Origin of the sequence: Paraburkholderia sp. CNPSo 3076, from assembly GCF_026343935.1 — a bacterium.
Taxonomy (GTDB): Bacteria; Pseudomonadota; Gammaproteobacteria; order Burkholderiales; family Burkholderiaceae; genus Paraburkholderia; species Paraburkholderia nodosa.
Window position 1 is genome coordinate 115,344 of sequence record NZ_JAPMAL010000002.1, and the last position, 209,894, is coordinate 325,237.

The window sequence follows — 209,894 nt, forward strand, 5'->3', positions numbered from 1 at the left end:
GGCCTCGTTCGCACGCAAGATGGGCGCCGACTTCGTGATCGCCGTGGACATCTCGGCGCGCCCGGAAACGGCCTCGACGCTGAGCCAGTTCGACGTGCTGATGCAGACCTTCACGATCATGGGCCAGACGATCAAGACCTACGAGCTCGACAAATACGCCGATGTCGTGATCCGCCCGAACCTCAACGCGATGTCGAGCAGCGACTTCACGCAGCGCAACGCGGCGATTCTCGCGGGCGAGGAAGCGGGCGCGCGCATGATGCCGGAGCTCGAGCGCAAGCTCGCCGCGGCGCGCCTGACGGCCTGAGCACTTGACCTGAGCCCCCTTCGGCGGGCGCACGAGCGCAAAAAACGCAAAAAGCCTGCTTCGCAAGAAGCAGGCTTTTTTGTTCGCTACGACACCCCGATCAGTTGCCGCCGTTGCCGTCGAACTGTGCGCTCACGCGCTTGAGGCTTTGCTGCTGGTCCGGCGTGAACGACGTTTCGATACGGCGTGCACCCGTGAAGCGCTTTTCCCAGTAGCCGTCGTCGAGGTCGTCGACGCGGATCGTGCTGCCCGTGGACGGCGAATGCACGAACTTGTTGTCGCCGATGTAGATGCCGACGTGCGAGAACGTGCGGCGCATCGTGTTGAAGAACACGAGGTCGCCCGGCTTCAGGTTGCTCATGCTGACCTTCTCGCCCACGCGGCTCATTTCCTCGGCGCGGCGCGGCAGCGACATGCCGAGCGTGTCCTGGAACACGTAGCGCACGAAGCCGCTGCAGTCGAGGCCGGAGTCGGGCGTGTTGCCGCCCCAGCGGTAGCGCACGCCAATCATGTTGAGTGCGCCGACAACGACGTCGCCGGCTTTGCCGGCCATGCCGGAAAGGAACGCCTTGGCGCCGCCTTCGGTCGGGGCCGGAGCCGCCGCCGGGGTCGCCTGGTTGGCATTCTGGAGCGCGCTCTGCACTGCGGGGATGGACTGCAGATTCGCCGGGTTGCTCGGCGAAAATGAGGCATTCTGGTTAAAGCTGCTTACTTCGTCGGCGAACGCGCCGGGAGCTGCGGCCATCAGTACGCCGATGAACATCCCGGCGACGACGCGCGTGCAAGCCTGGGTCAGGTATCGGTGCTGCATTGGTCGGTAGAAATTGCCCGTAAATCAGGGAGTTAGTAGAAAAGTTTGGACGATACTAGCCAGTAAGTATTTGTGTGTCAAAACAAATAGAAAAATTCAATCGCGACATTCACCTCATTGGTGAATTTCACCGAAATTCACTCTAAAGTTCCGCCAAAGCCTAGCGATCAAAGGCGGCTTTCAACAATTTTCGGGTGTAAGGATGGGTCGGGTTATCGAAGATATTCGCGACCTCTCCTGACTCGACAATCGCCCCGTTCTGCATCACCACCACCCGGTGCGCCATTGCGCCGATCACCTCCAGGTCGTGGCTGATGAACACGTAGCCCAGGTTGTACTTGCGTTGCAAATCCGTCAACAATCGCAACACCTGTTGCTGGATCGACACGTCGAGCGCACTGGTCGGTTCGTCGAGCACGATCACGCGCGGCTCCAGCACCAGCGTGCGCGCAATGGCGATACGCTGACGCTGGCCGCCCGAAAACTCATGCGGGTATCGTTGCAAGGCGGTGCGATCGAGGCCCACTTCACGCAGCACACCGACGACGCGCTTGCGCCGCTCCTCGCTGGGAAGATCGGGCCGATGCAGCAACAGCCCCTCCCCCACGATGCGCTCGATGGTCTGGCGCGGAGAAAGCGAACTGAACGGGTCCTGAAAGACAACCTGCAGATGCGAGCGCAACGCCAGCCTGTCGCGCCCCCGATAGCTCGCGATCGGCCGCCCCTGGAACTCGACAACGCCGCCCGCGGTTCGCTGCAACCCCAACATCGCCATCGCCAGCGTCGTTTTGCCCGATCCGGATTCGCCGACGATGCCGAGCGTCTCGCCCTGGCGCACCGCAATGTTCGCGTCGTTCACGGCGCGATAGCGCCCCTTTTGCCACCAGCCGCGAAAGCCCGGCAACTTCGTTGCGAAGTCGACGATCACATCCTTCGCCTGCAAGAGAACCGGCGCGATCGGCAGGACGGGCAGCACGTGGCGCTCTGGCCGGCTCGCGATCAGCCGTTGCGTGTACGGGTGTTGCGGCGCCTCGAAAATCTGCTCCACGCTGCCCGACTCGACCAGCCTGCCCTTCTCCATCACGGCCACGCGCTGCGCGAAGCGGCGCACGAGGTTCAGGTCGTGCGTGATGAGCAGCACCGACATGCCTGCGCCACGATTGCGCTCCACCTCCTCGCGCTGCAATTCAAGCAGCAGATCGACGATCTGCCCGCGGATCGTGACGTCGAGCGCCGTGGTCGGCTCGTCGGCGAGCAAAAGGCGCGGACGGCACGCGAGCGCCATCGCGATCATCACGCGCTGGCGCTGGCCGCCCGAGAGCTGATGCGGATAGCTCGACACGCGCCGCCGCGCCTCGGTGATGCCTGTGCGCTCGAGCAAGCCCACAGCCTGCTCGTAGGCTGCTTTCTTCGAGACGCCGTCGTGCAGCACGATGGTTTCCGCGATTTGCTCGCCGACCGTGTAGAGCGGATTGAGCGCCGTCATCGGCTCCTGGAAGATCATCGCGACGTCGTTGCCGCGCAGACCGCGCATCGCGCGCTCGCTCTTCGCGAGCAGATCGTCGCCGTCGAGGCGGATGGCGCCGCTGATCTGCGCGTCTTGCAGGAGGCGCAGAACCGCGAGCGCGGTGACGGTCTTTCCCGAGCCCGACTCGCCGACGAGCGCCACGCGCTCGCCGCGCCCGATCGCGAGCGTGACGTCATCGACGGCGAGCGTCTCGTCAAAGTGCACGCTCAGGTGTTCGATCGAGAGGAGCGGCGCGGCTGCGTCCTGAGGCACGCTCACTGGTTGCCTCCGGCCTTCATGGCGTCGGAAATGCGCGTGTCGAGCGCGTTGCGTAGCGCGTCGCCGATGAAGGTGAGCAGCAGCAGCGTCGCCACGAGCACGCCGAAGGTCGAGAGCGCGATCCACCATGCGTCGAGATTGCGCTTGCCCTGCGCGAGCAGCTCGCCGAGGCTCGGCGTGGGTGCGGGCACGCCAAGGCCCAGGAAGTCGAGACTCGTGAGCGCGAGAATCGCGCCGCTCATGCGAAACGGCAGGAAGGTGATGACGGGCGTGAGGCTATTGGGCAGCACGTGATGCCAGATGATCTGCCAGTTCGAAAGGCCCATTGCGCGCGCGGCGAGCACGTAGTCCTGGTTGCGGTTGCGCAGGAATTCGGCGCGTACGTAGTCAGACAGGCCGATCCAGCCGAACAGCGAAAGCAGCACGATCAGCAGCACGAAGCCCGGTTCGAAGATCGCCGCGAAAATAATCAGCAGATAAAGCTCGGGGAGCGAGCTCCAGATCTCGATGAGACGCTGCCCGAAGATATCGACCTTGCCGCCGAAGTACCCTTGCACGGCGCCCGCCAGCACGCCGAGCAGCGTGCCGATGGCAGTCAGCACGAGCGCAAACTCCACCGACACGCGAAAGCCATAGAGCAAGCGGGCAAACAGGTCGCGGCCGCTCTCGTCGGTGCCGAGCCAGTTCTGGCGCGACGGCGGCGCGGGGTTCGGCACTTTCGCGAAGTAGTTGAGCGTGTCGTAGTAGTACGGGTTCGGCGGATAGATCGCGAAGTTGCCCGGCGCGTCGAAGCGGTGGCGAATGTACGGATCGAGGTAGTCGGCAGGCGTCGGGAAATCGCCGCCGAACGCGGTTTCCGGATAGTCCTTGAACAACGGGAAATACAGGTGCCCCTCGGAGCGCACGACGATCGGCTTGTCGTTGCACCAGAGCGGACCCGCGAGACTCGCCGCGAACGCAACGAGAAACACGATCAGGCTCCAGTAGCCAAGACGCTGCTGCTTGAAACGCAGCCACACACGGCGGGCCGGTGTGGGCGACTTGAAGGCGCGCACGCTCTCGGTACGCAGTTCGGGTTCGGCGCCAGCGCGGACTCGGTTCAACTCAGCGCTCCAGTTGTTCGAATTGGATGCGGGGATCGACCCACACGTAGCACAGATCGGAAATCAGTTTGGTTAGCAGTCCGATCAACGTGAAGAGGTACAGCGTGCCGAGCACGACCGGATAATCGCGCCGCACGACGGATTCGTACGAAAGCAGACCGAGTCCGTCGAGCGAGAAAAGCGTTTCGATCAGCAGGCTGCCGGTGAAGAACGCGCCGATGAACGCTGCCGGAAACCCCACCACGAGCGGCAGCAACGCGTTGCGAAAGACGTGCTTCCAGAGCACGGTGCGCTCCGAGAGCCCTTTCGCACGCGCGGTCAGCACGTACTGGCGGCGGATCTCTTCGAGAAAGGCGTTCTTGGTCAGCATGGTCGTAACGGCGAAACTGCCCACGACCGAGGCCGTCACGGGTAGCGTGATGTGCCAGAGATAATCGAGAATCTTGCCGCCGAGCGAGAGCGTGTCCCAGTTGTCAGACGTGAGATTGCGCAGCGGGAAGAGCTGCAGGAACGAGCCGCCGCCAAACAGCACGAGCAGCAGGACGCCCAGCACGAAGCCCGGAATCGCGTAACCGACGAGCACGACCAGACTCGTCACGAGGTCGAACCGCGAGCCGTTGCGCACCGCCTTCGCGATGCCCAACGGCACCGATATCAGATAAGTGAGAAAGAAGGTCCAGAGACCGATGCTGATCGAAACCGGCAGCTTGGAAATAATCAGCGACCACACGCTCTGGTGATGGAAATAGCTCTGTCCGAGATCGAAGCGCGCAAAGCGCCCGAGCATCAGGAAATAGCGTTGCAGCGGCGGCTTGTCGAAGCCGTACAGCTGCTTGAGCTGCGCGATCTGCTGCGCGTCCACGCCCGAATGTGCGCGCATGCCGAATGGCATGCCCTGCTCCGCACCCCGCCGCAATTCGCGCACCGCCTGTTCGACGGGGCCGCCCGGCACGAACTGGATCACGCCGAAGGTCAGCGTGAGCACGCCGAGCAGCGTCGGGATCATCAGCAGCAGCCGTTTGACGATGTAGCTCCACATGATTTCGATGCTTTCCGTCGTGTCCGTTGTCAATGACCGGCCGCTTGTGGCGCGGGCTGAGGCTTGAACCACCACGTCGAGATGATCCAGTCGTTCGCGCCATAGTACAGCGGCAATTTTGCCAGATACGCCAGCGTGTTCTTGAACGCCACACGATGCGTCGCGCTGTACCACTGCGGCACCACATAGTAGCCGTGCATCAGCACCCGGTCGAGCGCATGCGTGGCGTCGAGCAGTTGCTGGAGCGTCTGCGCCTGCGTGAGCGCCTTGAGGATCGCATCGACGGCTGGCGACTTCAGGCCGAGCAGATTGCCGGAGCCCGGCTCGTCGGCGGCCTTGCTGCCGAAGCGGTCGACCTGTTCCGCGCCCGGCACCTGGACGTCGGGGAACTTGATGGTCGTCATGTCGAAGTCGAAGGCGTCGAGCCGCTTCTGGTAGAGCGCGAAATCGACCGAGCGATAGTTCACCTGGATGCCGAGGCGCCTCAGCGCCTGCGTGTACTGCGCCATGATCGGCGCCCACTGCGCCGAAGCACTCGTGTCGTCGAGCACCTCGAACGTGAACGGCTCGCCCTTCGCATTGCGCAGCGCGCCGTCGCGGTAGGTCCAGCCGGCGTCAGCCAGAAGCGCGCGCGCCTTGAGCAGATTCGCACGTAGCGATCCTGGCGGGGTCGTATCGGGCTGCAAGGGCGGCGGCCCGAACACGGCGGGATCGAGCGACTTGCGCCAAGGCTCGAGCAAGGCAAGCTCGCCGGGCGACGGCAGCCCCTTTGCCTGTAGCTGCGTGTTCGCGAACCAGCTGTCGATGCGACGGTATTGACTATAGAACAGCATGCGGTTGAGCCACGGGAAGTCGAGCGCGAGGTCGAGGGCACGGCGCACGCGCACATCCTGGAACACGGGCCTGCGCAAATTCATGACGAAGCCCTGCATGCCGGTGCCGTTGTGCTGCGGGAACTCGCGCTTGACGAGCTCGCCGCTGTCGAAGCGCTTGCCGACATCACGCCGCACCCAGTTGCGTGCGACGTATTCGACGAGCGCGTCGTACTCGCCCGCCTTGAAGGCCTCGAGGCGCGCCACGTCATCCGAATAGAGCTTGTAGGTAATGCGCTCGAAGTTGTTGGTGCCCACGCGCACCGGCAGGTCCTTGCCCCAGTAGTTGGGGTCGAGCTTGTAAGTGATCGTGCGGCCGTTCGAGTAGCGGTCGATCACATACGGGCCGCTGCCGATCGGTTGCTCGAACGCGAGCTGATCGAAGGCGATGCGGCTGCCGTCCGGGCGCAAACCCCACTTGTGCGAGAACACCGGCATGCCGCCCGCGATGAGCGGCAGCTCGCGGTTGTTGCTGCGGAACTCGAAGCGGATCGTTGCGGGATCGATCACCACCGCGCGCGTGATCTCGCTGAAATACGCCTGCATGGAGGGCGCGGCCTGGCGGCTCTTGAGGGTGTCGAGCGAGAACTTCACGTCTTCGGCGGTCACCGGGTCGCCGTTCGAGAAGCGCGCCTTCGGGTTGATGTGAAATGTCACCGAAAGCGCGTCGGGCGCGATGTGGATATCGTCGGCGAGCAAACCGTAGGCCGAGGCCACTTCGTCGAGGCTGCCCGTCGTGAGGCTCTCGAAGAGCATGCCGAGCCCCGGCGCCGCGTTGCCGCGCAGCGTGAACGGGTTGAACTTGTCGAAGCTCGTGAGGCGATCGGGATTGGCGAGGACGAGCGTGCCGCCCTTGGGCGCATCCGGATTCACGTAGTCGAAGTGCGCGAATCCTTGTGGATATTTGGGCTCGCCGTACTGCGCGATGGCATAGACCGCGTGAGCGCTCGGCATGGCCATCAGCCCGAATGAAAGCGCCAGACCCATCGCCGCCAGTCTTTTGCCGAGCGCGAGCCGAGCCGCAGGAACGATTGCCCCAAGCGCGCCGAGCGCCGTCCTGCCTCGCGTTCCTGTCGTCATAGATCGGTAATTGTCCGGGCTGCCTTGTCAGTTGTGAGAGAATTCTACCCAAACCACGCGGCGCCGCCCCCACAGGCGCTGGCGCATTGACCTGATTTAGGAGAATTCATGGGCTTCCTCGCTGGCAAACGCATCCTGTTGACCGGCCTGCTGTCGAACCGTTCGATCGCGTACGGCATCGCGCAGGCATGCAAGCGCGAAGGCGCGGAACTGGCGTTCACGTACGTCGGCGACCGCTTCAAGGACCGTATCACCGAGTTCGCGCAGGAGTTCGGCAGCAACCTCGTGTTCCCCTGCGATGTGGCCGACGACGCGCAAATCGAAGCGCTCTTCACGGACCTCAAGCAACACTGGGACACGCTCGACGGCCTCGTCCACTCGATCGGCTTCGCGCCGCGCGAGGCGATCGCGGGCGACTTCCTCGATGGCATGACGCGCGAGAACTTCCGCATTGCGCACGATATTTCGGCATACAGCTTCCCGGCGCTCGCCAAGGCCGCCAAGCCGATGCTCGCCCAGAACGCCTCGCTGCTGACGCTGACCTATCTCGGCGCAGAGCGCGCGATTCCGAACTACAACACCATGGGCGTCGCGAAAGCCGCACTCGAAGCGAGCGTGCGTTATCTCGCGGTGGCGCTCGGTGCGCAAGGCGTGCGCGTGAACGGCATCTCCGCCGGCCCGATCAAGACGCTCGCGGCAAGCGGCATCAAGGGCTTTGGCAAGATCCTCGATTTCGTCGAGCAGAACGCCCCGCTGCAGCGTAACGTGACCATCGAGCAGGTCGGCAACTCCGCCGCGTTCCTGCTCTCCGATCTGGCAGCCGGCGTGACCGCCGAGATCATGCACGTCGACTCGGGCTTCAACGCCGTGGTTGGCGGCATGGCCGGCCTCGAGTAAGCCTCCCTTTGCGTTGCGTGCGCGTCGTTGCGCGCGCAACGGCAAGAATGCAAAAGCCGCCCACTGGGCGGCTTTTCTTTTGGCGCGGCGCTTGATGCGCCATGCGCGCCGTGTCACGCGCATCACGCCGGCACCGAGCCTCGCGGCTTAGTGCCAATGTCCCGGAGGCCCGCCGTGGTCGCGGTCGTAATGGCCGCGGTCGTAGTGGCCGCGGCCCGGGCCGTCATAGCCGCCGTGGTGGCGATACCAGTCGTCGCGCCCCCAGTAGCGGCGGCCATCCCAGTAACGATCGCCGTGCCAGCCGATGACGATGGCCGGCGGCACCGCATAAACAGGCGCCGGCTGATAGACGACCGGCGGCGGCGGCGGCGCGTAGACCGGTTGCGGAGCGACATAAACCGGGGCCGGAATACCAATGTTGACACCAACGCTTACGCCAGCCATAGCAACGCTCGATGCGCCGATAGCCACGCCCCCGAGCAGCATTGCAACAACACGTGGGAACTTCATGGACTCACCTTTCGGGTTTGATGTTTTGTTGAAGCCAATATAACGCACGGCTTTCGCCCGCGTATTTCAAACTTGTAATAACTGATGCACAAACCTGGCCTGCGTTCGATGTCGTTACGTCTCGTTACACCGATGCCCGCTTGAGCGATGCGGCGAACTATGGCGCAGCGGAGGATATCACCGCTGGCGCCAAAGCGTGCGGACCTCAACAGGGTTTTCGGCTCACGCACGCGCAGCACACAGCGTTATCGCTGCGCGGCTGCCGCACTCACGCCACAAACTTCACTTCATTCGCATTACGAATGACTTTCCGCGCGCCTCACTCTCCCACGAAGTGTTGCGCACGAAATGTATTAACGGCATATCCACGAAAATATTGACCGCGTTCACCCGGGTTCTGCGCATGCCGGAGATGCCTATGCAGTCCTAAGCGAGTGGAACAGAAGATCGGAGATCGATGGTGAGGCAAGCAGGACAACTCGAAGCGGCAATTGCCGCGCCGTTCGAACACCGGCTTTTCGCGTGGCGGGAGCCCAAAAAACAAAAACCCCGCAAGCCGAGACTTGCGGGGTTTCGCCGCCATGACTGGCGGAGACGGAGGGATTCGAACCCTCGATCCAGGTTTTGGCCCAGATGCTCCCTTAGCAGGGGAGTGCCTTCGACCTCTCGGCCACGTCTCCCGAAAACTTCGTTCGCGCCAGGGAGGCAGCGCAACGAAGCCAAGATAATAGCGGGTTAGCGCCTTCCGGTCAATTCATACGACGCTTTTTTGCAAAGTTTTTTCTGCAAGCGCACAACGAACGTCGCGCGCAGCATCGCAAACCGGAATCGCGCGGAAAACCGCGTCACACCCTCGTCACACAATTCAAACGCGGCGCAAAGGCCACGCAAAAACAGCGCGATTTACGCGTGCTCGAGGTCGAACGCCTTGTGCAGCGCGCGCACCGCCAGTTCCATGTACTTCTCGTCGATCAGCACCGAGATCTTGATTTCCGAGGTCGAGATCATCTGGATGTTGATGCCCTCTTCCGAGAGCGTGCGGAACATCTTGCTCGCCACGCCCACGTGCGAGCGCATGCCCACGCCGACCACCGACACCTTCGACACCTTCGCGTCGCCGAGCACCTGCTCCGCGCTCACGTGGCCCTTCACCTGGCTGTTCAGCACGTCGATGGCGCGCTGATAGTCGCCGCGGGGCACCGTGAACGTGAAGTCCGTTTTGCCGGCCACACTCTGGTTCTGGATGATCATGTCGACGTCGATGTTCGCATCCGCCACGGGGCCGAGGATCTGATACGCGATGCCCGGCTTGTCGGGCACGCCCATCACGATGATGCGGGCCTCGTCGCGCTGGAACGCGATACCCGAGATGACTGCTTTTTCCATGGTCTCGTCTTCTTCAAAAGTAATCAGGGTGCCCGAGGACATTTCCTCGTCGAGGTTCATCATCGGGTCGGTCAGGCTGGAGAGCACACGCGTCTTCACCTGATACTTGCCCGCGAATTCCACCGAGCGGATCTGCAGCACTTTCGAGCCGAGGCTGGCCATTTCCAGCATCTCTTCGAACGTAATGCGGTCGAGACGGCGTGCGTCGTCGACCACACGCGGGTCGGTCGTGTAGACGCCGTCGACGTCCGTATAGATCAGGCATTCGTCGGCCTTCAGCGCCGCTGCGACTGCAACCGCCGACGTGTCCGAGCCACCGCGGCCGAGCGTGGTGATATGGCCTTCCGGGTCGATGCCCTGGAAGCCCGTGATCACGACCACCTTGCCGTCGTCGAGATCGGCCAGCACCCGCTCGCCGTCGATGTCGTTGATGCGGGCCTTGGTGAACGAGCTGTCGGTTTTGACCGGCACTTGCCAGCCGGTGTAGCTGATGGCGTCGACGCCTGCTTCCTGCAGGGCGATCGACAGGAGGCCGACGCTCACCTGCTCACCGGTCGACGCAATCATGTCGAGCTCGCGCGGGCTGGGCTGCGGCGAAATTTCTTTCGCGAGACCGAGCAGACGATTGGTTTCGCCGGACATCGCCGACGGCACGACGACCATCTTGTGGCCGGCCTTGTGCCATTTGGCGACGCGCTTGGCGACGTTCTTGATGCGCTCGACCGAGCCCATCGAGGTGCCGCCGTATTTGTGTACGATGAGTGCCATTGTCGTTCTGAACTGGAGATGTTACCGCGCTGGCGCACTGAAGAACCGGGCCGCCCGGACGCTTGGGGCCACGGCGGCGGCTTCAGCGCGTGCAGCACGCGCGGGTTTTGCCTCAGGGGCGCGAAGGCCGGCGCATCGTATCCATATCGTGCGATACGTATCGATACGCGCTGGTGCCTTGCACTCGCGCCCTGCCCGCATGCCGCTACGACGTCCCTGCAACCGTCGGATACCGCTCGAAGGAAATCGCGCCTTCACGGCGTACGCCATTTTTGACGGCGTTCGTGCATATGCCGCTTTTGACGGCGTCCGTGAACGCGAAAAAGCGGGCTGGACAAACGACTTACACTACCCGATTGACGCCAAAATTACAAGACAGAACAAGCTTGCGGATGCCGAAAAAGGCTTGTGCGGCAAGGATTTGCGGGGGAACGATCGCTATTCCATCGGCGAATTGGACGGTGACGTTGGGCGCAACTTCAGGCGATCAGCCAATCTTCGCGCCACTCGATGCGACGCCAGGCCGCGCCAGGCTCGCCAGGCAGCGCAGCGAACGCCGACCGGTTCACGCCGATACGGGGCACGAACAGCAAGGTCTCGCCCACAAAGAGCAACGGCACGTCGCGCTCCCATGCAGGCACGCCGCGCGTCTGGAACAGGTTCTTGAGCGTGCGGCTCACGTTCGCGGCTTCGTCGCGCAAGCGCTCGCCGCCGCTGCGCGCGCGCGCGACGAGCGGCGCGCTCGCGAGCACGCGCTCGGGAACGGCGTCGGCATCGTCGGGGGCGGCGGGCGCGAAAATATAGGTCCCACGCCATGATGACAGGCGCCAGACTTCCTCTCCGCGCCAGGTCAACGACACCGGCGGGCGCGCATGAGCGGCGCCCTCGCCTGCGCGTTCGTCGCGCGCACGCACGGCTTCCCACGAGACGATGCTGCGATACGAGCGCAAGCGGTGTCCGGCGTGATCGACACGCAACGCGTGGCCGCTCACGTCATCGCGCGCAACCTCGCGCAATTGCCGCAACATCTCCGCAAGCCGCGCTGTCGATGCCGCCGGCAGGCCAAGCGAGCGCATCCAGTAACGGAGCAAGTTGAGCGCGCGCGCATCGTCGAGCGCGAGCAGCGCGGTCTGTGAAAGCGCGTGATCGCCCTCGCGTCCAGCGTCGCGCAAATCGATGCGCGCGAGATCGTCGAGCAGACGCTGCGAAGAAGCCGCATGCGCCGCCGTGCGCGCGAGCGCATCGCGATAACCAGGAAAGTGGGCCGAGAGCGCCGGCATCACGTCGTGACGCAAGGCGTTGCGCGCGTAGCGCGTATCGTCATTCGATTCGTCGTCGACCCAGTGCAGGCCGTGCGCGCGCGCATAGCGTTCCAGTTGCGTGCGCAACAGCGCGAGCAGCGGCCGCATGCGCACCGCGCCATTCACGCTCGCACGTGCGGCGGGCGCCATCGCCGCGAGCCCCGCGAGCCCGGCGCCGCGCAGCAACTGCAACAGCACCGTTTCCGCCTGATCGTCCGCATGCTGCGCGAGCCAGAGCGCCTGCACGCCGTGCGCCGCGCACATCGCGTCCAGACCGCGGTAGCGGGCCTCGCGGGCAGCCGCCTCGACGCCGGCCGCGTCGTCGCGCGCCAACTCCACACGCCTCGCGTCGAATGTCACGCCATAGGCGCGCGCGGTCGCCTCGCAATGCGCGAGCCATGCGTCGGCATTCGGGCTCAGGCCATGATGCACATGCAGCGCGACGAGACGGGCCGCCCCGGCCACCCGCACCGCGGCGTCCAGCAGCACCGACGAGTCGAGCCCGCCGCTATACGCGATCGCGATGCGTGCGTCGTCGGCAAGCGTGGAAAGCACAACGCCGAGCGCATCGAGAACGATGCGCCCGGCGTCGGATTCGGGATGGTCGGTCACAGCACGACCGCAGACGTCGAGGAACGTTGACGTCGCGCGCCTTATGCGCCCGGCGTCGTTTCCTTGAACTTGCCGTAGGCCATCAGGCGCTCGAAACGGCGCTGCTTCAGGTCGGCGATGCTCATGCCCTGGAACTGGCGCAGCGAATCGGCGAGCGCGCGGCGCAGCAGCGCGGCCATGCCCTTCGGGTCGCGATGCGCGCCGCCGAGCGGCTCGTTCACGATCTTGTCGATGAGGCCCAGCGCCTTGAGGCGGTGCGCCGTGAGGCCCAGCGCTTCGGCGGCTTCCGGCGCCTTCGCGGCGCTCTTCCAGAGAATCGACGCGCAGCCTTCCGGCGAGATCACCGAGTAGGTCGAGAACTGCAGCATCATGACGGTATCGGCCACGGCCACGGCGAGCGCGCCGCCCGAACCGCCTTCGCCGATGATCGTCGTGATGATCGGCGTCTTGAGTTCGGCCATCACATAGAGATTGCGGCCGATGGCTTCCGACTGGCCGCGCTCTTCCGCGCCAATGCCCGGGTACGCACCCGGCGTGTCGACGAACGTGAAGATGGGCAGGCCGAACTTCTCGGCGAGGCGCATCAGGCGCTCGGCCTTGCGATAGCCTTCCGGGCGCGGCATGCCGAAGTTGCGCGCGGCGCGCTCCTTCGTGTCACGGCCCTTCTGATGGCCGATCACCATGCAGGCCTGGCCATTGAAGCGCGCGAGGCCGCCGACAACGGAAAGGTCGTCCGCGAACGAGCGGTCGCCATGGAGTTCGTGAAAATCGGTAAACAGCTCGTGCACGTAATCGAGCGTGTACGGACGCTGCGGATGACGCGCGATCTGCGAAACCTGCCACGGGCTCAGGTTCGCATAGAGGTCCTTCGTGAGCTGCTGGCTCTTCTTCGACAGCCGCTCGATTTCTTCCGAAATATCGACGGCCGAATCGTCCTGAACGAAGCGCAGTTCTTCGATCTTCGCTTCCAGTTCAGCGATCGGCTGTTCGAAATCCAGAAACGTGGTCTTCATGTGTGGGAATCCTTCACTTTGCGGCAGCGCGTATTCTAACCGCGCCAGCCCGCGCCGAAATCGGCTCAGAACTATCGATTTCTTCGATCAATAGCATTTCTCTTAGTAACCGACGACTGCCCCGGGCCTCACGACGGCTCGAGGCTGCGCCACATATACCAGGTCGCGACGGTACGCCACGGCTCCCAGTTGGCCGCGACTTCGCGCGCCTCGCTGCGCGTGACCGGCTCGCCACTGAAATAATTGACGCTGATCGCGCGGATCAGGCCCAGATCGTCGAGCGGCAGCACATTCGGACGAGCGAGATTGAAGATCAGGAACATCTCGGCGGTCCAGCGGCCGATGCCGCGAATCGCCGTGAGCTCCGCGATCACGTCTTCGTCGTCCATCGACGTCCACTTGCCGACGTGCAGCGCACCCGAGACGAAATGCTGCGCGAGATCGAGGATGTATTCCGTCTTGCGTTTCGAGAGGCCGCACGCCGCGAGCTTTTCGTGACCGAGCTTCAGGAACTGCTGCGGCACGAGCTTCGGACACGCGGCTTCCACACGCTGCCAAAGCGCCTGCGCCGCCGCCGTCGAAATCTGCTGGCCGACCACCGAGCGCGCGAGCGTGACGAACGGATCGTCGCGGCTCAACAAATGCACGGGGCCGAACTTCGGAATCAGCTTCTTGAGAATGCGATCGCGCTTGACGAGGTCCGCGCAGGCCTTGTCCCAATAGCCGGGACGCTGCACCTCGAACTCGAGATCGCCCAGCGCGTTCGCCGCGGGCTCCACGGCTTCGAGCGCCGCCGGACCATTGGAGAGAGCGGCCTCGATTGCCGCGCCGTCGATCACCTCGTGCGATGCGGACGCGCCGTTGGTTTTCCCACGCGCCGTCTTCGCAGCCGCCTTTGTCGCTGCCTTGCCGCCCGCTCCGTTGAGCGCACGCTTTGCACCTGCGGGTGCGCCCGCAGTTCCGCCCGTTAGCGACGCAGACCGCCTGGTCTGCGTCTTCGTGGCCGTTGCCATCCTGCCTCCTGCCTCGCGAATCGATCAGTGGAAACTGGACAGCCCGCTTACACGCGGCGCCACTCGGTCAACCCGCCCGGTTTGTCTTCGAGCGCGACACCGGCTTCGAGCAGTTCGGCCCGAATCCGGTCCGCCTCCGCATATTGCTTCGCCTGCTTGGCCGCCGTGCGCGCCGCGATCTTCGCTTCGATCGCTGCCACGTCGAGCGCACCTGCATCTTGTGCGCCCGCGGCCTGTTGCAGGAACACGCGCGGCTCGCGCACGAGCAGCCCGATCACACGTGCGAGGCGCTGCAACTGACGCGCGAGCATTGCGTCGCGCGTACGGTTCACCTCGCTCGCGAGTTCGAACAGCGCGGCGATCGCCACCGGCGTGTTGAAGTCGTCGTTCATTGCCGCACGAAAACGTTGCGCGTACGGTTCATTCCAGTCAAGCTCGCCCGCGTCCGGCGTCACGTCCTTCAACGCCGTGTAAAGACGCGTGAGCGCGTTGCGCGCGTCGTCGAGGTGCACGTCGCTGTAATTCAGCGGCGAGCGGTAATGCGCGCGTGCCATGAAGAAGCGCACCACTTCGGCATCGTACTTCGCCAGCACTTCGCGGATCGTGAAGAAGTTGCCGAGCGACTTCGACATCTTCTCGCTGTCGATATTCACGAAGCCGTTATGCATCCACGTATTGACGAACGTCTTGCCGGTCGCGCCTTCGCTCTGTGCGATTTCGTTCTCGTGGTGCGGAAACTGCAGGTCCTGGCCGCCGCCATGAATGTCGAAGTGCTCGCCGAGCAACGTGCAGCCCATGGCCGAGCATTCGATATGCCAGCCCGGACGCCCGCGCCCATATTTCGAGTCCCAGCTCGTGTCGGCCGGCTCTTGCGGTTTTGCCTGTTTCCACAGCACGAAGTCAAGCGGATCCTGCTTGGCATCGTTCGTCGCCACACGTTCGCCCGCGCGCAAGTCTTCGATCGACTTGCCGGAGAGCGCACCATAGTTCGCGAACTTGCGCACCGCGTAGTTCACGTCGCCGTCCGCACCCTGGTACGCGTAGCCGTTGCGCTCGAGCTTGCCGATCATGTCGAGCATCTGCGGGATGTACTGCGTCGCGCGCGGCTCATGATCGGGACGCTCGATGCCGAGCGCGTCCGCGTCTTCGTGCAGCGCCGCAATGAAACGGTCGGTGAGTTGCTTGATCGTCTCGCCGTTTTCTACCGCGCGACGAATGATCTTGTCATCGATATCGGTAATATTGCGCACGTAGGTCACGTTGTAGCCGAGCGCGCGCAGCCAGCGTTGCACGATATCGAACACCACCATCACACGCGCATGCCCGACGTGACAATAGTCGTACACCGTCATCCCGCAGACGTACATACGCACGACGCCGGGCTCGAGTGGCACGAAATTTTGCTTGTCACGCGCGAGCGTGTTGTAGATGCGCAGTGATTCCATAAAGGCGATGGATACGTGGGTCGAAAGAAATCCGCGGCGGCGCCGACCGCAGCCAGCGGGTGATGCCCGCATTGCTCAGGCTGCTATCTGTCGGCGTCCGGACTGCAACCAGGTTGCTATCGGGGCGGAGACGACCACGAGTGGCGTTGGAAAGCCCGGCGACTCGCGCAAGCGCCCGAAATGCGAATGAAACGGGCGAGGGACAAAGCGCGCGACGAAAACGCACAGACCTTTTGTTAGAATGGCTCGGAGTATAACACCGCGACCTCACCCTATGAAACCTTCCAGCGGCCGCGCGCCCCGTGCTGCGACCCTTGCCGCGTCGGCTCTCTCGAGCGTCGCGATCGTGCTGTGCAGTGTCGGCATCGCGCATGCCGCGCCCCCGGCGACCTCCGACGCGACGCCCGGCGCCGACGCCGCGATCAGCCAGCACGACTGGGCTGGCGCGCTCAGCCAGCTCGACGCACGCATCAAGACGAATCCGCGCGACGTACAGGCGAAGTTCAAGCGCGCGACCATTCTCGCGCGCCTGAACCGCGACGACGACGCGATCGAGGCGTTCACCGAACTCACGCAGCTCTATCCCGAATTGCCCGAGCCTTACAACAATCTCGCGGCGCTTTACGCGAAGCATGGCCGCTACGACGAGGCGCGCGTCGCGCTCGAAACCGCGGTGAAGGCGAACCCGTCGTACGGACTCGCATGGGAAAATCTCGGCGACCTGTACCTGCGTCTGGCCGACGCGTCATACCGCCGCGCGCAAACGCTTGGCCACGCAAGCGGCACCACGCAGCAGCGCCAGGCCGACATTGCGAAGATCATCTCGCCGCCGCCCGCGCAGAAGAAGCCGAGCGCCGCGGCGGCAGAAGGCGCATCGGAAGCGAGCCCGTCGGCCGTCGTGCCCGCGCTCAGCAACCCCGCGTACCAGTTCGGCGGCTCGACGGGGTCGCTCGCGATGCCGCCTTTTGTGGCGCCATCGAACTAACACATGGCGCGCAGCCTGCGCGCCGCGACACGTTTTTCCCGCACTTCCGAGGATACTCATGAAATGGTTGATGTTGGCGCTCGGCAGCGCCGCCCTGATCGCGAACGCACCCGCCTTTGCGCAAAACGGCCAGCCGGCCGCCGCGCATCCGCAAGTGCTCTTCAAGACCAGTGAAGGCGACATTCGCGTCGAGCTCTATCCGGAGAAAGCGCCGAAGACCGTCGACAATTTCCTGCAGTACGTGAAGGCTGGCCAGTACAACGGCACGATCTTTCATCGCGTGATTCGCGGTTTCATGATCCAGGCCGGCGGCTACACGCAAAGCTTCGTCGAGAAGCCCACGCGCGCGCCGATCGCGCTCGAGAGCAGGAACGGCCTGAAGAATCTCACGGGCACGATCGCGATGGCGCGCACGAGCGACCCGAATTCGGCCACCGCGCAGTTCTTCATCAACACGGTCGACAACGCCGGCCTCGACTATCCGAACCCGGACGGCAACGGCTATGCCGTGTTCGGCAAGGTCACGCAGGGCATGGACGTCGTGAAGAAGATCGAAGCGGCGCCCACCACCTCGCGCGGCCCGATGGCCGACGTGCCGCAAAAGGAAATCGTGATCGAGTCGGCGACCGTCGTCGGCAAGTAAGAACGCCGGCAACACGCCAGTTAATCATCGACTAACCGGGCGGCTGCGCCGCCCTCACCCGTCGCACGTCGCGGCGCCGGCACACGCGTTGGGCAACACGCCCCGCCTCTTGCCGATGCAGCGACGTTCATTCCCCCAGCCACAGGCAAAGGATCCCATCATGGTCGAACTGCACACGAACCACGGCGTCATCAAGCTCGAACTGAACGCCGAGAAGGCCCCGAAGACGGTCGCCAACTTCCTCAACTATGTGAAGAGCGGCCACTATGACGGCACGGTGTTTCACCGTGTCATCGACGGGTTCATGATCCAGGGCGGCGGCTTCGACGCCGGCATGAAGCAAAAGCCGACCGAAGCGTCGATCGAAAACGAAGCGAACAACGGCCTGAAGAACGAGCGCGGCTCGATCGCCATGGCGCGCACCAACGACCCGCATTCGGCATCGGCGCAGTTCTTCATCAACGTCGCCGACAACGACTTCCTGAACCACTCGTCGCCGACGCCGCAAGGCTGGGGCTACGCCGTGTTCGGCAAGGTCGTGGAAGGCCTCGAAGTGGTCGACAAGATCAAGAAGGTCAAGACGGGCTCGAAGGGCTTCCATCAGGACGTGCCGGTCGACGACGTCGTGATCGAGAAGGCTGTCGTCGTCGAATAAGCTTCATACAACTCTCACGCACACCCTTCATCGATGCTGCAGGAAAAGGCTTTACGACACGCTGCCGCGGGCGTGCCCGGCGAGGGCAAGCGCCCGCACGCGGCTCGTCCGTTTCTGTTCATTTCCGATGTGCATCTGAATGAAGGGATTCCGCGCACGGTCGCCGCGTTCGAGCGCTTCATCCGGGTCACGGCCGATCAGGCCGACTCGGTGTTCATACTCGGCGACCTCTTCGAATACTGGATCGGTGACGACATGCTCACCGATGCGTTCCCCGCGCGCATGGCTGCGCTGATGCATACGCTCTCCGAGCGCGGCATCGCGCTCTACATCATGCACGGCAACCGCGACTTTCTGATGGGCAAGCGTTTCATGAAAGCCGCGGGCGCGATCTGGCTGCCCGACCCCATCGCGATCACCGCGTTCGGCACGCGCCTCGCGCTCGCGCACGGCGACGCGTTGTGCACCGACGATCACGGCTATCAGCTCTTTCGCAAGCTCGCGCGCAACCGGCTCGTGCAGCTGCTGTTTCTTGCGTGGCCGTTTCGCTGGCGGCGCGCGATCGCCGAGCGGGCGCGCCGCGCGAGCGAGAGCAAACGCAGCGGCCCGCGTCTGCCGAAGTACGACGTCACGGTCAAAGGCGTCGCGGCGCTCTTCAAGCGCGCGCGCGCGAACACCATCGTGCACGGCCACACGCACCGGCCGGCGCGCCACCAGGAGCCCGGCGGCACGCGTTGGGTCTTGCCCGACTGGGATCTCGATCACGGCAAGCCGCGGGGCGGCTATCTGCGCGTGGATGCGGAAGGCTTCAGGGCCTTGCCGCTCGACTGAGGTGCGCCGCTTTATTGTTAGCACCTCGCTTTTGGCACCTCGCCTTTAGCACCCTCCTGGCGCCACGCCTCAAACGCGCGCAGGCGCCTTCTCTTCTTCGTGGCTAGCGGCTTCGGCTTGTGGCCCGCCGCATTCCAGCCCCTCGGACAGACGCCGCAATTCGGCGAGCGCCGCATCGGCACCATGCAGCGCCTCGAGTCGCGCGCCGAGCCGCTCGAGCGCGACGACGATCGCATCGACGCGCTGTGTCTGCGTAGCCGCGTGGTCAATGAGGCCGTGGATCGCGAGCGAAACCGGGTCGTCGGCATTGGGCGTGATGCCATAGGCGCAAAAGCCCTCGCGCGCCGAAGCCGGTTTAGCCTGCACCGGCGCGGTCTTCGCGGGCGCGACGATGCGCGCGGGGTTGCCCACCGCCGTCGCGCCTTCCGGCACCGGCTTGACGACCACGGCGTTCGAGCCGATCTTTGCCCCGGCGCCCACCGTGAAGCCGCCGAGCACCTTTGCGCCCGCACCGACGATCACGCCCGGACCCAACGTCGGGTGGCGCTTCGCGCCGCGCGTGAGCGACGTGCCGCCGAGCGTTACGCCCTGGTAGATCGTGCAGTCTTCGCCGACCTCGGCCGTCTCGCCGATCACGACGCCCATGCCGTGATCGATGAACACGCGCCTGCCGATGGTCGCGCCCGGATGGATCTCGATGCCCGTCAGAAAACGCGCGATCTGCGAAACGTAGCGCGCAAGCCAACGGCGCTTCGCGAGCCAGCACGCATGCGCGAAGCGATGCAGCACGAGCGCATGCAGACCCGGATAACAGGTCAGAACCTCCCACGCACTGCGGGCGGCGGGATCGCGCTCGCGGATTGTGGCAATGTCTTCGCGAAGTCTCTTGAACATGGCAGTTACGCTAAAACGGGTGAAACATGCGGAATGGGGCCACGCGCGACGCCGCAGCGTGCGCGCAAGCGGCGCAACGGCTATTGCAGTCGCGCGCATTTGCTTATGAATTTTTAGCTGGTTTTCAGCCGATTGTAGGCGCAAAGCCGATTCGAGGTCGGAAGCCCCCGTCGGCGGCAAGGTTGGACGCCTGCGCGCACGCAGCCGCGCTGGCGCAGAGGATCAGCGGTTCTCGCCCTTGGCGTCGCCTTTACCCTTGAGCAGCAGGACGTGCTTGGCGATGCCGCGCACGATATTGACCTCCTCGCGCTCGAGCCCCGAGCGGGCAAACAGCCGCCGCAGGCGCGACATCAGCTTCTTCGGATTGGCGGGGTCGAGAAACTCGAGCGCGATGAGCGCGTTCTCGAGGTGCACGTACATGCGCTCGATGTCGTCGCTCGTCGCGAGCGGCGACCCGGCAGCAGGCTGGGCGGCGCCGCTCGCACCGCCAGCCGCCGGCAGCGCGGCGGCGGGTGCGCTCTCCCCGAGGTACGCGAGGCGCAGCTCGTAGGCGAGCACCTGGACTGCCTGGGCAAGATTGAGCGAGCTATAGGCGGGATTGGCCGGAATATGCGCAAGCGCGCTGCAGCGCTCGACGTCGTCGTTCGACAGCCCCGTGCGCTCGTTGCCGAACACAAGCGCGATATCGCCGCCGTGCACCGCCTGGCGGCAGGCGTCCTGCACCGCCTGGCGCGGCACTGCAGGCGGCGGCCCGTACTCGCGCGTGCGCGCCGTGAGCGCGAGCGACCATTGCACGCCCGCCAGCGCGTCGGCGAGCGTCGGCACGATGTGGGCAGCCGCGAGCACGTCGTCGGCGCCGCTCGCCATGGCCACGGCTTCCGGGTCGCAGTGGACCTGCGGCACGCGCGGCGCCACCAGCACGAGGCGCGAGAATCCCATGGTCTTCAGCGCGCGCGCGGCCGCGCCGACGTTGCCGGGGTGGCTCGGCTCGACGAGCACGAAGCGGGTAGACGTGAAGCCGCCGCGCAGCGGCTCGTGAGCGTCGCCTGAAGCCGGCGCCGTAGCGTGGGAAGTTGCGTAGGAATCAGGTGAATCGGGGTGCGCCAAGATAGTTCTCTAACCGCGAAAAGGATATTGAAATGTCTATGTTAGCGCGCCCAGCGCCGCGGCGATGTCCGCACATGCGCCGCCTGCCGCGCCAGGCCGCCGTGCACCACGGTTGCCCGGGCGGCCCAGCTGACCGAACGCCATCTCCATATAAATCCCGATATCCAGCCCGGGAGAAGCCATGGAAACGCCGATACTCGGGTAAAATGGCGGTTTCGCGCGCGTCGGGCGAATCGTGCAGCCGTGTTGCTGCCCGCCAGGCGCCCGGCAAGTCGCTGACAAACAGCGCCGCCGCGCCCCGCTCTTATCCAATTCGTCTCCGTTGACGGGACAGGTCCCGCAGGTCCGCTCGAGGCCCTCGCCCTGTCCAATCGTTAGACGCTTTTATCTTTTGCACCACCGGCGCGCATCCAGCCTTCGCGAGCGCCGGACAACAAGGATCCTGGCTCATGCATCCCATGCTCAACATCGCTGTCAAGGCCGCGCGCCGCGCCGGACAGATCATCAACCGCGCGTCGCTCGACCTCGACCTCGTGCAGGTCGCGAAGAAGCAGCACAACGATTTCGTCACGGAAGTCGACAAGGCGGCCGAAGCCGCCATCATCGAAACGCTCAAGACCGCCTACCCCGACCACGCCATCCTCGCCGAGGAATCGGGCCAGTCGGAGAACGAGTCCGAGTACCAGTGGATCATCGATCCGCTCGACGGCACCACCAACTTCATCCACGGCTTCCAGTACTACTGCGTCTCGATCGCGCTCGCGCACAAGGGCCTTGTCACCCAGGCCGTGGTCTACGACCCGACTCGCAACGATCTCTTCACCGCCTCGCGCGGTCGCGGCGCGTTCCTGAACGACCGCCGTATCCGCGTGGGCCGCCGCGACCGTCTCGCCGACGGCCTGATCGGCACCGGCTTCCCGTTCCGCGAAAAGGACGGCCTAGACAGCTACTGCGAGCTGTTCGCCGAAATGACCAACGCGTGCGCGGGCCTGCGCCGCCCGGGCGCGGCCGCGCTCGATCTGGCCAACGTCGCCGCCGGCCGCATGGACGGCTTCTTCGAGCAGGGCCTCAATCCGTGGGACGTCGCCGCGGGCGGCCTGCTCGTGACGGAAGCGGGCGGTCTGATCGGCAACTACACGGGCGACTCGGACTTCCTGCACATGGGCGAAGTCGTCGCGGGCAACCCGAAGATCTACGCGCAGATGGTGCCGATCCTCTCGAAGTACACGCGCGTGCCCAAGGCGGCGTAAGCGCCCATGCGCGTCGCGGTGCACACCTGGCTCCACCGCGACGCGTGCAGAGCGCGCGCCTGGTCACGCCCCGCCCACGCATGCGCATCGAGCGGCTTCGGCCGCTTTTTTGTTTCGCCCGTCGCCCTGCTGCAAGAGGACCACGCTCGCATCCGATGAAAAAAGGCTTCTACACGATCATCGCCGCGCAGTTCGTGTCGTCGCTCGCCGACAACGCGCTCCTCATCGCGGCGATTGCGCTGCTCACGGTGATTGCATCGCCCGCCTGGGTGACGCCGCTGCTGCAGATCTTTTTCACGATCTCCTACGTGCTGCTCGCGCCTTTCGTGGGCGCGTTCGCCGACGCCCTCCAAAAGCGCCACGTGATGTTCGTCTCGAACGCGCTCAAGGCGTGCGGCTGTCTGATGATGATCGCCGGCGTGCATCCGATGATCGCGTATGGCGTGGTCGGCTTCGGCGCGGCGGCCTATTCGCCCGCAAAGTATGGAATCCTGACGGAATTGCTGCCGGCCGAAAAGCTCGTCGCCGCCAATGCATGGCTCGAATCGGCCACGGTGCTTTCCACCATCGTCGGCACGATGATGGGCGGCGCACTCGTTTCGACTTACGCCGACCGTTTCGTCGCGCGTCATCCGTTGCCGGTCATCCATTCGGCCGCCGACCTCGCGATGCTCGCCGTGATGATCACGTATGTGTTCGCCGCGCTCATCAACATCGGCATTCCCGACACGGGCGCGCGCTATGAGAACCGGCTCAGGGAGCCAGCGCGTCTCATGGGCGATTTCACGCATAGTTTCAACGTGCTCTGGACCGACAAGCTCGCGCAGATTGCACTCTGGGTCACGACCCTGATGTGGGGCGCAGCGGTCACGCTCCAACTGCTCGTGCTCAAGTGGGCCGACGCGAATCTCGGACTCTCGCTCTCGAAAGCCGCCGTGATGCAGGGCGTGACGGGACTCGGCATCGCGCTCGGCGCGGGCGCGGCAGCCGCATGGGTGTCGCTGCGCGCCTCGCTGCGCGTGCTGCCCGTGGGCGTGCTGTGCGGCGTGGTGGCGATCGGCATGGCGTTCTACAGCAAAGGCCTCTTTCCGCAAGGCGTTGGCGTGCGCTTCGGCACGTTCATCGTGCCCTTCTATCTGCTTTTCGCGTACCCGCTGATGGTGCTGCTCGGCGTACTCGCCGGTTTTTTCATCGTGCCGATGAACGCCCTGCTGCAGCATCGCGGTGCGACGCTGCTGTCGGCGGGCCACTCGATCGCCGTGCAGAATTTCAACCAGAATCTCGCGGTGCTGCTCATGCTCGGCGCGTATGCGCTGCTGCTCACCGCGAAGGTCCCCGTGCAGTGGATCATCGTCGTGTTCGGCGTATTCGTTTCCACGATGATCTGGCTCGCCATGCGGCACAGCGCGGCAAACGCGCGCACCGTGGACCTGCAGGCGCTGGTCGACGAATGACGAAAGCAGTTGTGACGGCGTTAGCCGAAAGGCTGGCTTTACATGCAATCGGCGCGCGTTAAACTCACGCCCTGAACCCCTAGCAAGACACCGAGGATGGCTACACACATCGCAGGCGCAGCCGAGATCGCGCAACACACACCCATGATGCAGCAGTACCTGCGCATCAAGGCCGACCATCCGGGCACGCTCGTGTTCTACCGCATGGGCGACTTCTACGAACTCTTCTTCGAAGACGCCGAGAAGGCCGCGCGCCTGCTCGACCTCACGCTCACGCAGCGCGGGGCCTCAGCGGGCAATCCGATCAAGATGGCGGGCGTGCCGCATCACGCAGTCGAGCAATATCTCGCGAAGCTCGTGAAGCTGGGCGAGTCGGTGGCGATCTGCGAACAGATCGGCGACCCGGCCACCTCCAAGGGTCCCGTCGAGCGCAAGGTTGTGCGCGTGGTGACGCCCGGCACGCTGACCGACGCCGCCCTGCTCTCCGACAAGAACGATGTCTACCTGATGGCCGTTTGCCCCGGCCACAACCGTCGCGGCGTGACCGTCAACGTGGGGCTCGCGTGGCTCAATCTCGCCAGCGGCGCGTTGCGCCTCGCGGAAGTCGCGCCGGAACAGGTCGCCACGGCGTTCGAGCGCATTCGGCCCGCGGAAATCCTCGTCGCGGAAATGCCGGCGGAAACCGCCGCCTGGGCGCCGCCGCCCGGATCGGGTGCGCTCACGCGCGTGCCGGCCTGGCACTTCGACGTCGGCTCGGGCAAACAGCGCCTGTGCGACCAGCTCGACGTGGCGAGCCTCGACGGCTTCGGCGCGCAAACGCTCACGAGCGCATGCGGCGCGGCGGGCGCGCTGCTGCTCTACGCGGCGGCCACACAAGGCCAGCAACTGCGCCACGTGCGCAGCCTGAAGGTCGAAGCCGAATCGGAATACATCGGGCTCGATCCGGCCACGCGCCGCAATCTCGAACTCACGGAAACGCTGCGCGGCACCGAATCGCCCACGCTCTGCTCGCTGCTCGACACGTGCAGCACGGCCATGGGCAGCCGCTTGCTGCGCCACTGGCTCCATCACCCGCCGCGCGAAGCCGCGATCGCCCAAATGCGCCAGCAGGCCATCGGCGCATTGCTCGAGGCGCCGCCGCACGCGAGCGTCGAGACGTTGCGCGGCGCCTTGCGCCAGATCGCCGACGTCGAGCGCATTACCGGGCGCCTCGCGCTGCTTTCCGCGCGCCCGCGCGATCTGTCGAGCCTGCGCGATACCTTTGCCGCGCTGCCCGCGCTGCGCGAACAGGTCGCCGCCGCAAGCGGCGCGGCCACGTCGCTCGCGCACATTGCCGAGGCGCTCGAACCACCGGCCGAGTGCGCGGCGCTCCTGCAGCGCGCGGTCGCGCCGGAACCGGCGGCGATGGTCCGCGACGGCGGCGTGATCGCACGCGGCTACGATGCGGATCTCGACGAACTACGCGACATCTCCGAGAACTGCGGTCAGTTCCTGCTCGACCTCGAAACGCGCGAGCGCACGCGCACCGGCATCGGCAATCTGCGCGTCGAGTACAACAAGGTGCACGGCTTCTATATCGAAGTCACACGCGGCCAGACCGACAAGGTTCCCGACGACTATCGCCGTCGCCAGACGCTCAAGAACGCCGAGCGCTACATCACGCCGGAACTGAAGACGTTCGAGGACAAGGCACTCTCGGCGCAGGAACGCGCGCTTTCGCGCGAAAAGGCGCTCTACGACGCGCTGCTGCAATCGCTGCTGCCATTCATTCCCGATTGCCAGCGCGTGGCCGCCGCACTCGCGGAACTCGACCTGCTGGCCGCGTTCGCGGAACGCGCCCGCGCGCTCGACTGGAATGCGCCCACGTTTACCGAAGCGCCCGGCATCGAGATCGAGCAAGGCCGCCATCCCGTGGTCGAAGCGCAAGTCGAGCAGTTCATCGCCAACGACTGTCTGCTTTCGGCCGAGCGCAAGCTGCTGCTCATCACCGGCCCGAACATGGGCGGTAAATCGACTTTCATGCGGCAGACCGCGCTCATCGCCTTGCTCGCATACGTGGGCAGCTACGTGCCGGCAAAACGCGCCAGCTTCGGGCCGATCGACCGCATCTTCACGCGCATCGGCGCGGCTGACGACCTCGCGGGCGGACGCTCGACCTTCATGGTCGAGATGACCGAAGCCGCGGCCATTCTCAACGACGCCACGCCGCAAAGCCTCGTGCTGATGGACGAGATCGGGCGTGGCACGTCGACGTTCGACGGCCTCGCGCTCGCGTGGGCCATCGCGCGGCATCTGCTCGCGCACAACGGTTGCCATACGCTCTTCGCCACGCACTACTTCGAGCTCACGCAGCTGCCGGCCGAATTTGCGCAGGCGGCGAACGTGCATCTTTCGGCCGTCGAGCATGGCCACGGCATCGTCTTCCTGCATGCAGTGCAGGAAGGCCCGGCGAACCAGAGCTACGGCCTGCAAGTGGCGCAGCTCGCGGGTGTCCCCGCCGCCGTGATACGCGCCGCGCGCAAGCATCTCGTGCATCTGGAGCAGCAATCGGCGGGGCAGCCCACGCCGCAACTCGACCTGTTCGCCGCCCCCGCCGCCGAGTATGACGACGGCGCACCATTCGTGGAAGATCGCGCCGCGCCGGTTGAGGAAGATCGTGGCGCGTCACTCGTTGCACAGCGGCTGCGCGAACTCGATCCGAACGAACTGCGCCCGCGCGACGCGCTCGACCTGTTGTACGAACTGCATGAGCTGGCCACGGCGTCTGACGCCAAACGCTGAGCGTCGCCTCGCGACGCCGCCGCGGCCACCGCAACCAGCGGGCCGCGGCAGTCCCCGCTCGCGTTATCTGAAAATTATGCGCCATGCGTCGTGCGCGTTGATGCTGGCTTCGTCGCTGGGTTCGCCACTCGCGGCGTTCGCCCAGGCGCCTCGCTATGCCTTCGCCGTCGTGGCGAACGCACTCACCTCGCAGTCCGAGGAAGCGTCGGCGCAGCGGCTCATCGACGCCATCGGACGCGATCCGCAAGTCGCTTTCACGGTCTACGACGGCAATCTCAAAGGCGCACACGAAACCTGTGCCGACCATCTTTACGAGCGCCGTCACGACCTGCTCGATGCGTCACGTGCGCCGCTCGTGTTCGTGCCCGGCGAACGCGACTGGGTCACCTGCGGCATGAACGGCTCGGGCGCCTACGATCCCGCCGAGCGGCTCGACTTCCTGCGCCAGAACTTCTTCTCCGATCCCAACGCGCTCGGCCAAACCCCCTTGACGCTCACGCGCGAGAGCGAAGTCTCGCGCTTCCGGCCGTATCGGGAAAACGTGCGCTGGCAACTAGGCGACACCGTGTTCATCGGGCTGAACGTGCCGGACGGCAACAATCACTATCTCAATGCAGGCGGACGCAATGGCGAGTTCGAAGACCGCGTGATCGCCAACGGCTTCTGGCTCGAACATGCGGCCGAGTATGCGAAGCGCCGCAACGCGCGCGCAATCGTCATCTTCATGCAAGGCAACGCGATGCCCGAGCATTACGAGCGTCCCGACCGCTTCGCGTGGCTGCGCTTCCACCGTGCACCGCGCGACGGCTATCTCGAGTTGCGCCGCAGCCTCGTGAAGCTCGCGGAGATTTTCCGTGGCCAGATCATCATCGTGAATGCCGACGACTCGAAGCTCGCACATGGCTTCACGATCGATCAGCCGCTGCGTAACGACAAGGGCACAAGGATAGAAAACGTTACGCGCATCGCGTTCTCACTGCGCGATCCGCTCACGCAATGGCTGCAGGTGGACGCCGACATGGCGCGCCGCACGCCGCTGCGCGTGAGCGTGCGCGATGTACCGAAACATTTGCCGCTGTTGCCCGCGCAGCCGACACCGTATACGCCCGGCGCCGGATCGTCGCCCGCGATGCCGGAAATGCCCGAAGTGTCGTCAATGCCGGATGTGACCGAGATTCCCGGCATGCCGCAGTCGCCTGACGTCGCGCCCGTGACGCCTGGCGCATCGGGAGCCGCCGTGCCTCCCGGCTTGCCGCCGGCCGGGAACGGCGTGCTGGTGCCTGCGTGGCCCACGCAGGGCGGCCAGAATGGACTCAACGGTCGGAACGATGCGAACGGCCAGAACGGCCTGGATGGTGGAAACGGCGGCGGAAACAGCGGTGGAAACGGCGGCGGCAATGGCCAGCCGCCTGACCAGCTGCAGCCGCCCGGCGCACCGGCGTCAGGCGGCTTCGTGCATTGAGCGGCGCTTAGTGCAGGGTGGGTTTCGAGGCGCCTTCTTCGCCGTCGTCTTCTTCGTCTTCGTCGATGATTTCGAGGCCGTCCGCGCCATGCGCGTGCTCATGTTCGATTTCGTCTTCAGTGGCGGTGCGCACTTCCTTGACCGTCAGCGCGAAACGCAGCGCCATACCCGCTAGCGGATGGTTGCCGTCGAGCACGACCTTGTCTTCGGCGACATCCGTGACCGTATAGATGAGCGTGTCGAGATCTTCGTCGCTTTCTTCGGGCGTGCCTTCGAACTGCATGCCGACTTCGAGCGGCTCAGGGAAGCGGTTGCGCGGCTCGATCTTCACGAGATCGGGATCGTATTCCCCGAAAGCGTCCTGCGGCTCAAGCTGGATCTGGGTCTCGAAGCCCGGCTCCTGCCCGTCCAGCACTTCCTCGATCTTGGGGAACGTGCCATCATAGCCGCCGTGCAGATAGACCATCGGCTCGTCGCTTTCCTCGATCAGATTGCCCTGCGCATCCGATAGCTTGTAAGCGACCGACACGACGGTGTCCTTTGCAATTTTCATTCGATCCTCCAGATTACAGACCACATTATACGATGCCGAAGCGGTCCCCAGACCACCCGGTGGACGCGCGCAAGCGGCGCGCCTCCCTCCCCCTGGCATGCCCCGCGCCCGATGTTGCCACGCCGCTTCTGGGCGGCCTGACGCCGGCGCAGTTCATGCGCAAATACTGGCAGAAAAAGCCGCTGTTGATCCGCCAGGCGATTCCCGACATCGAAGCGCCGCTCTCGCGCGAAGCCCTCTTCGCGCTCGCAGACAGCGACGATGTCGAGTCGCGTCTCATCACGCATTTTCGCCGCCGCTGGGCGCTCGAACACGGCCCGTTCTCGCCGGACGAACTGCCCACGCCGAAGACCCGCCAGTGGACGCTCCTGGTGCAAGGCGCCGACCTGCACGACGACCGCGCGCGCGCCCTGCTCGAGCGCTTTCGCTTCGCCCCCGACGCGCGGCTCGACGACCTGATGATCTCGTACGCATCGGACGGCGGCGGTGTCGGCCCGCACTTCGATTCGTATGATGTCTTCCTCCTGCAGGTGCACGGCAAGCGCCGCTGGCGCTTCGGCGCGCAGCGCGATCTCTCGCTGCAGGAAGGCCTCCCGCTCAAGATTCTCGCGAACTTCCAGCCTGAAGAAGAGTGGGTGCTGGAGCCGGGCGACATGCTGTACCTGCCGCCGCACATTGCGCACGACGGTATCGCCGAAGGCGAATGCATGACGTGCTCGATCGGCTTTCGTTCTCCTTCCACGAACGAATTGACGAGCCAGTTTCTTTACTGGCTCGCCGAGCGCGGCGCCGATAATGGCAACAGCAAGCCCACGCTTTACCGCGACCCCGACCAGCCGGCCGTGGCACATCCCGCGCAGCTTCCTCCGGCACTCGTAGAGCGTGTTGGCGGCGTGCTTGCTAAAGTGCGCTGGAGCGACGCCGACGTGTCCTCGTTCGTGGGCTCGTGGCTGTCCGAACCGAAAGCCAATGTGGTGTTCGACGCCCCCGAAAAACCGCTCGACGAAGCCCGTTTCGTTGCGCGAGCGGCAAAAGATGGGATAACACTCGACCGCAGGACAATCCTGCTTTACGATTCGCGGTCGTATTACCTGAACGGGGAACAGTGCTTGCTCAAAGAAGCAAGAAAGTGGCTGCCGGCACTGGCCGACAGGCGCTCTATGGACGGGAAACGCTTTGTAACACTCTCACACGATTCGTGTGTGACAGCGTTGCTACACGAGTGGTATCGTGCGGGCTGGATTCGGACCGGGGTGCTTGCCTAAGCGCTTCGGACTGTTATACCGTACTAAAATAGTGCTTGTATGAGAAAGACAACGTATTGTCCCCGGATTTGTCGACGGTCGATACGAAAGTGCCTATAATTTCCGGCCAGGCCGTAGGGAAGATTCACGCTCTTGCAGTGCGTCTCCACCAGCGGCTCAGGTCGGTGTTGGGGCACATTTACCGGTATTATTTTGCGCTGTTGCTTACCTTTAACCATAAAAGGACGTGATCATGAAGAAATCCCTCCTCGTAGCATCCCTGCTGGCAGCTGTTGCACTCGCTGCGTGCAACAAGAGCAGCGACCAAGCTGCTGCGCCGGCTAGCGATGCTGCTGCTGCTTCGGCACCGGCTGCTGCTGCTTCGGATTCGGCAGCTGCTGCTTCGGGCGCTGCTGCTGCGAGCGACGCTGCTGCTTCGGCTACCGCCGCTGCTTCGGACGCTGGCGCTGCTGCTTCGGACGCAGGCGCTTCGGCTCCGGCTGCTGCTTCGGGCGCAAGCCAGTAAGTTGCGTTCGCGCGATACCCACCGGGACCTCGGTCCCGGTGGGTATCGCAGCGAACCGTCGTGCGGTCTGCTGCTTGCGTCAAACGCGCTACAGACATACGGCGGGCAAGCAAAAAAGCCACGAACGTGAGTTCGTGGCTTTTTTGTTATGCGGCGCGCATGAAGCTGCATGAGACTTAACGCGCTTCGCCAGGCTCCGCTGCCTCCTCGTTCTTCTCTTCGAAGAACGCCTGCACCACTTCGATCTCCCGGGTCCGCTTGAACGGCGGCAGGCTTTGCCATATACGTCGTCCGTACGGTTTGTCGACGAGACGGGTGTCGCAAATCATCAACACGCCGCGGTCAGTTTCCGCGCGAATCAGTCGCCCCGCGCCCTGCTTGAGCGTGATCACCGCCTGCGGGAGCTGGTGGACCGCGAACGGGCTCAGACCTTTCTTCGCCAGCGCATCAAGGCGCGCCGCCAGCACCGGATCGTCCGGCGGCGCGAACGGCAGCTTGTCGATGACCACGAGCGAAAGCGCATCGCCGCGCACGTCCACCCCTTCCCAGAAGCTCTGACTGCCCACGAGGATCGCATTGCCATAGGCGCGGAAGCGCTCGAGCAATTCCGTGCGGCTCGCGTCGCCCTGCACGAGCAGCGGCGTGTTCCAGCCGCGCGCCTCGATCGTGTCGCGCAGCTTCTGGGCAATGCGGTCGACGGCACGCAGCGTCGTGCATAGCATGAAGACACCGCCGCCCGACGCCTCGATCGCCGGGAGCGCCGCGTCGAACACGGCGTCGGTGAATTGCGGCGACGACGGCTGGGGCATGTTGCGCGGCACGTAAAGCAGCCCTTGTGTGGGATAGTCGAACGGGCTCGGCAGCGTCATCGAACGGCGCGAACTCAGGCCCATTTGCGCCGCGTAGTGTGTAAAGTCACCGCGCACCGACAGCGTGGCTGACGTGAAGACCCACGTGCGCGGCACACCGGCGCGCTGCTTGGCGAAGATCGGCGCCACGGAAAGCGGGGTTTCGTGCAGTTGCACCGTGTGCGAAAACACCTCGACCCAGCGGACTTTCTCGTCCGCGTCGTCCGGCGCGTCAGCCTTTTCGTCCTGCCCGTCCGCGTCGGCCTTACGTGCTTCGCGCGCCGGCGCGGCGCCCTGCGGCGCGGTCCAGCCCGCGAGAATGCCCTGCAGTTCGCGCGCGCGGCGCAGGCACGCGCCGATCGATTCGGCGCGCTCGGCCTGCCCCGCGAGTGCCGTGGCAAGCGTGCCCAGTTCGGTCTGCAGCACGTCGAGCGCATCGAAGAGCGGGTGATCCTCGGGCAACTGCGTAATCGACAGCCGCAGCGAATCTTCCTTGAACGCGAGCCGCACGTCGCGCGCAGCGCGCTCCAGCGCCGCACCGAGCTTGACCCACTCCACCGCGTCGCGCGCGTGGCTCAGGCCTTCGGCCACGCAATCGCGCGCGAGCTCGAGGAACTGCGCAGTCGAAAGCGTTTCGCCGAAAAAGAGCGTTGCCGTTTCGGGCAACTGGTGCGCCTCGTCGAAGATGATCGTATTCGCGCTCGGCAGCAGCTCGGCCATGCCGGTGTCGCGCAGCATGATGTCGGCGAAGAACAGATGGTGATTCACCACCACGATGTCGGCCTGCTGCGCCTCGCGGCGCGCCTGCATCACGAAGCAGTCCTTGTAATGCGGACACTCCTGGCCAAGGCAGTTATCGCGCGTCGATGTCACCATCGACCAGACGGCCGCCGTCTCGGGCACGCTCGCAAGCTCCGCCTTGTCGCCCGAGCGCGTGATCTTCGCGAAGCGCACGATTTCCTGCAGATACGCGGTTTCCTGGCGCGACGGCAGCCGGCCGTTGTCGGCCGTGCGCTGCAGATAGTAGTGGCACAGATAGTTGGCGCGGCCCTTGAGCATCGCCACGCTCACCGGCACCGCCAGAGCGTCGCGCACCGTGGGGATGTCGCGCGCGAAGAGCTGGTCCTGCAAGTGCTTGGTGCCCGTCGAGACAACCACCTTGCCGCCCCACAGCATGGCCGGCACGAGGTACGCATAGGTCTTGCCCGTGCCCGTGCCCGCCTCGACGATCAGCGTGTTGTCGCCGTTCCCGCCAGCGGCGCGCGCCGCTTCCTCGGCGCCGGACTGCGCCGGCGCACCACGCTCGACCCGCCGCGCCGGGCGCGACTGGAGTTCGAATGTCGCGGGATCGGGCAGCGATTGCGCGGCGGCTTCCATCGCGGCCGCGACCGCGCGCGCCATTTCGATCTGCGCAGCGCGTGGGCGATAGCCGTCGATCTCGCGGGCGAGCAAGCCGTCGGCCGCGAAGAGCTCCTCGAGCTCGGCGGCGCGGCGGGCGCTCAACATGGGTGCAGCGGCTGTTTGCGTCGCGCGCGCGTCGGCCTCCGGCGCGCCGCCTTCGCGCGCGGGCCGGGAACGGGAAACGGTCGTTGAATTCAAGGCAAGCGGTTCCTGCTCGGTCCGGAACGGCGCAATCCGCCGACTGCCGCGCCCCGGCGCCTGCCAGGACCTGGAATCAGGCGTGCCCGTCCGAAGTCTTCGTTGAATCGGGGTCCAGCTGCAGTTGCAGCAGGAGGATGTTGTCCTTGACCTTGAGCTTGCGCTTCTTCAGCCTCTGCAGTTCGAGATCGTCATAGTCCGGGGTGTCGGACATCCTGTCTATCAGGCGGTCCAGATCGCCATGTTCCGATTCCAGTTGCAGAATGCGGTCACGAAGGACCTCGGTCTTGACTTCACGATGCTCGCGCATGCTCGCCTCCTCGACATATGCGGCGCGCGCTTGCGAAGGACGACGCGCCTGAGGTTGCAGTCCGGCTGAAAAAGCGTGCTACTCGTGCTACTGGTCCTGCTGTTCTTCCTGCTGCTTTTGCTGTTGCTGCTGCTGTTTTTCTTGTTGCTGCTTTTGCTGCGCCTTCTCAGCCGCCTGTTTCTGACGCTCTTCGACATCGGCCTTATGCTTCACCGCGTCTTCCTGCTTCTGCTGGTAGCGCTGGGCCTTGTCGGCGCGTTCCTGAGCCTTTTGTTCGCCCTGGCGCCGCGCTTCGTCAAGCTGGTTCTGGTAGTTCGCCTGCTTCTGGTCGTACGCCGCCTGGTTCGCGTTGCGCTGCGATTGCTCACCCTGGCGCTGTGCCTGGGCCAGCGCATGCTGCCGCTGCTTTTCCTGATACGCCTGCTCGTTCGCCGCACGCTGCGGCGCCTCGGCCTGACGCTGCGCCTGATCGAGCGCATGTTGCTGCTGCTTCTGTTCGTACGCCTGCGCGCTTGCCGCTTCGTTGGCGGCGCGCTGCGGCGCATTGGCTTCGTCCTGCGAGCGTTGCAATGCGGCCTGCTGGTCGCGCTGCTGCGCATGCGCGGCACGTTTTTCGTCGTCGAGCGCCAGTTGCTCACGGCGGATATCGGCCTGCACGACGCGCATCTTGTCGCGCGCCTTGCCGATGCAATGATTCACGAAGAACGTGCTATAGCAGTTGTGCTGCGCGACTGCATACTGATAGTCGTTCTCCGCGCTACGACGGTCCAGCACCTGCTGCCGCGCGTCGAAGTCGCTCTGCTGCGACTGTGGCGCGCCGGTGGCCCCAGCCACCTCAGACGCTGCGAGCGGCGCGTTGCCCAAAGCCGCCGGCTGCACCGGCGCAGTTGCCGCACCTTGCTGCTGCAGCGGCCCTGTCACCCCGACCGCCTGCGCGAGGGCCGGAACGCTCGCGCCGAGGCTCAACGCGACGGCACAAATTGCCCCAAGAGCGGGGAACCGCCGCGTAACGCCAACAGGCGTGCGAAACCGGGCAAGGGGCAAATCAGGGGAGAAGCGGGAGGTCGTCAACGTCTTCTGTGGGCAGCGGAACATGAGGGAAATTCTAACACCCCCCGGGTTGAGCGCCCGGCCATTTATGGCAAAATGCCCCGCTCCACCGGCCGGCGGGCGCACCCGGCAACGCGCCTATTTGCACACTGGGCGCCCCGGGCGCTCGAGCCCTCACCGGCCGCCGGACCGCAAACCCGGACCGCAATCCGATCCTCGCAGGAATATCCAGACCCTATGACGGAAACCGTAGCACTCAAGATCGTCCAGCGTATCGCCACTGAACTAAGCGTGCAGCCACGCCAGGTCGCAGCCGCCGTGCAGCTTCTCGACGAAGGCTCGACCGTTCCGTTCATCGCCCGTTACCGCAAGGAAGTCACGGGCAATCTCGACGATACGCAACTGCGTACGCTCGAAGAGCGACTGCTCTATCTGCGCGAACTCGAAGGCCGCCGCGCGGCGATCCTTGCGAGCATCGAGGAACAAGGCAAGCTCACCGACGAATTGCGCAGCGCCATCGAAGCGGCCGACAGCAAGCAGGTTCTCGAAGACCTCTATCTGCCCTACAAGCCCAAGCGCCGCACACGCGCGCAGATCGCGCGCGAAGCCGGCCTGCAGCCGCTCGCCGACGCGCTGCTCGCGAACCCGCTGCTCGACCCGCAAACGGAAGCCGCACAGTACGTGGACGCCGAAAAGGGTGTCGCCGACATCAAGGCCGCGCTCGACGGCGCGCGCGACATCCTCTCCGAGCAGTTCGGTGAAACGGCCGAACTGCTGGGCAAGCTGCGCGACTGGCTGCATAACCAGGGCGTGGTGATGTCGAGCGTGGTCGAGGGCAAGGAAAACGAGGAAGGCGAGAAGTTCCGCGACTACTACGACTATTCCGAGACCATCAAGACCGTGCCGTCGCACCGCGCGCTCGCGCTGTTCCGCGGCCGCAACGCCGGTGTGCTGATGGTCAAGCTCGGCCTCGGTGGCGAACTGGACACGCAGGTGCCGCATCCGGGCGAAGCGATGATCGCGCGCCACTTCGGCATTGCGAACCAGAATCGCCCGGCCGACAAATGGCTCTCCGATGTCTGCCGCTGGTGCTGGCGCGTGAAGGTGCAGCCGCATATCGAAAACGAGCTGCTCACCAACCTGCGCGAGCACGCGGAAAATGAAGCGATCCACGTGTTCGCGCGCAATCTCAAGGATCTGCTGCTTGCCGCGCCGGCCGGCCCCAAGGCCGTGATCGGCCTCGATCCGGGCCTGCGCACGGGCGTGAAGGTCGCCGTGGTCGACCGCACGGGCAAGCTGCTCGCCACCGACACGATCTACCCGCACGAGCCGCGCCGCGACTGGGACGGCTCGCTCGCGAAGCTCGCGCGCATCGCCGCGCAGACGCAAGCGGAACTCATCAGCATCGGCAACGGCACGGCCTCGCGTGAAACGGACAAGCTCGCGAGCGAGCTGATCTCGAAGCATCCCGAATTCAAGCTGCAGAAGATCGTGGTTTCCGAAGCCGGCGCGTCGGTTTATTCGGCGTCCGAACTGGCTGCGAAGGAATTCCCCGAGCTCGACGTGTCGCTGCGCGGCGCCGTTTCCATCGCGCGCCGTCTGCAGGACCCGCTCGCCGAACTCGTGAAGATCGAGCCGAAAGCGATTGGCGTGGGCCAGTACCAGCACGACGTGAACCAGCGCGAACTCGCGCGCTCGCTCGACGCCGTGGTCGAGGACTGCGTGAACGCCGTGGGCGTCGATGCGAACACGGCCTCCGTTGCCCTGCTCGCCCGCGTGTCGGGCCTGAACTCGACGCTCGCGCGCAATATCGTCGATTACCGCGATGCGAACGGCCCGTTCCCTTCGCGCGAGCACCTGAAGAAGGTACCGCGTCTGGGCGACAAGACCTTCGAGCAAGCCGCCGGCTTCCTGCGCATCAACGGCGGCGACAATCCGCTCGATCGCTCGTCGGTGCACCCGGAAGCGTACCCCGTCGTCGAGCGCATGCTCGCGAAGATCAAGCGTACGATCGGCGACGTGCTCGGCAGCCGCGAAGCGCTTTCGGGCCTCGCGCCCACCGAGTTCGTGGATGAACGTTTCGGTCTGCCGACGGTGCGCGACATCCTGAGCGAACTGGAAAAGCCGGGCCGCGATCCGCGCCCCGAGTTCAAGACGGCGACGTTCCGCGATGGCGTCGAGAAAGTCTCCGACCTCGTGCCGGGCATGCTGCTCGAAGGCGTCGTGACGAATGTGGCCGCGTTCGGCGCATTCATCGACGTGGGCGTGCATCAGGACGGGCTCGTGCACGTCTCGGCCATGTCGACGAAGTTCATCAAGGACCCGCACGAAGTCGTCAAGGCCGGCCAGGTCGTGAAGGTGAAGGTGCTCGACGTCGACGTGAAGCGTCAGCGCATTGCGCTCACGATGCGTCTGGACGACGACCCCGCGAGCGCCGGCACGTCGCGCAGCGGCGGCAGCGCGGGACAGTCGGGCAACCGCGACAATCGCGGCGGTGGCAATCGCGACAACCGTGGAGGCCAGCGTTCGCGCGATGCGGAACCGGCGGGCGCGATGGCGGCGGCATTCGCGAAGCTCAAGCCACGCTGATGTCCGCATGACGCAACGTGAGCCGCATCGGCTCACACGTTGCTTGCGCAACAAAAAAGGCACCTTGGGGTGCCTTTTTTACTGGTCGAACCGACGCGATCAGATCTCGATCTTCGTCCCGAGTTCGACCACGCGGTTCGCAGGAATGCTGAAGAAGTCGGTGGGCTTCGCGGCGTTCTGATGCATCCACGCGAATATGCGTTCGCGGAAGATCGACATCCCCGGTAGCTGCGTCGGCACGACCGTTTCGCGCGCGAGGAAGAAGGACGTATCCATCATCTCGAACGTCATGTTTTGCGTACGCGAAATTTCGTCGAGCACGGCTTGCACATCGGGCGTTTCGTTGAAGCCGTAATCGGCCTTCACGAGATAGAGGCCGCCGCCGACATCCTTCACTTCCACGCGTTCGGCGTCCGCCACGTAGGGAATGTCGCGGATCACGAACGTGAGGAAGATCGTGCGTTCGTGCAGCACCTTGTTGTGCTTGAGGTTGTGCAGCAGACTCACCGGCACGAGCGATTCGCTGCCCGTGAGATAGATCGCCGTGCCCGACACGCGATGCGGCGGGTGCGCGAGCAGCCCTTGCAGGAAGGGCATGAGCGGAATACCGTCGGCGGCTGTGCGGTCCTTCACGATCATGCGGCCCTTGAACCAGGTCATCAGCAGGAAGAACAAGAGGGCACCGATGCCGAGCGGCAGCCAGCCACCCTCCTCGACCTTCAGCAGGTTCGCGCCGAAGAAACCCAGATCGACGGCCAGCAGCACCGCGATGATGCAGGTGACAAGTGCCTTGTTCCACTTCCACACCTTCGTCATCACGACGGCGACGAGCACCGTGGTGATCACCATCGTCGCGGTCACGGCGATGCCGTATGCGGCGGCCAGATTGTCCGAACTCTTGAAGGCGACCACGATGCACAGAATGATGAAGAGCAGCATCCAGTTCACGACCGGCACGTAGATCTGGCCGATGGCGAGGTCCGACGTGTGCAGCACCTTCATGCGCGGCACGTAGCCAAGCAGAATGGCCTGACTCGTGAGCGAGTACGCACCCGAGATCACAGCCTGCGAAGCGATCACGGTCGCCACCGTGGAAAGCACGACGAGCGGCAGCAAGGCCCAATCCGGCGCGAGCAGGAAGAACGGATTCCCGATCGCGCGATGGTCCTGCATCAGCAGCGCGCCCTGCCCGAAGTAGTTGAGCACGAGCGAGGGCATCACGAGCGTGTACCAGGCACAGCGAATCGGCTTCGCGCCGAAGTGGCCCATGTCCGCGTAGAGCGCTTCCGCGCCGGTCAGCACCAGCACGACCGAGCCGAGCACCACGTAGGCCTGCAGCATGTGCGCGCCCATGAAACTGACCGCGTAATACGGACTGAGCGCCGCGATGACGCCAGGCGCCTGCACAATGCGCGAAACGCCAAGCACACCGATGGTGATGAACCAGAGCACCATGATCGGGCCGAACAGGCGGCCGACCAGCGCGGTGCCGTGCCGCTGGATCCAGAACAGCACGATCAGGATCACCATCGTGAACGGCAGCACCAGATGCGAGAGCTTGGGCGCGGCGATTTCGAGGCCTTCCACCGCCGACATGACCGAGATGGCCGGCGTGATGACGGCATCGCCGTAGAACATGCACGCGCCGAAGATCCCCAAGGCCGTGAGCAGCGCAGCCGACCTGCTCTTGCGGTTGAACGAGCGCATGGCGAGCGCCATGAGCGCGAGCACGCCGCCCTCGCCGTTGTTGTCGGCGCGCATCACAAGAAGGACATATTTGACGCTCACGACGATCACGATCGCCCAGAACAGCAGCGAAATGACGCCGAGAATGGAAGTGTCGTTGAGCGGAATGCCGTGCGATGGGCTGAACGCCTCTTTCAGCGAATACAGCGGGCTCGTGCCGATGTCGCCGAACACCACGCCGATGGCCGCTACGGCGAGAGTAGGTAGCGGCTGCTTGGCCGCGTGTGTGCTAGTTGTCATATACGCGGTAATCCGTTGCGAGGCGGAAAAAACGAGCGCTATTCTAAACCGGGCTGCGGCGGAAACCGAGCGGTCGTCGCGGCACTGCGACATCCCGCTGTCCCCGCGCAGTTTAGCACCGGCCCCAGATGCCGTCTGCCCGCCTGCGCCGTCGCCGGCGATTCGGTGGGCGACGCACAAAAAAAACGGAGCCATAAAGGCTCCGTCGCTGGATCTGACCGCCGCGGGTGTGGGAACACTGACGGCGGTACAACTCTCGCATTACTTCTGCACGTCTTGCGCTTGTTGCAGACCACGCTTGATCCACGCACCGAGATTGTGCGGGCGCACCGTGTCCCACTCCTCGAACGGCTGGTGGATCCACGGGTTGGTCGGCAGATGCTGGACGAAATAGTCCGGCGTCACCTTCGAGCAGCCCTTGTACCAGAGCACCGCCGAGCGCACGCCGGTCACGGCCGGGTAGCGCTCCTTGAGGTGCTCCTGCACGCGTGCGAGCGTGACGCCCGAATCGACGAGATCGTCGACGAGCAGCACGTTGCCCTCGAGGTGACCGCGCGTCATCGTGATGTACTGCGCGATGTCGAGCTCGCCCTGCTCCGTGCCGGCGGCTTCGCGATACGAACTGGTTGCGAGGATCGCCAGCGGCAGGTCATAGATGCGCGAGAGCTGGTCGCCCACGCGCAGACCGCCGCGTGCGAGGCACAGGATCTGGTCGAACTTCCAGCGCGACTCGTGCACCTTGAGCGCGAGCAGTTCGATCAGCCGGTGATACTCGTCCCAGCCGACCCACAGGTTCTTTTCATCGTTGCGCGGGTCCATCATTTGAATCATTTTTGCTTCTGCCTTCTTGCTACTTAGACCTTGAACGGATGACGCAGCAGGATCGTTTCGTCGCGATCCGGGCCGGTCGAAACCATGTCGATCGGCACACCGGCGACTTCCTGCACGCGCGTGAGATACGCCTGCGCGCTCCTGGGCAGCGCGTCGAACTGCGTGATGCCGATGGTGCTTTCGTTCCAGCCTTCAAACGTCTCATAGACCGGCTCGCACGCGGCCACTTGCGAGGCGCCGCGCGGGAGAATGTCCACGTCCTTGCCGTTCACCTTGTAGCCGACGCAGAGCTTCACTTCGTCGAGACCGTCGAGCACGTCGAGCTTCGTGATGCACAGACCCGTCACGCCGTTGATCTGGATCGAGCGGCGCAGCGCGGCGGCGTCGAGCCAACCGGTGCGGCGCGGACGGCCGGTGACCGAACCGAATTCCTTGCCGACCTTCGCGAGCGTGAGGCCCACTTCTTCCTGGCGATCGGCGTTGTCGGCGTCGTACAGTTCGCTCGGGAACGGGCCCGAACCGACGCGCGTACAGTACGCCTTGGTGATGCCGAGCACGTAGTTGAGCTTTTGCGGACCCACGCCCGCGCCTGCCGATGCCGCACCCGCGACGCAGTTACTCGACGTGACGAACGGATAGGTGCCGTGGTCGATGTCGAGCAGCGTGCCTTGCGCGCCTTCGAACAGGAGGTTGCCGCCTTCGTGGTTCACGTCATACAGACGACGCGAAACGTCCGTTACCATCGGCTTCAGACGATCGGCGTACGAGAGCATCGTGTCGAGCGTTTGCTGATAGTCGACCGCCGGCGCACCCAGGTACTGCGTGAGCACGAAGTTGTGGTAGTCGAGGTTCTCGCGCAGGCGCTCCGCGAAGGCTTCCGGCTCGAACAGGTCCTGCACGCGCAGACCGCGGCGTGCCACCTTGTCTTCGTATGCCGGACCGATGCCGCGACCCGTCGTACCGATCTTCGCGGCGCCGCGCTTGGCTTCGCGCGCCTGGTCGATAGCGATGTGGTAAGGCAGGATGAGCGTGGTGGCTTCGGAGATGAACAGGCGCTTCTGGACGTCGATGCCCGCTTCTTCGAGCTCGCCGATTTCCTTGAAGAGCGCTTCGGGCGAAAGCACCACGCCGTTGCCGATGTAGCAGGCGACGCCGGCTCGCATGATGCCCGACGGGATCAGCCGGAGAATGGTCTTCTTGCCGCCGATGATGAGCGTATGGCCGGCGTTGTGACCGCCCTGGAAACGCACCACGCCTTGCGCGTGGTCCGTCAGCCAGTCGACGATCTTGCCCTTGCCCTCATCGCCCCATTGGGTGCCCACGACGACGACATTGCGCCCCGGGGTTACATTCACTGCGCTGGCAGACATGGTGTTTCGTTAGCTGGTTAAAAACGTATTCTACCTGGGTTCAGCGGCAAGGCCGCCTTTTTTTCCCGGGAATCGCGGAATTTCCTTTTGCGCTCAATGGCATGCGCGATGCGAAGCGTGCTTTGGCGCGCTTGCGCGGCGGCTACCGGGGCGGCGTGAATAGCCGCCCGAGTGCGGTATCAGGCGTGCTGTTCGACGACCCAGACGCCGTCGCGCTCGATGAGCACGCGGTCGCAGGCGAACTCGTCCATGTCGTGCTCGTGGCCCGGCAGCGCCTGGATCACGACCTCGCCTGCATCGCGCAGCGCGGCGACAGCGGTGCGCAGCGCCTCGTCATGGCGCCACGGCGCGAGGATCGCGCTGCTGCGCGCTTCGACCGGTGAAATACGCGCCACTTCGCGCAAATCGAGCGAGAAGCCCGTTGCCGCGCGGGCACGCCCGTAGACCTCGCCCACCTTGTCGTACCGGCCACCACGGGCCACGGCGTTCGGCACGCCGTCCACGTAGGCCGAGAACATCACGCCGCTGTGGTACGCGTAGCCGCCGAGATCCGCGAGGTCGATCATCAACTCCGCACCCTCGATCTCGCGCACGAGGAACGCGAGGTCGTCGAGCGCGCGAGCGATGCCCGGCAGCGCCGGCAGTCGCGTGCGCGCCTCGTCGATCACGCTCGCGTCGCCGTAGAGCGACGGCAGCGCGCGCAGGGCGTCGCGCGTGGCGGCATCGAGGTCCTGCGTGAGTTCCGCGAGACGCGGCACGTCCTTGCCGGCGAGCGCTTCATACAATGCATCGCCAAGCGCAGCCGCAGCCGGATCCGCTTCGAAGATCGCCGCGAGCACACCTGCGTGCGAAAGGTCGAGGCGCACCTTGGAGAGGCCCGCGAGACGCAGCGCATCGAGCATCAACTGCTGGATTTCGAGGTCCGCTTCGAGGCCCGCGTGACCATAGATTTCCGCGCCGGTCTGGATCTGTTCGCGTGTGGCGTGCAGACCGCGTGGCAGCGTGTGCAGCACGTTGCCCGCGTAGCACAGGCGCGTCACGCCCTGGCGGTTCAAGAGGTGCGCGTCGATGCGCGCGACCTGCGGCGTCATGTCGGCGCGCAGGCCGAGTGTGCGGCCCGAGAGCTGATCGACGAGCTTGAACGTGCGCAGGTTCAGGTCGCGCCCGCTGCCCACGAGCAGCGACTCGAGATACTCGAGCAACGGCGGCATGACCATTTCGTAGCCATAGGCGCGGAAACGGTCCAGCAGGCGGCGGCGCAGCTCTTCGATCTTGCGCGCTTCGGACGGCAGCACGTCCGCAATATTCTCGGGGAGTAACCAGGTCGACATCGGTTGAGTCCTGCCACAATGAGGGCCGCGCGCGGCCAAACGCCACGCGGCCCGATAATTCGGAATCCGTCAAAAACGCCAATCGCACACCGCATCTGAGGGCGACTGCGGCACGAGGCCGTCAGGTCGCCAGCATCAGCAGGACGAGGCCGAGCCCCATCACGATGAGCCCGCCGATCCTGATGTGATGCGGCGGCCGTTCCGCGATTTTACGGAATGTGTCGCGCCACGCCGTCGGAAAGACGAACGGGAACATGCCCTCGATAATCAGCATCAGCGCGATCGCGAGCAAGAGGGAGCCAGCTATGTCCATGCGAAGAAATACGCCGCGCGGTGCGCGGCGCGTGTGTCTCGTTTTGTCTAGTGTTTGCGCGGGGCGGCGGAAGCGGGAGCGTTATCTGCGCTATTCGCGCCGCCGTTCGGACCACGCATGAAGCGGAAGAAATCGCTCGACGAATCGACCACGATGACGTCGCCGGGCCGGAAGCTCTCGCGGTACGCGAGCATGCTCTGATAGAACCGGTAGAAGTCCGGGTCGCGCCCGAACGCCTCGGCGGCAATCGCGGCGGCCCGGCCGTCGCCCTCGCCCTTGATCGATTGCGCCTGGGCGTAGGCGTCGGCCAGCACGCCCTGCTGCTTGCGCTCCGCGTCGTCCTTGATCTGCTGCGCTTCGGCCGCGCCCTTCTCGCGAATCTCGGCAGCGGCCTGCTCGCGCGCGGCACTCATGCGTTTGAAGACCGTCTGCGCCAGTTCCGGCGGGTAATCGACGCGCGTGAGCTCGATGGCGATCACGTCGATGCCGAGCGGCGCCGCGGTTTGCCTCAGCGCGTCGCGCGCGCCATTGGCGATGGCTTCCTGCTGCGCGAGCGCCTCGGTGAGCGTGACCTTCGAGATCGCGTCGCCGAGCGCGTCGCGCGACAGCGAGGCGAGACGGTCGGAAAGCGTCTGCGCATCGCCCTTGGTCGCCGCGAAGAGCTTGAGCGGATCGGAAATGCGATAACGCACCACCGGGTTCACGAGCAACTCGGTCTTGTCCGAGGTCGTGTAGCGGTCGGCGTCGGGCGCATCGAACGCCTGAATGCGCGTGTCGATGAACGTGACGGTCTGGAACGGCGGCGGCAGCTTCACATGCAGCCCGGGACCGGCGAGCGTGGCATTGGCCCCGCCCGACGAAGAAATGATGGCGACGTGGCGCGGATCGACCATGAAGACGGCCGACGACGCAACCAGCACGACAACCACGACGGCAACGACGAGCGCAATGATCTTGTTCATATCGGCGCGCCCCTTATTGCACGTCGCTTTCGCGGCCGCGCGAGCGGAACGCATCGCGCGAACGGAAGGCGTCGCTCGCGGCGGCTGCCGCGTCGCTGGCCGTGGTTGCGGGAGCCGCGCCTTGCGGCTGCGAGCCTTGCTGCTGTGCGCCCGGTTGGGTGCCTGGCTGCGCGCCTTGCTGCGACTCGCTGCCGGCTGCCGGCGCGGAAGCCGCATTGGCGTCCGAAGCCGCGCCTGCCGTTGCCGCACCAGCGCCTGAGGCCGAGGCCGCAGCCGCGCCCGTTGCGCCCGCCGCGACGGCGGCGCGTTGACGCGTCGTGTCGACGAGTTTGTCGAGCGGGAGATAAATCACGTTGTTGCCCGACTTGCTGTCGACGAACACCTTCGTCGCATTCGAATAGATGTGTTGCATCGTCTCGAGATACATGCGCTCGCGTATCACAGCCGGCGCCTTCGCATATTGTTCGTAGACCTGTGTGAAGCGCTGCGCGTCGCCCTGTGCCTGCGAAACCACGCGTTCGCTGTACGCCTTGGCCTCATCAACGAGACGCGCCGCCTCGGTCTGCGCGCGCGGCAGCAGCTGGTCGGCATAGGCCTGCGCGTCGCGCTTCGCGCGGTCGCGGTCCTGGCGCGCCTTGGCTTCGTCGTCGAGCGCAGCCTGCACCTGATCGGGCGCCGAGACGCTCTGGATCGCGACGCCGGTCACACCGAGGCCCGTCTTGTACTCGTCGAGCGAGTGCTGGATCGTGTCCGCAAGCTGGGCGCGAATCGGCTCGCGGTCCGCGTACAGCATGTCGTTCGTGCTGCGCGCGCCCACCACGGTGCGCACCGCCGCCTGGGCGGCCTGCGTCACGGTGAGGTCGGGATCGACGCTGCGGAACAGATAGTCGGTCGGCTGCTTGACCTGGTACTGCACGGTCAAGCGCACGTTGAGAATGTCGCCGTCATGCGTGATGACCGCGGCGTCCTTCACGTTTGCCGGACGCACGAGGTTGCTGCGGCCGATCTCGACGGTGCGGATCTGACCGATATTGACGATTTCGTGAGTCTGGAACGGATACGGCATGCGCCAGTGCACACCCTGGCCAACCGTGTGGCGATACTGGCCGAACTGCAGCACGACGCCAGCCTGGCCTTCCTGAACGACGAACACGCCGCTGCCCACGTAGATCGCGATCAGCACGCCGAGCACGATGCCCACGCCGATGCGCGCGCCATGGCCATTGTCCGGGCGCGGTCCGAAGCCGCCCGGCCCCTTGCCCTTGCGGCCGAAGAAAGCGGACACGCGGCGGTTGAAGTCGCGCCACATTTCGTCGAGGTCCGGCGGACCGTCGCCCTTGTCGCCGTTGCCACCCTTGTTGCCGTTATTGCCCGGCGGGCGGCGCCCGTCGTCAGAACGCTGGCCATTGCCGTCGCCTCGACCCCAACGCGGGTCGTTCAGCGAGAAAATGGCGCGCGCGCGCTGCCAGCCAGTCCGCTTGTTGTAATCGTTCACCTGTGTTCGTTCACCAGAGTAGACAGCGGGTCAATTGCGTGCGGATTCCATCGGAGCCGCTGGGCCGGCCTTGCGTGCAAGACAATGCCGGGTGCGCCTCAGCGCTCGTGTTCCCAGCGAGGTTCTTCCTGCACCGCGCTCCAGTCTGCGGCCAGGGACTGCGGCGCACCGGCAAGCGGCTCGGCAGTCGCGATTTCGGCGATGACGGAGCGCAGCGCATCCAGTCCGACACCTGTGCGGGCGCTCAAAAAGACGCGCGAAATATTACCATATTCATCACGCTCGACCGTTCCGCCGCGGGCCGCCAGTTCCGGCACGGCGTCGATCTTGTTGAAGACCAGTACCTGGCGGATCGTGTCCGCGCCGATATCGTGCAGCACACCGTTCACCTGATCGATCTGATCGAGGCGCACGGCGCTCGACGCGTCCACCACGTGCAGCAGCAGGTCGGCCTGCACCGTTTCCTGCAGCGTCGCGCGAAACGCGGCGACGAGCTGGTGAGGCAGCTCGCGGATGAACCCGACCGTATCGGACAGCACGATCTGCCCCACTTCGTCGCCGAGCCAGACGCGCCGCGAGGTCGTGTCGAGCGTCGCGAACAGCTGGTCGGCGGCGTAGGCCTGCGCCTTCGTGAGCGCATTGAAGAGCGTGGACTTGCCCGCGTTCGTATAGCCCACGAGAGACACCGACATCGTGCGGTTGCGCTCGCGCTGACGCCGCTGCGTGCCGTGCTGGCGACGCAGCTTCGCAAGCTTGCCCTGCAGCATCTTGATGCGCTCGCCGATGAGCCGGCGGTCGGTTTCGAGCTGCGTTTCACCCGGGCCGCGCAGGCCGATACCACCCTTCTGGCGCTCGAGGTGAGTCCAGGCGCGCACGAGGCGCGTGGCGAGGTATTGCAGCTGCGCGAGTTCGACCTGCAGCTTGCCTTCGTGGCTGCGGGCGCGCTGGGCGAAGATGTCGAGGATGAGGCTCGTGCGGTCGACCACGCGGCGATTGAGCGCGCGCTCCAGATTACGTTGCTGGGCGGGCGACAGCGCGTGATTGAAGATGACGATTTCGATGTCGTTCGCCTCACAGGCGAGGCGCAGTTCCTCGGCCTTGCCGCTGCCGATGAACATGGCAGCGTCGGGGCTGGAGCGTCGCCCGGTGAGCGTGACAGCGGGAGTGGCGCCCGCGCTTTTGGCGAGCAGGCTGAGTTCTTCGAGACTGGCTTCGAACTCGGTCTTGCCGAAGTCGATGCCGACGAGTGCGGCGTTGATCAAATTAGAGGATGTCAAAATGAAAGCGGCCGGACCAGAGCAGCCTGCGAGGCGCCCCGGGCCGGCCGCGTCATGGGTCAGGACGCTTCCGTATCCGGGTGGAAGTTCACCGGACGGGCCGGAACCACCGTGGAGATGGCGTGCTTGTAAACCATTTGCGTAACCGTATTACGGAGCAACACGACGTACTGGTCGAACGATTCGATGTTCCCTTGAAGCTTGATGCCGTTGACCAGATAGATCGAAACAGGCACGTGCTCCTTGCGCAGCGCGTTCAGAAACGGGTCTTGTAACAATTGCCCTTTGTTGCTCATAGCAAACTCCGTATTTTTTTGCAGGTTTAACTTATATTGGGGTGAAGAAAAAGAAATCCACCACCAATCGCTACACTATAGCCGATTCTCGTTCCCCCGCGCGGTTCCTGGCGGTTCGGCCAGGAGGCCTTTGCGGGGTAGCGAACGCTATTCAGCAACAGCCTGGTTATTTTTCCGTATAGGGATTCGTCGAGGAGCGAAACTCTATGCGCAATGGAGTGCCGGTGAGCGAGAAAGTTTCCCGGAAACGATTCTCCAGATAGCGCTTGTAGGTCTCTGTCACGGCGTCGAGTGCATTGCCGTGAATGACGATGATCGGCGGGTTCTGTCCCCCCTGGTGCGCGTAGCGCAGCTTCGGACGCACCGGGCCGCGGCGGCGCGGCTGCTGGAACTCCACGGCTTCGATGAGCGCGCGCGTGAGCTTCGGCGTGGGCAGTTTCGCCATGGCGGCGGCATAGGCGTCGTCCACCGAGCGCATCAGCGGGCCGATGCCGAACTTCTCGGTCGCTGAGATGAAGCGCATTTCCGCGAAGTCGAGGAACTTCAGCTTGCGCTGCAGGTGGTGCTTGGTGCGCTCGCGCGCGTGGTCGTCCATGCCGTCCCACTTGTTCACGCCCACCACGAGCGCGCGGCCCTGTTCCACCACGAAGCCCGCGATATGCGCGTCCTGGTCCGAGATTTCCTGCTGCGCATCGAGCAGCAGAATCACCACGTTGGCGTCGGCGATCGACTGCAGCGTCTTCACCACCGAGAACTTCTCGATCGCTTCGAACACCTTGCCGCGGCGGCGCAGACCCGCCGTGTCGATCAGCGTGTACTTCTTGCCGTTGCGCTCGAAATCCACGTAGATCGAATCGCGCGTGGTGCCCGGCATGTCGAACGCGATCACGCGGTCTTCGCCGATCAGCGTGTTCACGAGCGTCGACTTGCCCACGTTCGGGCGGCCGACGATCGCGATCTTGATGCCGTGCTTCGCGGCGTCTTCTTCGCTTTCCTCGGGCTGGTCGGCGTACGCTTTTTCAAGCGCCTCGTTGATCATTTCCGTCACGCCGTCGCCGTGCGCCGCGGAAATGGCGCGCGGGTCGCCGAGACCGAGTTCGTAGAAGTCGGCGGCCACGGCGCTGTACTTCATGCCTTCGGCCTTGTTGACGACGAGGAAGATCGGCCGGCCCGTCTTGCGCAGGTAGTCGGCGATGTGCTTGTCCTGCGGCGCGAGGCCATTGCGGCCGTCGCAGATGAACACGACGATATCGGCCTCTTCCACGGCCTGGCGCGTCTGACGCGCCATCTCGTGCAGGATGCCGTCCTTGGCGACCGGCTCGAAGCCGCCGGTGTCGACCACGAGATACGGGCGATCGCCCGTGCGCCCTTCACCGTAGTGACGGTCGCGCGTGAGGCCAGGCAGGTCGGCCACCAGCGCATCGCGCGAACGCGTGAGCCGGTTGAACAGCGTGGATTTCCCCACATTGGGGCGCCCGACGAGGGCGATTACGGGTTTCATCTGATCTTTTCTACAGTAAGGCGCAGCGCCGGAGAGTCCGGCGCGCTGCGCGGCAAGCCCCGCGCGTGCGGGGCTGCATCAATTGCAAATTATCACGAAATTCACGAGCGGGGCCGCGGCCCCGAGCCGAAAGCGCGGCGCGACCGGGGCTGGACGCCGCGCAACGGCCGTGTGGCGGTAACGGTAAATGGCGGGGTCGTGAACGCCGCCGTCCCAAAATGCGCATGGCCGGCTTGAGCCGGCCAGCTGGCAAGGCATTGGAACCTGCCGGCTCCAGCGCCACTTGCAACTGCATGCATCAGAGCGCCGCGCGTGAGGCGCCCGACGCTCAATGCGGACGCAGACCGTACAGGTCACCGTCCTTCGTCTGCACGACCAGCGTGTTGCCAGCGAGCACCGGCGCGGCCATGATCGGGCTGCCGTCGGTCTTCACGCGCGAGACGAAGCTGCCGTCGTCGAGCGAGAGGAAATGCACGTAGCCCTCAAAATCGCCGAGCACGACCGCGTGGCCCAGCATAGCGGGCACACTCACGTCGCGGCTCTTGAGCTTCTCGTTCGTCCAGGTCGGCTCGCCCGTCGAAACGCTGAAGGCCTTGACGACCGACCAGTCGTCGCCGCCAACCACTGTGGTTTCATCCTGAGCGATGCCGCTCGTGCTCGAGAACGCCTTTTGCCACATCGGACGACCGGAATTGGCGTCGAAGCAGCCAAGCTGACCCTGGAACGTGACCGCACAGGTCGTCGCGCCGACCAGCGTGGGCGGGCCGCTCACGTCGTTGATGCGCTCGACTTCCGTCACGCCCTTCGGGTACGAGACCGGCGTTTCCCAGAAGGCGTCGCCGCTCTGCAGGTTGATCGCCGCGAACGAGCCGCCCGGGAAACCGGCCAGCACGGCCTGCTCGCCCGCGAACGTCATGCCTGCCGAAACGCGCAGGTTCAGCGGCACGGCGCGGTTGCGGTAGAGCCACTTCTGCTCGCCCGTCTGGCCGTTGAAGGCGACGATCTGGCCGTCGATCGTGCGCACGATCACGAGGCCGTTGCCGACGAGCGGCGGCGAGATGATCTCGCCCGGCGCCTTGGCCTGCCACGAGAGCTTGCCGTTCGAGTCGAGCACGTAGACGTCGCCCTTCAGGCCGCCGACGGCCGTGAGATTACCATCGCTGCCCACGCCCGCCGAGAGGTCGTCCTTGAGCTTGGTGCGCCAGACGTCCTTGCCCGATGCGGCATCGATCTTCGCGACCGAGCCGTTCTCGCCCGCCGCGTAGACGGCGTCGCCCACGGCGACCGGCGCGAACAGATAGCGGCCCGCCTTGCCGACACTCGACTTCCACACCTGCTGGACGTCCAGCGCCGGCTTGAATTCGGTCAGCGGCACCGGCACGCGGCGCACGTCTTTCGTCGATGAGCAGGCTGCGAGAGCCAGGACGGTCATCGCGAGAGCGACGGGCACAACGGTTCGTTTCAGCAGATTCATCGGTGAACGACGCATGAATGAAGTTGGTTTGAATGGTTTCGCAATGCTGCGCGCACGCTCGGCACGCTGCGCAATCTAGCCGGCCACTTAGCCGCCGAGCGCATCCAGCTTGAACTGGATCAGCTGACGCTCGGAAGCGTCGCTCTTCGGCAGGCTGTCGAGGGCCAGCTTGTACGCCGCGCGCGCGTCGTCGCGCTTGCCGGCCGCGGCCAGCAGATCGCCACGACCATCGGCCACGATGCCCTTGAACGGACCCGAATCGGGTTGCGGAATCAGCGCGAGGCCCTGATCGTAGGCCTTTTCGTCGAGCAGGAGCGAAGCGAGACGCAGCTTCGCGATCTGCCGGAATTCGTCGTCCTTCGCGTGGTCGGCGGCCCATTGCAGCTGCGCCTTCGCGCCGGCCGTGTCGCCCGCCATATAGAGTGCCTTGGCCACGCCGAGCGCCGTCATCTGCGCGTACGCCGTGCCGCCGAAGCGATCTTCCATGTCGGACGCCACGCGCGTGAGCATGGCCTTGTCGCTGCTGTTCGCGGCTTGCTGCACCTGGTCGTACAGCACGGCGGCCTCGGCCGCCTGGCGGCGCTGCCAGAAGTTCCAGCCGTTCCACGCTGCGAGCGCGAGCAGAACGATCAGCACGACCCACGTAGCGGCGTTACCCCACTGCCCCCACCATGCCTTGAAGCTCTCGATCGATTCCTGTTCGTCGTGGTAACTCATCGCGTAGCGATTCCTCGTTTATTCTGAAGCCTGTTTTCGAATGCGCAGCGACCTGGGCGGCCCCACCTGGGCGGCCCCACCTAGGCGGCCCCACCTAGGCGGCCCCATCAATCGTCGCCGTCTTCGGCGGATGCAACCATCGCATTGATCAGATATTCGGTCAAGTCCTCAAGCGCTACCGTTTGTTGCTCGCTGCGGGCCTCCGCGGCCGTGCCGCGCAGTGCCTTCACACCGGCCTCGCCCCTCGCGACTTCGTCCTCGCCGAGTACCACGGCAAAGGCCGCGCCGCTGGCATCCGCGCGCTTCATCTGCGACTTGAAGCTCGCGCTCTGGCCGTCGGCGCTGCAATGCAAGATTACGTCGAGGCCCGTATCGCGCAGACGCTCCGCCACGATAAACGCCTTCTCACGCGCGGCTTCGCCCTGGTGGACAACGTAGACATCGCAACCATCTTCTTCCGGCACAAGGTCTTCTTCCTTGAGCAGTTCGAGAATGCGCTCGATGCCCATGGCCCAGCCGCACGCAGCCGTCGGCTTGCCGCCCAGCTGCTCGATCAGCGGATCGTAACGGCCGCCCGCCGCGACGGTGCCCTGCGCGCCGAGCTTGTCGGTCACCCATTCGAACACGGTCAGATTGTAGTAATCGAGACCGCGCACGAGACGCGGGTTGATCTTGAACGGAATGTTGTTCGACTTGAGAATGCGCTGCAGCCCGTCGAAGTGCGCGCGCGAGCCCTCGCCGATGAAGTCGATCAGCTTCGGCGCCTTGTCCGCGATCTCCTGCAGCGCGGGATTCTTTGTGTCGAGCACGCGCAGCGGGTTCGTGTAGAGGCGGCGCTTGCCGTCTTCGTCGAGCAGATCGACGTGCTGCTCCAGATACTTGATGAGCTCGACGCGATGCGCCGCACGCTCTTCGGCCACGCCGAGCGAGTTGATCTCGAGCTTGATGCCGGTGAGGCCGAGATCGTCCCAGAGGCGTTGGCACATCAGGATGATTTCAGCGTCCGCATCCGGGCCCGCGAAACCGAGCGCCTCGACGCCGACCTGATGGAACTGGCGATAGCGGCCGCGCTGCGGACGCTCGTGACGGAACATCGGGCCGATGTACCACAGGCGCTTCGGACCGTCGTAGAGCATGTTGTGCTCGATCGACGCGCGCACGGCAGCCGCCGTGCCTTCCGGGCGCAGCGTGAGGTTCTCGCCGTTGAGCGCATCGGTGAAGCTGTACATCTCCTTCTCGACGATGTCGGTTACTTCGCCGATGCCGCGCGTGAACAGTTGCGTATGTTCGACGATCGGCGTGCGGATATTTTGATAGCCGTACGAACGAAGCAGCGACTTCACCGTGGATTCGAAGAATTCCCACAGCCCTGCCTCCTGCGGCAGGATGTCGTTCATGCCCTTCACGCCCGGGAGCTTTTCGGGCTTGCGTTTTTGTTCAGTCATTGTGTTGCGAATTGGCTTTATGCGGTTGTGCGTATCGAGCTACAAGCGGGCTACAAGCGGGCTACATGCGAACTACGAGCGGATCAACCCGTTTGCTCAGTTCGTCGCTTCGGCCTTGCCGTACTTGCGCGCGACGTACTCGCTCACGATCTGCTGGAATTCTTCGGCGATGTGCTCGCCGCGCAGCGTCTTCACCTTCTCGCCGTCGATGAAGACCGGCGCCGCGGGGTTCTCCCCCGAGCCCGGCAGGCTGATGCCGATGTTCGCGTGCTTCGACTCGCCCGGGCCGTTCACGATGCAACCCATCACGGCGACGTTCATCGTCTCGACGCCCGGATACTCGTCGCGCCACAGCGGCATCTGCGCACGCAGGTAGCCCTGGATCTGCGAAGCCAGTTCCTGGAACAGCGTGCTGGTCGTGCGTCCGCAGCCGGGGCACGCGATGACCATCGGCGTGAACGAGCGCAGGCCCATGGTCTGCAGGATTTCCTGGCCGACCACGACTTCGCCCGTACGCGCACCGCCCGGTTCCGGCGTGAGCGAGATGCGGATCGTGTCGCCGATGCCCTGCTGGAGCAGCACGGAAAGCGCCGCCGTCGAAGCGACGATGCCTTTCGAGCCCATGCCCGCTTCCGTGAGCCCCAGGTGCAGCGCGAAATCGCAACGCTTCGCGAGTTCCTGGTAGACGGCGATCAGGTCCTGCACGCCGCTCACCTTGCACGACAGGATGATCTTGTCGCGGCCCAGGCCGAGTTCGACCGCGCGTTCCGCCGAGCCGATGGCCGACTGAATGAGCGCTTCGTACATCACGCTTTGCGCTTCCCACGGCGCCTTGCGCGCGCCGTTCTCGTCCATCATGCGCGCGAGCAGGTCCTGGTCGAGGCTGCCCCAGTTCACGCCGATACGCACCGGCTTGTCGTACTTGATGGCCGCTTCGATCATCTGCGCGTATTGCGTGTCGCGCTTCGCGCCCTGGCCCACGTTGCCCGGGTTGATACGGTACTTCGACAGCGATTCGGCGCAGGCAGGATAGTCGCGCAGCAGCAAATGGCCGTTGTAGTGGAAGTCGCCGACGAGCGGCACCATCACGCCCATGCGGTCGAGCTGCTCGCGGATATGCGGCACGGCCGCCGCCGCTTCCGGCGTGTTGACCGTGATACGCACGAGCTCCGAACCCGCCTGCGCGAGTTCCTTGATCTGGATCGCGGTGCCGATGGGGTCCGCGGTGTCGGTGTTGGTCATCGACTGCACGCGCACCGGCGCGTCGCCGCCGATCGTCACCAGCTGGCCGCCCCAGCGCACATGCACGGCATGCGACTTGCGGCGCGGCGCGTGGCCGCCGAGGACCGGCTCGTTCGAGCAGATCTGACTGTTGCTGGTCGAGGATTGCGTTTCGCTTTGCATCGAAAAACCCATTTACGCCTCACGCGCACTATCGCTGGCTAGCCGGCGGCGGTACTGCGTGAATTGAAAAAGCGTCGCGGCCGGCAATGAGACTTGCCTGGCCGCGACGCATGCCATGTCCTGATCAGGGCAGCACGAAGCGCGCAACATTGCCACGCGCCGACGCGTACTTCGACGTGTCGACCGGCTGGCCGTCGATGGTCATCGACTCGATGCCGGCCTTGTTGCCCACGGTGACCTTGAGCGGCTCGGTGCCCGTGATCTCACGCGCGTCGCTGCCGTGGATCAGGCCCGAGAATACTTCCTTGCCATCCTTCTGGCGCACGCTGACCCAGGTGTCCTGCGTCACGCGGATCGCGAACGTCGAGGTGTCAGCGCCGTTGTCGGCTGCCGCAGCCTGCGCTGCGGCCGGCGCGCTCGCCGCCTGGGCGCGCGTAGCGCTGGCCGCGTTGGCAACGGCCGCCGCCGGCGCGGTGCTTGCAGCGGCGGGCTTCGCGGCCTGGGGCGCCGGCTGCGTCGCTTGAGGCGCCGGTTGCGTAGCTTGCGGCGCTGCTTGCGGTGCGCTCGCTGCAGCGCCTTGATCGGGCGCCGCGTTGGCGTTGTCGCCAGCGTCGTTTGCGTCACCAGCCTGAGGCGCAGCGGACTGATCCGCACCCTGGGCGGCCGATGTATCTGCGCTGCCGGTCGCCACGCCCTGCGTCACCGTGGGCGACGACGCGCCCGTCTGCACGCTCGCGCCGTTCGCCATTGCCTTCAGGCGCGCAAACCAGGCCGACGATTCGCCACTGTTCGTGTGCCACATGGAAATCGCGAGCACCGCGATCACGATGATCGCCACGCCCCACAGCCACGAGGCGCGGCGACGCGGAGCCCGCGCGCCACTGCCGCCGAGCGAGAGCGAAACGCGGCCGCGCGGCAGATCGGAGCCCGCCGAAGCCGGCATCGACAGATCCGGCTGCGCCATGCCGCGCTCGCGGCGCAGCGCCTGCGTGAACGGCGCGGAATCGGTACCGAGCAGCTTCGCGTAGGCGCGCACCACGCCGAGCGCGAACGTCGTGTCCGGCAGATGGCTGATATCGCCCGCTTCGAGTTCGCGCAGCTTCGACACCGACACCTTCAGGCGCGCCGAGACGTCTTCGATCGCCCAACCCTTGGCCTCGCGCAGCTGCGCAAGACGCGCGCCGGCCGCGGCCAGCGTGTCGGGCACTGCCTGCACCGGAGAAGGTGTGGCGCCCGGCACCGAACGACCTGCGTTGCTGTCAGTTCCGTCTGTCCCGAAAGGGTGCTGCGGCTCGCTCATCCCAAGTCCTTGCGTCGATTCTTTTCAATACTGGAACCGGTTGGGCGCGTCCCGCCCCGCCTCTACCCGATTCGCAGACCGTTTATAACAAAATGCGCGGCCAGTGTGCCGCTTCCGATCGCTTCTGCAACGTTTCTTTTACTACCGCCTACGGCCGCGCGTTTTCCCCGCACGCCGCCGTCGGCCCTCCTGATGCCGGTTCAGTGCTGAACCGGCCGTACTTCGATGACCTTGCCCGCGGCGCGGCCCGTGCGCTCAGCAAGCCGCGTGCGGTCCTTCACCTCGCCGGCGAGCTGCCCGCAGGCTGCGTCGATGTCGTCGCCGCGCGTCTTGCGCACGGTTGTGACGACGCCTGCATCCATCAGAATCTGCGCAAAGCGCTTGATCTGGTCCGATTTCGAGCGCAACAGGCCCGACTCGGGGAACGGATTGAACGGGATCAGATTGAATTTGCACGGCACGTCACGCGTCACGGCGAGCAACTGCCGTGCGTGCTCTTCCGTGTCGTTGACGCCGTCGAGCATGCAGTACTCGAACGTGATGAAGTCGCGCGGTGCGACTTCCAGGTAACGCTGGCACGCCGCCATCAACTCGCGCAGCGGGTACTTGCGGTTGAGCGGCACGAGTTCGTCGCGCAGCGCGTCGTTCGGCGCGTGCAAGGAGACGGCGAGCGCCACGGGCAGTTCGGCCCCGAGACGATCCATCATCGGCACGACGCCCGACGTAGAAAGCGTGACGCGCCGGCGCGACAGGCCGTAGGCGTTGTCGTCGAGCATCAGGCGCATGGCGGGCACGACCGCGTCGTAGTTCAGAAGCGGCTCGCCCATGCCCATCATCACGACGTTCGTGATGACGCGTTCGCCCTTGCCGTCACCGCCGGTCGCGCGCCCGCCCGCCTCGCCCAGAAGCGAGGCGCGCAGGGCGAATTCCGACATGCGCAGCTGGCCGATGATCTCGGCGGTGGTGAGATTGCGTGAAAAACCTTGCTTGCCGGTGGAGCAAAACCGGCAGTTGACCGCGCATCCCGCCTGCGAGGACACGCACAGCGTGCCGCGGTTGTCTTCGGGGATGAACACGGTTTCGACCGCGTTGCCGTTGCCGACGTCCACGAGCCATTTGCGCGTGCCGTCGGAGGAAACGTTGTCGCTGATGATGCCGGGCATGCCGATGATGGCGCGCCCTTTGAGCTTCTCGCGCAGCGACTTGGCGAGATCCGTCATGCCGTCGAAGTCGGCGGCGTTGTACTGATGGATCCAGCGCTGAAGCTGTTTGGCGCGAAACGGCTTCTCGCCCAGGCTCTCGCAATAGGCGACGAGCCCTTGGGCGTCGAGATCGAGAAGGTTGACGGTGGAACTGCTCGTCATGTCGAATCCTGCCATTTCAGTGCGAGAGCGCGCTCACCGCCCGCGCTGCCCGCCTGCCTGCGCACTTGCGCGGCATCGGGAACTGGACGGTGAGCGTCATCGCCGTTCGCGACCCTATGCTACTACTGCAGTCTGCTCGCGCCTTGCTTAGCGCGAGTAGACGTTGACTTGCGGGAAGAAGAACGCGATTTCCACGGCAGCCGTTTCAGCGGCGTCCGAGCCGTGCACGGCGTTCGCGTCGATGCTGTCGGCGAAGTCGGCGCGGATCGTGCCCTTTTCAGCCTTCTTCGGATCGGTCGCGCCCATCAGTTCGCGGTTCTTCAGGATGGCGTTCTCGCCTTCCAGCGCCTGCACCATCACCGGGCCCGAGACCATGAAGTCCACGAGGTCCTTGAAGAACGGACGCGCTGCGTGAACAGCATAGAACTTCTCTGCGTCGGCGCGCGACAGGTGAACCATGCGAGCGGCAATGATCTTCAGACCAGCGTTTTCGAAGCGGCTGTAGATCTGGCCGATCACGTTCTTTGCCACTGCGTCCGGCTTGATAATCGACAGGGTGCGTTCGATCGCCATAAAAACTCCAAAAAATTAAGAGGTTACAGATTCAAATGAATCCGCAATTGTAGCATGTTCCCATGTATGATTGCGATTGAACCCTCATAGCCCGGCAAACTGGGGCAAATGAGCGCAAGCCGGGCACAAGCACCGCGCTGCCGTACTTTTCAGAGAAGCTTAAGATTGGCGGCATACGCTGTGCAAACATAACGGAAACTGTGTGGCAACCCGTTGAAACTCTGGGTCGGCGCACTTATCTTATGGGGGAGCGGACCGCGCACCTGCGCGCCCCTCACCCACGCGTCTCACGCAAGGAGAAAGCATGAACGAGTATCCCTATAACTTCGGCCGCGGCGGCAGCGTCACCTCGGCGGAGACTCGCAACCGCGTGCTGCGCAACACCTATTGGCTGCTCGCGCTGTCGATGGTGCCGACGGTGCTCGGCGCGTGGGTGGGCGTCGCGACCGGCTTCTCGCTTTTTGCTGCTACCAGCCCGGCCATGAGCCTGCTCGCGTTCTTCGCGATCGCCTTCGGCTTCATGTTCGCCATCGAGCGCACCAAGAACAGCTCGGTGGGCGTGTTCGTGCTGCTCGGCTTCACGTTCTTCATGGGCCTGATGCTCTCGCGCCTGCTGTCGTTCGTCCTCGGCTTTTCGAATGGCCCGCAGCTCATCATGCTCGCGTTCGGCGGCACCGGCATCATTTTCACCGCCATGGCCACCATCGCCACGGTCAGCAAGCGCGACTTCTCGGGCCTCGGCAAGTGGCTCTTCATGGGCGTGATCGTGATCCTGCTGGCCGGCATCGCGAACATGTTCCTGCAGTTGCCCGCGCTGATGCTCACGGTTTCGGTGCTTGCCATCGCGATCTTCTCGGCCTACATGCTGTTCGACGTGCAGCGCGTCGTGAACGGCGGCGAGACGAACTACATCTCGGCCACGCTCGCGATCTATCTGGATCTGTATAACGTGTTCACGAACCTGCTCGCCATCCTCGGCATCTTCGGCGGCAACCGTAACTAAAGCGTAACCACACTCTGACGGGGCCGAATCGAGAGATTCCGGCTTCATCAAGCAAAAAGCCGATGACTTTCGTCATGGGCTTTTTTTTCGTCTATTCGCTTGGCTGTCGCACGGGCGCGGGATTCAGAGCGCGATCCAGTCGACACCCTCGGCTTGCGAAGCGACCCCGATTTCCGTCGCGGCGTTGCCCAGAACCGCGGCCATCGCCGCTCGCGCAAGCTCCGGTGTGTTGTTCTGCTGGCTCAGGTGCGCAGCGACCAAATGCCGCAGCCTCGCCCGATCGAGTCCGGCGAGGATGCCGCCGGCCGCCTCGTTGTTCAGGTGACCATGCGACCCGCCGATACGCGCCTTGAGCGAAGCCGGATAGCGGCTCGTCGCGAGCATCTCGAGGTCGTGGTTGCATTCGAGCACCAGTGCGTCACAACCGCTCAGCACATTGCTGATATGCGAGGTCGACTCGCCGACGTCGGTCAGCACGCCAAGCCGGCTCTCGCCGTCGCTGAACACGAACTGCAGCGGCTCGCGCGCGTCGTGCGGCACCGTGTAAGGCAACACGCCGAGTTCGCCGATCTCGACCGTCTCGTCGCCCCACAAGACGTTGAGCTCGACGCCGGCGTCGTCGTCGGCGCCCACGGCCTGCGCCGTACCCCAGCTCATGTAAAGCGGAATCGACCAGCGGCGCGCCAGCGTGAGCGCGCTGCCGATGTGATCGCTGTGTTCGTGGGTGATGAGAATCGCGGTGAGCGCGTCGGCGGCCAGCCCCGCGCGGGCGAGGCGCCGCTCGACTTCCTTCGCTGAGAATCCGCAGTCGAGCAGCACGCGCGTGGGCGTCGTGCCGCTGCCTGCTTCTACGACCAGTGCGTTGCCCTCGCTGCCGCTGCCGAGGCTCGCAAATCGCATATCAGCGCACGTCAGTTCAGCTGCGCGTGGAGCGCGGAGACGATGCGCTGGGCGTCCGACGAGGTGTCGACGCGGCCGCTCTGGTCGACCACGGCAACCTGGGTCGAATTGCCCGTCGAGCGCACCGCCACGACGTATTCCGGACCCTGATCCTTCGTGGCCTTCTTCGGGTTGTAGAAAAGCTTGCCGAGCAGGCCATCGCCCTTGAGCTCCTGCATCGAATCGGCGTAGCGCACGTAGTAGAGGCCCTTTTCGCGGTCGCGGTTGTCGACCGTGAAGTTCGTGCGATCGAGCGCGAGGCCCACGCGCAGCCACGCGGTGTCGAACGCTTCGGGCAGGTCCAGCGTCGTGCCTTCAGGACCGGCAGCGACCTTGACGCCGGCCGTCGATGGGCGCGCATCGGTCAGCAGTTCCTTGGACTGCGCGTCAGTCAGGCCGAACTTCTGCATGATCTTGGCCAGGAACGCGGCTTCGAGTGCCGGGTCGCGCGGACGCTCGACCCACTTCGACCCCGTCTTGTCCTGGCCCGTCAGCACTTCTTCCATGGCGTTATGCGTGACGGAAATGTCCGTTTGACCGTCCGGGCCACGCGAAACCAGCACGCGGAAACGGTCGCGCGTGCCCGACGAGTACGCGAAGTCGATCACGCGGCCGATCGTACGGCGGAACCAGTCGTCCGGAATGTTGGCGCGGTTCTCGGCCCAGTCGGTCGTCATGATGCCCGTGGACGGCGAGTCGGTCGTCAGCGTGAAGCCATTTTCCGTCCAGAATTCCTGCAACTGCGGCCAGACGTCGTCAGGCGAGCGGCCGTCCACCACGAGCCAGCGGCGGTCGCCGTCGCGCTCCACGTGCATGCCGAACGGATCCTGCGCATCAGGCACGCCGAGTGTGGCGTTGCCGGCCGGCGTGACCGTGCGCTGAGCGGAGCCGCCAAGCGTAATCGTGGGCGGCGGCGCGACGTACTTCTGGTCGTTCGGCGCCGATGACAGATCCTGCGGCACATTCAGCGGCGGCGCGGTCGGCGTGTCCTTGTAGTTGACGCGATCGGACGCGAACATGTCGTTCAGCGACTCGCAGCCTGCGAGCGAGCCGAGTGCAAGCGCCAGCACCGCCATGCGGGTTGCGTGGAGGGAAAAAGCGGAACGTTTCATGTGGGCCTTCGTGATACGGGAACGCTAAGCCTTGCTCTGCGAGACGGTGGGTCCGGGGTCGGTCCGAGGTCTATCAGTGATTGGGCGGGTGGGCCGTGGCGGCGTCGGTTGAAAAATCGGCGGCTGGCTGATTGGATCAGCCAGCCAGACCGGCTTCGCGCAGCGCGGCGCGCACCACGTCGTAGTAGCGCGCGTCGAGCGGCGTGAGCGGCAGTCGGATGCCGCCTTCGATGCGGCCGAGTTCCTGCAGCGCCCACTTCACCGGAATCGGATTCGATTCGATGAACAGGTTCTTGTGCAGCGACAACAGCTTCATATGGATCGCGCGCGCCGTTTTCGCGTCGCCGGCGAGCGCGGCCTTGCACAGGTCGCTCATCTGGCGCGGCGCAACGTTCGCGGTCACCGAAATATTGCCGTGTCCGCCGAGCAGCATCAGCGCGATCGCCGTGGGATCGTCGCCGCTGAAAATCTTGAAGCCCTTCGGCGCATGCTTGATGAGGTGTGCGGCGCGGTCGATGTTACCCGTCGCCTCCTTCACCGCGATGATGCCGGGCACTTCGGCCAGACGCAGGATGGTCTCGTTCGCCATGTCCGCGACCGTACGGCCCGGCACGTTGTAGAGGATGACCGGCAGGTCCACGTCCTCCGCGATCTTCGCGAAGTGACGGTACATGCCTTCCTGGGTCGGCTTGTTGTAATAGGGCACGACCTGGAGCGACGCCTGTGCGCCCACTTCCTTCGCGTGCTTCGTGAGTTCGATGGCCTCGGCGGTGGAATTGCCGCCGGCGCCCGCGATGATCGGCATACGGCCAGCGGCGTGCTCGACCGCCGTCTTGATCATCAGGATGTGTTCTTCGACGTCCAGCGTGGCGGACTCCCCGCTCGTACCGACGACGACGAGGGCATCCGTCCCCTCTTCCACGTGCCAGTCGATCAGTTTGCGGAATGCCGACAGGTCGAGACTGCCGTCCTCGTGCATGGGGGTGACGATCGCGGGAATGCTGCCTTGCAGCGTAATGCCGTCCTGAGTGCCGTTAGCCATGAAACGCCAGAAAAATGAGTCGGTTAAACCGCGATTGTAGCGGATTAGCCGGTCAGATCGTAACGCGTTACGGGAAGGACCTGGTTCTCCGGTACATTACCGGCTCTTTCCAGGGACTCTGAGGTCGTTTTTTCCCGTACCGCGCAGATGCGCTGAATATACGCCTCACGCGGCTGCGAAAGAAATCCATCCTGATAGGCGATTACCCGCAGCGCCGGCGTACAGATCGCCAGCAACTCGCCGGGCGCGAGCAGGAAAGCAGGGTTCGATGGCTTTCCCACCGTCTCGTTGCCCTGAGCGAAGGTTTCGTAGATCAGGACGCCGCCCGGCGCCAGCGCCTCGATGAGACGCGGCATGAGCGGGCGGTGCAGGTAGTTCGTGACGACCACGGCGGCAAAGCGGGCGTCCGGCGCGAGCGGCCAGGGCGCGCCTTCGAGGTCGCACTCTAGAGTCGCGACACCTGCTACGCCATGCAACGTGGCGAGGGCGGCGGCGTCGCGATCGAGCGCCGTCACCGGGTGCCCCTGGCCAGCCAGCCAGCGCGTGTGCCGGCCCGCGCCGGAGGCCACGTCGAGCACCGTGCCGCCGGGCGCGATGAGGTGCGCCCAGCGTCGCACCCAGCGCGACGGCTCGGCAAGCCCGTGGGCCAGCGAACCGGCGGCAGGCGTCGACGTCATCGGCTCGATCAGCTGTACGAGAGGCCCATGGCCTCGCGCACGTCGCGCATCGTCTCGTTGGCGAACTTGCGCGCCTTGTCGCAGCCGTCCGCGACGATCGCACGCAGCAGTGACGGGTCGTCCATGTACTTCTGCGCGCGCTCGAGCATGGGCTGCTGCTCGCGCAGAATGCCCTCGATCACCGGCTGCTTGCACTCCAGACAACCGATGCCGGCCGAGCGGCAGCCCTTCTGCACCCAGTCGTGCGTCTGCTCGTCCGTGTAGACCTGGTGCAGTTGCCACACCGGGCACTTGTCGGGATCGCCCGGATCGGTGCGGCGCACGCGCGCGGGGTCGGTCGGCATGGTGCGGACCTTCTTTGTGATCGACTCGGCGTCTTCGCGCAGGCCGATGGTGTTGCCGTACGACTTCGACATCTTCTGGCCGTCGAGGCCCGGCATGCGCGAGGCTTCCGTCAGCAGCACCTGCGGCTCCGGCAGGATGATCTTGCGCGAGCCTTCGAGGTAGCCAAAGAGACGCTCGCGATCGCTCATCGAGAGGCTTTGCGACTCAGAAAGCATCGCGCGGGCCTGTTCGAGCGCCTCGTCATTGCCTTCCTGCTGATAAGCGTTGCGCAGCTCGTGGTAGAGCTTCGAGCGCTTTCCACCCAGCTTCTTCGCCGCCTCGTTGGCCTTCTCTTCGAAGCCCGGCTCGCGGCCGTACATGTAGTTGAAGCGCCGGGCCATTTCGCGCGCCATCTCGACGTGCGGCACCTGATCCTCGCCCACCGGCACGAGCGACGCGCGGTACAGCAGGATGTCGGCGGCCATCAGTACCGGGTAGCCGAGGAAGCCGTAGGTACCGAGGTCCTTGTCGCGCAGCTTTTCGATCTGTTCCTTGTAGGTCGGCACGCGCTCGAGCCACGACAGCGGCGTGCTCATGCCGAGCAGCAGCGCGAGTTCGGCGTGCTCGGGCACGCGGCTCTGGATGAAGAGCGTGGCCTGGTTCGGGTCGATGCCCGAAGCGAGCCAGTCGATCAGCACGTCCCAGACGTTCTTCTCGATGACATCCGGCGTTTCGTAGTGCGTGGTGAGCGCATGCCAGTCGACCACGCAGAAGAAGCACGGATACTCGGACTGCAGGCGCACCCAGTTTTTCAGCACGCCGTGATAGTGGCCGAGGTGCAGCGACCCGGTGGGCCGCATGCCGGAGAAGATACGGTCTGGGAACATGATGTTATGAAAAGAGCGACACAAGAGGGGTAAGGATGGCCGTGACCGCGTCGTAACCTAGACTCACGAGCGGGCGCAGCCAGAATCGCGTGAAGATGCCACTCACGAGCAACCCCATCACGATGATGAAACCGTAGGGCTCGATACGGGCGAGCGCAATGCTCGCGCGCGTGGGCAGGAGCGCCCCGAGCACGCGGCCGCCGTCGAGCGGCGGCAGCGGAAAGAGGTTCAGCACGCCGAGCACGAGATTCACGCCCACGCCGGCGGCGGCCATGCGCGTGAAGAACGGCTCGTCAACGCCGAGCACCGCGAGTCCCACGCCGAACACGCCCCATACGATGGCCTGCACGAAGTTGCACAGCGGCCCGGCCGCCGCGACCCACAGGGTGCCCCAGCGCGGATTGCGCAGATTACTGAAGGCAATCGGCACCGGCTTCGCGTAACCGAACACGAACGCGCCGTTCGTCAGGAAATAGAGCACGAGCGGCATGGCGATCGTGCCGATCGGGTCGATGTGGCGCATCGGGTTGAACGAGACGCGGCCGAGTACATACGCGGTGTTGTCGCCGAGCATGCGCGCGACGTAGCCGTGCGCGGCTTCGTGCAGCGTGATCGCGAAGATCACCGGCAAGGCGTAGACGACGATTGTCTGAATCAGATTGGCTTCCATGGCGGGCTATTGTATCAATGCGTCAATGCGCTCTGGCCACGTTCGCGCCGCGCATGTCTCATCACGCCTCTTCTTCCTCGATGCCGAACGGCGCCAACGTGCCCCGCCCCGGCCGCACGAGCACCGGTTCTTCCCCTGTGAGATCGATCACGGTGGACGGCTCGCACGGGCAAGCCCCGCCGTCGATCACGAGATCGACCTGCTTCTCGAGGCGCTCGCGAATCTCCTCGGGGTCGTTGAGCGGCTCGGTGTCGGGCGGGAGGATTAGCGTGGAGGCAAGCAGCGGCTCGCCCAGTTCTTCGAGAATCGCAAGCGGTATCGGATGCCCGGGCACGCGCAGGCCGATCGTCTTGCGCGATGGATGCGAGAGGCGCCGCGGCACTTCCTTCGTCGCCACCAGCACGAACACATACGGCCCCGGCGTCACCGCCTTGATGAGCCGGTATTGGCGGTTGTCCACCATGGCGAAGTTCGCGAGTTCGGACAGGTCCCGCACCATCAGCGAGAGCAGCGCCTTTTCGTCGAGCCCGCGGATGCGGCGCAGGCGCTCGGCGGCGTGCTTGTCGTCGATGCGGGCGGCGAGCGCGTAGCTCGAATCGGTCGGCAATGCGATCACACCGCCGTCGCGGATGATCTCCACCGCCTGCTTGACGAGACGCGGCTGCGGGTTTTCTGGGTGAAGCCGAAAGAACTGGGACATGGCAGTAATCAGCTGACGAATGGCGGTGAAAACAGCGGGACGATGCGCGGGAACGGCAGGCGACTGCACGTAGTTACCACAAAGCGATGACAAAGCTGGATTGACCGGCGCGAAACGCCTTGCAGCAAACAGGCGGGATCAGTGGGCCACGCGCCGAGCGCGGCCTACAGCCATCGCTCCCAGACAGGCTTGAGATCGGAAGGCAAAGGCGGCAGCGTGCCGGGCTCGATCGCGTCGGGCCCGGGCGCATGGAAGTCCGAACCGCGCGACGCCTCGAAGCCAAAGCGCCGCGCAACGGCCGCGTACTCGGCGTACTGGTCGCGCGTATGGCTGCCGGTGACGACTTCGATGGCTTTGCCGCCCAGATCGATGAATTCGCCGAAGAGCGTGTCGAATTCGAGCTGGGTATAAGCATAGCGGCCCGGATGCGCGATGATCGCCTCGCCGCCCGCCGCCTTGATCCACGCTACGGCGTCGGCGAGCCTGGCCCAGCGGTGCGCGACGTAACCGGGCTTGCCTTCGCCGAGCCAGCGCGAAAACGCGTCCTGGGTGTTCTGCGCACGGCCGCTTTCCACGAGAAAGCGCGCGAAGTGGGTGCGCGAGACCAGGTCGGGATTCGAGACGTACTGGAATGCGCATTCGTACGCGTCGGGAATGCCGAGTTCGCCGAGCCGCTCGCCGATGGCTTCGGCGCGCGCCGCGCGGCCGTCACGCGTACGCGCGAGCCCGTCGACGAGCGCGGCGCACTCGGGATCCACATGCAAACCGACGATGTGCACCGTGCGCGACGCCCAGGTGACCGAAATCTCGACGCCGCTCAAATAGCGCATGCCGAGCGCCTCGGCCGCCTCGCGCGCTTCGCGCTGGCCGCCGAGCACGTCATGATCGGTGAGCGCCCACAAGCCCACGCCACCCGCTTTCGCCAGCTGCGCGACGGCAGCCGGGGCCAGTTGGCCGTCGGAGACAGTGGAGTGACAGTGGAGATCGGCGTTCATTGGATGCGGGAAAAGGATGAACTTCCATTTTACTGCAACGCAGTGAAGTCGTCGGGCGGCGCCTGAAGCGTAGCCGACGCCCGAATGCGCGCTCGATGTGCCTTACGCTTTCGCGCAGAACGCCTCGATCAGGCGCGCGACCTCTTCCGGCTGGTCGTGGTGCACCATGTGCCCCGCCCCGTCGACGATACGTTCGCGCCAATCGGCAAACGCCTCGAAACGCTGCTTGAATTCGTCGATGGGCACCGCCCCCGCGATCCGCGCGAGCGTCTCGGAGCCGGCCGCTTCGACGTGCAGCACCTTTGCACTCACCTGCGACCAGATCGCCATCACCTCGTCGAGCTGGTACAGCAGCGGACCGCGCATTTTGTGCGCCGGATCGCCGAGCAGCACATAGCCGCCCTCGCCGTCCGGCTTCGACCAGTGTTCTGCGAGGAAGCGCGCGCGCGGTGCAATCAGACGCGGATTGGTCTTCACGAGCCGCGCGGCCACCTCGTCGAGCGACGCGTACGTGCGCAGTTGCGGCGGCGTGCGCACTTCGTCGAGCCACTCGCGCATGCGGCCCGGCGCCTGTCTGGGTGACGGCGCCGGCAGCCCGAAACCCTCCAGGTCGACCACGCGGCGCACGCGCTCGGGCCGCACGCCCGCATAGAGGCACACGATGTTCGCGCCGAGACTATGCCCGACGAGATCCACCTGTCCCTCGGGCGCGTAATGGGCGAGCAGCGCATCGAGATCGGCGAGGTAGTCGGGGAACCAGTAGTTGCTGCCCTGTCCCCGCGCAACGGGCCAGTCGGAGAGGCCGAAGCCGCGCAGGTCGGGCGCGATGACCTGCCAGTCACCGCCGCGTGGATCCAGCGCATCGACGACAAACTGGAACGACGCCGCCACGTCCATCCAGCCGTGCAGCATAAAGAGCACGGGCGCGCCCTCTGCGCCCCAGCGGCGCACATGCAGCCGGATGCCATTGACGTCGACGGATTCGGATCGGGATTGATTCATTTGCGCTGCCGCAAAAAAGAATGATCGTTCGATTATATAGGCGCTGGGCGCTTGCAGTACGTCATTCGTGGTAGGTCATTCGTTCGATTGCCGCTCCGTTGGCGGCTTCGCGGCGTCCTGGGCCGCCAGCGCATCCAGTTCGGCTTCGTCGAAACCCGCCGAGCGGCGCGCCTCGAAGTTGAATGGGCCGCGCATGCGCGGCGCGTGGTATTGCTCGGCGAGCGCGAGCCACGCCGCGTGCGGGTCGAGATCGCGTGCCTCGCACAGGTGGCGGAACCAATGATTGCCGATGCGCACGTGTCCCACTTCGTCGCGCAGAATGATGTCGAGGATCGCGGCCGATTCATCGTCGCCAGCCTGCTTCAGGCGTGCGCGTATGGGCGGCGAGGCGTCGAGCCCGCGCGCCTCCAGCACGCGCGGCACGAGCGCCATGCGCGCGAGCACGTCGGCGCTGGTGCGCTCGCACATTTCCCATAGGCCGTTGTGCGCGGGGAAGTCGCCGTATGCGTGACCATAGTCGGCGAGCCGCGCGCGCAGCAGCGAGAAGTGATACGCCTCTTCTGCCGCGACCTTGAGCCAGTCGGCGTAGAAGCCGTCGGGCATGGCGGGGAAGCGCCAGACCGCGTCGAGCGCGAGATTGATCGCGTTGAATTCGATGTGGGCCAGCGCGTGCAGCAGCACCACACGGCCCTGAGGCGTACTCATGCTGCGGCGCTGCAGTTCGCGCGGCTCGACGAGCGGTGGCTCGGCGGGGCGGCCAGGCAAGCCGGCCGGCGTCGCGATGACGCGTTGCGGTTCCCAGCGAGGCGTGGCGGCCTGAGCCTGAGTTTGCGCGTGCAGTGTGCGCACCGCATCGGCCTTGGCGACCGGGTCGCATTCGCGCAGCGCTGCGAGCGCCACGACGCGCCAACAGGCGGGCTGGGCATCTGTTGGTGTTGGGACATCAGCGCTCGTGCTGGCGGCGGAGAAAACGGAATTCATCGGCAGAGGAAACAGGGACCGAAAAGCGGGACTGAAAAGCTGACGCGCGCGGGCGCCCGAAAAGCCCCCAGGCGGATCGCGCACGCAACCGTTTACAATACGCGATTCACCTGCCTTGCGTCGTCCGCAGCCGTTGCGCGTCGCCCGCAGACCGGCAGCAGCCCCGAAAGACATAGGAGACTCAACACCGTGGCCATCTACAAGCTTGGCGAAGCCGCACCGACCATTCACGAAAGCGTGTTCGTCGCGGACAACGCGGTCGTCATCGGCAAGGTTGAACTGGCCGAAGACGCGAGCGTCTGGTTTGGCGCGACGCTGCGCGGCGACAACGAGCCGATCACCGTCGGCACGCGCAGCAACGTTCAGGAAGGCGCGGTGCTCCACACGGACCCCGGCTACCCGCTCACGCTCGAAGCGAACGTGACCGTGGGCCACCAGGCCATGCTGCACGGCTGCACCGTGAAGGAAGGCGCACTGATCGGCATTCAGGCCGTGGTCTTGAATGGCGCGGTAATCGGCCGCAACTGTCTGGTTGGCGCGGGTGCGGTGGTCACGGAAGGCAAGGTGTTCCCCGACAACTCGCTGATTCTCGGCGCGCCGGCCAAGGTCGTGCGTGAGCTGACCGAGGCCGACATCGCCGGTCTCAAGCGCAACGCGGATGTCTACGCGCAGCGCCGCGAATATTTCAAGGCGCAGCTCGTGCGCATCGGTTGAGAGCGCCACGCTCTCGCCGTGTGCGGCGCGGGCCGCGCCGCCCCGATTGAAACGAAGGAAAAGATTGTGAACGACCAGTTGCAAAAATTCATGTTCAGCGCAGCGCCAGTGCGCGGCGAGATCGTCTCGCTGGGCAACACGTGGCAGGAAGTGCTCAAGCGCCGCCAGTATCCGGCACCCGTGCGCACCGTGCTCGGCGAGATGATGGCGGCGTGCGCGTTGCTCTCGGCGAATCTCAAGTTCGACGGCACGCTGATCATGCAGATCTTCGGCGACGGCCCCGTGAAGATGCTGGTCGTGCAGTGCGGCTCGGATCTGACGATGCGCGCGACCGCCCGCCTCGGCGAAGACTTCACGGGCGAAAACGCCCTGCCGCTCGGCGAGGAACTCACGTTCGCCGACCTCGTGAATCCGGACGGCCAGGGCCGCTGCGTGATCACGCTCGACCCCGCGAAAAAGCAACCGGGCCAGCAGCCCTACCAGGGCATCGTGCCGCTGAACGGCGAAGACGGCCCGCTCAAGTCGATCGCTGCCGTGCTCGAGCATTACATGCATCACTCGGAACAGCTCGACTCGCGCCTTTGGCTCGCCGCCAACGACGACCGCGCGGTCGGCATGCTGCTCCAGAAGCTGCCGGGCGACGGCGGGATCGTGCCGCACCAGGGCGAGCACGACCTCGATACCTGGGAGCGTGTCTGCACGCTCGGCGGCACGCTCACGCGCGACGAAATGCTCAAGGAAGACGGCGAGACCTTGTTCCGCCGCCTCTTCTGGCAAGAGAACGTGCGTCACTTCGAGCCGCTGGCGCCGCGCTTCCAGTGTTCGTGCTCGCGCGAGAAGGTGGGCGCGATGCTCAAGATGCTGGGCCGCGAGGAAGTCGACGGCGTGATCGAGGAACGCGGTCATGTCGAGATTCATTGCGACTACTGCAATCAGCGCTATGAGTTCGACCCCGTGGACGTCGCGCAACTTTTTGCCGTGACGGGGCTCTCAGAAAGCGTGAGCCCCGCTGCGGAGCGTCGCCACTGAGGCAAACTGAGGCGGACCAGGGCACATTGAGGCGATAACGCCGATGCGGCGCAACGCGGGTTGCGTCGCCGCCCTGGGCAGCGGCACGTCGACAGGCCCGGGGACCGGATCGGTATGCGGATCTGCCTTGATCGCAAATTGCTTAGGCGTCCGACAGATGGAGAGGAGCATGATCAAGAACAAGCGCTTCGTACGTCCATTGCGTGACCGCAGGCCGCGCGTAAGCGCGTTGCTCGTACTTACGACGCTCGGCGCGGCCGTTGCGTCGACGAGCGGCTGCATGATGGACCCGCCGGGCCCGTCGCCGATCTACAGCCGACTGCCCCCGGCGCAGTCGGGCCTGCCGGTTACCGCACCCGTGCTCACGCCCGACGAAAAAGCGCGCTACGACGCGATCGACCGTCAGGTGCTCGCCGAACAGGACAACGCCATGGCCGCGGAAGCCGCGGCGCAAGCCTGGTCGCGCGCGTACGCGCCGCCGGTCACCGTCTACGGCAGCTATTACAGCGGCGGTTGGGGGCACGGCTGGGGTACGGGGATTGGCTACGGCTATCCAGGCTGGGGCTGGTAATCGCGCGGCGTCGCGACGCGAACGCGCACAACGAAAAAAGGCGCGGCTCGATGCCGCGTGCTCAGCGCAAGCAGCGCACTCAACCCGCCTTCTTCGCTTCCTTCCCGTGGCCGTGCTTCTTCTCCGGCACACGCGAAACGGGGTTCGGCACCACCCTCACCGGCGCCGCCGACATCTCGCCGCGCGTCGAGGTGTTCGACGAACCGCTCGGAGTAACCGGCGGCGTCTGGTTCGGCGAAACGAACTGCACGAACACTTCGCTGTCCTTCACCATGCCCATTTCATAGCGGGCACGCTCCTCGACCGCCGCCGTGCCGTTCTGCAGATCCTGCACTTCGCCCGCAATGCGTTCGTTGCGCAGTTTCTCGTCGTCGTTCTGCTTTTGCTGCTGCGCGAGTTGCTGCTGCAGTTCGTGGACACGCAGCCAACCACCATGGCCCCACCAGAGCGGGTACTGGATCAGCACAAGCAGGATGATCAGAACGACAGTGACAAGCCGCATGAAAGGTGCCGGATAAATACACGCCGCCCTGCGCTATACGCAGGGCGGCGGAGAGAGATGACGAAGGGTGACAGCAAGGCTGCTGCCGGCGCTGGGTCCGCTTAGCGGAGGTTATAGAACGCCGACTTGCCCGGGTAGCTGGCGATATCACCGAGATCTTCCTCGATGCGCAGCAGCTGGTTGTACTTCGAGATGCGGTCGCTGCGCGAAAGCGAACCGGTCTTGATCTGACCCGCGTTCAGGCCCACGGCGATGTCGGCGATCGTCGAGTCTTCAGTTTCGCCCGAGCGGTGCGAGATCACGGCCGTATAACCGGCGCGCTTGGCCATCTCGATTGCCGCGAAGGTTTCCGTCAGCGTGCCGATCTGGTTGATCTTGATGAGGATCGAGTTGGCGATGCCCTTCTCGATGCCTTCCTTCAGGATGCGCGTGTTGGTCACGAACAGGTCGTCGCCCACGAGCTGGACCTTCTTGCCGAGCTTGTCGGTCAGCAGCTTCCAGCCGGCCCAATCGGACTCGTGCATGCCGTCTTCGATCGAGACGATCGGGAACTTGTCGGCGAGCGTTGCGAGGTAGTCGGCGAATTCGGCCGACGACAGTTGCAGGCCTTCGCCCGCGAGCTGGTACTTGCCGTCGTGGTAGAACTCGCTCGCTGCGCAGTCGAGCGCGAGCAGGACGTCTTCACCGGCGCGGTAGCCGGCCTTCTCGATGGCTTGCAGGATGGTCGAGAGGCACTCGTCGTTGCTGCCGAAATTCGGCGCGAAGCCGCCTTCGTCACCCACAGCCGTGCTCATGCCGCGATCCGAGAGGATCTTCTTGAGCGCGTGGAACACTTCCGCGCCGCAACGCAGCGCTTCACGGAAGGTCGGCTGGCTCACCGGCACGATCATGAATTCCTGAATATCGAGGCTGTTGTTCGCGTGCGCGCCGCCGTTGACGATGTTCATCATCGGGACCGGCAGCTGCATCGCGCCCGAGCCGCCGAAGTAGCGGTACAGCGGCAGGCCGGCTTCTTCAGCGGCAGCCTTCGCGACGGCCATCGAAACGGCCAGCATGGCGTTTGCGCCGAGGCGCGACTTGTTGTCGGTGCCGTCGAGCTCGAGCAGGGTCTTGTCGAGGAAGGCTTGTTCCGACGCGTCGAGGCCCATGATCGCCTCGGAGATTTCGGTGTTGATGTGCTCGACGGCCTTCAGCACGCCCTTGCCGTTGTAGCGGCCGGCTTCGCCGTCGCGCAGTTCGATCGCTTCGCGCGAGCCCGTGGATGCGCCCGACGGCACTGCCGCGCGGCCCATCGTGCCCGATTCGAGCAGCACGTCGCATTCGACGGTGGGATTGCCGCGCGAATCCAGAATCTCGCGACCGATGATATCTACGATTGCACTCATGGTTTCCTCAGGAAATGACAGTAATTCTTGCGCGAGCTGCGCCGCCTGCTGCATCGGCCCGCGAGGCACAGTTTCTATGCTCGTTCGGGGCACACCGTCACATGGGACAGGCTGCGCGCTCGCCAGGTTCAACTTGCCGCAGCGCGACGCTCACGTTCCTGTGACCGATGCGCTGCCACGCTGCCTTGTACATCGAGCGCGGTGCGTTGCGCCGCGCCGCTCCTCCATCGCGCCGCTCATGCAATCGAAGCGGCGCGCCGTACTGCGTAATTCCCGGCTCAGCTGAAGTCGTTCTCGAGGAACGGCGTGCGCTTGACCGCCTGGTCGAGCGTCACGAGGGTTTCGAGCAGGTCGGCCATGCGGTTCAGCGGTACGGCGTTCGGGCCGTCGGACTTCGCCTGCGCGGGGTTCGGGTGCGTCTCCATGAAGAGACCTGCCACGCCCGTGGCGACGGCCGCGCGGGCCAGCACCGGCACGAATTCGCGCTGACCGCCCGAGCTCGTGCCCTGCCCGCCCGGCAACTGCACCGAGTGGGTCACATCCATCACGACCGGCGCACCCGTCTCGCGCATGATAGCGAGCGAGCGCATGTCCGAGACGAGGTTGTTGTAACCGAACGAAACACCGCGCTCACAGGCGAAGAAGCGGTCTTCGGAAAGACCCGCCTCACGCGCGGCCTCGCGGGCCTTGTCGATCACGTTCTTCATGTCGTGCGGCGCGAGGAACTGACCTTTCTTGATGTTGACAGGCTTGCCCGAGCGCGCACACGCGTGGATGAAGTCGGTCTGGCGGCACAGGAACGCGGGCGTTTGCAGCACGTCCACGACCGATGCCACGGGCCCGATCTCTTCTTCCGAGTGCACGTCGGTCAGCACCGGCACGCCGAGCTGACGCTTCACTTCGGAAAGGATGCGCAGGCCCTCGTCCATCCCGAGGCCGCGAAACGACTTGCCGCTCGAACGATTGGCCTTGTCGTAGGACGACTTGTAGATGAACGGGATGCCAAGCTTCGACGTGATTTCCTTCAGGCGGCCCGCCGTGTCGATCGTCATCTGCTCAGATTCGACGACACAGGTGCCTGCGATCATGAAGAACGGCTTGTCGAGGCCAACCTCGAAACCGCACAGGTTCATGCTTTCTCCTCAGCGTGCGCCTGCTGGTGCGCGACCGCCGCTTCGACGTATGCCTTGAACAGCGGATGGCCGTCACGCGGCGTGGACGTGAATTCCGGGTGGAACTGGACGCCGACGAACCACGGGTGCATATCGCGCGGCAGCTCCATCATTTCCGGCAGGTCTTCGCTCGGGGTACGGGCGCTGATGATGAGGCCGCCCGCCTCGAGCTTGGGCACGTAGCCGTTATTGACTTCATAACGGTGGCGGTGACGCTCGTTCACGTCCTTGCCATAGATCTCTGCTGCCAGCGTGCCGGGCTTGATCGGGCAGCGCTGCGAACCCAGCCGCATCGTGCCGCCGAGGTCCGAGTCTTCGGTGCGCTTCTCGACCTTGCCTTCTCGGTCGGCCCATTCGGTGATGAGCGCGACGACACGGTCGGGCGTGTCCGGATCGAATTCCGTGCTGTTCGCGTGCTTCAGGCCCACCACGTCGCGCGCGAATTCGATGACGGCGAGCTGCATGCCGAGGCAGATGCCGAGGTACGGCACCTTCGCTTCGCGAGCGTACTGGATGGCCTTGATCTTGCCTTCGGTGCCGCGACGGCCGAAACCGCCCGGCACGAGGATCGCGTCGAGATGCTTGAGGCTCTCGACACCCTCTTCGTCGATCTGCTCGGAGTCGATGTACTCGATGTTCACCTTCGCCGAGGTCTTGATCGACGCGTGACGCAGCGCTTCGATAAGCGACTTGTACGACTCGGTCAGGTCGACGTACTTGCCGACCATGCCGATCGTGACTTCGTGCTTCGGATGCTCGAGCTTCTCGACCATTTCCGCCCAGATCGACAGATCGGCCGGCTTCGCGGAGAGCTTCAGTTCGTCGCAGACGATCGAGTCGAGGCCCTGGTCGTGCAGCATCTGCGGGATCTTGTAGATGCTGTCGGCGTCCCACACCGAGATCACGGCGTCTTCGGGCACGTTCGAGAACATCGAGATCTTCGAGCGCTCGTCGTCGGGAATGCGGCGATCGGCGCGGCACAGCAGCACGTTCGGATAGATACCGATTTCGCGCAGCTTCTGCACGCTGTGCTGCGTGGGCTTGGTCTTGAGTTCACCCGCCGTGGCGATGAACGGCACCAGCGTGAGGTGCACGAAGCACGCGCTGTTGCGGCCAAGACGCAGGCTCATCTGACGCGCGGCCTCGAGGAACGGCAGCGATTCGATGTCGCCCACCGTGCCGCCCACTTCGACGATCGCGACATCCGGCTCGCCGCACGTCGCCGATGCGGCGCCGCGTTCGATGAATGCCTGGATCTCGTTCGTGATGTGCGGAATGACCTGCACGGTCTTGCCCAGATAGTCGCCGCGGCGTTCCTTGCGGATCACCGATTCGTAGATCTGGCCCGTGGTGAAGTTGTTGGCCTTGCGCATCTTCGTGGAGATGAAGCGCTCATAGTGGCCAAGGTCGAGGTCGGTTTCCGCTCCGTCTTCCGTCACGAACACTTCGCCGTGCTGAAACGGACTCATCGTGCCGGGGTCGACGTTGATGTAGGGATCGAGCTTGAGGAGGGTGACTTTCAGACCGCGCGATTCGAGGATCGCGGCGAGGGAGGCGGCGGCAATACCCTTGCCAAGGGAGGAAACTACGCCGCCGGTGACGAAAACATATTTGGTCATCGCTGGATGCTCGCGGGAAAAACGGATTATACCTGAAAGCAAGGGCTAACCCTGAATTTTGAGCGGGCAGAAACGACGCGCGGCGCGTTGCCCCGCGCTCTACCCTGCCGTGCAAGCAACCACGCCGGGAAGCGGCCACTCAGGCTCCGTTTTCCATGGCGTAAAGCATGCGCTGCACCGCGCGCGCGGTCTCGATCGGACGCTCCATGGGATACAGATGGCTGCCCTCGATCCACTCGAAGCGCTCGCCGGCGATGCGCCGTGTTGCCGCAAGCCCGACCTGGCGGACTTCACGCGACTGCGTGCCCGCGACGAAGCTCACCGGCACGGGCGACCCGTGCACGAGCCGCGCGCCGAGCGTGTGCGGCAGCGTGCGGTAAATCATGTATTCGGTCAGGCGGTCGAAGGCGAGCGTGCGGCCGCCGTCGACCGAGGTCTGAGGAATGCCGAAGTCGACATAGTCGGACAGCACGCGCTCGTCCCAGCGCGCGAACGCCGCCTTCGAATGGAAATGCCGCCAGGCCTCGTCGCGGCTCGCCCAGTTCGTGCGGCGCGTGCGCGTGGCGACGGCAGGCGACAGGCGCTCGTCAAGGCCGGTCCACTGCGAGACTCGCAGCATGCTGCTGCGCCACCCCGCGATCACGGGCGAATCGAGCATCACGACGCCCTTGACCCACTGCGGCTTTTTCAGCGCGGCCATCAGCGACAGATAGCCACCGAGCGAATGGCCGACGAGCCAGACGGGCTCTTCGTAGGTGCGCCCAATGTCGTCGAGCAGTTGCTCGACCAGATGCGGCCAGTCGCGGGTGACGGGAAAGCGCGGGTCGTGCCCGATGCGCTCGATGTAGCGCAGTTCGTAGTTGTCGCCCAGTTCGGCGAAGAACGTACGATACGTCGAGGCCGGAAAGCCGTTCGCGTGCGAGAAATGGATGACGTTTTTCAAAGGCGGCGTGTCTCTCTATTTTGTTGATCTCGTTCGTCGTTCGCGCTTTCGCTCACGCTGCTATTGGCCCGGCGCGTCAGTCCTGCGTTGGCAGGTCCATCCAGTAGCGCCGCTGCGTATCGCGAAAGCGCTCGACGGCGAGTGCGCCGGGTCGCGCCTCGACCCGCGCGGCGCCATCCGCGTCGCTGCGCGCGAGCACGATGTGGCGGGCCGCGTAGCGCGCGTAGACGCCCGGATGCGGGTGATGAAAGCGGTTCAGATAGCCTACCTGAAATATCGCGACGAGCGGCCAGACAGAATCGAGGAACGGTTCAGTCGACGAGCTGCGGCTGCCGTGGTGCGGCACGACCAGCACCTGTGAGCGCAGCCGCACAGGGTCGCGCGCGACCAGCGTGCGTTCGTCGCCCGCTTCGATGTCGGCGGCGAGCAGCGCGGAAATCGGGCCGTCTTGCGCGTCGGACACGGCGCTTGCCGCCGTTGTCACCCGCAGGACGCAGCAATGCGCATTGGGTTTGCCCGCGAGCGGCCCGGGGTCGGGCCACAGCACCTCGAAGTCGACGCCGTCCCATTGCCAGCGCTGGCCCGCGGCGCATTGCACGATCTGCGCGCTCTTTGTGCGCGCGCTCGCCCAAAGCGGATGCGCGGGCAGGATGCCGGCCACGAATGTCCCTACGTCGACGGCATCGAGCACAGCTTGCGCGCCGCCCGAATGATCGGAGTCGTCGTGGCTGATCATCAGCGCATCGAGGCGCCCTATGCCGTGCGCCTGCAGATACGGAACGACGATGCGCTCGCCCGCCTGCGTGGACTCGGGGCCCGGGCCCGCGTCGAAAAGCAGGCGATGCCGGGCGGTTTCGACCAGCACCGATGTGCCCTGCCCAATGTCGAGCGCCGTGAGCCGGAAAGCGCCCGGCTGGGGGCCCGTGGGCGCCGGCACCAGTAACGGCAGCCACGTGAAGGGCGCGATCCAGCGCAGCGGCCAGCCGCGCGGCGCAAGCCACCAAACGACGCCCAAGGCAGCACAGGCGAGCGGCCACACTCCGGGTTGCGGCAACCGCAGAACCGCCCACGGCAGGCTCTCCATAGCGCTCAGCGCCACGACCAGCCAATCGAGGCAGGTATGCGCCACGCGCAGCGCAAGTGCGTCGATCGGCGCGGGCAGCGCTGCGCTCGCGATGACCAGCGGCGTGACGAGCATGCTCACCCAGGGAATCGCAAGCGCGTTGGCGAGCGGACCGACGAGCGGTATTTGCGCGAACCAGTACGCCGTGAGCGGCGCGAGCGCCAGCGTCACGGCCCACTGCACGCGAGCGCTATCGCCGAGGCGTGACGCAAGACGTCGTATCGCCCCACGCCAGCCGCCGGCCGGAAAAATCATGGCCGCGAGACGTCGCAGCCAGCCGTCGCGCGCGGTTGGCCCCGCCAATGGTTCAGTTCGGTCGCGCATCGGATCGGCGGCGTCGGCGGCAGAATCCTGCGGCGCGTCCGTGTGCAAGCGCGGCACGCCACTCGCCGCGAACAGGATCGCCCCGACCGCGCAAAACGAGAGCCAGAAGCCGGCTGCCGTCACCGCCCACGGATCGCGCAGCAGCACAAGGCCGAGCGCCCACGCGAGCACGTGCGAGCGCGCGACCTCGCGCCCGGCGAACAGCGCGAGCGCAACGACCGCCAGCATCCAGAGCGCGCGCTGCACCGGCACATTGAAGCCGGCGAGCGCGGCATAGACTCCCGCCGCGAGCAATGCGCCCGCAACGGCTACCTTCTGCGCGGGCACGATGAGCGGCGCCTCGACGCCGCACCAGCGCGCGCGCCGCCACAGCGCGCCCGCGCCCCACCCTGCGAGCCCCGCGACGAACGCGAGATGCAGCCCGGAAATCGCCACCAGATGGCTCGTGCCCGTATTGCGCATGAGACGCCTGTCCGCATCGCTGATCGCGTCCTGCGCGCCGATTGCGAGCGCGACGACGATGCCGCGATGCGGCGCATCGCCGAGCACCGCGTCGACGCGCGCACGCAGCGCGGCGCGCGCCCGCTCGATGCGCACGCCGATGCCGGTTGCGTCAACGGGCAGACGCACGGCATGCTGGGGATCGCTTACATAGCCGTTGGCGCGCACGCCGCGCGCGAGCAGCGCGGCTTCCGCGTCGCGCAGGCCGAAGTTGCCGTTTCCATGCGGGCGTTTGAGCCGCACGGCAAGGCGCCAGCGCGCGCCGGGCACGAGCGGCGGCAGCGGCGCCTCGCGCGCCACCCACGACAATTGAATCAGATGCGGCAGCGGCGTAGCGGCTTTGTGCGTTTCCCAGGATTCGACACGAAAGAGGAAGCTCACGCCGTTCGCGCCGTAAGAAGGCAAGCTGGAGATATAGCCGGTGATGCCTATGTCGCGCGCCTGCCAGGCAGCCGGAAGCGCCTCTGCAAGTCGCGCTTCGGCGCGCCATGCCGCGTAGCCAAAGCCCGCGCATCCGGCCGCAAACCACACCGCCGCCCAGCCGCTCGCGATGCGCCAGCGTCGCCAGCAAGACAAGCCGAACACCCGGCGAGACGCTTCGTGAGATTCATCCGCCGGTTGGGCCGCGCCCAGCGCCCATGCTGCCCACCCGGCCGCAAGTACGGTTGCCAGAACGAGCCAGACCCACGCGCCCGCCCCCGGTAACGCAGCCTGTCGCTGCAAGGCAATCACGCCCAGCGCAAACCCGCACCCTATCGCCCGCATCCTGCCTCCTCGCAACGAGGGGGCTGAATGCACGGACCACGTCAATCGCGCCGCGCTCAATGCGCGTTGTGCACGCCACCCTGGAAACGATTATGCAGACGAAAGCGCGAGCCGCGGCAACGCAGCCGCCGCGTTAGCCGTCGTGCCAAGTGCGAGTTCCGCGGGGCTCAAGCCCCTCAAGCCCGCGAGCACGGCGCCGATGTGCGGCACCTGGTCGGGGGTGTTGCGCGCGCGATAAAGCCAGGCGGGTGAGATATCCGGCGCATCGGTTTCCATGACGATTGCCTCGAGCGGCAACTGCTGCGCGAGCCTGCGGATCTGCAGCGCGCGCTCGAACGTCACATTGCCGCCGAAGCCCAGATGCATCCCTTGATCGATGAACGCTCGCGCCTGCTGGAAGCTGCCGTTGAACGCATGCGCGATACCGCTTCTCACGCCATTGCGGCGCAGCCCCTTGAGCACCTGGTCCTGCGACTTGCGCACATGGCAGATCGCCGGCAAGCCGAACTCGCGCGCAAGGCGCAGCTGGGCATCGTAGAAGTGCTGTTGACGGGCCTCGTCGAGCCCCGGCACGAAGTAATCGAGCCCGATCTCGCCGATGCCGACGAAGCGCGGATCATCGAGACTCGCCTCGATCTCGCGGCGCAACACATCAAGGTCTTCGTCACGCGCCTGCGGCGTATAAAGCGGGTGGATGCCGAGCGCGTAGACCGCGCCCCCGGTGCGATGCGCGAGCGCGCGCACCACTTCGAAGTTCTCGCGCGCCACCGCCGGGATCACGATGCGCGACACGCCCGCCGCGTGCGCCGCCGACGCGACCGCGTCGCGGTCGGCGTCGAACTCGGCGGCATCGAGATGGCAGTGCGTGTCGGTCCACATGGCGCTCGCTCGCGAAAAGGCTCAGACCGGTACGACCGGTTCCTCTTGCAGCATGCCGTCGCGCAGGCGCACGATGCGATCGCAGCGCGCCGCGAGGTCGGAATCGTGCGTGACGATCACGAAGCTCGTATCGAACTGGTCGGAGAGTTCGAGCATCAGGTTGAAGACGTTATCCGCCGTCGCGCCGTCGAGGTTGCCCGTGGGCTCGTCGGCGAGCACACAAGCGGGCTTCGTCACGAGCGCGCGCGCGATGGCCACGCGCTGGCGCTCGCCGCCCGACAACTCGCCCGGCCGGTTGCGCGCGCGATGCGAGAGGCCTACGCGTTCGAGGATCTGCATCGCCTCGGCCCGCGCGTCTTCCTGCGTCATGCGGCGGATGCGCAGCGGCATCGCCACGTTGTCGAGCGCCGAAAACTCCGGCAGCAGATGGTGGAACTGATAGACGAAGCCCAGCGCGCGATTGCGCAGTTCGTTGCGCTCGCGCTCGGATAGCTCGGTGAACGGCTTGCCGAGCACCGAGACCTTGCCCGCGCCCGGCTCGTCGAGGCCGCCGAGCACGTGCAGCAGCGTGCTTTTGCCCGAGCCCGACGCGCCCACCACAGCGAGCTTCTCGCCGCGCTTCACTTTCAGATCGGTGTCGTGCAGCACCTGCACCGCAAGCGGGCCCTGGCCAAACACCTTCGAGACGCCGTGCGCTTCGAGCACGTACGGATAGTCGCCCGCCGCGGCGATGAGCGATTGACGGTCATTCATAGCGCAGCGCCTCCGCGGGACGAACCTTGGCCGCGCGCCAGCTCGGATAGAGCGTGGCGAGCGCGGACAGCACGAACGCGATCACGCCGATGCGCATCACGTCGGAAGCCACGAGTTCCGAAGGCAGCTCGCTGATGAAATAAACCGAAGGCGGCAGGAACTGAATGCCAAGCAGATGCTCGATCGCCGGCACGCTCCATGGAATGCTCCACGCGATCAGGCAACCGAGCGCGATGCCGATGGCCGTGCCCACGAAGCCGATCGTCACGCCCTGCACGACGAAGATCTTCATGATCGAGCCCGGCTGCGCGCCGAGCGTACGCAGGATCGCGATATCGGCCTGCTTGTTGGTGACGGTCATGACGAGAGACGAAACGAGATTGAACGCCGCGACCGCGATGATGAGCGTGAGAATGATGAACATCATGCGTTTTTCGATCTGCACGGCCGAGAACCAGGTCTTGTTCTGCTGCGTCCAGTCGCGGATATAGAGGTCGCCCGAGAGCGTATGCACGAGCTGGCGCGCCACCGCCGGTGCGCGCTGCATGTCCTTCAGACGCAGGCGCACGCCGCTTGGCGCGCCTAAGCGATAAAGCACTTCGGCGTCGCGGATGTTGGTGAGTGCGAGCGTGCTGTCGTACTCGTAGTGGCCCGACTCGAACACGCCCATCACCGTGAACTGCTTCAGGCGCGGCAACATGCCGGCCGGCGTGATCGAACCCTCGGGCGCGACGAGCGTGACCTTGTCGCCCACCGTCACGCCCAGGTTCACGGCGAGATCCGCGCCGAGCACGATGCCGAAGCTGCCGGGCGTGAGATCGTTCAGGCTGCCCGCCTTCATTTCCTTACCGATGTCCGAAACCTGCGGCTCCTCGGAAGGCTCGATGCCGCGCAGCGCGACGCCGTTTACGCTGTCGCCGCGCGTGAGCAGCGCCTGGGCGTCCACGTAAGGCGCCGCGCCGATGACTTCAGGATTGGTCTTCGCTTCCTTCGCGGTGAGCTGCCAGTCGGGCATCGTGCCCGTGGGCGAAAAGATCTCGATGTGCGCGAGCACGGAGAGCATGCGGTCGCGCACGTCGCGCTGGAAGCCGTTCATCACCGAGAGCACGACGATCAGCGCCGCGACGCCGAGCGCGATGCCCGACATCGAAATGAGCGCGATGAACGAGATGAACCCGTTGCCGGTCGTGCGTTTGCCGGCGCGGGTGTAGCGCCAGCCTATCTGCCATTCGTAGGGAAGTTTCAAGCGAATCCTTTTGCGTCTTCGTTGCGCTCCGGCGCCGTATTGACCCTGGGGCCAGTGCGCGCCGGACGGCAGGAGAATATCGTGCCGGGTCGGGCAGCGATCAACCGCGAAGTTTGCCACACTGGCGGCGGGTCACGGATATTCGACGGAGTTCCCGCGGACTTTCGCGCGTGAGCACCGTCGCCCCGGGGGGCGATTGCCCGCCCTCTGCTTCGAGCCGCAATTCGCCCACAAGTGCCGCAGCGCCAGCATAACGGGTCAACGCGGGGCCGTTGCGGCACGCCCGAGGGGCGCCCGACGCACGGAGCGCCGAAGTACAATGCGCACCATCATGCCCGCCGACCGACTCCATCTCCTCGTCCCCTTTGCCTTGCCGTCCGCTGCGGCCGCCTCCACCGCGCTCGCTGGCCTCGAATACCCGGCGCTCGCGAAACTGGTTGCGCGCGCGACGCTCGGCGGGCAGGTGATCGGCGAAGACTTCCAGCGTACGCTGCCGCACGAGCGCTGGGTCGCGCGCCAGTTCGGCGCGCTAGGTCCGGCGAGCGCAAACAACGCACAACCCGCGCCGGCCGCCGACGACGAAGCGCCGCTTGCGCCCTACATGCTGCTCGCCGATGGCGGCACGCCCGGCGACGCCACGTGGGCGTGCGTACAGCCCGTGCACGTGCGCATCGCGCACGATCACCTGGTGCTGATCGACCCCGCCTCGCTGGAGCTCGCCGACGCCGACGCCGCCACGCTCTACACCGTCGCCCGCCCGCTGATCGAAGAACTGGGCGTGCGCATCGAGGCTCCCACGCCGCGGCGCTGGTATCTCTCGTCGGAAGCGTTCGGCACGCTCGCGGGTGCGTCGCCCTTGCGCGCGAGCGGCCGCAACATCGAGATCTGGCTGCCGCACGAGGCCCATTCGGGCCAGCGTTCGCGCGCCTGGATGAAGGTGCAGAACGAAGTGCAGATGGCGTGGTTCGAGCATCCTGTGAACGAGGCCCGCGAGGCGCGCGGTTTGCCCGCCGTCAACTCGATCTGGTTCCACGGCCAGGGCGCGCTGCGCACCGTCACGAGCCCGTATGCGCGGGTGCGCTCCGATGCGGCCGCCACGCGCGGCCTGGCGCTCGCCGCGCAGGCGGAAGTCGGTGCCGCGCCGGCGACCTTCGCCGCCCTCGCAGCCGCGCTCAACAACGGTTCGGGCACAGGCGCGACGCTCGTCGAGCTCGATCCGTTCTCGGCGGCGTTCATCCAGCAGGACTGGGGCCGCTGGAACGCAGCGTTCGCTCAACTGGAACGCGACTGGTTCACGCCCGCGCTCACGGCGCTGCAAACGGGCGCGCTCGCCGCGCTCGACCTCACGCTGTGCGGCGACACCGGCTCGGTCACGCTGTCCATCACGCGCGGCGATTTGCGCAAATTCTGGCGACGCCGCCTGTTCGCGTCGCTCTTTATCGAATGATCCCCGAATGACTTCTTTTTTCCGCGCTCTCGCATGACCCGAATCGTCACCCGCGCCTGCTCGCCCGCCGACACCGAAGCACTCGTGCGCCACGGCCTGCATCCGGTGCTCGCGCGCCTCTACGCCTCGCGCGGCGTTTGCCAGCCCGACGAGATCGAAACCGGTCTCGCGCGCCTCATCCCGCCCACGGGCATGAAAGGCCTCGACGAGGCCGCCGCGCTGCTCGCCGACGCGCTCGAAGCCGAGTGCCGCATGCTCGTGGTCGCCGACTACGACTGCGACGGCGCGACGGCCTGCGCCGTGGCCGTGCGCGGCCTGCGCATGTTCGGCGCGCAGATCGACTATCTGGTGCCAAACCGTTTCGAGTATGGCTACGGCCTCACGCCCGAGATCGTCGCCCTCGCCGCCCAAGGTAAAGGCGGGCCGCCCGACGTCCTGATCACGGTGGACAACGGCATCGCCAGCGTGGAAGGCGTCGAAGCCGCCAACGCGCTCGGCATCGAGGTGCTCGTGACCGACCACCACCTGCCCGGCGACACGCTCCCCGACGCGCGCGCCATCGTCAATCCGAACCAGCCGGGCTGCGAGTTTCCGAGCAAGTGCATCGCGGGTGTGGGCGTGATGTTCTACACGTTGCTCGCGCTGCGCGCGGAGTTGCGCAAGCGCGGCGCGTTCAGCGATGGCAAGCCCGAGCCGCGCCTCGACGGCCTGCTCGATCTCGTCGCGCTCGGCACCGTCGCCGACGTCGTGAAGCTCGACTGCAACAACCGCGTGCTCGTCGCCCAAGGCTTGCAGCGCGTGCGTAACGGCCGCATGCAGCCGGGCATTGCGGCGCTCTTTCGCGCGGCGGGCCGCGACGCGAAAAGCGCATCGGGCTTCGACTTCGGCTTCGCGCTCGGCCCGCGCCTGAATGCGGCCGGCCGGCTCTCGGACATGTCGCTCGGCATCGAGTGCCTGACCACCGACGACGTGGGCCGCGCCTGGGAACTGGCGCAGCAGCTCGACGGCATGAACCGCGAGCGCCGCGAGATCGAAGCCGGCATGCAGCAGCAGGCGCTAGCCGACCTCGCCGACGTTGATCCACAGGGCAAGGCCACGCTCACGCTCTTTAACGAAGGCTGGCACCAGGGCGTGATCGGCATCGTCGCGGGACGGCTCAAGGAGCGCTTCCACCGCCCTTCGTTTACCTTCGCGCCTGCCGACGACGACGGCGAACTCGTGAAGGGCTCGGGCCGCTCGATCCCCGGTTTCCATCTGCGCGACGCGGTCGATCTCATCAGCAAGCGCGAGCCCGGTCTGATCCAGAAGTTCGGCGGCCACGCCATGGCCGCGGGCATGACGATCGCCGCCGCGGACGTGCCGCGCTTTGCTGCCGCCTTCGAACGCGTGGGACGCGAGTGGCTCACCGAAGAGGCGCTCGCGCGCACGGTCGAGACCGACGGCGATCTCGAAGACGCCTACTTCACGCCCGATTTCGTCGAGATGCTCGACGCCGCCGTGTGGGGCCAGGGCTTCCCGGCGCCCGTATTCTCGGGCGAATTCGAGGTGGCCTCGCAGGCGCTCGTGAAGGACAAGCACCTCAAGCTGCAACTGCTGCGCGGGCGCCAGCGCTTCAACGCGATCTGGTTCAACCACACGGAGTCGCTGCCGCAGCACACCACGGTCGCCTACCGGCTCGTGCGCGACACCTGGAATGGCGTGTCGCGCGTGCAGCTCGTGGTCGAGCACGCTGCGCTCTAAGCCCGCTTTGAACGGCATGTTGGGCTGAAAAGCGCGGGCCGCCCGAAGCGCCCGCGCCGCCCTTGATCCGGGTCCAATCGGCTATAATTCAATGTTTTACACGCCGGATCACGATACAAATGGAAGCGGAACGTCTCAACGCGATCGAAGCCCTTTTGGCGGACCTGCGCGCACGCGCGGGCGAGCTACGGGGGTATCTTTGACTACGACGTAAAAGCCCGACGGCTCGTCGAAGTCAACAGCGAACTCGAAGACCCCAACGTCTGGAACGACTCCAGGCACGCCCAGGGTCTCGGCAAGGAAAAGAAACTGCTCGAGGGCGTGGTGCACGTGCTCGACGGCATCGAGAACGACACGCGCGACACCCAGGATCTCTTCGAAATGGCGCGCGAAGAAGGCGATGAGGACACGCTCGTCGCCATCGAAACCGACGCTCACGCGATCGAAGCGCGCGTCGCCGACGTCGAGTTCCGCCGCATGTTCGCGAATCCGGCCGATCCGAACAACGCGTTCATCGACATCCAGGCCGGCGCCGGCGGCACCGAGGCCTGCGACTGGGCGTCCATGCTGCTGCGCCAGTACGTGCGCTACTGCGAACGCAAGGGCTTCAAGACCGAAGTGCTCGAAGAATCCGAAGGCGATGTGGCCGGCATCAAGAGCGCGACGATCAAGGTCGAAGGCGAATACGCCTACGGCTTCCTGCGTACCGAAACCGGCATTCACCGCCTCGTGCGCAAGTCGCCGTTCGACTCGTCGGGCGGGCGTCATACGTCGTTCTCGTCGGTGTTCGTGTATCCGGAAATCGACGACTCGTTCGAGATCGAAGTCAATCCGGCCGATCTGCGCATCGACACGTACCGCGCTTCGGGCGCGGGCGGTCAGCACATCAACAAGACCGACTCGGCCGTGCGTATCACGCACGTCCCGTCGGGCATCGTCGTGCAGTGCCAGAACGACCGCTCGCAGCACCGCAACCGCGCCGAAGCCATGGCCATGCTGAAGTCGCGCCTGTACGAAGCCGAGATGCGCAAGCGCCAGTCGGAACAGGACAAGCTCGAGGCGGGCAAGTCGGACGTGGGCTGGGGTCACCAGATCCGCTCCTATGTGCTCGACAACAGCCGTATCAAAGATCTGCGCACCAACGTCGAAATCAGCAACACCAAGGCCGTGCTCGACGGCGATCTCGACGCCTTCATCAGCGCGAGCCTGAAACAGGGCGTGTAAGCTTTGCCGCACGCCACGGGCGCTGCAGAACACCGCATGCCGCCCTCTCCTGCTGCGCCGCCCGCTTCGACTGCGAGGTGCGCGACGCGCAGCAGGAACCGAAGTCCGCTTATCTGCGCGCGATGCGCGCCGTGTCCCGCGAAGGACCATGCCGGGGCCGCAGCCCCGAAAACTCGCCGAAACACCTGCGAATCAAAGAACTCCGAGCCATCATGACCGAACCGACCCAGCAGAACGCGCCCAGCGCCGCGCCCGAACTCGACGACAACCAGATCATCGCCGAGCGCCGCGAGAAACTGCGCACGCTGCGCGAGGCAGGCGTCGCTTATCCGAACGACTTCCGCCCGACCCACCACGCTGCCGACCTGGCGCGCGACTACGCCGACACGGACAAGGACGCGCTCGAAGCGAACCCGCTCGAAGTGGCAGTCGCCGGCCGCATGATGCTCAAGCGCGTGATGGGCAAGGCGAGCTTCGCCACGGTGCGCGACGGCTCAGGCCAGATCCAGTTCTTCATCACGCCCGCCGACGTGGGCGAGGCAACCTACGACGCGTTCAAGAAGTGGGATCTGGGTGACATCGTCGCGGCCAAGGGTGTGCTGTTCCGCACCAACAAGGGCGAGCTTTCGGTGCGCTGCACGGAACTGCGTCTGCTCTCGAAGGCGCTGCGTCCGCTGCCGGACAAGTTCCACGGTCTCGCCGACCAGGAAATGCGCTATCGCCAGCGCTACGTCGACCTGATCGTCACGCCGGAAGCGCGTCAGACATTCCAGGCGCGCACCAAGGCGATTTCCTCCGTGCGCCGCTTCATGGCCGACTCGGGCTTCATGGAAGTCGAAACGCCGATGCTGCACCCGATCCCGGGCGGCGCGGCCGCCAAGCCGTTCGTCACGCACCACAATGCGCTCGACATGCAGATGTTCATGCGCATCGCGCCCGAGCTTTATCTCAAGCGCCTGATCGTGGGCGGCTTCGAACGCGTGTTCGAGATCAACCGGAATTTCCGTAACGAAGGCGTTTCGCCACGTCACAATCCGGAATTCACGATGATGGAGTTCTATGCCGCGTACACCGACTACGCGTGGCTCATGGACTTCACCGAGCAGCTGATCCGCCAGGCCGCCATCGACGCGAGCGGCACCGCCGTCCTGACGTATCAGGGCCGTGAACTCGACCTCTCAAAGCCGTTCCATCGCCTGACGATCGTGCAGGCGATCCAGAAGTACGCGCCGCAATACACGAACGAGCAGCTTGCCGACGCCGCCTTCCTGCGCACGGAACTCAAGAAGTTCGGCGTGGACACGAACCAGCCGGCGTTCCTGAACGCAGGCGTGGGCTCGCTGCAACTGGCGCTCTTCGAAGAAACCGCCGAGTCGCAGCTGTGGGAGCCGACCTACATCATCGACTACCCCGTCGAAGTCTCGCCGCTCGCGCGCGCCTCGGACACGCTGCCGGGCATCACCGAGCGCTTCGAGCTGTTCATCACGGGCCGCGAGATCGCCAACGGCTTCTCGGAACTGAACGATCCGGAAGACCAGGCCGCGCGCTTCAAGAAGCAGGTCGAGCAAAAGGACGCCGGCGACGAAGAAGCCATGTTCTACGACGCCGACTACATCCGCGCGCTCGAATACGGCATGCCTCCGACGGGCGGGTGCGGCATCGGCATCGACCGTCTGATCATGCTGCTCACGGACAGCGCGAGCATCCGCGACGTGATCCTCTTCCCGCACCTGCGCCGCGAAGACTAAGCGGAACATTGCCTGACATGACGGGGCGCACGCGGTTCACGCCGTATGCGCCCCGTTTCTTTGTGGGCTCTCTCAGCGCACACGATTGTAACCATCGGTAAAATCTGCCGGCTAGTGCGGCCGCTGGGACGGGTACGTCAATTGCGTCCCTGTGGAGAACCGCGCTGTGCAACGCTGCGCGACGACCACGCCCTCAGCGTCTTCCCGCACCCACCGCGCGGGGTTACAAATTGAAACGCTCACAGAATTGGATTGGCTCAAACTGGGTTTCACAAGAGAGCCAACTCTGCCAAAGACGGAGCCTGTCATGAACACAACCGATCCGACCACACCGAAACGCCGCCTCCATCCGCTGATCGCAACCGCAGCGGCAGCCGTCATCGTCGCGAGCCTTGCGGCCACGGCGGCCATCACCGGCGTTTTCCCGAGAGCTTCCAGCACCGCCGAACAGAGCGCCCAGGTTCAAACGGGCCAGACGGCCATGACGGCTTCCCAGCCGCCGGTGGCCGACTCGACCAAGCCGGTGCAGGCCTCGCAATACGCGCAGAGCGACCAGAATGCGCCTGCCGAGCCGCAACCGGCGCCGGCGCAGCCTCAACAGCAGGCGGCCGTGCCCGTCGCGCCGGCGCAGCAGTACGGTCAACAGCCTGCCCAGCCGGCGCAGCCTTCGCAGCAGCAATACGCGCAGGAAGCGCCGCCCGCCCAGCCCGCATGTTCGACGTGCGGCACGGTCGTCGCGATTTCCGAGGTCAAGCATGAAGGCCATGGCACCGGTATCGGCGCAGTAGGCGGCGCGGTGGCGGGTGGTGTGGTCGGCAACCAGTTCGGCTCGGGCAACGGCCGCACGGCCATGACGCTGCTCGGCGCACTGGGCGGCGGCTTCGCGGGCAACTCGGTCGAAAAACACCTGCGCAGCACGACGAGTTATTCGGTGCGCGTGCGCATGGAGAACGGCAAGACGCGCTACTTCACGTATCACGAAGCGCCGCCGTTCCAGCAAGGCGAGCGCGTGCGTGTGGAAAACGGCACGCTGGTCGCGGGTTGATCGCGCCGAAGCTGACAGCGCAATAAAAAAGGCGATTTGCCGTAGTGGCAAATCGCCTTTTTCTCGTCTGCTTGCCGGGCTTGCCGGGAATCAGTAGTCCGCGTCTTCGATCCACGCGGCCTGGATCGCTTCGAGAATCTTCTCGTTCGAGCGCTCGGGGTCGTCGTCGAAACCGTCGAGCTGGGTGATCCAGCGGTGCAGATCGGTGAAGCGCACGTACTGCGGATCCACTTCGGGATGGGTGTCCGTCAAGGCCATCGCGATGTCCTGCGTATCGGTCCATTTCATGGCTGCGCGCTCCTCCTGGTGTTCAGTGGCTCAGTGGTTTTCTTTCGCGTGGTTGATCGAGTAACGCGGAATCTCGACCACCAGGTCGTCGTTCTCGGGCACGAGGGCCTGACACGACAGACGCGACGTCGGCTCGAGGCCCCACGCCTTGTCGAGGAGATCGTCTTCGTCTTCCTCGGAAGGCACGAGCACATCGAAACCTTCGCGCACGATCACGTGACAGGTCGTGCAGGCGCACGACTTTTCGCATGCGTGCTCGATTTCGATGCCGTGTTCGAGCAGCGCGTCGCACACGCTCTCACCCGGCTTGGCGTCGATGACCGCGCCTTCAGGGCACAGTTCGACATGGGGCAGCACCACGATTTGAGGCATTGTGATTTCCGTATCCAATAACTTTCATATCGGGCGCATGCCCCGCCTCCGACGGCGGCATGTGCCCATTCTACTGTCGGTGCGCGCTCTGCCACATCGGGAAAGCACGCACGCGTGCGCCGTTTGCTAACGACGCATTCGCCTTCCGCGCCTTTAGCCGATCTCGTCGAGCCTCTTGCCCGCCAGCGCGCGCTTGATGCCCTTGTCCATGCGGCGCGCGGCAAACTCGTCGGTGCCTTCGGACAGTGCCTTGGTGGCGGCTTCGATCGCGCCGGCGTCCTCGCCCTGCGCGATTTGCGCGAGCGCGGCGATCAGCGCGTCGACTTGCGCCCGCTCGGCTTCGTCGAGCAGTTCGCCATCGGCGCCCAAAGCGGCGTTGGTCGCTTCGATGATGCGTTGCGCCTCGACCTGCGCCTCGCGCAGCGCGCGGGCGCGCATGTCGACTTCGGCGGTCTTGAAGCTGTCTTCGAGCATGCGGGCCACGTCGTCGTCGGCGAGACCGTAAGACGGTTTCACCACCACCGAGGCTTCCACGCCCGAGAGCTGCTCGCGCGCGAACACGGACAAGAGGCCGTCCGCATCCACCTGGTAAGTCACGCGAATGCGCGCCGCGCCCGCCGCCATCGGCGGAATGCCGCGCAACTCGAAACGCGCGAGTGAGCGGCAGTCGGCGACGAGTTCGCGCTCGCCCTGCACCACGTGAATCGCCATGGCGGTCTGGCCGTCCTTGAAGGTCGTGAAGTCCTGCGCACGCGCGACCGGAATGGTCGAATTGCGCGAGATGATCTTCTCGACGAGGCCACCCATCGTCTCCACGCCGAGCGACAGCGGAATGACGTCGAGCAGCAGCCAGTCGTCCTCACCGCCACGGTTGCCGGCGAGCAGGTCGGCCTGGATCGCCGCGCCAAGCGCGACGACCTGATCCGGGTCCAGATTCGTGAGCGGCGCCTGGCCGAAGTGCTGCTCCACGGCGCGGCGGATCACGGGCATGCGCGTCGCGCCGCCGACCAGCACGACGCCCCTCACGTCCTTCGCGGCTACCTTCGCGTCGCGCAGCGCCTTTTTCGTCGGCGTGAGCGTGCGCTGCACGAGCGCTTGCGTGAGCGCTTCGAAGCGCGGCTCGTCGATCGTCAGCGCGATCGGCTGGCCGCTCGACAGGGTCGCCTCGATGCGCGCCTCGGGCGCGGACGAGAGCGCTTCCTTCGCATCGCGCACGCGGTCGAGCAACAGGCGCACGTCTTCGGGCGCGAGCGTCGCGCGCTCGATGCCGGACTGCTCCAGCGTCCAGGCAAAAAGCGCGTGGTCGAAATCGTCGCCGCCGAGCGCCGAATCGCCGCCGGCCGCCAGCACTTCGAACACGCCCTTCGTGAGCTTGAGAATCGACAGGTCGAAGGTGCCGCCGCCGAGGTCGTAGACCGCATAGAGGCCTTCGGCGCCGTTGTCGAGCCCGTACGCGATCGCCGCCGCGGTCGGCTCGTTGAGCAGACGCAGCACGTTCAGGCCCGCGAGGCGCGCAGCGTCCTTGGTCGCCTGGCGCTGCGCTTCGTCGAAGTAGGCCGGCACCGTGATGACGGCGCCCACGAGTTCGTCGCCGAGCGTGTCTTCGGCACGCTGGCGCAGCGTCGCGAGAATTTCCGCCGAGACTTCGACGGGGCTCTTCACGCCATCAATAGTCTGGATTTGCACCATGCCCGGCGCGTCGACGAAGTCGTACGGTGCGTTGGCCGCGCCTTCGACGTCGGACTTGCCGCGGCCCATGAAGCGCTTGACCGACACGATCGTGTTACGCGGGTCGGTGGCGGCTTCCGCCTTCGCCGTGCGGCCGATACGGCGGCCGCCGTTGGCGAGATAGCGCACGACCGAGGGCAGCAGCGCATGGCCGTCTTCGTCGGGCAGCACGTCGGGCACGCCGCTGCGCACCGCGGCGACCAGCGAGTTCGTCGTGCCGAGGTCGATGCCGACGGCGAGTCGCCGCTGATGCGGCGCCGGCGCCATGCCGGGTTCGGAGATTTGCAGTAAGGCCATCTGTGTGATCTGCTTTTTAACCTGGTGGGCGCGAGCGCCCGATATCCGTTTCAGCGCTCGGTTTCAGCCTTCGAGCCGCTCGATCTGCGAGTCGATTTCGCCCGCCACGCGCTCGATGAACATGAGCTGGCGCACCGCCTCGGCCGCGGGCTGGTTCGAGCTGCTGTCGAGCAGCGCCGCGAGCTTCGTGAAGCGCACGCGTTCGTCGTCGCGCAGCTCGCCCGCCAGTGCATCGAGCGCATCGATGTTCTTTGCGCCGACCGCGTCTTCGATCGCCTCGCGCCACTCCATCTGCTGCATGAGGAACGCGGGCTCCATCGCGGTGTTGTTCTCCGCCCCGACGTCGATGCCGCGCAGATGCAGCAGATACTTCGCGCGCTTGAGCGGATCGCGCAGCGTCTGATACGCCTCGTTCGTGCGCGTGGCCCATTGCATGGCGATGCGCTTTTGCGCCTCCCCGGCCGCGGCGAAGCGGTCGGGATGCACCTGCGCCTGCACCGTGCGGTAGGCATGGTCGAGCGCGTTCGCGTCGATCGCGAACTGCTCGGGCAGGCCGAACAGCACGAAGTGGCTGTCGGAGAGCGACCGGGAAGGCGTGGAAGGCGTGCTCATCGGCTGGAACGTTCTTGTGGGGCTATGAGGGGCTGAGGGACTAACCAGCGGCCATCAAAATCAAAAAGGCGGCACAGGCCGCCTTTTCACCGCTCTACGCGGGCTCAAACGCGGAAGGACTCGCCGCAGCCGCACTCGTCCTTCACATTCGGGTTGTTGAACCGGAATCCTTCGTTCAGGCCTTCGCGCACGAAGTCGAGCTGCGTGCCGTCGATATAGGCCAGACTCTTCGGGTCGACGATGACCTTCACGCCGTGGCTCTCGAAGACGTTGTCCTCGGGCGCGAGATCGTCAACGTACTCGAGCTTGTACGCGAGGCCCGAGCAGCCCGTCGTGCGCACGCCAAGACGCAGGCCCACGCCCTTGCCGCGACGGCTCAGGTACTTTTGCACGTGCTGTGCCGCTTTTTCAGTCAACGTAATTGCCATAGCATCTTCGCCGCGCCTCGCGCCGCCGGTTGGGCTTTCGCCGTCCCTTGCGTCGCGATGCAAGCCTGCTGCATCCAGAATCGTTAGTCCCAGAGCGCCGAGCTTGTGGGCTCGACGCCGTCCTGCCTCTACTACGCCGCAGCGCTGTGCTTTACGCCGCGTCGGCCTTCGCTTCGGTCGTGTGACGCTGGCGATAGTCCGCTACCGCTGCCTTGATCGCGTCTTCCGCGAGAATCGAGCAGTGGATCTTCACCGGCGGCAGCGCCAGTTCTTCGGCGATATGCGTGTTCTTGATGTCGAGCGCCTGGTCGAGCGTCTTGCCCTTCACCCACTCGGTCACGAGCGAGCTCGAAGCGATCGCCGAGCCGCAGCCGTAGGTCTTGAACTTCGCGTCTTCGATCACGCCGTCCGCGCCCACGCGGATCTGCAGCTTCATCACGTCGCCGCACGCCGGCGCGCCGACCATGCCGGTGCCCACTGCGTCGTCGTCCTTCGCGAACGAGCCGACGTTGCGCGGGTTTTCGTAGTGGTCCAGAACCTTGTCGCTATATGCCATGATCACACTCCTTCAATTCGTGTTTGCCGCGCTGCACGTGAGTTGCGCTGCGGCTGGGTCGTTGTTCGCTGCTAACTGCGCCGCCTGGCTTAGTGCGCTGCCCACTGGATGGTCGACAGATCGATGCCGTCCTGATGCATTTCCCACAGCGGCGAAAGCTCGCGCAGCTTGGCGATCTTCGTCTTCAGCAGGTTGATCACGTAGTCCACGTCCTGTTCCGTCGTGAAGCGGCCCACTGTGAAGCGGATCGAGCTGTGCGCCAACTCGTCGTTGCGGCCGAGCGCGCGCAGCACGTACGACGGCTCGAGCGATGCGGACGTGCACGCCGAACCCGACGACACCGCCACGTCCTTCACCGCCATGATCAGCGACTCGCCTTCGACGAAGTTGAAGCTGATGTTCAGGTTGTGCGGCACACGCTGTTCCATGTCGCCGTTCACGTAGGTTTCCTCGATTTCCTTCAGGCCGCGCAGGAGCTTGTCGCGCAGCATGCGCACGCGCTCGTTTTCCGTGGCCATCTCTTCACGCGCGATGCGGAACGCTTCGCCCATGCCGACGATCTGGTGCGTGGCCAGCGTGCCCGAGCGCATGCCGCGCTCGTGGCCGCCGCCGTGCATCTGCGCTTCGATGCGCACGCGCGGCTTGCGGCGCACGTACAGCGCGCCGATGCCCTTCGGGCCGTAGGTCTTGTGCGCCGAGAACGACATCAGGTCGACCTTGAGCTTTTGCAGGTCGATGGGCGCCTTGCCCGTGGATTGCGCAGCGTCGACGTGGAAAATGATGCCCTTCTCACGGCAGATTTCGCCGATCGTCGCGATGTCCTGGATCACGCCGATCTCGTTGTTCACGTGCATGACGGAAACGAGGATCGTGTCGGAACGCAGCGCGGCCTTGAACGCTTCGAGGTCGATCAGACCGTCGTCCTTGACATCCAGATACGTGACTTCGTAGCCTTCGCGCTCGAGTTCGCGGCAGGTGTCGAGCACGGCCTTGTGCTCGGTCTTCGCCGTGATGATGTGCTTACCCTTGCTCTTGTAGAAGTGCGCAGCGCCCTTGATCGCGAGGTTGTCCGATTCGGTTGCGCCGGAGGTCCAGATGATTTCGCGCGGGTCGGCGTTGACGAGCGCAGCGACCTGCTCGCGCGCTTCCTCGACGGCGCGCTCCGCATCCCAGCCATAGGCGTGGCTGCGCGACGCCGGATTGCCGAACTGCTCGCGCAGATACGGAATCATCTTGTCCACCACGCGCGGGTCGACGGGGGTCGTCGCGCTGTAGTCCATGTAAATGGGCAGGTGGGGAATGTCGTTATTCATCTATCGCTCCGGGGAATCTTGTGTGCTGCGCTGTACTGTCTGTTTTGCCAACTGCGGCGTGCTCGCGGCGCTCGAAGGCGTTACGAGCCCGCCATGTTGAAGATCGAGTTCGGACCCAGCGGCATCGTCCTGACCGGCTCCACCGCCGGCGCCTCGGCGCGGCGGTCGCGCAGGACGGCGGGCGCGGCGCCTTCGCGGGCGCGCTGCTTGTCCACCAGATCCTTGAGCGACACCGAATCGAGGTACTCGACCATTTTCTGGTTCAGCGTCGACCAGAGTTCGTGCGTCATGCAGTGGCCGTCGTGCTGCTTGGTGCCCTCGCAGGCGCCCTTGCCGCCGCACTGGGTGGCATCGAGCGGCTCGTCCACGGCGATGATGATGTCCGCGACCGTGACGTCCTCCGCGCGGCGCGCGAGGTTGTACCCGCCGCCCGGCCCACGGACCGATTCGACGATTTCATGACGGCGCAGCTTGCCGAACAGCTGTTCGAGGTACGACAGCGAGATGTGCTGCCGCTGGCTGATACCCGCAAGCGTCACCGGGCCCTGCTCCTGGCGCAGTGCCAGGTCAATCATCGCCGTGACGGCGAAACGGCCTTTGGTGGTGAGTCTCATGATGTATGGGAACCGCAATTCTCGACAATTTTCGTCAAGTATAAATACATGACTAGTTTAGTCAAGTATCAACGTCGCGATTTGGGTTATTAGGTGCGCCGCGGATCGCAAAAATGGCGCGATTTCTGCGTCCAGCAGATTCGCGCCCGCTCTTCTCAATCCGCCAGTTGCGGACGCAATGTGGCGAGCAGCCCCGCGCAGGCGGCCTCGCATTGATCGAGCACCGTTTCGAAGCCCGCATCGCCACCGAAATAGGGATCGACCACCACCCGCGTTTCGGCTTGCGGCGCGAATTCCATCAGCAGGCGGATCTTGTCGCGCTCGTTCGCCGGGCAGACGCCCTGAAGCGCGGCGACGTTGGCGTCGTCCATCGCCACGATCAGGTCGAAACGGCGAAAATCTTCGGCGGCGATCTGGCGGGCGCGCAACGGCGCGAGCTCGTAGCCGCGCAGGCCGCCCGCACGCTGGGCGCGCTCGTCGGGCGCCTCGCCGATGTGCCAGTCACCCGTGCCCGCCGAATCGATCTCGACGCGCTCCGCCAACCCCGCCTCGTCGATGAGACGCAGCATCACGGCCTCGGCCGTGGGCGAGCGGCAGATATTGCCAAGACAAACGAAGCAGACGGAAACCTTTTTCATTCGTGGGAGCTGGAGCAACGGACAGCGTTCAGCGCGCGGCGGCGAATCTCAAATTATACAAAGCACACGAAATGCGCGCTGCACGGCGCGTTGGCGCCAACGCAATCGTCAGATCGCGTTCGACCGCGGCAGCGTCGCGATGCCGTTCATCGCCTTCACCGGCGTCTTGCCTTCGCTGCCCACGAGCCCATACGACACGGCGCGCGCCAGTTCTGCCGTGACCTGATCGGCGGCGAGCGGCATTTGCTGCTCGGCGGTTTTCCATGCATGGATCCATGCGATCACCGCGAGCGGCAGGATCAGCGCCAGCGGCCAGTACACCGTTATTTTCTTTCTCATGATGCGACTCTCTATCGACTGTGAAGCGACAGGTGCGGACGCACTATCGCCAGTCGAGATGATATAGAGAGTCGCAATCAGGAAAAACCCGGTCCGGACGAACACACTGTTGCGCCAGCTTAAATAGTCGGCGACCTGGACTTGACCCATGTGCGCGCGTCAGGCCTGTTCGGAGCGCTTCGTCGTGTCCAGATGCGTGTGCCGCGCCGCGTACAACTCGCGGAACGTGCGGCCGACCGGCGCCGGCATGTCGCGCCCGTTGGTCCAGCCGCGCGCAAATGGCAGCTTGCGAATGAGCCTGCCCTGCCCGCCCATGCGCTCCAGTATCCGCACGCCGAGTTTGGTGAGCAGCGCGTAGGCCGTTGGGTGAAGCGCGAGCCAGCCCCACGCTGCGAGCGCCGCGCGCTCGCGCCACGGGCGCAGATGGCGCTCCGTCTGCTTCTCGCGCAGTTTGCGCAGCAAGTCCGAAAGCGGAATGCCCACCGGGCAGACGCTGTTGCACTCGCCGCACAGCGTTGCGGCCTGCGGCAGATCGAGCGTCTTTTCGATGCCGACGTAGCTTGGCGTGAGCACAGAGCCCATCGGTCCCGGATAGACCCAGCCGTACGCATGGCCGCCCACCTTCTGATAGACCGGGCAGTGGTTCATGCACGCCCCACAACGGATGCAGCGCAGCATCTCCTGGAATTCGCCGCCGATCAGGCCGGTGCGGCCGCCGTCCACGAGCACGACGTACATGTGCTCGGGGCCGTCCTGGTCCTCGGGTCCGCGCGGGCCCGTCAGAACCGAGAAGTAGTTCGACGTGGCCTGCCCCGTCGCCGACCGCGGCAACAGACGCATGGCGGTGGCGAGGTCCTCGAGCGTAGGCAGCACCTTCTCGATGCCCGTCACCGCCACGTGCACGCGCGGCATCACGGTGCACATACCCTCGTTGCCCTCGTTGGTCACCAGCACGACCGAGCCCGTTTCCGCGACGAGGAAGTTGCCGCCCGTCACGCCCATGTCCGCAGAGAGAAAATGCGGGCGCAGGACTTCGCGCGCCTCGCGGGTCATGTCGGGGATTTCTGTCAGGCGCGGCTTGTCGTGCGTTTTCGCGAAGAGATCGGCGATCTCGTCTTTGTCCTTGTGGACGACGGGCGCAATGATGTGGCTCGGCGGCTCGTTATCGTTAATCTGCAGGATGTACTCGCCCAGATCGGTCTCGATGGACTGCACGCCCATTTCCGCGAGCACCGCATTGAGCTGCATCTCCTCCGAGACCATCGACTTGGTCTTGATGACCTTGTGCACGTCGTGGCGCCGCGCGATGTCCGCGACCAGCTTCGCGGCGTCTTGCGCCGTTTCCGCGTAGAGCACGGTCACGCCGCGCCGCGTCGCCTCGGTCTCGAACTGCTCGAGCCAGACGTCGAGATTTTCCAGCGCCCGGTTGCGGCGCGCCTTGAGCGCCGCGCGCGTGGCGGGGAAATCGATCGCGGTGATCGCCTCGGCACGCGCCGAGACGAACTTGGTCGAAAGTTTCTTGAGGTTGTGCTGCAGACGCTGATCGGCCAGCTTCTGACCGGCGCGCGCCTTGAACTGCATCGATTGGACTTGCATGGCGTGAGGGCGAGGTTGAGCGGTGTTCGGCGAGGTCTGGGGCTATGCGCGCATTCCGCGCGAAAGGAGCGGCGGCAGCCGGCGGCGCATCACACGTCGCCGGCCAGCACCTGCGCAATGTGCAGCACGCGCGTGGCGGTGTCGCCGATGCGGCGCAAACGCCCCTCGATATTCAAGATGCAGCCGAGGTCGCCGAGCACCACCGCGCCGGTGCCGCTCGCCTGAACGTTCGCGCATTTTTCGTCCGCAATGGCCGTCGAGATGTCGCCGTACTTCAGCGCGAAGGTACCGCCGAAGCCGCAGCAGTGCTCGCAGTCCTTCATCTCGCGCACTTCGACGCCGCGCTGGGCGAGCAACGCCCGCGGCTGCGCCTTGACCCCAAGTTCACGCAGCCCCGAACACGAGTCGTGATACGTCACCGGCCCGCTGAACGCCCCTTGCGGCAGCGTGACCTTTGCGACGTTCACGAGGAAATCCGTGAGTTCGTAGACGCGCTCGCGCAACTTGCCGTAACGCGCCATCAATTCCGGATCGTCGCGAAACAGATCGCCGTAGTGCACGCGGATCATGCCGCCGCAAGAACCCGAAGGGACGACCAGATAGTCGAACTGCTCGAATTCGCGCAGCGTCTTTTCCGCGAGATCACGCGCGATGGCGCGCTCGCCGGAGTTGTAGGCCGGCTGGCCGCAGCAGGTTTGCGCAGTCGGCACAACGACTTCATAGCCCGCCTCTTCGAGCAATTTGAGCGTCGAAAAGCCAATTTCCGGACGCATCGTGTCGATGAGGCACGTGACGAACAAACCGACTCGCATGGGGACTCCTCGTTAATACCGTCCCCGATTATCCGCTGTTTCGCCGCCATGACCAACGCCGGTCTGCATCGCCCTCGCCGGTCGCGCGCGATGCCGCAGCGCAGCGCGAATCTCGGTCCTGGCGCTTACTTTTTTCACAATACGAGATACAATGCGTTTTCCGCCTCACGTGTCAAACGAATCTGAACTCATGAGCGACACCCATCCAGATCCGAAGACCTCGATTCAGGTGATCGAGCGCATGATGCGCCTGCTGGACGCGCTGGCCGCGCACAGCGACCCTGTCAGCCTGAAGGAGCTTGCGCAGCGCACCGAACTGCATCCTTCGACTGCGCACCGCATCCTGAACGATATGGTGAGTTGCCGTCTCGTCGACCGCTCCGATCCGGGCACCTACCGGCTTGGCATGCGATTGCTCGAACTCGGCAATCTCGTGAAAGCGCGGCTTTCGGTGCGTGACGCGGCGCTCACGCCGATGCGCGAACTGCACCGTCTCACGGGCCAGACCGTCAACCTTTCCGTGCGCCAGGGCGACGAAATCGTCTATATCGAACGCGCCTATTCGGAGCGCTCGGGCATGCAGGTGGTGCGCGCCATTGGCGGCCGGGCCCCGCTGCACCTCACTTCGGTCGGCAAGCTCTTTCTGGCCGCCGACGAAGCGAACCGCGTGCGCGCGTACGCCACGCGCACCGGCCTGTCGGGCCATACGCGCAACAGCATTACCGACCTCGGACGCCTCGAGCGCGAACTCGCTCACGTACGCCAGCAATTCTGCGCACGTGATAACGAAGAGCTCGAACTGGGCGTGCGCTGCATCGCCGCCGGCATCTACGACGACACCGGCAAACTCGTGGCGGGCCTTTCGCTCTCGGCGCCCGCGGACCGCCTGCAGGATTCGTGGCTCGGCCAGTTGAGCAAGACGGCGCTCACGATTTCGGAGTCGCTGGGCTATCACCCGGAGCCCGCTGAAGGCAACGTGCAGCCCGCCTGAAGTCAGGGCGAAGCAACATCGAGAAGAGCGGAGGCGTGCCCTCCGCTTTTTTTTGGGCTCGCCGCGTGCCTCATACCGATCGTCATAGGACGAACGGCACGCACCAGAAAGCAAAGCGCCCCGCGGTTGCGGGGCGTTTGTCGGGTAAATCCGAAAAGGCTGAGATCAGGTCCCAGCGCCGCCTGCGTCGGCGCTCGTAATGCGCGGCTGCTGGTCGGCGCCGCCATTGTCGAGCCACGTGCGCACGCGCGTTGCATCCGCGAAGCGCGAGTACTTGCCGCTCGAATCGAGCAGGACCATGATCACCGGACGATTGTGAATCGTCGTCTGCATGACGAGGCACTCACCCGCTTCGTTGATGAAGCCCGTCTTCTGCAGGCCGATGTCCCACGACGCATTGCGGACCAACGCATTCGTGCTGTTGTAGGCGAGATTGCGCTTGCCCGTGAACACGTCGTAGCTGCGGTCGGTCGAGAACTCGCGAATCATTGAGTACTGGTAGGCCGCGTTCACCATCTTCACGAGGTCACGCGCGGTCGACACGTTGTGGCTCGTGAGCCCCGTCGAGTTCTCGAAGTGCGTATCGGTCATGCCGAGTTGCTTCGCCTTCGCGTTCATCGCCGCGATGAACGCCGGACGGCCGCCCGGGTAATAGCGCGAGAGCGCCGCCGCCGCGCGGTTTTCCGACGCCATCAACGCGATGTGCAGCATGTCCTCGCGCGAGAGCACCGAGCCCACCGAAAGACGCGAGCCCGTGTTCTTCTCGTAGTCGCGGTCTTCGTCCGTGACTTCGATCGGCTCCGAGAGCGACGCCTTCGAGTCGAGCACGACCATCGCGGTCATGAGCTTCGAGATCGAGGCGATCGGCACGACGGCGCGCGAGTTCTTGTCGAACAGCGGCTCGAGCGTGTTCTGGTCGACCACGTACGCCACGCCCGAGCGCAGCATCAGCGAGTCGGGCGTCTCGTGCAGACCGAACGCCTGACCAACGGTCGGCTGGCGCGGTTCGAACGCGACACGGCGCACCGCCGAGTGATGGCGGCCGTTCATCGTATAACTGACGCGGCGTTTTTTGGCCACCGGACGCGCATCGTCGTCCTTGGCGGCGACGGTACGGGTTGCGGCCGCCGTCTTGCTGGCCTTGGCCGTTTCCGGCTCGGCCTTCGCAACCTTCTTGGTGGCTTTTTTCGCCTTGGCCGTTTTGGCCGGTGCAGCGTCTTGCGACGCAGCAAAGGCGCCCTCAGGCGCCACAAGCGTCGCACTGATCGCGACGGAAACAGCAACCGACAACACGGTGCTGATAACCGACGACGGCATCAGTGAGAACGACAGGAGCTTGTCGGATTTCATTGGTGTTCTTGATGGAGCGGCGGGATCGTTCGCCAAGTGTAGTAAAACCACGAAAAATTCGCAAATTGAAGCACTTATAGGCGCTCATTAAACCGAAGTATGACCTCCGATTGAACTGGCCAATGCACTTCCCGCATTCGATGGAGTCGGACAATTGCCAAGCCACTCCTTTCGCCGCGACGCCGCTTGCTGACAACGTTTGCGGCACACGCAAAATGTGCTTGCTGCGTTAACGGCGTTCGTCGTAGGAACTTGAACTGGGAAAAAACGGGTGAGATTTGTCTGACTACCAGTGCCGCCGTACCGCGCGACGCGCGTTCGACCGCAATGGATCATTAACGTTCCATGGAGGAATTCGGTGGACGCACCCAGGTGAAATCCCATAGACGCGTTCATGCGATCCATGCCGCATCTTGCCAGAAGCCGCGTTTGCGCGCTTGCCCCACCCTGCGCGCCGCCTCCTTCAACTCGCCGCGAGCCCCGCGCAACGGGGCAATGGCGTGTTGTCGCGGTGGCGCCATGCGCCGGGCATAAGTGATTGTTTAATAATAAATTATCGACATTGTGCGACGCACCAAAAAGCCTTGACTTTCTTCTGGAGCATCCTAAAATCGAATCAATGTTGCGACGCACAAAGCGAGCGACAGAGCACCAGCGCCGTGCCACTTACTTCAGGCGACCCACGAAGGCCGCCGACATCCAGGAGCGTAAACATGAGTCTGCTGACCCCTGAGCAATTCGCTGCTGCCCAGAAAGCCAACCTCGAAACCCTGTTCGGCCTCACCGGCAAGGCATTCGAAGGCGTGGAAAAGCTCGTCGAATTGAACCTTCAGGCCGTCCGCTCGAATCTGGCGGAATCGCAGGAACACGCCCAGCGCGCACTGTCGGTGAAGGACGCGCAGGAATTGCTGGCCCTGCAAACGAGCTATGCCCAGCCGCTGACCGAAAAGCTGCTGTCGTATGGCCGTCATGTGTATGAAATCGCCTCGGCCACCCAGGCTGAGTTCGCGAAGGTCGCCGAAGCCCATTACGAAGAGCAGAACCGCAAGGTTCAATCGCTCGTCGACAACGTCGCGAAGAATGCGCCGGCTGGCTCGGAAACCGCAGTCGCCGTGATCAAGTCGGCCATCAACGCCGCGAACACGACCTACGAAACGGTCCACAAGGCGACGAAGCAAGCCGTGGAAATGGCGGAAAGCAACTTCAACGCCGCCACCGCTGCTGCGAGCAAGGCCGCCGCTCAGGCGTCGCGCTCGGCTGCCGCTTCGGCCAAGAAGCCTGTCTGAAAGTTGTATTGAACCGGTGCGTGCGCTGAAGCAGCGGCGCACCGGGCGCCGGACCTGAACGCTCCGGCATGCCGCCCCGGCATGCCGCTTGCCCGGTCGCCGACCGGGAATCTTTTTACGCTCCGGCGCCTCTCGCAGTACATACCGCAGGATCCAAAAGCAAACGGCGCACCCCTCAAGGCGTGCGCCGTTTCTTCATGCGCGCCGCAACGAGCGGCGCGCCACGAACTTACTTCTTCTTCTGCGGCGGCAGGTCGGTACAGACGCCTTCGTACAGCTCGGCGGCCATGCCGATCGATTCGCCCAGCGTCGGGTGCGGGTGGATCGTCTTGCCGATGTCGGTCGCATCCGCGCCCATTTCCACCGCGAGGCAGACTTCGCTGATGAGGTCGCCCGCATTCAGGCCGACGATACCGCCGCCGATCACGCGATGCGTCTCTTCGTCGAAGATCAGCTTCGTGAAGCCTTCGTCGCGGCCGTTGGCGATCGCGCGGCCCGAAGCGGCCCACGGGAACACTGCCTTGCCGTACTTGATGCCCTCGGCCTTGCACTGGTCTTCGGTCTTGCCGGCCCACGCCACTTCCGGATCGGTGTAGGCCACCGAAGGAATCTGCAGCGCGTCGAAGTACGCCTTCTCGCCATGCGCCGCTTCCGCCGCCACGTGGCCTTCATGCACGGCCTTGTGCGCGAGCATCGGCTGGCCGACCACGTCGCCGATCGCGAAGATGTGCGGCACGTTGGTGCGCATCTGCTTGTCGACTTCGATGAAGCCGCGATCCGTCACCGCCACGCCAGCCTTGTCCGCGCCGATCGTCTTGCCGTTGGGCGAGCGGCCCACGGCGACCAGCACGAGGTCGTAGCGCTGCGGCTCGGCCGGCGCCTTCTCGCCCTCGAACGCCACGTAGATGCCGTCGTCCTTCGCCTCGGCCTTCGTGGTTTTGGTCTTGAGCATGACGTTCGCGAAGCGCTTCGCGTTGTACTTCTCCCAGACCTTCACGAGATCGCGGTCCGCGCCGGCCATCAGGCCGTCGAGCATTTCCACGACGTCGATCTGCGCGCCGAGCGTCGCGTAGACGGTGGCCATTTCCAGACCGATGATGCCGCCGCCGATCACGAGCATCTTCTGCGGAATCTGGCGCAGTTCCAGCGCGCCGGTCGAATCGACCACGCGCGGATCTTCCGGCATGAACGGCAGCTTCACGGCCTGCGAGCCCGAAGCGATGATCGCCTGCTTGAACTTGACGATCTTCTTGCCGTTCTCGCCCGCCACTTCCATATGGTTCGGGTCGAGGAACGTGCCGACGCCCGTCACGACTTCGACCTTGCGCGCCTTCGCCATGCCGGCCAGGCCGCCCGTGAGCTTCTTGACGACGCCCGACTTGAAGTCGCGCAACTTGTCGAGATCGATCTGCGGCTTGCCGAACGTGATGCCGTGCGAGCCGAGCGCTTCAGCTTCGTCGATTACGAGCGCCGTGTGCAGCAACGCCTTCGACGGAATGCAGCCCACATTCAGGCACACGCCGCCGAGCGTCGAATAACGCTCGACCAGCACGGTCTTCATGCCGAGGTCGGCGGAGCGGAACGCCGCCGAGTAGCCGCCGGGGCCTGCGCCGAGCACGAGCATGTCGCATTCGACGTCGGCGCTGCCGCTGAAGCTGCCGGCTTGCGGTGCCGGTGCTGTGGCCTTCGGTGCTTCGGCGGCCTTGGGCGCTTCCGCAGCTTTGGGCGCTTCAGCCTTCGGAGCCGGCGCGGCCGCCGCTTCCGACGCTTCCGACGCTTCGACCAGTGCGATCACCGTGCCCTGCGAAGCCTTGTCGCCAGCCTTGATCTTCACTTCCTTGACGATGCCCGCGACGTCGCTGGGCACTTCCATCGTGGCCTTGTCCGACTCGAGCGAGAGCAGCGTCTGCTCCTTCTCGATCACATCACCGGCCTTGATGTTGACTTCGATGACGTCGATGTCCTTGAAGTCGCCGATATCCGGCACTTTCACTTCGACGAGACTCATGGTGTCCCCTACCCCTAAAGGATGACCGGCCGCGCCTGCCGCGGCGCGCACGCCAATAGCGTGCGGCGCGGCGGCGCGAGCCGGTCAGATCGGTTTTACAGAATCACGCGGCGGAAATCGCCGAGGATCGAAGCGAGGTACGCGTTGAAGCGCGCGGCAGCCGCACCGTCGATCACGCGGTGATCGTACGAGAGCGACAGCGGCAGCGTGAGGCGCGGCACGAACTGCTTGCCGTCCCACACCGGCTTCATTGCGCTCTTCGACAGGCCGAGGATCGCCACTTCCGGTGCGTTGATGATCGGCGTGAAATGCGTGCCGCCGATGCCGCCGAGCGAAGAGATCGAGAAGCAGCCGCCTTGCATCTGGTCCGGCTTGAGCTTGCCTTCGCGCGCGAGCTTCGAGAGCTCGGCCATTTCCTTCGCGATGTCGACGAGACCCTTCTTGTCCGCGTCGCGGATCACCGGAACGACGAGGCCGTTCGGCGTGTCGGCCGCAAAACCGATGTGGTAGTACTGCTTGAAGACGAGGTTGTCGCCGTCGAGGCTCGCGTTGAACGTCGGGAATTTCTTCAGTGCCGCGACGCAGGCCTTGATGACGAACGCGAGCATCGTGAACTTCACGCCCGCCTTCTCGTTTTCCTTGTTCAGCTGCACGCGCAGCGCTTCGAGGTCGGTGATGTCCGCTTCGTCGTTATTCGTGACGTGCGGGATCATGACCCAGTTGCGGTGCAGGTTCGCGCCGGAAATCTTCTTGATGCGCGAAAGCGGCTGCGTGTCGATCGGACCGAACTTCGTGAAATCGACCTTCGGCCAGGGCAGCAGGTTCAGACCCGCGCCGCCGGCGGCCGGTGCGGCGGCAGCGCCAGCCGGAGCGGCCAGCGCGCCCGTCATCACGCCCTTCACGAACGCGGTGACGTCGTCCTGGGTGATGCGGCCCTTCGGACCCGTACCCGCAACGCGGGCAACGTCCACGCCGAGTTCGCGCGCGAACTTGCGCACGGACGGCGAGGCGTGGCTCGGACGGCGCGTGCCGCCTTCGCCTGCCGGAATGATCGGCGCTTGCGCGAGTGCGGACGGCGCGGCGGCAGCGGGCCTGGCGGGCGCTTGCTGGGGCGCATCCGCCGGCTCTTCGACGTGCTTCGCAGCCGGTGCGGCGGTGGGAGCCGCGGCGCCTTCCGCTTCGACGACGACGATCTCGGTGCCTTCCGACACGTTATCGCCGACCTTGACCAAGATTGCCTTGACGACCCCGGCCACGGGGCTCGGCACGTCCATGGTCGCCTTGTCCGACTCGAGCGTGACGAGCGACTGCTCCTTCTCGACGCGGTCGCCGACCTTCACGCCGATCTCGATGACCGGTACGTCCTTGTAGTCGCCGATGTCGGGGACCTTGACCGACTGCGCGCCGCCGCTCGCGGCGAGCGCTGCAGCGGGAGCCGGCGCAGCCGCTTGCGCGGGCGCGGCGGCAGGAGCGGCCTTCTCTGCCTTCGCAGCGGGCGCGGGAGCGGCGGGAGCGGCGCCTGCGCCGGCGCCGTCGAGCACCAGCACGAGCGAGCCCTCCGACACGTTGTCGCCGACCTTGACCTTCACTTCCTTGACCGTGCCCGACGCTGGGCTCGGCACGTCCATGGTCGCCTTGTCCGACTCGAGCGTGACGAGGGACTGCTCTTTTTCGACGGTATCGCCCGCCTTCACCAGCACCTCGATCACAGGAATGTCCTTGTAATCGCCGATGTCCGGCACCTTGACTTCGATCGCTTGACTCATTGTTAGTGTCTCCGGGGCCGCATACGACACGCCTCCCCGCTTCGGGGAGGCGCGCATGCCATGCACAGGGGTGATGGGTTAGACGGTCATCGGGTTGGGTTTGGACGGATCGAGGTTGTACTTGGCGATCGCCTCGCCAACCACCTTGCGCTCGATTTTGCCTTCGTCCGCGAGCGCATTGAGCGCCGCAACCGTGGTCCAGTAACGATCGACTTCGAAGAAGTGACGCAGCTTCTCACGCGTGTCCGAACGGCCGAAACCGTCGGTGCCGAGCACCACGAACTTGCGCGGCACCAGACCGCGGATCTGGTCGACCAGCGCTCGCACGTAGTCGGTCGAAGCGATGATCGGACCTTGCGTGTCCTTCAGCAGCTTCTCGACGTGCGATTCGCGGCGCGGCTCGCTCGGGTGCAGCAGGTTCCAGCGCTCGACTTCGTGACCTTCGCGAGCGAGTTCGGTGAAGCTCGGCACGCTCCAGAGGTCGGCTTCGACGCCCCAGTCGTTCTTCAGCAGGTCGGCGGCGGCGATCACTTCGTTGAAGATCGTGCCCGCGCCCATGAGCTGAACGCGCGGCGCCTTGGCGTTCGCATCGGCCTTCTTGAACGAGTACATGCCCTTGATGATGTCGGCCGCCACGCTCTCGCCCTGCGGAATCGCCGGGTGCTCGTAGTTCTCGTTCATCACCGTGACGTAATAGAACACGTCTTCCTGGTCCTGCACCATGCGACGCAGACCGTCCTGCATGATGACCGCGAGTTCATAGCCGAACGTCGGGTCGTAGCTCACGCAGTTCGGCACCGAAGCCGCCCACAGGAGCGAGTGGCCGTCTTCGTGCTGCAGACCTTCGCCGTTGAGCGTCGTGCGGCCCGCCGTGCCGCCCAGCAGGAAGCCGCGCGAACGCATGTCGCCCGCGGCCCAGGCCAGGTCGCCGATGCGCTGGAAGCCGAACATCGAGTAGAAGATGTAGAACGGGATCATGATCTCGCCGTGCGTCGAGTACGACGTCGCAGCTGCGATCCAGTCCGACATGCCGCCGGCTTCGTTGATGCCTTCCTGCAGGATCTGACCGGTTTCCGATTCCTTGTAGAACATCAGCTGGTCGGAATCTTCCGGCACGTACTTCTGGCCTTGCTGATTCCAGATACCGATCTGGCGGAACAGGCCTTCCATACCGAAGGTACGCGACTCGTCCGGCACGATCGGCACGACGCGCTTGCCGAGCGCCTTGTCCTTCAACAGGATGTTCAGGATCCGCACGAACGCCATCGTCGTGGAGATCTCGCGGCCTTCGCCCGTGCCCTTGAGCAGCGGCTCGAATGCGTCGAGCGCCGGCACCGGCAGCGACTCGGCCTTCTGGCGGCGAGCCGGGAGGTAACCGCCGAGGTCCATGCGCTTCTGGCGCATGTATTCGAGTTCCTTCGAACCTTCCTCGAACGTGAGGTACGGCACGTCGACGATCTGCTCGTCCGTAATCGGCAAGCGGAACTGGTCGCGGAACTTCTTGAGCTGATCCACCTGCATCTTCTTCTGCTGGTGGGTGATGTTCATGGCCTGGCCGGCTTCGCCCATGCCATAGCCCTTGATCGTCTTCGCGAGGATGACGGTCGGCTGGCCCTTCGAGTTCGAAGCCTCGTGGAACGCCGCGTAGATCTTGTGCGGGTCGTGGCCGCCGCGGTTCAGGTTCCAGATGTCGTCGTCGGACCAGTCGGCGACCAGCGCCTTCAGTTCAGGCGTGTTGAAGAAGTGCTCGCGCACGAACGCGCCCGACTCCGACTTGTACGTCTGGTACTCGCCGTCGACCACTTCCATCATGCGGCGCATCAGCGCGCCCGACTTGTCGCGTGCGAAGAGTGCGTCCCAGCGGCTGCCCCAGATGACCTTGACGACGTTCCAGCCGGCGCCGCGGAACTCGCTTTCGAGTTCCTGGATGATCTTGCCGTTACCGCGCACCGGGCCGTCGAGGCGCTGCAGGTTGCAGTTGATGACGAACACGAGGTTGTCCAGACGCTCGCGCCCGGCCATGCCGATCGCGCCGAGCGATTCCGGCTCGTCCGTTTCGCCGTCGCCGAGGAAGGCCCAGACCTTGCGGCCGTCGGTCTTGGCAATGCCGCGCGCCTGCAGGTACTTCATGAAGCGCGCCTGGTAGATCGCCATGATCGGGCCGAGACCCATCGAGACGGTCGGGAACTGCCAGAAGTCCGGCATCAGCCACGGGTGCGGGTACGACGAGATGCCCTCGCCGCCCACTTCCTGGCGGAAGTTGTCGAGCTGCTTTTCGGTCAGGCGGCCGAGCAGAAACGCGCGCGAGTAGACGCCCGGCGACGAGTGGCCCTGCACGAAAACAAGGTCGCCGCCATGGTCGGCCGACGGCGCGCGCCAGAAGTGGTTGTAGCCGACGTCATACAGCGTGGCCGCCGACGCGAACGAAGCGATATGGCCGCCCACGTTCGTATGCTTGCCCGCGCGCAGCACCATGGCCATGGCGTTCCAGCGCGTGTACGAGCGGATGCGGTGTTCGATGTCCTGGTCGCCCGGGTTCCTCGCCTGGTTGGCGACGGGGATCGTGTTGATGTACGGCGTGTTCGCCGAGAACGGCAGATGCTCGCCGTGCACGCGGGCGAATTCGATCTGCTTTTCGATCAGGTAGTGGGCGCGATCAGGACCGACAGTCGAAATGACGCCGTCCAGCGCTTCGAGCCATTCGGCGGTTTCCTGGGGATCCTCGTCCTTGTCGGCGGCAACGTACTTGAGGACTTCGTCGGGTACAGCGGACATGCTCGTCTCCTGGATGTAGGGGAACGCTGTTGATCGGACCATGCGGGCGGCGACGCTTAAGACGTGACCGGGCCAACCGCAGCAGCTTCGGGGCGATTGTAATGACCCCCCCGACCATCGCGCAACAAAATTTTCGAATTGCGAGATGCGATTTTATAATGCGAAAAAATGCTGCAGCGCACGCTTAATCGTTCGCGCCCTTGAGCCGATAACGGCCAGTTTGCACCCGTTTATCGGCGATTTACGGCTTTTTTCGCGGCATTTCCGTGTCTTACGCTGAGCTACAATCCTTGCCATGTTGACCGAACGGCTTTTCGCACGCTCGGCGCGGCCGCCCGGAACGCCCGGCGAGTCGTCGCCATCTCGCTGGCACCACGGACCCTGGTGGTCGAATTCCTATTTGCTGACGCCACTCCTGTCGATCCTCGTGTTCCTGATCGTCATGAGCCTGATCTTGTGGAGCCTGAACCGCCGCGAGCAACAACAGCAGGAAGACACGCTCTACCGCAACGTCGCATGGGCCCAGCAGCAGATCCGGCTTTCCATGACAGGCGCGCAGGAGCAGCTGCAGGCGCTCGCTCGCGATCTCGCCGCGGGCCACAGCGATCCGCAGTATTTCCAGACGTCCACCACGGACATCATGCAGGGCCATCCGGAGATCCTCTATCTGAACTGGTATACGAGCCAGGAGGAGCCGCGCTGGCCCAACACGGCGATGCCGGTCTTCGGCCAGCGCCTCGCGAAGCCCAACGACGCGCAAATGGACGAGGCCGTGAAGGCCGCCTTCGCCGAGGCGCGCGCCACGCGCCGCCAGGTGTATTCGCCGCTTATTTACGACGACGTCGGTAACGGCTACATCACGCTGCAAACGCCGGTATACCGCGATCGGGAATTTCTTGGTTCGATCGCGGCCGTGTTCTCAGTCGAAGGCATCCTGAAGCACGACATCCCGTCCGAACTGTCGGCCAAGTACAAGATTTCGATTCTCGACGCGAACAACCGCGAGCTCGCCACCACCTCGACGCGGCCGCGCCTGCCGCGCGACGTCTATTACGACCTGCCGCTCGACCCGCCCGGCCAGGGCGTTTCGGTACGCGTGTACTCGTATCCGCAGATGACCAACTTCACGAACAACACGCTCGTGTGGCTGGTCGCGGGGCTGTCGTGCTTCGTGCTGTGGAGCCTCTGGAGCCTCTGGAAGCACACGCGCCAGCGCTTCGAGGCACAGCAGGCGCTCTACGCGGAGGCGTTCTTCCGCCGCGCGATGGAAAACTCGGTGCTGATCGGCATGCGCGTGCTCGACATGCACGGCCGCATCACGCACGTGAACCCGGCGTTCTGCCGCATGACCGGCTGGGACGAAAGCGACCTCGTGGGCAAGAACGCACCATTTCCCTACTGGCCGCGCGACGCCTACCCCGAAATGCAGCGCCAGCTCGACATGACGCTGCGCGGCAAGGCGCCCTCCTCGGGGTTCGAACTGCGCGTGCGCCGCAAGGACGGCTCGCAGTTCCACGCGCGGCTCTATGTCTCGCCGCTGATCGACAGCTCCGGTCGCCAGACTGGCTGGATGTCGTCGATGACCGACATCACGGAGCCCAAGCGCGCACGCGAAGAACTCGCCGCCGCGCACGAGCGCTTCACCACCGTGCTCGAAAGCCTCGACGCCGCCGTCTCGGTGCTCGCCGCCGACGAAGCCGAACTGTTGTTTGCGAACCGCTACTACCGCCATCTCTTCGGCATCCGCCCGGACGGCCATCTGGAACTCGCGGGCGGCGGCGGCTTCGATTCGGCGAGCGCCTCCTCGGATTCGATCGACATGGTCGACGCCTTCGCCGGCCTGCCCGCCACCGCGCTCACCGAGAGCACGGCGGACGCGCAGGAGGTCTACGTCGAGAGCATCCAGAAGTGGTTCGAAGTGCGCCGCCAGTACATCCAGTGGGTGGACGGCCACCTCGCGCAGATGCAGATCGCGACCGACATCACCACGCGCAAGCAGGCGCAGGAACTGGCCCGCCAGCAGGACGAGAAGCTCCAGTTCACGAGCCGCCTGATGACGATGGGCGAAATGGCCTCGTCGCTTGCGCACGAGCTGAACCAGCCGCTCGCCGCGATCAACAACTATGCCTCGGGCACCGTCGCGCTCGTGAAGTCGGGCCGCGCCGCGCCCGACAACCTGCTGCCCGTGCTCGAGAAAACAGCCCAGCAGGCCGTGCGCGCGGGCATGATCATCAAGCGCATCCGCGAATTCGTGAAGCGCAGCGAGCCCAAGCGCCAGGCCACACGCGTGGCCGACATCGTCGCCGACGCGGTGGGCCTCGCCGAGATCGAGGCTCGCAAGCGCCGCATCCGCATCGTGACCGACATGCGCTCGCGCATGCCCGTGATCTACGTCGATCCGGTGCTGATCGAGCAGGTGCTCGTCAATCTCTTGAAGAACGCCGCGGAAGCCATGGCCGATGCGCGCCCGAATGCGATCGACCCGGTGATCCGCGTGATCGTGAAGCGCGAAGGCGGCAACGTATGCATCAGCGTGGTCGATCAGGGCCCCGGCGTCGACGAAGCCACGGCCGAGCGCCTCTTCGAGCCTTTTTACAGCACCAAATCGGACGGCATGGGCATGGGCCTGAACATCTGCCGCTCCATTATCGAATCGCACCGCGGGCGTCTCTGGGTGGTCAACAACGTCGAATCCGACGGCCACATCAGCGGCGCAACGTTCCATTGCAGTCTGCCTATCGGCGAATCGGACACCCTCTCGCGGAACGCCGACGAACCGACTCCACAAACCGTTACGGGAGAGTCATGAACAGCCCAGTCACCACCCAGGAAACCGTCTTTGTTGTCGATGACGACGAGGCCGTACGAGACTCCCTGCGTTGGCTCCTCGAAGCGAACGGCTACCGCGTCCAGTGTTTCAATAGCGCGGAGGAGTTCCTCGAGGCATACCAGCCGGCGCAACAGGCCGGCCAGATCGCGTGCATGATTCTGGACGTGCGCATGCAGGGCATGAGCGGCCTCGAACTGCAGGAACGCCTGATCGCGGAAAACGCCTCGCTGCCGATCATCTTCGTGACGGGCCACGGCGACGTGCCGATGGCCGTCTCGACCATGAAGAAGGGTGCGATGGATTTCATCGAGAAGCCTTTCGACGAAGCCGAACTGCGCAAGCTGGTGGAGCGCATGCTCGACAAGGCGCGCAACGAAAGCAGCAACGTGCAGCAACAGCGTGCGGCCGCCGAACGTCTCGGCAAGCTCACGGCGCGCGAGCACCAGGTGCTCGAGCGCATCATCGCGGGCCGCCTGAACAAGCAGATCGCCGACGACCTCGGGATCAGCATCAAGACGGTGGAGGCGCATCGCGCCAACATCATGGAGAAGCTCAACGTCAACACGGTCGCCGACCTGCTGCGTCTCGCGCTCTCCAACAAGCCGCAACAGGCGCAGCAGTAAGCGCGTCTTTCTCCGGCAGCATGCGCGCGCGCCACGGCGCGCGAATGCTGCCGGCGGCGTCTCGCCGCAACTCTCTTCCCTCGCCCATCGTTGGTTCAGGCTCGCCCGCCGCGCGGGTATAATGTCGCCCTTCGAATGGCGCCCGCCCCACGCGCGCCAGCGCTCGCGCCCGCACGAGCGCACTCGAGCCCGCATTGCCCACTCTCGACCCCGACCGACCATGACTGCCACTATCATCGACGGCAACGCCCTCTCCAAGAAACTGCGTGCGGAAGTCGCCACGCGCGCCGCCGCCCTCAGCGCCCGCGGCCATCAGCCGGGACTCGCCGTCGTGCTGGTCGGCGACAATCCGGCGAGCGAAGTCTATGTGCGCAACAAGATCAAGGCCTGCGAAGACAACGGCCTCTACTCGTCGTACGACCGCTATGCCGGGTCGCTTTCCGAAGCCGACCTGCTCAAGCGCATCGACGAGTTGAACCGCGACCCGAAGATCAACGGCATTCTCGTGCAGTTGCCGCTGCCGAAGCACATCGACAGCCACAAGGTGATCGAGGCCATCGCGCCCGAGAAGGACGTGGACGGCTTTCACGTCGCCAACGCGGGCGCGCTCATGACGGGCCAGCCGCTCTTTCGCCCCTGCACGCCCTATGGCGTGATGAAGATGTTCGAGGAATACAGGATCCCGCTCGAAGGCGCGAACGCCGTGGTGATCGGCCGCTCGAACATCGTCGGCAAGCCGATGGCGCTCCTGCTGCTCGAAAAGGGTGCGACCGTCACGATCTGCCACAGCAAGACGCGCGACCTCGCGAAGCACACGCGCGACGCCGATATCGTGGTCGCCGCGGTGGGCAAGCGCAACGTGCTGACCGCCGACATGGTGAAGCCCGGCGCGACCGTGATCGACGTGGGCATGAACCGCGACGACAACGGCAAGCTCTGCGGCGACGTCGATTTTGCGGGCCTGAAGGACGTGGCCGGCTTCATCACGCCGGTGCCGGGGGGCGTCGGCCCGATGACCATCACGATGCTGCTCGTGAACACGATCGAAGCGGCGGAGCGCGCGGCAGGCGCGTAAGCAACACGCGACGACGCGTCACAGCATGACGTTCCCGAAGCGGCCCATCACGGGCCGCTTTCTTTTTTGCGGCGCCGCCCGCTCGCACGGCGACAGCCGCGATTGCGCCACCGCCTCCCGACATCTGTTAATTTGCTCGGATAACCCGGTTGGAAAGCGCGCCTGGCGCCCCAATACTCTGGCTATCGGGCGCGCGTGCCGCGCCCCGGTCCCCTAACCCGCGACAGACAGGAACAGGAAGCATCATGGCTACTACCCCCTCCGACAATCCGCTCCTCGACTTCACCGGACTGCCGCGCTTTGGCGAAATCCGCCCCGAGCACGTGACGCCCGCGCTCGACGTCCTGCTCGCGAACGCGAAGGCCGCGGTCGACCGCGCCGCGCAACCCATGACGCCCGCGCAATGGAGCGACGTGGTCGAGCCGGTCGAGCGCGCCAGCGAGCCGCTTTCGCGCGCCTGGGGCGTGGTCGGCCACCTGAACGCCGTCGCCGACACGCCGGAACTACGTGCCGCCCACGGCGAGAACCTGCCGCGCGTGACCGAATTCTGGTCGAGCGTCGGCCAGAATCTGGAGCTTTTCAAGAAGTACAAGGCCATCACGAATCACAACTCGTTCGAGCTGCTCTCGGGCGAGCGCAAGAAGATCCTCGACAATTCGCTGCGCGACTTCCGCCTCTCCGGGGCGGAATTGCCCGAAGACCAGAAGCCGCGCTTCGCCGAACTGCAGGAGCGCCAGGCCGCGCTCGCCAAAGCCTTCTCCGACCACGTGCTCGACGCGACCAACGGCTACGCATTCTACGCCACCAGTGAAGCCGATCTCGCGGGCCTGCCGGAGGACGTGATCGCCGCCGCACGCGAAGCCGCCGAGCGCGAGAACAAGGAAGGCTGGAAGTTCACGCTGCACTTCCCCTCGTACTTCCCGGTCCTGCAGTACTCGGAAAACCGCGCGATGCGCGAGACGATGTACCGTGCCTACGTCACGCGCGCGTCCGAACTTGGCCCCGTCTACGGCAGCGGCAAGGCCGAATGGGACAACACAGCGATCATCGAGGAGCAACTGAAGCTGCGCGCCGAAGAAGCGAAGATGCTCGGCTACAACAACTTCGCCGAAGTCTCGCTCACGCCGAAGATGGCGGAAACGCCGGCTCAGGTGATGAGCTTCCTCGAAGACCTCGCCACGCGCGCGCGCCCGCACGCCGAAAAGGACTGGGAAGAGCTGCGCGAATTCGCCGCGAGCGAACTGGGCCTCACGCAGATCGAGCCGTGGGACATGGCGTTCGCCGCCGAGCGTCTGCGCCAGAAGCGCTACTCGTTCTCGGAAAACGAAGTGAAGCAGTACTTCCCGGAAGACTTCGTGCTGCAGGGCCTGTTCAAGGTCACGGAAACGCTCTTTGGCGTGCGCATCCTCCCGGACAGCGCGCCGGTGTGGAATCCCGATGTGCGTTTCTTCCGCGTGGAAAACGCGGACGGCACGCTCGTCGCGCAGTTCTATCTCGACCTCTATGCACGTGAAGGCAAGCGCGGCGGCGCATGGATGGACGACGCCCGCTCGCGCCGCAAGCTCGAAGGCAATGACGTGCAAACGCCCGTCGCGTATCTCACGTGCAACTTCTCGGCCCCGGTGGGCGGCCGCCCTGCGTGCTTTACGCACGACGAAGTCATTACGCTCTTCCACGAGTTCGGCCACGGCCTGCACCACATGCTCACGCGTGTGGACGAACTGGGCGTGTCGGGCATCAACGGCGTGGAGTGGGATGCCGTCGAACTGCCCTCGCAGTTCATGGAAAACTTCTGCTGGGAATGGGACGTGGTGCGCGAAATGAGCTCGCATGTCGAGACGGCCAAGCCGCTGCCACGCGAACTCTTCGACAAGATGCTCGCCGCGAAGAACTTCCAGAGCGGTCTTGGCACGCTGCGCCAGATCGTGTTCTCGATGTTCGACATGGCGCTGCACGTGGACTTCGACGCTTCGAAGGGCAAGAGCGCGAACGACCTGGCACGCGAGATCAACGAGCGCTACCACGTCATTCCACAGGCGCCGTTCTCGCGCTGGCCGAACACGTTCAGCCACATCTTCGCGGGCGGCTACGCGGCCGGCTACTACAGCTACAAGTGGGCCGAAGTGCTTTCCGCCGATGCCTATGCCGCCTTCGAGGAAGCCGCGCAAGCCGCGAAGTCGAGCGTGCTCGACGAAGCGACCGGCACGCGCTACCGCAAGGAAATTCTGGAAGTGGGCGGCAGCCGCCCGGCGATGGAATCGTTCAAGGCCTTCCGCGGCCGCGAGCCGAACATCGACGCGCTGCTGCGCCACAACGGCATGGAGCAGCCGCCGGCACAGCAGTGAACACGTGACTCGCTCGTAAGCGATCCGAACTAAAACCGCGCCTGGGTTGCGACCCATGCGCGCTTTTTTATTGCCCCGCGTTTTATCGATGCAGCCTGAAATCGACGCTTTGCGGCCGTCCTTCGAGCGCAAGCGCCGCGCGCTGCGCGGGTTGCCGGCTCACCACCCTGCCCCGGCTCACGACCGCGAGCCGCGCCGCGCGCAGCCGGATCGCCTCGATGGCGTCGCCCGCGTCGAGCACCACGAGGTTCGCCGCGCAACCGGGCGCCACGCCGTAGCCTTCGAGGCCGAGGATCGTCGCGGCGTTCACAGTCACCGCGTCGAAGCAGGCGCGCGAGGCGTCGGTGCCCGTCATTTGCGCGACATGCAGACCCATGTGCGCGACTTCGAGCATGTCGCCCGAGCCGAAGCTGTACCACGGGTCCATCACGCAGTCGTGGCCGAACGCCACCGTCACGCCTGCCGCCATCAACTCGGGCACGCGCGTCATGCCGCGGCGCTTCGGGTAGGTATCGGAGCGCCCTTGCAGCGTGATATTGATGAGCGGATTCGCAATCGCCGCGACACCCGACTCGCGCATGAGCGGTATCAGCTTGCTCACGTAGTAGTTGTCCATCGAATGCATCGACGTGAGATGCGACCCGGCCACGCGCCCATGCAGGCCCAGCCGATGCGTTTGCGCCGCGAGCGTTTCGATGTGGCGCGAGAGCGGGTCGTCGGATTCGTCGCAATGCATGTCCACGCGCAGGCCCTTGTCGGCGGCGAACTCGCAGAGCAGGCGCACCGATTCGGCGCCCTCCACCATCGTGCGCTCGAAGTGGGGAATGCCGCCCACCACGTCTACGCCCATCGCGATCGCGCGCTTGAGATTGTCGAATGCACCGGGGCTGCGCAATACGCCATCCTGCGGAAACGCCACAAGCTGGAGATCGAGATATGGCGCGACACGGCGCTTCACTTCGAGCAGCGCTTCGACCGCGAGCAGCCGTGCGTCGCACACATCGACATGAGAGCGGATCGCGAGGAGCCCGCGCGCGACGGCCCAGTCGCAGTACTGCAGCGCGCGTTCGACGAGCGCCTCCTGCGTGAGATGCGGTTTGAGCTCGCCCCACAGCGCGATGCCCTCCAGCAGCGTGCCCGAGGCATTCACGCGCGGCAGGCCATACGAGAGCGTGGCGTCCATGTGGAAATGCGCATCGACGAACGGCGCGCTCACGAGCGCACCCGCGGCATCGATCTCCTCGCGCGCCGCCGTCGTGAGATGCGGCTCCACGGCCGTAATGCGCTCGCCCTCGATGCCGATATCCACCGTGGGATACCCGGCGGGATGCGCATGCGCGAGCACCGCGCGGCGAATGATCAGGTCCATCTGCGGCTCCTTGTTCTGGCGTGGCGGCGTGGCGCTTTCATTTCCGCTCGCGTCGATTCTATCGGCGCCAGACTCGCGCCGCCAGCCGCGTGGCCCGCATCCACGCGAAGGCGTCACACGAGCGCGCTCGGGCCATCGTCTTCCGCGGGATCGTCGTCGAAGAGCGCGAACTGCCCGCGCAACGCCGGGTTGTCCTCTTCGAGCCGCACGCCCACGCCGAGCAGACGCACCGCCAGCTTGCGCCGCGCGAGTCCTTTTTCGAGCATCAGCAGGAGGGTGCGCACATCGGTGGCATCGGCCACCCACTCGACCGTCGTACGCTGCAAGTTGGCGAAGCGGATCTTCACGAAGAGCTTGCGCACCGCGTGCGCGCAACCCGCGCGTTCGATGCGCGCGTCGAGCAGCACCGCAAGACGCTTGAGCTCCTCGCTGCACGCTTCGAGCGTAAGCAGATCGTTCACGTAGGTCGTCTCGACGCTCACCGACTTGCGCTCCTGATTGGCGCGCACGGGCCGGTCGTCCATACCGCGCGCGAGTTCGTAGAGCCGCTTGCCGAACACGCCGAAATGCCGGTGCAGATCGAACAGCGACCACGTGCGCAGTTGCGCGCAGGTGGTGAGCCCGAGGTTTTCGAGCTTCGCCGCCGTGACCTTGCCGACGCCGTGGATCTTGCGCACGGGCAGCGCAGCGACGAAGGCATCGACTTCAGGCGGACGCGCGACGAAGAGGCCATCGGGCTTGTTCCAGTCCGATGCGATCCTTGCGATGAACTTGTTCGGCGCCACGCCGGCCGATACCGTCACGCCCACGGTTTCGCGCACGCGCGCGCGAATTTCCTCGGCGATCAGCGTGGCGCTGCCCTTGCAGCGCGGGGCGCGCGTGACGTCGAGATAGGCTTCGTCGAGCGAGAGCGGTTCGACGTCGGCGGTGTAGTCGCGGTAGATCGCCATGATCTCGCGCGAGGCGGTGCGGTACTTCTCCATCGCCGTGGGCAGGATCAGCAGTTCGGGACACTTGCGCATGGCGAGCGCCGACGACATCGCCGAATGAATACCGAAGCGCCGCGCCTCGTAGTTGCAGGTGGCGATCACGCCGCGCTGGTCGGGCCGTCCGCCCACCGCGAGCGGACGGCCGCGCAATGAGGGGTCGTCGCGCATTTCGACCGACGCATAGAAGCAGTCGCAGTCGCAATGGATGATCTTGCGAGCGGCGGCGGCTAGCGCGGCGGCGGAGCGTCCCGAGTCGGGCGCGGCCGGCGGCGCGAGGTTGGAAGAAGGCGCGTTCACGGTCCCGATACTGTACAAAAACACAGTATTATTTTCAAGACAAGTGCCCGTGCCCTTTATCGGCTCCCGTACCGTTTCGGATCGGCCAGACCGTCTCTGGACTGCTGGCTGCGCGGGCCTATACTCGTGCGGATTGAACAGGCCACGAGAGTAAGGAACGAATCGATGAAAACGATCGGCGTGATTGGAGGGATGAGCTGGGAATCGTCGGCCGAGTATTACCGGCTGCTGAACCGCCACGCGAAGGCGCGCCTGGGCGGCCATCACAACGCGCGCAGCCTGATGGTGACCGTGGACTTCGCGCAGGTCGAAGCGCTCCAGCGCGCGGGCGACTGGGACGCGCTAGGCGTGCAGATGGCCGAGGCCGCGCAACAGCTCGAACGCGGCGGCGCCGATATCGTGCTGCTTGCGACAAACACGATGCACCGCGTGCGCTCGGCGATCGAGGCGACGATCTCGATCCCCTTCCTGCATATCGCGGACCCGACCGGCCAGGCGCTGCGCGCCGCGGGATTCACGCGAGCGGGCCTGCTCGGCACGCGCTACACGATGGAACAAGACTTCTACATGGGGCGATTGCGCGAGGCGCATGGCATCGAAGCGATCGTGCCGAACGAACACGATCGCGCGGACGTGCACCGGATCATCTACGACGAGCTGTGTCACGGCAACGTGGATGGGCAGTCGCGGCGCGTGTATCAGCGCGTGATCGAAGACCTCGCGGCACGCGGCGCGCAGGCGGTCATTCTCGGCTGCACGGAAATCACGCTGCTAATCGGACAGAAGGATTCGGCACTGCCGATGTTCGACACCACCGCGTTGCACGCGCAGGCCGCCGTGGATTGGGCGATTGGGAGCGAGGCAGGCGCCTCGCGAGGGCGCTCGTTGCAGCTTTGAGCTGCAGAAAACAAAAAACCCGCTCAGAGCGGGTTCATTGATTGGCACGAGGCCTTGCTGCTTAAGACGTTTGGTTGCGGGGGTAGGATTTGAACCTACGACCTTCGGGTTATGAGCCCGACGAGCTGCCAGACTGCTCCACCCCGCGTCCGTCAGAGAAAAGAATTATAGGGTGCCGGGATCACTCCGTCAAGGGTCTTTTTCACACGATCGAAACATCGCGCGTTCGGACACCGTCGGGCAGGCAATCGCGACACGAGAATTACTTCGGACAACCTGGCAAATTTCACCACGCCTGCGTGGGTTCCACCAGCGCCCGCACTTCTTCCGCCCAGGCAAGCCACATCTCTTGCGTATGGATGCCCGCCTTAAGGATCGCGTACTGCAACTGCTGCCCGCGCGTGAGCGAAGCCGCGCCGAAATCGCGCTGCTCGATCTCCCGATAGGTCGCGAGCCGCGCGCGATTTTCTTCGATGAGCCGCGCGAGTTCCTCAGCGAGGCCGAGCGGCCCGATCACAGCATCGGCGCGCAACTTGAGCAGAAACACGTTGCGCGAGTCGAGGTCGAGCGCCGTCTCGCGCACCCAGCGCACCACTTCATCGCGCCCCACAGGCAACACGCAATACACCTTCTTGCGCGACGCGGCGGCCGTCTCGTCCTCGATGACCGACACCCACCCCGCCTCGACCATGCGGCCCAACTCGCGATAGATCTGCTGATGCGTGGCGTGCCAGAAGTAGCCGATCGCGCGATCGAAGCGGCGCGCGAGGTCGTAGCCCGACGAAGGCTTTTCCAGCAAGGCGATGAGGATGGCATGCGGCGTCGACATGCGGCGATTCTAAACCACGCCCCGCCCCATGCCGGATCTGTTACGGACCGAATTTTTCCACTATGCAACTGGTTGCATAGTTTCGACGGCTTTGCTATGTTTGAGCCTGCCAGCCGGCGCGCACGCCGGCGCATCGAACCACGCGACGGCAGCCGCACCCGGCGGCCGCCCCAGTCAAGGAGATAGGATGTCCCTGCCCGCCGTGCTGCGCCGCGGCCTGTCGATTCCGGTCGTCGGCTCGCCCCTTTTCATCATCTCGAATCCCGATCTCGTGATCGCCCAGTGCAAGGCGGGTGTCGTCGGCTCCTTCCCCGCGCTCAATGCGCGCCCTGAACACGTGCTCGGTGAATGGCTCGACCGCATCACCACTGAACTCGCCGAGTACAACGCGAAGCATCCGGACGCCCCGGCGGCGCCCTTCGCCGTCAACCAGATCGTGCACAAGTCGAACGACCGCCTCGAGCACGACCTTGGCGTGTGCGCCCAATACAAGGTGCCGATCGTCATCACGTCGCTCGGCGCGCGCGAAGAGGTCAACCACGCGATCCACGCGTGGGGCGGCATCGTGCTGCACGACGTCATCAACAACACGTTCGCGAAGAAGGCCATCGAGAAAGGCGCGGACGGCCTGATCGCCGTGGCCGCCGGTGCGGGCGGCCATGCGGGCACGCTCTCGCCGTTCGCCCTCATCCACGAGATTCGCGAATGGTTCGACGGCCCTCTGCTGCTGTCGGGCGCGATCGGCAACGGCAACGCGATTCTCGCGGCGCAGGCGGCGGGCGCCGATCTCGCCTATATCGGCTCGGCGTTCATCGCCACGCATGAAGCGAATGCCATCGACGCGTACAAGCAAATGATCGTCGAGTGCGGCGCGGGCGATATCGTGTACTCGAATCTCTTCACGGGCGTGCACGGCAACTATCTGCGCCAGAGCATTGTGGCGAGCGGTCTCGATCCGGAGGCGCTGCCGCAGTCGGATCCGTCGGCGATGAATTTCGGCTCGACGCGCGTGAAGCCGTGGAAGGACATCTGGGGCTCGGGCCAGGGCATTGGCGCGGTGAAGAGCATCGTGCCGGCAGCTGAACTCATCGCGCGTTTGAAGCGCGAATACGAGGCGGCGCGCGTGCGTCTGGGCGTGGTCGCTGCGCCGCAAGCCGAGGAACAAACGGTGGAACAAGCCGCGCTTTGATGCGCGGCGTGAGGCGGGAGCGATCATGGCCCGTCCGCCTCGCCTCGTGATGAACCGCCGCGTTTTATGCGCGCGACTTCACGCGCGCGATTTCCTCTTCGACATCGCGCAGCTGATCCTTGCCGAAGTACATTTCCTCGCCGACGAAGAACGTCGGCGAACCGAACGCGCCGCGCTCGAACGCCGACTGCGTGTTCGCGAGCAGCGCGGCTTTCACATCGGCGTCCTGAATCGCCGTTTCGAACGCCGAGGCGTCGAGGCCGTCCGCCTCGAGCGCCGCGCGGATCACGGCGGGGTCGTCCATCTTGAGGCCCTCTTCCCACATGTGCGCGAACATGCGGTCCACGTACCGCTCGAACGTGCCGAAGCGCCGCGCCGCAATTGCGCCGCGCATGATCTGCAACGTGTTCACGGGGAAGTGCGGATTGTGCCGATAGGCCGCCAGCCCATGCCGCCCGATGAAGCGCCGCATCTCCAGCATCATGAACTTGCGCTTGTTCTCGATGTCCGCGAACGCCTCGGCCGGCGAGCGATTGCCGCTCAGCTTGAAAAGGCCGCCAAGCAGGATCGGCACATACTCGAAACGCACCTGCTGGCGCGCTTCGATGCCGCCGATCACCTTGTGGCACAGGTAAGCGTTAGGACTACCGAAGTCGAACAGAAACTGCACCTTGATGTCAGCCATCGTGTCTCCCTTATGTGAATACGCGCGCCTTTGCCCGGGCGCGCGGACGTCCTAAGATACCTGAAACCGGGCCGCTGTAATCGACAGTGAGACAAGCACCATGACGCAAAAGAAAGCCGTACTGGTAATCGGCGCAGGCGACGCCACCGGAGGCGCCATCGCGCGCCGCTTCGCACGCGAGGGCTACATTGCATGCGTGACGCGCCGCAATGCCGACAAACTCGCGCCGCTCGTCGCGCAGATCGAAGCCGAGGGCGGCGAAGCGCACGCCTTCGGCTCGGACGCGCGCAAGGAAGAGGACATGATCGCGCTGTTCGCGGACATCGAGACGCGCATCGCACCCGTCGAGGTGGCGATCTTCAATATCGGCGCGAACGTGCGCTTCGGCATTACAGAAACCACGGCGCGCGTCTATCACAAGGTCTGGGAAATGGCCTGTTTCGCCGGGTTCCTGATGGGTCGCGAAGCCGCAAAAGTCATGCTGCCGCGCGAGCGCGGTTCGATCTTCTTCACGGGCGCCACCGCGAGCCTGCGCGGGCGCGAGGGCTTCGCGGCGTTCGCGGGCGCGAAGCACGCGCTGCGCGCCCTCGCCCAGTCGATGGCGCGCGAACTCGGGCCGCAGGGCATTCACGTCGGGCAGATCATTGTCGATGGCGCGATCGACACCGAGTTCATCCGCGAGAATTTTCCCGAGCGCTACAAGCTCAAGGAACGCGACGGCATCCTGAACCCCGAGCACATCGCCGACGCCTACTGGACACTGCACCAGCAGCCGCGCGATGCCTGGACGCACGAACTCGATCTGCGGCCGTGGCTGGAGCAATGGTGAGGCAACTGTTGCCCGCTTTGCGAAGCAGGCGATAATGGCGCCGAAGTGCACCGAATGCACACCGTCACCCTATCGAGCCTCACATGAAAATCGCCACGTGGAACGTCAACTCCCTCAAGGTCCGTCTGCAGCACGTCATCGACTGGCTCAACGAGAGCAAGACCGACGTGCTCTGCCTCCAGGAGCTCAAGCTCACCGACGACAAGTTCCCGCGCGCCGATCTCGAGGCACACGGCTATCGCAGCTGGTTCGCGGGCCAGAAGACCTATAACGGCGTGGGCATCCTCGTGCGCGAAGGCCTCTTCGTCGACGAAGCCACGGTCGTGCGCAACATTCCGGGCTTCGAAGATCCGCAGCAGCGCGTGATCGCCACGACCATCGGTGACGTGCGCGTGGTGAGCGCGTACTTCCCGAACGGCCAGGCGCCCGGCACCGAAAAGTTCGCGTACAAGCTGCAATGGCTCGACGCCATGCACGACTGGCTCGCGCAGGAAATGCAGCGCTACCCGAAGCTCGCGCTGCTCGGCGACTACAACATCGCGCCCGAAGACCGCGACGTGCACGATCCGAAGGCCTGGGAAGGCCAGAACCTCGTCTCGCCCGAGGAGCGCGCGCAGTTTCGCCGCCTGATCGAACTGGGTTTCGTCGATGCGTTCCGCCAGTTCGAGCAGCCCGAAAAACTCTTCACGTGGTGGGACTATCGCATGTTCGCGTTTCGCCGCAACGCGGGCTTGCGCATCGACCATATCCTGCTCGCGCCCGCGCTTGCCGGGCACCTCACCGCGTGCGAAGTGGACAAGGTCCCACGCAAGTGGGAACAGCCGTCCGATCACACACCGGTGATCGCCACGCTCGATATTGCGGGCTGAACGCGCGCCCTACCAGTTCCCCGCGAGCGTGGTCCACAGAAAGCGATAAACGAGCGCGTCATACTCCGCGCGCTCGAGCGAATCGCTGCCGGGGCCGTGACCGCCTTCGGTGTTCTCCAGATACCAGACATTCGCGTGCCCCTGCTGCTCCATGCGCGCAACCATCTTGCGCGCGTGCGAGGGATGCACGCGGTCATCGCTCGTCGAAGTCGTGAACAGCGACGGCGGATACACGACACCTGGCTTCACATGGTGGTAAGGCGAATAGGCAGCTAGCGCGCGTGATTCTTCGGCATCCTCAGGATCGCCATATTCGTCGATCCATGACGCACCCGCATGCAGCAGCGGGTAGCGCTGCATGTCGAGCAGCGGCACCTCGCACACCACGGCGCCGAACAGCTCGGGGCGCTGCACCATGCACGCGCCCACGAGCAGCCCGCCGTTGCTGCCGCCCTTGATGCCCAGTTGCGCGGCACTCGTATAGCCATCGGCGACCAGCTGCTCGGCCACCGCGATGAAGTCGTCGAACGAACGTTGGCGATGCTCGCGCTGCGCCTCGACGTGCCAGGCGGTGCCGTACTCGCCGCCGCCGCGGATGTGCGCAATCGCGACCACGCCGCCCTGCTCCAGCCAGCCGATCCCCGAGCTCACGAGATATTGCGGCGTGAGCGCGATTGCGAAGCCGCCGTAGCCTGTCAGCAGGCACGGCGCCGCCTTGCGTGACTCGCCTTCGAGCACGGCCTTCGGGCCAACTACGGTGAACGGTACGCTCGTGCCATCCGCCGAGCGCGCGTGCGAGCGGATGACCGTGAGCGGCCTGGAATCGAACTGCGTGGGCCAGCGGTCGAGCAATTCCCACTGCTGGAGATCAGTTTGCGCGAGATCGGCGAGCCAGTATTCGGGCGGCAGCAGGTAATCGTCGACGTCGACGAATACCTCGTCGTTGAGCGTGTCTTCGATGGGCGAGACATCCACCTGCGAACTCGCACGCGCAGGGAACAGGCGCGACTCCCAGCGCCACGCGCTATCTTCCTGGTGCGGCTGCCAGAGCATCGTGCGGCTCTCGACATCGTCGAGCCAGGAGACGAGCAAGACGTTGTGCGTATTGGTCCAGTCGCATGCCGACGTAACCGGCGTGGGCGTGAAGAGCGTCGTGAACGCGCGATCGCCCGCGAGGAAAGCGTCTTCGCGGATCACGAGCAACGCACCGCCCTTGTGCGTGACGCCCGAAACGCTCCAGTCGAGCCGCGGCTCGAGCAGCAGCCAGCCGTGCCACGCGCCGACCGAGACATGCGTAGGCACGTCGTACACCTGCCAGGCGCCACGTCCATCGAGACGATAGGTGTATGAATCGAAGAAGTCGACGCTGCGCACCACGTCGTGGCGCTTCTCGACCGGATCGTAGTCGCCCTCCACGCTGATGTCGCCGAACTCGCCGCTGAACACCACGGGCGCGTCGGCGAGCGCGGTGCCGCGCGTCCAGCGGCGCACCTCGCGCGGATAGCCCGAGCGCGTGAGCATCTTCTTGCCGCTCTTGCCGCCCGCGTCCCATCCCAGGTACACGGTATCGCGATCGATCCACGAAATGATGTGCTTGCCTTCTTTCGCAATGGCGAAGCCATCGTCGAGGAATTCGCGCTTCACGATGTCGAACTCGCGCACGATGACCGCGTCGGAGCCGCCATCGGAAAGCTGGATCAGCGCGCGGTCGCCGTCCGGGTAGAGGATGTCGATGCCCGCGCACACCCATGGCATGCCCTCTTTCGCGCCGAGCGCGTCGAAGTCGATCAGCGTTTGCCACTGCGGCTTGTGGGCGCGCCAGTCGGCCCAGAGCGCGCGGCGCCACAGTCCCTTGGGATTGTCCTCGTCCTCCCAGAGGTCGTAGGCCCACTCCTGCCAGCGGCTCGGGATCACGGGCCGCTCGCGCGGCAAGTAGGCCTGCGCGAGGCGCGTTTCGAGCGCCTCGAAACGCGCACCGCCCTGCCACGCGGCGCGCGTGCGCGCGTTCTGCGATTCGACCCAGGCCATGACGGCGGGGTCGTCGAGCGATTCGAGCGAAAGGAACGGATCGGCCTCGGTGGGCCAGGGAGAAGTCACGGGCATGATCGGTCGTCGACAGGAAAACAGCGTCGATTATGCCCTGTGTGCGCGCCGGTGCACTGCGCATCGGGCCGACTCGCGTTGCGCGAGGCCGGCCCGATGCCACATGCTAATACACGCTCATTCCAGATTGAGCTCCTGGATCTTGCGCGTGATGGTGTTGCGGCCGATGCCAAGACGCTCGGCCGCCTCGACCTTGCGCCCGCGCGTGAAGTCGAGCGCCTCTCGGATCACGGCGGCTTCGAAGCGGCGCGAGAGTTCGTCCATGACGTCGGCGCTGTTTTCGCGCAAGAGACGCGCGACTTCCGTGCGCAGACCGCTCTCCCACACGCTCAGCGGCGAGACAGCGGCAGCGGTGCCGTTGGACGCGCCGAACGCGGGCGTGCCGAACACCACGCCGCCCGAGACGCCGCCGAGCAAGCCCGCGCCCGCCACGGCACCCGCAACCGGCGATATGCCGCCCGCGCCATTGGTTCCCGCGCCCGCTTCGGAAGCGGCCGAAGCCTCAGTGAGATGCACCGCCGCTCCCGCCGAGCCGTGCGCAGGCACGAGGTCAGGTGGCAGATCCTTGATCTCGATCGTCTGCGCGGGCGCCATCACGGTGAGCCAGTTCGCGAGATTCTCGAGCTGGCGCACATTGCCCGGAAACGGCAGCGACGACATCCACGCAAGCGCCTCGTCCGACACGCGCTTGGGCTCCACGCCCAGCTCGCGCGCGCTTTTCTGGAGGAAGTGGCGCGCGAGCAGCGGAATGTCCTCGCTGCGCTCGCGCAGCGCAGGCAAACGCAGGCGAATCACGTTGAGCCGGTGATACAAGTCCTCGCGGAACAGCCCCTGGCGCACGCGCGTTTCGAGGTTCTGGTGCGTCGCGGCGATCACGCGCACGTTCGCACGCAGCGGGTTGTGCCCGCCCACGCGGTAGAACTGCCCATCAGAGAGCACACGCAAGAGACGCGTTTGCAGGTCGAACGGCATGTCGCCGATTTCGTCGAGGAACAGCGTGCCGTTCTCGGCCTGCTCGAAGCGGCCCTGGCGCATGGCCTGCGCGCCGGTAAACGCGCCGCGTTCGTGGCCAAACAGTTCGGATTCCAGAAGATCCTTCGGGATCGCCGCAGTGTTCAGCGCGATGAACGGCCCGTTCGCGCGTGGGCTATGTCGGTGCAAGGCGCGCGCGACAAGCTCCTTTCCGGTGCCAGACTCGCCGGTGATGAGCACGGTCGCCGCCGAATGCGAAAGCCGCCCGATGGCGCGGAACATGTCCTGCATGGCCGGCGCCTGGCCGAGCATCTCGGGCGCCTCGGCGGGACGCTCGTCCCACTGCTGCTCGCCACGCATGCTTTCATCCACGGCGCGGCGAATCAGTTCGACGGCCTTGTCGACGTCGAACGGCTTGGCGAGATACTCGAACGCGCCGCCCTGAAACGCGGCGACCGCGCTGTCGAGGTCGGAGAACGCCGTCATGATGATGACGGGCAAGCCCGGCACGCGCTCGCGCACGGTTTGCAGCAGCTCGAGGCCCGAGCCGCCCGGCATGCGGATGTCGGAAACGAGCACCTGCGGGTTGTCGTGATCGAGCGCGCTCGCGGCTTCGCGCACGTTCGAAAAGCTGCGGGTGGCGAAGTTCTCGCGGGCAAGGGCCTTTTCGAGCACCCAGCGTATCGATTGGTCGTCGTCTACTATCCAGATCGGCTTCATAAGATCGGTCAGAAGTCCTGGTGGCGTGCGGTATCGGTAAATCTAAATTCAGGTTTAGCTATCGATTCAACTATCAAGCGGCAGCAATATCTGAAACTCGGTGTGGCCCGGCCGGCTATCCACTTCGATCAGTCCGTCGTGCTGCTGGACGAACGTCTGCGCGAGCGTGAGGCCGAGACCGCTGCCATCCTCGCGTCCGGAGACGAGCGGATAGAAGATGCGGTCGCGAATATCCTCGGGAATGCCGGGTCCGTTGTCAGTGATATGCAAGTCCAATGCCAGCTTGCACAATCGTTTGGAAATCGTGACCTTGCGCGCAATGCGCGTACGCAATTCAATGCGCGCGTCGCCCTGCGAAATGCGCTCGCGCAGCGCCTGCGCCGCGTTGCGCACGATGTTCAGCAGTGCCTGGATCAATTGCTCCTTGTCGCCGCGCAGGTCGGGCACGCTCACGTCGTAGTCGCGCTCGATGGTGAGGCCGCGCGGGAATTCCGCGAGGATCACGGCGCGCACGCGCTCGCACACTTCGTGAATATTCACGTCGCCGACGATATGCGGATGCCGGTGCGGCTCCAGCAGCCGGTCGACGAGCGTCTGCAGGCGGTCCGACTCCTTGATGATCACCTGCGTGTACTCGCGCAGCTCGTCGCGCTCCAGCGCGCCGAGTTCGAATTCGAGCAACTGCGCCGCGCCGCGAATACCGCCGAGCGGGTTCTTGATCTCGTGCGCGAGATTGCGGATCAGATGCTTGTTCACCGCCGTGAGGTCGTGAATGCGCTCCTCGCGGTCGCTGCGCAGGTGCCGCTCGTTCTCGAAAAGCTCGAGCAGCACGTAATCGGGCGAGCTTTCGAGAAAACCCACGACCACATGCACGTTCAGCGGTTCGCGTCCGGGGCGTTCCAGCGAAGCGTCGAGCCGCGTCGCGTGAAAGCGATGCTCGGCGATCGATGCGATCGTCGAGAGCAGTTCGTCCGCGTTCGAGAAGAGATCGGACCATGCCATCTGCGCGAGTTGACGACGCGAGAGATCGAGCATCGCCTCCGCCGAAGGATTCGCGAAGGCGACACGCAGTGTGCGCTTGTCGAGCACGAGCACGACCGTGGGCAACGCCTCGAAGCCGGGCAACAGGCCCGACTCGACGAGCGGCGCGTCGTCGGAGAGCGGTTCGGCGTGGCCCTTTCTTGCCTTGATCAGATTCTTGAGCACCATGTTTCAGGCCGGCCGCCATGCGGCGCACCAGCAACGGTCCTGGTCGTTAATTCTGGTCAATACGCTGGTCAATACGCTGGTCAACAAGCGGGTCATACACCTCGTCGACAAGCGACAAGGCGGCCCAACGAAAAAGGGACGGCACCGCCGTCCCTTGGAGACCCAACGCGCCCGCGTCCTGCGAGTCGAAGAAACTGAACCGGCGCTTCGCTGTGTAGCGTGCAGCGAAGCGCCATCGCCAATTACAGCGAGTAGTACAGTTCGAACTCGACCGGGTGCGTGGTCATACGCACGCGTTGCAGTTCGCTTTCCTTCAGCGCGAGGTACGCGTCGATCATGCCGTCGGTGAACACACCACCGCGCGTCAGGAACTCGCGATCCTTGTCGAGCGCGTCGAGAGCCTGGTCGAGGCCTGCGCAAACGGTCGGGATCTTTGCATCCTCTTCCGGCGGCAGGTCGTACAGGTTCTTGTCGGCGGCTTCGCCCGGGTGGATCTTGTTCTGCACGCCGTCCAGACCTGCCATCATCAGTGCCGAGAAGCACAGGTACGGGTTGGCGAGCGGATCCGGGAAGCGCGTTTCGATACGGCGGCCCTTCGGGTTCGACACGTGCGGAATACGGATCGATGCCGAACGGTTGCGTGCCGAGTAAGCGAGCTTGACCGGCGCTTCGAAGTGCGGCACGAGACGCTTGTACGAGTTCGTACCCGGGTTCGTGATGGCGTTCAGCGCGCGAGCGTGCTTGATGATGCCGCCGATGTAGAACAGCGCGAATTCCGACAGACCTGCGTAGCCGTTACCCGCGAACAGGTTCTGGCCGTCCTTCCAGATCGACTGGTGAACGTGCATGCCCGAACCGTTGTCGCCGACGACCGGCTTCGGCATGAACGTCGCCGTCTTGCCGTACGTGTGCGCGACGTTGTGGACGATGTACTTCAGTTGCTGCGTCCAGTCCGCGCGCTGAACCAGCGTCGAGAACTTCGTGCCGATTTCGTTCTGGCCCTGGCCCGCCACTTCGTGGTGGTGCACTTCGACCGGAATGCCGATCTGCTCGAGCAGCAGACACATTTCCGAGCGGATGTCCTGGAACGAGTCGACCGGCGCAACCGGGAAGTAGCCGCCCTTCGTGCCCGGACGGTGACCCGTGTTGCCGCCTTCGAATTCCTTGCCCGATGACCACGGTGCTTCTTCCGAGCCGATCTTGACGAAGCAGCCCGACTGGTCAGCGCTCCACTGGACCGAGTCGAAAATGAAGAATTCCGGCTCCGGACCGAAGAAGGCGGTGTCGCCCAGGCCCGTGCTCTTCAGGTAGGCTTCAGCGCGCTTGGCGAGCGAGCGGGGATCGCGCTCGTAGCCCTTGCCGTCGGCCGGCTCGACCACGTCGCAGGTCAGCACGAGCGTCGATTCTTCGTAGAACGGGTCGATGAAGGCCGTGTTCGGGTCCGGCACGAGCAGCATGTCCGAGGCTTCGATGCCCTTCCAGCCGGCGATCGACGAACCGTCAAACGCATGACCCGACTCGAACTTGTCTTCGTCGAATGCCGACAGCGGAACCGAAACGTGCTGCTCCTTGCCGCGCGTGTCCGTGAAGCGGAAGTCGACAAACTTGACGTCTTCGTCCTTGACGAGTTGCATGACGTCGGCCACGGATTTACTCATAACCTATTCTCCTGATTAACGATTTCGGCGAACGCTGCCGCCGTCCCAATCTTGTTGATCCCCGCCGGCCGCCTCCTTCCCAGGTCTGTCCTGCTGACCTCGACTGGCCGGCTGCGATCGATCGAGACATATAAAGCAGCTTCCATGCCATGCATGCGCCAACGTGGCGCAAAACCCTTACGCGACACGCACTTGGAGTCAAAAATCGTGCGCCGCGCTTTTGTGGAGCCGCCAGCGTGGCGGCTCATCGGCACCAAATTCGTGCAATCCCGAATTTGGCGCGCGAATCTCTCTTCATTATGGTGCAAAACACCTCTCACGCACCATTTCAATGCATTCCACCCTTTGTATCGGCCCAAAGCATCGCGCAGATACGGTTTCGCCTTGGCCGAACCGTCCTACCCGCTCCGTCCCCGCGCGCTAGAATGGTTTTTTGGTCCAACGCGAAACAGGAGATCCGTTGTCATGAGTACGCTCGAACAGTTGTACGCCCAAGCGGAGAAGCGCCGCGTCGAGAACCAGCTGCCCTACGCGGGCGCGGTATCGCCCGCAGAGGCATTCGAGCTTCTGCAGCTCGACCCGCGCGCGCGCCTCGTCGACGTGCGCACGCGCGCTGAACTCGACTGGGTCGGCCGTCCCGTCGTGGGCGACGGCCAATACTCGCACGTCGAATGGACCCGCTATCCGGGCGGCGTGCCCAACGCCGAGTTCCTCACCCAGCTCAAGAGCGCCGTGGAAGCCGACGCGCCCGTGCTGTTCCTGTGCCGCAGCGCCGCGCGCTCCAAGCTCGCCGCCATCGAGGCCGCAAAGGCCGGCTTCACGAAGGCCTATGACCTGCTCGAAGGTTTCGAAGGCGACAAGGACGGCCAGGGGCACCGCAAGACCGTCACCGGTTGGTGCTTCCGAGGCCTGCCGTGGATCGGCGCCTAAGACCGCTGCGCTCCAACCCAGCGGGCCACTCTGAGCGCCCCGTGTGACATGCCGATGATGCGCCGCCTGGCCCGGAGCCTTACGCGGCTCACCCTCACACGCTGATTCAAAAACCGGCGCGCGACCCGCTGCGGCGCTCGCGATCGGGCGTGCCCTCGCCCGGCGGCGCCGGCTCGACCACATCGCCGCCCAGCTCGTGCACGCCTTCGCGCAGCTTCACGAAGGCGGCCGCGACGGCCTCGGGCTCGCCCTTCACGCCCAGATCGATGTGCCGGCGCGCATAAATGCCGCCGCGTTCCGTATCGCCCACGCTCGGCAGGCTGAACACCCGGACGCCCGGAAAATCGCGCTCGATGCGCTCCATGAGCGGCGTGAGCGTCGACTCCGGCAGCTCGAACACGAGCAGCGACTTCTCGGCGTGCGGCGTCTGGTGATGCAGGTGCGCGTACTTCGTGTCGAGCACCCACTCGATCATCGGCCAGGCCATCACGGGGAAACCGGGCACGAAGTGATGATCGCGAATCGAAAAACCCGGAATCTTGTTGTAGCCGTTCGGGATGATCTCGCAGCCCTGCGGGAACGTGCCCATCTGGAAGCGGTGCAGGTTCTCGGGCGACCGGTAGTTCACGGGATCCGCGCCCGTGTGCATGTCGCGGATGCGCTCGCGGATCGCCGCCTCGGCGTCAGGGTGCAACGCGAGCGGCACGCCCAGCGCCGCAGCGGCGCACTGGCGCGTGTGGTCGTCCGGCGTCGCGCCGATGCCGCCCGTCGAGAACACGATGTCGCCCGAAGCGAACGAGCGCTGCAGCGTTTCGGTGATGCGCTCGGGGTCGTCGCCCACGTACTGGGCCCACTCGAGCGAAAGGCCGCGCGCGCCGAGCAGTTCGATGACCTTCGGCAGATGCTTGTCGGAGCGGCGCCCCGAGAGAATTTCGTCGCCGATGATGATGACGCCAAATGCCATGGGTCGCCTCGTTGGATTGTCTTGATGATTAAGCGTTAGTGCACGATCGTCACGTCACCGGACGCCTGCTGCACCTCGTGCGCGCGCATGCGCTGAAGCGCGCGCAGGCAGTAGTGCCCGAACCAGAGCGCCGTGAACACCAGAATGAACGCATAGATCCAGATGGTCACCGCCGCCAGCACCGGGAAGAACAGCAGCAGCCACGCAGACACGGCCCAGATCGCCGTGGGCAGCGAGCCGAGCAGTCCGCTTACCACGCCAATCACGAGCAGCGGCAGGCGGTGGCTGCGCACCAGCGCGCGGCGCTCCTCCACGCTTGCGTGCAGTGCGAGCGCATCGTAGGTCATCACCCGATACGTGAGCCAGCCCCACAACAGCGGCGGAATGAGCGCGAAGAACGGTGGAATGAGCCATAGCGGCAGCGTCACGATCATCACGATCAGGCAGACGAGGGTCGTGACAAGCGAATAGAACAGGCTGCCGTACCAGCTGCCGCCGCGCCGCTCCTCGAGCATCCCGTACTGGCGATTCGAAAGATGGCGGATCACGCGCGGCATCGAAATCGCGACGATCAGCAGCAGCACCGAGATCACGATGAGCGGAATCGTCAGGATGATGACGAGAAACGGCGCGATCGTCGCACGCAGCCAGCCGAAGCCGAGCGCGTCGAATAGATGATAGAGGTAGGCCGTCGACGACCAGTTCGCGAGCGCGCCGCGCATGAGGTCGAGCAGCGGCTGCCAGAACACGTAGAGCACGGCGCCCCACACCGCCGCCGCCACGAGAAATGGCACGAAGGTGAGGAGCAGCATGGCGGGATGGAACACGCTCGCGAGCGCGCGTCCGAACGAGCGCAACAGGTCATTCATGCGAGCGGAATACGGCGAAAAGGACAGGTAGAGAACACGGTGTCGGCGAAATCGGTGCGACCAAGCCAACAGCATAAACCACCGCGCGCACGGCGGGTAAGACGGGTGAGAGGAAGGGCAAGGACGCCGCGCCGGCGCTCAGGTCACGGTGGCGTCGTCGCGCGCCTCGGCTGGCGCGCCAGTGGCAGCATGGGCGCGCGAACGCAGGCGCCGCGCGATGCGGGTGAACGCATAACCCTGCTGCGCCCAGAAGCCCTCGCCATAGCGCGCACCTTCGAGCTGGTCGCGAATGCCCGTGGGCTCGATCTCGCGATTGAACGACGCGCTGCCGAACATCATGTCCCACCAGGGGAACAGCACGCCGAAGTTGCAGCCATAGTGGGTGCCTTCGTGGCCATCGCCGATGGCGTGATGGCGGCGGTGAAAACGCGGGCTCACCACGAGCCGCTCGCCGAGCCAGCCGAAATGCGCGCGAATATTGGCATGCTGCACGCTCTGCACGAAGTTCGTGAGCGCGACGAGCACCACGAATTGCGCGGGCGGCACGCCGATGACGAGCGCCACGGCGGCGAACATGCATGATTGTCCGATCACGTCGAGCAGGTGGTTGCGGTCATCGCACCAGAGCGACATCTTGCGCTGGCTGTGATGCACGGCGTGCAGCTCCCACCAGATGCCGTAACGATGCGAAAGCCGGTGGTACCAGTAGCTGAAGAAGTCGAGCACCACGAGGTAGATCGCGAACGCCACGAGCGGCTGCGTGGTGACGCCCGGCCAGAGATTGTCGAGATCCACCGTCTTCACGCCCATGAGCCGCAGCGCGCTCTGCGCACGGTCGAAGAACGGCTGCATCGTGAAGAAGAACAGCAGGTTCAGAATGCCGAGGCGCGTGACCCACGTGTAGAGCGCATCGACGCCCACACCCTTGCGGTCGCGCCACTTCTCCGCGGGCGCGAGCGCTTCGAGCGGGCGCAGCAGCGTGTACATCAGGCCCACTTCGAGCAGGCCCACGATCACCCAGTACAGCGCGTCGTAGGTCTCTTCGTCCACGTTCATCATGCCGACGCGGAAGAGCAGCGGCTGAATGACGTTGATGTAGAGGAGCGTTTGCAGCCAGGAGACGAGGTCGTCTGCCGACGCGACCACGGACTGCCCCGCGTGCGCGACGAAGGCCAGCAACGACGCCACCGTATCCATGCGCGCGCCCCGTTGCTTTAAGCCCCGTTCGGCGCCGTGACGGGCGCGCGATCGTAGAAGTAGATGCCGTGCGGCGAGCGGCCCACGGCGATGGTCTTGATGAGCTTCCGGGTTTGCATGTCGATGAGGCCGATGTGCTTCGCGAAACGGAACGTCACCCACAGGTAGCGCTTGTCGGCGGTCAGCTCCATGTCGTCGGGGCCGGGCATCAGGCCGCTGATCTCGCCGGTCTTTTCGAGCGTGTCCTCGTCGATGATGCTGATGACGTTCGCCACGCGGCTCGACACCAGCACGTGGCGGCCGTCCACGAGCGAGCGGAAGTTGTGCGCGGCCTTGCCCACCTGGATCGTCTTGACGATCTTCTGGTTGCGCCAGTCCACCACCGCCACGTAGTCGGCGCCCGTCATGCCGATGAGCAGGTACTTGTCGCCGGGCGTGAGCCACAGGCCTGCCGGTGCGGCACCGACCTTCATCTTCCAGAGCACCTTCTGCGTCGGCAGATCGACCGCGGCGATTTCGCCCGAGACCTGCAGGGAAACGAACACGGTGCGGCTGTCGTTCGTGAACGCCAGGTGGCTCGGCATGGCCGAGAGCGGCAGGCGTTTGGCGAGCGTGATGTTGCTGCCGCCCGCGTAGTTGTAGATGTCGAGGCGGTCGAGGCGCAGGCCCGTAGTGACGAACCACTTGCGGTCGGGCGAGAAGCCGAGCTGATACGGGTCTTCGACGTTTTCGACCCAGCGCTGCGGCTTGCCGGTTTTCGGATCGACGAACAGGAGGTTGTTCGACACCGAGTTCGCGACGATCAGCGAGGTGTTGTCCGGCGTGGGAAACAGGTGGTGCGGTTCCTTGCCCGTGGGCACGGTGCCGACGACTTCGTGCGTCTTGTCGTCGATGAGGCTCAGCGTGGCTTCGCCCGAATTCAGGACGATGATGTTGTTCGCGTAAGCGGCCGTGGAGGCGAAGGTGGCAAGCGTCGCTGCGCAAGCGAGTGCAAACGTTGCGGCCTTGGCGGCGACGCGGCTAAAAGTGTTGTTGTTCGACATGAAGAATCGTTCCCGGGCAGATTCGTGATTGTAGAACGTCTACCCGCACGCAAGGTTGACGTAGAGCCCTTGAAATATGCAAGGGGCGCAATTAAGCGCCCCTTTTTCGAACAATTCGAACAACTGTTATGGCCCGTAATGCGCCTTATCGCTGCATCGATTCCCATACCTTGTGGAGGCGCTTGACCGAAACCGGCATCGGCGTGCGCAATTCCTGCGCGAAGAGCGAGATGCGCAGCTCTTCGAGCAGCCAGCGGAACTCCGAGAGACGCGGATCGAACACGCCGCCGCGCTGCGAGAGCGCGCGCTGATACTGCTGCGCGAGCGGCTGGAATTCGGCGGCCTGGCGCGCGTCGCGCGCGGGGTCGGCGCGCAGCTTGTCGATACGCAGCGCGACGCCCTTCAAGTAGCGCGGGAAATGCACGAGCTGCGCGTAGGGCGTCTCGAGAATGAAGCGCTTGCCGATGAGCGCGTCGACCTGCGCCTGCATGTCCGCCCCCGGCGCGCCGAAGGCCTTGGCCTGCACGAGTTTTTTGGCCAACGACGCGTATTCCGCGAGAATCTGCCCCACCAGACGCGCGATTTCCTGCGCGAGCAGCGAAAGACGTCCGCGGCCTTCGTCCTTGCGCGCGTGGAAGCTCGCGTCGTCGTCGGGCAGCGGGTCTTGCAGGCAGGCGCGATCGAGCGCGAGTTCGACCAGCTGGTCGCGCAGCTCTTCCTGCGTGGCGCGCGCCATGAACTGCATCGCCATCTCGCGCAGACCCGGCAGGTTCCTCTCCAGGTAGCGGATCGGCTCGCGCAGCTGCAGCGCGAAGAGCCGGCGCAGCCCCGCGCGATGGATGCGCGCGGCCTCCTCCGGCGAATCGAACACCTCGACGTCGCAATGCGTACCGCGATCGACGAGCGCCGGATAGCCGAACAGCGTCTGTCCGCCCCGGCGGATTTCCAGCAGCTCGGGCAGCTTGCCGAAATTCCACGTCGAGAGGTTTTCGTAGAGCGCCGTGGCGGGCGTTGCGTCGCCCGTCGCGGGCGTATGAGGCGCATTGCTCTTTTGCGGCGCGTGGTGGTTTGCGGCGCGCTCGACCGGAGCGTTCTGCGGTGCCTCACCGCCCTGCGCATGCGTTTCCAGCGCGGCGAGCGCCGTCGCGCTCGCAAGCTTCTGAAACTGCTGCTGCGCCTGCGCACCGAGTTCGGCGCGCATTTGCGCGAGGTTGCGGCCCATCGCGAGCTGGCGACCGTGCTCGTCGATCACCTTGAAGTTCATGAAGAGGTGCGCGGCCAGCGTCTCCAGCTTGAAATCGGCGGACTTCAGGGCGATCTGCTTTTGCTCGCGCACGTCGGCGATCAGCGCTTCCATGAGCCCGCCCGCACCGAAACGCTCGCCGCCCCCGCGCTCCGCGAAGCCGGCCGCGTACTCGGGCAGCGGCACGCAGTGGCGGCGCAGCTTCTGCGGCAGCGACTTCAGGAGCAGTTGCGCCTTCTCCTTGAGCATACCCGGCACGAGCCATTCGCAGCGGCGTGCATCGACCTGGTTGAGCGCGTAGAGCGGCACCGCGAGCGTCACGCCGTCGCGCGGCGAGCCCGGCTCGAAGTGATACGTGAGCGCCATCGCCACGCCCGACATCGTCATGCGCTTCGGGAACAGCTCGGTCGTCACGCCCGCTGCTTCGTGGCGCATCAGGTCGTCGCGAGAGAGGTACAAAAGACGCAGCTTGTCCTCGGGCTGGCCGCCCTTCCTCACCTCGTCGCGATACCAGCGCTCGAACGACGCCCCCGAGTAAATGCCTTCGGGAATCGCCTGATCGTAGAAGCCGTAGATCAGCTCATCGTCGACCAGCACGTCCTGGCGGCGCGACTTGTGTTCCAGTTGCTCGATATCGGCGAGCAGCTTGCGGTTGTGCGCGAAGAACGCGAGCTTCGTGTCGAATTCGCCTTCCACGAGCGCGCCGCGAATAAAGAGTTCGCGCGCACGCGCCGGGTCCTGCTTGCCGAACGCCACGCGCCGGCGTTGATACACCGTCAGGCCATACAGCACCCCGCGCTCGAACGCGCTCACCTGCGCCGCGCGTTTTTCCCAATGCGGCTCGGAGAGCGACGTCTTCAGCAAATGCGCGCCAACCTTCTCCAGCCACTCGGGCTCGATCTTCGCGATGCAGCGCGCGTAGAGGCGGCTCGTTTCGACGAGTTCGGCCGCCACCACCCAGCGCCCCGCCTTCTTCACGAGCGCCGAGCCCGGCCACAGATGGAATTTGATGCCGCGCGCGCCGAGGTAATGCGGCTCGTCGTCGGCCTTCAGGCCGATATTGCCGAGCAGGCCCGTGAGCAGCGAGTGATGGATCTGCTCGTAGGTTGCATCCGCTTCGTTGATGCGCCAGCCATGCTCGCGCACCACCGTCAGCAATTGCGAATGCACGTCGCGCCATTCGCGCAGACGCAGGTGCGAGAGGAAATTCGCGCGGCAGGCATCGAGCAGCTGCCGGTTGGACTTCTTGTGCGCGACGGCCTCTTCGAACCAGGCCCAGATCTTGAGCCACTGGAGAAACTCGGAGCGCTCGTCGGCAAAACGGCGATGCGCCTGGTCCGCCTGCTCCTGCGCCTCGATCGGCCGCTCGCGCGGATCCTGCACCGAAAGCGCGCTCGCGATGATGAGCACCTCGCGCAGCGCCTGCTCGTCGCGTGCGCCGAGAATCATGCGGCCCACGCGCGGATCGAGCGGCAGGCGCGCGAGTTCGCGGCCGAGCGGCGTGAGCGCGTTGTCGTCGTCCACGGCGCCGAGCTCGTTGAGCAGCTGATAGCCGTCGGCGATCGCGCGGCCCGGCGGCGGCTCGATGAACGGGAACGTCTCGATCGCCGTGAGATGCAGCGACTTCATGCGCAGAATCACGGCGGCGAGCGATGAGCGCAGGATTTCCGGATCGGAAAAGCGCGGCCGCGCGATGAAATCCGCTTCCTCGTAAAGCCGGATGCAGATGCCGTCCGCGACACGCCCGCAACGGCCCGCGCGCTGGCTCGCCGCCGCCTGTGCAATCGACTCGATCTGCAACTGCTCGACCTTGTTGCGGTACGAGTAGCGCTTCACGCGCGCGAGGCCCGTATCGACCACGTAGCGGATGCCCGGCACCGTAAGCGACGTTTCGGCCACATTGGTCGCGAGCACGATGCGGCGCGCGTTCGACGGCTTGAATACGCGCTCCTGCTCCTGCGCGGAAAGCCGCGCGAACAGCGGCAGGATTTCCGTGTGCGGCGGATGATGCTTGCGCAGCGCTTCCGCTGCGTCGCGGATTTCGCGCTCGCCGGGCAGGAACACGAGCACGTCGCCCGAGCCTTCGCGGCAGAGTTCGTCGACGGCATCGACGATCGCTTCCATCAGGTCGCGATCGGTATCGCGTTGCGACTTCGCGCCTTTTTCGCGACCCGTCGTGCCCTGCGCGTTCTTCACCGCCGGGCTGTCTTCCTGCACCGGGCGATAGCGCACCTCGACGGGATACAGCCGCCCGCTCACCTCGATCACCGGTGCGGGCTTTTCCTCGCTGCCGAAGTGCCGCGCGAAGCGATCGGCGTCGATGGTCGCCGAAGTCACGATCAGCTTGAGGTCGGGCCGGCGCGGCAGAATCTCCTTCAGATAGCCGAGCAGGAAGTCGATGTTCAGGCTGCGCTCGTGCGCCTCGTCGATGATGATGGTGTCATAGGCCTTGAGCAGCGGATCGGTTTGCGTCTCCGCGAGCAAAATGCCGTCGGTCATGAGCTTGACCGAGGCGCCCGGCGAGAGATTGTCGGTGAAGCGCACCTTATAGCCGACCACTTCGCCGAACGGCGTATTGAGTTCGTCGGCGATGCGTCGCGCCGTGGCTGAAGCCGCGATCCGGCGCGGCTGCGTATGGCCGATCAATCCCGTGCCGCCCGCGCCGAGGCCGCGGCCCAGCGCGAGCGCGATCTTCGGCAACTGCGTGGTCTTGCCCGAGCCCGTTTCGCCGCTCACGATCACGACCTGATTCTGCGCAATCGCACGCGCGATTTCCTCACGTCGGCCGGAGACCGGCAGCGCTTCGGGGAACGTGATGGGCGGCACCTTGTTCGGCTCGACGCTCGTGCGTGGTGCACGCGGCGGACGCTCCTGGCGTTCGGCGCGCGGCGCGCGATCACGTTCACGTTCGTCTTCGTTGCCGGGGCGCGGTGCGCGTTCCGATTTCGGCTTTGTGGGTCGCTGCGGATTCGGTGGGTTCTGCGGCTTCGCCTGCTTCGGGGGTTGCTGCGCGCGCGGCGGTTGATTGCGCGGCGCCTCGGCGCGCGCCTCGCGCGATTCGCCGGAGCGGTCTCGCGACGCGTTTCGCTGCGCCGGGCGTCGATCGTCGCGCACCTCGCGTGGCCTGGCCGGCTGCGCGGCGCTGCGCTCCGTACGCGGTTCACCTCGCGATGGAGATTGTGACTGCGGCGCGGCCTTCGTTTCGCTTCCCTGCTCGGGGCGCTGATCTGGGCGCTGATCTGGGCGCTGCTCCGCGCGCGGCGGCGTCTGCTGCTGCGTCTGCGGTTGCGTCTGCTCTGCGCGCTTGTCCTGCACGCGCGCGCCGCCCAGCGCCCCGCCGCCCATCAGCGCGCCAAGCTTGTCCGTCGACGCGAGCTTTTGCCCGTCGCCATACTTCTGCGACGCGCTTTTCGCTTTCGCGCCGTCCTGCGCCGTTTCCTTCCCGGCCGGGGTGTTGCTGCCCTGCGCCGAGGCAGGTCTTTTGGGTACATTCGACATGGGGGCGCATTATAATCCCGGGCATGAATTCCCAAACCGACCTCGTCCCCGCCACCGGCAGCACGCCGGCATCCACGGCCGCTGCGGATTCCGCTTCGCAGCTCATCGCGCAGCACGCGCAGTTCGTCGACTGGATGCGATCGGTCGCGCCCTACATCCACGCGTTCCAGGGGAAGACTTTCGTCGTCGGTTTCGGCGGCGAGGTCGTGCACCAGAACCTGCTCAACGCGCTCGTCGCCGACATCGCGCTCTTGCAGGCCATGGGCATCCAGATCGTGCTCGTGCACGGTTCGCGCCCTCAGGTCGAGGAGCAGATGAGCCTGCACGGCGTCGAATCCGAGTTCTCGCATGGCATGCGCATCACCAATGCCCGCGCGCTCGAATCGGCGAAGGAAGCGGCCGGTGAAGTGCGTCTCGATATCGAGGCCGCGATCAGCCAGGGTCTGCCGAACACGCCCATGGCGCACGCGCACATCAGCGTGGTGTCGGGCAACTTCGTGACAGCGCGGCCAGTCGGTATTCTCGACGGCGTGGACTTCCAGCACACGGGCGTGGTGCGCAAGATCGACGCCGATTCGATCCGCCACTCGCTCGCGAGCCGCAAGCTCGTGCTGCTCTCGCCGCTCGGCTTTTCGCCCACGGGCGAGGCCTTCAATCTGTCGATGGAAGACGTCGCCTCGGCGGCGGCCATCGCGCTGCGCGCCGACAAGATCGTCTTCCTTACGGAAACGCAGGGCCTGATCGACGAGGAAGGCGAACTGATCCGCGAAATGTCGCTCGACGACGCCTACAAGCTGCAAGAAGGCGGCACGGTGCTCGGCGACGAAGGCTTCTATCTGAAGCACTCCATTCGCGCCTGCCGCGGCGGCGTGGGCCGTGCGCACATCATTCCCTACGCGCTCGACGGCGGCTTGCTGCTCGAACTGTTCCTGCACGACGGCGTGGGCACCATGATCTCTTACGAGAATCTGGAAAGCCTGCGCGAAGCTACGCCTGACGACGTCGGCGGCATTCTCACGCTGATCGAGCCGCTCGAAACTGACGGCACGCTCGTGCGGCGCGGGCGTCACCAGATCGAGCGCGACATCGACCACTTCTCGGTGATCGAGCACGATGGCGTGCTGTTCGGCTGCGCGGCGCTTTACGCGTATTCGCAGGAGCGTATCGGCGAAATGGCGTGTCTCACGGTCTCGCCCGAAGCACAGGGCTCCGGCGACGGCGAACGCCTCTTGCGCCGCATCGAGCAGCGCGCGCGGGCCCGTGGCCTCACACGCATTTTCGTGCTCACCACGCGCACCGAACACTGGTTCCTGAAGCGCGGCTTCGTCAAGGCAACGGTGGACGACCTGCCCGAAGACCGCCGCCGCCTCTATAACTGGCAGCGCAAATCGCTCGTGCTGATGAAACAGCTCTGAGCGCGCTGCCACCCACACATACGACTACAGGAGAAGCACAGCATGGCCCGTATGATCCAATGCGCGAAGCTCGGCAAGGAAGCCGAAGGCCTCGACTTTCCGCCGCTGCCGGGAGAGCTCGGCAAGCGCATCTACGAAAACGTCTCGAAAGAGGCATGGCAGCAGTGGCTCAAGCAGCAGACCATGCTCATCAACGAAAACCGGCTGAACATGGCCGATCCGCGCGCGCGCCAGTACCTGATGAAGCAGACCGAGAAGTTCTTCTTCGGCGAAGGCGCCGACCAGGCTTCGGGCTATGTGCCGCCGACCGAAGGCTAAGGCCTTGCGGTGCGCGCCGGGATCTGTCCCTGAGGCGCACAAACACAGCAGATTGCACTGCAAAAACCGCGCCCCCGGCGCGGTTTTTTTATGCATTTCATGCGCTTTCCAGACTGCGGAAACGGTTCCATCAAAACGGCGCAATCGCCCGCCACATGAGGCTTCCAGCCCGCGCCCCGAATCCCCGCAGATACCGGGGTTTGCGCGATCTTCCGTTATCGTGCTAACATGTGGCCTCGTTCAACAGGCATTAGCCATCAATTGCATTCGGTAGGCGGCCAAAAACGGCACCCCTGCGGCACCCCCAAAACGCCATTATCCCGAATGCGCATATGACAAAAGGAACGCTCCGCCACGCGGGCTTCTTTTTCGTTTCAGCGGCGCTTTGACCAGGCAACCCAGGCACCTCGTGCCGGTCCAGCGTCCTCATGCGTCCTGCCCCCCTTCCACGGCCACGCAGGCGCAACGTTAAACACAATTTGTCCGAGTGTCGTTTCGCGACACTTCAGCATTGCTTTCGTGCGCCGCTCGCCTTGTGCGATGCACCATCGGCCCGCCCTCGTCCCTGACGTCACGCGGCGAGCCGTGCGCGAAATGTCGCCGCTATCGCGAAACGGTACACTCCGGCAACCGTGGCGAGCCCTCGTGGGTTCGTCGCAGTCATTGGAGATGCAGACCTTGAGCGCTTCCACTTCCGGCTCGTCGGCCCAGACCGACCTTACCTTCGACGACATCACGATCGTCGATAAAAGCCTCCTCAAACGCGCCGTCGGCGCCATGGCGCTCGGCAACGCCATGGAATGGTTCGACTTCGGCGTGTACAGCTACATCGCCGTCACGCTCGGCCAGGTGTTCTTCCCGTCGAGCAGCGCTTCGGCGCAGCTCATCGCCACGTTCGGCACGTTCGCGGCCGCGTTCGTCGTGCGCCCGATCGGCGGCATGGTGTTCGGGCCGCTCGGCGACCGCATCGGCCGCCAACGCGTGCTCGCGATGACGATGATCATGATGGCCTGCGGCACCTTCGCGATCGGCCTGATTCCCTCGTACAAGTCGATCGGCATTGCCGCGCCCGCGCTGCTGCTCGTGGCGCGCCTGGTGCAGGGCTTCTCGACCGGTGGCGAATACGGCGGCGCGGCGACCTTCATCGCCGAATTCGCCACCGACAAGCGCCGCGGCTTCATGGGCAGCTTCCTCGAGTTCGGCACGCTGATCGGCTATGTGTTCGGCGCGGGCACCGTTGCCGTGCTGACCGCCGTGCTCTCGCACCAGCAACTGCTCGACTGGGGCTGGCGCGTGCCGTTCATGATCGCGGGTCCGCTCGGCCTCATGGGTCTCTATATCCGCATGAAGCTCGAAGAGACGCCCGCGTTCAAGCGCGAAGCGGAACTGCGCGAAGCCGACGAGCACACGCGCCCGAAGCTCACGCTGCATTCGCTCCTCACGCAGCATCTGCGCCCCTTCCTGCTATGTGTGGGTCTCGTGCTGATCTTCAACGTGACCGACTACATGGCGCTGTCGTACCTGCCGAGCTACCTCTCGGCGACGCTGCACTTCAACGAGACGCACGGCCTCTTCCTCGTGCTGATCGTGATGGTGCTGATGATGCCGATGACGCTCGCGTTCGGCCGCCTGTCCGACGCCGTGGGCCGCAAGCCCGTGATGCTCGCCGGCTGCGTGGGCCTGATCCTGCTGTCGATCCCGTCGCTCACGCTGATCCAGACAGGCGCGCTCGTGCCGGTGTTTTTCGGTCTCCTGATTCTCGGCGCGCTGCTCTCGTGCTTCACGGGCGTGATGCCCTCGGCGCTGCCGGCGCTGTTCCCGACCGCGATCCGCTATGGCGCGCTCGCCATCGGCTTCAACGTGTCGGTGTCGCTGTTCGGCGGTACCACGCCGCTCGTGGCGGCATGGCTCGTCGAACACACGCAGAACCTCATGATGCCCGCGTACTACCTGATGGGCGCGGCGGTGATCGGCATCATCTCGGTGCTGGCGCTGCATGAAACGGCGCGCCGCCCGCTGCCGGGCTCGGCGCCGAGCGTGAGCACCAAGGCGGAAGCGCACGCGGTGCTGCGCGGGGTGCGTCTCGCGCGCGAACTCGACGAGGAATACGCCGTCGCCAACGCCGTGCGCGCCTGATACGGCACCGCTGAAACGCAAAAAGGCCAGCTTCGTGCTGGCCTTTTTTCTTGCGCGCTCGCTTAGTGCTATTCGACGAGATTGACGTGCTCGACCTCCAGTGCGCCCTTGCTGCCGATCGTCAGCATCGCCGCCGAGATCGGCAACTTGAAGCGGCGCGGCCCCGCGCTGCCAGGGTTCACGTACAGCACGCCCGCGCGCGTTTCGAGCGCGGGCTTGTGCGAATGCCCGCTCACGACCACAGCAATGCCATCGGCTGCAGGATCGCCCTGCAGATCGGGCAGTTCGTGGACCACCGCAAGCCGAACCCCACCCAGCGCGACGATGGTCTGCACCGGCAACGCCTCGGCCCACGCGCCATGATCGTTGTTGCCGCGCACGGCGGTGAGCGGCGCGATGGCCGCGAGCGTGTCGAGCACGCGTTGATCGCAGATGTCGCCCGCATGCACGATGGCGTCCGCGCCCTCGACGAAGGCGAGCAGTTCCGGACGCAGCAGATTGTGCGTGTCGGAAACCAGGGCAATACGTAGCGGAAGCGGCGGATGTTTCGCGGACATGTCGTTGCTTTTTGGTTGAACACTGCCGATTATCGCCGCGCTCATGCCTCGCCGTCGCCCTCCCCTGGCGCCGCGCCCACATAGACCGCGAGCCACACGCTCGGCACGGTCGGATCGGTCCATGACACACGATGACGGCAGTGCGCCGGGATGTGCACGTAGTCGCCGGGCAGCAGGCGTCGCGGCGGCGCTGCCGGGTCCTCGAATTCCAGCGTCGCCGCGCCGGCGAGAAGCGCCACCCACTCCTCGCGCGCGTCGTCGTACCAGAAACCCGGCGGGCTCGCCTGGCCCGTGGAGACGATGCGCTCGATCAGCACCTCGCCGCGCGAAACGAGCGTGTCGGTGCGCTCGTCATTGGCGTCGTGATGAATGCCTGCGAAGAGATTGCCGAATGCGGCCGTGTTCGATTCGTTCATGCAAAAGCGCTCATTGAAGTGGTTTCAGACCGTCGAGCAAGGTCGGCACCAGCTCGCTCACGGTCGGGTGGATGTGCATCGCGTATTGCAACGTCGTATAGGGCGCGTCGGCCGTCATCGTGTCGATGAACGTGTGGATCGCCTCGTCGCCCTCGATGCCGAAGATCGCCGCGCCGAGAATCCGCTGCGTCTGCGGGTCCACCAAGGCCTTCATGAAGCCGTCCGTCTCGCCGCGTTCGCGCGCGCGACCCACGCGCGACATCGGCATCGTGGCGATGAGCGCGGGTTTGCCGCGCTCGCGCACTTCGCGCTCGCTCATGCCGACGCGCGCAAGCGGCGGGTCGACGTACACCGCGTAGGCGGGAATGCGCGTGTCGGCACTGCGCACTTTGCCGTCCAGCAGATTCGCCGCGACGATCTGAAAGTCGTCGTATGACGTGTGCGTGAACGCGCCGCGGCCATTCACGTCGCCGAGCGCCCAGATGCCCTGCGCGCGCGTGCGCAACTGGCCGTCCACGGCGATGAGCCCGTGGGCGTCGCGCTCGATGCCCGCGGCGTCCAGCCCCAGATCGTCCGTGTTCGGCAGGCGGCCGGTCGCGAAGAGCAGATGCGAAACGTCGAGCGGACCGCTGTCGAGCACGATACGCACGCCCGCCTGGCCATCCAGCGGCGCGACGCTGCGTGGCTCTGCGCCGAAGCGAAATTCCACGCCTTCGCGTGCGAGCACGTCCTGTACCGCGCGCGAATGATCCTCGTCCTCGCGCGCGAGCACGCGCTGCCCGCGCACGAGCACCGTCACACGGCTGCCGAAGCGGCGGAACATCTGCGCGAATTCGAGCGCCACGTAGCTGCCTCCGCAGATCGCCAGATGCTCGGGCAGTTGCGCGAGCGCGAGCAGCGTCGAGTTGGTCTCGTAGCGGATCGTGTCGACGCCGGGAATGGCAGGAATCAGCGCGCGCGTGCCCGTGTTGATGAAGATCTCGGGCGCTTCGAGATCGACCTGCGCGCCGTCGTGCGCGGCCACGCGCACCGTATGCGCGCCCGTGAAGCGCGCGTGACCCTTGAGCACGGTGACGTTCGGCGCATGGCGCAACCACTGCTCGACGCCATCGCGCGACGCCCCGATGATGCGCTCCTTGCGCGCCTTCACGAACGCGAGATCGACGCGCACGTCGCCCGGCTGCGCGCCCTTGCCGATTTGCACGCCGAAGTCCGCCGCATGGCGCGCAACGTGGGCGGCGCGCGCGCAGGCGACATACGCCTTGGTCGGCGTGCAACCCACGTTCACGCAGGTCCCGCCGAATGACGCGCGCTCGATCACCGCGGTCTTGCGGCCGCTCTTGCCAAGCCGCACCGCGAGAGGCGGCCCGCTCTGCCCCGTGCCGATCACGATCGCATCGAAACGTTGTGCCATGCCGCTCTCCTTTGCCGTTGACGCGAATTGAGCCGCGAGTCGCGAAAGGCGGCCGATCGCGCCATCTTACGCGCGACGAATGGCCACCGCGCGCAGCGTGGTTCACGCGTATCGGGTCCGTATCGGCGTGTATTGCGAAGGAGAGCGCAGGCGCAAAAAAAGAGCCGCCTCACACGTTGAGGCGGCTCACAGGGTGACGTCACAACAGCAAACGGGCGAAGCCGTTGCGCGTCAGGGGGATCGGCGAACGCCGGGTGCGCTTGCGTCAGGCGTTGGGTGAATCTGTAACTGGAGATCCAGTCGTTAAAGCTTGGGGAAACCAGCTGCTTGCAATCAGTACAGGATCAGTGCACGCAATCGGTCGGCGCACATTCTCCGTGGCCCGCGTTCCAGAGTTCGCGCGAGCGCAGGAAGGCGGCGCGCGCGCCGCGCGTCGCCATCATCAGCCCGACTTGCCCCATGTTGAAGTCGTGCGACACCATCAGCTGCATCAGGTCCACCATGGGCAGGACCAATGCCGGCTGATATAACTGTCGTTCGATAAAGGATTTCATGACCGCTCCCGCTGCATGCCCCGCGTCCTACTGACACAAGGTCATTCAATGGTTGTCATTTTAGGAATGCAGCGTGCGCCGATAAATGGGCCGTCTGCGAAGTCACTTGTCGAAAATCGCAAACAATCGAAGCAAGTGCGGAGGCGGAGGGTGCGGCGGCGCGCCCGCCGTGCCGGCCGGTCATTGCGCGCGGCCGCGCCAAACGGTGCTTTGCGCGAATCCCGGCCGTGCGGACGCGCTTCAGTCGAGGGGCGTGGCAACGAATTCCGGCAACGTCTCGGCGTGCGCGGAAAGCGCAGCGATCGACGGATATCGGGCGGGATCAGCGCAGCCGGGCAGCATGTACTGGTTGAAACGCCACGCGACGGCCGCGGTGATGTCCGCTTGCGTGATGCGGCCCGCGCACAGCCAGCCGTCACGGCCCGCCACGAGTTGGTCGAGCACGGCCCAGGCCGCGTGCATCTGGGCGTTCACGCGCTCGAACCACGGCTCGTGCTGGCGCTCGGCCGGGCGCAACTGGCGCTCATAGACCTGCTGCACCGTCTTTTCCATGGCCGCGAGCGCGAAACCGTTCACGCGCAGCGCGAAGGTCCGCTCCTGCGTCTCCTCCGGCATGAGCCGCTGCGCGGCGGGCACTTTGCGATCCAGGTAGTCGAGGATCAGCGTCGAGTCGATCAACTGGGTGCCGTCGTCGTCGATGAAGGTCGGCGCCTTCACGACGGGATTGATCTGAGCATATTCGTCGTACTGCCGAAATACCGAAATGCTGCGGTGCTCGAACTCAAGCCCCAGCACATGGAGCGAAATCGCGACGCGGCGCACATAGGGGGAGTCCATCATGCCGATCAACTGCATGGGTTCACCTCGCACAGAAAAAAGGGATCGGACGTCGATCTTGCAGGAAGCCCTGGCGCAATTCAAGACAAGTTGAGCACAACCGGATCGGCGCCCTGCCAAGACGGCTCGTTGTGCAAAAACACACCGTGTCGATGTGCCACGTCCGGCTCGCCGCACAAGGGGGCTACATTTGTTAGCAGACGTCGAATCTGACGCGTCGCGGCATTGTTGCGACGCAGCGCCCCATCCTGCGTACGGGCGCTTTTTTACCGTGCCGCGCTGCTCAAGGCGCAGCGGCGCGTGGGGTGCAAGCGAAGGATGTCGAAGCATTACGCAGACTGCATGAAAGCGGGTTTTTGCGCGCCACATGTGCTGCAGTGCATCGCCGGGAAACTCCTGGATTCGGACGCCGAACGGCTGAGATAGTCTCAATGCACAAGGAGACGAAATCATGAGACAGGCATTCAATGTTGGTGTTGTCATCGTCCTCGCCCTCCTCCTCGCGAATCGTGCCATGACACGTGTGCAGGCTCACGAGGCTGGCTCGCTTACCTGTGCCCAGGGCTCCGCACTCGTCAAGGCCGAAGCACTCGTGCGCGGATTCGGCGAACGCGGCGCGAGCGCCCAGAGCGAAAACTTCCTCTCTTCCTGTCTGGTTTCGGGCCAGGGTCAAGTCGGCGACCTGATCGCCCACGACTGAGCGCCCTGCGCGCCGCGACCGCCAGACGCGTTTCGCGGCGCGGGCGCCGTTCAACGGCGCGGCGTGTGGTGCCAGGCGCGCTCGCGGACCTACCGCGGGAGCGCGCTCATGGCCAACCCGCGCAACGCCGTACATCATCCGGCCGAACCGGGCTACACGCCCGCCGCCGCGGACCCCCTTGGCCGCGGCCGCCCCGATTACCTGCCCGAAGTGAACGCCTCGCTGCGCGACGCCCCCGGCCTTCGCCTCGGGTGCGGTCGTCGACCTGGGCGCTGGCACCGGTAAATTCACGCGCCGTCTGCTGAGTCGACGCGGTCCACTGATCGATTCGGAGCCCGCGCTGCGCGTGCGGCCGTTCGTGAAGGCGCCTTACGGCACGGCAGCGTTCCACTGCATCAAACAAGCCTGGCGCGCCGAAGCGCACCGCTGCCGGTTGCCAATTCCCCGGGTTGGCGGCGAGAATGCTCGCGGACCACGGAGAATCTATGAAAGGTTGCATCCTGTTGTTTGGAGTCAGCATGCTGGCGGCGTGCACATCGGTGACGGCCGTCAATTCGAGACAGGATGGGCATCTCACCGTCACGAGCCGCGCGCGCTGGGATCTGGTTTCGTGGAACCATGTGCGCGCAGCCGGGCTCAGCGAAGCCGAAGACTACTGCGAAAAACAGAAGAAGCAGTTGCACACGGTCGAGATCCACAGCGAAGGCCTGCGCGGCGTGACGTCCCAGACAGTAGAAGTAATCTTCGACTGCATCTGATGGGGGCCGCACAGTCTTCTCGCTCATCCGCGTCAACCGGGCGTTGCAGCCCGTTAGCGCCCTGTTGCAGACCAAATTGCTCGCGTTAGCGCAATAGTTTGTTGTCGTTCACCCCGATACCCAAACCGCATGACCGCGCTAGACTGACGATACATTTTGTTACGTTTAGGGCCGAGTCATGTTGACCGCATTCTTCATCGCCTGCCCCTTTGGCATCGCGGCCTTGTTCGGATTCGCAAGGCTGATCAATCCTCTGACCGGAAAGATCGGTAATCGTTGAGTGCGCAAGCGCCTTATTGCGGCGCAGCGCCCGACCGATCCTCGCGCCGCCATTTTGCGCGGCTGCTGCGGGTTTTTCCCGCCCTCTCCCGTTTTCCCCTTCGCCGTAGCCAGATCCCTTCGTGTGCCCGCACGGATTAAGCCGTGCCAATAAAAAACCCGCGAAGCGTCAAGTCATCGCGGGTTTCCGGTATCCAGCGGAATTCGCTGGAACAACCACTGGAACAACATCTGGTGCGGGGACCACAACCATACTCACACAAATAAACATAAAATATCAAACACTTAATATTTTAACCGCAACCAGATACCAACAAAAATACCAACAGTTGCGCTGTATGTAGCCGCACGGCAGCGGAACAGCACGTCAATATGATGGCTGCTTCCGCCCGCCCGTCAACCATCAGGCATCACTGCGCACGCCCTCTTTGCCGTTGCCGTACCCACGCCTAACTGCCGGTTACGCTGATGTTCGCGCAGATCTGCGCGCGCCTCTGGTGGATGGACCCCGTTCGTAACTCGATGGAGACAGCGGCTGCGGCGATCATCCAGGCGGCTGGTTTGGCACCGACTGAGAATTCGGAATCCGAGGAAGCAGCGGAATGCAAGCTGTTTGCCAGTGCAGCCCCGACAGAAGGTGTCCGGCTAGAAGTCTCTCGCAACTTTGTTCGCATTCTGGTCGAGCAAGAATCTTTTACGCCGCAGGACAGCAACCACCAGGTGCAAAAGGCACAACTTGCGTCGCTCCGACTCAAGGACTTGCTCGCAAAGCAAAACAAAGAACAAGAGGCAAAGCAGACTACGCCCGCAGCGGAGACTTCAACAACACTTCATCGTAGTGATCTTTTTGCCTACTTTCCCAGCCCTTGTCGAGCGCCCCTAATATTGCTAGAGCCCTAGCAAACGCGACTCTTCGAGGATCAACATCACGCTTCGGTTGGTGCAATTCAAAATCAAAGCCCATCGACGATGCTACGCCTCTGAATATTTCGAATAGAAGATCATCGCGAGACGCCACAGTCGTCCTGTATTGCTCCCGCCCTTTCTCTACGACGACCAAATGGTAGCCTCGACCGTCAACTTCTACGTGCGGTCGCCCCATATCGTCCGATACACCGTATGTCGGAAGCAAATCTAATGGAGCGGATATGCGGCTCGCCAATTGGACAACCATCGCCTTGATCTGTTCGAGTTCGACTTGATTCGACATGGCAACCCTATTTCAAAGGTGGTTTGGGCAAAGTGACTGGCGCGAGAACTCCCTGCTCCAGCAAGCTATTGACGCTCTGGGGTAGTCGAAACTGAATGCCAGTCGTGGAACCGAACCATGGCATCACGTAACTTTGCTGAACCGTTAGCGGAGACGTAACCTGATAGGCATTATACGGAGCATCGTATGACCCCATCGGTAGTCCGCGGGTATTGAATGCTGCCCCCGCAGGCGCGGCATACTGGAGTGCAGCACCGTAAAGCGCCGCCGTGTCCAGGTTATTGATCGTCTGCTGGCTGGTGCTATCCGTCTGCGACGGCAGCGCATAGAAGCTCGACTTGCCGGTTGCCTGCAGGGCGGCCTGCTCAACCTGCTGCGCCTGCGTGTACCTTCGAAATACACCTTGCGCGTGTCATAGACGACTGCGGTGTCAAACTTGCGCCGGCCCGTGCGATCTGTGGCGTCATGCAAAGCAAGGCTGGGTTCGCCAATGGCGTCCATAATCGCAGTCAGGTCTGTGCTGCACACTTCTCCGAGCGCAAGCACGCCGAATCCGGTCAGATCGAATACTTCCCGTATCTGCTTTGCAACATATTCGAGGTCCCCGTCACGTGCTTTTCTGCTTGGCACTGGCGGCGACAAACTTGTGTTCCAAGGGCTGTTGCTCGAGGCAGAATGCCGTTGTAGTTCAAGGCGCCAGGGACGTGTACGACAGCTACCGCGCGCACACACGCAACAATGGTCGCACTCCACTTACGGTCACGAAGTTTAACGAGCGGCTCATACAGCTCGGGTTTGAACACGTACGCCGCGCTTTATTCAACGGCTGGACGGGCTTCGTCTTGAAGGGCGATTGATGAAGTGGCCGGGGGCATCGCCCCGGCAATCTCATCCCGCATTGCTATCGTTGCACTGCGCCTCGCGACCCGGCCCTATCCTGTCTGCACAGTGCATTACTTCCGCAGTCGCGACCGCCCGAACTCGGTCGGCGCGACGAAAACTCCAGACACGGCACTATCGAGATAGTCTGCCCATACCTGCATCATGTCACTCCGCTCCGCGAGATATTGCGCGCGGTTATACGCTGCGCGAACCTTGTTTCGCTCGGCGTGTGCCAGCTGCCGCTCGATCCAGTCGGGTTGGAACCCCATCTCGTTCAGGATCGTCGATGCGGTCGCGCGAAAACCGTGGCCCGTCGCGCGGGAGTGGTAACCCATGCGGTAGAGGGCATACAGGACGGTGTTTTCGCTGATGAAGGCCCCGCGGCCGTTGCGCGACGGGAAGACATAGTCTCCGGCACCGTTCATTGCCTGCAATTGACGCAAGATATCAACGGCCTGTCGTGACAGCGGAACGATGTGGGGTTCCCGCATCTTCATCCGTTCGGCGGGGATGCGCCATTCAGCGCCGTCCAGATCGAATTCGGTCCACAAGGCCGCGCGCAACTCCCCCGTCCGCACGAATGTCAACGCGAGCAGTCGCAATGCTAAACGCGTCTGCAGTTCGCCATCGTAGTTCGCAACGTTTCGCATAAACTCGGGTAAATCCGCGTGGCCCAGCGCGGCGTAGTGCCGCTTCTCTGGCGTTTTCAACGCGCCCCGCAGATCGGCCGCCGGATTGTATGTCCCGCGCCCGGTGGCAATTGCGTATCGGAACACCGCACTGCATCGCTGTAGAACGCGACCGGCAACTTCCAGCGCGCCGCGCTTTTCAATGGTGCGCAACGCTTCAAGCAGCTCCGGCGCGGTGACCCTGATCAATGGGCGATCTCCGAGTGTTGGGAAAACGTCGGCTTCAAGCGATCCAAGAATCTTCGCGGCATGTGAGGCGGTCCAAGTCGCCCGTTTGGTCTGGTGCCACTCGCGCGCGACCACCTCAAACGTGTTCGCTCGGTCATTGGCGCTCTGCTTCGCCGCCCGTTTGCGCTCGGCAACCGGGTCAATTCCCTGTTTGACCAACGTCTTCGCGTCGTCGCGTATCTTGCGCGCTTCGGCAAGCGTAACGTCTGGATATACCCCGATCGCAAACAACTTTTGCTTGCCTGCTATCCGGTACGCCATGCGCCAGTAGCGGGAACCGTTCGGATGGACATGGAGGTACATCCCTCCGCCATCGCTCAGCTTGTACGGTTCGGCGGTGGGCTTTGCGTTGCGGACGGCGATGTCTGTAAGCGGCATGATGTAGGTACCAACTTTTCCGGTTTTGGTACCAACGAATATACCAGCAAATTTTTGGGGTAATGCCGAATGAACCCGTACGACACAGAAGACAAATCCAAACTAAATCATTGATTTTTCGGTGATTTTTTATTCTACCGAATGACAGCGACATAAAATGTGGTGCCGGGGACCGGACTCGAACCGGCAAGCCGTTAGGCGGCGGATTTTCGTCACACCACGTCTTTCGACGCCACGCGTCCTGGTATGGACGCGCGTTCGTGCGCTGGACTATGCCTTCGCCGTCGCTTAAGCGCCGCGTATCTCACGCTGCGCCCGGCCTTAGGCGCCCCCCGTCTAGTCTCTACACCTTCCTGACCGCCGCTTTGCGCGGCAGCCGGCTTGGCTCGGCGTTGCCTCGGCGCCTCGCGCGCAACGCGCTTCAAGGCCCAGGGGGTTCGCCGAATTTGAGGGGTTCTGCACCGGCCGTTTCCGGTCGGGCACTCAATCGTTTTTTAAGTCCGCTATGTTTACCAATTTCATCACCCCGGCAGGGCGGACGCGATTCTACCATTGCCCGGCGCGCGTCCCAAAGGCGCGACGGGGGACCGCATCCGTCATCTGCCGGTCATACACGTTTTTCATAATCGGCCCCATCGAAAACGTTTACAAACGACGCCGGGGCCGCTCGCATGACGCCAACCATCAAGGATGTCGCCGCACACGCCGGATTCTCGATCGCCACCGTGTCGCGCGCGATCAATGCGCCTCACACCGTCAACCCCATCACGCTCGCGCGGGTGCGTGAAGCGATCGACGCGCTGAAGTTCCGCCCGAACCCGCTCGGCCGCCAGTTGCGCGGCGAGCGCACGCGTCTGATCGGCGTGGTGCTGCCCACGCTAGCCAATCCGGTGTTCGCCGAGTGCCTGCAGGGCATCGATGAGCTCGCCTCGGCCCAAGGCTTTCGCCTCATGCTGATGACCACGCAATACGACGCCGATCGCGAGCGTCATGCGATCGAGACGTTGCGCGCGCAACGTGTCGAGGGCCTGATCCTGACCGTCGCCGACGCCGACACGCACCCGCTGCTCGACGAACTCGACGCGGACGGCCCGCTCTACGTGCTGATGCACAACGACACGAAGCGCCGCCCTTCGGTGTCGGTGGACAACCACCAGGCCGCCTGCGACGGCGTGCGCATGCTCATCGCGCACGGCCATCGCCGCATTCTCATGCTGGCCGGCACGCTGGCCGCCTCCGACCGCGCGCGCCAGCGCCATGCTGGCTATGCCCTCGCGATGCAGCAGGCCGGCCTCACGCCCGCGCCAGCCCTCGAAATCGATTTCAACGCGCAGGAACTCGCGCCTTCGGTGCTCGCGCATCTGACGAGCGGACCCGCGCGCCCCACGGCCCTTTTCTGCAGTAACGACCTGCTGGCGATGGTCGTGATGCGCGGACTGCGCCGAGCCCGTCTGCGCGTGCCGCAGGACATGTCGATTCTCGGCTTCGACGGCCTCGCGATGGGCGAACTGCTCGCGCCGCCGCTTGCTAGCATCGGCACGCCGAACCGCGAGATCGGCCGCGAAGCGTGGCAATGCCTGATGGCGCGCATCGGCGGCCAGTACGCGGGGCCGCTCGCCAATACGCTGCCGCACACCTTGCGCGCGGGCGGCACCATCGCGGCGATCGCGCATGCGCCGCTCGGCGCGCGTGGGAGCGCGATCGATCGCGACCTCGAACTCGGCGGCGCGCTCCCGTGAGTCCGTGGCACGTCTGAAGAACAAACCGAACCAGCCAAACAAGCCAAATAATCCGGACCGCGCGCGCACGCGGCCCTCATCCACCAGAACGCTCTCGCAACCGACCTGGAGACCTGCCGTGACCAGCCGCTTCGCCTTTGCCGGCCCGCTTTCGCTTGTGCCCGTGCGCGCCGCCCTGCGCGCGCTAGCCGCGCCCGTGCGGCGCTTGACCCGCTTGCCCCGCTTCTCCCGTGCGCTGCCGCTCGCCGCGAGCGCCGCCGCCCTCGTCGCTGGATTTGCCGCGCCACTTGCGGCACAGGCCGACCAAACTGCAATCTGTTACAACTGCCCGCCCGAATGGGCAGACTGGGCGAGCCAGATTCAGGCGATCCAGAAAGAGACCGGCATTCGCGTGCCGTTCGACAACAAGAACTCCGGCCAATCCATCGCACAACTGATGGCCGAGCAGAAGAGCCCGGTCGCCGATGTCGTCTACCTCGGCGTGTCTTCGGCGTTCCAGGCGAAGGACAAGGGCGTGATCACGCCGTACAAGCCCGCGCACTGGAACGACATTCCCGCCGATCTGAAGGACCCGCAAGGCTACTGGTTCGCCATCCATTCGGGCACGCTAGGCTTCTTCGTCAACAAGGACGCGCTCGAAGGCAAGCCGGTACCGCGTTCGTGGGCCGATCTTCTTAAGCCCGAGTACAAGGGCATGGTCGGCTACCTCGATCCGTCGAGCGCCTTCGTGGGGTATGCGGGCGCGGTGGCCGTGAACCTCGCGTTGGGCGGCACGCTCGACAACTTCCAGCCCGCTTTCGAATGGTTCGGCAAGCTCAAGGCCAACCAGCCGATCGTGCCGAAGCAGACCGCCTACGCGCGCGTGCTTTCGGGTGAGATTCCGATCCTGCTCGACTACGACTTCGACGCCTACCGCGCCAAGTACAAGGACCACGCGAACGTCGAGTTCGTGATCCCCACGGAAGGCACGATTTCGGTGCCCTACGTGATGAGCCTCGTGAAGAACGGTCCGCACGAAGCGAACGGCAAGAAGGTGCTCGACTTCGTGCTCTCCGACGAAGGCCAGAAGCTCTGGGCCAATGCCTACCTGCGCCCGGTGCGCGCGAGCGCGCTCTCGCCGGAAGCGGCTTCGAAGTTCCTGCCCGCGAGCGACTATGCGCGCGCAAAACCCGTGGACTTCGCGAAGATGGCGGCGCAGCAGCAGGCGTTCGGCGAGCGCTATCTGCAGATCATGCACTGATATCCCAGCCAATCACTTCCATGCATGACCTCACTTTTCCGCTGCGCTGGCGCGTGGCGCTCATCGCGCCCGCGCTCGCGGTGTTCCTCGCATTCTGGCTGTTGCCGATGATCGCGCTCGTGCAGGTGAGCGCCGATGGCCACTTCGTCGAAACTTATCGCGCACTGCTCACGAATGGCCGTTACATGAGGAGCCTTGGCGCGACCATCGCGCTCTCGGCCGCGGTGACAGCGGGAACGCTCGCGATCTCGACGATCTGCGGCCTTCTGCTCGCGCGGCGCGCGTTCGCGGGGCGCCGCGCGCTCATCGCGTTGCTCACGTTTCCGCTGGCATTTCCGGGCGTGGTGGTCGGCTTCATGGTCATCATGCTCGCCGGCCGCCAGGGGTTGATCGGCGCGCTTTCGCTGCGGCTCACCGGCGAGCGCTGGGTGTTCGCGTACTCGATGGCGGGACTCTTCGTGGGTTATCTGTACTTTTCGATCCCGCGCGTGATCGTAACGGTGATGGCATGCGCAAGCCAGCTCGACGGCTCGCTCGAAGAGGCCGCACGCTCGCTTGGCGCGTCGTCGTGGCGTGTGCTGTGCGACGTGATCCTGCCCGCGCTCGCGCCCGGCCTCGTCGCCGCAGGAGCGATCTGCTTCGCGACCGCGATGGGCGCGTTCGGCACGGCGTTCACGCTCGCCACCGACATCGACGTCCTGCCGATGACGATCTATACCGAGTTCACGCTCAACGCGAACATGGTCACGGCGGCCGGCCTCTCGATCGTGCTCGGTCTCGTCACGTGGGCGGTGCTCACGCTCGCGCGCAGCGTGACGGGCGCGGCCGTCGCGGCCACGGCATGAGCACGCGGTGGCTTTCGAGGACTCCAGAATGAATTCGGTCGTCAATCCCGCCGCTGCGGCGGCGCACGACATGCACGAAGCGCCCGGCCGGCCGCCCGCCGCGCGGCGGCGCTTCGCGCTGCCCTCGGCGCGCGCATGGATTGCGTGCGCGCAATGGCTCGTCACGCTCGCCACCTGCGCGTTTCTTATCGTTCCCGTGGTGATGTCGATTCTCGCGGGCCTGACCGTCAACTATTTTCGCGGCGTGGCGAGCGGCCTCACGCTGCGCTGGCTCGACCAGGTCTGGACGCAGTATCACGCGAGCGTCTTTCTCTCGCTCGAAGTGGCGGCCGCCACGCTCGTCATCACGCTCGTGACCGGCGTGCCCGCGGGCTATGCGCTCGCGCGCAGCCGCACGCGCCTCTCGCGTCTGATCGAGGAATTGCTCGTGCTGCCCGTAGCGCTGCCCGGCCTTGCTTCGGCGCTCGCCCTGCTCGTGGTGTACGGCGGCTTCAGCGCCTTTCGCATGAGCGCGGCGTTCATCGTGGTCGGCCACGTGGTGTTCACGCTGCCGTTCATGGTGCGGCCCGTGGCGGCCGTGTGCGCGTCGGCGGACCTGCGCACGCTCGAAGAAGGCGCGGCGAGCCTCGGCGCGAGCTTCTGGCAGCGCTTCACGACCATCGTGCTGCCCAACGCGCGGCCCGGCATCGTGGCGGGTGCGCTCGCGGTGCTCACGCTCTCCATCGGCGAATTCAACCTCACGTGGATGCTGCACACGCCCGACACCAAAACGCTGCCAGTCGGCCTCGCGGACACCTACGCGTCGCTGCGCATCGAAGTGGGCAGCGCCTACACGATCCTCTTCTTCCTCATGACGATGCCGCTGCTCGTGGCGATGCAATGGCTCGGCGTGGACGTACCCGGCTCCTCAGGAAAGCCATCTGGCAAGCAGCGCCTCGCAGGCCACCAAAAGAACAACAAGGATTCCGAATGAAACTCGAACCGATCCCGATTATGCTCACGCGCTGCGCGAAGACGTTTCGCGGCACGCGCGTGCTCGAACCGCTCGACCTCGCGATCGGTGCGGGCGAGACGCTCGTACTGCTCGGCCCTTCGGGCTGCGGCAAGACCACCACGCTGCGCATGATCGCGGGTCTGGAAACGCCGGACGCCGGCGGCCGCGTGGCCTTTGGCGACGAGGACGTGACCGCGCTGCCCATCGAGCGGCGCAAGGTCGGCATGGTGTTCCAGAATTACGCCCTCTTTCCGAACCTCGACGTGCGCGGCAACATCGGCTATGGCCTGAAGATCCAGCGCGTTCCCGCCGCCGACGCGCGCGCACGCGTCGACGAGCTGCTCACGATGATGCGTCTCGAAGCGCACGCGGCCAAGCCCATCAACCAGCTTTCGGGCGGCCAGCGCCAGCGCGTCGCGCTCGCACGCGCGCTCGCGCCGCGCCCGCGTGTACTGCTGCTGGACGAGCCGCTCACCGCGCTCGATGCGCGCCTGCGCGACACCTTGCGCAGCGAGATGAACATGCTGCTGCGCGAGCTGGGCGTCACGACCGTCTACGTCACGCACGATCAGGCCGAGGCGATGGAGCTGGGCGACCGCATCGTCGTGATGAGCGCGGGCCGCATCGAGCAGATCGGCACGCCGCGCGAGATCTATTTCCAGCCAGCGAGCCGTGCGGTCGCGCAGTTCGTCGGCACGCTCAACCGGATCGCCGGAGAATGGCAAGGCGGGATGCTGCGCACGAGCGGCGGCGCCGTGCCGGCCAGCGCGTCCCAGACCGCCGGCGCCGCCGAACTGTATTTCCGCCCCGAAGACGCCACGCTCGCCGACCCTGTCGGCGCGCAACTATGCGGCGTGATCGAGCAGGCGACCTTTCTCGGCGAGCGCACGCGCCTCACGATCGGCGGCGCGGCGCCCGATGCCCTGCTCGTCGACGTGGCGGGCCGCGTCGAGCTGGCGCGCGGCACGCCGGTCGGCATTTCGATCGACCCTGAAGCGCTTATCGCGCTCGCGTAATTCTTACAAAATGGGGACTACCATGCTGCTTGCCCAGATCAGCGACCTGCACATCAAGCCACCGGGCGCGCTCGCCTATCGCCGCGTCGATACGGCCGCGAGCCTCGCACGCACCATCGCGCGGTTGAACGCGCTCACGCCGCGCCCCGACGCAGTGCTCATGACCGGCGACCTCGTCGACCAGGGCTCGGTCGAGGAATACCGGCACCTCAAATCGCTGCTCGACACGCTCGAGATTCCGTACTGGCTCCTGATCGGCAACCACGACGCGCGCGAGCCGCTGCGCGAAGTGTTTGCCGATCGGCCCGAACTGCGCGAAGGCGGCGAGTTCATCCAGTACGCCGTGGACCTCGGCGCGCTGCACGTGATCGCACTCGACTCCATGCAGCCGGGGCAAAGCGCGGGCACACTCTGCGCGGCGCGCCTCGCGTGGCTCGCGCAGCAACTCGACGCGGCGCGCGGCAAGCCCGTGATTGTCGCGCTCCATCACCCGCCGTTCGACTGCGGCATCGGCCATATGGATGCGATCCGGCTCGACGACAGCGCCGCGCAGGCGCTCGAAGCGCTCGTGGCGCAGCATCCCAACGTCGAGCGCGTGCTGTGCGGTCACGTGCACCGGCCCATGTTCGTGCGCTTCGGCGGCACGATCGCTGCGGCCGTGCCCGCGCCGGCCCACCAGGTCACGCTCGACCTCGTGCCCGACGCGCCCTCCACCTTCACGCTGGAGCCGCCCGCCTTCGCGCTGCATCGCTACGACCCGCAGGGCGGGATCGTCACGCATCACGGCTACGTGGACACGTTCGACGGCCCCTATCCGTTCTACGAGCCCTCGGGCGAGCTGATTGCCTGAAAGCGCGACTGGCGGCGCGCTCCCGCACCGCCAGCGCGATTGTGCGGGCTCCGGTATGATCGGCACGCTCGAAGCCTGCCTTCCGTATCACCGGGCGCCGCCCGCACTCGCACATGTCCACACCTGATTCCGCAAACGCTGGCGCAAGCCAGTCGCTGCGCGGCCTGCTGCTCCTGCTCGCGACCATCGCGGGCGTCACGGTCGCGAACATCTATTTCAACCAGCCGCTGCTCGACGATTTCCGCCAGAGCTTCCCGGCCGGCGCCGCGTGGATCGGCGCCGTGCCGGCCGGCACCCAACTCGGCTACGCAGCCGGCATGCTGCTGCTCGCGCCACTCGGCGACCGCTACGACCGCCGCCGCATCATCCTGCTGCAAACCGCCGGCCTGTGCGTCGCGCTGCTCGTCGCGGCCACCGCGCCATCGCTTGGCGTGCTGGTCGGCGCGAGCCTCGCGATCGGTATCCTCGCCACCATCGCGCAGCAGGCAGTGCCGTTTTCCGCGGAACTCGCGCCGCCCGAGGCGCGCGGCCACGCGGTGGGCACGGTCATGAGCGGCCTCTTGCTCGGCATCCTGCTCGCGCGTACGGCGGCCGGTTTCGTCGGCCAATACTTCGGCTGGCGCGCGGTGTTCGGGGCGTCGATCGTCGCGCTGCTCGTGCTCGCGCTCGTGATCGTGAAGAAGCTGCCGAAGAGCCAGCCGACCTCGAAGCTCGGCTACGGCAAGCTGCTCGGCTCGATGTGGCATCTCGTGCTGGAGCTGCCCGGATTGCGTGAAGCGTCGGCGACAGGCGCTTGCCTCTTCGCCGCGTTCAGCCTCTTCTGGCCTGTGCTGACGCTGCTGCTCGCGGGCGAGCCATTCCATCTCGGGCCGCAGGCGGCCGGCCTGTTCGGCATCGTCGGCGCGGCGGGTGCGCTGGCCGCGCCGATGGCGGGCCGCTCCGCCGACAAGCGCGGGCCGCGCGCGGTCATCACGATGTCGATCGTGCTGATGGCGCTCGCGTTCGTGATCTTCGCGTTCTCCGGCACGAGCCTGATCGGCCTCGTGATCGGCGTGATCGTGCTCGACGTGGGCGTGCAGGCCGCGCAGATCTCGAATCAGTCGCGCATCTACGCGCTGCGCCCCGAGGCGCGCAGCCGCGTGAATACGGTGTTCATGGTCTGCTACTTCATTGGCGGCGCGACCGGTTCCGCTGTGGGCGTGACCGCCTGGCACGCATTCGGCTGGATCGGCGTGTGTGGAGCGGGCATCGCATTCACGGCGCTCGCCGGCTGGATTCACCATGCAACGCGCCCGCGCATGGGCGCGGGCGCGCAGACTTCTTCCTGAGGGCTGGCGGCAAGCGCTATTTGCGCGTGTACAGCAAGTCGGTCATGTCGTCGGCATGCTCTTCCTCCGTTGCGAGGATCTGCTCGAAGATGCGCCGCGTGGTGGTGTCGTCGTGACCGAGATAGTTGATGATCGCACGATAGCTCTCGATAGCGATGCGCTCCGCGATCAGATTCTCGCGGATCATGTCCTTCAGGTCGGCCCCTTCCTTGTATTCCGAGTGCGAGCGCTCGACCAGCGTCGCCGGCGAGAAGTCGGGCTCGCCGCCTAGCTGCACGATGCGGGCCGCGAGCATGTCGGCGTGCTGCTGCTCCTCGGTTGCGTGCTGGAGAAACTCGGCCGCCACCGACTCGGACTCGATGCCCCTCGCCATGAAATGGTGCCGCTTGTAACGCAGCACGCACACGAGCTCCGTGGCGAGCGAATCGTTGAGCAGCTTGAGCACGGTCTGGCGATTCGCGGGGTAGTCCGGCGTGACCGGCCCCTGGTCGAGATTGCGGCGTGCCTCATCGCGTACGCGCTTGAGATCGAACTCAAACGAAGCGTGTGTCTTCGACATCTGACTCTCCTTCGAACATGGCATGCATGAATGGGCTTGGCTTTGCATGGCGCGCATCATCGGTGCATCACGCCTAGCAGCAACGTGACGACGAAGACCACGAGGAAGATGTAGAACAGGATCTTGGCGATTTCGGCCGCGCCCGCAGCGATTCCCGTGAAGCCGAATACGGCGGCAATGATCGCGATGATGAAAAACACGATGGCGTAGTGAAGCATGGCGTAGTCCTCCTTGTGGGCGGATGTGCTGCGCTATGTCGCGCCTGCGTCAGCGCTAGCGCAAGCGCAAGCAGCGGACCCGACGCATGCGCATACGCAGGCGCATGGCGGCACAAATGACCGGGCACGGGACATGCTGGAGAGTGATCTCCTTTGACACGTGGAGGACTTCCTCATGAAACGCCTGATTGCCCTCTTTCTCGTTACCGCTTCGTTGGCAGCGCTCTCGGCCTGCAACACGATGGCGGGTGCCGGCGAGGACGTTTCCGCAGGCGGCCACGCCCTCACGAACTCCGCGGAAAAGGCGAAATAGTGTCTGGCAGACGGTAAAGGCGCCAGGATGACGGCTAACGCGCGCACGCAGCCCGTACGCGCGCTGCCGGCATCGATCACGGGTGAACCATAAAGTCGCGGCCGCTGTGCGCCTCACTTGCATGGCGGCCGCGCGCGCAACGCGGCGTTGACGCGAGGCGCGTCGCGAAGTCAGGATGAACTCAGGAAGTGCGGCGGCGGTCGTCGAACAGGAACGACAGACCCACGCTGCCGAGAATCAGCACGGTCGCGACAACGGTTGCGCTCGTGACCGGCTCGCCGAGCAGCAGCGCGCCGAGCGCGACGGCAACCACGGGATTCACGTACATGCAGCTGCTCGCGACGAGCGGGCTGGTATGGCGGATCAGATAGCCATACGCGACATAGGCGGCCATCGTGCCGATGAACAGCAGGTAGAGGAACGCCAGGAGCGGCAGGAAATGCAGCTCGCCCATGCGTTCGCCGCTGATCCACGCGACCGCCGTCGAAATGGCGCCGCCGAGGCCGATCTGCAGCGCCGTCGCGACGAAGAGATCGGTCGGCAACGTGAGCTTGCCCGCCAGATGCGCACCGATTGCCCAGAAGAGCGCGCCGCACAGAATCGCGAGGCTGCCGCCCGCCGACCCGGACGCGGCGCCGCCATGGCTCAGGATGGCGATACCGACGAGGCCGAGCGCGACCGCGGCCCATTCGGCCTTCGCCACGCGCCGGCCGGTGACCGCCGAAATCACGGTCGCGAACAGCGGCACCGTGGCGACCATCACGGCCGCCTTGCCGGTGCCCACGGTACGCATGCCGTAGGCAAGCATGCCGCTCGACAGGCCCACGAGCAGCGTGCCCACCACGCCTGCGTTGCGCACTTCGAGCAGCGTAGGCATGACGGGCCGCCGGCGCATGGTGAAGACGAACAGGCCGATCCCGGCGAACAGATTGCGCAAACCGGAGAGCAAGAGCGGCGGGAACGAATCGAGCGCGACCTTCACGCCGAGATACGTCGAGCCCCAGACGAAGTAGACGACGGCGAGCGAGAGCGCGACGCGCCCGGAGCGCGATTGCGGCAGCCGCACGGTGCGCGCAAAACGCCATAGCGCGGCAGCAGCCTGCTGGGCTCCGGCGAGAAAAGATTGAGTGCTCACGCGGGAAGGCAAACGGGGAGGCATCGTCATTTCACCGCGGCATATGATGAAAGGGGACCGCGGCGCCCCGACGGCAAGGCGGCGGGACGGGTAAAGCTCGACGGCATGGTGCAGATGCGCAAGAACGCGAAAAAAGACGGGGTACGAAGGACACCCGGGACGGGCGAAGCGCATTATGCAACAACGCCGGGCGTTGCGGAGGCTTTCAGGATGCTTTATGCGCGGCGATTCGTTGCGTGCGCGTCACAGTGGGAGCGACGCAAGCCAGGACGGCCGATCGCGCACCATATCGACGTTCGCCGACCGCGTCACGCCACGCTTGTTGGATCGTGCTAGCATGACACAACCTTTCGTTTAACTTTCATCAATCGGGTTTCGTACACGCCACTCGCCATGCTTTCGCTCGTTTCGCGCCCCGCATCCGCCTTGCCGCCGCGCCATTCGCGGGGCGCGCCGGCGCGCTCACGCGCAGAGCGCGAGCGAACGACGCCGTGGTCTCTCGACACCCGAGCGCGCGCCCTGCCGTCCCTGTCCGCCCCGCTCTACGCCGCCCGGCGTCCGCACTGAACCCGCCTCCCCCAACCCATCGGAGCCGTTCGGTCGGGCTCCGGGCCAATCCGTTGCGCCCCGCTGCGGCCCGCGCCAGAATGCGCGCTTTCGCCCGCCAGCCCTCGCCGTTACCTCGAATCTTTTCTGGATCGCAAGGAGAACTGCCATGTCAAAGAAAATCCGTTACTTCACCGAACTCGATGTTGCCCGCCTCGAAAAATGCGCCGCCGAACCCGGCGCCTCCCCCGCGCGACAGACCATGCTCGACGAGCTGCTCGAACACGCCGTGATCGTGGAGGCGCGTGACATGGCCGCCAACGTCGTGACGATGAACTCGCAGGTCACGCTCGTGGACGAGCGCAACGGCGCATCCCTCACGTACACCGTCGTCTATCCACATGAGGCGAACGTCCACGCCGGGCGCCTGAACGTGTTCTCGCCCGCGGGTCTCGCGCTCCTCGGCGCGAAGCGCGGCAACGCCGTGCGCTTCACGACGCCGGGCGGCGCGGTCGAAACGCTGAAGATCGAACGTATCCTGTTTCAGCCCGAAGCCTCGAAGGATTTCACCCTGTAAGTTCCGCATACACGACTCACCACGCCAAACCGCGCCTGGCACATTGCACGCGAGTTGGCACTTGCCAGATCGTCGCAGCACGGTGTATTGTTTGGCCTTGCTTACGCGGGGGTCCTGCGTCATGCGCCGCATCGAACGAAAGTCGTGCAGCGTATTTCGCGGGTGAGAAATACCCTTTGAACCTGATCTGGATAATGCCAGCGCAGGGAAGCGTCCGGACTTCGCAACATCGCTCAACGCCTCACCTCATCACAGCGAAGTCCGTCCACGTTCCGTCTCGTCTCCTGCTAAGCCGCTGTTCCCACTTTGCTTTGCATGGAGAGAGACGCATGAACGCGAATCCCAAGTTCATTTCCGCCAACGCGCACGTCGACGAAGCCGCGATCGCGCCGCTGCCCAATTCCCGCAAGATCTACGTGACCGGTTCGCAGCCCGATATCCGCGTGCCGATGCGCGAGATCACGCAGGCGGATACGCCCACGGGCTTCGGCGGCGAGAAGAATCCGCCGATCTACGTCTACGACACGTCGGGTCCGTACTCCGACCCTGAAGCGAAGATCGACATTCGCGCAGGCTTGCCCGCGCTGCGTCAGAACTGGATCGAAAAGCGCGGCGACACCGAAGCGCTGCCGGGCCTTTCCTCCGAGTACGGCCGCGAGCGCGCCGCCGACCCCGCGACGGCCGAGCTGCGCTTCCCCGGCCTGCACCGCACGCCGCGCCGCGCGAAGGCCGGCAAGAACGTCACGCAGATGCACTACGCGCGTCAGGGCATCATCACGCCGGAGATGGAATACATCGCGATTCGCGAGAACCAGCGCCGCGCCGAGTATCTGGAAAGTCTCAAGGCCAGCGGCCCGAACGGCGCGAAGCTCGCCGCGATGATGGGCCGCCAGCATCCGGGCCAGGCGTTCGGCGCAGCCGCCTTCGGCGAGAACGCGCTGAAGGAAATCACGCCCGAGTTCGTGCGCGACGAAATCGCGCGCGGCCGCGCGATCATTCCCGCGAACATCAACCACCCGGAAAGCGAGCCGATGATCATCGGCCGCAACTTCCTCGTGAAGATCAACGCGAACATCGGCAATTCGGCGGTCACCTCGTCGATCGGCGAAGAAGTCGACAAGATGACGTGGGCGATCCGCTGGGGCGGCGACACGGTCATGGACCTCTCGACCGGCAAGCATATTCACGAAACGCGCGAGTGGATCATCCGCAACTCGCCGGTGCCGATCGGCACGGTGCCGATCTACCAGGCGCTCGAAAAGGTCAACGGCAAGGCCGAAGACCTCACGTGGGAAATGTTCCGCGACACGCTCATCGAGCAGGCTGAGCAGGGTGTGGACTACTTCACGATTCACGCGGGCGTGCGGCTGCAATACGTGCCGCTCACCGCGAACCGCATGACGGGCATCGTCTCGCGCGGCGGCTCGATCATGGCCAAGTGGTGCCTCGCGCATCACAAGGAGTCCTTCATTTACGAGCATTTCGAAGAGATCTGCGAAATCATGAAGGAATACGACGTGAGCTTCTCGCTCGGCGACGGCCTGCGTCCCGGCTCGATCTACGACGCCAACGACGAAGCGCAGCTCGGCGAACTGAAGACGCTTGGCGAGCTCACGCAGATCGCGTGGAAGCACGACGTGCAGGTGATGATCGAAGGCCCGGGCCACGTGCCGATGCAGCTCATCAAGGAGAACATGGATCTCCAGCTCGACTGGTGCCAGGAAGCGCCCTTCTACACGCTCGGGCCGCTCACCACCGACATCGCGCCGGGCTACGACCACATCACCTCTGGCATTGGCGCCGCGATGATCGGCTGGTTTGGCACGGCCATGCTCTGCTACGTCACGCCGAAGGAACACCTGGGCCTGCCGAACAAGGACGACGTGAAGGTAGGCATCATCACGTACAAGCTCGCCGCGCATGCGGCCGATCTTGCGAAGGGTCATCCGGGCGCGCAGGTGCGCGACAACGCATTGTCGAAGGCGCGCTTCGAGTTCCGCTGGGACGACCAGTTCAACCTCGGCCTCGACCCGGACAAGGCACGCGAGTTCCACGACGAAACGTTGCCCAAGGACTCGGCCAAGGTCGCGCACTTCTGCTCGATGTGCGGCCCGCACTTCTGCTCGATGAAGATCACCCAGGACGTGCGCGACTTCGCTGCGAAGCAAGGCGTGAGCGACGACGAGGCTCTGAAGAAGGGCATGGAAGTGAAGGCGGTCGAGTTCATCAAGCAGGGCGCCGAAATCTATCAACGCCAATAAGCGCCGACTTCGGGCTGACTCAGGGCTACTTCGCCCCGGCGGGCGCACGCCGTCCGCCGAAACATTTTCTAACGACTCCCACAACTCTCTGACAAGCGCACACACCCGGATACGGGTCGCATGGCTAGGATGAGGATATCGAAGGTGCGGCGTGCGCGCGAGCGCATGTCTCACCGCTCACTCGAACGCATCTGCGTGGGGAGTCGAAAAATGAAAACGCTCAAACGTGCACGCACGCTCCTGACGGTGACGACGCTCGTCGCCGTGCTGGGCAGTCTTGGCGCTTGCGACAACATGTCGAGACGCGACCGCGATACGGTGATTGGCGCGGGCGTAGGCGGCGTGGCCGGCGCGGCGATTGGCGGCAATGCGCTCTCCACCGTGGGCGGCGCAGCGGTGGGTGGCGTGATCGGCAATCAGGTTGGCAAGTAAGTGGCAAACAGGCGGTAGCGCCAGTACGAATCGACGATGCGGCTGCACGACTACTTGCACGATCGAAGCGACGGCACAGAACAGAAACGATACGACAGGCAACACGCCATTCAAGGCGTGCATCAGGGAAGGATGCGCGGCGCAGACCCTCACGGGCTGCGCCGCGTTTGCTTGGGTCGATGGCATTCAGCCGCAGGACTACGCGAAATATTCGGTAAGCGAAGCACAACGCAAAGCGGGTTCGTACGGCGTAAGCTCGAACGATCAGACGGCCCGGGCCTGAAGGCGGTAGTCCCGCGCGGCCGTTCGCCATTCGCCATTCGCGGAGCCCGGCATGAAACGTCCGTCTGTGTTCGTGATCGCCGCCGCGAGCGCGCTCCCCGCGCTTTCCGGCTGCTACTACTACGCCCCCTACGGCTACGCGCCCTACTACTACGGCACCGTGCCCGTTGCGGCCACCCAGCAGGAAGCCGCGGTCGTGCAAACGGCGCCGAACCCCGCGCCGGCCGCCATGCCCGACGCACAGTATCCGGGGCCACTCTATCCCTCGCCTCCCGTTGCGATCGCCGTGCCTGCGTGGCCAGCCTATCCGGCCTATGCAGCCTACCCTGCGGCCTATCCCGCGTACTACCCTTATCCCGCGTACGGCTGGGGCTGGGGCGCGCCCGCCGTCTCGTTCGGCTTCGGCTACTGGGGCGGCGGCGGCGGACACTGGCATCACTGACGCTCACGCACCCAGCCACACGGCAAAGTACACCGCAAAACGGTGCCGGACCGTACTTTCCCTCCTTGACGCTCCCGTTTCGTTATCTATCCTCCAAGTGGGCTAGCGGGGATTGAAGCACCGCCTTAACTCGGCCGCCTGGCCCGGCACTGAACTCCACAGCCGACGAAGCGCCCCGGCGCACGCTGCCGCACTGCGGCGCCGATAACGAACCAGCATAAAGGAGACGTGATGTTCCACCAGCTGTTGACCCCTATCGGCAATTCGCTGCTGTTTTCGTTTCTGATCGCCGTGCTGCCCATTCTCACCGTGCTCGTCCTGCTCGGCTGGGCGCGGCGGCCCGCATGGCAAGCCTCGCTCGCGGGGCTCGTAGTCGGTCTGGTCGTCGCGATCGCCGGCTGGCAGTTTCCGGTCAATCTCGCGATCAGCTCGGTTCTCGCGGGCGTGGTGTTCGCACTCTGGCCGGTGATGTGGATCGTCGTCACCGCAATCCTGCTCTACAACATCGCGCTGCGCTCGGGCCGCTTCGCGGCGTTTCGCATGTGGCTGCTCGACAATCTGCCCAACGACCGGCGCATCGTGCTCGTCGTGGTTGGCTTCTCGTTCGGCGCGTTGTTCGAAGGGATTTCCGGCTTCGGCACGCCGATCGCCATCACGAGCTCGCTGCTCATCATGCTCGGCTTCCCGACGCTCGAGGCCCTGACCTTCACGCTTATCTTCAACACGGCGCCCGTGGCGTTCGGCGCGCTCGGCGTGCCGATCACCGTGCTCGGCGCGGTCACGCACCTGCCCGCCGATCTGCTGGGCCAGATGGTCGGCCGCCAGTTGCCGTTTTTCGCCTTGCTGCTGCCGTTCTATGTCATCGCGATCTACGCGGGCGTGGGCGGCATGCTGCGCATCTGGCCGGTACTGCTCGTCGCGGGCGGCAGCTTCGCCCTCACGCAGTTCGTCACCGCCAACTTCATCAACTACAGCCTCACCGACGTGCTCTCGTCGCTCATCTCGCTGATCCTCACCATCCTGTTCCTGCGCGTATGGAAGCCCGCCCCGGATCCGCGCTTCACGATCAAGGTCGATCGCGCGAGCGAAGCGCGCGGCAGCGTGTCGGGCACGCAGGGCTGGTATCCGTGGATCATCGTGTCGGCCGTCGTGATCATCTGGACCATCGCGAAGGTCTTCACGATCGGCGAGGTGAAAGTGCCGTGGCCGGGCCTCGACAAGGCCGTCTACATCACGCTCTACAACACGCCCTATGGCGCGATCTGGGACTTCCAGCCGCTCGCCACCGGCACGGCGATTCTCGTCGCGGCGATCATCACCGCATTCGTCGTGCGCCTGAAGCCCGCCGATTTCGGCGTCGCGATCGTCGATACCTGGGTACAGACGCGCATCGCCATCCTCACGGTCGCGACCATCGTCGGGCTCGCGTTCCTCATGAACTACTCGGGGCTCACCTATACGCTGGGTCTCGGGGCGGCTTCGGTCGGCGCATTCTTCCCGCTCGTTTCGGCCTTCCTCGGCTGGGTCGCGGTGTTCCTCTCGGGCAGCGACACCTCGGGCAACGCGCTGTTCGGCAACCTGCAGGTGGTGGCCGCGAAACAGCTCAACCTCAATCCCATCCTGATGGCGGCGACCAACTCGTCGGGCGGCGTCATGGGCAAGATGATCTCGCCGCAGAACATCGCAACGGGCGTCGCGACCACGGACCTCAAGGGCCAGGAAGGTCATGTGTTCGCGAAGACGTTCAAGCACTCGATCCTGTTGACGGTGCTGCTCGGCATCCTCGTGTGGCTGCAGCAGAACGTGCTCACCTGGATGATTCCGCACTGAGTACGGCGAGCGCGTGCATGAAAAAAACCCGCCTGCGCAGGCAAGCGCAGGCGGGTTTTCTTTTGCGACATCGGCCGCCCAGCGATTCCAGCGAATGCCGGCTCAAGCGCGATGCTTAGTGCAGTTCGTCGACCACGAGGCTCATGATCTCCTGCGCCGGGCGCGACGCGTCGATCTGGCCGCTGTCGTCCACGATCGCGATGCGCGTCTGGTTGTCGGTCACGGCGCGCACGTTGAGCTTGTACTGCTTCGCGACCTTTTCCTTGCGGCCGTGGAAGATCTGGTTCCAGAAGCCCTGTTCGTCCGAGCTGTGGTCCTTCGGATCGACGTAGCGCACATAGTAGATGCCCTTCGTGCGGTCGCGATCGTCCACCGTGAAGTTCGCGCGATCGAGCGCGATGCCCACGCGCACCCATGCGCGGTCGTACGGCTCGCCGAGCGTGAGTTCCGACGAGGTGTACTGGCCCGACGTGCCCTGCGCGCCCGAGTTCGACGATCCGCTGCCCGATTGCTGGCCCACGGCAGCGACGTTCTGCGCGGCCATGGCGGCGGCAGCGGCGTCCGGAGCATTCTTCTTCGCGTCGGTGCCCTTGCTGTTGGCCTTGGCGTCGGCTTCGGCCGCGACCTGCGCGTCGGGCACGCCCGGCTTCGCGTTCGCGAGCGTCATCATGAGGCGCTTGAGGTACTCGGCTTCGAGCGCGGGATCGTTGGGCTTCGGCACCCACTTGCTGGTGTCGTTATTGGTGCCCGAGAGCTGTTCGCTCAGACCCTTCTGGCTGATGAACACATAGGTGCCGCCGCTGGGCGACGTTTCGAGGCGCGTGCGGTACTTGTTGCGCTCGGCGGTCACGTACGAGTTGCCCGTGGCCCACGAGAGCGTGTTGCGGATGAGGCCGTCGCTGATCTTCGGATGGGTTTCGTTCCAGTCCGTTTCCATCACGCCCTTGTCGCGCTGGTCGACCACGAGCAGAAAGCCTTGTTCCTGCCAGAAGCGGCGCACCTGGGCCCAGACCTGGTCGGGCGCGCGGCTGTCGATGACGAGCCAGCTTTCCGTGCCGTCGCGCTGGATATGCATGCCCGGCACCTGCGGGACCACCTGGCTCTCGTCGGACTGCGGCGCGGCGGCCTGGGTCTGCTTGAGCGAGGACAGCGAGGCCTCGCCGCCCTGCGGCGCGAGCGAGCGTTGGTCGGACGCTTCGTCGAGCATGTTCGGCGGCACAGCGAGCGACGACTGCTTCGCCTTGGCGTCACTACGGTAATCGATCTTGCCTGGCGTCGGCGAGCTGCAGCCGGCGACCAGCCCGCCCGCCATCAGAAGCGCAAGCGCGCGTGCGGCAAGACGTTGATGAAAATCACTCATGTTCGGGTAATCCCTTCGGCTACGCCACGGCCAGTTTCCGTGGATCAACCAAACATTTTACCGGTCCGGCGGCCCGCTGTGCAAAAACCACGGGGTGGCACGCAATCCAGGCCCCGCATCAGCCCCGGCGACACGCGCCGGACCGTGATCGCGACTCCCCAAACCGACCTCGCCGTACCATTCATCTAAGTTCGATCCGACACTACAAGCCTGCTGAGTCGCCGTCAATTTCCTTTAGGATCAACGCACTAACTCCAATCCACGCCAAAACGCCCCTCTGCGCTCTGCCGCCCTGCCAGCCTCAGACGCTTGCGAGGACGACCCCGGCGCTAATTTCACCTCGAAATCTCAATAGAGCTCGACGATCACGCGCTACGGGCCCGGGTATTGCCCGAGTTCGCCTGTCAGCCTCGGCGCGACGATAGCCGGCATCGACGGCGTGGGCGCTTCCGTGACCTTCGCGGTCGCGAGCTCGACGACGCTGCTCGCCAGCGGCAACTGGGCCTTCGGCAATCTCGCTGGCTACAACGGTCGCGCGTTCGGGTGGGGACTGCCGTTCTTCTTCGGGCGCCGCGTGTTCACGGCGATCGCCTCGCAGGTCACGCCCGCAGGAAGCGGACCATTCTTCGCGTTCTGATCGCGCCGGCGGCCGCCGACGTCTCATCGGTCACTAACGACGAAGGCCTCTTGAGAGGCCTTCATGAGCGCAGGTTGTGCGAATGTCGAGCGGATGTAGAAACGCAACCGCGAACAGAGTGCGCCCGCCTTAGTCGTTCGCGGCGTTCGGGTCGGGCGTGGTCTTCGCGAGCTTCGGCGGCGCGAGCCAGCGGAACGTCGCGAGGCCCGACTCGTTGAAGGTGCACTCCGCGGCCGCCGGCGTGACCGCGGCCTTCTTGATGCCGAGTTTCGCGACCAGCGCCGCGACCGGCGTGGTCGGCTTGCCCTCCGGCGCGCCGCCCTGGGCGACCGGAGCGGTGGGAACCGAAATCGTGCCGGGCAGCGCCGCCGCCTGCACCGTCGGCGCGGTGATCGTGGTCGCCTCGTTGGCGCCCTGCGCCGTGGTGGACGACGCTGCCGATGCGGCCGAAGCCGCCGATGCCGACGGCGCCGAGGCAGCCGCGGGAGCCGACGCCGCGCCGTTCTCGAGCCGCCCTTCGATCACCACGCGCGCACCACGATACGTCGTCGCGCTATGCGTGACTTTCAGGTCGCCGAGCGTCGTCTCGGCAAGGCGGCTACGCATCGCCTCTTCGCAGGTGCTGGTGTTGCGGTACTGCGCCGCGCATCCCGCGAGCAGGGTGACGGCGGCCGCGAGGCCGGCGAAGCATGCGTTACGTTTGTTCATCGCTCATCCGTTTTTCAGGCTGCGGCAATTGTAGCGTACGGGGCGGGGAATCCCTGACGGCGCTCGCGCCCGCGTGCGACCCTGCTATCATCGCTGCTGTATATCCGTACAGTGCCGCGCGTGCTTCCCGACTCTCCCGATCCGTTCTACTACCTCGCGAACTTCGAGCGTGCGCTAGCGTGGCTCGATGCGCGCTGCGCCGACCTGTTCGACGACGCCGAGCGCCGCTTCGCCGACGATTTCGCCCAGCTGCCGCAAGCGTCGCGCGCGCTCTTCGTGCGCATGCTGATGCGCAAGGGACCCCATTTCCGCGCGAGCCGTCTCGCGTACGACGAGATCGGCTGTCCGCGCGCGGCGGCGGCACCACTCGTCGCGGCGGGCTGGCTCGACGACACACCCGCGCTCGATCTCGACGCGCTCGCCGCGCTCGTCACGAAAGCCGAACTGCAGGCGCTCGCCGCGCGCCTTGGCATCGCGCCCGAACCGCGCGCCACGCGCGCGGCAACGCTCGAGGCGCTCGATGCACACTATGCCGCCGCGCCCGAGCCGCGCGACTGGCATGCGTGGTTCCCGGCCTCACCCGACACCGTACTGCTGTTCGCGAGCGCCCCGCTCTGCGAGCGCCTGAGGCTCATGTTCTTCGGCAACCTGCATCAGGACTGGTCGGAGTTCGTGCTGGCCGACCTCGGCGTCTTTCGCTACGAAAGCGTGCCCTTCGATCGTGCCTCGCGAGCGTTCCAGCGCCGCGAGGACATCGACGCGTATCTGTCGCTGCGCGATTGCCGCGACGGACTCGAGAGCGCCGCCGAGGCCCTGAACTTCGACGCTGCTGCCGCCATCGCCGCAACACTCGAAGCGCTCGACGCACTGGCCCCGCGCACGCAAGGCAACGTGTGGCTGCGCGCCCGCCACGACAAGCTGCGTCACGCCGCGGGGCTCGCCGCCGAGCGCGCGGGCGAACCCGAACTCGCGTGGCGCGCTTATCTCGACTGCGGTCATCCTGAATCGCGCTACCGCCGCGTGCGTGTGCTCGAACAACTGAACCGCCGCGAGGAAGCGCTGGCGCTCGCGCAGACCATTGCCGATGCGCCCGCAAACGAAGAGGAAGCGCAGCGCGCGGTACGCACGCTCGGCCGTCTCGCACGCACGCGGGCGAAGTCGAAGACGAGCGCCGAGCCGGGGTTCGCCCAGCACGAACTCACGCTGCCCGCGGCGCCTCGCGCACTGCGCGTCGAGGAAGCCGCGCGCATCGCGCTCGCCACGCCGCAAGCGCCCGTGTTCTACGTCGAGAACACGCTGATCAATGCGCTCTTCGGCCTGCTCTGCTGGCCCGCGCTGTTCGCGCCGCTGCCAGGCGCGTTCTTCCATCCGTTCCAGCGCGGCCCCGCCGACCTGCACGCCGCCGACTTCGTCGCACGCCGTGCTTCGCAGTTCGAAACATGCCTCGCCGAACTCGAATCGCACGCCTACCGCGACTCGATTCTGCGGCGCTATGCGGAAAAATCCGGCACCCAGTCACCGTTCGTCGCCTGGCCCGCACTAAGCGACGAACTGCTCACGCTCGCCCTCGACTGCTTCCCCGCCGCCCATCTACGTCTGTGGTTCGAGCGGCTGCTGCGCGAACCCGTTGCCAACCGCTCGGGGCTGCCCGATCTCGTGCGCTTCTCGCCGCTCGAGCGGCGCTACGAACTGATCGAGGTGAAAGGCCCCGGCGACCGTCTGCAGGACAACCAGCGCCGTTGGCTTGCGTATTGCGTGCAGCACGGCATGCCGGTTTCCGTGTTGCAGGTGCGCTGGCCCAGCCTGCCCGACGAAGCCGACGGCAGCGCTGCCCAGGCGCTGCGCGCGCCATGAGCTACGCCGTCGCCGTGCGCACGCTATGCGAGTTCACCGCGAAGCGCGGCGACCTCGACTTGCGCTTCACGCCCTCGCCCGACGCCAGCGATGGCCGCGCCGGCCACGCGGCCATCGCCGCGCGTCGCCCGTCCGGCTACGAGACCGAGATCGCGCTCTGCGGCACGTTCGAGTCGCTCACCGTGCGCGGCCGCGCCGACGGCTACGATCCCGCTCGGCGCAGGCTCGAAGAATTCAAGACCTATCGCGGCGACCTCGATGCGATGCGCGAGAATCAGCGCGCGCTGCACTGGGCGCAGTTGCGCGTCTATGGCGCGCTCCTGTGCGACAAGCTCGGCCTCGATGCGCTCGAACTCGCGCTGGTGTACTACGACATCGGTTCGGGCCGCGAGACGGCGCTCGTCGAGCATGCGAGCGCGTCGGCATTGCGCGCCGCGTTCGAAGCGCAATGCCGTCGCTTCGTCGCATGGGCCGCGCAGGAAAGCGCCCACCGCGCCGCGCGCGACGCCGCGCTCGCCGCGCTGAGCCTGCCGCATCCGCAGTTTCGGCACGGCCAGCGCGATCTTGCCGAAGCGGTCTGGCGCGCGGCGACACAGGGGCGCTGTCTGCTCGCGCAGGCGCCCACCGGCATCGGCAAAACCATCGGCTCGCTCTTTCCGCAATTGAAGGCCTGCCCGCGCGCAGCGATCGACAAGGTCGTGTTTCTGAGCGCGAAAAGCTCAGGGCGTCAGTTGGCGCTCGACGCGCTGGCGACGCTGACAAGCGCGCAAGACGAAGCAAGCGCCGATGCGCAACGAACGAAGGTGCCCTTGCGCGTGCTCGAACTCGTTGCGCGCGAAAAGTCTTGCGAGCATCCCGACGCGGCATGTCATGGCGAATCATGCCCGCTAGCGCGCGGCTTTTACGACCGTCTGCCGGCCGCGCGTGCCGCGGCGCTCGAACGCGTGCGGCTCGATCGCGCGGCACTGCGCGCGGTGGCGAGCGAGCATGCCGTGTGCCCCTACTACCTTGGCCAGGAACTCGCGCGCTGGAGCGACGTGATCGTCGGCGACTACAACTACTGGTTCGACGCGAGCGCCATGCTGTTCATGCTCGCCGCGCACAACCAGTGGCGCGCGAGCGTGCTCGTGGACGAAGCACACAACCTCCCCGAGCGCGCCCGCGCGATGTATTCGGCGGAACTCGTGCAAACGCGCATCGACGCCTTGCGCCGCGCCGCGAGCGCACCGCTCAAGCGCGCGCTCGCACGCCTGCAGAAGCACTGGAACGCACAAAACGCCGTGCAGCCGGGCGCCTGGCGTGCGAGCGACACCTTGCCAGAAGGCCTCGTCGCCGCGCTCGGCGACGTGATCGGGGCGATCGGCGACCAGCTCGCCGAAGCCGCGCTCGTGCGCGACCCCGAACTCGAGCGCTTCTATTTCGACGCCCTGCACTTCACGCGCATTGCCGAAAGCTTCGATACGCATTCGCTCTTCGACGTCACGCCACTGGCGCATCAGAATGCGCGCCGCCCGCGTTCCACGCTCGCGATCCGCAACATCGTGCCGGCGGATGCACTGCGCCCGCGCATCGCCACGGCACACAGCATCGCGCTCTTTTCAGCGACGCTCTCGCCCACGCATTACTACAGCGACATGCTCGGCCTGCCTGCCAACACGGTGAGCATCGACATCGACACGCCGTTTCGCGCCGAGCAGCTCGACGTCCACATCGCCCGCCATATCTCGACGCGATATAAGGACCGCGAACGTTCACTCGAAGCGCTGGTTGGGCGCGTGGCCGCGCAATTTACCGAGCGCCCCGGCAACTATCTGTGCTTTTTCAGCAGCTACGACTATCTGCAGCAAGCCGCCGACGCGTTTGCGGCGCGCCATCCGGAAGTGGACGTCTGGCTCCAGTCGCGCACTATGGACGAGGCGGCCCAGCAGGCCTTCGTCGCGCGCTTCGTGGAAGGCGGCCGCGGCATCGGTTTCGCCGTGCTGGGCGGCGCGTTCGGCGAAGGCATCGACCTGCCGGGCACGCGGCTCATCGGCACGTTCATCGCGACGCTCGGCATGCCGCAGGTGAACGCCGTGAACGAGGCGATGCGCGCACGCATGGATACGCTCTACGGCGACGGCTTCGACTACACCTACCTGATTCCGGGCCTGCGCAAGGTCGTGCAGGCCGCCGGGCGCGTGATCCGCACCGAGCACGATCGCGGCGTCGTGCACCTGCTGGACGACCGCTTCGCGCAGCCCGGCGTGCGCGCGCTGCTGCCCACGTGGTGGCGTATCGCCGCCAGTTAATCTGGATTCCAGATCAATCGTGAAGCAAAAACGGCTCGCGCACTTTTCGGTGTGCGAGCCGTTGCTCCACTCGATCAAGCAGGCTTCGCCTTGCCCCCGCCCTTGCCGCTCTTCTTCGGCGGCGGCGGGGGATCGCCTTCCATGTCGTCGGCCGCAATCTCACTCGCGATTTCGTCGACAGGCGGCATCGCCCCTTTCTTCGCCTTCTTCGCCGGCTTGTTCTCCTTCACGTCGGGCGGCACGGCGACTTTGCTGATCGTGACTTCCTCGTTCGCCTTGTCGTAGCCGATCTCGACGGTATCGCCCGACTGCAGCGCGTCGCCGAGTATCTCTTTGGCAAGACGCGTTTCCACTTCCTGGCGAATCTGCCGCTTGAGTTCGCGCGCGCCGAACTCCGGCTGATAGCCGGCCTCCACGAGATGATCGACGAGCGTCTGGCCCATCAAGAGCGTGATGCCCTGCGCGGCCGCCGTGCGCATGACGCGCTCGAGCTGGATCCGCACGATCGCACGGATGTTGTCGCGCGAGAGCGCATGAAACACGATGATTTCATCGATGCGATTGAGGAACTCAGGCCGGAAATGGCCCTTGAGCACCTTCATCAGTTCGGCACGGATTGTCTTGTCGTCGAGGCGCGACTTCTCGGGGCGCTCGAGGTTGTCCATGATGATCGACGCACCCAGGTTGCTCGTGGCGATCAGAATCGTGTTGCTGAAGTCGACCACGCGACCTTTGCCGTCGGTTAGCCGCCCGTCGTCGAACACCTGCAGCAGCACGTTGTAGACGTCGGCGTGCGCCTTCTCGATCTCGTCGAGCAGAATCACGCTGTACGGGCGGCGCCGCACGCGCTCAGTGAGCTGACCGCCCTCGTCGTAGCCCACGTAGCCCGGCGGCGCGCCAATGAGCCGCGCCACGGCATGGCGCTCCATGTACTCGCTCATGTCGATGCGGATGATGGCCTGCTCGTCGCCGAACACGGTTTCCGCCAGCGCCTTTGCAAGCTCGGTCTTGCCTACGCCGGTCGGCCCGAGGAACAGGAAGGTCGCGATCGGCCGGTTCGACTGGCCGAGACCCGCGCGCGAAAGGCGCACGGCGTCGCTCACGGCGACCACGGCGTCTTGCTGGCCTATCACGCGCTCGCGCAGCGTCTCTTCCATCTTGAGCAGCTTCTGGCGCTCTTCCTGGGTGAGATCCGCGACAGGAATGCCGGTAAGTCGCGACACGACCTCGGCAATCGACGCCACCGTGACTTCGAGTGTTTCCGAACCCGTCTTGCGCTGCCACGCCTCGGTCAGCTCTTCGAGTTTTTCCTGCTTCTCGTTGATGCGCTCCTCGAAACCCTTGGCCTCGTCGAAGCGCTTGCGCGACGCCGCGTAGTCCTGCTCGCGCTTGAGCTGCGCGATCTCCGCTTCGAGTTCCTGCATCTCGGCGGGACGCGAGGTCGAACCGATGCGCACGCGCGCGGCTGCCTGATCGATGAGGTCGATCGCCTTGTCCGGCAAAAAACGCGACGTGATGTAGCGATCCGACAGCTCGGCGGCGGCCACGAAGGCGTCGTCGGCGAAGGTCACTTGATGGTGGGCTTCGAGCTTGTCGCGCAGGCCGCGGAGAATCACGATGGTTTGCTCGACCGTGGGCTCCGGCACGAGCACGGGCTGAAAGCGCCGTTCGAGCGCCGCGTCTTTCTCGATGTACTTTTGATACTCGTTCAGCGTCGTGGCGCCGATGAGACTCAACTCGCCGCGCGCCAGAGCGGGCTTGAGCACGTTGGCGATGTCGAGCCCGCCTTCGCCGCCGCCCTGCCCCGCGCCGACGATCGTGTGCAGTTCGTCGATGAAGAGAATCAACTCGTCGTGTTTTGCAGTCACCTCGTCGATCAGTTGCTTCGCGCGTTCCTCGAACTCGCCGCGATATTTCGCGCCGGCGACCATCGAATTGATGTTCACCTCCACGAGCCGCTTGCCGCGCAGCACCTCGGGCACGTCGCCATTGACGATACGCTGTGCGAGCCCTTCCACGATGGCGGTCTTGCCCACGCCCGGCTCGCCGATCAGCACCGGGTTGTTCTTCTTGCGCCGCGCGAGCACTTCGATCGTGCTCTCGATTTCCTGCGCGCGGCCCAGCACCGGATCGAGCTTGCCTTGCCGCGCCATGGCCGTCAGGTCGCGGCCGAACTTGTCGAGCGTGGGCGTGCCCGTCGGCGCATCCACGCGGCCATCCTCCGCGCCCTTGCCTACCACCTTCACGACCTTCTGGCGCAGCGCCTCGGGCGTCACGCCGTACTTCTTGAGCAGCGCGCCCGCAATGCTGTCGGGCACCGCGGCGAGGCCGATCAGCAGATGCTCGGGTCCGACGTACGAGTGACCGAGATCGCGCGATGCCTGAAACGCGAACTGAAACGCTTTTTTCAGGCGCGGCGAAATCGTCATCTTGTCGATGGGTGCGTCGGGCGAGGCCGTGCCCTTTTGCGCATGCTGATCGATATAGCCTTTGATGTCCTGGGGCGAGAGTTTCAACTCCTTCAGGAGTGCGGCGCACACATCGGTGTCCGCCAGCACGTACAAGAGGTGTTCCGTGTCGAGTTCATTGCGTTGCAATTCGTGGGCTTTTTCCGCGGCGCGCTGCAGGATTTCGAGCGTCTGCTCGCTGAACGCATCGGTCGCGTCGACGGATTCGCGCGGCACCTCGGCGGCGAGGTCGTGCCCCTCGTCGTCGTGCTCGTCCTCGTCGCCTTGTCCGCCGAAGAAGCGCGACAGGCCGCTGCCGCCCAGCAGCGAATCGAACGGGTTGAGCATGCTTTGGTGACGCATCAGTTGGCGGTAGTCGTAGTCGCAGATCGACATGGACTTGCGCTGCCCGTTCTGCACGACAGTCACGCGTGCGACTGCGGGCCGGGTATTACATATTTCGCAAAGAGTGGGCATGGTCGGCTTGTCTCCGGAGGATCGGAATCGCGCCGCCGAAGTTGGCAAAACGCTGGCACAACCTCGCGGCGTGATTCGGTGCAACGCGACCGCTCGCGCAGCGGTTGCACCAGCAAAGCGACAAATCGGCGAGCACGCGCTGGAACACTACGGAGCGGTGCTGTGGCTGACGATGACTTTGCGGGCGGAATGACTCGCGCACATCGCGTGCGTACACCGCCCTGCACAGGTGCGAACGATTGTGGCAGGAAACGATCGCCGGCGCGTCGAACGTGCGCCGTTCAGCGCGAGCTGCTCGATCGGCCACAGCAAAGAAAAAGGGCGGGACATGCGTCCCGCCCTGAGAGCGCGCTCGGGGCGCGCGAGGAGAGCAACTGCGCGTGGCAGTCATCCGCGAGCGATACGTCGCGGTGTCACGCGCGATGCAAGAACACAGTCATGATTTTCATGGCACCAGCAGGGTTGCAATCGTATCTGTCACGCGTTGCTCAGCGGCGGTTCGAGCCCGACACCACGTCGATCCACACGGCAAGCACGAGAATGCCGCCCTTCACAATCATCTGCCAATACGCATCCACGTCGAGCATCGACATGCCGTTGTCGAGGCTCGCCATCACGAGTGCGCCGATCAGCGCGCCATACACGGTGCCAGAACCGCCGCGCATCGACGTGCCGCCGATAAAGCAGGCCGCGATCGCGTCGAGCTCGCCCATCGTGCCCGCCGAGGGCGAACCCGCCGCGAGACGCGCCGTATTGACGATACCCGCGAATGCACACATGAGACCCATGAGCGCGAAGATGACGAGCTTCACGCGATTCGTGTTGACGCCCGAAAGGCGCGTGGCTTCGAGGTTCGAGCCCACCGCATAGATGCGCCGCCCAAACACGGTTTGCGTGGCGATCCATGTGAAGATACCGAGCAGCGCGAGCAGCAGCAGCACAGGCACCGGAATGCCACCATAGCTGTCGAGCATCAGCACGAAGGCAAGCAGGATCGCGCCCGCACCGACAATCTTCACGCCGTCTTGCCAGAGCGGCACGACGCTGAGCTGATAGCGCCTGCGGTTCGCACGTTGGCGCACCGTGAGCACGGCGAGCAGCACGAACAGCGCGAGCGCGAGCACGTCACCCGCCACGCGCGACAGATAGCCCTGACCGAGAAACACGAAGTGATCGGACACCGGCGCAATGGTCGAGCCGCCAGTGATGCCGAGCAGCACGCCGCGAAACGCGAGCATGCCGCCGAGACCCACGATGAACGACGGCACGCGACGGTACGTCGACCACCAGCCGTTGAAGAGTCCGACGAGCACGCCAAGCACGAGCACCACCGGCACGGTCACGCCGATAGGCCAGCCGCGATTCACGTCGAGAATCGCCGCGACGCCGCCGAGCAGGCCCAGCAGCGAGCCGACCGAAAGATCGATCTCGCCCGCGATGATGACGAACACCATGCCGCACGCGAGCATCCCGGTGATCGACATCTGCCGCAGCAGGTTCGACACGTTGCGCGGCGTGACGAACGCGCCATGCGTGAGCACAGAAAAGAACAGCCAGATCACCGCCACTGCGAGCAGCAGCGCGAGGATCTTGTAGCGCGCAAAGAGTTGCTGGAAGCGCATGGCGAAGCCGTTACCGCCTTGCGGCAGGTCTTCGCGTGCGCCCTGGGTCGTGACGTCGGGGGTCATACTGCACTCGCTGTATCGGGTTGGGCGCGCACGCTCTGGATCGCCGCGCCAAGGATGTCTTCCTGCGTGAGGTCTTCGTTGATGAAGTCGCCGCGCAACTCGCCTTCGCCGATCACGAGCACGCGATCGCTGATGCCCAGCACTTCGGGCAATTCGGACGACACCATTACGATCGCCACGCCGCGTTTGGCCAGCTGGAAGATCAGCTTGTAGATTTCGTACTTCGCGCCGACGTCCACGCCGCGCGTCGGCTCGTCGAGGATCAGCACCTTCGGGTCGGTGAGCAGCATCTTGGTGAGCACCGCCTTCTGCTGATTGCCGCCCGAGAGGCTCGCAATCGACAGCATGGGGTTCGCCGCGCGCACCGAAAGGCGCTGCATCTCCGTGCGGATCGTATCGAGTTCGGCGGCCGTGTCGATGCGTCCGTGCCTCGAAAAGCGTTGCAGCACCGAGAGCGTGATGTTGTGGCCCACGCCCAGTTGCGGCACGATGCCGTGGCGCTTGCGGTCCTCGGGCACCATGGCGATGCCCGCGTTGATCGCGTCGAGCGGCGAGCGGATTTTCAGCGGCTTGCCTTCGAGCAGGACCGTGGCCGTGCATGTGCCCGCGTACGCACCGAAGATCGCCTGCATGGTTTCCGTCCGGCCAGCGCCAACGAGCCCGGCTACGCCCAGGACCTCGCCGCGACGCACCGAGAATGAGACGTCGTCCACGCGCTTGCGGCGCGGGTTCGTCACGTCGTAGCAGCTCACGTTGCGGGCCTCGAACACGACCTCGCCGATGTCATGCGGCTCGCGCGGAAAGAGGTTGCGAATCTCGCGCCCCACCATCATCGCAATGATGCGGTCGGTGCTGAGCGTCGCCATCGGCTCGGTGGCCACGTGACGGCCGTCGCGAATCACGCTCACCGTGTCGCACACGGCCTCGACCTCGTCGAGCTTGTGCGAGATGTAGACGCACGCCACGCCGCGGCGCTTCAGGTCGCGCACGATGTCGAGCAGGATCTTCGTTTCCGCCGCCGTAAGTGAAGACGACGGCTCGTCGAGAATCAGCAGCTTCGCGCGCTTGTTCAGCGCTTTCGCGATCTCGATGAGCTGTTGATGGCCTCCGCCATAGTTCATCACCGGCTGCGCCACATTGATGGCGTCGATGTTCAGCTCGCGCAGCAATTCGTCGGCGCGCTGGTACATCGCCGCGTAATTCATGCGGCCGCCCGGGAGCGTGATTTCGTTGCCGAGAAAGATGTTCTCGGCCACCGATAGCTCGGGCACGAGCATCAGCTCCTGGTGGATGATGACGATGCCCGCGCGCTCGGTATCGCGCACGCTTTGCGCTTCGAGCGGCGCGCCTTCCCAACGGATTTCGCCGCTCCAGGTGCCGTGCGGGTACACGCCCGAGAGCACTTTCATGAGCGTGGATTTGCCGGCGCCGTTCTCGCCGCACAGGCCCACGCATTCGCCGGGCCGCACGGTGAGATCGATGCCGTCGAGCGCTTTCACGCCCGCAAAGGACTTGACGATGCCGCGCATCGTCAGCAAGGGTTCGGTCATACGCTGGTTACTCGCTGCGATGGCCCGCGCGCGACGCAGTTGCCACACCTCCTGGCGCGCGCGGGCCGTCAGGCCATAAGCGTTACTGGCTTGCCAGTTGCGCCTGCGTGTAGAAGCCGTCCTTCACGACGACGTCCACGTTGCTCTTCGTGAGCAGCGTCGGCTGCAGCAGCACCGTATCGACCTTCTTCTTGCCGTTGTCGTACTGCGCGTTGTACGCGGGCTTCTGGCCCTTCGCGAGGTCGACGGCGAGCTTTGCGGCTTCGCCCGCGATGAGCTTGAGCGGCTTGTAGACCGTCATGGTCTGCGTGCCCGCCACCACGCGCTTGACCGCCGCGAGGTCCGCGTCCTGGCCCGACACCGGCACCTTGCCCGCGAGATGCTGCGCGGCGAGTGCCTGGATCGCGCCGCCCGCCGTGCCGTCGTTCGAGGCGACGACTGCGTCGATCTTGTTGTTGTTCGCGGTGAGCGCGTCTTCCATGATGCGCAACGCCGTCGAAGCGCTCCACTCCGGCACCCACTGCTGGCCAACCACCTTGATGTCGCCGCGGTCGATAGCGGGCTTGAGGACCTTCAGTTGTCCTTCACGCAGCATCTTCGCGTTGTTGTCGGTCGGCGCGCCGCCCAGCAGGAAGTAATTGCCCTTGGGCTGCGCGTCGAAGACACCCTTCGCCTGAAGCTCGCCCACCTTCTCGTTGTCGAACGAGATGTACGCGTCGATATCGGCGTCGAGAATCAGGCGGTCGTACGAAACGACCTTGATGCCTGCCTTCTTCGCTTCGGCGACGACATTGCCGAGCGTCTTCGAGTTGAACGGAACGATCACGATGACGTCGACGCCACGCGAAATGAGATTTTCGATCTGCGAGATCTGGCGTTCTTCGCTAGCGTCGGCCGACTGCACCGACACCTTCGCGCCCATCTTTTCCGCGGCAGCGACGAAGTAGTCGCGGTCGCGCGACCAGCGCTCGACACGCAGGTCGTCGATACAGAAGCCAATCTCAGGATGATCCTTGCTCGCGTGCGCAAGCGGTGCGGCAAGCGACAGGCTCGCGAGCACGGCCCCGCATACGAGCGAACTCAGAACCGAACGACGTTTGGCGAAATTCATGTCTCCAGACTCCTCTTGATGCCGGTGCGCGGGCGCGCGCGAACGCGTCGCCGCCGCGGCGATGGTTTTCAGGTTGTTGCCGATGTAATTGCGGAACACACGCGAAACGGCACAGCGTGCGGTATAACCGTAGGACGACTAATCAGCTGCACGACTACACTGGCCGTGCAGTTTTTCCTTCGCCGGCGCCGCTAGTCAGGCGCCGGTGGCGAAAACCGGTTCGAGCGCGCGATACAGCGCGCTAAAGGTTGGACGGCGCGCCTCGCGATACCAGGCATGGCGTGCGGCGTCAGGTTCGCGAACTGCCAGCACGGGCGGCTGCGGGCACACTTCGTCGAGCGTCGCACCCGGTTCGAGCGCGAGATGCGCGAGGCGCGCGGCACCCAGCGCGGGCCCCACCTCGCCGCCTGCGCGCAACGTGAGCGCGCGGCCGCTGATATCGGCGAGCATCTGCGTCCACCAGGCGCTGCGCGAGCCGCCGCCTATGACGGTGATCGTGTCCGGCACGAGCCCCGCCGCGTGCAATGCGTCCATGCCGTCGAGCAGCGCGAAACCCACGCCTTCCAGGGTTGCGTTAGCCAGATCGGCGCGCGAAGTCTGCGGGGTCATGCCGTAGAACACGCCCTTCGCGTTGACGTTGTTGTGCGGCGTGCGCTCGCCGCTGAGATACGGCAGGAACCACGGCCGGCGCGCGTCGCGCTCGGCGTTCGAGTTCGCCTGCGCATCGGCGAGCAACGCGGCAACATTTTCATAACCCGTCAACTGCGCCGTGAAGTCAAGGCAACTGGCCGCGTTGAGCATCACGGACATCAGGTGCCACGTGTGCGGCAACGCATGGCAGAAGCTGTGAACCGCGGAATCGGGATTGGCGAGAAAGCCGTCCGACACTGCGAAATAGACACCCGACGTGCCGAGCGAAAGCATCGCGTCGCCGGGCCGCACGATGCCCACGCCCACGGCGCCCGCCGCGTTGTCGCCGCCGCCCGCCACCACCGGAATTTCGCGCAGGCCGAATTGGCGAGCAAGTTCGGGCCGCAGCGTGCCGGTCACCTGGTTGCCTTCGAATACGTCCGGCATCTGTGCACGCATGAGGCCGCAGGCCGAAAGCAGCGTATCGCTATAGTCGCGCTTCGCAATGTCGAGCCACAGCGTGCCGGCGGCATCGGACGGATCGGTGGCGAACATGCCCGTGAGCAGCCAGCGCAAATAGTCCTTCGGCAACAGCAAGTGCGCGATGCGCGCGAAAATGTCCGGCTCGTGCTTGCGCACCCAAAGCAGCTTCGGCGCCGTGAAGCCCGGCATCGCGAGATTGCCTGCAATGGCATGCAACTGCGGCACGGCGCGTTCCAGCTCGATACATTCGGTATCAGAACGACCGTCGTTCCACAGAATGGCGGGACGAAGCACCTCGCCCTGCGCGTCGAGCAGCGTCGCGCCGTGCATCTGGCCGGTCAGGCCGAGCGCCTCGATGCGCGCCGGCTCGATGCCGCGCCCGCGCGCCTCGTCAACGAGTGCACGCAATGCGCTTTGCGTGGCGAGCCACCAGTCTTGCGGCGCCTGCTCGGACCAGCGCGGCTGTGGCCGGCTCACGGTGAGCGGCGTGCTCGCGCTGCCGAGCACTTCGCCCGCGCGGTCGAGCAGCACGGCCTTCACGCCCGACGTGCCGAGGTCGATACCGATGAACATGTCTCCGTCCTGATTTTTTGCGTCAGTTTGCCTTCAACGGCAAGCGGCGCAATTGCGAATTTGACGGCGCGCGCTAATGTTTTTTCGCGCGCCGTGGCACGGCTAGCGCTGGCCGTAGATGGCCTGGTTCACGACGTTCTCGAGCCGCTCCTGCTGGCCGCTCGCGTGCTGCGGATTCATTCCGTGCGAGAGTGCGTCGGCGGCGAGCGACGAAAGCGAATAGCCGCCCGCGAGAATCTTGCGGCCAAACTCGCTGTCCCAGGCCGAGTAACGCTGAGCGCGGAACTGCTCGAGCCGGTCGTTTGCCACGAGCGACGCGCCGCGCTCGAGCGCCAGCGCGAGCACGTCGATCGCGCCCACGTGACCATAGAACAAGTCTTCCGGATCGATGCTTGCGCGACGCACCTTGGCGTCGAAGTTCATGCCGCCCGTGGTGAAGCCGCCGTGGCGCAGGATCTCGTAGAACGCGAGCGTCAGCTCTTCGACGCTGTTCGGGAACTGGTCCGTATCCCAGCCGTTTTGCGGGTCGCCGCGATTCGCGTCGACGCTGCCGAACACGCCCAGTGCGAACGCAGTGGCGATTTCGTGATGGAACGAGTGGCCCGCGAGCGTCGCGTGATTGGCCTCGATATTCACCCGGATGTCGTTTTGCAGACCGTATTGCGTGAGGAAGCCGTGCACCGTCGCAACGTCGTAGTCGTACTGGTGCTTGGTCGGCTCCTGCGGCTTCGGCTCGATCAGCAGCGTGCCGGTGAAGCCGGTGCGGTGCTTGTGCTCGACCACCATCGAAAGGAAGCGTGCGAACTGCTCGCGCTCGCGCTTGAGGTCGGTATTGAGCAGCGTGTCATAGCCTTCGCGGCCGCCCCACAGCACGTAGTTCTCGCCGCCCAGCTTGCGCGTCGCGTCGAGCGCATGACAAACCTGAGTGGCCGCGTAGGCGAAGACTTCGGGGTTGGGGTTGGTGGCGGCGCCGCCGGCGTAGCGCGGATTCGAAAACAGGTTGGCGGTGCCCCAGAGCAGCTTCACACCGCTCGCCTGCTGGCGCTCGCCGAGGTAATCGACCATGCGCTTGAAGTTTTCCGTGTAGTCCTTCAGGTCCTTGCCTTCCGGAGCGACATCGGTGTCGTGGAACGTGTAATAAGGTGTGCCTAGTTTCGAGAAAAACTCGAACGCCGCGTCGGCCTTCTGGTGCGCGCGCTCCATGGCGTCGCCGGGCTGCTGCCACGGGCGGTGAAACGCGCCCTGTCCGAAGATGTCGTTGCCGGGCCAGACGAACGAATGCCAGTAGCACACCGCGATGCGCAGATGCTCTTCGAGCGTCTTGCCGAGCACCTTCCTGGTACGGTCGTAGTAATGGTACGCAAGCGGATTGTCCGACTGCGGGCCTTCGTATCGAATGGCGGGGATATGTTCGAAATACGACATGATGTCTCCAATGTTGTTGCAGCGCAGCGGCGCAGCGTGCATCCCTCTGTGTGACGCCATACTGCCCGCGACGCGCAAAGCGCGGCAATTGCGAAATTGCGTGAGACCTTTAACGTTTCCTGCCGACGGGCGTGGCCGGCGTGCCCGCGAACCCGAATGTGGGCCTAAAATAACCGGACGCTTAAAAACGACGCGCCGCAGGCGCCAGAGACATCGTAGCGCGGTGCACATTTGCGCGCACCGCGCCCGAACTGGAGACATGGCGGTTTTCCGCCGGCGTTCCGCGCCGGGCGAACAGCCGCCGACACGATATGACCCGTGCCCCCGCTTCCCAGACGCCCCACCGCATCGCGCTGCTCTTCAACGCGAATAAGGTGTACGACCGCGAGATCATTGCGGGGATTGGCCACTATCTGCGCTCCACGCGCGTCGCGTGGGACCTTTTTCTCGAGGAAGACTTCCGCTGCCGCCTGGCGGGCATCGAGCGCTTCGACGGGGACGGCATCATCGCCGACTTCGACGACCCCGACGTGGCCGACGCCCTGCGCGGCTGCCCGCTGCCGGTGGTCGCCGTGGGCTCGTCATTCGAGGATGCCGGCCACTACCCGGCCGACGTGCCCTATATCGCGACCGACAACCGCAAACTGGTCTCGCTCGCGTGGACGCATCTGATCGGCGCGGGCCTGCCGAATCTCGCGATGTACAGCCTGCCCGTCGCGCAGGAGAACCGCTGGGCGCAGGAGCGCGAACTGGCGTTCGAGGCGATCGCCCGCGAAGAAGGCGTACAGGCGCCGATCTACCGCGGCCAGGCCACCAGCGCCAGCGCCTGGAACCAGGCCATCGAGCAGTTGAGCGTCTGGCTGCATAGCCTGCCCAAGCCCGTGGGCGTGATCGCCGTGACCGACGCACGGGCGCGGCATTTGTTGCAGGCGTGTCTGATTCACGGCATTGCCGTGCCCGAGCAGGTGGCGATCATCGGCATCGACAACGATCCGCTCACCCGTACGCTCACCCGCATTCCGCTCTCGTCGGTCATTCAGGGCACGGAAGAAATGGGCAAGACCGCCGCCCACTTGCTGCATCAGATGCTGCGCGGCGCACGCTTTCCGGGCCAACGCATTCTGGTTCCGCCCGTCGGCATCAATGTGCTCGAATCGACCCGGCACGAACCGCTGTCGAGCCCGCATGTCATGCGTGCTCGCCACTTCATCCGCCAGTACGCCTGCCAGGGCATCAAGACCGAGCAGGTGGCCGACTACGTGGGCGTATCGCGCTCGTCGCTGGAGGAATATTTCCGGCGTGAACTGCAGTGCACGGTCCACCAGGAAATCCTGCGCCACAAGCTCGACGCCGCCAAGGCGATGCTCGCGAGCCGCGACGCCTCGAGCGCGGAGGTGGCGATCCGCTGCGGATTCACGTCGCTGCAGTACATGTATGCCGTATTCCGGCGCGAGCTGGGATGCACGCCGCGCGAATATCAGGACAGTGTCGCGAACGCTTCGGGTCCACGCCTGTCCACTTGATGAAGCGGCTTCGGCCCATCCCGGACAATCACGCTTTCTTCATACGTTCCCTTCACCTCATGAACACTCTTGCTGCCCATCTGACCTCCGAACCGTGGGGCGCCCTGCCCGGCGGCGACGCCGTGCGGCTCTACACGCTGCGCAACGCGCAGGGCATGAAGGTGACGGTCAGCGACCTCGGCGCGACGCTCGTCTCATGGCTCGCGCCCGATCGCGCCGGCCGCCTCGCGGACATCATGCTCGGCCACGACACGCCGGCGGACTATCTCTCGGCCACCACGTACATGGGCGGCCTGGTCGGGCGCTGGGCCAACCGCATCGCGGGTGCGCATTTCACGCTGGACGGCATCGACTATCCACTCGATCGCAACGAGAACGGCAATCTGCTGCACGGCGGCGCGAACGGTTTTCATCGGCAGATGTGGCAGGTGGAAGAGGATCGGGGCTCGCTGGTGCTGCGGCTCGACTCGCCCGAAGGCGACGGCGGCTTTCCGGGCAACGTGAGCGTGCAGGTGCGCTATACGCTCGACGACGAAGGCACGCTGACGCTCGAATACGAGGGCGTGTCCGACGCGCCTACGCCGCTGAATCTCACGAGCCACGGCTACTTCAACCTTTCCGGCGAGGCGAGCCCGGACATTCGCGGCCACGTGCTGACGATCGACGCGGACGCCTTCCTCGAAGTCGATCCGCAGTTGATTCCCGTGCGCATTGCCGACGTCTCGGGCAGCGCCTTCGACTTCCGCCATGGCGCGCCGCTCGGCGCACGCCTCGACTGGCCGCATGCCCAGCTCGAGCGCGCACGCGGTTTCGACCACTGCTACGTGCTGCGCGCGCCCGAGAGCACGGCAGGCACGCTGCACGCCGCGCCGGGGCTATGGCCTGTGCGGCCGGTGGCGCGCGTCTACGAGCCGGGCAGCGGACGCGAGCTTGCCGTCTCGACCGACCAGCGCGGCCTGCAACTCTATACGGGGAATTATCTGGAGGGGCAGCCGGGACGCCGGGGCGCGACGTGCGCGCGCTATGCGGGGGTGTGCCTCGAAGCGGGCGGCTTCCCGAACCAGATCAACATGGAAGCGCCCGCCTGCGACGAAGTGGTGCTGCAGCCCGGCAAGACGTATCGGCAGGTCACGCAATACCGCGTGAGCGTGCTCCCCTGAAGCCGGGCGCCCGGCTTCAGGACACTTTGTCGTACTGATATACGCCTCGGCCGGTCTTGCGGCCGAGCTGGCCCGCCGCGACCATCTCGCGCAGCAGCGGGCACGCACGATACTTCGAGTCGCCGAAGTCCTTCAGGAATACATCCATCACCGAAAGACACACGTCGAGGCCGATCAGGTCCGCCAGCGCGAGCGGGCCGATCGGATGATTGGCGCCGAGCTTCATGCCGGCGTCGATTTCCTCGGCGCTCGCAATGCCTTCCGCGAGCACGAAAAACGCTTCGTTGATCATCGGCACCAGAATGCGGTTCACCACGAAGCCCGGCGCGTTCTTCACGGCGATCGGCGTCTTCTCGAGGCGCAGCGCCATTTCGCGCACCGACTCCGCCACGTCCGGGCGCGTCTGCAAGCCGCGGATCACCTCGACGAGCGGCATCATCGGCACCGGGTTGAAGAAGTGCATGCCGATGAAGCGCGACGGGTCGGCGAGCGTGGTCGCGAGCGCCGTGATCGAGATCGACGAGGTGTTCGACGCGACGATCGCGTCGGGGCGGACCGCGGCTTCGATCTGCTTGAGAATGCGCGTCTTGAGCTCGGCGTTCTCGGTCGCCGCCTCGATCACGAGATCGACGCTCACGAGTCGCTGGTAGTCGGTGCTCGTTTCGATGCGTGCGAGCGCGGCGTCGCGCGCGCCGGCGTCGAGCTTGCCCTTCGAGACGAGTCGCTCGAGGCTATGGGTGAGCGTGGCGACGCCCTTGGCGAGCGCCGCATCGGTGACATCGATCATCACCGCCTTGAGCCCCGCCACTGCCACCGCCTGGGCGATGCCGTTGCCCATCGTGCCTGCGCCCACGATCCCTACCGATTCGATTGCCATGCCTCGTCCTCGCTCCTTGTCTGCGACCCCGGCGTGTCGCTATGGAAAATGCCGGTCATGCGGCGCAACGCGTGGTGCACCGCACCAATACCCACAGTGTAACGGGTTGCGGGAGTCGACCGGAACTCGCATGACGGGGGCACCTGTAGCAAAGTGCCTGCGCGGCGGCGTGAAGACCCTGCCGGTCAGGCGCCGCCGATCCGGCCGTAGTCGATTGCAGTGCGTGTATAGAAGAGTTCGACGCCGCCCGCTTCCAGTGTGACGAGGAGCGCGTCGATGGAGGGCTCGTCGGCGACGATCAGCACCACGGTGGGCTCGTCGGCCAAATCGAAGAAGTGGGCGGCGTGCATCTTTCCGTGGGCGTCGAGGCCTTCGTAGCCTTCCAGCACGGTGATGCCGTAGACGCCCTGCGCACGCGCGGCGTCGATGATCCACGCGACCGCCGACTTGTGGCCCTTCTTGTGCTTGCGGCTCGTGTAGAGCGTGAGTTGACTGCCTGCGGGCATGGGCACCTCCATGCAGTCGGAAATCCAGTCATTAAGCGCCGCGCGACAGGCGGCATGCAAAAAAATTCTAGCACGCGCCCTGACACACGCCGGCATGCCCGCTGCCGCCCTAGAAGTTGTACTGGAAATAGATCTGACTGAAGTTCGTACCCGGATTCGGCTCCTTGATATCCGCATTCGACAAATGCTGGAAACGGAACCCGGCCTGATAGTTGCCGTGCTCGCCGAACTGCGCGCCAACGCCGACCATGTCCACGAACTGGAACGACGTCGACGTCGCGCGGTCGGGAGTCTGCCGGACGTGCGAGAGAAAGTGAAAGCCCACGCCCGCCTCGATGAACGGCCTGAACCAGCCGCTGTCCTTGATGAAGCGAAAAACGGGCGTTACGCCGTATTCCCAGATATGCGAGTAGACGGCATCAGGTGCGTTCAGCTTCCAGTACGCGACATGGGCTTCGCCAACCAGTGTGAAGTGATACCCGCCGATGTGCCACCACTGCAGGCCCGGATCCCACACGAGACCGAGATCGAGCTTTTTCACGTCGTGGTCCGCTACGCCCGCTCCGAGCTGCACGCCGAACGTGTTGTCGGCTTGTGCGCTGGCCGCGCCGAAGGCGCAAAGCGCGGTGAGCGCCCCACGCACCGCATGAGCGTGCCAGACGAATCTTCTTACCATATATTTCCCCGATTCGATCAATTCAGCATGACGCCATACATCGGGTACAACCACGATTTGCGCAGGTTCGGCAACAGCGCAAATTCCATACAAAATGCACTGCGCTTGTCACGTGGTCAGAACAAATACCATCACGCTTCAATGTTCACTAATGACCCGCGCACATATGAGAGCGAAGTTTAGCGTCGAATAAACCCTCGCGCTCGTTGGCATGCCAACAAACCGCCGCCCGTAAGGCGCTACGGCTTGATAAAGGCTGACTGACAGCTTTCAATTTCGATTATCGAGTCCGGTAAATGTGCTGATCGATTATTTACAGAAGAATTTACGAAATACGGACTCACCTTGTTAACGAATCCGTCTCAGTTACCGTCGACTTACCGGGCATCCAAATTTGCGAATAGCGATTTTCTGGTTTGCTGACCGTCCCGATGATCCTCTGCGTAAAACCGGCATGACGTTTGGACCCGGGTATTCCCGAACATCGCGGAATGCGCTGGGTCGCTGTACCCAAATTGAGGACAGACAGCGCGTGGGCCCCTCGCATAATCCGCGTGAATTGTGATCCGCGGCAAACAACAACGTCATAACCCTTGCCACGCTCACGTCCCGATGCTTAGGAGGAGACACATGAGCCCAATCCCGCAAGGGCATGCTTCGCGCGTGCCGCAAACGTCCGCGCAAGCGCAGTCAAACTGTGCTGCCGCCGCTGAACAAGTCACGCGCAAGGTCTCGCGCCATTTGCTCGGCTTCCTGTTCCTGCTGTTCGTCGTCTCGTTCCTCGACCGCATCAACATCGGCTTCGCGGGCCTGACGATGATGAAGGATCTCGGCCTGTCGAGCACGCAGTTCGGCTTCGCCACCACCCTCTTCTACGTCGCCTATATCGCGTGCGGCATTCCTGGCAATCTCATGCTCGCGCGCGTGGGTGCGCGCCGCTGGATCAGCTTCATCATGATTGCGTGGGGCCTCGCCTCCACCGCAACGATGTTCGCCACCAACGCCACCACGCTCTACTGGCTGCGCATGCTGGTTGGCGTGACCGAGGCAGGCTTCCTGCCCGGCATGCTGCTCTATCTCACCTGCTGGTTCCCGAGCGCGTGGCGCGCCCGGGCCAACGCTCTCTTCATGATCGCGATGCCCGTGACGGCCGCGCTCGGCTCCGCGGTCTCGGGTTTTATCCTCAAGCTCGACGGCCATGCGGGGCTCGCGGGCTGGCAATGGCTCTTCGTGCTCGAAGGCATGCCGGCCGCACTGCTCGGCTGCGTAGCGTTCTTCTACCTGGACGACACGCCGCGCGCCGCACGCTGGCTCAGCGCGCAAGAAAAACGCACGCTCGAAGCCGCACTTGCCGAGCCGGCCGATGCCCTCGCTTCGCCCACGGCCCACGCAGCGAGCGAGCGCAGCCTCTGGGAGCAACTGCGCTCACCGGTGGTCCTGCGCTTCGCGGCGGCGTACTTCTGCCTCGTCAATACGCTCGCGATGGTCGCCGTGTGGGCGCCGCTGATCGTGAAGGGCTTCAGCGCCGGGGCGAGCAACGTCACCGTGGGGCTCGTCGCGACGATTCCGCAGATCGTCACCATCGTCGCGATGATCGTGTGGGGGCGCCGTTCGGACCGTCGTCAGGAACGCAAATGGCACCTCGCCGCGCCCATGCTGCTCTCCGGTATCGGCTGCGTGTTGACGGCGCAAGGCGGCGCGCCGCTCGTGCAGTTGCTCGGTGTGTGCCTCGCATCGGCGGGGTCGTACACGGCGATGTCGATCTTCTGGACCACGCCCGATCAGGCGTTCACGCCGCAGGCGCGCGCGGTGGGTATTGCCGTGATCAATGCGATCGGCAATATCAGTTCGGCGGCGAATCCGCTCGTGGTCGGCTGGCTCAAGGATGCGACGCACAGCTATGCCGCGGGGCTCATCTATTCCGCGGTGCTGCTCGTGCTGGGGGCGGTGATCGTCGCGACGTTGCCGATCGGGCGCGGTGGCCGCAGCAAGCGGGAAAAGGAAGTGAAAGCCGTGCCCCGCGCGGCGGCTTGAGCGAGCTTCAGAGTGCGAAACGCGCGACGTCGATCGCCGCGCGATTTCGTTGCGATCCAGCTCGTACGGCAGTGCGTTGCGGCTCGCCCGCACGGCGCTCGCAACGCACCCGCTTCGAGCGCGCCGTGCGGGCGCTACCCTGCTAGCGTTCCGCGCCTGCGCCGCTACGGCGCGCGGAGAATCCCGGCAAGCGCTTCACGAAACCCGTTGCGAGCGCGGTGCCCACGAGAATTGCCGCGCATGCCTCGACCATGCCCATCGACACGCGCTCGCCGAGAAAGAGCGCGCCCCACAGAATGCCGAAGATCGGGATCACGAACGTGACCGTAATCGCGCGCGCCGGGCCCACCGCTGCGATCAGGCGGAAGAACAGCAAATACGCGACACCCGTGCACGCCACGCCAAGGCCGAGCACCGCGCCCCACGCATGCAGCGAGATGGGCGTAGCCGGCCAGGTTGCCACGGCGAACGGCGCGAGCACGAGCGTTGCGCCCGTCATCGTCCCGGCAGCGACCGTGAGCGGATCGACGCCCGTGAGATGGCGCTTCGTGTAGCTCGCGGCAACGCCGTACAGCGCCGCTGCGACGAGCGCCGCGAGGGCGGCGAGCGCAGCGCTGGTGGATGACGCGCCGTCGCCGGCGTGCGTCACGACCTGATCCCACACCAGCGCGAGCACACCCGCGAAGCCGATCGCCAGCCCGACCACGCGCAGGCCGCTCAGACGATCCTTGAGCCAGACATACGCGACGACCGCGCCCCACAGCGGCGTGGTCGCGTTGATCACGGACGTGACGCCCGCGGAGAGCGTGAGTTCGGCCCACGCGAAGAGACAAAACGGCGCGGCCGAATTGAGGATGCCGACAATGAAAAGCGGCCACGCGCGTTCGCGCAGCGTGCCGAGCGCTTCGCGTGCGGGGCGCCGTGAAAACAGCACGAGCAGCAGGAACAGCGCGCCGATGCCGACGCGCAGCGCCATCAGCGGCGCGACGCCGAAGTCGGTCACGCCGACGCGGATGAACAGAAACGACCCACCCCATAGGGCGGCGAGGAGGACCAGTTGCGCGAGTTCGATCGGGTTCATGTGAAGTGGCGCTGAGTGAGCATGGGGTTGCTCGCGGGTGCGCGATTCTACGAATCACGGGCGCGAAGTACGCGTATCGTAAGGCGAGCGGCACGCGTCGTATAACGAAGGATTCTCACCGATATGTGAGAAAAATTAACAGCCGGATCTTGCGGTGTCGTTCGTGCGCTTGTTGTGTTTGCTTGTGTGTGTTTCGCGGCGCACAAAAGACAAAGCCCGCGCAATCTTTCGATTACGCGGGCTCTATTCTGGTCGGGGCGAGAGGATTTGAACCTCCGACCACCTGCACCCCATGCAGGTACGCTACCAGGCTGCGCTACGCCCCGAGAGCTAGAAAGTATAACAGAGAGTTTCTCCAATTAGAACCGCTTCGCACGTAAATCGTGAACGACTCACATGCATGCGTTCAGAGCGGTGTTTCAGCGCCCGAGCGCATCGAGCACATGCAGCAATTCCTTGCGCAACTGATCGACGTCCACGAGCGCGGTCGTGCCTTCGGCAACCGGCGCGCCCGCCGCTTCGGACTGCCCGGCTTCATCGGCCGCCGCTCCATGTGAGTCGAGCCGATTGCGCGCGCCGTTGATCGTGAACCCCTGCTCGTAGAGCAGTTCGCGAATGCGACGGATCAGCAATACCTCGTGATGCTGGTAATAGCGACGATTGCCGCGCCGTTTCACCGGCTTCAACTGCGTGAACTCCTGCTCCCAATACCGCAGTACGTGAGGCTTCACGCCGCACAGCTCGCTCACCTCGCCAATGGTGAAGTAGCGCTTGGCGGGGATGGGAGGCAAGACGACCTTTTCGCTTGTCGATGTCATCGCCGGGTTGCCGTCGTGGTGGTTGCGCAATGAGGCGTCGCCGCCTGGGTCCTTGAAGTCTGCTATTTCTACTTATTCGTTCACGCCCGCCATATTGCCATCGCCGCGGGCGTACCGGCGCGGGCATACCGGCGCGGGCAAACAACCTCAACGCATCAACGCGGGAAGCTCGCCTCGGCGCCGCTCTCGACGAGCGCCTTCAGCTTCTGGCTCGCATGGAACGTCACCACGCGACGCGCCGCGATGGGTATCGCCTCGCCCGTCTTCGGGTTACGGCCGGGTCGTTGCGGCTTGTCGCGCAACTGAAAATTGCCGAAGCCGGACAGCTTCACGCTGTCGCCGCTTTCAAGCGCGTCGCGAATCACCTCGAAGAAGGCTTCGACCATGTCTTTCGCTTCGCGCTTGTTGAGACCGACGTTGTCGAACAGCAGCTCAGCGAGTTCGGCTTTCGTCAGCGTGGGCGTGTCGTTCGTGGCGCTTGCCGACGAGGCAGGAATGTCGCGAATCATGGCGCTACGCTGTGCCGCAAGAAGGGCTTCGAAATCACTCGAGTTCATTTCGTTCATCTATCTATGAAATGGCGCGCTGCCGGTTGCGGGGTTGACTTGCTGCCTCGCAAACCGGAAGCCGATGTCGGTACGTGAAGAGCCGAGGAGCTTATCCGCGCAACCGGGCGCCATACACTCGAGCCAGGCGATCCACCAGGGACTTGATGGCCGTATCGACCGTTTCATCCTGAAGGGTTCCGCCAGTATCTTGCAGGGTCACCCGGAAGGCAAGGCTTTTCTCGTCCGCGCCAAGTCCGGAAGTATTTGATTTTGCACGAAATTCATCGAAAAGCGCAACCCTCTGCACAATCCGGCAAGGCTCGTCTTGCATGCCCTTCTGGAACTCGTCGAGCAGTGCTTGCACCTCGATCTTTTGATCGACAACAAGAGCGATGTCACGGCGGACCGGCGGGAATTTCGAGACTTCGCCAGGCGTTGGCAGTTCGCGCGCCATCAGTGCGTCGGCCTCGACCTCGAAGAGCATCGGTGCATGAGGCAGGTCGTACTTCTGCATCCAGCGCGGATGCAGCTCGCCAATCCAGCCCACCGCACGGCCATCGATTTCGATGCGCGCGCTACGGCCCGGGTGCAGCGCGGGGTGTTCTGCCTTCACGAAACGCGGCGTCTTCGCGGCGCCAAGCGCTGCGAACAGCGCTTCGAGATCGCCCTTCACGTCGAAGAAGTCCACGCCGCGCGCTTGCGCGCCCCACTGCTCTTCGAGCACGGGACCGTAGGCCAGCGCGCCAATCATCTTCGGTTGTGCGAAGCCTTCCACCGTCATCTCGCTCGCCTTGATCGACGGATCGTGCAGGAACACGCGGCCCGACTCGAACACGCGCACGCGGTCGGCGCGGCGGTTGAGGTTGTGGCGCAGCACGTTGATGAGGCTGCCGAACAGCGTCGTGCGCATGACCGAGAGCTGGCTCGCGATCGGGTTTAGCAGCTTCACGGGATTCGCGTTACCCGCGAAGTCCTGTTCCCATTCGGCATCGACGAAGCTGAAGTTGATCGTCTCGGCGTAGTCGCGCGCGGCGAGCGCGTGACGAATCGCGTGGATCGAACGGCGCGTCTCATTGGTCGCGCGCATTTCGCTGCGCGCCACCGGCGGCAACGCCGGAATCTTTTCGAAGCCGTAGATACGCGCGACTTCTTCGATCAGGTCTTCTTCGATCTCGATGTCGAAACGGTACGGCGGCGGCGTGACGCTAAAGCTCTCGTCGCCCGCATTGTCAACGCTACGCGTGAACGTGAGGCCGAGGCGCGTGAAAATTTGCGCGATCTCGTCGGCGCCGATCTTTACGCCGATGATGCGGTTCGCGCGCGCCACACGCAACTTCACCGCTTCGCGCTTGGGCACGTTCACGGTTTGATCGTCGATCGGGCCGGCCGCGCCGCCGCAGATATCGAGGATCAGCTGCGTGATGCGCTCGATGTGCTCGACGGTCGTCGACCAGTCCACGCCGCGCTCGAAGCGATGGCCTGCATCGGTCGAGAAGTTGTAGCGGCGCGAGCGGCCACGAATGCTGTCCGGCCACCAGAATGCGGCTTCGAGATAGATGTTCGTGGTGTCGAGCGTGACGGCAGTGCTGTCGCCGCCCATGATGCCCGCGAGACTTTCGATTTCGCGGTCGTCGGCTATCACGCCCACGGTTTCATCGACTTCGACGGTGTTGCCGTTGAGCAGCCTGAGCGTTTCGCCCTTCTTGCCCCAGCGCACGTCCATCGAACCGTGGATCTTGTCGAGATCGAACACGTGCGACGGGCGGCCGAGTTCGAGCATGACGTAGTTCGAGATATCGACGAGCGCCGAGATGCTGCGCTGGCCCGAACGCTCGAGGCGCTCGACCATCCACATCGGCGTCTTCGCGTGCGCGTTGACGCCGCGGATCACGCGGCCCGAGAAGCGGCCGCACAGGTCCGGCGCCGAGATCTTCACGGGCAGCTTTTCATCGAGCTTCACTTCGACCTTCGGATACACGGGCGCCTGCAGCGGTGCGCCGGTGATCGCGGCCGTTTCGCGCGCGATGCCGTACACCGAAAGGCAATCGGCCTTGTTCGGCGTGAGCTTGATTTCGAAGATGGTGTCGTCGAGATTCAGCGCTTCGCGGATGTCCTGGCCGATCGGCGTATCCTCGGGCAGGATCATCAGTCCGCTGTGGTCTTCCGAGAGCTTCAGTTCGCGCGCCGAACACAGCATGCCCTGGCTTTCCACGCCACGCAGCTTCGAGAGCTTGATCGCGAAAGGCTTGCCGCCTTCTTCGGCGGGCGGCAGCTCGGCGCCCACGAGCGCCACGGGCACCTTGATGCCGGGCGCGACGTTGGGCGCGCCGCACACGATCTGCAGCAGCGCACCGGTGCCGGCATCGACCTGCGTGACATTGAGCTTGTCCGCGTCCGGGTGCTTCACGACTTCGAGCACGCGGCCCACGACGATCTTCGTGGTGGGCGGCGCCGCCGGGCTCAGGCCTTCGACTTCGAGGCCGGCCATGGTAAGCGCGTGGGCCAGTTCATCGGTCGTGAGCTTCGGATCGACAAAGCTTCTCAGCCAGGATTCGGGGAATAGCATTTGGTTTTACGTTCCAGACAGATTGTGACCGTCGCGTAGGCGGGTTCTCGCGCACCTTCTTCAGGTGCTGCGTCCGCCTCGCGCGCTGCAAGCGAATGCGTCGCTTCGCCTAGGCGAACTGACGCAAAAAGCGCAGATCGCCTTCGAAGAACAGGCGCAGGTCCTGCACGCCATAACGCAGCATCGTCAGGCGTTCGAGACCGCTGCCGAACGCAAAGCCGATATAGCGCTCCGGGTCGAGGCCCATGTTGCGGATCACGGTCGGATGCACCTGGCCCGAGCCCGAGATCTCGAGCCACTTGCCGGCGTTCTTGCCTTGCTCGAACATCATGTCGATTTCGGCCGACGGCTCCGTGAACGGGAAGTACGACGGACGGAAGCGCACCTGAATGTCGTCACGTTCGAAGAACTTCTTGAGGAAGTCGGTGTAGACACCCTTCAGGTCTGCGAAGCTGATGTTCTCTTCGATCCACAGGCCTTCGACCTGGTTGAACATCGGCGAGTGCGTGGCGTCGCTGTCCACGCGATAGGTGCGGCCCGGCACGATCACCTTGATGGGCGGCGTGTGCGTGCGCGCATAGCGCACCTGCATCGGACTCGTGTGCGTGCGCAACAAAAGCTGACGGCCATCGGCGTCCTTGCCGTCCACGTAGAACGTGTCCTGCATGGAGCGCGCCGGATGGTTTTCCGGGCTGTTGAGCGAGGTGAAGTTGTACCAGTCGGTTTCGATCTCGGGACCGTCGGCCACGTCGAAACCGATCGAGCCGAAAATGCGCTCGACGCGTTCCCACGTCTGCATCACGGGGTGCAGGCTGCCTGTACCCGTGCCGCGGCCTGGCAGCGTGACGTCGATCGCCTCGGCGGCGAGCCGCTGGTTCAGGAGCGCGTCCGCGAGCGCCTGGCGGCGCGCGCCCAGCGCAGCTTCCACTTGCTGCTTGACGGCGTTGATGCGTGCGCCTTCGGTCTTGCGCGTTTCCGCGTCGAGCTTGCCGAGGCCCTTGAGCAGTTCGGTCAGCGCGCCGGACTTGCCAAGAAAGCGGGCCTTTTCGTTTTCAAGCGTGTTGACGTCGGGGGCGCCAGCGAACGCGCTTTGCGCGTCGGCGACAATCTGGTCCAGATCCATTGATCCCATCTTTTCAGCGTCAGAGTTTGAGACTTGGAGCCTCTCCGCGCTCACGGCACGCCATCATGAAGCCTGGCAATGACGGCGCGAAGACACACCATGAAGCGGCGCAAGAAGCGTAATTACCAACAAAAACGGGGCTCGGTGAGGAGCCCCGTTTTTGTTGCAGCATCACCGAGACTACCGGAATGTCTGCTGCAACGAACCTGCGCAATACCTGCTATCAGGCAGCGACGGCGGCCTTCACCTGCTTGACGATCGCAGCAAATGCAGCCTTGTCGAACACAGCCATGTCAGCCAGAACCTTGCGGTCGAGTTCGATCGAAGCCTTCTTCAGGCCGTTGATGAACACGCTGTAGGTCATGTCGTGCTGACGCACCGCCGCGTTGATACGCGTGATCCACAGTGCGCGGAACACACGCTTCTTGTTACGGCGATCGCGGTAGGCGTACTGGCCTGCGCGCATGACCGCCTGCTTGGCGATGCGATAGACGTTATTGCGACGGCCGCGGTAACCCTTGGCCAGGTTGATGATCTTCTTGTGACGGGCCCGTGCGGTAACCCCACGTTTGACTCGAGGCATGTTTCGCTCCTATGAGTTATCGGTTGAGGATTACGCGAACGGCAGCATTGCGCGCACGGAGTTCAGATCGGAATCGTGAACGGCCGTTGCACCACGCAGATGACGCTTGTTCTTGGTGGTCTTCTTGGTCAGGATGTGACGCTTGAAGGCTTGACCGCGCTTGACGGTACCGCCCGGACGAACCACGAAGCGCTTTGCAGCGCTCTTCTTGGTCTTCATCTTCGGCATGACAGACAACTCCATTATTTGATGGACATGGGTGTGCGGTTGGCGCGGTGTTCGCACACCTTGCCGGGACTCCGCCCTTCGAAACCCACTCCACTTGTTTTGGCGACTGGCTGGCTTTTGAAAAACAAGCTCGCCGCCGCTTTCAGGAAGAACGCCCGTTTGCCGCACTTCACGTGCAGCGTGCGAGCGCCGTTCCGGAACCTGCTTGCCGCCTTCTGCGCACCACGGCGCCGAAGACGTCATTGAAAACTGCTTTTGACCGCCGCGCAGACTGCGCCGCGCGGCACGCCAATTACTTCTTCTTCTTGGGCGAGAGCACCATGATCATCTGGCGCCCTTCCATCTTCGGCATTTGCTCGACCTGGCCGACTTCTTCGAGGTCGGTGCGCAGGCGTTCGAGCATGCGCATGCCGATTTCCTGGTGGGCCATTTCGCGGCCCCGGAAACGCAACGTGATCTTCGTCTTGTCGCCTTCATCGAGGAAGCGGATGAGATTGCGCAGCTTGACGTTGTAATCGCCGTCGTCGGTACCCGGGCGGAACTTGACTTCCTTGACCTGGATGACCTTTTGCTTGAGCTTGGCCTCGTGCTGCTTCTTCGATTCCTGGTACTTGAACTTGCCGTAGTCCATTAAGCGGCATACGGGAGGCACCGCCTGAGGAGCAATTTCAACCAGATCGACGTCCTGCTGTTCCGACATTCGGAACGCATCGGCCAGCTTTACGATGCCGAGCGGCTCGTTCTCGATTCCGACGAGACGCACCTCGGGTGCAGTGATTTCACCGTTGATGCGATGCGACTTATCCGTAGCGATGTTACGTTTCCTCTAAAAATTAAAAAAACGAGCCGCGCTGCCACAGTGGCTTACTTGAACGTCTTGACGTCTTCCGCAAGACGCGCGGTAAAGGCCTCGACGGGCATGACACCCAGATCGACGCCGCCACGGGCACGCACGGCTACCGTTTGCGCTTCACGCTCCTTGTCGCCGACGACAAGCAGGTATGGAACCTTCTCAAGCGTGTGCTCGCGTATTTTATAGCTAATTTTCTCGTTGCGCAAATCGGCCACCACTCTAACCCCTTGTTTTTGCAACGATTGGGCCAGATTCGCGGCATATTCGGCCTGACTTTCCGCGATATTCATCACAACCGCCTGCACCGGAGCGAGCCACGGCGGCATCGCGCCGGCATGGTGCTCGATCAGAATCCCGAGGAAACGCTCCATCGAACCGAGGATGGCGCGGTGCAGCATGATCGGGCGGCGGCGGCTGTTGTCCTCGGCCACGTACTCGGCGCCAAGGCGCTCCGGCAGGACCATGTCGAGCTGCAGCGTGCCGCACTGCCACGAGCGGCCGAGCGCGTCCTTGATGTGGTACTCGACCTTCGGACCGTAGAACGCGCCCTCGCCCGGCAGTTCTTCCCACTGCAGGCCGCAGGCCGTGAGCGCCTCGCGCAGGCCCTGTTCGGCGCGATCCCACGTTTCATCCGTCCCCGCGCGCGAATCCGGGCGCAGCGAGAGCTTGATATCGATGTGATCGAACCCGAAATCCTTGTAGATGCTCATCGCCAGCGTGTTGAAGGCGATCGACTCGCTGATGATCTGGTCTTCCGTACAGAAGATGTGCGCATCGTCCTGGACGAAGCCGCGCACGCGCATGAGACCGTGCAGCGCGCCCGACGCCTCGTTGCGGTGGCACGAGCCGAACTCCGCGTAACGCAGGGGCAGATCGCGATACGAGCGCAGGCCGTGGTTGAACACCTGGACGTGGCCCGGGCAGTTCATCGGCTTGATCGCGTAGTCGCGCTTTTCCGACTCCGTCGTGAACATGTTTTCACGATAGTTCTGCCAGTGACCCGACGCTTCCCAGAGCGAGCGGTCCATGATCATCGGCGTCTTGATTTCGTCGTAGCCGGCCAGGCGCAGGCGGCCGCGCATGTACTGCTCGACCTGCTGCCAGAGCGTCCAGCCCTTCGGGTGCCAGAACACCATGCCGGGCGACTCGTCCTGCATGTGGAACAGGTCGAGCTGCTTGCCGAGCTTGCGGTGGTCGCGCTTTTCGGCCTCTTCGAGCATGTGGAGGTACTGGTCCTGGTCTTCCTTCTTCGTCCAGGCCGTGCCGTAGATGCGCTGCAGCTGCTCGTTCTTCGAGTCGCCGCGCCAGTAGGCGCCCGCGACCTTCATGAGCTTGAAGACCTTGAGCTTGCCCGTGGACGGCACGTGCGGGCCACGGCACAGGTCCGTGAAGCCGCCGTGCGAGTACAGCTTGATGTCCTGGTCGCCCGGAATCGATTCGATGATCTCGGCCTTGTACTTCTCGCCGATGCTCTTGAAGTAGTCCACGGCCTCGCCACGCGTGACGACGCGGCGCGACACCGGCTCATCCTTCTTCGAGAGCTCCTGCATGCGCTTTTCGATCTTTTCGAGATCTTCGGGCGTGAAGGGACGGTTGTACGCGAAGTCGTAGTAAAAGCCGTTGTCGATGACCGGCCCGATCGTGACCTGCGCTTCCGGATAAAGCTCCTTCACCGCGTAGGCGAGCAAGTGCGCCGTCGAGTGACGGATGATGTCGAGGCCGTCGCCGTCCTTGTCGGTGACGATGGCGAGCGATGCGTCACGATCGATCAGCGTCGACGTATCGACCAGTTCGCCGTCGAGCTTGCCGCCGAGCGCCGCCTTGGCGAGACCGGGGCCAATCGAAGCCGCCACTTCGGCGACCGTGACGGGATGATCGTACTGTCGAACCGAACCGTCGGGCAGACGTATCGCAACCATGTTTTTCTCCAGAAGTGCCGCGCAGGCACATCGTATTGTTCGTGGGAACAGACTGCGGAAAACTTCACAGCGAAAAAAAATGCGGCCCCGCTTTCGAGGGGCCGCATTCACTTTTCAAACCTGACTGCAGAGGCGAAAGAGGTCCTCGACTAGCGTCGCTCCGAAGTAGTTTCGGTAAACGTTCGCGGTGTCATAACCGTATTCGCCTTATGGCGCTTCCTTTGCAGGCGCAGCGCGCTTTGTGCATTTACTGCCTTGAACCCCCGGCAAAGCCAAGGACTCGATTTCGTTGGTAGGCTCGATTGGACTCGAACCAACGACCCCCACCATGTCAAGGTGGTGCTCTAACCAGCTGAGCTACGAGCCTGAAGAAGGAAGATTATATGAAGCAGCCGCAGACTTGGCAAGTATTTTTTGCAGCGCGGCAATCTTTGGCCGCCTGGCCTGGCCGCCTCAACCCCGGCGCGACGCCCGCTGCACCCCGCCCACCTCGCCCAGCAGCACGCAGGCGCGCTGGATCTGCGCCGAATTCGACACCTCCACGGTGAACTGCATGTACGCTGCATTGCGGCGCGACTGCGTCTTCACGCCGATCACGTTCATCTTCTCGCGTGCGAACACTTCGGAGATGTCGCGCAGCAAACCCTGGCGGTCGGTGGCCTCGATCGAGATATCGACCGGGTAGACCGACTGGCCGCGCCCGCCCATCACGTCGGCGGACCACGTGGTGTGCAGCACGCGCTCGGGCGCGCGGTTCGCCATGCGCCGGAACGTCGGGCAGTCGCGGCGATGGATCGACATGCCCTTGCCGCGCGTGACGAAACCGCTGATCGCGTCGGGCGGCGCGGGCCGGCAACAGCGGGCGAGCTGCGTAAGGAGCGCGTCCACGCCCACCACCAGCACGCCCGACGACCCGCCATGCGCGACGTTCGCACCGCTCGCGCGCTTGGTGAGCTGCTCGGGCGTCTCCTCTTCGGGCTCGGCTGTGGGCGCGTCGTGCAGCGCGTGCTCGACGTTGCGCAGGCTGAACTCTTCCTTGCCGACCACGCTGAAGAGGTCGTCGGGCGACTTGAAGCCCAGCTTGGCCGCGAGCTGATCGAGACTGACCGACGTGCGACCCTCGCGCTGCAGCGTCTTTTCCACCATCGCGCGGCCGTTGGCGATGTTTTCCTCCGCCTCGATCGCGTTGAACCACGCGCGGACCTTCTGGCGCGCACGCGGGCTTTGCAGATAACCAAGCTGCGGATTGAGCCAGTCGCGCGACGGGCCGCCCTCTTTCACCGAGACGATTTCGACCGTCTGGCCGTTGCGAAGCTGGGTGTTGAGCGGCACCATCGCGCCGTCCACGCGCGCGCCACGGCAGCGATGGCCCAGTTCGCTGTGAAGGTGATAGGCGAAGTCCAGCGGCGTCGCGCCCTGCGGCAGCGCGATGACGCGCGCCTGGGGCGTGAGAACGTAGATGTGGTCGTCGTCGAGCGTGGCCTGGCGCAACTGCTCCCACGGCTGGCGCCCATCCGAGACATCGTCCTTCCAGGCGAGCAGCTGTCGCAGCCACGCGATCTTCTCGTCGTAGCTGCTGCTCGCGCTGAACTGCCCGCCGTAGCCCTTCGCACCGGCTTCCTTGTAGCGCCAGTGCGCAGCCACGCCGTATTCGGCGAACTGATGCATCTCCTGCGTGCGGATCTGCACCTCGAACGCGCGGCCGTCGTCGCCGATCACGACCGTGTGCAGCGAGCGATAGCCGTTGGGCTTGGGCCGCGAGATGTAGTCGTCGAACTCTTTCGGCACCGGTTGCCAGAGGTTGTGCACGATGCCGAGCACCGTGTAGCAATCCTTGATGTCGGGCACGATCACGCGGAACGCGCGCACGTCGTAAAGCTCGGAGAAGTCGATCTCCTTGCCGCGCATCTTCTTCCAGATGCTGTAGATGTGCTTGGGCCGCCCGCTCACCTCGGCCTGGATATGCGCCGCGGCAAGCTCGCTTTGCAGCCGCGCGATCGCCTCGGACACGTAGCTCTCGCGCTCCACGCGCTTTTCGTCGAGCAGCTTCGCGATGCGCTTGTAGGTATCGGGCTCCTGAAAGCGGAACGCGAGGTCTTCGAGTTCCCACTTCAGTTGCCAGATGCCGAGACGGTTGGCGAGCGGCGCGTAGATCTCGAGCGTCTCGTGCGCGATCCCGGGCGCCGGCGTGATCTTCGCCGCCGCATAAAAGCGCAGCGACTGCAGGCGCGACGCAAGCCGGATCAACACGACGCGGATGTCCTGCGCGAACGCCAGCAGCATCTTGCGCAGCGACTCGACCTGCGCGCGCCGCGCCGCCTGGGCGTCGCGACTTTCGCGGCCCGCTTCGGGCACGGCATGCTGCGCCGCGCGCAGGCTCACGGTGCCGAGCCGCAACAGCTTGCGCACGTCGAACACGAGCTTCGCGACTTCCGCGCCGAAACGCGCTTCGAGCGCGCCTTCCGGATCGTCGAGATGCGGCGCGAGATTGAAGAGCGCCGCTGCGAGCACCGCAGGCGGATCGACGTTGAGCCGGCTCATGATGAATGCCGTGCCCTGCGCATGCTCGACGAGCGGCTCGCCCGTGGAAAGACGTGCGTCACCGGCGTGCTCGCGCACGAACGCAAGCGCGTCGTCGAGCGACGGCAGCGCGCGAGAATCGGCGGAAACCGCGGGGTCGGGAGGAACGGTGTCGCTACTCATGAGGCAATGCCCGCCGGCTTGCCGGACGGGCGACAACGAAAAGGATCAAACCAGCTGCGCTCAATCGCGCTGCGCAGCCACCACGACGATCTCGACGAGGCATTCCGGATTTGCGAGCTTCGCTTCGACCGTCGCACGCGGAGGCGTCGCGCCTTGTGCGACCCACTTGTCCCACTCGGCGTTCATGCCGGGGAAATCCTTCATGTCGGCGATATAGATCTGCACCGAGAGAAGCAGCGACTTGTCGCTGTTCGCCTCACCCAGCAGGCGGTCGATGTGGCCGAGCACTTCGCGCATCTGGCCGGCGATGTCCTGCCTGGTCTCTTCCGCGATCTGGCCAGCCAGGTAGACGGTGCCATTGTGGATGGCAGTTTCCGAAAGACGTGGACCAACGTGGTGACGAATGACTGCCATGAAAATTCCTGTTGCGAAGTGAAAAACGGTCAACTTCCGGGCCGGCACGATCCAGCGCGCATCGGCGCGCGCAGGAATATGCCGGCGAATCTCATATTATGACGCGCGAAGGGCCTCGCCGTCGAAGAAACGGCGCGCGATCGCGATCTGGTCGGGCGCGAGGAACGCCGGCGCATGCCCTACGCCCTCGATTTCGACGCTCGATACATGGCGCCCGGTCGCGACCATCTTCGCGACCGTTTCGCGCGAAAGCAGGTCCGAAAGGGCGCCACGCACGACGAGCACAGGCCCTTCGAACGTAGCGAGCGAGCGCCACAGGAACTTCTCGCCCTCCTCGTTCTGCTCGGGCGTGGTCGACTTGAAGGGTTCCGCAATGCGCGGGTCGTACCGGTAGCGCCACGTGCCTTCGACTTCATGCAGCAACGGCGTGTTGATCTCGCGCCATTGCCCGGCACTCAGCGGGCCGAACGAGGCCGCGAGCAGCGCCGCATTGTCGATGCCTTCCTGGAGCGTAGCGAAAGACCCGCCTTGCCCGACGTACTCGCCGATGCGCGCGAGCGACGCGGGTTCGATTTGCGGCCCGATGTCGTTGAGCAACATGCGGCCAATGGGCGCGCCCGGCAGCCCCGCGAGCGCCATACCGATCAGGCCGCCCATCGACGTACCGAACCAGTCCACCTTCTCCACGCCCGTGCGTGCGATCAACGTGACCATGTCCGCCACGTACTGCGCGACGCCGTAGCCGCGCGGGTCGAGCAGCCACGATGACAGCCCCCGCCCGGCCACGTCCGGGCACACGACGCGATACTGGTCGGCCATTGCGGCGGCAAAGCGGTCGAAGTCGCGCCCCGAGCGCGTGAGTCCATGCACGCACACGAGCACGCGCGGGTTGGCGGGGTCGCCCCACTCGGTGTACGCGATGCGGTGCAGGCCCGCGGGACTGAGACACTGGACGTACTGCTGGCGCGGCACTGCGGTCGATTCGGTCATCGCGAAATCCTCGCTCGAAGGCGCATCAAGGCTTTCGGCCGATTGTAAACGCCTTTGCCGCCCGGCATCGTCGGCAAAGCCGCACGCAAACCGTACGCAAAAACGAAACGGGCGAGACCGAAGTCTCGCCCGCCGCCAATCATGCTTACGCTACGACGTTCAGCCCACGGCGCTCACGTCGAGCGGCGCGCCGGTCTTCGCCTTGATCTCGTCGACCGTCACACCCGGCGCGAGTTCGGTCACCTTCAGCCCCGCGTCGCTCACTTCCATCACGCCGAGGTCGGTGATGATGATATCGACCACGCCCACGCCCGTAAGCGGCAGCGTGCAGGCTTCGAGGATCTTGTGCTGGTCGCCCTTCGCCACGTGCTCCATCAGCACGACCACGCGGCCGACGCCCGCCACGAGGTCCATCGCGCCGCCCATGCCCTTGATCATCTTGCCGGGGATCATCCAGTTGGCCAGGTCGCCCTTCTCGCTCACCTGCATCGCGCCGAGGATCGCCAGGTTGATGTGGCCGCCGCGAATCATCGCGAACGAGTCTGCGGAAGAGAAAATCGACGAACCCGCCAGCGTCGTCACGGTCTGCTTGCCGGCGTTGATCATGTCGGCGTCCACTTCGTCCTCGGTCGGGAACGGGCCGATGCCGAGCAGGCCGTTTTCCGACTGCAGCCACACTTCCATGCCCGCGGGCACGTGGTTGGCCACGAGCGTGGGCAGCCCGATGCCGAGGTTCACGTAGAAGCCGTCCTGCAGTTCCTTCGCCGCGCGCGCGGCCATTTCGTCACGATTCCATGCCATGGTCGGTCTCCTTCCTCAGTTGCCCGCGGGTTTGCCAGCTGCGGCGCGCACGGTGCGTTGTTCGATGCGCTTTTCCGGGTGCGCGTTGAGCACGATGCGCTGCACGAAGATGCCCGGCGTATGAACGGCGTCCGGATCGAGTGCGCCGTTCTCGACGATCTCCTCCACTTCCGCCACGGTGATCTTGCCCGCCATCGCGCACATCGGGTTGAAGTTGCGCGCCGTGCGGCGGAAGACCAGGTTGCCCGACTTGTCGGCCTTCCACGCCTTCACGAGCGCGACATCTGCCGTGAGCGAATGCTCGAGCACGTAGTGCTTGTCGCCGAACTGGCGCGTTTCCTTGCCTTCGGCGATCAGCGTGCCGAAACCGGTATTCGTGAAGAACGCCGGAATGCCGGCGCCGCCCGCACGCAGCTTTTCAGCCAGCGTGCCTTGCGGCGTGAATTCGAGTTCGAGTTCGCCCGACAGATACTGGCGCTCGAATTCCTTGTTCTCGCCCACGTACGACGAGATCATTTTCTTGATCTGGCGCGTCTCCAGCAGCAGGCCGAGGCCGAAGCCGTCCACGCCCGCGTTGTTGCTGATGCAGGTGATGCCCTTCACGCCCGTATCGCGCAGTGCGGCGATCAGGGCTTCGGGAATGCCGCACAGCCCAAAGCCGCCGACCGCGAATGTCTGGCCGTCCTTGACGATGCCCTCGAGCGCGGCAGCCGCGCTTTTATAGACCTTGTTCATCAGTGTGTCCCTTCCTCGAATGGAAATCCGCCAATCCGGTTTGTCGCGCGGACGTCTAGCGCGTCCGGATGTTCAATTCTAGTCATGCCCCGGCGGCGTTGCCGTGAAGCGGGCAGCCCGGCCGGGCCGCGCGCCCGGGCCCAAACGAGCCGCGCGAGCGTGGAAAACTGCCCCTCCGATGGGTGCAAAGCGTACGCTGGCCCCCTGTTGCGGCACAATACGCAAAACTACATAAAGCAATACCCGCACCGACCGCCATGGCCGCTCCCACCCAACCCGTCGAACGCTCCGCTCTCGACTACCAGACCGCGTTCCATCTCGCGCCCATCGGCCTCGTGCTCGCGCGCGAGCGCACCATCGTCGATTGCAACGACCAGGTCGCCGCCATCTTCGGTTGCGCACGCGAGGCGCTGATCGGCCAGTCGTTCCAGCTGCTCTACCCTTCGGCGGACGAATTCGAGCGCATTGGCGCACGCATCCCGCCGATCATGACGGCGCAAGGCAGTTACGCCGACGACCGCATCATGAAGCGCGCCAACGGCGAGCTCTTCTGGTGTCACGTCACGGGGCGCTCGCTCGATCGCGCCGAGCCGCACGCGGCGGGCGTCTGGACGTTTGAAGACCTGAGCGCGACGCGGCGCGTGGCCATCGAACTCACGCCGCGCGAACGCGAGATCGCTGCGCAGCTCGTTACCGGCAAGACCAGCAAGCAGATCGGGCGAATTCTCGAGATCAGCCCGCGCACCGTGGATGTCTATCGCGCGCGCCTCATGCGCAAGTACGACACCGGCAACGCCACCGAGCTGCTGCAGCGGCTGCTCGGCCAGTAAGGGCGCGCGCCGCCGGGCGGCGCGCGACAGATGGGCGCTCAGCCTACCCGGTCGGACTTGACGAGTCCCGCATGCTCGATGGTGGCGCGCAGCATGTCGGGAATCGGCACCGATTTGCCGGCCGCGTAGTCGATCCACACGCAGCGTGCGTTCCCGCGCGCGTAGAGCGTGTCCGGCTCGTCGGCGCGGCGCAATTCGAAACCGGTGTCGAAGCTGCTGCGGCCTGGCTGGCCGACCGTCATCGTGCAGACGATGTCGCCGGGGTAATGCAGCTGCTTGAGGAATTCCATCGAAGCATTGACGATCACGGGTCCCTGCCCGTCGCCGCTCTCCGCGGCCACGCCCAGATGCTCGAACCAGGAAATCCGCACCTGCTCCATGTAGCGGAAATAGACCGTGTTGTTCACATGGCCGAACGCGTCCATGTCGCCCCAACGGATCGGCATGGTCATTTCAAATACGGGGTGGTAGTCACTCATTGCACTTCAACTTCGTGTTGTTGCGAAAAAACGGAACGCCGGCCGGCGGCCGGACTCGCCTGGGTTCAGGTGAGCCCGAAGCCGTCGTCGGCGGTGATGATCGAACCGTTGATGAACGACGACTCGTCGGCGGCGAGCAGCAGCAGCAGGCCGTCCAGGTCTTCGGGTTTGCCGACGCGATGGCGCGGCAGCATCGAAACGAGCTTTTGCCCCTGCTCTGTCGACCAGTGGTGGTGGTTGATCTCCGTGTCGATGTAGCCTGGGCAGATCGCGTTCACGTTGATGCCGTGGCGGCCCCATTCGAGCGCCATCGCCTTCGTCATATGGACGACCGCGGCCTTGCTGATCGCGTACAGGCCGATTTGCGGCAGCACACGCAGACCCGCCACCGAAGCAATATTGATGATGCGGTACGCCGGCTTCGGGCCGCCGCCGTTACCGCGCATGATCATGCGCTTGGCAACTTCCTGGGCCACGAAAAAGGCGCCGCGCGTGTTGGTGTCGAACACGTACTCGAAGTCGGCGGGCGTGACGTCGGCGAGCTTTTGCGTCGTGGAGACGCCCGAGTTGTTGACGAGGATGTCGATGGTCCCCGCCTCGGTTTCCGCGTGCGCTACCGCCGAGCGAATGCTCTGGTAGTCGGTCACGTCGAGCGAGACGACGTGCGCGGCGCCCCCGCTCGCCTCGATTTCGGCGCGCAACTCCTTGAGCCGCTCCACGCGGCGGCTTGCCAGCACGACTTTTGCACCAGCCTGCGAGAGCACCTGGGCGAAGCGCTTGCCAAGCCCGCTGGAAGCCCCCGTGATCATCGCAACCTTGCCTTCCAGATTGATCGAACGGCCCATTTCCGGTTCCTGTTCAGAGGTGAATAAGCGCCAGAACGCGGCGGGGTCGGCCCGCCAAATCTGACGCCACAGAATAGAACGGTCGTGCTAATGTTAGCCTGTTGGGTTGCGGCACGGGGAACGTTACCCGACAATACGAACCCGAAAAAAGCATTCTAATGGCAAGAGGAGCATTGATGACCCCCGCAAGTCTTTTGGAGCAATACGGTCCACGCGAGTCGATGGAATACGACGTCGTGATCGTCGGTGGCGGCCCCGCCGGGCTGTCCGCCGCGATCCGCCTGAAGCAGCTGGCCGCGGAGAAAGGCGCTGAAATCGGCGTCTGCGTGCTGGAGAAAGGCTCGGAAATCGGGGCGCATATCCTCTCGGGCGCGGTCATGGATCCGCGTGCCCTGAACGAGCTGATTCCGGACTGGAAGGAGCAAGGCGCACCGCTGAACGTGCCCGTGACCGAGGACAAGTTCCTTTTTCTTTCCGAAACGGGGGCTAAATCTGTGCCGAACTGGGCGCTGCCCGACAACTTCAAGAACCACGGCAACTATGTCATCAGCCTCGCGAACGTCACGC

General features: G+C 65.0%; 180 protein-coding genes, 4 tRNA genes and 1 riboswitch (1 of these 185 only partly in view). Of the genes, 60 read left to right on the forward strand and 124 right to left on the reverse strand.

Features of this window, described 5'->3' with window-relative positions; genetic code table 11:
• Positions 1 to 307: the final stretch of a patatin-like phospholipase family protein gene (locus M3A49_RS02860; protein WP_266227407.1), read on the forward strand. Its footprint begins 638 nt before the window's first position; only the last 307 of its 945 coding nucleotides appear in the window; its start codon lies beyond the left edge, outside the window; it ends in the stop codon at positions 305 to 307.
• A gap of 100 nt (positions 308 to 407) precedes the next feature.
• Here M3A49_RS02860 and M3A49_RS02865 read toward each other — a convergent pair whose 3' ends face one another.
• From M3A49_RS02865 to M3A49_RS02885, 5 genes are all read right to left on the reverse strand, one after another.
• Positions 408 to 1,118 carry a C40 family peptidase gene (locus tag M3A49_RS02865; RefSeq protein WP_266227408.1) on the reverse strand — a complete coding sequence of 237 codons (711 nt, stop codon included), beginning with the start codon at positions 1,116 to 1,118 and terminating at the stop codon, positions 408 to 410.
• Positions 1,119 to 1,278: 160 nt separating this feature from the next.
• The gene (locus tag M3A49_RS02870) at positions 1,279 to 2,904 is read right to left on the reverse strand and encodes an ABC transporter ATP-binding protein (RefSeq protein ID WP_266227409.1); all 1,626 of its coding nucleotides are present in this window, start codon (positions 2,902 to 2,904) and stop codon (positions 1,279 to 1,281) included.
• The gene (locus M3A49_RS02875) at positions 2,901 to 4,007 is read right to left on the reverse strand and encodes an ABC transporter permease (protein WP_254352793.1); all 1,107 of its coding nucleotides are present in this window, start codon (positions 4,005 to 4,007) and stop codon (positions 2,901 to 2,903) included. The genes M3A49_RS02870 and M3A49_RS02875 overlap by 4 nt, the downstream gene beginning before the upstream one ends.
• Before the next feature lies 1 nt (position 4,008).
• Positions 4,009 to 5,046, reverse strand: coding sequence for a microcin C ABC transporter permease YejB (locus M3A49_RS02880; protein ID WP_028204101.1), 1,038 nt, complete (start codon positions 5,044 to 5,046; stop codon positions 4,009 to 4,011).
• A 29-nt stretch (positions 5,047 to 5,075) separates the two neighbouring features.
• Complete coding sequence (locus M3A49_RS02885) at positions 5,076 to 6,998, reverse strand: extracellular solute-binding protein (protein WP_416338906.1); 1,923 nt, start codon at positions 6,996 to 6,998, stop codon at positions 5,076 to 5,078.
• A gap of 108 nt (positions 6,999 to 7,106) precedes the next feature.
• On the opposite strand from M3A49_RS02885, the gene fabI reads away from it, so the two are divergent.
• Positions 7,107 to 7,895, forward strand: a complete 789-nt coding sequence (fabI, locus tag M3A49_RS02890; RefSeq protein WP_028204103.1) for an enoyl-ACP reductase FabI — start codon at positions 7,107 to 7,109, stop codon at positions 7,893 to 7,895.
• Positions 7,896 to 8,042: 147 nt separating this feature from the next.
• Here fabI and M3A49_RS02895 read toward each other — a convergent pair whose 3' ends face one another.
• The 7 genes from M3A49_RS02895 to cysS form a co-directional block, all read right to left on the reverse strand.
• Positions 8,043 to 8,405 carry a hypothetical protein gene (locus M3A49_RS02895; RefSeq protein WP_254352796.1) on the reverse strand — a complete coding sequence of 121 codons (363 nt, stop codon included), beginning with the start codon at positions 8,403 to 8,405 and terminating at the stop codon, positions 8,043 to 8,045.
• A gap of 586 nt (positions 8,406 to 8,991) precedes the next feature.
• A tRNA-Ser gene (locus tag M3A49_RS02900) sits at positions 8,992 to 9,085 on the reverse strand.
• A gap of 223 nt (positions 9,086 to 9,308) precedes the next feature.
• A complete protein-coding gene (locus tag M3A49_RS02905; protein ID WP_266227410.1) occupies positions 9,309 to 10,559 on the reverse strand; it encodes an aspartate kinase in 1,251 nt (416 codons plus the stop codon).
• A gap of 479 nt (positions 10,560 to 11,038) precedes the next feature.
• Entirely contained in the window at positions 11,039 to 12,472 is a 1,434-nt protein-coding gene (gene tilS, locus M3A49_RS02910) for a tRNA lysidine(34) synthetase TilS (RefSeq protein WP_266227411.1), read from the reverse strand.
• Positions 12,473 to 12,513: 41 nt separating this feature from the next.
• Positions 12,514 to 13,485, reverse strand: a complete 972-nt coding sequence (locus M3A49_RS02915; RefSeq protein ID WP_028204107.1) for an acetyl-CoA carboxylase carboxyltransferase subunit alpha — start codon at positions 13,483 to 13,485, stop codon at positions 12,514 to 12,516.
• A gap of 128 nt (positions 13,486 to 13,613) precedes the next feature.
• On the reverse strand, positions 13,614 to 14,498 hold the full coding sequence (locus M3A49_RS02920) for a DNA-3-methyladenine glycosylase family protein (RefSeq protein ID WP_254352798.1): 885 nt from the start codon (positions 14,496 to 14,498) through the stop codon (positions 13,614 to 13,616).
• Between the two features lie 47 nt (positions 14,499 to 14,545).
• The gene (cysS, locus tag M3A49_RS02925; RefSeq protein WP_254352799.1) at positions 14,546 to 15,943 is read right to left on the reverse strand and encodes a cysteine--tRNA ligase; all 1,398 of its coding nucleotides are present in this window, start codon (positions 15,941 to 15,943) and stop codon (positions 14,546 to 14,548) included.
• A gap of 274 nt (positions 15,944 to 16,217) precedes the next feature.
• On the opposite strand from cysS, the gene M3A49_RS02930 reads away from it, so the two are divergent.
• The 4 genes from M3A49_RS02930 (at position 16,218) to M3A49_RS02945 (ending at position 19,057) form a co-directional block, all read left to right on the forward strand.
• On the forward strand, positions 16,218 to 16,928 hold the full coding sequence (locus M3A49_RS02930; protein ID WP_028204110.1) for a tetratricopeptide repeat protein: 711 nt from the start codon (positions 16,218 to 16,220) through the stop codon (positions 16,926 to 16,928).
• 58 nt (positions 16,929 to 16,986) lie between these two features.
• Positions 16,987 to 17,571 (forward strand): peptidylprolyl isomerase, encoded by a 585-nt coding sequence (locus M3A49_RS02935; RefSeq protein ID WP_266227412.1) that lies wholly within the window; start codon positions 16,987 to 16,989, stop codon positions 17,569 to 17,571.
• Between the two features lie 160 nt (positions 17,572 to 17,731).
• A complete protein-coding gene (locus tag M3A49_RS02940; RefSeq protein WP_254352801.1) occupies positions 17,732 to 18,226 on the forward strand; it encodes a peptidylprolyl isomerase in 495 nt (164 codons plus the stop codon).
• 33 nt (positions 18,227 to 18,259) lie between these two features.
• The gene (locus M3A49_RS02945; RefSeq protein ID WP_254352802.1) at positions 18,260 to 19,057 is read left to right on the forward strand and encodes a UDP-2,3-diacylglucosamine diphosphatase; all 798 of its coding nucleotides are present in this window, start codon (positions 18,260 to 18,262) and stop codon (positions 19,055 to 19,057) included.
• Positions 19,058 to 19,126: 69 nt separating this feature from the next.
• On the opposite strand, the gene cysE is transcribed toward M3A49_RS02945, so the two are convergent.
• Together cysE and M3A49_RS02955 are read right to left on the reverse strand one after the other, a co-directional pair.
• The gene (cysE, locus tag M3A49_RS02950; protein WP_266227413.1) at positions 19,127 to 19,951 is read right to left on the reverse strand and encodes a serine O-acetyltransferase; all 825 of its coding nucleotides are present in this window, start codon (positions 19,949 to 19,951) and stop codon (positions 19,127 to 19,129) included.
• Between the two features lie 222 nt (positions 19,952 to 20,173).
• Complete coding sequence (locus M3A49_RS02955) at positions 20,174 to 20,980, reverse strand: RNA methyltransferase (protein WP_266227524.1); 807 nt, start codon at positions 20,978 to 20,980, stop codon at positions 20,174 to 20,176.
• A gap of 527 nt (positions 20,981 to 21,507) precedes the next feature.
• On the opposite strand from M3A49_RS02955, the gene M3A49_RS02960 reads away from it, so the two are divergent.
• The 4 genes from M3A49_RS02960 to M3A49_RS02975 all read left to right on the forward strand — a co-directional run bounded on the left by M3A49_RS02960 (position 21,508) and on the right by M3A49_RS02975 (position 28,005).
• Entirely contained in the window at positions 21,508 to 22,308 is an 801-nt protein-coding gene (locus tag M3A49_RS02960) for an inositol monophosphatase family protein (RefSeq protein ID WP_266227414.1), read from the forward strand.
• Between the two features lie 155 nt (positions 22,309 to 22,463).
• On the forward strand, positions 22,464 to 23,762 hold the full coding sequence (gene lplT, locus M3A49_RS02965; protein ID WP_266227415.1) for a lysophospholipid transporter LplT: 1,299 nt from the start codon (positions 22,464 to 22,466) through the stop codon (positions 23,760 to 23,762).
• 96 nt (positions 23,763 to 23,858) lie between these two features.
• Complete coding sequence (mutS, locus tag M3A49_RS02970) at positions 23,859 to 26,543, forward strand: DNA mismatch repair protein MutS (RefSeq protein WP_266227416.1); 2,685 nt, start codon at positions 23,859 to 23,861, stop codon at positions 26,541 to 26,543.
• A gap of 100 nt (positions 26,544 to 26,643) precedes the next feature.
• Positions 26,644 to 28,005: a hypothetical protein gene (locus tag M3A49_RS02975; RefSeq protein WP_266227417.1), complete on the forward strand. Its 1,362-nt coding sequence runs from the start codon at positions 26,644 to 26,646 to the stop codon at positions 28,003 to 28,005.
• Between the two features lie 7 nt (positions 28,006 to 28,012).
• Here the strand turns inward: M3A49_RS02975 and M3A49_RS02980 are convergent, their stop codons facing one another.
• A complete protein-coding gene (locus tag M3A49_RS02980; protein WP_266227418.1) occupies positions 28,013 to 28,558 on the reverse strand; it encodes an FKBP-type peptidyl-prolyl cis-trans isomerase in 546 nt (181 codons plus the stop codon).
• Positions 28,559 to 28,590: 32 nt separating this feature from the next.
• Between M3A49_RS02980 and M3A49_RS02985 the strand changes: the two genes are divergently transcribed.
• Together M3A49_RS02985 and M3A49_RS42590 are read left to right on the forward strand one after the other, a co-directional pair.
• Complete coding sequence (locus M3A49_RS02985) at positions 28,591 to 29,823, forward strand: cupin domain-containing protein (RefSeq protein ID WP_266227419.1); 1,233 nt, start codon at positions 28,591 to 28,593, stop codon at positions 29,821 to 29,823.
• Positions 29,824 to 30,055: 232 nt separating this feature from the next.
• A complete protein-coding gene (locus M3A49_RS42590) occupies positions 30,056 to 30,328 on the forward strand; it encodes a hypothetical protein (RefSeq protein WP_416338907.1) in 273 nt (90 codons plus the stop codon).
• 176 nt (positions 30,329 to 30,504) lie between these two features.
• Here the strand turns inward: M3A49_RS42590 and M3A49_RS02995 are convergent, their stop codons facing one another.
• The 3 genes from M3A49_RS02995 to M3A49_RS03005 form a co-directional block, all read right to left on the reverse strand.
• Positions 30,505 to 32,775: an ATP-dependent DNA helicase gene (locus M3A49_RS02995; RefSeq protein WP_266227421.1), complete on the reverse strand. Its 2,271-nt coding sequence runs from the start codon at positions 32,773 to 32,775 to the stop codon at positions 30,505 to 30,507.
• A gap of 76 nt (positions 32,776 to 32,851) precedes the next feature.
• Complete coding sequence (locus M3A49_RS03000) at positions 32,852 to 33,085, reverse strand: DUF465 domain-containing protein (protein WP_028204122.1); 234 nt, start codon at positions 33,083 to 33,085, stop codon at positions 32,852 to 32,854.
• Between the two features lie 87 nt (positions 33,086 to 33,172).
• Entirely contained in the window at positions 33,173 to 34,180 is a 1,008-nt protein-coding gene (locus tag M3A49_RS03005; RefSeq protein WP_416338911.1) for a colicin transporter, read from the reverse strand.
• A gap of 192 nt (positions 34,181 to 34,372) precedes the next feature.
• Between M3A49_RS03005 and M3A49_RS03010 the strand changes: the two genes are divergently transcribed.
• Entirely contained in the window at positions 34,373 to 36,724 is a 2,352-nt protein-coding gene (locus tag M3A49_RS03010; protein WP_266227423.1) for a Tex family protein, read from the forward strand.
• A gap of 99 nt (positions 36,725 to 36,823) precedes the next feature.
• On the opposite strand, the gene M3A49_RS03015 is transcribed toward M3A49_RS03010, so the two are convergent.
• From M3A49_RS03015 to ndk, 17 genes are all read right to left on the reverse strand, one after another.
• Entirely contained in the window at positions 36,824 to 38,710 is a 1,887-nt protein-coding gene (locus M3A49_RS03015) for a potassium transporter Kup (protein WP_266227424.1), read from the reverse strand.
• Positions 38,711 to 38,971: 261 nt separating this feature from the next.
• On the reverse strand, positions 38,972 to 39,541 hold the full coding sequence (locus M3A49_RS03020; protein WP_254352815.1) for a phosphoribosyltransferase: 570 nt from the start codon (positions 39,539 to 39,541) through the stop codon (positions 38,972 to 38,974).
• A gap of 23 nt (positions 39,542 to 39,564) precedes the next feature.
• Entirely contained in the window at positions 39,565 to 40,911 is a 1,347-nt protein-coding gene (locus M3A49_RS03025) for an adenylosuccinate synthase (RefSeq protein WP_266227425.1), read from the reverse strand.
• Between the two features lie 179 nt (positions 40,912 to 41,090).
• Positions 41,091 to 42,242, reverse strand: a complete 1,152-nt coding sequence (locus M3A49_RS03030) for an ATP phosphoribosyltransferase regulatory subunit (protein WP_266227426.1) — start codon at positions 42,240 to 42,242, stop codon at positions 41,091 to 41,093.
• A gap of 121 nt (positions 42,243 to 42,363) precedes the next feature.
• A complete protein-coding gene (locus M3A49_RS03035) occupies positions 42,364 to 42,555 on the reverse strand; it encodes a DUF2065 domain-containing protein (protein ID WP_028210024.1) in 192 nt (63 codons plus the stop codon).
• 47 nt (positions 42,556 to 42,602) lie between these two features.
• Positions 42,603 to 43,517 carry a protease modulator HflC gene (gene hflC / locus M3A49_RS03040; RefSeq protein ID WP_266227427.1) on the reverse strand — a complete coding sequence of 305 codons (915 nt, stop codon included), beginning with the start codon at positions 43,515 to 43,517 and terminating at the stop codon, positions 42,603 to 42,605.
• A 13-nt stretch (positions 43,518 to 43,530) separates the two neighbouring features.
• On the reverse strand, positions 43,531 to 45,012 hold the full coding sequence (gene hflK / locus M3A49_RS03045; RefSeq protein WP_266227428.1) for an FtsH protease activity modulator HflK: 1,482 nt from the start codon (positions 45,010 to 45,012) through the stop codon (positions 43,531 to 43,533).
• 98 nt (positions 45,013 to 45,110) lie between these two features.
• Entirely contained in the window at positions 45,111 to 46,274 is a 1,164-nt protein-coding gene (gene hflX, locus M3A49_RS03050; RefSeq protein WP_266227429.1) for a GTPase HflX, read from the reverse strand.
• Positions 46,275 to 46,348: 74 nt separating this feature from the next.
• On the reverse strand, positions 46,349 to 46,585 hold the full coding sequence (hfq, locus tag M3A49_RS03055; RefSeq protein WP_027793540.1) for an RNA chaperone Hfq: 237 nt from the start codon (positions 46,583 to 46,585) through the stop codon (positions 46,349 to 46,351).
• A gap of 166 nt (positions 46,586 to 46,751) precedes the next feature.
• Positions 46,752 to 48,086, reverse strand: a complete 1,335-nt coding sequence (der, locus tag M3A49_RS03060) for a ribosome biogenesis GTPase Der (protein WP_254352821.1) — start codon at positions 48,084 to 48,086, stop codon at positions 46,752 to 46,754.
• Between the two features lie 328 nt (positions 48,087 to 48,414).
• Positions 48,415 to 49,560 (reverse strand): outer membrane protein assembly factor BamB, encoded by a 1,146-nt coding sequence (gene bamB, locus M3A49_RS03065; RefSeq protein WP_266227430.1) that lies wholly within the window; start codon positions 49,558 to 49,560, stop codon positions 48,415 to 48,417.
• Between the two features lie 87 nt (positions 49,561 to 49,647).
• Entirely contained in the window at positions 49,648 to 50,277 is a 630-nt protein-coding gene (locus M3A49_RS03070; protein ID WP_028204134.1) for a YfgM family protein, read from the reverse strand.
• Positions 50,278 to 50,384: 107 nt separating this feature from the next.
• Positions 50,385 to 51,722 (reverse strand): histidine--tRNA ligase, encoded by a 1,338-nt coding sequence (gene hisS, locus M3A49_RS03075; protein ID WP_266227431.1) that lies wholly within the window; start codon positions 51,720 to 51,722, stop codon positions 50,385 to 50,387.
• 96 nt (positions 51,723 to 51,818) lie between these two features.
• Positions 51,819 to 53,138: a flavodoxin-dependent (E)-4-hydroxy-3-methylbut-2-enyl-diphosphate synthase gene (gene ispG / locus M3A49_RS03080; protein WP_266227432.1), complete on the reverse strand. Its 1,320-nt coding sequence runs from the start codon at positions 53,136 to 53,138 to the stop codon at positions 51,819 to 51,821.
• 112 nt (positions 53,139 to 53,250) lie between these two features.
• The gene (locus tag M3A49_RS03085; protein WP_266227433.1) at positions 53,251 to 54,426 is read right to left on the reverse strand and encodes a helix-turn-helix domain-containing protein; all 1,176 of its coding nucleotides are present in this window, start codon (positions 54,424 to 54,426) and stop codon (positions 53,251 to 53,253) included.
• A gap of 200 nt (positions 54,427 to 54,626) precedes the next feature.
• Positions 54,627 to 55,790, reverse strand: a complete 1,164-nt coding sequence (rlmN, locus tag M3A49_RS03090) for a 23S rRNA (adenine(2503)-C(2))-methyltransferase RlmN (protein WP_266227434.1) — start codon at positions 55,788 to 55,790, stop codon at positions 54,627 to 54,629.
• A 147-nt stretch (positions 55,791 to 55,937) separates the two neighbouring features.
• Positions 55,938 to 56,363 carry a nucleoside-diphosphate kinase gene (ndk, locus tag M3A49_RS03095; RefSeq protein WP_028204139.1) on the reverse strand — a complete coding sequence of 142 codons (426 nt, stop codon included), beginning with the start codon at positions 56,361 to 56,363 and terminating at the stop codon, positions 55,938 to 55,940.
• 304 nt (positions 56,364 to 56,667) lie between these two features.
• Here ndk and M3A49_RS03100 point away from each other — a divergent pair, with 304 nt between their 5' ends.
• Positions 56,668 to 57,366: a Bax inhibitor-1/YccA family protein gene (locus M3A49_RS03100; protein ID WP_266227435.1), complete on the forward strand. Its 699-nt coding sequence runs from the start codon at positions 56,668 to 56,670 to the stop codon at positions 57,364 to 57,366.
• A gap of 123 nt (positions 57,367 to 57,489) precedes the next feature.
• Here the strand turns inward: M3A49_RS03100 and M3A49_RS03105 are convergent, their stop codons facing one another.
• The 10 genes from M3A49_RS03105 to M3A49_RS03150 form a co-directional block, all read right to left on the reverse strand.
• A complete protein-coding gene (locus tag M3A49_RS03105) occupies positions 57,490 to 58,266 on the reverse strand; it encodes an MBL fold metallo-hydrolase (RefSeq protein ID WP_266227436.1) in 777 nt (258 codons plus the stop codon).
• A gap of 11 nt (positions 58,267 to 58,277) precedes the next feature.
• Positions 58,278 to 59,417: an outer membrane protein assembly factor BamC gene (bamC, locus tag M3A49_RS03110; RefSeq protein WP_266227437.1), complete on the reverse strand. Its 1,140-nt coding sequence runs from the start codon at positions 59,415 to 59,417 to the stop codon at positions 58,278 to 58,280.
• A gap of 136 nt (positions 59,418 to 59,553) precedes the next feature.
• The gene (dapA, locus tag M3A49_RS03115) at positions 59,554 to 60,459 is read right to left on the reverse strand and encodes a 4-hydroxy-tetrahydrodipicolinate synthase (protein ID WP_266227438.1); all 906 of its coding nucleotides are present in this window, start codon (positions 60,457 to 60,459) and stop codon (positions 59,554 to 59,556) included.
• 44 nt (positions 60,460 to 60,503) lie between these two features.
• The gene (locus M3A49_RS03120) at positions 60,504 to 61,136 is read right to left on the reverse strand and encodes a class I SAM-dependent methyltransferase (protein WP_266227439.1); all 633 of its coding nucleotides are present in this window, start codon (positions 61,134 to 61,136) and stop codon (positions 60,504 to 60,506) included.
• 8 nt (positions 61,137 to 61,144) lie between these two features.
• On the reverse strand, positions 61,145 to 62,347 hold the full coding sequence (locus M3A49_RS03125; protein WP_028204145.1) for a tryptophan--tRNA ligase: 1,203 nt from the start codon (positions 62,345 to 62,347) through the stop codon (positions 61,145 to 61,147).
• Positions 62,348 to 62,351: 4 nt separating this feature from the next.
• Positions 62,352 to 63,017, reverse strand: a complete 666-nt coding sequence (locus tag M3A49_RS03130; RefSeq protein ID WP_233881344.1) for a site-2 protease family protein — start codon at positions 63,015 to 63,017, stop codon at positions 62,352 to 62,354.
• Positions 63,018 to 63,078: 61 nt separating this feature from the next.
• The gene (locus tag M3A49_RS03135) at positions 63,079 to 63,717 is read right to left on the reverse strand and encodes an L-threonylcarbamoyladenylate synthase (protein ID WP_266227440.1); all 639 of its coding nucleotides are present in this window, start codon (positions 63,715 to 63,717) and stop codon (positions 63,079 to 63,081) included.
• Positions 63,718 to 63,881: 164 nt separating this feature from the next.
• Positions 63,882 to 64,712, reverse strand: coding sequence for a 3',5'-nucleoside bisphosphate phosphatase (locus M3A49_RS03140; RefSeq protein WP_266227441.1), 831 nt, complete (start codon positions 64,710 to 64,712; stop codon positions 63,882 to 63,884).
• A 102-nt stretch (positions 64,713 to 64,814) separates the two neighbouring features.
• Entirely contained in the window at positions 64,815 to 65,714 is a 900-nt protein-coding gene (locus M3A49_RS03145; RefSeq protein WP_266227442.1) for an alpha/beta fold hydrolase, read from the reverse strand.
• A 75-nt stretch (positions 65,715 to 65,789) separates the two neighbouring features.
• Positions 65,790 to 66,695 carry a ferritin-like domain-containing protein gene (locus M3A49_RS03150; RefSeq protein ID WP_266227443.1) on the reverse strand — a complete coding sequence of 302 codons (906 nt, stop codon included), beginning with the start codon at positions 66,693 to 66,695 and terminating at the stop codon, positions 65,790 to 65,792.
• Between the two features lie 189 nt (positions 66,696 to 66,884).
• Between M3A49_RS03150 and M3A49_RS03155 the strand changes: the two genes are divergently transcribed.
• The 3 genes from M3A49_RS03155 (at position 66,885) to M3A49_RS03165 (ending at position 69,009) form a co-directional block, all read left to right on the forward strand.
• Positions 66,885 to 67,409 carry a gamma carbonic anhydrase family protein gene (locus tag M3A49_RS03155; protein ID WP_254352837.1) on the forward strand — a complete coding sequence of 175 codons (525 nt, stop codon included), beginning with the start codon at positions 66,885 to 66,887 and terminating at the stop codon, positions 67,407 to 67,409.
• Between the two features lie 66 nt (positions 67,410 to 67,475).
• On the forward strand, positions 67,476 to 68,438 hold the full coding sequence (hslO, locus tag M3A49_RS03160) for an Hsp33 family molecular chaperone HslO (protein WP_028204152.1): 963 nt from the start codon (positions 67,476 to 67,478) through the stop codon (positions 68,436 to 68,438).
• 169 nt (positions 68,439 to 68,607) lie between these two features.
• The gene (locus tag M3A49_RS03165; RefSeq protein ID WP_254352838.1) at positions 68,608 to 69,009 is read left to right on the forward strand and encodes a hypothetical protein; all 402 of its coding nucleotides are present in this window, start codon (positions 68,608 to 68,610) and stop codon (positions 69,007 to 69,009) included.
• A 79-nt stretch (positions 69,010 to 69,088) separates the two neighbouring features.
• Here the strand turns inward: M3A49_RS03165 and ftsB are convergent, their stop codons facing one another.
• The 9 genes from ftsB to M3A49_RS03210 all read right to left on the reverse strand — a co-directional run bounded on the left by ftsB (position 69,089) and on the right by M3A49_RS03210 (position 80,221).
• Entirely contained in the window at positions 69,089 to 69,511 is a 423-nt protein-coding gene (ftsB, locus tag M3A49_RS03170; RefSeq protein ID WP_110383976.1) for a cell division protein FtsB, read from the reverse strand.
• A 101-nt stretch (positions 69,512 to 69,612) separates the two neighbouring features.
• Positions 69,613 to 70,896, reverse strand: coding sequence for a phosphopyruvate hydratase (gene eno / locus M3A49_RS03175; protein ID WP_028216897.1), 1,284 nt, complete (start codon positions 70,894 to 70,896; stop codon positions 69,613 to 69,615).
• A 278-nt stretch (positions 70,897 to 71,174) separates the two neighbouring features.
• Positions 71,175 to 72,029 (reverse strand): 3-deoxy-8-phosphooctulonate synthase, encoded by an 855-nt coding sequence (gene kdsA / locus M3A49_RS03180; RefSeq protein ID WP_266227444.1) that lies wholly within the window; start codon positions 72,027 to 72,029, stop codon positions 71,175 to 71,177.
• Positions 72,026 to 73,687 carry a CTP synthase gene (locus M3A49_RS03185; protein WP_254352840.1) on the reverse strand — a complete coding sequence of 554 codons (1,662 nt, stop codon included), beginning with the start codon at positions 73,685 to 73,687 and terminating at the stop codon, positions 72,026 to 72,028. The genes kdsA and M3A49_RS03185 overlap by 4 nt, the downstream gene beginning before the upstream one ends.
• A 139-nt stretch (positions 73,688 to 73,826) precedes the next feature.
• Complete coding sequence (locus M3A49_RS03190; protein ID WP_254352841.1) at positions 73,827 to 74,630, reverse strand: alpha/beta fold hydrolase; 804 nt, start codon at positions 74,628 to 74,630, stop codon at positions 73,827 to 73,829.
• A 76-nt stretch (positions 74,631 to 74,706) separates the two neighbouring features.
• The gene (locus tag M3A49_RS03195) at positions 74,707 to 77,343 is read right to left on the reverse strand and encodes a DNA internalization-related competence protein ComEC/Rec2 (RefSeq protein ID WP_266227445.1); all 2,637 of its coding nucleotides are present in this window, start codon (positions 77,341 to 77,343) and stop codon (positions 74,707 to 74,709) included.
• Positions 77,344 to 77,433: 90 nt separating this feature from the next.
• The gene (locus tag M3A49_RS03200) at positions 77,434 to 78,222 is read right to left on the reverse strand and encodes a TatD family hydrolase (RefSeq protein WP_254352843.1); all 789 of its coding nucleotides are present in this window, start codon (positions 78,220 to 78,222) and stop codon (positions 77,434 to 77,436) included.
• Between the two features lie 21 nt (positions 78,223 to 78,243).
• The gene (lolD, locus tag M3A49_RS03205; protein WP_254352844.1) at positions 78,244 to 78,975 is read right to left on the reverse strand and encodes a lipoprotein-releasing ABC transporter ATP-binding protein LolD; all 732 of its coding nucleotides are present in this window, start codon (positions 78,973 to 78,975) and stop codon (positions 78,244 to 78,246) included.
• The gene (locus tag M3A49_RS03210) at positions 78,968 to 80,221 is read right to left on the reverse strand and encodes a lipoprotein-releasing ABC transporter permease subunit (RefSeq protein WP_254352845.1); all 1,254 of its coding nucleotides are present in this window, start codon (positions 80,219 to 80,221) and stop codon (positions 78,968 to 78,970) included. Before M3A49_RS03210 ends, lolD begins: the two co-directional genes overlap by 8 nt.
• Positions 80,222 to 80,540: 319 nt before the next feature.
• On the opposite strand from M3A49_RS03210, the gene M3A49_RS03215 reads away from it, so the two are divergent.
• The 5 genes from M3A49_RS03215 to M3A49_RS03235 all read left to right on the forward strand — a co-directional run bounded on the left by M3A49_RS03215 (position 80,541) and on the right by M3A49_RS03235 (position 87,425).
• Positions 80,541 to 81,668 (forward strand): regulator, encoded by a 1,128-nt coding sequence (locus M3A49_RS03215; RefSeq protein WP_266227446.1) that lies wholly within the window; start codon positions 80,541 to 80,543, stop codon positions 81,666 to 81,668.
• 33 nt (positions 81,669 to 81,701) lie between these two features.
• Entirely contained in the window at positions 81,702 to 83,408 is a 1,707-nt protein-coding gene (recJ, locus tag M3A49_RS03220) for a single-stranded-DNA-specific exonuclease RecJ (protein ID WP_266227447.1), read from the forward strand.
• Positions 83,409 to 83,527: 119 nt separating this feature from the next.
• A protein-coding gene (gene prfB / locus M3A49_RS03225) for a peptide chain release factor 2 (RefSeq protein WP_266227448.1) occupies positions 83,528 to 84,632 on the forward strand; the annotation gives its coding sequence in 2 pieces (ribosomal slippage) (positions 83,528 to 83,608 and positions 83,610 to 84,632; 1,104 coding nt in all).
• Positions 84,633 to 84,844: 212 nt separating this feature from the next.
• Positions 84,845 to 86,380, forward strand: coding sequence for a lysine--tRNA ligase (gene lysS, locus M3A49_RS03230; protein WP_254352849.1), 1,536 nt, complete (start codon positions 84,845 to 84,847; stop codon positions 86,378 to 86,380).
• Between the two features lie 307 nt (positions 86,381 to 86,687).
• Entirely contained in the window at positions 86,688 to 87,425 is a 738-nt protein-coding gene (locus M3A49_RS03235) for a glycine zipper 2TM domain-containing protein (protein ID WP_254352850.1), read from the forward strand.
• 90 nt (positions 87,426 to 87,515) lie between these two features.
• On the opposite strand, the gene iscX is transcribed toward M3A49_RS03235, so the two are convergent.
• The 12 genes from iscX to M3A49_RS03295 form a co-directional block, all read right to left on the reverse strand.
• Positions 87,516 to 87,713 carry a Fe-S cluster assembly protein IscX gene (gene iscX, locus M3A49_RS03240; RefSeq protein WP_028204168.1) on the reverse strand — a complete coding sequence of 66 codons (198 nt, stop codon included), beginning with the start codon at positions 87,711 to 87,713 and terminating at the stop codon, positions 87,516 to 87,518.
• A gap of 30 nt (positions 87,714 to 87,743) precedes the next feature.
• Positions 87,744 to 88,085 (reverse strand): ISC system 2Fe-2S type ferredoxin, encoded by a 342-nt coding sequence (gene fdx / locus M3A49_RS03245; RefSeq protein ID WP_254352851.1) that lies wholly within the window; start codon positions 88,083 to 88,085, stop codon positions 87,744 to 87,746.
• Between the two features lie 153 nt (positions 88,086 to 88,238).
• Positions 88,239 to 90,110: a Fe-S protein assembly chaperone HscA gene (gene hscA / locus M3A49_RS03250; protein WP_266227449.1), complete on the reverse strand. Its 1,872-nt coding sequence runs from the start codon at positions 90,108 to 90,110 to the stop codon at positions 88,239 to 88,241.
• 63 nt (positions 90,111 to 90,173) lie between these two features.
• Positions 90,174 to 90,722 carry a Fe-S protein assembly co-chaperone HscB gene (gene hscB, locus M3A49_RS03255; protein WP_266227450.1) on the reverse strand — a complete coding sequence of 183 codons (549 nt, stop codon included), beginning with the start codon at positions 90,720 to 90,722 and terminating at the stop codon, positions 90,174 to 90,176.
• 104 nt (positions 90,723 to 90,826) lie between these two features.
• Complete coding sequence (gene iscA / locus M3A49_RS03260) at positions 90,827 to 91,150, reverse strand: iron-sulfur cluster assembly protein IscA (RefSeq protein WP_254352854.1); 324 nt, start codon at positions 91,148 to 91,150, stop codon at positions 90,827 to 90,829.
• Between the two features lie 151 nt (positions 91,151 to 91,301).
• Positions 91,302 to 91,706, reverse strand: a complete 405-nt coding sequence (gene iscU, locus M3A49_RS03265) for a Fe-S cluster assembly scaffold IscU (protein WP_134749113.1) — start codon at positions 91,704 to 91,706, stop codon at positions 91,302 to 91,304.
• Between the two features lie 89 nt (positions 91,707 to 91,795).
• Positions 91,796 to 93,019, reverse strand: a complete 1,224-nt coding sequence (locus M3A49_RS03270; protein ID WP_266227451.1) for an IscS subfamily cysteine desulfurase — start codon at positions 93,017 to 93,019, stop codon at positions 91,796 to 91,798.
• Between the two features lie 80 nt (positions 93,020 to 93,099).
• A complete protein-coding gene (gene iscR / locus M3A49_RS03275; RefSeq protein WP_028204175.1) occupies positions 93,100 to 93,633 on the reverse strand; it encodes a Fe-S cluster assembly transcriptional regulator IscR in 534 nt (177 codons plus the stop codon).
• Between the two features lie 155 nt (positions 93,634 to 93,788).
• Complete coding sequence (locus M3A49_RS03280) at positions 93,789 to 94,271, reverse strand: low molecular weight protein-tyrosine-phosphatase (protein WP_266227452.1); 483 nt, start codon at positions 94,269 to 94,271, stop codon at positions 93,789 to 93,791.
• Between the two features lie 108 nt (positions 94,272 to 94,379).
• Complete coding sequence (locus tag M3A49_RS03285) at positions 94,380 to 94,760, reverse strand: hypothetical protein (RefSeq protein WP_266227453.1); 381 nt, start codon at positions 94,758 to 94,760, stop codon at positions 94,380 to 94,382.
• Positions 94,761 to 94,769: 9 nt separating this feature from the next.
• On the reverse strand, positions 94,770 to 96,206 hold the full coding sequence (locus M3A49_RS03290; RefSeq protein WP_266227454.1) for a lactate utilization protein B: 1,437 nt from the start codon (positions 96,204 to 96,206) through the stop codon (positions 94,770 to 94,772).
• A gap of 89 nt (positions 96,207 to 96,295) precedes the next feature.
• Positions 96,296 to 97,018 (reverse strand): (Fe-S)-binding protein, encoded by a 723-nt coding sequence (locus M3A49_RS03295; protein WP_266227455.1) that lies wholly within the window; start codon positions 97,016 to 97,018, stop codon positions 96,296 to 96,298.
• Between the two features lie 190 nt (positions 97,019 to 97,208).
• Here M3A49_RS03295 and M3A49_RS03300 point away from each other — a divergent pair, with 190 nt between their 5' ends.
• Positions 97,209 to 98,009, forward strand: a complete 801-nt coding sequence (locus M3A49_RS03300; protein WP_028204180.1) for an IclR family transcriptional regulator — start codon at positions 97,209 to 97,211, stop codon at positions 98,007 to 98,009.
• A 165-nt stretch (positions 98,010 to 98,174) separates the two neighbouring features.
• On the opposite strand, the gene pbpG is transcribed toward M3A49_RS03300, so the two are convergent.
• The gene (gene pbpG, locus M3A49_RS03305) at positions 98,175 to 99,359 is read right to left on the reverse strand and encodes a D-alanyl-D-alanine endopeptidase (RefSeq protein ID WP_254352860.1); all 1,185 of its coding nucleotides are present in this window, start codon (positions 99,357 to 99,359) and stop codon (positions 98,175 to 98,177) included.
• A 713-nt stretch (positions 99,360 to 100,072) separates the two neighbouring features.
• Between pbpG and M3A49_RS03310 the strand changes: the two genes are divergently transcribed.
• The gene (locus tag M3A49_RS03310) at positions 100,073 to 100,645 is read left to right on the forward strand and encodes a phasin family protein (protein WP_254352861.1); all 573 of its coding nucleotides are present in this window, start codon (positions 100,073 to 100,075) and stop codon (positions 100,643 to 100,645) included.
• Positions 100,646 to 100,874: 229 nt separating this feature from the next.
• On the opposite strand, the gene lpdA is transcribed toward M3A49_RS03310, so the two are convergent.
• The 3 genes from lpdA to aceE all read right to left on the reverse strand — a co-directional run bounded on the left by lpdA (position 100,875) and on the right by aceE (position 107,194).
• Positions 100,875 to 102,653 (reverse strand): dihydrolipoyl dehydrogenase, encoded by a 1,779-nt coding sequence (gene lpdA, locus M3A49_RS03315; protein ID WP_266227456.1) that lies wholly within the window; start codon positions 102,651 to 102,653, stop codon positions 100,875 to 100,877.
• Positions 102,654 to 102,748: 95 nt separating this feature from the next.
• Positions 102,749 to 104,419, reverse strand: a complete 1,671-nt coding sequence (gene aceF, locus M3A49_RS03320) for a dihydrolipoyllysine-residue acetyltransferase (protein ID WP_266227457.1) — start codon at positions 104,417 to 104,419, stop codon at positions 102,749 to 102,751.
• A gap of 78 nt (positions 104,420 to 104,497) precedes the next feature.
• Entirely contained in the window at positions 104,498 to 107,194 is a 2,697-nt protein-coding gene (gene aceE / locus M3A49_RS03325; RefSeq protein WP_266227458.1) for a pyruvate dehydrogenase (acetyl-transferring), homodimeric type, read from the reverse strand.
• A gap of 295 nt (positions 107,195 to 107,489) precedes the next feature.
• On the opposite strand from aceE, the gene fixL reads away from it, so the two are divergent.
• From fixL to M3A49_RS03345, 4 genes are all read left to right on the forward strand, one after another.
• Positions 107,490 to 110,003, forward strand: coding sequence for an oxygen sensor histidine kinase FixL (gene fixL, locus M3A49_RS03330; RefSeq protein WP_266227459.1), 2,514 nt, complete (start codon positions 107,490 to 107,492; stop codon positions 110,001 to 110,003).
• On the forward strand, positions 110,000 to 110,647 hold the full coding sequence (gene fixJ / locus M3A49_RS03335) for an oxygen response regulator transcription factor FixJ (RefSeq protein WP_254315147.1): 648 nt from the start codon (positions 110,000 to 110,002) through the stop codon (positions 110,645 to 110,647). The genes fixL and fixJ overlap by 4 nt, the downstream gene beginning before the upstream one ends.
• 220 nt (positions 110,648 to 110,867) lie before the next feature.
• Positions 110,868 to 111,722 carry a bifunctional methylenetetrahydrofolate dehydrogenase/methenyltetrahydrofolate cyclohydrolase FolD gene (folD, locus tag M3A49_RS03340; protein WP_266227460.1) on the forward strand — a complete coding sequence of 285 codons (855 nt, stop codon included), beginning with the start codon at positions 110,868 to 110,870 and terminating at the stop codon, positions 111,720 to 111,722.
• Positions 111,723 to 111,967: 245 nt separating this feature from the next.
• Positions 111,968 to 114,067 (forward strand): M3 family metallopeptidase, encoded by a 2,100-nt coding sequence (locus M3A49_RS03345; RefSeq protein WP_254352867.1) that lies wholly within the window; start codon positions 111,968 to 111,970, stop codon positions 114,065 to 114,067.
• A gap of 82 nt (positions 114,068 to 114,149) precedes the next feature.
• On the opposite strand, the gene M3A49_RS03350 is transcribed toward M3A49_RS03345, so the two are convergent.
• Positions 114,150 to 115,436 (reverse strand): amidohydrolase family protein, encoded by a 1,287-nt coding sequence (locus M3A49_RS03350; RefSeq protein WP_266227461.1) that lies wholly within the window; start codon positions 115,434 to 115,436, stop codon positions 114,150 to 114,152.
• A gap of 113 nt (positions 115,437 to 115,549) precedes the next feature.
• Complete coding sequence (gene dinB, locus M3A49_RS03355) at positions 115,550 to 116,722, reverse strand: DNA polymerase IV (RefSeq protein WP_416338908.1); 1,173 nt, start codon at positions 116,720 to 116,722, stop codon at positions 115,550 to 115,552.
• 165 nt (positions 116,723 to 116,887) lie between these two features.
• Between dinB and M3A49_RS03360 the strand changes: the two genes are divergently transcribed.
• Positions 116,888 to 117,619 (forward strand): aspartate/glutamate racemase family protein, encoded by a 732-nt coding sequence (locus tag M3A49_RS03360; protein ID WP_266227462.1) that lies wholly within the window; start codon positions 116,888 to 116,890, stop codon positions 117,617 to 117,619.
• A 71-nt stretch (positions 117,620 to 117,690) separates the two neighbouring features.
• Here M3A49_RS03360 and M3A49_RS03365 read toward each other — a convergent pair.
• Both M3A49_RS03365 and M3A49_RS03370 read right to left on the reverse strand, forming a co-directional pair.
• Positions 117,691 to 117,767, reverse strand: a tRNA-Met gene (locus M3A49_RS03365).
• Positions 117,768 to 117,905: 138 nt separating this feature from the next.
• Positions 117,906 to 118,448, reverse strand: coding sequence for a PadR family transcriptional regulator (locus tag M3A49_RS03370; protein WP_266227463.1), 543 nt, complete (start codon positions 118,446 to 118,448; stop codon positions 117,906 to 117,908).
• Between the two features lie 187 nt (positions 118,449 to 118,635).
• Here M3A49_RS03370 and M3A49_RS03375 point away from each other — a divergent pair, with 187 nt between their 5' ends.
• Entirely contained in the window at positions 118,636 to 119,637 is a 1,002-nt protein-coding gene (locus M3A49_RS03375) for an NAD(P)H-dependent flavin oxidoreductase (protein ID WP_266227464.1), read from the forward strand.
• Between the two features lie 64 nt (positions 119,638 to 119,701).
• Here the strand turns inward: M3A49_RS03375 and M3A49_RS03380 are convergent, their stop codons facing one another.
• A complete protein-coding gene (locus M3A49_RS03380; RefSeq protein ID WP_266227465.1) occupies positions 119,702 to 120,322 on the reverse strand; it encodes a 2-hydroxychromene-2-carboxylate isomerase in 621 nt (206 codons plus the stop codon).
• Positions 120,323 to 120,422: 100 nt separating this feature from the next.
• On the opposite strand from M3A49_RS03380, the gene M3A49_RS03385 reads away from it, so the two are divergent.
• Both M3A49_RS03385 and xth read left to right on the forward strand, forming a co-directional pair.
• Complete coding sequence (locus M3A49_RS03385; protein WP_266227466.1) at positions 120,423 to 121,151, forward strand: SDR family oxidoreductase; 729 nt, start codon at positions 120,423 to 120,425, stop codon at positions 121,149 to 121,151.
• 83 nt (positions 121,152 to 121,234) lie between these two features.
• Positions 121,235 to 122,020: an exodeoxyribonuclease III gene (gene xth, locus M3A49_RS03390; RefSeq protein ID WP_254341206.1), complete on the forward strand. Its 786-nt coding sequence runs from the start codon at positions 121,235 to 121,237 to the stop codon at positions 122,018 to 122,020.
• Between the two features lie 9 nt (positions 122,021 to 122,029).
• Here xth and M3A49_RS03395 read toward each other — a convergent pair whose 3' ends face one another.
• From M3A49_RS03395 to glnA, 4 genes are all read right to left on the reverse strand, one after another.
• Positions 122,030 to 124,123: a prolyl oligopeptidase family serine peptidase gene (locus M3A49_RS03395; protein WP_266227467.1), complete on the reverse strand. Its 2,094-nt coding sequence runs from the start codon at positions 124,121 to 124,123 to the stop codon at positions 122,030 to 122,032.
• 117 nt (positions 124,124 to 124,240) lie between these two features.
• On the reverse strand, positions 124,241 to 125,815 hold the full coding sequence (gene ntrC / locus M3A49_RS03400; RefSeq protein WP_266227468.1) for a nitrogen regulation protein NR(I): 1,575 nt from the start codon (positions 125,813 to 125,815) through the stop codon (positions 124,241 to 124,243).
• A 66-nt stretch (positions 125,816 to 125,881) separates the two neighbouring features.
• Positions 125,882 to 127,024, reverse strand: a complete 1,143-nt coding sequence (glnL, locus tag M3A49_RS03405) for a nitrogen regulation protein NR(II) (protein WP_133181494.1) — start codon at positions 127,022 to 127,024, stop codon at positions 125,882 to 125,884.
• Positions 127,025 to 127,266: 242 nt separating this feature from the next.
• Positions 127,267 to 128,682 carry a type I glutamate--ammonia ligase gene (gene glnA / locus M3A49_RS03410; RefSeq protein WP_254352876.1) on the reverse strand — a complete coding sequence of 472 codons (1,416 nt, stop codon included), beginning with the start codon at positions 128,680 to 128,682 and terminating at the stop codon, positions 127,267 to 127,269.
• A gap of 465 nt (positions 128,683 to 129,147) precedes the next feature.
• Here glnA and M3A49_RS03415 point away from each other — a divergent pair, with 465 nt between their 5' ends.
• Positions 129,148 to 129,612 (forward strand): rhodanese-like domain-containing protein, encoded by a 465-nt coding sequence (locus M3A49_RS03415; RefSeq protein ID WP_133181498.1) that lies wholly within the window; start codon positions 129,148 to 129,150, stop codon positions 129,610 to 129,612.
• Positions 129,613 to 129,718: 106 nt separating this feature from the next.
• On the opposite strand, the gene M3A49_RS03420 is transcribed toward M3A49_RS03415, so the two are convergent.
• The 5 genes from M3A49_RS03420 to hrpA all read right to left on the reverse strand — a co-directional run bounded on the left by M3A49_RS03420 (position 129,719) and on the right by hrpA (position 138,426).
• The gene (locus M3A49_RS03420; protein WP_266227469.1) at positions 129,719 to 130,576 is read right to left on the reverse strand and encodes a competence/damage-inducible protein A; all 858 of its coding nucleotides are present in this window, start codon (positions 130,574 to 130,576) and stop codon (positions 129,719 to 129,721) included.
• A gap of 35 nt (positions 130,577 to 130,611) precedes the next feature.
• Entirely contained in the window at positions 130,612 to 131,445 is an 834-nt protein-coding gene (locus M3A49_RS03425) for an EI24 domain-containing protein (protein ID WP_266227470.1), read from the reverse strand.
• A gap of 138 nt (positions 131,446 to 131,583) precedes the next feature.
• Positions 131,584 to 132,642, reverse strand: a complete 1,059-nt coding sequence (locus tag M3A49_RS03430; RefSeq protein ID WP_266227471.1) for a sterol desaturase family protein — start codon at positions 132,640 to 132,642, stop codon at positions 131,584 to 131,586.
• Positions 132,643 to 132,659: 17 nt separating this feature from the next.
• Positions 132,660 to 133,685 carry a beta-propeller fold lactonase family protein gene (locus tag M3A49_RS03435; RefSeq protein WP_266227472.1) on the reverse strand — a complete coding sequence of 342 codons (1,026 nt, stop codon included), beginning with the start codon at positions 133,683 to 133,685 and terminating at the stop codon, positions 132,660 to 132,662.
• 145 nt (positions 133,686 to 133,830) lie between these two features.
• Positions 133,831 to 138,426 carry an ATP-dependent RNA helicase HrpA gene (gene hrpA, locus M3A49_RS03440; protein WP_266227473.1) on the reverse strand — a complete coding sequence of 1,532 codons (4,596 nt, stop codon included), beginning with the start codon at positions 138,424 to 138,426 and terminating at the stop codon, positions 133,831 to 133,833.
• Positions 138,427 to 138,449: 23 nt separating this feature from the next.
• On the opposite strand from hrpA, the gene argA reads away from it, so the two are divergent.
• The 3 genes from argA (at position 138,450) to proP (ending at position 142,295) form a co-directional block, all read left to right on the forward strand.
• On the forward strand, positions 138,450 to 139,841 hold the full coding sequence (gene argA / locus M3A49_RS03445; RefSeq protein ID WP_028204207.1) for an amino-acid N-acetyltransferase: 1,392 nt from the start codon (positions 138,450 to 138,452) through the stop codon (positions 139,839 to 139,841).
• Positions 139,842 to 139,883: 42 nt separating this feature from the next.
• The gene (locus tag M3A49_RS03450) at positions 139,884 to 140,159 is read left to right on the forward strand and encodes an oxidative damage protection protein (RefSeq protein ID WP_028204208.1); all 276 of its coding nucleotides are present in this window, start codon (positions 139,884 to 139,886) and stop codon (positions 140,157 to 140,159) included.
• A 669-nt stretch (positions 140,160 to 140,828) separates the two neighbouring features.
• The gene (proP, locus tag M3A49_RS03455; protein WP_266227474.1) at positions 140,829 to 142,295 is read left to right on the forward strand and encodes a glycine betaine/L-proline transporter ProP; all 1,467 of its coding nucleotides are present in this window, start codon (positions 140,829 to 140,831) and stop codon (positions 142,293 to 142,295) included.
• A 68-nt stretch (positions 142,296 to 142,363) separates the two neighbouring features.
• Here proP and M3A49_RS03460 read toward each other — a convergent pair whose 3' ends face one another.
• From M3A49_RS03460 to M3A49_RS03480, 5 genes are all read right to left on the reverse strand, one after another.
• A complete protein-coding gene (locus tag M3A49_RS03460; protein ID WP_266227475.1) occupies positions 142,364 to 142,852 on the reverse strand; it encodes a metallophosphoesterase family protein in 489 nt (162 codons plus the stop codon).
• A gap of 41 nt (positions 142,853 to 142,893) precedes the next feature.
• Entirely contained in the window at positions 142,894 to 143,268 is a 375-nt protein-coding gene (locus M3A49_RS03465; RefSeq protein WP_254352886.1) for a cupin domain-containing protein, read from the reverse strand.
• A gap of 10 nt (positions 143,269 to 143,278) precedes the next feature.
• A complete protein-coding gene (locus M3A49_RS03470) occupies positions 143,279 to 144,682 on the reverse strand; it encodes an FAD-containing oxidoreductase (RefSeq protein WP_266227476.1) in 1,404 nt (467 codons plus the stop codon).
• Between the two features lie 344 nt (positions 144,683 to 145,026).
• The gene (locus M3A49_RS03475; protein WP_028204213.1) at positions 145,027 to 145,236 is read right to left on the reverse strand and encodes a hypothetical protein; all 210 of its coding nucleotides are present in this window, start codon (positions 145,234 to 145,236) and stop codon (positions 145,027 to 145,029) included.
• A gap of 240 nt (positions 145,237 to 145,476) precedes the next feature.
• Positions 145,477 to 146,091: a glutathione S-transferase family protein gene (locus M3A49_RS03480; protein WP_266227477.1), complete on the reverse strand. Its 615-nt coding sequence runs from the start codon at positions 146,089 to 146,091 to the stop codon at positions 145,477 to 145,479.
• Between the two features lie 433 nt (positions 146,092 to 146,524).
• On the opposite strand from M3A49_RS03480, the gene M3A49_RS03485 reads away from it, so the two are divergent.
• From M3A49_RS03485 to M3A49_RS03495, 3 genes are all read left to right on the forward strand, one after another.
• On the forward strand, positions 146,525 to 146,773 hold the full coding sequence (locus M3A49_RS03485; RefSeq protein ID WP_042264780.1) for a hypothetical protein: 249 nt from the start codon (positions 146,525 to 146,527) through the stop codon (positions 146,771 to 146,773).
• 461 nt (positions 146,774 to 147,234) lie between these two features.
• Positions 147,235 to 147,531 (forward strand): hypothetical protein, encoded by a 297-nt coding sequence (locus tag M3A49_RS03490; protein ID WP_245623636.1) that lies wholly within the window; start codon positions 147,235 to 147,237, stop codon positions 147,529 to 147,531.
• Between the two features lie 747 nt (positions 147,532 to 148,278).
• On the forward strand, positions 148,279 to 148,710 hold the full coding sequence (locus M3A49_RS03495) for a hypothetical protein (RefSeq protein WP_266227478.1): 432 nt from the start codon (positions 148,279 to 148,281) through the stop codon (positions 148,708 to 148,710).
• Here M3A49_RS03495 and M3A49_RS42595 read toward each other — a convergent pair.
• From M3A49_RS42595 to M3A49_RS03500, 3 genes are all read right to left on the reverse strand, one after another.
• Positions 148,610 to 149,020: an Imm63 family immunity protein gene (locus M3A49_RS42595; RefSeq protein ID WP_416338909.1), complete on the reverse strand. Its 411-nt coding sequence runs from the start codon at positions 149,018 to 149,020 to the stop codon at positions 148,610 to 148,612. The two genes, M3A49_RS03495 and M3A49_RS42595, sit on opposite strands and share 101 nt — an antisense overlap.
• A gap of 7 nt (positions 149,021 to 149,027) precedes the next feature.
• Positions 149,028 to 149,375, reverse strand: coding sequence for a TNT domain-containing protein (locus M3A49_RS42600; RefSeq protein WP_416338912.1), 348 nt, complete (start codon positions 149,373 to 149,375; stop codon positions 149,028 to 149,030).
• 598 nt (positions 149,376 to 149,973) lie between these two features.
• Positions 149,974 to 151,197 carry a tyrosine-type recombinase/integrase gene (locus M3A49_RS03500; protein ID WP_266227479.1) on the reverse strand — a complete coding sequence of 408 codons (1,224 nt, stop codon included), beginning with the start codon at positions 151,195 to 151,197 and terminating at the stop codon, positions 149,974 to 149,976.
• Between the two features lie 671 nt (positions 151,198 to 151,868).
• Between M3A49_RS03500 and M3A49_RS03505 the strand changes: the two genes are divergently transcribed.
• The 7 genes from M3A49_RS03505 (at position 151,869) to M3A49_RS03535 (ending at position 159,209) form a co-directional block, all read left to right on the forward strand.
• Positions 151,869 to 152,936, forward strand: coding sequence for a LacI family DNA-binding transcriptional regulator (locus tag M3A49_RS03505; RefSeq protein ID WP_266227480.1), 1,068 nt, complete (start codon positions 151,869 to 151,871; stop codon positions 152,934 to 152,936).
• A 196-nt stretch (positions 152,937 to 153,132) separates the two neighbouring features.
• Entirely contained in the window at positions 153,133 to 154,176 is a 1,044-nt protein-coding gene (locus M3A49_RS03510) for an ABC transporter substrate-binding protein (protein WP_416338913.1), read from the forward strand.
• Positions 154,177 to 154,196: 20 nt separating this feature from the next.
• A complete protein-coding gene (locus M3A49_RS03515; RefSeq protein ID WP_266227481.1) occupies positions 154,197 to 155,021 on the forward strand; it encodes an ABC transporter permease in 825 nt (274 codons plus the stop codon).
• Positions 155,022 to 155,091: 70 nt separating this feature from the next.
• Entirely contained in the window at positions 155,092 to 155,994 is a 903-nt protein-coding gene (locus M3A49_RS03520) for an ABC transporter permease (protein WP_266227527.1), read from the forward strand.
• Positions 155,991 to 157,031: an ABC transporter ATP-binding protein gene (locus M3A49_RS03525; protein WP_266227482.1), complete on the forward strand. Its 1,041-nt coding sequence runs from the start codon at positions 155,991 to 155,993 to the stop codon at positions 157,029 to 157,031. Before M3A49_RS03520 ends, M3A49_RS03525 begins: the two co-directional genes overlap by 4 nt.
• Positions 157,032 to 157,053: 22 nt before the next feature.
• Complete coding sequence (locus tag M3A49_RS03530; protein WP_266227483.1) at positions 157,054 to 157,881, forward strand: phosphodiesterase; 828 nt, start codon at positions 157,054 to 157,056, stop codon at positions 157,879 to 157,881.
• Positions 157,882 to 157,994: 113 nt separating this feature from the next.
• On the forward strand, positions 157,995 to 159,209 hold the full coding sequence (locus M3A49_RS03535) for an MFS transporter (RefSeq protein ID WP_266227484.1): 1,215 nt from the start codon (positions 157,995 to 157,997) through the stop codon (positions 159,207 to 159,209).
• A gap of 16 nt (positions 159,210 to 159,225) precedes the next feature.
• On the opposite strand, the gene M3A49_RS03540 is transcribed toward M3A49_RS03535, so the two are convergent.
• Positions 159,226 to 159,768, reverse strand: a complete 543-nt coding sequence (locus tag M3A49_RS03540; RefSeq protein WP_266227485.1) for a ferritin-like domain-containing protein — start codon at positions 159,766 to 159,768, stop codon at positions 159,226 to 159,228.
• Between the two features lie 56 nt (positions 159,769 to 159,824).
• A complete protein-coding gene (locus tag M3A49_RS03545) occupies positions 159,825 to 159,986 on the reverse strand; it encodes a DUF1328 family protein (protein ID WP_028204224.1) in 162 nt (53 codons plus the stop codon).
• Positions 159,987 to 160,161: 175 nt separating this feature from the next.
• Here M3A49_RS03545 and M3A49_RS03550 point away from each other — a divergent pair, with 175 nt between their 5' ends.
• Positions 160,162 to 160,299, forward strand: a complete 138-nt coding sequence (locus M3A49_RS03550) for an entericidin A/B family lipoprotein (protein ID WP_042264962.1) — start codon at positions 160,162 to 160,164, stop codon at positions 160,297 to 160,299.
• A gap of 181 nt (positions 160,300 to 160,480) precedes the next feature.
• On the opposite strand, the gene M3A49_RS03555 is transcribed toward M3A49_RS03550, so the two are convergent.
• Entirely contained in the window at positions 160,481 to 161,365 is an 885-nt protein-coding gene (locus M3A49_RS03555) for an EamA family transporter (RefSeq protein WP_416338914.1), read from the reverse strand.
• A gap of 784 nt (positions 161,366 to 162,149) precedes the next feature.
• On the opposite strand from M3A49_RS03555, the gene M3A49_RS03560 reads away from it, so the two are divergent.
• From M3A49_RS03560 to M3A49_RS03580, 5 genes are all read left to right on the forward strand, one after another.
• Positions 162,150 to 162,557, forward strand: coding sequence for a GreA/GreB family elongation factor (locus tag M3A49_RS03560; protein WP_266227487.1), 408 nt, complete (start codon positions 162,150 to 162,152; stop codon positions 162,555 to 162,557).
• Positions 162,558 to 162,654: 97 nt separating this feature from the next.
• A riboswitch (TPP riboswitch) is annotated at positions 162,655 to 162,784 on the forward strand.
• Between the two features lie 102 nt (positions 162,785 to 162,886).
• Positions 162,887 to 164,818 carry a phosphomethylpyrimidine synthase ThiC gene (gene thiC / locus M3A49_RS03565; protein ID WP_266227488.1) on the forward strand — a complete coding sequence of 644 codons (1,932 nt, stop codon included), beginning with the start codon at positions 162,887 to 162,889 and terminating at the stop codon, positions 164,816 to 164,818.
• 210 nt (positions 164,819 to 165,028) lie between these two features.
• Complete coding sequence (locus M3A49_RS03570) at positions 165,029 to 165,250, forward strand: glycine zipper 2TM domain-containing protein (protein ID WP_035512967.1); 222 nt, start codon at positions 165,029 to 165,031, stop codon at positions 165,248 to 165,250.
• Positions 165,251 to 165,584: 334 nt separating this feature from the next.
• The gene (locus tag M3A49_RS03575) at positions 165,585 to 165,974 is read left to right on the forward strand and encodes a hypothetical protein (protein ID WP_266227489.1); all 390 of its coding nucleotides are present in this window, start codon (positions 165,585 to 165,587) and stop codon (positions 165,972 to 165,974) included.
• Positions 165,975 to 166,205: 231 nt separating this feature from the next.
• Entirely contained in the window at positions 166,206 to 167,804 is a 1,599-nt protein-coding gene (locus tag M3A49_RS03580) for an L-lactate permease (RefSeq protein ID WP_266227490.1), read from the forward strand.
• A gap of 115 nt (positions 167,805 to 167,919) precedes the next feature.
• On the opposite strand, the gene bamC (M3A49_RS03585) is transcribed toward M3A49_RS03580, so the two are convergent.
• Positions 167,920 to 169,164 (reverse strand): outer membrane protein assembly factor BamC, encoded by a 1,245-nt coding sequence (gene bamC, locus M3A49_RS03585; protein WP_254352915.1) that lies wholly within the window; start codon positions 169,162 to 169,164, stop codon positions 167,920 to 167,922.
• 364 nt (positions 169,165 to 169,528) lie between these two features.
• Here bamC (M3A49_RS03585) and M3A49_RS03590 point away from each other — a divergent pair, with 364 nt between their 5' ends.
• Positions 169,529 to 169,801: a DUF3443 family protein gene (locus M3A49_RS03590; RefSeq protein ID WP_266227528.1), complete on the forward strand. Its 273-nt coding sequence runs from the start codon at positions 169,529 to 169,531 to the stop codon at positions 169,799 to 169,801.
• Positions 169,802 to 169,930: 129 nt separating this feature from the next.
• On the opposite strand, the gene M3A49_RS03595 is transcribed toward M3A49_RS03590, so the two are convergent.
• Positions 169,931 to 170,509 (reverse strand): hypothetical protein, encoded by a 579-nt coding sequence (locus tag M3A49_RS03595; protein WP_266227491.1) that lies wholly within the window; start codon positions 170,507 to 170,509, stop codon positions 169,931 to 169,933.
• Between the two features lie 120 nt (positions 170,510 to 170,629).
• On the opposite strand from M3A49_RS03595, the gene M3A49_RS03600 reads away from it, so the two are divergent.
• Both M3A49_RS03600 and M3A49_RS03605 read left to right on the forward strand, forming a co-directional pair.
• Positions 170,630 to 172,363, forward strand: coding sequence for a VRR-NUC domain-containing protein (locus M3A49_RS03600; protein ID WP_266227492.1), 1,734 nt, complete (start codon positions 170,630 to 170,632; stop codon positions 172,361 to 172,363).
• The gene (locus M3A49_RS03605; protein WP_266227493.1) at positions 172,360 to 174,651 is read left to right on the forward strand and encodes an ATP-dependent DNA helicase; all 2,292 of its coding nucleotides are present in this window, start codon (positions 172,360 to 172,362) and stop codon (positions 174,649 to 174,651) included. Before M3A49_RS03600 ends, M3A49_RS03605 begins: the two co-directional genes overlap by 4 nt.
• Positions 174,652 to 174,725: 74 nt before the next feature.
• Here the strand turns inward: M3A49_RS03605 and M3A49_RS03610 are convergent, their stop codons facing one another.
• From M3A49_RS03610 to xylA, 6 genes are all read right to left on the reverse strand, one after another.
• Positions 174,726 to 177,575, reverse strand: coding sequence for an ATP-dependent Clp protease ATP-binding subunit (locus M3A49_RS03610; RefSeq protein ID WP_266227494.1), 2,850 nt, complete (start codon positions 177,573 to 177,575; stop codon positions 174,726 to 174,728).
• Between the two features lie 488 nt (positions 177,576 to 178,063).
• Positions 178,064 to 179,263, reverse strand: a complete 1,200-nt coding sequence (locus M3A49_RS03615; protein ID WP_266227495.1) for a sugar ABC transporter permease — start codon at positions 179,261 to 179,263, stop codon at positions 178,064 to 178,066.
• Complete coding sequence (gene xylG / locus M3A49_RS03620; RefSeq protein WP_266227496.1) at positions 179,260 to 180,813, reverse strand: D-xylose ABC transporter ATP-binding protein; 1,554 nt, start codon at positions 180,811 to 180,813, stop codon at positions 179,260 to 179,262. Before xylG ends, M3A49_RS03615 begins: the two co-directional genes overlap by 4 nt.
• An 82-nt stretch (positions 180,814 to 180,895) precedes the next feature.
• Positions 180,896 to 181,924, reverse strand: a complete 1,029-nt coding sequence (xylF, locus tag M3A49_RS03625) for a D-xylose ABC transporter substrate-binding protein (RefSeq protein ID WP_266227497.1) — start codon at positions 181,922 to 181,924, stop codon at positions 180,896 to 180,898.
• A 195-nt stretch (positions 181,925 to 182,119) separates the two neighbouring features.
• The gene (gene xylB, locus M3A49_RS03630; RefSeq protein ID WP_266227498.1) at positions 182,120 to 183,610 is read right to left on the reverse strand and encodes a xylulokinase; all 1,491 of its coding nucleotides are present in this window, start codon (positions 183,608 to 183,610) and stop codon (positions 182,120 to 182,122) included.
• Positions 183,611 to 183,712: 102 nt separating this feature from the next.
• The gene (gene xylA, locus M3A49_RS03635) at positions 183,713 to 185,035 is read right to left on the reverse strand and encodes a xylose isomerase (protein WP_266227499.1); all 1,323 of its coding nucleotides are present in this window, start codon (positions 185,033 to 185,035) and stop codon (positions 183,713 to 183,715) included.
• A 311-nt stretch (positions 185,036 to 185,346) separates the two neighbouring features.
• On the opposite strand from xylA, the gene M3A49_RS03640 reads away from it, so the two are divergent.
• Together M3A49_RS03640 and M3A49_RS03645 are read left to right on the forward strand one after the other, a co-directional pair.
• Entirely contained in the window at positions 185,347 to 186,558 is a 1,212-nt protein-coding gene (locus tag M3A49_RS03640; RefSeq protein WP_254352925.1) for a XylR family transcriptional regulator, read from the forward strand.
• A gap of 59 nt (positions 186,559 to 186,617) precedes the next feature.
• Positions 186,618 to 187,718 carry an aldose epimerase family protein gene (locus M3A49_RS03645; RefSeq protein ID WP_266227500.1) on the forward strand — a complete coding sequence of 367 codons (1,101 nt, stop codon included), beginning with the start codon at positions 186,618 to 186,620 and terminating at the stop codon, positions 187,716 to 187,718.
• A 16-nt stretch (positions 187,719 to 187,734) separates the two neighbouring features.
• Here the strand turns inward: M3A49_RS03645 and M3A49_RS03650 are convergent, their stop codons facing one another.
• The 3 genes from M3A49_RS03650 to M3A49_RS03660 all read right to left on the reverse strand — a co-directional run bounded on the left by M3A49_RS03650 (position 187,735) and on the right by M3A49_RS03660 (position 189,777).
• A complete protein-coding gene (locus M3A49_RS03650; protein WP_266227501.1) occupies positions 187,735 to 188,595 on the reverse strand; it encodes a 3-hydroxybutyryl-CoA dehydrogenase in 861 nt (286 codons plus the stop codon).
• Between the two features lie 185 nt (positions 188,596 to 188,780).
• Complete coding sequence (locus M3A49_RS03655; protein ID WP_266227502.1) at positions 188,781 to 189,101, reverse strand: DUF190 domain-containing protein; 321 nt, start codon at positions 189,099 to 189,101, stop codon at positions 188,781 to 188,783.
• 109 nt (positions 189,102 to 189,210) lie between these two features.
• Positions 189,211 to 189,777, reverse strand: a complete 567-nt coding sequence (locus tag M3A49_RS03660; protein ID WP_266227503.1) for an acyloxyacyl hydrolase — start codon at positions 189,775 to 189,777, stop codon at positions 189,211 to 189,213.
• 630 nt (positions 189,778 to 190,407) lie between these two features.
• Here M3A49_RS03660 and M3A49_RS03665 point away from each other — a divergent pair.
• A complete protein-coding gene (locus M3A49_RS03665) occupies positions 190,408 to 191,811 on the forward strand; it encodes an MFS transporter (protein WP_266227504.1) in 1,404 nt (467 codons plus the stop codon).
• A gap of 142 nt (positions 191,812 to 191,953) precedes the next feature.
• Here M3A49_RS03665 and M3A49_RS03670 read toward each other — a convergent pair whose 3' ends face one another.
• The 16 genes from M3A49_RS03670 to M3A49_RS03745 form a co-directional block, all read right to left on the reverse strand.
• Positions 191,954 to 192,892, reverse strand: coding sequence for a DMT family transporter (locus M3A49_RS03670; RefSeq protein WP_266227505.1), 939 nt, complete (start codon positions 192,890 to 192,892; stop codon positions 191,954 to 191,956).
• Positions 192,893 to 193,141: 249 nt separating this feature from the next.
• Positions 193,142 to 193,218, reverse strand: a tRNA-Pro gene (locus tag M3A49_RS03675).
• 93 nt (positions 193,219 to 193,311) lie between these two features.
• The gene (locus M3A49_RS03680; protein WP_266227506.1) at positions 193,312 to 193,710 is read right to left on the reverse strand and encodes a MerR family transcriptional regulator; all 399 of its coding nucleotides are present in this window, start codon (positions 193,708 to 193,710) and stop codon (positions 193,312 to 193,314) included.
• A gap of 155 nt (positions 193,711 to 193,865) precedes the next feature.
• Entirely contained in the window at positions 193,866 to 194,276 is a 411-nt protein-coding gene (locus tag M3A49_RS03685) for an integration host factor subunit alpha (protein ID WP_028204248.1), read from the reverse strand.
• A gap of 91 nt (positions 194,277 to 194,367) precedes the next feature.
• Positions 194,368 to 196,824 (reverse strand): phenylalanine--tRNA ligase subunit beta, encoded by a 2,457-nt coding sequence (gene pheT, locus M3A49_RS03690; protein WP_266227507.1) that lies wholly within the window; start codon positions 196,822 to 196,824, stop codon positions 194,368 to 194,370.
• 109 nt (positions 196,825 to 196,933) lie between these two features.
• Positions 196,934 to 197,947: a phenylalanine--tRNA ligase subunit alpha gene (pheS, locus tag M3A49_RS03695; protein WP_028204250.1), complete on the reverse strand. Its 1,014-nt coding sequence runs from the start codon at positions 197,945 to 197,947 to the stop codon at positions 196,934 to 196,936.
• Positions 197,948 to 198,170: 223 nt separating this feature from the next.
• Positions 198,171 to 198,530, reverse strand: coding sequence for a 50S ribosomal protein L20 (gene rplT / locus M3A49_RS03700; protein ID WP_004192938.1), 360 nt, complete (start codon positions 198,528 to 198,530; stop codon positions 198,171 to 198,173).
• A 30-nt stretch (positions 198,531 to 198,560) separates the two neighbouring features.
• Positions 198,561 to 198,758, reverse strand: a complete 198-nt coding sequence (rpmI, locus tag M3A49_RS03705; protein WP_004191477.1) for a 50S ribosomal protein L35 — start codon at positions 198,756 to 198,758, stop codon at positions 198,561 to 198,563.
• Between the two features lie 292 nt (positions 198,759 to 199,050).
• Entirely contained in the window at positions 199,051 to 199,572 is a 522-nt protein-coding gene (infC, locus tag M3A49_RS03710; protein ID WP_084068824.1) for a translation initiation factor IF-3, read from the reverse strand.
• A gap of 50 nt (positions 199,573 to 199,622) precedes the next feature.
• Positions 199,623 to 201,530, reverse strand: coding sequence for a threonine--tRNA ligase (thrS, locus tag M3A49_RS03715; protein ID WP_266227515.1), 1,908 nt, complete (start codon positions 201,528 to 201,530; stop codon positions 199,623 to 199,625).
• 290 nt (positions 201,531 to 201,820) lie between these two features.
• Positions 201,821 to 201,897, reverse strand: a tRNA-Val gene (locus M3A49_RS03720).
• Positions 201,898 to 201,983: 86 nt separating this feature from the next.
• A complete protein-coding gene (locus M3A49_RS03725; RefSeq protein ID WP_266227516.1) occupies positions 201,984 to 204,233 on the reverse strand; it encodes a RelA/SpoT family protein in 2,250 nt (749 codons plus the stop codon).
• A 60-nt stretch (positions 204,234 to 204,293) separates the two neighbouring features.
• Positions 204,294 to 204,647, reverse strand: a complete 354-nt coding sequence (locus M3A49_RS03730; RefSeq protein ID WP_266227517.1) for a RidA family protein — start codon at positions 204,645 to 204,647, stop codon at positions 204,294 to 204,296.
• Between the two features lie 96 nt (positions 204,648 to 204,743).
• A complete protein-coding gene (locus M3A49_RS03735; RefSeq protein WP_266227518.1) occupies positions 204,744 to 205,637 on the reverse strand; it encodes an alpha/beta fold hydrolase in 894 nt (297 codons plus the stop codon).
• 159 nt (positions 205,638 to 205,796) lie between these two features.
• Positions 205,797 to 206,438: a CoA transferase subunit B gene (locus M3A49_RS03740; protein WP_028204256.1), complete on the reverse strand. Its 642-nt coding sequence runs from the start codon at positions 206,436 to 206,438 to the stop codon at positions 205,797 to 205,799.
• A 15-nt stretch (positions 206,439 to 206,453) separates the two neighbouring features.
• Positions 206,454 to 207,173, reverse strand: coding sequence for a CoA transferase subunit A (locus tag M3A49_RS03745; protein ID WP_069268194.1), 720 nt, complete (start codon positions 207,171 to 207,173; stop codon positions 206,454 to 206,456).
• Between the two features lie 257 nt (positions 207,174 to 207,430).
• Here M3A49_RS03745 and M3A49_RS03750 point away from each other — a divergent pair, with 257 nt between their 5' ends.
• Positions 207,431 to 208,003, forward strand: a complete 573-nt coding sequence (locus M3A49_RS03750; RefSeq protein WP_028204258.1) for a LuxR C-terminal-related transcriptional regulator — start codon at positions 207,431 to 207,433, stop codon at positions 208,001 to 208,003.
• 38 nt (positions 208,004 to 208,041) lie between these two features.
• On the opposite strand, the gene M3A49_RS03755 is transcribed toward M3A49_RS03750, so the two are convergent.
• Positions 208,042 to 208,482 (reverse strand): acyl-CoA thioesterase, encoded by a 441-nt coding sequence (locus tag M3A49_RS03755; RefSeq protein ID WP_028204259.1) that lies wholly within the window; start codon positions 208,480 to 208,482, stop codon positions 208,042 to 208,044.
• A gap of 65 nt (positions 208,483 to 208,547) precedes the next feature.
• On the reverse strand, positions 208,548 to 209,327 hold the full coding sequence (locus tag M3A49_RS03760) for an SDR family oxidoreductase (RefSeq protein ID WP_028204260.1): 780 nt from the start codon (positions 209,325 to 209,327) through the stop codon (positions 208,548 to 208,550).
• 176 nt (positions 209,328 to 209,503) lie between these two features.
• On the opposite strand from M3A49_RS03760, the gene M3A49_RS03765 reads away from it, so the two are divergent.
• Positions 209,504 to 209,894 (forward strand): NAD(P)/FAD-dependent oxidoreductase (locus M3A49_RS03765; protein WP_266227519.1); only part of this gene is annotated, 391 nt, incomplete at its 3' end.

Coding starts and splice junctions, on each gene's coding strand:
- M3A49_RS02865 (WP_266227408.1), bottom strand. CDS start 1,118: ATGCAGCACCGATACCTGACCCAGGCTTGCACGCGCGTCGTCGCCGGG.
- M3A49_RS02880 (WP_028204101.1), bottom strand. CDS start 5,046: ATGTGGAGCTACATCGTCAAACGGCTGCTGCTGATGATCCCGACGCTG.
- M3A49_RS02885 (WP_416338906.1), bottom strand. CDS start 6,998: ATGACGACAGGAACGCGAGGCAGGACGGCGCTCGGCGCGCTTGGGGCA.
- fabI (WP_028204103.1), top strand. CDS start 7,107: ATGGGCTTCCTCGCTGGCAAACGCATCCTGTTGACCGGCCTGCTGTCG.
- M3A49_RS02895 (WP_254352796.1), bottom strand. CDS start 8,405: ATGAAGTTCCCACGTGTTGTTGCAATGCTGCTCGGGGGCGTGGCTATC.
- M3A49_RS02905 (WP_266227410.1), bottom strand. CDS start 10,559: ATGGCACTCATCGTACACAAATACGGCGGCACCTCGATGGGCTCGGTC.
- M3A49_RS02915 (WP_028204107.1), bottom strand. CDS start 13,485: ATGAAGACCACGTTTCTGGATTTCGAACAGCCGATCGCTGAACTGGAA.
- M3A49_RS02920 (WP_254352798.1), bottom strand. CDS start 14,498: ATGGCAACGGCCACGAAGACGCAGACCAGGCGGTCTGCGTCGCTAACG.
- cysS (WP_254352799.1), bottom strand. CDS start 15,943: ATGGAATCACTGCGCATCTACAACACGCTCGCGCGTGACAAGCAAAAT.
- M3A49_RS02930 (WP_028204110.1), top strand. CDS start 16,218: ATGAAACCTTCCAGCGGCCGCGCGCCCCGTGCTGCGACCCTTGCCGCG.
- M3A49_RS02935 (WP_266227412.1), top strand. CDS start 16,987: ATGAAATGGTTGATGTTGGCGCTCGGCAGCGCCGCCCTGATCGCGAAC.
- M3A49_RS02940 (WP_254352801.1), top strand. CDS start 17,732: ATGGTCGAACTGCACACGAACCACGGCGTCATCAAGCTCGAACTGAAC.
- M3A49_RS02945 (WP_254352802.1), top strand. CDS start 18,260: ATGCTGCAGGAAAAGGCTTTACGACACGCTGCCGCGGGCGTGCCCGGC.
- cysE (WP_266227413.1), bottom strand. CDS start 19,951: ATGTTCAAGAGACTTCGCGAAGACATTGCCACAATCCGCGAGCGCGAT.
- M3A49_RS02960 (WP_266227414.1), top strand. CDS start 21,508: ATGCATCCCATGCTCAACATCGCTGTCAAGGCCGCGCGCCGCGCCGGA.
- lplT (WP_266227415.1), top strand. CDS start 22,464: ATGAAAAAAGGCTTCTACACGATCATCGCCGCGCAGTTCGTGTCGTCG.
- mutS (WP_266227416.1), top strand. CDS start 23,859: ATGGCTACACACATCGCAGGCGCAGCCGAGATCGCGCAACACACACCC.
- M3A49_RS02975 (WP_266227417.1), top strand. CDS start 26,644: ATGCTGGCTTCGTCGCTGGGTTCGCCACTCGCGGCGTTCGCCCAGGCG.
- M3A49_RS02980 (WP_266227418.1), bottom strand. CDS start 28,558: ATGAAAATTGCAAAGGACACCGTCGTGTCGGTCGCTTACAAGCTATCG.
- M3A49_RS02985 (WP_266227419.1), top strand. CDS start 28,591: ATGCCGAAGCGGTCCCCAGACCACCCGGTGGACGCGCGCAAGCGGCGC.
- M3A49_RS42590 (WP_416338907.1), top strand. CDS start 30,056: ATGAAGAAATCCCTCCTCGTAGCATCCCTGCTGGCAGCTGTTGCACTC.
- M3A49_RS03000 (WP_028204122.1), bottom strand. CDS start 33,085: ATGCGCGAGCATCGTGAAGTCAAGACCGAGGTCCTTCGTGACCGCATT.
- M3A49_RS03005 (WP_416338911.1), bottom strand. CDS start 34,180: ATGTTCCGCTGCCCACAGAAGACGTTGACGACCTCCCGCTTCTCCCCT.
- M3A49_RS03010 (WP_266227423.1), top strand. CDS start 34,373: ATGACGGAAACCGTAGCACTCAAGATCGTCCAGCGTATCGCCACTGAA.
- M3A49_RS03015 (WP_266227424.1), bottom strand. CDS start 38,710: ATGACAACTAGCACACACGCGGCCAAGCAGCCGCTACCTACTCTCGCC.
- M3A49_RS03020 (WP_254352815.1), bottom strand. CDS start 39,541: ATGATTCAAATGATGGACCCGCGCAACGATGAAAAGAACCTGTGGGTC.
- M3A49_RS03025 (WP_266227425.1), bottom strand. CDS start 40,911: ATGTCTGCCAGCGCAGTGAATGTAACCCCGGGGCGCAATGTCGTCGTC.
- M3A49_RS03030 (WP_266227426.1), bottom strand. CDS start 42,242: ATGTCGACCTGGTTACTCCCCGAGAATATTGCGGACGTGCTGCCGTCC.
- M3A49_RS03035 (WP_028210024.1), bottom strand. CDS start 42,555: ATGGACATAGCTGGCTCCCTCTTGCTCGCGATCGCGCTGATGCTGATT.
- hflC (WP_266227427.1), bottom strand. CDS start 43,517: ATGAACAAGATCATTGCGCTCGTCGTTGCCGTCGTGGTTGTCGTGCTG.
- hfq (WP_027793540.1), bottom strand. CDS start 46,585: ATGAGCAACAAAGGGCAATTGTTACAAGACCCGTTTCTGAACGCGCTG.
- der (WP_254352821.1), bottom strand. CDS start 48,086: ATGAAACCCGTAATCGCCCTCGTCGGGCGCCCCAATGTGGGGAAATCC.
- bamB (WP_266227430.1), bottom strand. CDS start 49,560: ATGAATCTGCTGAAACGAACCGTTGTGCCCGTCGCTCTCGCGATGACC.
- M3A49_RS03070 (WP_028204134.1), bottom strand. CDS start 50,277: ATGAGTTACCACGACGAACAGGAATCGATCGAGAGCTTCAAGGCATGG.
- hisS (WP_266227431.1), bottom strand. CDS start 51,722: ATGACTGAACAAAAACGCAAGCCCGAAAAGCTCCCGGGCGTGAAGGGC.
- ispG (WP_266227432.1), bottom strand. CDS start 53,138: ATGGGTTTTTCGATGCAAAGCGAAACGCAATCCTCGACCAGCAACAGT.
- M3A49_RS03085 (WP_266227433.1), bottom strand. CDS start 54,426: ATGAGCGAGCCGCAGCACCCTTTCGGGACAGACGGAACTGACAGCAAC.
- rlmN (WP_266227434.1), bottom strand. CDS start 55,790: ATGACGAGCAGTTCCACCGTCAACCTTCTCGATCTCGACGCCCAAGGG.
- ndk (WP_028204139.1), bottom strand. CDS start 56,363: ATGGCGATCGAACGCACCCTGTCGATTATCAAGCCGGACGCAGTGGCA.
- M3A49_RS03100 (WP_266227435.1), top strand. CDS start 56,668: ATGAACGAGTATCCCTATAACTTCGGCCGCGGCGGCAGCGTCACCTCG.
- M3A49_RS03105 (WP_266227436.1), bottom strand. CDS start 58,266: ATGCGATTTGCGAGCCTCGGCAGCGGCAGCGAGGGCAACGCACTGGTC.
- bamC (WP_266227437.1), bottom strand. CDS start 59,417: ATGAAACGTTCCGCTTTTTCCCTCCACGCAACCCGCATGGCGGTGCTG.
- dapA (WP_266227438.1), bottom strand. CDS start 60,459: ATGGCTAACGGCACTCAGGACGGCATTACGCTGCAAGGCAGCATTCCC.
- M3A49_RS03120 (WP_266227439.1), bottom strand. CDS start 61,136: ATGACGTCGACGCCTGCCGCCGGTTCGCTGGCCCACGGGCTTGCCGAG.
- M3A49_RS03125 (WP_028204145.1), bottom strand. CDS start 62,347: ATGTTCCCAGACCGTATCTTCTCCGGCATGCGGCCCACCGGGTCGCTG.
- M3A49_RS03130 (WP_233881344.1), bottom strand. CDS start 63,017: ATGGAAGCCAATCTGATTCAGACAATCGTCGTCTACGCCTTGCCGGTG.
- M3A49_RS03135 (WP_266227440.1), bottom strand. CDS start 63,717: ATGTCCCAGTTCTTTCGGCTTCACCCAGAAAACCCGCAGCCGCGTCTC.
- M3A49_RS03140 (WP_266227441.1), bottom strand. CDS start 64,712: ATGAACGCCGATCTCCACTGTCACTCCACTGTCTCCGACGGCCAACTG.
- M3A49_RS03145 (WP_266227442.1), bottom strand. CDS start 65,714: ATGAATCAATCCCGATCCGAATCCGTCGACGTCAATGGCATCCGGCTG.
- M3A49_RS03150 (WP_266227443.1), bottom strand. CDS start 66,695: ATGAATTCCGTTTTCTCCGCCGCCAGCACGAGCGCTGATGTCCCAACA.
- M3A49_RS03165 (WP_254352838.1), top strand. CDS start 68,608: ATGATCAAGAACAAGCGCTTCGTACGTCCATTGCGTGACCGCAGGCCG.
- ftsB (WP_110383976.1), bottom strand. CDS start 69,511: ATGCGGCTTGTCACTGTCGTTCTGATCATCCTGCTTGTGCTGATCCAG.
- eno (WP_028216897.1), bottom strand. CDS start 70,896: ATGAGTGCAATCGTAGATATCATCGGTCGCGAGATTCTGGATTCGCGC.
- kdsA (WP_266227444.1), bottom strand. CDS start 72,029: ATGAACCTGTGCGGTTTCGAGGTTGGCCTCGACAAGCCGTTCTTCATG.
- M3A49_RS03185 (WP_254352840.1), bottom strand. CDS start 73,687: ATGACCAAATATGTTTTCGTCACCGGCGGCGTAGTTTCCTCCCTTGGC.
- M3A49_RS03195 (WP_266227445.1), bottom strand. CDS start 77,343: ATGCGGGCGATAGGGTGCGGGTTTGCGCTGGGCGTGATTGCCTTGCAG.
- M3A49_RS03200 (WP_254352843.1), bottom strand. CDS start 78,222: ATGTGGACCGACACGCACTGCCATCTCGATGCCGCCGAGTTCGACGCC.
- lolD (WP_254352844.1), bottom strand. CDS start 78,975: ATGAATGACCGTCAATCGCTCATCGCCGCGGCGGGCGACTATCCGTAC.
- M3A49_RS03215 (WP_266227446.1), top strand. CDS start 80,541: ATGCGCACCATCATGCCCGCCGACCGACTCCATCTCCTCGTCCCCTTT.
- recJ (WP_266227447.1), top strand. CDS start 81,702: ATGACCCGAATCGTCACCCGCGCCTGCTCGCCCGCCGACACCGAAGCA.
- lysS (WP_254352849.1), top strand. CDS start 84,845: ATGACCGAACCGACCCAGCAGAACGCGCCCAGCGCCGCGCCCGAACTC.
- M3A49_RS03235 (WP_254352850.1), top strand. CDS start 86,688: ATGAACACAACCGATCCGACCACACCGAAACGCCGCCTCCATCCGCTG.
- iscX (WP_028204168.1), bottom strand. CDS start 87,713: ATGAAATGGACCGATACGCAGGACATCGCGATGGCCTTGACGGACACC.
- fdx (WP_254352851.1), bottom strand. CDS start 88,085: ATGCCTCAAATCGTGGTGCTGCCCCATGTCGAACTGTGCCCTGAAGGC.
- hscA (WP_266227449.1), bottom strand. CDS start 90,110: ATGGCCTTACTGCAAATCTCCGAACCCGGCATGGCGCCGGCGCCGCAT.
- hscB (WP_266227450.1), bottom strand. CDS start 90,722: ATGAGCACGCCTTCCACGCCTTCCCGGTCGCTCTCCGACAGCCACTTC.
- iscA (WP_254352854.1), bottom strand. CDS start 91,150: ATGGCAATTACGTTGACTGAAAAAGCGGCACAGCACGTGCAAAAGTAC.
- iscU (WP_134749113.1), bottom strand. CDS start 91,706: ATGGCATATAGCGACAAGGTTCTGGACCACTACGAAAACCCGCGCAAC.
- M3A49_RS03270 (WP_266227451.1), bottom strand. CDS start 93,019: ATGAATAACGACATTCCCCACCTGCCCATTTACATGGACTACAGCGCG.
- iscR (WP_028204175.1), bottom strand. CDS start 93,633: ATGAGACTCACCACCAAAGGCCGTTTCGCCGTCACGGCGATGATTGAC.
- M3A49_RS03280 (WP_266227452.1), bottom strand. CDS start 94,271: ATGAAAAAGGTTTCCGTCTGCTTCGTTTGTCTTGGCAATATCTGCCGC.
- M3A49_RS03285 (WP_266227453.1), bottom strand. CDS start 94,760: ATGGGTCAAGTCCAGGTCGCCGACTATTTAAGCTGGCGCAACAGTGTG.
- M3A49_RS03290 (WP_266227454.1), bottom strand. CDS start 96,206: ATGCAAGTCCAATCGATGCAGTTCAAGGCGCGCGCCGGTCAGAAGCTG.
- M3A49_RS03295 (WP_266227455.1), bottom strand. CDS start 97,018: ATGCGAGTCGGTTTGTTCGTCACGTGCCTCATCGACACGATGCGTCCG.
- M3A49_RS03300 (WP_028204180.1), top strand. CDS start 97,209: ATGAGCGACACCCATCCAGATCCGAAGACCTCGATTCAGGTGATCGAG.
- pbpG (WP_254352860.1), bottom strand. CDS start 99,359: ATGAAATCCGACAAGCTCCTGTCGTTCTCACTGATGCCGTCGTCGGTT.
- M3A49_RS03310 (WP_254352861.1), top strand. CDS start 100,073: ATGAGTCTGCTGACCCCTGAGCAATTCGCTGCTGCCCAGAAAGCCAAC.
- lpdA (WP_266227456.1), bottom strand. CDS start 102,653: ATGAGTCTCGTCGAAGTGAAAGTGCCGGATATCGGCGACTTCAAGGAC.
- aceF (WP_266227457.1), bottom strand. CDS start 104,419: ATGAGTCAAGCGATCGAAGTCAAGGTGCCGGACATCGGCGATTACAAG.
- aceE (WP_266227458.1), bottom strand. CDS start 107,194: ATGTCCGCTGTACCCGACGAAGTCCTCAAGTACGTTGCCGCCGACAAG.
- fixL (WP_266227459.1), top strand. CDS start 107,490: ATGTTGACCGAACGGCTTTTCGCACGCTCGGCGCGGCCGCCCGGAACG.
- fixJ (WP_254315147.1), top strand. CDS start 110,000: ATGAACAGCCCAGTCACCACCCAGGAAACCGTCTTTGTTGTCGATGAC.
- folD (WP_266227460.1), top strand. CDS start 110,868: ATGACTGCCACTATCATCGACGGCAACGCCCTCTCCAAGAAACTGCGT.
- M3A49_RS03345 (WP_254352867.1), top strand. CDS start 111,968: ATGGCTACTACCCCCTCCGACAATCCGCTCCTCGACTTCACCGGACTG.
- M3A49_RS03350 (WP_266227461.1), bottom strand. CDS start 115,436: ATGGACCTGATCATTCGCCGCGCGGTGCTCGCGCATGCGCATCCCGCC.
- M3A49_RS03360 (WP_266227462.1), top strand. CDS start 116,888: ATGAAAACGATCGGCGTGATTGGAGGGATGAGCTGGGAATCGTCGGCC.
- M3A49_RS03370 (WP_266227463.1), bottom strand. CDS start 118,448: ATGTCGACGCCGCATGCCATCCTCATCGCCTTGCTGGAAAAGCCTTCG.
- M3A49_RS03375 (WP_266227464.1), top strand. CDS start 118,636: ATGTCCCTGCCCGCCGTGCTGCGCCGCGGCCTGTCGATTCCGGTCGTC.
- M3A49_RS03380 (WP_266227465.1), bottom strand. CDS start 120,322: ATGGCTGACATCAAGGTGCAGTTTCTGTTCGACTTCGGTAGTCCTAAC.
- M3A49_RS03385 (WP_266227466.1), top strand. CDS start 120,423: ATGACGCAAAAGAAAGCCGTACTGGTAATCGGCGCAGGCGACGCCACC.
- xth (WP_254341206.1), top strand. CDS start 121,235: ATGAAAATCGCCACGTGGAACGTCAACTCCCTCAAGGTCCGTCTGCAG.
- M3A49_RS03395 (WP_266227467.1), bottom strand. CDS start 124,123: ATGCCCGTGACTTCTCCCTGGCCCACCGAGGCCGATCCGTTCCTTTCG.
- ntrC (WP_266227468.1), bottom strand. CDS start 125,815: ATGAAGCCGATCTGGATAGTAGACGACGACCAATCGATACGCTGGGTG.
- glnL (WP_133181494.1), bottom strand. CDS start 127,024: ATGGTGCTCAAGAATCTGATCAAGGCAAGAAAGGGCCACGCCGAACCG.
- glnA (WP_254352876.1), bottom strand. CDS start 128,682: ATGAGTAAATCCGTGGCCGACGTCATGCAACTCGTCAAGGACGAAGAC.
- M3A49_RS03415 (WP_133181498.1), top strand. CDS start 129,148: ATGAGTACGCTCGAACAGTTGTACGCCCAAGCGGAGAAGCGCCGCGTC.
- M3A49_RS03420 (WP_266227469.1), bottom strand. CDS start 130,576: ATGGCATTTGGCGTCATCATCATCGGCGACGAAATTCTCTCGGGGCGC.
- M3A49_RS03425 (WP_266227470.1), bottom strand. CDS start 131,445: ATGAATGACCTGTTGCGCTCGTTCGGACGCGCGCTCGCGAGCGTGTTC.
- M3A49_RS03430 (WP_266227471.1), bottom strand. CDS start 132,642: ATGGATACGGTGGCGTCGTTGCTGGCCTTCGTCGCGCACGCGGGGCAG.
- M3A49_RS03435 (WP_266227472.1), bottom strand. CDS start 133,685: ATGTCGAACAACAACACTTTTAGCCGCGTCGCCGCCAAGGCCGCAACG.
- hrpA (WP_266227473.1), bottom strand. CDS start 138,426: ATGTCGAATGTACCCAAAAGACCTGCCTCGGCGCAGGGCAGCAACACC.
- argA (WP_028204207.1), top strand. CDS start 138,450: ATGAATTCCCAAACCGACCTCGTCCCCGCCACCGGCAGCACGCCGGCA.
- M3A49_RS03450 (WP_028204208.1), top strand. CDS start 139,884: ATGGCCCGTATGATCCAATGCGCGAAGCTCGGCAAGGAAGCCGAAGGC.
- proP (WP_266227474.1), top strand. CDS start 140,829: ATGCAGACCTTGAGCGCTTCCACTTCCGGCTCGTCGGCCCAGACCGAC.
- M3A49_RS03460 (WP_266227475.1), bottom strand. CDS start 142,852: ATGTCCGCGAAACATCCGCCGCTTCCGCTACGTATTGCCCTGGTTTCC.
- M3A49_RS03465 (WP_254352886.1), bottom strand. CDS start 143,268: ATGAACGAATCGAACACGGCCGCATTCGGCAATCTCTTCGCAGGCATT.
- M3A49_RS03470 (WP_266227476.1), bottom strand. CDS start 144,682: ATGGCACAACGTTTCGATGCGATCGTGATCGGCACGGGGCAGAGCGGG.
- M3A49_RS03475 (WP_028204213.1), bottom strand. CDS start 145,236: ATGAAATCCTTTATCGAACGACAGTTATATCAGCCGGCATTGGTCCTG.
- M3A49_RS03480 (WP_266227477.1), bottom strand. CDS start 146,091: ATGCAGTTGATCGGCATGATGGACTCCCCCTATGTGCGCCGCGTCGCG.
- M3A49_RS03485 (WP_042264780.1), top strand. CDS start 146,525: ATGAGACAGGCATTCAATGTTGGTGTTGTCATCGTCCTCGCCCTCCTC.
- M3A49_RS03490 (WP_245623636.1), top strand. CDS start 147,235: ATGCTCGCGGACCACGGAGAATCTATGAAAGGTTGCATCCTGTTGTTT.
- M3A49_RS03495 (WP_266227478.1), top strand. CDS start 148,279: ATGTTCGCGCAGATCTGCGCGCGCCTCTGGTGGATGGACCCCGTTCGT.
- M3A49_RS42595 (WP_416338909.1), bottom strand. CDS start 149,020: ATGTCGAATCAAGTCGAACTCGAACAGATCAAGGCGATGGTTGTCCAA.
- M3A49_RS03500 (WP_266227479.1), bottom strand. CDS start 151,197: ATGCCGCTTACAGACATCGCCGTCCGCAACGCAAAGCCCACCGCCGAA.
- M3A49_RS03505 (WP_266227480.1), top strand. CDS start 151,869: ATGACGCCAACCATCAAGGATGTCGCCGCACACGCCGGATTCTCGATC.
- M3A49_RS03515 (WP_266227481.1), top strand. CDS start 154,197: ATGCATGACCTCACTTTTCCGCTGCGCTGGCGCGTGGCGCTCATCGCG.
- M3A49_RS03520 (WP_266227527.1), top strand. CDS start 155,092: ATGCACGAAGCGCCCGGCCGGCCGCCCGCCGCGCGGCGGCGCTTCGCG.
- M3A49_RS03525 (WP_266227482.1), top strand. CDS start 155,991: ATGAAACTCGAACCGATCCCGATTATGCTCACGCGCTGCGCGAAGACG.
- M3A49_RS03530 (WP_266227483.1), top strand. CDS start 157,054: ATGCTGCTTGCCCAGATCAGCGACCTGCACATCAAGCCACCGGGCGCG.
- M3A49_RS03535 (WP_266227484.1), top strand. CDS start 157,995: ATGTCCACACCTGATTCCGCAAACGCTGGCGCAAGCCAGTCGCTGCGC.
- M3A49_RS03540 (WP_266227485.1), bottom strand. CDS start 159,768: ATGTCGAAGACACACGCTTCGTTTGAGTTCGATCTCAAGCGCGTACGC.
- M3A49_RS03545 (WP_028204224.1), bottom strand. CDS start 159,986: ATGCTTCACTACGCCATCGTGTTTTTCATCATCGCGATCATTGCCGCC.
- M3A49_RS03550 (WP_042264962.1), top strand. CDS start 160,162: ATGAAACGCCTGATTGCCCTCTTTCTCGTTACCGCTTCGTTGGCAGCG.
- M3A49_RS03560 (WP_266227487.1), top strand. CDS start 162,150: ATGTCAAAGAAAATCCGTTACTTCACCGAACTCGATGTTGCCCGCCTC.
- thiC (WP_266227488.1), top strand. CDS start 162,887: ATGAACGCGAATCCCAAGTTCATTTCCGCCAACGCGCACGTCGACGAA.
- M3A49_RS03570 (WP_035512967.1), top strand. CDS start 165,029: ATGAAAACGCTCAAACGTGCACGCACGCTCCTGACGGTGACGACGCTC.
- M3A49_RS03575 (WP_266227489.1), top strand. CDS start 165,585: ATGAAACGTCCGTCTGTGTTCGTGATCGCCGCCGCGAGCGCGCTCCCC.
- M3A49_RS03580 (WP_266227490.1), top strand. CDS start 166,206: ATGTTCCACCAGCTGTTGACCCCTATCGGCAATTCGCTGCTGTTTTCG.
- bamC (WP_254352915.1), bottom strand. CDS start 169,164: ATGAGTGATTTTCATCAACGTCTTGCCGCACGCGCGCTTGCGCTTCTG.
- M3A49_RS03595 (WP_266227491.1), bottom strand. CDS start 170,509: ATGAACAAACGTAACGCATGCTTCGCCGGCCTCGCGGCCGCCGTCACC.
- M3A49_RS03605 (WP_266227493.1), top strand. CDS start 172,360: ATGAGCTACGCCGTCGCCGTGCGCACGCTATGCGAGTTCACCGCGAAG.
- M3A49_RS03610 (WP_266227494.1), bottom strand. CDS start 177,575: ATGCCCACTCTTTGCGAAATATGTAATACCCGGCCCGCAGTCGCACGC.
- M3A49_RS03615 (WP_266227495.1), bottom strand. CDS start 179,263: ATGACCCCCGACGTCACGACCCAGGGCGCACGCGAAGACCTGCCGCAA.
- xylG (WP_266227496.1), bottom strand. CDS start 180,813: ATGACCGAACCCTTGCTGACGATGCGCGGCATCGTCAAGTCCTTTGCG.
- xylF (WP_266227497.1), bottom strand. CDS start 181,924: ATGAATTTCGCCAAACGTCGTTCGGTTCTGAGTTCGCTCGTATGCGGG.
- xylB (WP_266227498.1), bottom strand. CDS start 183,610: ATGTTCATCGGTATCGACCTCGGCACGTCGGGCGTGAAGGCCGTGCTG.
- xylA (WP_266227499.1), bottom strand. CDS start 185,035: ATGTCGTATTTCGAACATATCCCCGCCATTCGATACGAAGGCCCGCAG.
- M3A49_RS03640 (WP_254352925.1), top strand. CDS start 185,347: ATGACCCGTGCCCCCGCTTCCCAGACGCCCCACCGCATCGCGCTGCTC.
- M3A49_RS03645 (WP_266227500.1), top strand. CDS start 186,618: ATGAACACTCTTGCTGCCCATCTGACCTCCGAACCGTGGGGCGCCCTG.
- M3A49_RS03650 (WP_266227501.1), bottom strand. CDS start 188,595: ATGGCAATCGAATCGGTAGGGATCGTGGGCGCAGGCACGATGGGCAAC.
- M3A49_RS03655 (WP_266227502.1), bottom strand. CDS start 189,101: ATGCCCGCAGGCAGTCAACTCACGCTCTACACGAGCCGCAAGCACAAG.
- M3A49_RS03660 (WP_266227503.1), bottom strand. CDS start 189,777: ATGGTAAGAAGATTCGTCTGGCACGCTCATGCGGTGCGTGGGGCGCTC.
- M3A49_RS03665 (WP_266227504.1), top strand. CDS start 190,408: ATGAGCCCAATCCCGCAAGGGCATGCTTCGCGCGTGCCGCAAACGTCC.
- M3A49_RS03670 (WP_266227505.1), bottom strand. CDS start 192,892: ATGAACCCGATCGAACTCGCGCAACTGGTCCTCCTCGCCGCCCTATGG.
- M3A49_RS03680 (WP_266227506.1), bottom strand. CDS start 193,710: ATGACATCGACAAGCGAAAAGGTCGTCTTGCCTCCCATCCCCGCCAAG.
- M3A49_RS03685 (WP_028204248.1), bottom strand. CDS start 194,276: ATGAACGAAATGAACTCGAGTGATTTCGAAGCCCTTCTTGCGGCACAG.
- pheT (WP_266227507.1), bottom strand. CDS start 196,824: ATGCTATTCCCCGAATCCTGGCTGAGAAGCTTTGTCGATCCGAAGCTC.
- pheS (WP_028204250.1), bottom strand. CDS start 197,947: ATGGATCTGGACCAGATTGTCGCCGACGCGCAAAGCGCGTTCGCTGGC.
- rplT (WP_004192938.1), bottom strand. CDS start 198,530: ATGCCTCGAGTCAAACGTGGGGTTACCGCACGGGCCCGTCACAAGAAG.
- rpmI (WP_004191477.1), bottom strand. CDS start 198,758: ATGCCGAAGATGAAGACCAAGAAGAGCGCTGCAAAGCGCTTCGTGGTT.
- thrS (WP_266227515.1), bottom strand. CDS start 201,530: ATGGTTGCGATACGTCTGCCCGACGGTTCGGTTCGACAGTACGATCAT.
- M3A49_RS03725 (WP_266227516.1), bottom strand. CDS start 204,233: ATGAGTAGCGACACCGTTCCTCCCGACCCCGCGGTTTCCGCCGATTCT.
- M3A49_RS03730 (WP_266227517.1), bottom strand. CDS start 204,647: ATGGCAGTCATTCGTCACCACGTTGGTCCACGTCTTTCGGAAACTGCC.
- M3A49_RS03735 (WP_266227518.1), bottom strand. CDS start 205,637: ATGACCGAATCGACCGCAGTGCCGCGCCAGCAGTACGTCCAGTGTCTC.
- M3A49_RS03740 (WP_028204256.1), bottom strand. CDS start 206,438: ATGGCATGGAATCGTGACGAAATGGCCGCGCGCGCGGCGAAGGAACTG.
- M3A49_RS03745 (WP_069268194.1), bottom strand. CDS start 207,173: ATGAACAAGGTCTATAAAAGCGCGGCTGCCGCGCTCGAGGGCATCGTC.
- M3A49_RS03750 (WP_028204258.1), top strand. CDS start 207,431: ATGGCCGCTCCCACCCAACCCGTCGAACGCTCCGCTCTCGACTACCAG.
- M3A49_RS03755 (WP_028204259.1), bottom strand. CDS start 208,482: ATGAGTGACTACCACCCCGTATTTGAAATGACCATGCCGATCCGTTGG.
- M3A49_RS03760 (WP_028204260.1), bottom strand. CDS start 209,327: ATGGGCCGTTCGATCAATCTGGAAGGCAAGGTTGCGATGATCACGGGG.